This is a genomic window from Rhodococcus sp. 4CII (assembly GCF_014256275.1).
Classification (GTDB): domain Bacteria; phylum Actinomycetota; class Actinomycetes; order Mycobacteriales; family Mycobacteriaceae; genus Rhodococcus_F; species Rhodococcus_F wratislaviensis_A.
In genome coordinates this window covers 400,738-629,506 of the sequence record NZ_JACCFE010000002.1, presented here as the reverse complement: position 1 = coordinate 629,506, position 228,769 = coordinate 400,738, and the positions used below count along the sequence as shown (strand labels likewise).

General features: G+C 68.5%; 218 protein-coding genes, 6 tRNA genes and 8 pseudogenes (2 of these 232 running past the window's edge). 150 read left to right on the top strand and 82 right to left on the bottom strand.

Annotation, left to right across the window (positions count from 1 at the left end; translation table 11 throughout):
- On the top strand, positions 1–890 hold the 3' portion of the coding sequence (locus H0B43_RS03820) for an AMP-binding protein (RefSeq protein WP_185729220.1). The gene continues 733 nt to the left of window position 1, outside the view; the window shows 890 of its 1,623 coding nt (coding positions 734–1,623); its start codon lies beyond the left edge, outside the window; the stop codon is at positions 888–890.
- A gap of 62 nt (positions 891–952) precedes the next feature.
- Here the strand turns inward: H0B43_RS03820 and H0B43_RS03815 are convergent.
- Positions 953–1,359 (bottom strand): annotated as a pseudogene (locus H0B43_RS03815) (ABC transporter permease); the annotation flags it as partial.
- Positions 1,360–1,649: 290 nt separating this feature from the next.
- Here H0B43_RS03815 and H0B43_RS03810 point away from each other — a divergent pair.
- The 4 genes and pseudogenes from H0B43_RS03810 to H0B43_RS03795 all read left to right on the top strand — a co-directional run.
- Positions 1,650–1,936 (top strand): annotated as a pseudogene (locus H0B43_RS03810) (UTRA domain-containing protein); the annotation flags it as partial.
- A gap of 60 nt (positions 1,937–1,996) precedes the next feature.
- Entirely contained in the window at positions 1,997–2,854 is an 858-nt protein-coding gene (map, locus tag H0B43_RS03805; protein WP_016880170.1) for a type I methionyl aminopeptidase, read from the top strand.
- On the top strand, positions 2,851–4,389 hold the full coding sequence (locus H0B43_RS03800; RefSeq protein WP_185729221.1) for a cobyric acid synthase: 1,539 nt from the start codon (positions 2,851–2,853) through the stop codon (positions 4,387–4,389). The genes map and H0B43_RS03800 overlap by 4 nt, the downstream gene beginning before the upstream one ends.
- A 141-nt stretch (positions 4,390–4,530) precedes the next feature.
- Complete coding sequence (locus H0B43_RS03795) at positions 4,531–5,097, top strand: alpha/beta fold hydrolase (RefSeq protein ID WP_185729222.1); 567 nt, start codon at positions 4,531–4,533, stop codon at positions 5,095–5,097.
- A 45-nt stretch (positions 5,098–5,142) separates the two neighbouring features.
- Here the strand turns inward: H0B43_RS03795 and H0B43_RS03790 are convergent, their stop codons facing one another.
- Genes H0B43_RS03790 through H0B43_RS03780 form a run of 3 tightly spaced genes read right to left on the bottom strand, consistent with a single transcriptional unit; the run spans position 5,143 to position 7,861 of the window.
- Positions 5,143–5,472, bottom strand: a complete 330-nt coding sequence (locus tag H0B43_RS03790; protein ID WP_185729223.1) for a YnfA family protein — start codon at positions 5,470–5,472, stop codon at positions 5,143–5,145.
- On the bottom strand, positions 5,469–6,854 hold the full coding sequence (gene mtr, locus H0B43_RS03785; protein ID WP_185729224.1) for a mycothione reductase: 1,386 nt from the start codon (positions 6,852–6,854) through the stop codon (positions 5,469–5,471). Before mtr ends, H0B43_RS03790 begins: the two co-directional genes overlap by 4 nt.
- The gene (locus tag H0B43_RS03780; RefSeq protein WP_185729225.1) at positions 6,851–7,861 is read right to left on the bottom strand and encodes an alpha/beta hydrolase; all 1,011 of its coding nucleotides are present in this window, start codon (positions 7,859–7,861) and stop codon (positions 6,851–6,853) included. Before H0B43_RS03780 ends, mtr begins: the two co-directional genes overlap by 4 nt.
- A 121-nt stretch (positions 7,862–7,982) precedes the next feature.
- Between H0B43_RS03780 and mqo the strand changes: the two genes are divergently transcribed.
- From mqo to H0B43_RS03730, 10 genes are all read left to right on the top strand, one after another.
- The gene (gene mqo / locus H0B43_RS03775; protein WP_185729226.1) at positions 7,983–9,527 is read left to right on the top strand and encodes a malate dehydrogenase (quinone); all 1,545 of its coding nucleotides are present in this window, start codon (positions 7,983–7,985) and stop codon (positions 9,525–9,527) included.
- 64 nt (positions 9,528–9,591) lie between these two features.
- Entirely contained in the window at positions 9,592–10,095 is a 504-nt protein-coding gene (locus H0B43_RS03770; protein ID WP_185729227.1) for a GNAT family N-acetyltransferase, read from the top strand.
- 212 nt (positions 10,096–10,307) lie between these two features.
- The gene (locus tag H0B43_RS03765; protein WP_185730120.1) at positions 10,308–12,224 is read left to right on the top strand and encodes a VWA domain-containing protein; all 1,917 of its coding nucleotides are present in this window, start codon (positions 10,308–10,310) and stop codon (positions 12,222–12,224) included.
- A gap of 34 nt (positions 12,225–12,258) precedes the next feature.
- Positions 12,259–12,873, top strand: a complete 615-nt coding sequence (gene cobO, locus H0B43_RS03760) for a cob(I)yrinic acid a,c-diamide adenosyltransferase (RefSeq protein WP_185729228.1) — start codon at positions 12,259–12,261, stop codon at positions 12,871–12,873.
- Positions 12,867–14,267 (top strand): cobyrinate a,c-diamide synthase, encoded by a 1,401-nt coding sequence (locus H0B43_RS03755; protein ID WP_185729229.1) that lies wholly within the window; start codon positions 12,867–12,869, stop codon positions 14,265–14,267. Before cobO ends, H0B43_RS03755 begins: the two co-directional genes overlap by 7 nt.
- Positions 14,260–14,652, top strand: coding sequence for a cobalamin biosynthesis protein (locus tag H0B43_RS03750; protein WP_185729230.1), 393 nt, complete (start codon positions 14,260–14,262; stop codon positions 14,650–14,652). The genes H0B43_RS03755 and H0B43_RS03750 overlap by 8 nt, the downstream gene beginning before the upstream one ends.
- Before the next feature lie 48 nt (positions 14,653–14,700).
- On the top strand, positions 14,701–15,927 hold the full coding sequence (gene cobA, locus H0B43_RS03745) for a uroporphyrinogen-III C-methyltransferase (protein WP_185729231.1): 1,227 nt from the start codon (positions 14,701–14,703) through the stop codon (positions 15,925–15,927).
- Between the two features lie 92 nt (positions 15,928–16,019).
- Positions 16,020–17,453 (top strand): MFS transporter, encoded by a 1,434-nt coding sequence (locus H0B43_RS03740; protein WP_213015453.1) that lies wholly within the window; start codon positions 16,020–16,022, stop codon positions 17,451–17,453.
- 55 nt (positions 17,454–17,508) lie between these two features.
- Positions 17,509–17,880, top strand: a complete 372-nt coding sequence (locus H0B43_RS03735) for a glyoxalase superfamily protein (protein WP_185729232.1) — start codon at positions 17,509–17,511, stop codon at positions 17,878–17,880.
- Between the two features lie 60 nt (positions 17,881–17,940).
- Positions 17,941–18,708, top strand: coding sequence for a trypsin-like serine protease (locus tag H0B43_RS03730; protein ID WP_185729233.1), 768 nt, complete (start codon positions 17,941–17,943; stop codon positions 18,706–18,708).
- 9 nt (positions 18,709–18,717) lie between these two features.
- Here the strand turns inward: H0B43_RS03730 and H0B43_RS03725 are convergent, their stop codons facing one another.
- Together H0B43_RS03725 and H0B43_RS03720 are read right to left on the bottom strand one after the other, a co-directional pair.
- The gene (locus H0B43_RS03725) at positions 18,718–19,392 is read right to left on the bottom strand and encodes a response regulator (RefSeq protein WP_185729234.1); all 675 of its coding nucleotides are present in this window, start codon (positions 19,390–19,392) and stop codon (positions 18,718–18,720) included.
- 30 nt (positions 19,393–19,422) lie between these two features.
- On the bottom strand, positions 19,423–21,039 hold the full coding sequence (locus H0B43_RS03720) for an ATP-binding protein (protein WP_185729235.1): 1,617 nt from the start codon (positions 21,037–21,039) through the stop codon (positions 19,423–19,425).
- A 67-nt stretch (positions 21,040–21,106) separates the two neighbouring features.
- Between H0B43_RS03720 and H0B43_RS03715 the strand changes: the two genes are divergently transcribed.
- The 4 genes from H0B43_RS03715 to H0B43_RS03700 are packed head-to-tail and all read left to right on the top strand — an operon-like array spanning position 21,107 to position 24,582.
- Entirely contained in the window at positions 21,107–22,096 is a 990-nt protein-coding gene (locus tag H0B43_RS03715) for a tripartite tricarboxylate transporter substrate binding protein (RefSeq protein ID WP_185729236.1), read from the top strand.
- Positions 22,093–22,632: a tripartite tricarboxylate transporter TctB family protein gene (locus H0B43_RS03710; RefSeq protein ID WP_185729237.1), complete on the top strand. Its 540-nt coding sequence runs from the start codon at positions 22,093–22,095 to the stop codon at positions 22,630–22,632. The genes H0B43_RS03715 and H0B43_RS03710 overlap by 4 nt, the downstream gene beginning before the upstream one ends.
- Position 22,633: 1 nt before the next feature.
- The gene (locus tag H0B43_RS03705; protein ID WP_185729238.1) at positions 22,634–24,193 is read left to right on the top strand and encodes a tripartite tricarboxylate transporter permease; all 1,560 of its coding nucleotides are present in this window, start codon (positions 22,634–22,636) and stop codon (positions 24,191–24,193) included.
- Positions 24,190–24,582, top strand: coding sequence for a universal stress protein (locus tag H0B43_RS03700; protein ID WP_185729239.1), 393 nt, complete (start codon positions 24,190–24,192; stop codon positions 24,580–24,582). The genes H0B43_RS03705 and H0B43_RS03700 overlap by 4 nt, the downstream gene beginning before the upstream one ends.
- Positions 24,583–24,634: 52 nt before the next feature.
- Here H0B43_RS03700 and yaaA read toward each other — a convergent pair whose 3' ends face one another.
- Positions 24,635–25,378: a peroxide stress protein YaaA gene (gene yaaA, locus H0B43_RS03695; RefSeq protein WP_185729240.1), complete on the bottom strand. Its 744-nt coding sequence runs from the start codon at positions 25,376–25,378 to the stop codon at positions 24,635–24,637.
- A gap of 56 nt (positions 25,379–25,434) precedes the next feature.
- Here yaaA and H0B43_RS03690 point away from each other — a divergent pair, with 56 nt between their 5' ends.
- The 5 genes from H0B43_RS03690 (at position 25,435) to H0B43_RS03670 (ending at position 31,186) form a co-directional block, all read left to right on the top strand.
- The gene (locus H0B43_RS03690; RefSeq protein WP_185729241.1) at positions 25,435–27,180 is read left to right on the top strand and encodes a proline--tRNA ligase; all 1,746 of its coding nucleotides are present in this window, start codon (positions 25,435–25,437) and stop codon (positions 27,178–27,180) included.
- A gap of 68 nt (positions 27,181–27,248) precedes the next feature.
- Entirely contained in the window at positions 27,249–28,979 is a 1,731-nt protein-coding gene (locus H0B43_RS03685) for an acyl-CoA dehydrogenase family protein (RefSeq protein WP_185729242.1), read from the top strand.
- 136 nt (positions 28,980–29,115) lie between these two features.
- On the top strand, positions 29,116–29,529 hold the full coding sequence (locus H0B43_RS03680; RefSeq protein ID WP_185729243.1) for a hypothetical protein: 414 nt from the start codon (positions 29,116–29,118) through the stop codon (positions 29,527–29,529).
- Between the two features lie 125 nt (positions 29,530–29,654).
- On the top strand, positions 29,655–29,960 hold the full coding sequence (locus tag H0B43_RS03675) for a hypothetical protein (RefSeq protein ID WP_185729244.1): 306 nt from the start codon (positions 29,655–29,657) through the stop codon (positions 29,958–29,960).
- Between the two features lie 263 nt (positions 29,961–30,223).
- Positions 30,224–31,186: an alpha/beta fold hydrolase gene (locus H0B43_RS03670; RefSeq protein WP_185729245.1), complete on the top strand. Its 963-nt coding sequence runs from the start codon at positions 30,224–30,226 to the stop codon at positions 31,184–31,186.
- Here H0B43_RS03670 and H0B43_RS03665 read toward each other — a convergent pair whose 3' ends face one another.
- On the bottom strand, positions 31,187–31,834 hold the full coding sequence (locus H0B43_RS03665; protein WP_185729246.1) for an FHA domain-containing protein: 648 nt from the start codon (positions 31,832–31,834) through the stop codon (positions 31,187–31,189).
- A 57-nt stretch (positions 31,835–31,891) separates the two neighbouring features.
- Positions 31,892–32,491: a TetR/AcrR family transcriptional regulator gene (locus H0B43_RS03660; protein ID WP_185729247.1), complete on the bottom strand. Its 600-nt coding sequence runs from the start codon at positions 32,489–32,491 to the stop codon at positions 31,892–31,894.
- 108 nt (positions 32,492–32,599) lie between these two features.
- Here H0B43_RS03660 and H0B43_RS03655 point away from each other — a divergent pair, with 108 nt between their 5' ends.
- Entirely contained in the window at positions 32,600–34,042 is a 1,443-nt protein-coding gene (locus H0B43_RS03655) for a DHA2 family efflux MFS transporter permease subunit (RefSeq protein ID WP_185729248.1), read from the top strand.
- A gap of 437 nt (positions 34,043–34,479) precedes the next feature.
- On the opposite strand, the pseudogene H0B43_RS42440 reads toward H0B43_RS03655, so the two are convergent.
- From H0B43_RS42440 to H0B43_RS03640, 3 genes and pseudogenes are all read right to left on the bottom strand, one after another.
- Positions 34,480–34,743, bottom strand: a pseudogene (locus tag H0B43_RS42440) (LLM class flavin-dependent oxidoreductase); the annotation flags it as partial.
- 9 nt (positions 34,744–34,752) lie between these two features.
- Positions 34,753–35,421, bottom strand: coding sequence for a response regulator transcription factor (locus tag H0B43_RS03645; RefSeq protein ID WP_185729249.1), 669 nt, complete (start codon positions 35,419–35,421; stop codon positions 34,753–34,755).
- Positions 35,418–36,599 carry a sensor histidine kinase gene (locus H0B43_RS03640; RefSeq protein ID WP_312033939.1) on the bottom strand — a complete coding sequence of 394 codons (1,182 nt, stop codon included), beginning with the start codon at positions 36,597–36,599 and terminating at the stop codon, positions 35,418–35,420. Before H0B43_RS03640 ends, H0B43_RS03645 begins: the two co-directional genes overlap by 4 nt.
- A 109-nt stretch (positions 36,600–36,708) precedes the next feature.
- Between H0B43_RS03640 and H0B43_RS03635 the strand changes: the two genes are divergently transcribed.
- Both H0B43_RS03635 and H0B43_RS03630 read left to right on the top strand, forming a co-directional pair.
- Positions 36,709–37,647 (top strand): ABC transporter ATP-binding protein, encoded by a 939-nt coding sequence (locus H0B43_RS03635; protein WP_185729251.1) that lies wholly within the window; start codon positions 36,709–36,711, stop codon positions 37,645–37,647.
- On the top strand, positions 37,644–38,492 hold the full coding sequence (locus H0B43_RS03630; RefSeq protein ID WP_185729252.1) for an ABC transporter permease subunit: 849 nt from the start codon (positions 37,644–37,646) through the stop codon (positions 38,490–38,492). Before H0B43_RS03635 ends, H0B43_RS03630 begins: the two co-directional genes overlap by 4 nt.
- A gap of 10 nt (positions 38,493–38,502) precedes the next feature.
- On the opposite strand, the gene H0B43_RS03625 is transcribed toward H0B43_RS03630, so the two are convergent.
- The 4 genes from H0B43_RS03625 to H0B43_RS03610 all read right to left on the bottom strand — a co-directional run bounded on the left by H0B43_RS03625 (position 38,503) and on the right by H0B43_RS03610 (position 40,881).
- Positions 38,503–39,330: an SDR family NAD(P)-dependent oxidoreductase gene (locus tag H0B43_RS03625; RefSeq protein ID WP_185729253.1), complete on the bottom strand. Its 828-nt coding sequence runs from the start codon at positions 39,328–39,330 to the stop codon at positions 38,503–38,505.
- The gene (locus tag H0B43_RS03620) at positions 39,327–39,812 is read right to left on the bottom strand and encodes a nuclear transport factor 2 family protein (RefSeq protein WP_185729254.1); all 486 of its coding nucleotides are present in this window, start codon (positions 39,810–39,812) and stop codon (positions 39,327–39,329) included. The genes H0B43_RS03625 and H0B43_RS03620 overlap by 4 nt, the downstream gene beginning before the upstream one ends.
- 101 nt (positions 39,813–39,913) lie before the next feature.
- Positions 39,914–40,357: a ferritin-like domain-containing protein gene (locus H0B43_RS03615; protein ID WP_185729255.1), complete on the bottom strand. Its 444-nt coding sequence runs from the start codon at positions 40,355–40,357 to the stop codon at positions 39,914–39,916.
- The gene (locus H0B43_RS03610) at positions 40,354–40,881 is read right to left on the bottom strand and encodes a hypothetical protein (protein ID WP_185730122.1); all 528 of its coding nucleotides are present in this window, start codon (positions 40,879–40,881) and stop codon (positions 40,354–40,356) included. The genes H0B43_RS03615 and H0B43_RS03610 overlap by 4 nt, the downstream gene beginning before the upstream one ends.
- 207 nt (positions 40,882–41,088) lie before the next feature.
- On the opposite strand from H0B43_RS03610, the gene rimP reads away from it, so the two are divergent.
- The 11 genes from rimP to truB all read left to right on the top strand — a co-directional run bounded on the left by rimP (position 41,089) and on the right by truB (position 51,981).
- Positions 41,089–41,661: a ribosome maturation factor RimP gene (gene rimP / locus H0B43_RS03605; RefSeq protein ID WP_185729256.1), complete on the top strand. Its 573-nt coding sequence runs from the start codon at positions 41,089–41,091 to the stop codon at positions 41,659–41,661.
- Positions 41,658–42,689, top strand: a complete 1,032-nt coding sequence (gene nusA, locus H0B43_RS03600) for a transcription termination factor NusA (protein WP_185729257.1) — start codon at positions 41,658–41,660, stop codon at positions 42,687–42,689. The genes rimP and nusA overlap by 4 nt, the downstream gene beginning before the upstream one ends.
- 44 nt (positions 42,690–42,733) lie before the next feature.
- Positions 42,734–43,087: a YlxR family protein gene (locus H0B43_RS03595; protein ID WP_185729258.1), complete on the top strand. Its 354-nt coding sequence runs from the start codon at positions 42,734–42,736 to the stop codon at positions 43,085–43,087.
- Positions 43,088–43,192: 105 nt separating this feature from the next.
- Positions 43,193–46,000, top strand: coding sequence for a translation initiation factor IF-2 (gene infB / locus H0B43_RS03590; RefSeq protein WP_185950055.1), 2,808 nt, complete (start codon positions 43,193–43,195; stop codon positions 45,998–46,000).
- Positions 46,001–46,103: 103 nt separating this feature from the next.
- Complete coding sequence (locus H0B43_RS03585; protein ID WP_005240674.1) at positions 46,104–46,394, top strand: DUF503 domain-containing protein; 291 nt, start codon at positions 46,104–46,106, stop codon at positions 46,392–46,394.
- Between the two features lie 112 nt (positions 46,395–46,506).
- Complete coding sequence (rbfA, locus tag H0B43_RS03580) at positions 46,507–47,001, top strand: 30S ribosome-binding factor RbfA (RefSeq protein ID WP_185729260.1); 495 nt, start codon at positions 46,507–46,509, stop codon at positions 46,999–47,001.
- A gap of 10 nt (positions 47,002–47,011) precedes the next feature.
- On the top strand, positions 47,012–48,013 hold the full coding sequence (locus H0B43_RS03575; RefSeq protein ID WP_185729261.1) for a bifunctional oligoribonuclease/PAP phosphatase NrnA: 1,002 nt from the start codon (positions 47,012–47,014) through the stop codon (positions 48,011–48,013).
- A 12-nt stretch (positions 48,014–48,025) separates the two neighbouring features.
- Positions 48,026–49,414 (top strand): MATE family efflux transporter, encoded by a 1,389-nt coding sequence (locus H0B43_RS03570; RefSeq protein WP_185729262.1) that lies wholly within the window; start codon positions 48,026–48,028, stop codon positions 49,412–49,414.
- A gap of 1 nt (position 49,415) precedes the next feature.
- Complete coding sequence (locus H0B43_RS03565; protein ID WP_185729263.1) at positions 49,416–50,345, top strand: metallophosphoesterase; 930 nt, start codon at positions 49,416–49,418, stop codon at positions 50,343–50,345.
- Complete coding sequence (npt, locus tag H0B43_RS03560) at positions 50,342–51,025, top strand: 4'-phosphopantetheinyl transferase Npt (RefSeq protein ID WP_185729264.1); 684 nt, start codon at positions 50,342–50,344, stop codon at positions 51,023–51,025. The genes H0B43_RS03565 and npt overlap by 4 nt, the downstream gene beginning before the upstream one ends.
- 38 nt (positions 51,026–51,063) lie before the next feature.
- Positions 51,064–51,981, top strand: a complete 918-nt coding sequence (gene truB / locus H0B43_RS03555) for a tRNA pseudouridine(55) synthase TruB (RefSeq protein ID WP_185729265.1) — start codon at positions 51,064–51,066, stop codon at positions 51,979–51,981.
- A 4-nt stretch (positions 51,982–51,985) separates the two neighbouring features.
- Here truB and H0B43_RS03550 read toward each other — a convergent pair whose 3' ends face one another.
- The gene (locus H0B43_RS03550; protein WP_185729266.1) at positions 51,986–52,699 is read right to left on the bottom strand and encodes a metal-dependent transcriptional regulator; all 714 of its coding nucleotides are present in this window, start codon (positions 52,697–52,699) and stop codon (positions 51,986–51,988) included.
- A gap of 175 nt (positions 52,700–52,874) precedes the next feature.
- Between H0B43_RS03550 and H0B43_RS03545 the strand changes: the two genes are divergently transcribed.
- From H0B43_RS03545 to H0B43_RS03535, 3 genes are all read left to right on the top strand, one after another.
- Positions 52,875–53,849, top strand: coding sequence for a bifunctional riboflavin kinase/FAD synthetase (locus tag H0B43_RS03545; RefSeq protein ID WP_185729267.1), 975 nt, complete (start codon positions 52,875–52,877; stop codon positions 53,847–53,849).
- A 110-nt stretch (positions 53,850–53,959) separates the two neighbouring features.
- Positions 53,960–54,229, top strand: coding sequence for a 30S ribosomal protein S15 (rpsO, locus tag H0B43_RS03540; RefSeq protein ID WP_005240682.1), 270 nt, complete (start codon positions 53,960–53,962; stop codon positions 54,227–54,229).
- Positions 54,230–54,541: 312 nt separating this feature from the next.
- Positions 54,542–56,815: a polyribonucleotide nucleotidyltransferase gene (locus tag H0B43_RS03535; protein WP_185729268.1), complete on the top strand. Its 2,274-nt coding sequence runs from the start codon at positions 54,542–54,544 to the stop codon at positions 56,813–56,815.
- A 67-nt stretch (positions 56,816–56,882) separates the two neighbouring features.
- Here H0B43_RS03535 and H0B43_RS03530 read toward each other — a convergent pair whose 3' ends face one another.
- The gene (locus H0B43_RS03530) at positions 56,883–57,311 is read right to left on the bottom strand and encodes a protein-tyrosine phosphatase family protein (RefSeq protein WP_185729269.1); all 429 of its coding nucleotides are present in this window, start codon (positions 57,309–57,311) and stop codon (positions 56,883–56,885) included.
- Between the two features lie 674 nt (positions 57,312–57,985).
- Positions 57,986–58,471 (bottom strand): carboxymuconolactone decarboxylase family protein, encoded by a 486-nt coding sequence (locus H0B43_RS03525; protein WP_185729270.1) that lies wholly within the window; start codon positions 58,469–58,471, stop codon positions 57,986–57,988.
- Between the two features lie 179 nt (positions 58,472–58,650).
- On the opposite strand from H0B43_RS03525, the gene H0B43_RS03520 reads away from it, so the two are divergent.
- Both H0B43_RS03520 and H0B43_RS03515 read left to right on the top strand, forming a co-directional pair.
- Complete coding sequence (locus tag H0B43_RS03520; RefSeq protein ID WP_185729271.1) at positions 58,651–59,592, top strand: RNA polymerase sigma-70 factor; 942 nt, start codon at positions 58,651–58,653, stop codon at positions 59,590–59,592.
- A 92-nt stretch (positions 59,593–59,684) separates the two neighbouring features.
- Positions 59,685–60,161: an SRPBCC family protein gene (locus H0B43_RS03515; protein ID WP_185730123.1), complete on the top strand. Its 477-nt coding sequence runs from the start codon at positions 59,685–59,687 to the stop codon at positions 60,159–60,161.
- A gap of 22 nt (positions 60,162–60,183) precedes the next feature.
- Here the strand turns inward: H0B43_RS03515 and H0B43_RS03510 are convergent, their stop codons facing one another.
- On the bottom strand, positions 60,184–60,726 hold the full coding sequence (locus H0B43_RS03510; RefSeq protein ID WP_185729272.1) for a hypothetical protein: 543 nt from the start codon (positions 60,724–60,726) through the stop codon (positions 60,184–60,186).
- A 240-nt stretch (positions 60,727–60,966) separates the two neighbouring features.
- On the opposite strand from H0B43_RS03510, the gene H0B43_RS03505 reads away from it, so the two are divergent.
- From H0B43_RS03505 to H0B43_RS03480, 6 genes are all read left to right on the top strand, one after another.
- Positions 60,967–61,428, top strand: coding sequence for a hypothetical protein (locus H0B43_RS03505; RefSeq protein WP_252189867.1), 462 nt, complete (start codon positions 60,967–60,969; stop codon positions 61,426–61,428).
- A 187-nt stretch (positions 61,429–61,615) separates the two neighbouring features.
- Complete coding sequence (locus H0B43_RS03500; RefSeq protein WP_185729274.1) at positions 61,616–61,912, top strand: MTH1187 family thiamine-binding protein; 297 nt, start codon at positions 61,616–61,618, stop codon at positions 61,910–61,912.
- Positions 61,913–62,038: 126 nt separating this feature from the next.
- Complete coding sequence (locus tag H0B43_RS03495; protein WP_185729275.1) at positions 62,039–62,596, top strand: DinB family protein; 558 nt, start codon at positions 62,039–62,041, stop codon at positions 62,594–62,596.
- Between the two features lie 121 nt (positions 62,597–62,717).
- Complete coding sequence (locus tag H0B43_RS03490; RefSeq protein ID WP_185729276.1) at positions 62,718–63,395, top strand: HemK2/MTQ2 family protein methyltransferase; 678 nt, start codon at positions 62,718–62,720, stop codon at positions 63,393–63,395.
- Between the two features lie 105 nt (positions 63,396–63,500).
- Positions 63,501–64,847, top strand: coding sequence for a pitrilysin family protein (locus H0B43_RS03485; RefSeq protein ID WP_185729277.1), 1,347 nt, complete (start codon positions 63,501–63,503; stop codon positions 64,845–64,847).
- A 31-nt stretch (positions 64,848–64,878) separates the two neighbouring features.
- The gene (locus tag H0B43_RS03480) at positions 64,879–65,985 is read left to right on the top strand and encodes a zinc-binding dehydrogenase (RefSeq protein WP_185729278.1); all 1,107 of its coding nucleotides are present in this window, start codon (positions 64,879–64,881) and stop codon (positions 65,983–65,985) included.
- A 34-nt stretch (positions 65,986–66,019) separates the two neighbouring features.
- On the opposite strand, the gene H0B43_RS03475 is transcribed toward H0B43_RS03480, so the two are convergent.
- Entirely contained in the window at positions 66,020–66,505 is a 486-nt protein-coding gene (locus H0B43_RS03475) for a MarR family winged helix-turn-helix transcriptional regulator (RefSeq protein ID WP_185729279.1), read from the bottom strand.
- 104 nt (positions 66,506–66,609) lie between these two features.
- Here H0B43_RS03475 and H0B43_RS03470 point away from each other — a divergent pair.
- From H0B43_RS03470 to H0B43_RS03450, 5 genes and pseudogenes are all read left to right on the top strand, one after another.
- Positions 66,610–67,224: pseudogene (locus tag H0B43_RS03470) on the top strand (TIGR03086 family metal-binding protein); the annotation flags it as partial.
- A 106-nt stretch (positions 67,225–67,330) separates the two neighbouring features.
- A complete protein-coding gene (dapB, locus tag H0B43_RS03465; RefSeq protein ID WP_185729281.1) occupies positions 67,331–68,089 on the top strand; it encodes a 4-hydroxy-tetrahydrodipicolinate reductase in 759 nt (252 codons plus the stop codon).
- Positions 68,086–68,565 (top strand): hypothetical protein, encoded by a 480-nt coding sequence (locus H0B43_RS03460; RefSeq protein WP_185729282.1) that lies wholly within the window; start codon positions 68,086–68,088, stop codon positions 68,563–68,565. Before dapB ends, H0B43_RS03460 begins: the two co-directional genes overlap by 4 nt.
- A 28-nt stretch (positions 68,566–68,593) precedes the next feature.
- On the top strand, positions 68,594–69,052 hold the full coding sequence (locus H0B43_RS03455) for a flavodoxin family protein (RefSeq protein WP_185729283.1): 459 nt from the start codon (positions 68,594–68,596) through the stop codon (positions 69,050–69,052).
- A 39-nt stretch (positions 69,053–69,091) separates the two neighbouring features.
- Positions 69,092–70,324, top strand: a complete 1,233-nt coding sequence (locus H0B43_RS03450) for a winged helix-turn-helix domain-containing protein (RefSeq protein WP_185729284.1) — start codon at positions 69,092–69,094, stop codon at positions 70,322–70,324.
- 4 nt (positions 70,325–70,328) lie between these two features.
- Here H0B43_RS03450 and H0B43_RS03445 read toward each other — a convergent pair whose 3' ends face one another.
- Together H0B43_RS03445 and H0B43_RS03440 are read right to left on the bottom strand one after the other, a co-directional pair.
- Complete coding sequence (locus tag H0B43_RS03445; protein ID WP_015890414.1) at positions 70,329–70,763, bottom strand: SRPBCC family protein; 435 nt, start codon at positions 70,761–70,763, stop codon at positions 70,329–70,331.
- A gap of 102 nt (positions 70,764–70,865) precedes the next feature.
- Complete coding sequence (locus H0B43_RS03440) at positions 70,866–71,342, bottom strand: toxin-antitoxin system HicB family antitoxin (protein ID WP_185729285.1); 477 nt, start codon at positions 71,340–71,342, stop codon at positions 70,866–70,868.
- 198 nt (positions 71,343–71,540) lie between these two features.
- Between H0B43_RS03440 and thyX the strand changes: the two genes are divergently transcribed.
- The 6 genes from thyX (at position 71,541) to H0B43_RS03410 (ending at position 79,739) form a co-directional block, all read left to right on the top strand.
- Entirely contained in the window at positions 71,541–72,293 is a 753-nt protein-coding gene (thyX, locus tag H0B43_RS03435; protein WP_185729286.1) for an FAD-dependent thymidylate synthase, read from the top strand.
- 43 nt (positions 72,294–72,336) lie between these two features.
- Positions 72,337–73,245, top strand: a complete 909-nt coding sequence (dapA, locus tag H0B43_RS03430; RefSeq protein ID WP_185729287.1) for a 4-hydroxy-tetrahydrodipicolinate synthase — start codon at positions 72,337–72,339, stop codon at positions 73,243–73,245.
- The gene (locus H0B43_RS03425; protein WP_312033943.1) at positions 73,242–75,206 is read left to right on the top strand and encodes a ribonuclease J; all 1,965 of its coding nucleotides are present in this window, start codon (positions 73,242–73,244) and stop codon (positions 75,204–75,206) included. The genes dapA and H0B43_RS03425 overlap by 4 nt, the downstream gene beginning before the upstream one ends.
- A 25-nt stretch (positions 75,207–75,231) precedes the next feature.
- Positions 75,232–75,855, top strand: a complete 624-nt coding sequence (locus H0B43_RS03420) for a TIGR03085 family metal-binding protein (RefSeq protein ID WP_185729288.1) — start codon at positions 75,232–75,234, stop codon at positions 75,853–75,855.
- An 80-nt stretch (positions 75,856–75,935) separates the two neighbouring features.
- The gene (locus H0B43_RS03415) at positions 75,936–78,545 is read left to right on the top strand and encodes a DNA translocase FtsK (RefSeq protein WP_185729289.1); all 2,610 of its coding nucleotides are present in this window, start codon (positions 75,936–75,938) and stop codon (positions 78,543–78,545) included.
- A 210-nt stretch (positions 78,546–78,755) separates the two neighbouring features.
- Positions 78,756–79,739, top strand: coding sequence for a TerC family protein (locus tag H0B43_RS03410; RefSeq protein ID WP_185729290.1), 984 nt, complete (start codon positions 78,756–78,758; stop codon positions 79,737–79,739).
- Positions 79,740–79,783: 44 nt separating this feature from the next.
- On the opposite strand, the gene H0B43_RS03405 is transcribed toward H0B43_RS03410, so the two are convergent.
- Together H0B43_RS03405 and H0B43_RS03400 are read right to left on the bottom strand one after the other, a co-directional pair.
- Positions 79,784–80,068, bottom strand: coding sequence for a YciI family protein (locus tag H0B43_RS03405; protein ID WP_185729291.1), 285 nt, complete (start codon positions 80,066–80,068; stop codon positions 79,784–79,786).
- 93 nt (positions 80,069–80,161) lie between these two features.
- The gene (locus H0B43_RS03400) at positions 80,162–80,686 is read right to left on the bottom strand and encodes an amino-acid N-acetyltransferase (RefSeq protein ID WP_185729292.1); all 525 of its coding nucleotides are present in this window, start codon (positions 80,684–80,686) and stop codon (positions 80,162–80,164) included.
- A gap of 117 nt (positions 80,687–80,803) precedes the next feature.
- On the opposite strand from H0B43_RS03400, the gene pgsA (H0B43_RS03395) reads away from it, so the two are divergent.
- The 12 genes from pgsA (H0B43_RS03395) to recX all read left to right on the top strand — a co-directional run bounded on the left by pgsA (H0B43_RS03395) (position 80,804) and on the right by recX (position 90,167).
- The gene (gene pgsA / locus H0B43_RS03395; RefSeq protein WP_185729293.1) at positions 80,804–81,466 is read left to right on the top strand and encodes a CDP-diacylglycerol--glycerol-3-phosphate 3-phosphatidyltransferase; all 663 of its coding nucleotides are present in this window, start codon (positions 80,804–80,806) and stop codon (positions 81,464–81,466) included.
- On the top strand, positions 81,463–81,963 hold the full coding sequence (locus H0B43_RS03390; RefSeq protein WP_185729294.1) for a CinA family protein: 501 nt from the start codon (positions 81,463–81,465) through the stop codon (positions 81,961–81,963). Before pgsA (H0B43_RS03395) ends, H0B43_RS03390 begins: the two co-directional genes overlap by 4 nt.
- Before the next feature lie 71 nt (positions 81,964–82,034).
- Positions 82,035–82,421, top strand: coding sequence for a helix-turn-helix domain-containing protein (locus H0B43_RS03385; protein WP_185729295.1), 387 nt, complete (start codon positions 82,035–82,037; stop codon positions 82,419–82,421).
- A gap of 157 nt (positions 82,422–82,578) precedes the next feature.
- Entirely contained in the window at positions 82,579–83,406 is an 828-nt protein-coding gene (locus tag H0B43_RS03380; RefSeq protein ID WP_185729296.1) for a PspA/IM30 family protein, read from the top strand.
- Between the two features lie 15 nt (positions 83,407–83,421).
- A complete protein-coding gene (locus H0B43_RS03375; RefSeq protein ID WP_213015046.1) occupies positions 83,422–84,252 on the top strand; it encodes a phage shock envelope stress response protein PspM in 831 nt (276 codons plus the stop codon).
- A gap of 177 nt (positions 84,253–84,429) precedes the next feature.
- A complete protein-coding gene (locus H0B43_RS03370) occupies positions 84,430–84,618 on the top strand; it encodes a hypothetical protein (RefSeq protein WP_185730168.1) in 189 nt (62 codons plus the stop codon).
- Between the two features lie 257 nt (positions 84,619–84,875).
- Entirely contained in the window at positions 84,876–85,508 is a 633-nt protein-coding gene (locus tag H0B43_RS03365; RefSeq protein WP_185729297.1) for a TetR/AcrR family transcriptional regulator, read from the top strand.
- Entirely contained in the window at positions 85,505–87,049 is a 1,545-nt protein-coding gene (locus H0B43_RS03360) for a glycerol-3-phosphate dehydrogenase/oxidase (RefSeq protein WP_185729298.1), read from the top strand. Before H0B43_RS03365 ends, H0B43_RS03360 begins: the two co-directional genes overlap by 4 nt.
- 26 nt (positions 87,050–87,075) lie before the next feature.
- The gene (locus H0B43_RS03355) at positions 87,076–88,224 is read left to right on the top strand and encodes a nucleotide disphospho-sugar-binding domain-containing protein (RefSeq protein ID WP_185729299.1); all 1,149 of its coding nucleotides are present in this window, start codon (positions 87,076–87,078) and stop codon (positions 88,222–88,224) included.
- Between the two features lie 35 nt (positions 88,225–88,259).
- The gene (locus H0B43_RS03350; protein WP_185729300.1) at positions 88,260–88,454 is read left to right on the top strand and encodes a DUF3046 domain-containing protein; all 195 of its coding nucleotides are present in this window, start codon (positions 88,260–88,262) and stop codon (positions 88,452–88,454) included.
- Between the two features lie 144 nt (positions 88,455–88,598).
- Positions 88,599–89,642 (top strand): recombinase RecA, encoded by a 1,044-nt coding sequence (recA, locus tag H0B43_RS03345; RefSeq protein ID WP_185729301.1) that lies wholly within the window; start codon positions 88,599–88,601, stop codon positions 89,640–89,642.
- Positions 89,643–89,651: 9 nt separating this feature from the next.
- Positions 89,652–90,167, top strand: a complete 516-nt coding sequence (gene recX, locus H0B43_RS03340) for a recombination regulator RecX (protein ID WP_185729302.1) — start codon at positions 89,652–89,654, stop codon at positions 90,165–90,167.
- A 66-nt stretch (positions 90,168–90,233) separates the two neighbouring features.
- On the opposite strand, the gene H0B43_RS03335 is transcribed toward recX, so the two are convergent.
- From H0B43_RS03335 to H0B43_RS03320, 4 genes are all read right to left on the bottom strand, one after another.
- Positions 90,234–91,136 (bottom strand): amino acid ABC transporter permease, encoded by a 903-nt coding sequence (locus tag H0B43_RS03335; RefSeq protein ID WP_185729303.1) that lies wholly within the window; start codon positions 91,134–91,136, stop codon positions 90,234–90,236.
- Positions 91,133–91,813 (bottom strand): amino acid ABC transporter permease, encoded by a 681-nt coding sequence (locus tag H0B43_RS03330; protein ID WP_185729304.1) that lies wholly within the window; start codon positions 91,811–91,813, stop codon positions 91,133–91,135. Before H0B43_RS03330 ends, H0B43_RS03335 begins: the two co-directional genes overlap by 4 nt.
- Before the next feature lie 91 nt (positions 91,814–91,904).
- Positions 91,905–92,738 (bottom strand): glutamate ABC transporter substrate-binding protein, encoded by an 834-nt coding sequence (locus H0B43_RS03325; RefSeq protein WP_185729305.1) that lies wholly within the window; start codon positions 92,736–92,738, stop codon positions 91,905–91,907.
- An 82-nt stretch (positions 92,739–92,820) separates the two neighbouring features.
- Positions 92,821–93,549, bottom strand: coding sequence for an amino acid ABC transporter ATP-binding protein (locus tag H0B43_RS03320; RefSeq protein ID WP_185730125.1), 729 nt, complete (start codon positions 93,547–93,549; stop codon positions 92,821–92,823).
- A gap of 210 nt (positions 93,550–93,759) precedes the next feature.
- On the opposite strand from H0B43_RS03320, the gene miaB reads away from it, so the two are divergent.
- Positions 93,760–95,277, top strand: a complete 1,518-nt coding sequence (gene miaB, locus H0B43_RS03315; RefSeq protein WP_185729306.1) for a tRNA (N6-isopentenyl adenosine(37)-C2)-methylthiotransferase MiaB — start codon at positions 93,760–93,762, stop codon at positions 95,275–95,277.
- Positions 95,274–95,894, top strand: coding sequence for a hypothetical protein (locus H0B43_RS03310; RefSeq protein WP_185729307.1), 621 nt, complete (start codon positions 95,274–95,276; stop codon positions 95,892–95,894). The genes miaB and H0B43_RS03310 overlap by 4 nt, the downstream gene beginning before the upstream one ends.
- 9 nt (positions 95,895–95,903) lie before the next feature.
- Here the strand turns inward: H0B43_RS03310 and H0B43_RS03305 are convergent, their stop codons facing one another.
- Complete coding sequence (locus H0B43_RS03305) at positions 95,904–97,289, bottom strand: DUF349 domain-containing protein (protein WP_185729308.1); 1,386 nt, start codon at positions 97,287–97,289, stop codon at positions 95,904–95,906.
- 204 nt (positions 97,290–97,493) lie between these two features.
- Here H0B43_RS03305 and H0B43_RS03300 point away from each other — a divergent pair, with 204 nt between their 5' ends.
- The 7 genes from H0B43_RS03300 (at position 97,494) to H0B43_RS03270 (ending at position 104,922) form a co-directional block, all read left to right on the top strand.
- Positions 97,494–98,210, top strand: a complete 717-nt coding sequence (locus H0B43_RS03300; protein WP_185729309.1) for a class III extradiol dioxygenase subunit B-like domain-containing protein — start codon at positions 97,494–97,496, stop codon at positions 98,208–98,210.
- Positions 98,207–99,136 (top strand): tRNA (adenosine(37)-N6)-dimethylallyltransferase MiaA, encoded by a 930-nt coding sequence (miaA, locus tag H0B43_RS03295; protein ID WP_185729310.1) that lies wholly within the window; start codon positions 98,207–98,209, stop codon positions 99,134–99,136. Before H0B43_RS03300 ends, miaA begins: the two co-directional genes overlap by 4 nt.
- Positions 99,133–99,981 (top strand): RNA methyltransferase, encoded by an 849-nt coding sequence (locus H0B43_RS03290; protein WP_185729311.1) that lies wholly within the window; start codon positions 99,133–99,135, stop codon positions 99,979–99,981. The genes miaA and H0B43_RS03290 overlap by 4 nt, the downstream gene beginning before the upstream one ends.
- 60 nt (positions 99,982–100,041) lie before the next feature.
- A complete protein-coding gene (dapF, locus tag H0B43_RS03285) occupies positions 100,042–100,911 on the top strand; it encodes a diaminopimelate epimerase (RefSeq protein ID WP_185729312.1) in 870 nt (289 codons plus the stop codon).
- A gap of 58 nt (positions 100,912–100,969) precedes the next feature.
- Complete coding sequence (hflX, locus tag H0B43_RS03280) at positions 100,970–102,424, top strand: GTPase HflX (RefSeq protein ID WP_185729313.1); 1,455 nt, start codon at positions 100,970–100,972, stop codon at positions 102,422–102,424.
- Positions 102,417–103,532, top strand: a complete 1,116-nt coding sequence (locus H0B43_RS03275; protein ID WP_185729314.1) for a hypothetical protein — start codon at positions 102,417–102,419, stop codon at positions 103,530–103,532. Before hflX ends, H0B43_RS03275 begins: the two co-directional genes overlap by 8 nt.
- A gap of 67 nt (positions 103,533–103,599) precedes the next feature.
- Entirely contained in the window at positions 103,600–104,922 is a 1,323-nt protein-coding gene (locus tag H0B43_RS03270; RefSeq protein WP_185729315.1) for an esterase family protein, read from the top strand.
- Positions 104,923–104,936: 14 nt separating this feature from the next.
- Here H0B43_RS03270 and H0B43_RS03265 read toward each other — a convergent pair whose 3' ends face one another.
- From H0B43_RS03265 to H0B43_RS03250, 4 genes are read right to left on the bottom strand one after another with little or no spacing between them, the layout of a single operon-like run.
- Complete coding sequence (locus H0B43_RS03265) at positions 104,937–105,194, bottom strand: HPr family phosphocarrier protein (protein WP_005240765.1); 258 nt, start codon at positions 105,192–105,194, stop codon at positions 104,937–104,939.
- 58 nt (positions 105,195–105,252) lie between these two features.
- A complete protein-coding gene (locus tag H0B43_RS03260) occupies positions 105,253–107,352 on the bottom strand; it encodes a fructose-specific PTS transporter subunit EIIC (protein WP_185729316.1) in 2,100 nt (699 codons plus the stop codon).
- Positions 107,353–107,368: 16 nt separating this feature from the next.
- The gene (gene pfkB / locus H0B43_RS03255; RefSeq protein WP_185729317.1) at positions 107,369–108,349 is read right to left on the bottom strand and encodes a 1-phosphofructokinase; all 981 of its coding nucleotides are present in this window, start codon (positions 108,347–108,349) and stop codon (positions 107,369–107,371) included.
- Positions 108,346–109,113: a DeoR/GlpR family DNA-binding transcription regulator gene (locus H0B43_RS03250; RefSeq protein WP_185730126.1), complete on the bottom strand. Its 768-nt coding sequence runs from the start codon at positions 109,111–109,113 to the stop codon at positions 108,346–108,348. Before H0B43_RS03250 ends, pfkB begins: the two co-directional genes overlap by 4 nt.
- A 197-nt stretch (positions 109,114–109,310) precedes the next feature.
- On the opposite strand from H0B43_RS03250, the gene ptsP reads away from it, so the two are divergent.
- From ptsP to H0B43_RS03235, 3 genes and pseudogenes are all read left to right on the top strand, one after another.
- Positions 109,311–110,981 (top strand): phosphoenolpyruvate--protein phosphotransferase, encoded by a 1,671-nt coding sequence (ptsP, locus tag H0B43_RS03245; protein ID WP_185729318.1) that lies wholly within the window; start codon positions 109,311–109,313, stop codon positions 110,979–110,981.
- Positions 110,982–111,050: 69 nt separating this feature from the next.
- Positions 111,051–112,367, top strand: a complete 1,317-nt coding sequence (locus H0B43_RS03240; RefSeq protein WP_312033945.1) for a solute carrier family 23 protein — start codon at positions 111,051–111,053, stop codon at positions 112,365–112,367.
- Between the two features lie 127 nt (positions 112,368–112,494).
- Positions 112,495–113,644, top strand: a pseudogene (locus tag H0B43_RS03235) (acyl-CoA dehydrogenase family protein).
- A gap of 117 nt (positions 113,645–113,761) precedes the next feature.
- Here the strand turns inward: H0B43_RS03235 and lexA are convergent.
- Positions 113,762–114,493 (bottom strand): transcriptional repressor LexA, encoded by a 732-nt coding sequence (lexA, locus tag H0B43_RS03230; protein ID WP_185729320.1) that lies wholly within the window; start codon positions 114,491–114,493, stop codon positions 113,762–113,764.
- A 334-nt stretch (positions 114,494–114,827) separates the two neighbouring features.
- On the opposite strand from lexA, the gene H0B43_RS03225 reads away from it, so the two are divergent.
- Positions 114,828–115,343, top strand: a complete 516-nt coding sequence (locus H0B43_RS03225) for a LysM peptidoglycan-binding domain-containing protein (protein WP_185729321.1) — start codon at positions 114,828–114,830, stop codon at positions 115,341–115,343.
- Between the two features lie 180 nt (positions 115,344–115,523).
- On the top strand, positions 115,524–115,988 hold the full coding sequence (nrdR, locus tag H0B43_RS03220) for a transcriptional regulator NrdR (protein WP_007296355.1): 465 nt from the start codon (positions 115,524–115,526) through the stop codon (positions 115,986–115,988).
- Between the two features lie 7 nt (positions 115,989–115,995).
- On the opposite strand, the gene hrpA is transcribed toward nrdR, so the two are convergent.
- Positions 115,996–119,883 carry an ATP-dependent RNA helicase HrpA gene (gene hrpA, locus H0B43_RS03215; protein ID WP_185729322.1) on the bottom strand — a complete coding sequence of 1,296 codons (3,888 nt, stop codon included), beginning with the start codon at positions 119,881–119,883 and terminating at the stop codon, positions 115,996–115,998.
- A 70-nt stretch (positions 119,884–119,953) separates the two neighbouring features.
- Here hrpA and H0B43_RS03210 point away from each other — a divergent pair.
- A pseudogene (locus tag H0B43_RS03210) lies at positions 119,954–120,599 on the top strand (Pr6Pr family membrane protein).
- A gap of 97 nt (positions 120,600–120,696) precedes the next feature.
- A complete protein-coding gene (locus H0B43_RS03205) occupies positions 120,697–121,776 on the top strand; it encodes an alpha/beta fold hydrolase (RefSeq protein WP_185729323.1) in 1,080 nt (359 codons plus the stop codon).
- Between the two features lie 62 nt (positions 121,777–121,838).
- Here the strand turns inward: H0B43_RS03205 and H0B43_RS03200 are convergent, their stop codons facing one another.
- Positions 121,839–122,117 carry a VOC family protein gene (locus tag H0B43_RS03200; RefSeq protein WP_252189868.1) on the bottom strand — a complete coding sequence of 93 codons (279 nt, stop codon included), beginning with the start codon at positions 122,115–122,117 and terminating at the stop codon, positions 121,839–121,841.
- A 144-nt stretch (positions 122,118–122,261) separates the two neighbouring features.
- On the opposite strand from H0B43_RS03200, the gene H0B43_RS03195 reads away from it, so the two are divergent.
- The gene (locus H0B43_RS03195) at positions 122,262–123,626 is read left to right on the top strand and encodes an MFS transporter (protein ID WP_185729324.1); all 1,365 of its coding nucleotides are present in this window, start codon (positions 122,262–122,264) and stop codon (positions 123,624–123,626) included.
- Positions 123,627–123,688: 62 nt separating this feature from the next.
- Positions 123,689–124,921 (top strand): aspartate aminotransferase family protein, encoded by a 1,233-nt coding sequence (locus H0B43_RS03190; protein WP_185729325.1) that lies wholly within the window; start codon positions 123,689–123,691, stop codon positions 124,919–124,921.
- On the opposite strand, the gene H0B43_RS03185 is transcribed toward H0B43_RS03190, so the two are convergent.
- Positions 124,885–125,139: a hypothetical protein gene (locus tag H0B43_RS03185; protein ID WP_185730128.1), complete on the bottom strand. Its 255-nt coding sequence runs from the start codon at positions 125,137–125,139 to the stop codon at positions 124,885–124,887. The two genes, H0B43_RS03190 and H0B43_RS03185, sit on opposite strands and share 37 nt — an antisense overlap.
- 67 nt (positions 125,140–125,206) lie before the next feature.
- On the opposite strand from H0B43_RS03185, the gene H0B43_RS03180 reads away from it, so the two are divergent.
- A complete protein-coding gene (locus H0B43_RS03180; RefSeq protein WP_185729326.1) occupies positions 125,207–125,923 on the top strand; it encodes a hypothetical protein in 717 nt (238 codons plus the stop codon).
- Here the strand turns inward: H0B43_RS03180 and H0B43_RS03175 are convergent.
- The gene (locus H0B43_RS03175) at positions 125,909–126,589 is read right to left on the bottom strand and encodes a PhzF family phenazine biosynthesis protein (protein ID WP_185729327.1); all 681 of its coding nucleotides are present in this window, start codon (positions 126,587–126,589) and stop codon (positions 125,909–125,911) included. The two genes, H0B43_RS03180 and H0B43_RS03175, sit on opposite strands and share 15 nt — an antisense overlap.
- A gap of 145 nt (positions 126,590–126,734) precedes the next feature.
- Here H0B43_RS03175 and H0B43_RS03170 point away from each other — a divergent pair, with 145 nt between their 5' ends.
- The gene (locus tag H0B43_RS03170) at positions 126,735–127,646 is read left to right on the top strand and encodes a hydrogen peroxide-inducible genes activator (RefSeq protein WP_185729328.1); all 912 of its coding nucleotides are present in this window, start codon (positions 126,735–126,737) and stop codon (positions 127,644–127,646) included.
- A gap of 11 nt (positions 127,647–127,657) precedes the next feature.
- Here the strand turns inward: H0B43_RS03170 and H0B43_RS03165 are convergent, their stop codons facing one another.
- The gene (locus H0B43_RS03165) at positions 127,658–128,407 is read right to left on the bottom strand and encodes a LysR family substrate-binding domain-containing protein (RefSeq protein WP_185729329.1); all 750 of its coding nucleotides are present in this window, start codon (positions 128,405–128,407) and stop codon (positions 127,658–127,660) included.
- Positions 128,408–128,465: 58 nt separating this feature from the next.
- Here H0B43_RS03165 and H0B43_RS03160 point away from each other — a divergent pair, with 58 nt between their 5' ends.
- On the top strand, positions 128,466–128,870 hold the full coding sequence (locus H0B43_RS03160) for a DUF5997 family protein (protein WP_185729330.1): 405 nt from the start codon (positions 128,466–128,468) through the stop codon (positions 128,868–128,870).
- A gap of 3 nt (positions 128,871–128,873) precedes the next feature.
- On the opposite strand, the gene H0B43_RS03155 is transcribed toward H0B43_RS03160, so the two are convergent.
- The 3 genes from H0B43_RS03155 to H0B43_RS03145 all read right to left on the bottom strand — a co-directional run bounded on the left by H0B43_RS03155 (position 128,874) and on the right by H0B43_RS03145 (position 133,570).
- The gene (locus H0B43_RS03155; RefSeq protein WP_185729331.1) at positions 128,874–131,378 is read right to left on the bottom strand and encodes an RNA helicase; all 2,505 of its coding nucleotides are present in this window, start codon (positions 131,376–131,378) and stop codon (positions 128,874–128,876) included.
- A gap of 40 nt (positions 131,379–131,418) precedes the next feature.
- Positions 131,419–132,456 (bottom strand): alpha/beta fold hydrolase, encoded by a 1,038-nt coding sequence (locus H0B43_RS03150; protein WP_185729332.1) that lies wholly within the window; start codon positions 132,454–132,456, stop codon positions 131,419–131,421.
- 145 nt (positions 132,457–132,601) lie between these two features.
- A complete protein-coding gene (locus H0B43_RS03145; RefSeq protein ID WP_185729333.1) occupies positions 132,602–133,570 on the bottom strand; it encodes a proteasome assembly chaperone family protein in 969 nt (322 codons plus the stop codon).
- 286 nt (positions 133,571–133,856) lie between these two features.
- On the opposite strand from H0B43_RS03145, the gene H0B43_RS03140 reads away from it, so the two are divergent.
- The 3 genes from H0B43_RS03140 to H0B43_RS03130 all read left to right on the top strand — a co-directional run bounded on the left by H0B43_RS03140 (position 133,857) and on the right by H0B43_RS03130 (position 136,604).
- Entirely contained in the window at positions 133,857–134,483 is a 627-nt protein-coding gene (locus H0B43_RS03140; RefSeq protein WP_185729334.1) for an MBL fold metallo-hydrolase, read from the top strand.
- Positions 134,484–134,581: 98 nt separating this feature from the next.
- Entirely contained in the window at positions 134,582–135,295 is a 714-nt protein-coding gene (locus H0B43_RS03135; RefSeq protein WP_397517493.1) for a sensor domain-containing protein, read from the top strand.
- A 160-nt stretch (positions 135,296–135,455) separates the two neighbouring features.
- The gene (locus H0B43_RS03130; RefSeq protein ID WP_185729335.1) at positions 135,456–136,604 is read left to right on the top strand and encodes a DUF4192 domain-containing protein; all 1,149 of its coding nucleotides are present in this window, start codon (positions 135,456–135,458) and stop codon (positions 136,602–136,604) included.
- 7 nt (positions 136,605–136,611) lie between these two features.
- On the opposite strand, the gene galE is transcribed toward H0B43_RS03130, so the two are convergent.
- On the bottom strand, positions 136,612–137,604 hold the full coding sequence (gene galE / locus H0B43_RS03125) for a UDP-glucose 4-epimerase GalE (protein ID WP_185729336.1): 993 nt from the start codon (positions 137,602–137,604) through the stop codon (positions 136,612–136,614).
- A gap of 3 nt (positions 137,605–137,607) precedes the next feature.
- Positions 137,608–138,300: a metal-dependent transcriptional regulator gene (locus H0B43_RS03120; protein WP_073360025.1), complete on the bottom strand. Its 693-nt coding sequence runs from the start codon at positions 138,298–138,300 to the stop codon at positions 137,608–137,610.
- A gap of 133 nt (positions 138,301–138,433) precedes the next feature.
- Here H0B43_RS03120 and H0B43_RS03115 point away from each other — a divergent pair, with 133 nt between their 5' ends.
- Both H0B43_RS03115 and H0B43_RS03110 read left to right on the top strand, forming a co-directional pair.
- A complete protein-coding gene (locus H0B43_RS03115; RefSeq protein WP_185729337.1) occupies positions 138,434–139,705 on the top strand; it encodes an acetoin utilization protein AcuC in 1,272 nt (423 codons plus the stop codon).
- Positions 139,698–142,427: a GNAT family N-acetyltransferase gene (locus tag H0B43_RS03110; protein ID WP_312033947.1), complete on the top strand. Its 2,730-nt coding sequence runs from the start codon at positions 139,698–139,700 to the stop codon at positions 142,425–142,427. Before H0B43_RS03115 ends, H0B43_RS03110 begins: the two co-directional genes overlap by 8 nt.
- A gap of 88 nt (positions 142,428–142,515) precedes the next feature.
- On the opposite strand, the gene H0B43_RS03105 is transcribed toward H0B43_RS03110, so the two are convergent.
- The 3 genes from H0B43_RS03105 to H0B43_RS03095 all read right to left on the bottom strand — a co-directional run bounded on the left by H0B43_RS03105 (position 142,516) and on the right by H0B43_RS03095 (position 145,529).
- Positions 142,516–143,487 (bottom strand): sigma-70 family RNA polymerase sigma factor, encoded by a 972-nt coding sequence (locus tag H0B43_RS03105; protein WP_185729338.1) that lies wholly within the window; start codon positions 143,485–143,487, stop codon positions 142,516–142,518.
- 166 nt (positions 143,488–143,653) lie between these two features.
- A complete protein-coding gene (locus tag H0B43_RS03100; protein ID WP_185729339.1) occupies positions 143,654–145,135 on the bottom strand; it encodes a methyltransferase in 1,482 nt (493 codons plus the stop codon).
- A gap of 34 nt (positions 145,136–145,169) precedes the next feature.
- Positions 145,170–145,529: a DUF3099 domain-containing protein gene (locus H0B43_RS03095; protein ID WP_185729340.1), complete on the bottom strand. Its 360-nt coding sequence runs from the start codon at positions 145,527–145,529 to the stop codon at positions 145,170–145,172.
- Between the two features lie 87 nt (positions 145,530–145,616).
- Between H0B43_RS03095 and H0B43_RS03090 the strand changes: the two genes are divergently transcribed.
- A complete protein-coding gene (locus tag H0B43_RS03090) occupies positions 145,617–145,853 on the top strand; it encodes a DUF3039 domain-containing protein (RefSeq protein ID WP_185729341.1) in 237 nt (78 codons plus the stop codon).
- Here H0B43_RS03090 and H0B43_RS03085 read toward each other — a convergent pair.
- Entirely contained in the window at positions 145,826–146,992 is a 1,167-nt protein-coding gene (locus tag H0B43_RS03085) for a YihY/virulence factor BrkB family protein (RefSeq protein ID WP_185729342.1), read from the bottom strand. The two genes, H0B43_RS03090 and H0B43_RS03085, sit on opposite strands and share 28 nt — an antisense overlap.
- Before the next feature lie 254 nt (positions 146,993–147,246).
- Here H0B43_RS03085 and H0B43_RS03080 point away from each other — a divergent pair, with 254 nt between their 5' ends.
- Positions 147,247–149,010: a DEAD/DEAH box helicase gene (locus tag H0B43_RS03080; protein ID WP_185730130.1), complete on the top strand. Its 1,764-nt coding sequence runs from the start codon at positions 147,247–147,249 to the stop codon at positions 149,008–149,010.
- A gap of 107 nt (positions 149,011–149,117) precedes the next feature.
- Here the strand turns inward: H0B43_RS03080 and H0B43_RS41295 are convergent, their stop codons facing one another.
- On the bottom strand, positions 149,118–149,312 hold the full coding sequence (locus H0B43_RS41295) for a hypothetical protein (protein WP_005240831.1): 195 nt from the start codon (positions 149,310–149,312) through the stop codon (positions 149,118–149,120).
- A gap of 260 nt (positions 149,313–149,572) precedes the next feature.
- Here H0B43_RS41295 and H0B43_RS03075 point away from each other — a divergent pair, with 260 nt between their 5' ends.
- From H0B43_RS03075 to H0B43_RS03065, 3 genes are read left to right on the top strand one after another with little or no spacing between them, the layout of a single operon-like run.
- Positions 149,573–149,947, top strand: coding sequence for a DUF952 domain-containing protein (locus H0B43_RS03075; protein ID WP_185729343.1), 375 nt, complete (start codon positions 149,573–149,575; stop codon positions 149,945–149,947).
- Positions 149,948–149,994: 47 nt separating this feature from the next.
- A complete protein-coding gene (locus tag H0B43_RS03070; protein WP_185729344.1) occupies positions 149,995–150,477 on the top strand; it encodes a cation:proton antiporter regulatory subunit in 483 nt (160 codons plus the stop codon).
- A 7-nt stretch (positions 150,478–150,484) separates the two neighbouring features.
- Positions 150,485–151,657 carry a cation:proton antiporter gene (locus H0B43_RS03065; protein ID WP_185729345.1) on the top strand — a complete coding sequence of 391 codons (1,173 nt, stop codon included), beginning with the start codon at positions 150,485–150,487 and terminating at the stop codon, positions 151,655–151,657.
- A gap of 71 nt (positions 151,658–151,728) precedes the next feature.
- Here H0B43_RS03065 and H0B43_RS03060 read toward each other — a convergent pair whose 3' ends face one another.
- Positions 151,729–153,102: an RNA polymerase sigma factor gene (locus tag H0B43_RS03060; protein WP_185729346.1), complete on the bottom strand. Its 1,374-nt coding sequence runs from the start codon at positions 153,100–153,102 to the stop codon at positions 151,729–151,731.
- Positions 153,103–153,223: 121 nt separating this feature from the next.
- The gene (ppgK, locus tag H0B43_RS03055) at positions 153,224–153,976 is read right to left on the bottom strand and encodes a polyphosphate--glucose phosphotransferase (RefSeq protein WP_185729347.1); all 753 of its coding nucleotides are present in this window, start codon (positions 153,974–153,976) and stop codon (positions 153,224–153,226) included.
- 179 nt (positions 153,977–154,155) lie between these two features.
- On the opposite strand from ppgK, the gene H0B43_RS03050 reads away from it, so the two are divergent.
- Entirely contained in the window at positions 154,156–155,058 is a 903-nt protein-coding gene (locus H0B43_RS03050) for an inositol monophosphatase family protein (RefSeq protein WP_185729348.1), read from the top strand.
- Between the two features lie 7 nt (positions 155,059–155,065).
- Here the strand turns inward: H0B43_RS03050 and cei are convergent, their stop codons facing one another.
- A complete protein-coding gene (gene cei / locus H0B43_RS03045) occupies positions 155,066–155,755 on the bottom strand; it encodes an envelope integrity protein Cei (protein ID WP_185729349.1) in 690 nt (229 codons plus the stop codon).
- A gap of 480 nt (positions 155,756–156,235) precedes the next feature.
- Here cei and H0B43_RS03040 point away from each other — a divergent pair, with 480 nt between their 5' ends.
- Positions 156,236–156,538, top strand: a complete 303-nt coding sequence (locus tag H0B43_RS03040; protein ID WP_087555838.1) for a DUF4193 domain-containing protein — start codon at positions 156,236–156,238, stop codon at positions 156,536–156,538.
- 46 nt (positions 156,539–156,584) lie between these two features.
- Here H0B43_RS03040 and H0B43_RS03035 read toward each other — a convergent pair whose 3' ends face one another.
- Positions 156,585–157,106 carry a DUF3093 domain-containing protein gene (locus tag H0B43_RS03035; RefSeq protein WP_185729350.1) on the bottom strand — a complete coding sequence of 174 codons (522 nt, stop codon included), beginning with the start codon at positions 157,104–157,106 and terminating at the stop codon, positions 156,585–156,587.
- A 35-nt stretch (positions 157,107–157,141) separates the two neighbouring features.
- Here H0B43_RS03035 and dut point away from each other — a divergent pair, with 35 nt between their 5' ends.
- Positions 157,142–157,663: a dUTP diphosphatase gene (gene dut, locus H0B43_RS03030; RefSeq protein ID WP_185729351.1), complete on the top strand. Its 522-nt coding sequence runs from the start codon at positions 157,142–157,144 to the stop codon at positions 157,661–157,663.
- 2 nt (positions 157,664–157,665) lie between these two features.
- Positions 157,666–158,508 carry a DUF3710 domain-containing protein gene (locus tag H0B43_RS03025; protein ID WP_185729352.1) on the top strand — a complete coding sequence of 281 codons (843 nt, stop codon included), beginning with the start codon at positions 157,666–157,668 and terminating at the stop codon, positions 158,506–158,508.
- 7 nt (positions 158,509–158,515) lie between these two features.
- Here H0B43_RS03025 and H0B43_RS03020 read toward each other — a convergent pair whose 3' ends face one another.
- On the bottom strand, positions 158,516–159,229 hold the full coding sequence (locus H0B43_RS03020; protein ID WP_185729353.1) for an alpha/beta fold hydrolase: 714 nt from the start codon (positions 159,227–159,229) through the stop codon (positions 158,516–158,518).
- 137 nt (positions 159,230–159,366) lie between these two features.
- On the opposite strand from H0B43_RS03020, the gene H0B43_RS03015 reads away from it, so the two are divergent.
- Together H0B43_RS03015 and H0B43_RS03010 are read left to right on the top strand one after the other, a co-directional pair.
- Positions 159,367–159,744, top strand: a complete 378-nt coding sequence (locus tag H0B43_RS03015; protein ID WP_005240856.1) for an OB-fold nucleic acid binding domain-containing protein — start codon at positions 159,367–159,369, stop codon at positions 159,742–159,744.
- A 28-nt stretch (positions 159,745–159,772) separates the two neighbouring features.
- Positions 159,773–160,534, top strand: coding sequence for a DUF3159 domain-containing protein (locus H0B43_RS03010; protein ID WP_185729354.1), 762 nt, complete (start codon positions 159,773–159,775; stop codon positions 160,532–160,534).
- Between the two features lie 66 nt (positions 160,535–160,600).
- On the opposite strand, the gene H0B43_RS03005 is transcribed toward H0B43_RS03010, so the two are convergent.
- Positions 160,601–161,260 carry a TrkA family potassium uptake protein gene (locus tag H0B43_RS03005; protein WP_005240868.1) on the bottom strand — a complete coding sequence of 220 codons (660 nt, stop codon included), beginning with the start codon at positions 161,258–161,260 and terminating at the stop codon, positions 160,601–160,603.
- 48 nt (positions 161,261–161,308) lie between these two features.
- Positions 161,309–161,974 carry a TrkA family potassium uptake protein gene (locus H0B43_RS03000; protein WP_185729355.1) on the bottom strand — a complete coding sequence of 222 codons (666 nt, stop codon included), beginning with the start codon at positions 161,972–161,974 and terminating at the stop codon, positions 161,309–161,311.
- Positions 161,975–162,136: 162 nt separating this feature from the next.
- On the opposite strand from H0B43_RS03000, the gene H0B43_RS02995 reads away from it, so the two are divergent.
- The 3 genes from H0B43_RS02995 to H0B43_RS02985 all read left to right on the top strand — a co-directional run bounded on the left by H0B43_RS02995 (position 162,137) and on the right by H0B43_RS02985 (position 165,954).
- Positions 162,137–164,131, top strand: coding sequence for an APC family permease (locus H0B43_RS02995; protein WP_185729356.1), 1,995 nt, complete (start codon positions 162,137–162,139; stop codon positions 164,129–164,131).
- Between the two features lie 13 nt (positions 164,132–164,144).
- On the top strand, positions 164,145–165,413 hold the full coding sequence (locus tag H0B43_RS02990; protein ID WP_185729357.1) for a class I SAM-dependent RNA methyltransferase: 1,269 nt from the start codon (positions 164,145–164,147) through the stop codon (positions 165,411–165,413).
- 82 nt (positions 165,414–165,495) lie between these two features.
- Positions 165,496–165,954, top strand: a complete 459-nt coding sequence (locus H0B43_RS02985; protein WP_185729358.1) for a MarR family winged helix-turn-helix transcriptional regulator — start codon at positions 165,496–165,498, stop codon at positions 165,952–165,954.
- Here the strand turns inward: H0B43_RS02985 and H0B43_RS02980 are convergent.
- From H0B43_RS02980 to glsA, 4 genes are all read right to left on the bottom strand, one after another.
- Positions 165,951–166,607, bottom strand: coding sequence for an SIMPL domain-containing protein (locus tag H0B43_RS02980; RefSeq protein ID WP_397517523.1), 657 nt, complete (start codon positions 166,605–166,607; stop codon positions 165,951–165,953). The two genes, H0B43_RS02985 and H0B43_RS02980, sit on opposite strands and share 4 nt — an antisense overlap.
- 2 nt (positions 166,608–166,609) lie before the next feature.
- Complete coding sequence (locus H0B43_RS02975) at positions 166,610–167,449, bottom strand: ABC transporter permease (protein WP_185729360.1); 840 nt, start codon at positions 167,447–167,449, stop codon at positions 166,610–166,612.
- Entirely contained in the window at positions 167,446–168,408 is a 963-nt protein-coding gene (locus H0B43_RS02970; protein ID WP_185729361.1) for an ATP-binding cassette domain-containing protein, read from the bottom strand. The genes H0B43_RS02975 and H0B43_RS02970 overlap by 4 nt, the downstream gene beginning before the upstream one ends.
- A 102-nt stretch (positions 168,409–168,510) precedes the next feature.
- The gene (gene glsA / locus H0B43_RS02965; RefSeq protein ID WP_185729362.1) at positions 168,511–170,331 is read right to left on the bottom strand and encodes a glutaminase A; all 1,821 of its coding nucleotides are present in this window, start codon (positions 170,329–170,331) and stop codon (positions 168,511–168,513) included.
- 252 nt (positions 170,332–170,583) lie between these two features.
- On the opposite strand from glsA, the gene dxs reads away from it, so the two are divergent.
- The gene (gene dxs, locus H0B43_RS02960; RefSeq protein WP_185730131.1) at positions 170,584–172,527 is read left to right on the top strand and encodes a 1-deoxy-D-xylulose-5-phosphate synthase; all 1,944 of its coding nucleotides are present in this window, start codon (positions 170,584–170,586) and stop codon (positions 172,525–172,527) included.
- A 69-nt stretch (positions 172,528–172,596) separates the two neighbouring features.
- On the opposite strand, the gene H0B43_RS02955 is transcribed toward dxs, so the two are convergent.
- Both H0B43_RS02955 and H0B43_RS02950 read right to left on the bottom strand, forming a co-directional pair.
- Positions 172,597–173,994 carry a sugar porter family MFS transporter gene (locus tag H0B43_RS02955; RefSeq protein ID WP_185729363.1) on the bottom strand — a complete coding sequence of 466 codons (1,398 nt, stop codon included), beginning with the start codon at positions 173,992–173,994 and terminating at the stop codon, positions 172,597–172,599.
- 96 nt (positions 173,995–174,090) lie between these two features.
- A complete protein-coding gene (locus H0B43_RS02950) occupies positions 174,091–175,107 on the bottom strand; it encodes an iron-siderophore ABC transporter substrate-binding protein (protein WP_185729364.1) in 1,017 nt (338 codons plus the stop codon).
- Positions 175,108–175,400: 293 nt separating this feature from the next.
- On the opposite strand from H0B43_RS02950, the gene H0B43_RS02945 reads away from it, so the two are divergent.
- Genes H0B43_RS02945 through H0B43_RS02920 form a run of 6 tightly spaced genes read left to right on the top strand, consistent with a single transcriptional unit; the run spans position 175,401 to position 182,180 of the window.
- The gene (locus tag H0B43_RS02945) at positions 175,401–176,180 is read left to right on the top strand and encodes a GntR family transcriptional regulator (RefSeq protein WP_185729365.1); all 780 of its coding nucleotides are present in this window, start codon (positions 175,401–175,403) and stop codon (positions 176,178–176,180) included.
- Positions 176,177–176,404: a ferredoxin family protein gene (locus H0B43_RS02940; protein ID WP_185729366.1), complete on the top strand. Its 228-nt coding sequence runs from the start codon at positions 176,177–176,179 to the stop codon at positions 176,402–176,404. Before H0B43_RS02945 ends, H0B43_RS02940 begins: the two co-directional genes overlap by 4 nt.
- 16 nt (positions 176,405–176,420) lie before the next feature.
- Entirely contained in the window at positions 176,421–177,848 is a 1,428-nt protein-coding gene (locus tag H0B43_RS02935; protein WP_185729367.1) for an ABC transporter substrate-binding protein, read from the top strand.
- Positions 177,845–178,705, top strand: a complete 861-nt coding sequence (locus tag H0B43_RS02930; RefSeq protein ID WP_185729368.1) for an ABC transporter permease — start codon at positions 177,845–177,847, stop codon at positions 178,703–178,705. Before H0B43_RS02935 ends, H0B43_RS02930 begins: the two co-directional genes overlap by 4 nt.
- Positions 178,702–179,481, top strand: coding sequence for an ABC transporter ATP-binding protein (locus tag H0B43_RS02925; RefSeq protein WP_185729369.1), 780 nt, complete (start codon positions 178,702–178,704; stop codon positions 179,479–179,481). Before H0B43_RS02930 ends, H0B43_RS02925 begins: the two co-directional genes overlap by 4 nt.
- Positions 179,481–182,180: a fumarate reductase/succinate dehydrogenase flavoprotein subunit gene (locus tag H0B43_RS02920; RefSeq protein ID WP_185729370.1), complete on the top strand. Its 2,700-nt coding sequence runs from the start codon at positions 179,481–179,483 to the stop codon at positions 182,178–182,180. The genes H0B43_RS02925 and H0B43_RS02920 overlap by 1 nt, the downstream gene beginning before the upstream one ends.
- Positions 182,181–182,231: 51 nt before the next feature.
- Here H0B43_RS02920 and H0B43_RS02915 read toward each other — a convergent pair whose 3' ends face one another.
- From H0B43_RS02915 to H0B43_RS02900, 4 genes and pseudogenes are all read right to left on the bottom strand, one after another.
- On the bottom strand, positions 182,232–184,340 hold the full coding sequence (locus H0B43_RS02915; RefSeq protein WP_185729371.1) for a 3-hydroxyacyl-CoA dehydrogenase NAD-binding domain-containing protein: 2,109 nt from the start codon (positions 184,338–184,340) through the stop codon (positions 182,232–182,234).
- Positions 184,341–185,549 (bottom strand): thiolase family protein, encoded by a 1,209-nt coding sequence (locus H0B43_RS02910; protein ID WP_185729372.1) that lies wholly within the window; start codon positions 185,547–185,549, stop codon positions 184,341–184,343.
- Positions 185,550–185,697: 148 nt separating this feature from the next.
- Entirely contained in the window at positions 185,698–186,984 is a 1,287-nt protein-coding gene (locus H0B43_RS02905; RefSeq protein ID WP_185729373.1) for a ribonuclease D, read from the bottom strand.
- Positions 186,985–187,033: 49 nt separating this feature from the next.
- A pseudogene (locus H0B43_RS02900) lies at positions 187,034–188,429 on the bottom strand (wax ester/triacylglycerol synthase family O-acyltransferase).
- 151 nt (positions 188,430–188,580) lie between these two features.
- Here H0B43_RS02900 and H0B43_RS02895 point away from each other — a divergent pair.
- Entirely contained in the window at positions 188,581–189,831 is a 1,251-nt protein-coding gene (locus H0B43_RS02895; protein WP_185729374.1) for an alpha/beta hydrolase, read from the top strand.
- Position 189,832: 1 nt separating this feature from the next.
- Here H0B43_RS02895 and H0B43_RS02890 read toward each other — a convergent pair whose 3' ends face one another.
- Positions 189,833–190,426 (bottom strand): DUF3000 domain-containing protein, encoded by a 594-nt coding sequence (locus H0B43_RS02890; protein WP_185729375.1) that lies wholly within the window; start codon positions 190,424–190,426, stop codon positions 189,833–189,835.
- Between the two features lie 161 nt (positions 190,427–190,587).
- On the opposite strand from H0B43_RS02890, the gene hemE reads away from it, so the two are divergent.
- From hemE to H0B43_RS02870, 4 genes are read left to right on the top strand one after another with little or no spacing between them, the layout of a single operon-like run.
- Positions 190,588–191,655: a uroporphyrinogen decarboxylase gene (gene hemE, locus H0B43_RS02885; RefSeq protein ID WP_185730132.1), complete on the top strand. Its 1,068-nt coding sequence runs from the start codon at positions 190,588–190,590 to the stop codon at positions 191,653–191,655.
- On the top strand, positions 191,652–193,013 hold the full coding sequence (locus tag H0B43_RS02880) for a protoporphyrinogen oxidase (RefSeq protein WP_185729376.1): 1,362 nt from the start codon (positions 191,652–191,654) through the stop codon (positions 193,011–193,013). Before hemE ends, H0B43_RS02880 begins: the two co-directional genes overlap by 4 nt.
- Before the next feature lie 4 nt (positions 193,014–193,017).
- Positions 193,018–193,713 carry a hydrogen peroxide-dependent heme synthase gene (hemQ, locus tag H0B43_RS02875; RefSeq protein WP_185729377.1) on the top strand — a complete coding sequence of 232 codons (696 nt, stop codon included), beginning with the start codon at positions 193,018–193,020 and terminating at the stop codon, positions 193,711–193,713.
- Positions 193,714–193,728: 15 nt separating this feature from the next.
- Positions 193,729–196,077, top strand: a complete 2,349-nt coding sequence (locus H0B43_RS02870; protein WP_185729378.1) for a molybdopterin-dependent oxidoreductase — start codon at positions 193,729–193,731, stop codon at positions 196,075–196,077.
- Here the strand turns inward: H0B43_RS02870 and msrB are convergent.
- The 4 genes from msrB to H0B43_RS02850 are packed head-to-tail and all read right to left on the bottom strand — an operon-like array spanning position 196,037 to position 200,270.
- Entirely contained in the window at positions 196,037–196,474 is a 438-nt protein-coding gene (msrB, locus tag H0B43_RS02865; RefSeq protein WP_185729379.1) for a peptide-methionine (R)-S-oxide reductase MsrB, read from the bottom strand. The two genes, H0B43_RS02870 and msrB, sit on opposite strands and share 41 nt — an antisense overlap.
- Positions 196,475–196,532: 58 nt before the next feature.
- Entirely contained in the window at positions 196,533–197,867 is a 1,335-nt protein-coding gene (locus H0B43_RS02860; protein WP_185729380.1) for a glycosyltransferase family 87 protein, read from the bottom strand.
- A 34-nt stretch (positions 197,868–197,901) separates the two neighbouring features.
- Positions 197,902–199,458, bottom strand: a complete 1,557-nt coding sequence (locus H0B43_RS02855; protein ID WP_252189870.1) for an alpha/beta hydrolase — start codon at positions 199,456–199,458, stop codon at positions 197,902–197,904.
- A 23-nt stretch (positions 199,459–199,481) separates the two neighbouring features.
- The gene (locus tag H0B43_RS02850; RefSeq protein ID WP_185730134.1) at positions 199,482–200,270 is read right to left on the bottom strand and encodes a pyrimidine reductase family protein; all 789 of its coding nucleotides are present in this window, start codon (positions 200,268–200,270) and stop codon (positions 199,482–199,484) included.
- A 34-nt stretch (positions 200,271–200,304) separates the two neighbouring features.
- Here H0B43_RS02850 and zapE point away from each other — a divergent pair, with 34 nt between their 5' ends.
- Entirely contained in the window at positions 200,305–201,321 is a 1,017-nt protein-coding gene (gene zapE, locus H0B43_RS02845) for a cell division protein ZapE (protein WP_185729381.1), read from the top strand.
- A 9-nt stretch (positions 201,322–201,330) separates the two neighbouring features.
- On the opposite strand, the gene H0B43_RS02840 is transcribed toward zapE, so the two are convergent.
- Both H0B43_RS02840 and H0B43_RS41290 read right to left on the bottom strand, forming a co-directional pair.
- The gene (locus H0B43_RS02840) at positions 201,331–201,861 is read right to left on the bottom strand and encodes a GNAT family N-acetyltransferase (protein ID WP_185729382.1); all 531 of its coding nucleotides are present in this window, start codon (positions 201,859–201,861) and stop codon (positions 201,331–201,333) included.
- An 83-nt stretch (positions 201,862–201,944) separates the two neighbouring features.
- The gene (locus H0B43_RS41290) at positions 201,945–202,355 is read right to left on the bottom strand and encodes a hypothetical protein (RefSeq protein WP_252189871.1); all 411 of its coding nucleotides are present in this window, start codon (positions 202,353–202,355) and stop codon (positions 201,945–201,947) included.
- A gap of 442 nt (positions 202,356–202,797) precedes the next feature.
- Here H0B43_RS41290 and H0B43_RS02830 point away from each other — a divergent pair, with 442 nt between their 5' ends.
- A complete protein-coding gene (locus H0B43_RS02830) occupies positions 202,798–203,286 on the top strand; it encodes a 2-isopropylmalate synthase (RefSeq protein ID WP_185729383.1) in 489 nt (162 codons plus the stop codon).
- A 55-nt stretch (positions 203,287–203,341) separates the two neighbouring features.
- Positions 203,342–203,627, top strand: a pseudogene (locus H0B43_RS43065) (hypothetical protein); the annotation flags it as partial.
- Between the two features lie 94 nt (positions 203,628–203,721).
- On the opposite strand, the gene H0B43_RS02825 reads toward H0B43_RS43065, so the two are convergent.
- The 5 genes from H0B43_RS02825 to H0B43_RS02805 all read right to left on the bottom strand — a co-directional run bounded on the left by H0B43_RS02825 (position 203,722) and on the right by H0B43_RS02805 (position 204,200).
- A tRNA-Val gene (locus H0B43_RS02825) sits at positions 203,722–203,796 on the bottom strand.
- Between the two features lie 16 nt (positions 203,797–203,812).
- A tRNA-Gly gene (locus H0B43_RS02820) sits at positions 203,813–203,885 on the bottom strand.
- A gap of 74 nt (positions 203,886–203,959) precedes the next feature.
- A tRNA-Val gene (locus H0B43_RS02815) sits at positions 203,960–204,031 on the bottom strand.
- Between the two features lies 1 nt (position 204,032).
- Positions 204,033–204,103 (bottom strand) — tRNA-Cys (locus H0B43_RS02810).
- Between the two features lie 24 nt (positions 204,104–204,127).
- A tRNA-Gly gene (locus tag H0B43_RS02805) sits at positions 204,128–204,200 on the bottom strand.
- Positions 204,201–204,442: 242 nt separating this feature from the next.
- Between H0B43_RS02805 and H0B43_RS02800 the strand changes: the two genes are divergently transcribed.
- From H0B43_RS02800 to H0B43_RS02750, 11 genes are all read left to right on the top strand, one after another.
- A tRNA-Val gene (locus tag H0B43_RS02800) sits at positions 204,443–204,514 on the top strand.
- Positions 204,515–204,668: 154 nt separating this feature from the next.
- Positions 204,669–205,874 (top strand): RtcB family protein, encoded by a 1,206-nt coding sequence (locus H0B43_RS02795; protein WP_185729384.1) that lies wholly within the window; start codon positions 204,669–204,671, stop codon positions 205,872–205,874.
- Between the two features lie 106 nt (positions 205,875–205,980).
- Positions 205,981–206,412 (top strand): TIGR02611 family protein, encoded by a 432-nt coding sequence (locus H0B43_RS02790; RefSeq protein WP_185730135.1) that lies wholly within the window; start codon positions 205,981–205,983, stop codon positions 206,410–206,412.
- Positions 206,413–206,507: 95 nt separating this feature from the next.
- Complete coding sequence (gene thrS / locus H0B43_RS02785) at positions 206,508–208,565, top strand: threonine--tRNA ligase (protein WP_185729385.1); 2,058 nt, start codon at positions 206,508–206,510, stop codon at positions 208,563–208,565.
- 5 nt (positions 208,566–208,570) lie between these two features.
- Complete coding sequence (locus H0B43_RS02780) at positions 208,571–209,146, top strand: HIT domain-containing protein (protein WP_185729386.1); 576 nt, start codon at positions 208,571–208,573, stop codon at positions 209,144–209,146.
- Positions 209,147–209,225: 79 nt separating this feature from the next.
- Complete coding sequence (gene pgsA, locus H0B43_RS02775) at positions 209,226–209,891, top strand: phosphatidylinositol phosphate synthase (protein WP_185729387.1); 666 nt, start codon at positions 209,226–209,228, stop codon at positions 209,889–209,891.
- Entirely contained in the window at positions 209,888–210,793 is a 906-nt protein-coding gene (locus tag H0B43_RS02770; protein ID WP_185729388.1) for a phosphatidylinositol mannoside acyltransferase, read from the top strand. The genes pgsA (H0B43_RS02775) and H0B43_RS02770 overlap by 4 nt, the downstream gene beginning before the upstream one ends.
- Positions 210,790–211,917 (top strand): glycosyltransferase family 4 protein, encoded by a 1,128-nt coding sequence (locus H0B43_RS02765; RefSeq protein WP_185729389.1) that lies wholly within the window; start codon positions 210,790–210,792, stop codon positions 211,915–211,917. Before H0B43_RS02770 ends, H0B43_RS02765 begins: the two co-directional genes overlap by 4 nt.
- Entirely contained in the window at positions 211,914–212,936 is a 1,023-nt protein-coding gene (locus H0B43_RS02760) for an NUDIX domain-containing protein (RefSeq protein WP_185729390.1), read from the top strand. The genes H0B43_RS02765 and H0B43_RS02760 overlap by 4 nt, the downstream gene beginning before the upstream one ends.
- Before the next feature lie 181 nt (positions 212,937–213,117).
- Entirely contained in the window at positions 213,118–214,020 is a 903-nt protein-coding gene (gene pdxS / locus H0B43_RS02755) for a pyridoxal 5'-phosphate synthase lyase subunit PdxS (RefSeq protein ID WP_015890540.1), read from the top strand.
- Between the two features lie 156 nt (positions 214,021–214,176).
- Entirely contained in the window at positions 214,177–214,998 is an 822-nt protein-coding gene (locus tag H0B43_RS02750; RefSeq protein ID WP_185729391.1) for an acyl-CoA thioesterase II, read from the top strand.
- Between the two features lie 5 nt (positions 214,999–215,003).
- Here the strand turns inward: H0B43_RS02750 and H0B43_RS02745 are convergent, their stop codons facing one another.
- On the bottom strand, positions 215,004–215,627 hold the full coding sequence (locus H0B43_RS02745) for a hypothetical protein (protein ID WP_185729392.1): 624 nt from the start codon (positions 215,625–215,627) through the stop codon (positions 215,004–215,006).
- 56 nt (positions 215,628–215,683) lie between these two features.
- Between H0B43_RS02745 and H0B43_RS02740 the strand changes: the two genes are divergently transcribed.
- Both H0B43_RS02740 and pdxT read left to right on the top strand, forming a co-directional pair.
- Positions 215,684–216,538 carry an acyl-CoA thioesterase II gene (locus H0B43_RS02740; RefSeq protein WP_185729393.1) on the top strand — a complete coding sequence of 285 codons (855 nt, stop codon included), beginning with the start codon at positions 215,684–215,686 and terminating at the stop codon, positions 216,536–216,538.
- Entirely contained in the window at positions 216,535–217,143 is a 609-nt protein-coding gene (pdxT, locus tag H0B43_RS02735; protein ID WP_185729394.1) for a pyridoxal 5'-phosphate synthase glutaminase subunit PdxT, read from the top strand. Before H0B43_RS02740 ends, pdxT begins: the two co-directional genes overlap by 4 nt.
- Here pdxT and H0B43_RS02730 read toward each other — a convergent pair.
- Both H0B43_RS02730 and H0B43_RS02725 read right to left on the bottom strand, forming a co-directional pair.
- Complete coding sequence (locus H0B43_RS02730; RefSeq protein WP_185729395.1) at positions 217,140–218,066, bottom strand: hypothetical protein; 927 nt, start codon at positions 218,064–218,066, stop codon at positions 217,140–217,142. The genes pdxT and H0B43_RS02730 overlap by 4 nt on opposite strands.
- Positions 218,063–218,419 carry a GntR family transcriptional regulator gene (locus tag H0B43_RS02725; protein ID WP_185729396.1) on the bottom strand — a complete coding sequence of 119 codons (357 nt, stop codon included), beginning with the start codon at positions 218,417–218,419 and terminating at the stop codon, positions 218,063–218,065. The genes H0B43_RS02730 and H0B43_RS02725 overlap by 4 nt, the downstream gene beginning before the upstream one ends.
- A 144-nt stretch (positions 218,420–218,563) precedes the next feature.
- On the opposite strand from H0B43_RS02725, the gene H0B43_RS02720 reads away from it, so the two are divergent.
- From H0B43_RS02720 to H0B43_RS02675, 10 genes are all read left to right on the top strand, one after another.
- Positions 218,564–219,316, top strand: coding sequence for a YebC/PmpR family DNA-binding transcriptional regulator (locus tag H0B43_RS02720; protein ID WP_185729397.1), 753 nt, complete (start codon positions 218,564–218,566; stop codon positions 219,314–219,316).
- A 143-nt stretch (positions 219,317–219,459) separates the two neighbouring features.
- Complete coding sequence (gene ruvC, locus H0B43_RS02715; protein WP_185729398.1) at positions 219,460–220,029, top strand: crossover junction endodeoxyribonuclease RuvC; 570 nt, start codon at positions 219,460–219,462, stop codon at positions 220,027–220,029.
- Positions 220,026–220,628, top strand: coding sequence for a Holliday junction branch migration protein RuvA (gene ruvA, locus H0B43_RS02710; RefSeq protein WP_185729399.1), 603 nt, complete (start codon positions 220,026–220,028; stop codon positions 220,626–220,628). Before ruvC ends, ruvA begins: the two co-directional genes overlap by 4 nt.
- Positions 220,625–221,722 carry a Holliday junction branch migration DNA helicase RuvB gene (gene ruvB / locus H0B43_RS02705; RefSeq protein WP_185729400.1) on the top strand — a complete coding sequence of 366 codons (1,098 nt, stop codon included), beginning with the start codon at positions 220,625–220,627 and terminating at the stop codon, positions 221,720–221,722. The genes ruvA and ruvB overlap by 4 nt, the downstream gene beginning before the upstream one ends.
- A 136-nt stretch (positions 221,723–221,858) precedes the next feature.
- Entirely contained in the window at positions 221,859–222,236 is a 378-nt protein-coding gene (gene yajC, locus H0B43_RS02700; RefSeq protein ID WP_185729401.1) for a preprotein translocase subunit YajC, read from the top strand.
- A 144-nt stretch (positions 222,237–222,380) separates the two neighbouring features.
- Positions 222,381–224,051 carry a protein translocase subunit SecD gene (gene secD / locus H0B43_RS02695; protein WP_185729402.1) on the top strand — a complete coding sequence of 557 codons (1,671 nt, stop codon included), beginning with the start codon at positions 222,381–222,383 and terminating at the stop codon, positions 224,049–224,051.
- A complete protein-coding gene (secF, locus tag H0B43_RS02690) occupies positions 224,048–225,280 on the top strand; it encodes a protein translocase subunit SecF (RefSeq protein WP_185729403.1) in 1,233 nt (410 codons plus the stop codon). The genes secD and secF overlap by 4 nt, the downstream gene beginning before the upstream one ends.
- A 1-nt stretch (position 225,281) precedes the next feature.
- Positions 225,282–227,021 (top strand): ABC transporter substrate-binding protein, encoded by a 1,740-nt coding sequence (locus tag H0B43_RS02685; protein ID WP_185729404.1) that lies wholly within the window; start codon positions 225,282–225,284, stop codon positions 227,019–227,021.
- Positions 227,018–227,551, top strand: coding sequence for an adenine phosphoribosyltransferase (locus tag H0B43_RS02680; RefSeq protein ID WP_185730136.1), 534 nt, complete (start codon positions 227,018–227,020; stop codon positions 227,549–227,551). Before H0B43_RS02685 ends, H0B43_RS02680 begins: the two co-directional genes overlap by 4 nt.
- A 103-nt stretch (positions 227,552–227,654) precedes the next feature.
- Positions 227,655–228,769: the 5' end (the start) of a bifunctional (p)ppGpp synthetase/guanosine-3',5'-bis(diphosphate) 3'-pyrophosphohydrolase gene (locus tag H0B43_RS02675; protein ID WP_005241006.1), read on the top strand. It continues 1,261 nt past the right edge of the window; only the first 1,115 of its 2,376 coding nucleotides appear in the window; it begins with the start codon at positions 227,655–227,657; its stop codon lies off the right edge, out of view.

Below are 228,769 nucleotides of genomic sequence, written 5' to 3'. Positions count from 1 at the left end.
TCGGACCGATGGCGGCCGGCACCCGCAGCATCCTCCTGCACTCCGGGTTCTCCGCGCCCCTCACGTGGCAGGTGATGGAGCGGTTCGGCGTCACCAACTTCGCCGCCGCACCCACCGTCTACCGCAGCCTTCGTGCCGACCCCACGCCGATTCCCGACACGGTGAAGCTGCGCCGCGCGTCGTCGGCCGGCGAACCGCTCACCCCCGATGTGATCTCGTGGTCGAAGGCCAACCTGAACGTCCTCGTCCGGGACCACTACGGCCAGACCGAGCACGGCATGTTCATCTCCAACGCGTGGGCCGACGGCCTGCAGGAGGAGGTCCGCGAAGGGTCCATGGGCAAGCCGCTACCGGGCTGGGCGTGCGCCGTACTCGAGGACGACTCCGACGCCGTCGCCCCGCCGCGGACCCCGGGCCGGGTGGCCATCGACACCCACAACAGTCCGCTGATGTGGTTCACCGGTTACGTCGACGCCCCTGAGAAGACCGCGCAGCGGTTCACAGCCGACGGTCGGTGGTACCTCACCGGCGACGCCGGGCAGACCGACGAGGACGGCTTCTACTTCTTCTCAGCCCGCGACGACGACGTCATCATCATGGCCGGCTACCGGATCGGACCCTTCGACGTGGAGAGTGTGCTGGTGATGCACGACCACGTCGTCGAGGCCGCAGTCGTGGGGATGCCCGACGAACTGCGCGGCGAGGTGCTCGAGGCCTTCGTCGTCCTGCGTGAGGGCGTGGACGGGACCGGCGAACTGGAGGCCGAACTGCAGACCCTGGTGAAGAAGAAGTTCGCGGCGCACGCCTATCCGCGGACCGTGCACTTCGTCCCCAGCCTGCCGAAGACTCCCAGCGGCAAGGTGCAGCGGTACCTGCTTCGCCAGCGGTAGGCGGCTCCGCCGCCCGTGCGCCTTTTTGGTAGCGGGAACAACCAGAAAGGCGCACGGGCGCGTCAGCGCCTCCGGAGGCGGCCGACGACCAATAGTGCGAGGAGCGTGACCGCCAGCAGCAGGGTGGTATCAGCGTCGGCGAGGAACACCTGCCCGCGGTGGGTCCGAAGATGCTCACCGGCAACGTCTTCCAGGTGGCGGGATAGACCATCACGGTGGCACCCAGTTCGCCCATCGACAGCGCGATCGACAGTGCGGCGGCCGCCCCGAGGAACGGGCGCTCGTTGAACGTGATCAGCAGCCCCAGACCGATGGCCAGCGACGGGACGGCGATCGGCAGGTGGAACACCGCGTCGGTCGCACGCTGCAACCACGCCGGCGCAGCCCGCGCCGCCAGTGCCGCCCACGTCCCGACGGCGAGCGTGAGTGCACCCGCGATGAATGCGGTCTGCATGCTGGCAACTGTTGATGGATAACCGAATGCTAGATCTTACTATCTGTTGGTATCGCATGTTAGGTATCAGTGAGGCCGCCGAATGCCTGAACATGTCCGTCGTGGGTGTCCGCAAAGCTGCGTCGGAGGGTCGGTTGTGTTCCCGCCGTTGCGGTTCCGGTCACCAGGTTTTCGAGCGAGGAATCTGACGCCTACCTGCTGTCACCCGCGCACGCGGAGAATCCTCCGCGTGCGCGGGTGGAAGCGTTGTATCGCCGGGTATCCGGCTCGACGGGACCGGACGCTTCGCTGGCCGATCAGGAAACACTGATCTGCCCGCAGGCCGCTTCGGGGAGATGGCACGCGCCTTCGATCCGGGCACGTCGTTGTACGCGGTGATCCGCGAGACGGGGGTGGTGTTCGCATCGGCGACCGAGCGGATCGAGACCGTACGCCTTCCCCCGGGACGTCGCCCTGCTCGACTCGACCACTGCGATGCCCGATGTTGCTGCTGCACCGCGTCTCGCTGGACACCGGCGGCATCCCGATCGAGCGGGTGCGTTCCCTCTACCGCGGCGACCGGATCGCCTTCCTCACCACGCTCCGGGAGTGACACCACTCGCACGACGGGTCCTGACGCGCCCCGACCCTGCACGGGTCTAACCTGGTACCCATGTCTGTCCGCACAGCACTGAGCCCCGGAACCGTGTCTCCCGTCCTCGCCGTACCGGCGGGGATCGAGCGTCCCGAGTACGCGTGGAAGCCCACGGCGAAGGAAGGCAACGAGCCGTGGGTCCAGACCCCGGAGACCATCGAGGCGATGCGGGTGGCGAGCAAGATCGCCGCGCAGGCGTTGCAGGAGGCCGGTAAGGCGGTGGCGCCCGGCGTCACCACCGACGAACTCGACCGCATCGCCCACGAGTACATGATCGATCACGGCGCCTATCCGTCGACGCTCGGCTACAAGGGATTCCCCAAGTCGTGCTGCACCTCGCTCAACGAGGTGATCTGCCACGGCATCCCCGACTCGACCGTGATCCAGGACGGGGACATCGTCAACATCGACGTCACCGCGTACATCGGCGGTGTGCACGGCGACACCAACGCCACGTTCCTCGCCGGGGACGTCGCCGAGGAGAACCGGTTGCTGGTGGAACGGACCCACGAGGCGACGATGCGCGCCATCAAGGCGGTCAAACCGGGCCGCGCGCTCAACGTCATCGGCCGCGTGATCGAGTCGTACGCGCACCGTTTCGGCTACGGCGTGGTCCGCGACTTCACCGGTCACGGCATCGGCACCACGTTCCACAACGGTCTCGTCATCCTGCACTACGACGAGCCCTCCGTGGACACGGTCATCGAACCGGGCATGGTGTTCACGATCGAGCCGATGATCAACCTCGGCGACATCGGCTGGGAGATCTGGGACGACGACTGGACCGTGGTGACGAAGGACCGCAAGTGGACGGCTCAGTTCGAGCACACCATCGTGGTCACCGAGACCGGCAACGAGATTCTCACCCTGCCTTGAGCGAGAGCCGGTGGGAGGGCGCACTGCTCGTCGCCGGCACCACGTCCGACGCCGGCAAGAGTGTGCTCGTGGCGGGGCTGTGCCGGATGCTGGCGCGGCGCGGTGTCCGGGTGGCGCCGTTCAAGGCGCAGAACATGTCGAACAACTCCGTCGTCACGCTCGACGGCGGCGAGATCGGCCGGGCGCAGGCTCTGCAGGCGGCGGCCTGCGGACTCGCGCCGAGCGTCCGTTTCAATCCCGTGCTGCTGAAGCCGGGCAGCGATCGCACGTCGCAACTGGTGGTGCGCGGCCGCGCGGTCACGTCCGTCGGAGCACGCGACTACATCGAGCACCGGGAACACCTGCGGACGGTGGTTGCCGAGGAACTGCAGTCGCTGCGCGCCGAGTACGACGTGGTGATCTGTGAGGGGGCCGGCTCACCGGCGGAGGTCAATCTGCGCGCCACGGACCTGGCGAACATGGGACTGGCTCGCGCCGCCCACCTTCCGGTGATCGTCGTCGGCGACATCGACCGCGGTGGGGTGCTCGCCCACCTGTTCGGCACCGTGGCCGTTCTCGAACCGGAGGATCAGGCGCTGATCGCGGGATTCGTGATCAACAAGTTCCGCGGCGACGTGTCGTTGCTGGCCCCGGGACTCGACCAACTGACGGCCCTGACGGGACGCCCGACGCTCGGGGTGGTTCCCTTCGCCGAGGACCTGTGGCTCGACGCGGAGGATTCGCTCGGCGTGGTGGGGGACGCTCCGGTCGGACGTCCGGCGCCGCCGATCGGCGACGACTGGTTGCGGGTGGCCGCGATCCGTCTGCCCCGCATCTCCAATTCGACGGACGTCGAGGCGCTCGCGTGCGAACCCGGGGTGGCGGTGCGGTGGGTCACCGATCCGTCGCGGCTGGAGGACACCGATCTGATCGTGCTGCCCGGCAGCAAATCGACCGTGTCGGACCTGGAATGGTTGCGCCGCAACGGCATCGCGGACGCGATCTCGGCACACGCGAAGCGCGGCCGGCCGGTGCTCGGTGTGTGCGGGGGCTACCAGATGCTCGGGTCCGCCATCGTCGACGACGTCGAATCCGGCCGTGGTGCGGTGGCCGGCCTCGGATTGCTCGACCTCGAGGTGGAGTTCGCCCCGGACAAGGTGCTCGCCCAGGTCCGCGGCAACGCCCACGGAGTCCCGGTGTCCGGGTACGAGATCCATCACGGCCGGGTCCGGCGCAACGGCGATGCGCCGCTGCTCCACGCGAGCGACGGCGCCGCGGAGGGAAGCATCCGCGGCGCCGTCTACGGCACGCATTGGCACGGCCTCCTGGAGACCGACCGCTTCCGCCGGATCCTGCTGGACGACGTGGCCGAACACGCGGGGCGAACCGGATTCGTGACCGCCCCGGACACGGACGTCGCCGCGATCCGGACCGCCCAACTCGATCTGCTGGCGGACCTGGTGGAGCAGAATCTCGATCTCCGAGCCCTCGAGGAACTCCTCGGCGGAGGCGCTCCGAAGGGCCTTCCGGCCATCGGGTCGGGCCTGGTGCGTTAGGCGGCGACCGTCTCCGTGTCGAACGCCGTGCCGATCATCGACGCCCGCCTCGCCGGTTGATCGGTTCACAACTCGTGCAGTGGACCGTGGAACTGGATAGGTGCGAGCGCGAGACGTCCCCGATCGCGTAGTTTTTAGCCCATGGAACTGACGCACGTGGCGGTGGGAGATGGAGACTGCACGGTCCGCATCGACGGGCCTGCGAGCAAACACACCGTCCTCCTGCTCCCGGGGGCCGGCGACGGACCGGATGTCTACGACGGCGTGTGCGAGCGCCTCCACAATTCGGATCTGCGCACGATCGTGCCCGAGGACATCGCCGGTCTCGACGAATCGACGATCATGGCTCTGCTCGACGAAATGAAGGTGGGGTGGGTGAATCTTGTCGGCAGCCGGGAGGGCGCGGAGCTGGCCTGGTCGCTCGCGGCACGACAGTTCGGGCGATTCGCCAGCCTGGTAGTGGCCGACCGCGGTCATCCGGCGGCACCCGACGCGCAGGGGGCGGTGCGCGGATCCGATTGTCCGCCGGTCGAACTCCCCACGACAGTCCTGGTCTCGAGCGCCGACCGGCGGGCCGAGGCGGACGCGAGCGGACGCTTCGTCTACTCCGACTTCCGGGTCGTGCAACTCGACGGCGTCACGAACGTTCCGGCCACGGCGGCCGCCGAACTGGCCACCGAGATCGTGCTCCGCACCAGCCCCTGGTAACCGCTTCCCGTCAGGAACGCCGCCCCGCGCCGGGCACGACCGTGCTCAGCGTGGGGCGTACATGATGACGGCCATACCCAGCAGGCAGATCAGGGCACCCGACACGTCCCAGCGGTCCGGGCGGAACCCGTCGGCCACCATGCCCCAGATCAGCGAGCCCGCCACGAACACCCCGCCGTAGGCGGCGAGGATGCGGCCGAAGTTGGCATCGGGCTGCATCGTCGCGACGAACCCGTACGCGCCGAGCGCCGCGACACCGGCACCGATCCAGATCCAGCCCCGGTGCTCGCGGACACCCTGCCACACCAGCCACGCGCCGCCGATCTCGAACAGCGCGGCGAGGGCGAACAGCGCGACGGACTTGGCGACCGTCACTCGGGCGGAAGGTCGAGACCGAGGAGCGCGTTCTCGACCACCTCGGGCAGCGCCGGATGGATCCAGTACTGCCCCCGCGCCATCCGCTGCGCCGTCACGCCGAAGCTCATCGCCTGGATCAGCGGCTGGATCACCGTGGGCGCCTGGGCGCCGATCACGTGCGCACCCAGCAGTCGCCCGGTGCCCCGCTCGGCGATGACCTTGCAGAGACCCTCGTTGTCCTCCATGGCCCACCCGTAGGCGACGTCGCCGTAAGCCTGCACCTTCACGGTGACGTCCCAGCCGGCCTCCCGGGCCTCTGCTTCGGTCAGCCCGACGTGCGCGATCTGCGGGTCGGTGAACACGGCCGCCGGGACGAACCGGTGGTCCGTCGAGCGCAGACCCGAGGTGTCCTTCCAGGCGTCCTGTAGCAGATTGTGCTGGACGACGCGCGCCTCGTGATTGGCGACATGCTTGAGCTGGTACGGCGACGACACGTCGCCGAGCGCGAAAACGCCTTCGGCAGTAGTGCGTTGGAACTCGTCCACCACGACGCGTCCCTCGTCGTCGAGTTCGACACCGGCGGCGGCAACCGAAAGGGTGTCCCCGTTCGGCTGCCGGCCCGTCGCCACCAGGAGCACGTCACCGGAGACGACGGAACCGTCCGCGAGTTCGACCGCAACGCCGTCGCCGTCCGGGCGGACGGCCGTGACGGGGTGGCCGCGATGCACGTCCCATTTCTGCTCGGCCAGATCCGTGAATCGGAGGGAGATGTCCTCGTCGAGGTGCCGGAGCAGGTGGGAACCCCGCGCGATCAGCGACACCCGGGTGCCCAGCGCGGAGAACACGTGCGCGAACTCGGCGGCGATGAATCCCGCCCCGATGATCACCATGCGCTCGGGCAACTCCGGCAGCCGCATGATGTCTTCGTTGGTGTAGTACCGCACGCCCGATTCGCGCACGACGTCGGGAATGATCGGTCGGGACCCGGCGGCGATCACCACCTGATCGGCCGTGACGACCTCCCCGGTCCCGGTGTCGAGGGTCCGCGGTCCCACGAACGTCGCGTGTCCCCGGAACAGTGTGGTGTTCGGGCTGTCCTCCGCGCGGTAGCGTTCCCCGCCCGCCGAGATCGGATCGATACGGCCGAACACCCGCTTCACGATGTCGGGCCAGCGCACACCCTCGAGTTGCGCATCGATGCCGTACTTCGCGGAACCCGTGACCGTGCGGGCCACCTCGGCGGCGTAGACAAACATCTTCGTCGGGATGCAGCCCACGTTCAGGCACGTTCCGCCGAATGTCCCCTTCTCCAGGATCGCGATCGTCTTGTCCGCGAAACGGTCGTCGGGCAGCGAGTTGCCGGACCCCGAACCGATGACGGCCAGATCGAAATGCGTCACCGCTCGACCTCCGCAGCGTTGTGGCCGTGCAGCCAGTCGAGCCACAGATCCACCTCGGCGAATGCCTGGGCCCGGGGCTCGTCGGACGACAGGAACACGTCGTGCCGGGCGCCCGGGATGGGCACGATCGTGGTGCGGTCGCCGAGGCATCCCGCCCAGCGTGCGATCTGCCGGACGTCGAGGACGGCGTCCGCCGTGTCGACCCGGGGGTCGTATCGCGGCGCGAAATACGACGCCTTCGACCGGAGGATCAGGGCGGGGACGCCGATGTCGAGTCCCCGGTGCAGCTGCGCGTGCCCGCGGCGCACCGCGCGCAGCCACCCGAACGTGACCGGGAAGCCACTGAGCGGCTTCCAGTCCAGGTTGTAGTTCCAGATGCCGTTGCCCTCGACGTGCAGACTGACGCCGTACGTGTCGAGGCCCGTCTTCGGGATGATCGACTTGCGCTTGACGCGACCGACAGCGTCGACCGCCACGGTCCCGACGTTCCGCAGGTACGACGGACCCTGCAGATCGAACCACGGGCTGTTGAGGATGACCCCGCTGATGCCGAGGGCGGCGGTACCACCCGACTTGCGCTGGAGGCGATGCAGCCACAGCGGCAGAACCAGACCGCCGGTCGAGTGCGCCACCAGCAGGACCTCGCCGTCACCGGTCTGCTCGCGGACCACACGCAACGCCTCGTTCAATTCGGCGTCGTACAGCGAGAGGTCGGAGACGAAATGCGCGGTCTGCCCCGGTTCGAGCGAGCGCCCGCACTTGCGGAGATCGAGCGCGAAGAACGCGTAACCTTGTTCGGCGAAGTGCTCGGCGAGGTGTTTCTGGAAGAAGTAGTCGGTGAATCCGTGGACGTACAGCACGGCCCGACCGGTCTTCTTCGTCTCCTGCGCCGGCTGGTAGCGGATCAGGGTGGCCTTCACCTCGCCCTCGCCGTCGGGGTCGGTCCCGAGAGGGATGGTCAGCTGTTGATATCCGTCGCCGAGGACGTCGGGAGCCCAGGTAGTCACAGATCACAATCTAATGTGCGTTTCGAGGGCGCGGGGAGGCGCACAATTGGGGCAGGTGATTCTCGCTCATACGCGCGGGTAACCTATCCGGCGAACACGGCAGGCGTATGCGCGTACGGCTATGGACAAGGAAGTCGATACTCCAGTGTCAGATCAGAATGCGGTAGAGACGAAAACGGATGTAGTGCTGGTGGGCGCGGGCATCATGAGCGCGACGCTGGGAGCGATCCTGCGTCAAGTGCAGCCCGATTGGTCGATCACCACATTCGAGCGGCTCGACGCAGTAGCCGCCGAGAGCAGCGACCCGTGGAACAACGCCGGTACCGGCCACTCCGCGCTGTGTGAGCTCAATTACACCCCGCAGAACCCCGACGGCAGCGTGGACATCGCGAAGGCCGTCAACGTGAACGAGCAGTTCCAGGTGTCGCGGCAGTTCTGGGCGCACGGCGTCGAGAGCGGTGTACTGACGAAGCCCAAGGAGTTCATCAACCCGATCCCGCACGTCAGCTTCGTACACGGCGAGGCCAACGCGAAGTACCTGCGGGCCCGCTACGACGCCCTCGCCGGTCACCCCCTGTTCGCCGGCATGGAGTACATCGACGACCCCGCCGAGTTCACCCGACGTCTGCCGCTGATGGCGAAGGGCCGCGACTTCAGCGACCCGATCGCGCTCAACTGGACCCAGGACGGCACCGACGTCGACTTCGGTGCCCTCACCAAGCAGCTCCTCGGATATGTCGGCGCGTCCGGCGGCGTCGTCCACTTCGGGCACGAGGTCACCGACCTCACCAAGCAGTCCGACGGCAGCTGGGTGGTGAAGGTCACCAACCGCCGTAACGGTGCGAAGAAGGTCGTGCGCGCCAAGTTCGTGTTCGTCGGCGCCGGCGGCGGTGCGCTGCACCTGCTGCAGAAGTCCGGTATCGCCGAGGCGAAGGGCTTCGGCGGTTTCCCCGTCAGCGGCGCGTTCCTGCGCTGCACCAACCCACAGCTCATCGATGAGCACCGCGCCAAGGTGTACGGCAAGGCCGCGGTCGGCGCACCGCCGATGTCGGTTCCCCACCTCGACACCCGCGTGATCGGCAGCAAGCCCGGACTGCTGTTCGGTCCCTATGCCGGCTGGTCGCCCAAATTCCTCAAGCAGGGTCGCGTCACCGACCTGCCCAGTTCGGTGAAGCCCGACAACCTGCTGTCCATGCTGGGGGTCGGCGTCAGCGAACTCGGCCTCGTCAAGTACCTGATCAGTGAGCTGGCGATGTCCGAGGCCGGGCGGATCGACACCCTCCGCGAGTTCGTCCCGAAGGCGCTCGGCAAGGACTGGGAGCTCATCACCGCAGGTCAGCGCGTCCAGGTTATCCGCCGCGCCAAGGGCAAGGGCGGCGTTCTCGAGTTCGGTACCGCCGTGGTGAACGCCGGCGACGGCAGCATCGCGGGTCTGCTCGGCGCCTCGCCGGGCGCGTCGACCGCGGTGCCCGCGATGCTCGACGTGCTGCAGCGGTGCTTCCCGACCCAGTACGAGTCGTGGAAGCCGAAGCTGCAGGAAATGGTGCCGTCGCTGGGCGTGAAGCTGTCCGACAACACCGAACTGTTCTCGCAGGTGTGGGACTGGACGTCGAAGGTCCTGCAACTCGACACCAGCAAGGTGGAGGACGCGTCGGTCGCGGTCTGATGCACCGCCCGGCCCGGGTCGGCGGTCGCGCACACTCGCCGGCGCTGTGCGATAGTTGCCTGTCATGACGGCAACCGCAGCACTCAAGCGTTCGTGGGCTCTCGATCTCGACAACAAGACGCTCTACGAGTTGCTCCGGCTTCGCGTAGAGGTCTTCGTCGTCGAGCAGGCGTGCCCGTACCCGGAACTCGACGGTCGCGATCTGCTCGTCGAGACGCGGCACTTCTGGTTGGAGCAGGACGGTCAGGTGGTGTGCACACTCCGCCTGCTCGAGGAGCACGCCGACGGCACCAAGTCGTTCCGCATCGGGCGGCTCTGCACGTCGCGGCCGGCCCGCGGGCAGGGGCACACCACGCGCCTTCTGCGCGCCGCCCTCGCCGAGGTCGGGGATGCGCCGTGCCGGATCAACGCACAGACGTACCTGGTGGACATGTACGCCAAGCACGGTTTCAAGCTGGACGGTGAAGAGTTCGTGGAGGACGGAATTCCGCACGTCCCCATGCGGCGCGGCGGCGGCGACGCCACGTATGAGGTTGCGGGGGCGGCCCCGTCGGTCGGGGCGAAGTGAGCGCCGACTAGGGTCGTCAGGTGAATGTCCGCGGGGAAGTCCTGTTCGAATCAGGCGCGGTCCCGCCACTGTGACGGATCCCCGATGCGGCTGCCATCAATCCTGGTCGCCGTCCCGGTCTCCCAGCCAGATTGCCGCGGCGTTCGTACCGGCCAAAGCTCTCGGCGAGGAACCGGGACGTGAAGGGATGCAGCGTGCGCACCGATCGTGAAGTGGACCAGGTTCGACCCGACTTTTCGTGGGGATTTCCGTTCAGCGCGGTGGTCGGTCAGGACCGGTTGCGGCTGGCGCTCGTCCTCTGCGCGGTCCACCCCGGTATCGGTGGCGTCCTGGTTCGGGGCGAGAAGGGGACGGCCAAGTCGACGGTGGTCCGTGCCCTCACCGCGTTGCTGCCCGCGGTGCACGACGAGAACGGGACGCGGCCGGCGCGCCTGGTCGAGTTGCCGGTCGGTGCCACGGAGGACCGGGTCGTCGGCTCCCTCGACCTCGAGAAGGTCCTGCGCGACGGCGAACGTGCGTTCCAGCCGGGACTGCTGTCGGCGGCCCATCAGGGTGTCCTCTACGTCGACGAGGTCAATCTCCTGCACGACCATCTGGTCGACGTGCTTCTCGACGCGGCGGCGATGGGCCGGGTCCACGTCGAGCGTGATGGCATCTCGCACTCGCATGCCGCCCGGTTCGTGCTGGTCGGCACCATGAATCCCGAAGAGGGTGAACTCCGGCCGCAGCTACTGGACCGGTTCGGGCTGGCCGTCGACGTCTCGGCGTCGCGGGACGTGGACGTGCGGATGGAGGTGGTCCGGCGTCGCCTCGAGTTCGAGCGGGACCCGGCACGGTTCGCCGGGCGCTACGCCGAGCAGGACGCCGCGCTCGCCGCCGCGATCCTCGCGGCCCGCGACCGGCTCGTCTCGGTCGAACTCGACGATGTCGAGTTGCGCCGAATCGCCTCTCTCTGTGCGTCATTCGATGTCGACGGTATGCGCGCCGATCTCGTCCTCGCCCGCACCGCCACCGCGCACGCCGCGTGGCGGGGCGCCGCGGCGGTCACCGCCGAGGACGTGCGGGTTGCCGCGGAACTGACCCTGCCGCACCGTCGTCGCCGGGATCCGTTCGACGAACCCGGTCTCGACGAGCAGCAACTCGACGAGGCTCTCCGCCAGGCGGACGAGGACGCCAGGGCCGGCGCCGGGGAACCGGACGAGCCGGAACCCGGATCTCCGCCCGACAGCCCTCCGGGCGCGGAGGACACGGACGGCACCGACCCCGACGGGCCCGACGACCCCGACGGACCCGGCGGCGGCGCCCCGCCACCGCAGGAGCGTCCGGCCGGGCCGACCGGCACGCAGTTCACCACCAAACTCCTCGAGGTGCCCGGCGTCGGAGAGGGCGCGCCGGGCCGGCGTTCGCGTTCGCGCTCGTCCCGCGGTCGCGCGGTGCGCTCCACTGCTGAGCGGGGGCACGGCCTCCATCTGGTGGGCACGCTGTTCGCGGCCGCAGGCCGTCAGGTGGACCGCGGCCGGACCGCCGGCCGGATGATCCTGGATTCCGCCGACCTGCGCGGGGCGATCCGGGAGGGCCGCGAGGGCAACCTCGTGGTGTTCGTCGTGGATGCGTCCGGATCGATGGCGGCCCGCGATCGGCTGTCGGCCGTCACCGGTGCCGTCGTCTCGCTGCTGCGCGACGCGTACCAGCGCCGCGACAAGGTGGCCGTGATCACGGTGCGCGGTCGAACCGCGGAACTGGTCCTGCCCCCGACCTCCTCGGTGGACATCGCGGTCCGGCGCCTGCGCGGAATGAAGACCGGGGGCAAATCGCCACTGGCAGAAGGCTTCCTGCGTGCCCGAGAGGTCGTGCTGCGTGAACGCCTCCGTGATCCGCAGCGGCGCGCCCTCGTCGTCGCGCTGACGGACGGGCGGGCGACGGGCGGCAAGGACGCGCTGCACCGGGCCAAGGTCGCGGCGGGACTGCTCGCCGACAGCTCCGTCGCGTCGGTGGTCGTCGACTGCGAGACCGGCATGGTCCGGCTCGGACTGGCCGCGGAACTGTCCCGGCAGCTGCGGGGCGGGTACGTCCGCCTCGGCGAACTGTCCGCGCAGCAGGTCGCGGGTGTCGTCCGCGCCGCGGCGTGAGCGTCCGGCGGATTCGGTAGGAGAGAGACGAAACATGCCCAAGGGTGTTCCCGAGAACGTCCCGAACGACGGCCTCACCACACGTCAACGACGCAACGCTCCCGTGCTCGCGGTCCACACCGGACCCGGCAAGGGGAAATCGACAGCCGCGTTCGGCATGGCGCTGCGGGCCTGGAATCAGGGATTCGACGTCGGGGTGTTCCAGTTCGTCAAGAGCGCCAAGTGGAAGGTGGGGGAGGAAGCCGCCTTTCGCGCCCTCGGCCGGTTGCACGACGACAGCGGCGTCGGCGGGGCGGTGCAGTGGCACAAGATGGGCGAGGGCTGGTCGTGGACGCGCAAGCACGGCAGCGAGGAAGACCACGCCGCCGCGGCCGCCGAGGGATGGCGCGAGATCGCTCGCCGGCTGGGCGCCGAGGAGCACCGGTTCTACGTGCTCGACGAATTCACCTACCCGCTGAAATGGGGATGGGTGGATGTCGGCGAGGTGGTCGAGGTCCTGCAGAACCGGCCTGGCAACCAGCACGTGGTGATCACCGGCCGTGACGCCCCGCAGGCGCTGATCGACGCGGCCGATCTGGTGACGGAGATGACCAAGATCAAGCATCCGATGGACGCCGGCCGGAAGGGCCAGCGAGGCATCGAGTGGTGACGACGCTCCCCGCCGTGCCCGCGGTGGTCATTGCCGCCCCGGCATCGGGCAGCGGAAAGACCACCGTCGCAACCGGTTTGGTCGGTGCGTTGCGGAAGTCCGGCTGCGCGGTGGCACCGTTCAAGGTGGGGCCCGACTACATCGATCCCGGATATCACGGGCTCGCCGCCGGACGTCCGGGACGCAATCTCGACCCGGTCATGGTGGGGGCCCGGCGGATCGCCCCGCTGTACCGGCACGGCAGCGCGGGCTGCGACGTCGCCGTGGTCGAGGGCGTGATGGGCCTGTTCGACGGCAAGATCGACGCCGCATCGCAGGACCCGTCCGCCGAGGGGTCGACGGCTCAGGTGGCCGCACTGCTCGGCGCCCCCGTCGTGCTCGTGGTCGATGCCCGCGGGCACAGTCAGAGCCTGGCGGCGGTCCTGCACGGCTTCTCGACGTACGACCCCGGGGTCCGCATCGGCGGCGTGATCCTCAACCGGGTGGGAAGCCCTCGCCACGAGGAGGTGCTCCGTCAGGCGTGCGAGCGCGTCGGCCTGCCCGTGCTCGGCGCCGTGCCGCGCATGGCCGAACTGGAGGTCCCGTCCCGCCACCTCGGTTTGATCCCCGCGGCCGAGCACGGCGCCGACGCGGTGAACGCCGTCGACGCGATGACCCGGCTCGCCGCCCGTCACCTCGACCTGCCCGCCATCCGCGCGCTGGCCTCCTCGACCGTCGACGGCCCGGAATGGGATCCGGCCGTCGAGGTCGGACCACCGCCGGCCGGTGATCGCCCCACCGTGGCGATCGCCGGGGGCCGGGCGTTCACGTTCGGGTACGCCGAACACCGCGAACTTCTCGACGCCGCCGGTGCGGACGTGACCACGTTCGATCCCCTGCACGACCCGCTGCCGACCGGCACGAGCGGCGTGGTGCTGCCCGGCGGGTTCCCCGAGGAGCATGCGGTCGCGCTCGCCGGGAACACCGCGCTCCTGATGCAGATCCGCGAACTCGCCGCGGCGGGGGCACCGATCCATGCGGAGTGCGCCGGTCTGCTCTATCTCGCTCGCAGCCTGGACGGTCACGCGATGGCCTCGGTGGTCGGGGTCGACGTCTCCTTCGGGTCGCGACTCACGCTCGGATACCGCGAGGCGGTGGCGGTGTCGGACTCCGTCTTGTTCTCCGCGGGTGAGCGGGTGGTCGGCCACGAGTTCCATCGCACATCGCTCGACACGGCCGCGGCGGACGGTTTCGCGCCCGCCTGGGGCTGGCGGCCCTGGGACGGCATCGCTGCCCGCGAGGGTTTCGTCCGTGCCGGCGTGCACGCCTCGTACCTGCACACGCACCCCGCGGGTCATCCGGCGGCGATTGCTCGGTTCGTGGCCGCGGCCCGCACGTTCGCAGCGCATGGTTGACGTCTGCGTCGGTGTCGGTTTCCGGGCGGCAGCCGGCAGCCTGGACATTCTCGCCGCCGTCCGGCAGTTGCTGACGTCCGCCGACCCGAGCTCGGAGACGACCTCGGAGATGGCACTGCACTGCCTGAGCACCCAGGACCGCAAGGCGGGGGAGCCTGCCCTCCTGGACGCCGCGTCGGCGCTGGGTGTCCCCGTCCGCGGATTCGCCGCCGGGGAACTCGCTGCCGTCGACGTGGCGAACCCGTCGGAGCGGGTGCGTTCGGCGACCGGATCGCCGAGCGTCGCGGAAGCGGCGGCGGTGCTCGGCGCGGGCGGCGGACCGTTGATCGTGACCAAGTGGTCCGCGAATGGCGTCGTCGTCGCGGCAGCCCGTAAAGTTTCGTAGGTTCGAGACGAGACCTGCACGAATCTTCTGGAGAAACGGGGAAAGCGCGTGACTGCTGCCACCGGAGACGAGACCAACTACCTGGTCGGACTCAACCTGGCCGATCGTCGTGTGGTCGTGGTCGGTGGCGGAACGGTAGCGCAGCGCAGGCTCGGCCTCCTCATCGCCTCGGGTGCGCGGGTGCACCTGATCAGCCGTGCGGTCACACCGGCGGTCGAGGGAATGGCCACCGCGGGGCAGATCACGGTGGAACTCCGCGAATACCGGGACGGCGACCTCGCCGACGCCTGGTACGCCATCGCATGCACCGACGAGCCGGATACCAACGCGGCGATCGTCGCCGAGGCCGAGCGCAGGCGGGTCTTCTGTGTCCGCGCCGACAACGCCCGATACGGCACCGCGGTCACCCCCGCGAGCGCGAGCTACGACGGCATGAGCATCGGCGTGCTGGCGGGTGGTGACCACCGGCGATCCGCCGCGGTGCGCACCGCACTCGTGGAGGGTCTGCAATCGGGGGCGATCGCGGACACCGCCGAGTCCCCGGCGGCCGGTGTCGCACTGGTCGGCGGCGGCCCGGGCGATCCCGACCTCATCACCGTGCGTGGCCGCCGGCTGCTCGCCCGGGCAGATGTGGTGGTCGCCGACCGCCTCGCCCCGCCGGAACTGCTCGCCGAACTGGGCTCGGACGTCGAGGTGATCGACGCGGCCAAGATCCCGTACGGCCGTGCGATGGCGCAGGAGGCGATCAACGCCGCCCTCATCGACGGAGCGAAGGCCGGGAAGTTCGTGGTTCGGCTCAAGGGCGGCGACCCGTACGTGTTCGGGCGCGGCTACGAGGAACTCGAGGCGTGCACGGCGGCGGGTGTGCCCGTCACCGTCGTGCCGGGGATCACCAGCGCCATCTCGGTGCCGTCGGCCGCGGGTATCCCCGTCACCCACCGCGGCGTCACCCACGAGTTCGTCGTCGTCAGCGGGCACGTTGCGCCCGACCACCCGGATTCTCTCGTCGACTGGGCTGCGCTGGCCCGGCTGAAGGGGACGATCGTGCTGCTGATGGCCGTCGAACGCATCGAGGCGTTCGCGACGGTACTGATGCAGGGTGGCCGTCCCGTGGACACTCCGGTCACCGTCATCCAGGAGGGCACGCTGCGCACGCAGCGCACTGTGCGCGCCGATCTGCAGTCGGTCGCCGCCCGGGTGAAGGAAGAGCAGATCCGCCCGCCTGCCATCGTGGTCATCGGGCCCGTGGCCGGGTTTTCTGTGGACGCTGGGTAACGTGAACCCTCGTGTCTGATCCCGGAATCCCCGAAACCACCTCGGCGTCGAAGAAGTCCGCGCCGGTGAACCCGCCTGCCGCCACCCGTGTGATGGGTCTGGCGATCATCGTGCTGAGCGGGCTCCAGATGATGGTGGTTCTCGACGGCACCGTCGCCAACCTCGCGCTCGCGCCGCTGCAGGCCGATCTCGGTCTCAGCGACAGCGGCCGCAACTGGGTGCTCACCTCGTACGCGTTGGCGTTCGGTGGTCTCATGCTCCTCGGCGGCCGGCTCGGCGACGCGTTCGGCCGGAAGAAGATGTTCGTCGGCGGTGTCGCCCTGTTCACCGTCGCGTCGCTGCTGTGCGGTCTCGCCGTGGGCGAGTTCATGCTGATCGCCGCCCGGTTCCTGCAGGGAGTCGGCGCCGCGGTGGCGTCGCCGACGGCGCTGGCCCTGGTCGCGACCACGTTCGCGGCGGGACCTGCCCGGAACCAGGCCATCGCCATCTTCGCCGCCATGACGGGAATCGGGTCGATCGCGGGCCTCATCATCGGCGGCGCTCTCACCGAGGTGTCGTGGCGACTGATCTTCCTCATCAACGTGCCCATCGGCGTCGTCATCGTGGGGTGCGCGTTCGTGGCGCTGAAGGAGACGGCGGGCGAGCGTCTGGCGCTCGACGTCCCGGGGGCGGTCCTCGCGACGGTCGCGGCCACCGGGGTGGTGTTCGCGCTCACCGAAGGTCCGGAACTCGGCTGGAACAGTCCGTACGTGATCGGGGCGCTCGTCGCCGGTCTGGTGCTGTTCTGCGCGTTCCTGTACGTCGAGCGCACCGCCGACAATCCGCTGCTGCCGTTCTCCCTGTTCACCGACAAGAATCGGGTGGCCACCCTCGTCGCGATCTTCTTCGCCGGTGCCGTCATGTTCACCGTCGCCGCATTCGTGGCGTTGTTCGTTCAGGACATTCTGGGCTACAGCCCGCTCGAGGCAGGTCTCGCGTTCATCCCATTCGCGTTCGGCCTTGGCAGCGCGGCCGCTGTCGCATCCAAGCTCGCTGTGCGGATCCAGCCCCGGTGGCTGGTGATCGCCGGCGCCACCATCATGGTGATCGGACTGCTCTACGGCTCGACCCTCGACAGTTCCGCCACCTACCTCGGCAACCTGTTCGTGCCCGTCATCGGGATCGGATTCGGTGTCGGACTCGCCGTCGTCCCGCTCCCGCTGTGCGCCATCGCCGGTGTCTCGGAAACGGAGATCGGACCGCTCGCCGCCATCGCCCAGGTCGCCCAGACCCTCGGCGGGCCCCTCGCCCTCGCCGTCATCGGTGCGATGGCGACGTCGCGCACACTGTCGCTCGGCGGCGTCTCCGGGAAGGTCGCCGACATGAATCCGGCGCAACTCGAGGCGCTGGGCAACGGGTACACCTTCGCCCTCGTGGGCAGCGCCGGCTGCGCCCTCATCGCCGGGCTGGCCGCACTGTTCATCCGGTTCACACCGCAACAGGTCGCCCAGGCGCAGGCCGCCGAGAAGGCTGCGCAACAGGCGTGAGTGCGGTCGGGCCGGTTTCGGCACCGTAGCCGGAGACCGTCGATACCATCCGGTCATGGACTTCAAAATCGAGCTGATCATCCTGCCGGTGTCGGACGTGGACCGGGCCAAGGCCTTCTACGCCGACCAGGTCGGCTTCGTCGTCGACCACGATCACCGGGTCGACGAGAACGTGCGGTTCGTCCAGCTCACCCCGCCCGGCTCGGCCTGCTCGATCGCCATCGGCGAGGGTCTCGTCGACACCCCGCCCGGCTCGGTGCACGGGTTGCAGATCGTCGTCGACGACGCCGATGCCGCCCACGCGGAACTGTCCGGCCGCGGTGTCCCGGTCAGCGAGGTGCAGGATCTGGCATGGGGTCGGTTCGTGTACTTCGCCGATCCCGACGGCAACGAGTGGGCGCTGCAGCAACCCCCGCAGCGGAGCTGAGCCGACGGCGCGTCGCCGGATTCGGCCCGCCTGCCCGCGACGAGCGAGCATGATGATCGTGTGGCCACGCCCTTCCGCACGACCGTCGCCGGGATAGCCGCGGTGGGGTTGCTCCTCGCTGTCAGCGCCGCCGGGGGATCGGCCGCCGCCGCGCCTGCAGCCCCCGCGCAGGATCCTCGTGTCGGTCCACTGTTCCTGGCCGGCACGCCGATCCACGTCTGCACCGGATCGGCACTGGACAGCACGGACGGCGACCTCGTGCTGACCGCCGCCCACTGCATCGCGGGGTCCGGCGGCGCGTTGTCGTTCGCGCCCGGATACGACCGCGGTGTGTCACCGTTCGGACTGTGGTCGGTGTCGCAGATCTACGTCGACCCGGCCTGGCTTCAGTCGCAGGACCCACAACACGACTACGCGGTCCTCCGGGTGGCCCCGACCGGTGCCACCCTGCCGACCACCGTCGAATCGGCGGTCGGTGGGGGATTCGAGCTGGCCACCGCCCCGGCCACTTCGAGCGCCGTGACGGTGACCGGCTATCCCACCCTCGGCGACGGCCCGGTGTCGTGCACCGCCCCGACCACGTCGACGGACAGCTATCCCACGGTGGTCTGCGACGGTCTCGGCGAGGGAACGAGCGGTGGCCCGTGGGCGATGGGTCCGACGGTCGTGGGCGTCGTCGGCGGCCTCGACCACGGCGGGTGCACCGACTCGGTGTCCTACTCGCCGACGTTCGGCTCCGGAACGCTCGCCCTGCTGGACCGTGCGGAGCGCCGTGACGCCGGCGACTCGACACCGTTCGCCCTCACCGGCACCTGCACCCGATCCTGACCGGCCGGGTCACCGCGGGACGGGGCGATACCGGCGCACGGGTCTGCCCGCGCCCCCGTATTCGAGCCGCACCTCCAGCAGTCCCTCGGACAGGTAGTGCTCGAGGTACCGGCGAACACTGACGCGGGACAGTCCGGCGAGTTCCGCGCATTCGGTCGACGACAGCTCGCCTTTCGACCGCAGGATGTCGAGCACCAGGCGCCCCGTCTCGGCGCTCAGGCCCTTCGGGAGCCTGCTCGGTTCCGGGGTCTTGCTCTGGCCCCCGAACAGGGAGTCGATCAGCGATTGGTCTGCACCGGACTGCGATTCGAGGGCGCGGGCGCGCCTCCGGAAGTTTTCGAGTTTCTCCTGCAGCTGCGTGTAGTCGAACGGCTTGACCAGATAGTCGGATGCGCCGCCGTGCAGGGCCCGGCTGACGGTGTCGATCTCCCGTGCCGCGGTGATCATGATGACGCCGACGGCGTTGCCCTCGGCCCGCAGTCGTTGCAGGACGTCGAGTCCGGACATGTCCGGGAGGTAGACGTCCAGGAGGACGAGGTCGGGGTTGCCGGTGCGTACGGATTCGAGTGCCTCGGCTGCGGTTCGCGCCACGCCGACGGTGGTGAACCCCGGTGTCTTGTCGACGAATCGGCGGTGGATCTCCGCGACCATGAAGTCGTCGTCGACGACCAGGACCTCATACATCGCCGCGCCGTCCCGTCATGATCGGAGAGTCTAACTACGCGGAACGTGGACGGTGAACAGGGCACCGCCGGTGTCCGGCGCGTCCGACACGGCCGCGGACCCGCCGTGCTGGGCGCTGACGAGCCGGACCAGGGCGAGCCCGATTCCGCGGCCGCCCGGCGTGCCCGGCTTCGAGGTGACGCCGCGCGAGAAGATCTCCTCCCGCATCGTCTCGGGCACCCCGGGGCCGGAATCGGCGACCTCGATGAGGATGCCGTCGTCGTCGGTGATCCGGATCGAGATCCGCGCGTCTCGCCCGCCTTCGGACACGTCGACGGCGTTGTCGATGAGATTGCCGACGACGGTGATGACATCGGTGGCGAGTTCAGGATCGAGGGCGTGCAGATGCGAGTCGGGTTCCAGCGCCAGCGACACCCCGGTCTCGGCGGCCAGCGACGTCTTCGCGATCAGCAGTGCTGCGACGGCGGGATCCGAGATGCGCTGTGTCACAGCATCGCTGATCTCCGCGCGGCGGCGGGTGAGAGTGCCGACGAAATCGGTGACGGCGTCGTAGTCGCCGAGCTGGGTCAGACCGGAGATGGTGTGCAGCTGGTTCGCGAACTCGTGCGTCTGCGCCCGCAGCGTGTCGGTGACGCTCTTGTGGGAAGAGAGCTGGCTCTGCAGCGACGCGAGTTCGGTGCTGTCGCGCATGGTGGTGACGGTGCCGATCTTGTGCCCCTGGCTGGTGGCTGCGCGGCGACTCAGCGCCAGCATGCGTGACGACGTCGACAGCACCACGTCCCGGCCGTCCTCCCCGTTGAGGAGGTACTGCCGGACGGCGGGCTCGAGCGCGATGTCGTCGACGTGCCTGCCGACGGCGTCGCCGGTGAGGTCGAGCAGTTCCTGGGCGCTGTCGTTGAGGACGGTGATCACGCCGCCCGTGTTCACCGCGACCACTCCCTCCCGGATGCTGTGCAACAGCGCCTCGCGATGGTCGGCGAGACTTGCGATTTCGGCGATCTCGAGCCCGCGGGTGTGGGTCTTGATGCGGCGCGACAGCAGCCACGAGCCGAGAAGCCCCAGACCGGCGCCGATCCCCAGATATAGCAGCAGGCGCGCCCCGGCGCTGCTGAGCAGGTCCCACACGGACGGGTAGTCGTCGCTGACGGAGACCACCGCGAGCACGTCCCCGGTGGCGGACAGGATCGGGACGTGGCCGACGATGGCGTGCCGTCCGTCGACGTCCACGTCGCCCGACCAGGCCCGTCCGGTCATCACATCGCTGGCGCCGAGTTCCGCGGGTGCCCCGAGCCGGGTCGGATCGGACGACACCGACACGGTCCCGTTCGGCGCCACGATCTCGGCGAGCGTGGCACCCGACAGGTTGACGGCGCGATCGACCTCGGGTGCCAGCACACGTTCGACCGAGCGGTCCGACAACTGGTCGCGCACCACCGGAGTCGACGCGACATTCTCGGCGACCGCGATCATGCGCTGCCCCTGGAGGTCGCGGAACTCCACGGTCGATTGATGAACGGACACCGCGGCCACCGCGAGCAGTACGACGCCGACGACGACGAGCTGGAGGAGCAGAACCTGGCCCGCGAGGCTACGCACGCGGGGGTGAAGTGGTGACCACAATGAACTTAAGTTCCGTTTCGTTCGCATAGGTGACGTGCATCACCGGTCGGGTCCAGTATTGCCGAAGATCACATTCATGGCGAAATGGGGAACGATGTCGAGAACAGGTAGCGGGAGCAGCGTACGCGCGCTGCTCCTGCTTGCGCTCGTAGGTCTCCTCGTGGCCGGCTGCGGTGTCACCCGCGGCGACGACGAGGGTCTGCACAGGGTGCGGATGATGGTCCCGAACAGTCCGGGTGGCGGCTACGACCTCACGGCGCGGACCGCGGTGAAGATCATGGAAGACGAGGGCATCACCGGCCGCGTCGAAGTGTTCAACGTCATCGGCGCCGGTGGAACCGTCGCGATGGCCAGGCTGATGAACGAGGCCGGCAACGACGACCTCATGATGATGATGGGCCTGGGCGTCGTCGGCGCCGGGTACACCAACGGGTCCAGCGCGCGGGTATCCGACGCCACCGCCCTGGCCAAGGTGGTCGAGGAGCAGGAAGGCATTCTCGTGCCCGCGGATTCACCGTTCCAGACCATCGACGACTTCGTCGCCGCGTGGCGCGCCGACCCGGCATCGATCACCATCGGCGGCGGTTCCTCGCCCGGCGGACCGGATCACCTGTTTCCGATGGAGACGGCGCGCGCGGTCGGAGTGGACCCGAACTCGGTGAACTACGTGTCCTACGACGGCGGCGGCGACCTTCTGACCGCCCTCCTCGGCCAGAAGATCACCGCGGGCACATCGGGACTCGGTGAGTACGTCGACCAGATCGAGGCCGGCCAGGTGCGGGTGCTCGCCGTGTCCGGGAACGAGCGGGTCGAGGGCATCGACGCGCCGACCCTCACCGAGGCCGGAGTGGACCTGACGTTCACCAACTGGCGGGGAGTGCTCGCCCCGCCCGGACTGTCCGACGGCGCCAAGGCGGACATGGTCGAGGCGCTCGAAAAGTTGCACGACACACCGGAATGGAAGGAGGCCCTGGTGAAGAACGGTTGGAGTGACGCCTTCACGACGGGACCGGAGTTCGAGCAGTTCCTCCGGGACCAGGACGAGCGGGTCTCGTCCACCCTGGCCGAATTGGGGCTGACATGAGCGCCCCCGTCGAACCGTCCGCCGCCGCGGCGGACGCGGCCTCGGCCCCGAAGCGGCGAGACCTCGCGCAGTTCGTCGTCTGCGCCGTGATGGTGGCCGTCGGGGTGTTCCTCATCGTCGACGCGCTGTCGCTCAGCGAGGGCTTCGCGAAGGTCGACCCGGTGGGGCCGCGGCTGTTCCCGCTCGTCATCGGAGGCGGCCTGGTGGTCGTCGCCGTGGCGCTCGGCGTCGCGATCCTGCGCGGGTCGACCGGTGAAGCCGACGGCGGCGAGGACGTCGACCTCGATTCGTCGGGTGACTGGCGGACCGTCGGACTGCTCGTGGCGCTGTTCGTCGCCACCATCGCCCTGATCGACCTCCTCGGCTGGGCGATCGTCGGAACGTTCCTGTTCGCCGGTGCGGCCACGATCCTCGGCAGCCGGCACTGGGTCCGCAACATCGCGATCGGCGCGGTGCTCGGATTCGGCAGCTTCTACGCGTTCTACGTCGGGCTCGGAATCCCGCTGCCCGCAGGCATTCTGGACGGAATCCTCTGACATGGACAACTTGAACTGGCTGCTGCAAGGGTTCGAGCAGGCGGCCACCCCCATGAACCTGCTCTACGCGTGCATCGGTGTCCTGCTGGGCACGGCCGTCGGCGTGCTCCCGGGTATCGGGCCGGCCATGACCGTGGCCCTGTTGCTTCCCGTCACGTACAACGTCAGCCCGAGTGCCGCGTTCATCATGTTCGCCGGCATCTACTACGGCGGCATGTACGGCGGGTCGACGACGTCGATCCTGCTGAACACGCCGGGCGAATCGTCGTCGGTGATCACGGCGATCGAGGGCAACAAGATGGCCAAGGCCGGCAGGGCCGCGCAGGCCCTGGCGACCGCCGCGATCGGATCGTTCGTCGCCGGGTCGATCGGCACGATGCTCCTGGTGCTGTTCGCACCGATGGTGTCGAGTTTCGCCGTCACCCTCGGCGCGCCGTCCTACCTCGCCATCATGCTGCTCGCTCTCGTGGCCGTCACGGCCGTCCTCGGAACCTCGAAGCTCCGCGGCTGCATTTCCCTGCTGCTCGGTCTCGCGATCGGCCTCGTCGGCATCGACTTCCTCACCGGTCAGCCGCGTGCCACGTTCGGCATCCCGCAGCTGTCCGACGGGATCGACATCGTCGTCGTCGCGGTCGCCGTGTTCGCACTGGGTGAGGCACTCTGGGTGGCCGCGCACCTCCGTCGCCGACCGGCAGAGGTCATCCCGGTCGGCAGGCCGTGGATGGGCAAGAGCGACTGGAAGCGTTCGTGGAAACCGTGGTTGCGGGGCACCGCCTACGGATTCCCTTTCGGTGCGCTCCCCGCAGGCGGCGCCGAACTGCCCACCTTCCTCTCCTACATCACCGAGAAGAAGCTGTCGAAGCACAAGGACGAATTCGGCAAGGGCGCCATCGAAGGTGTCGCCGGGCCCGAGGCCGCCAACAACGCTTCGGCGGCAGGCACACTCGTGCCGATGCTGTCGCTGGGCCTGCCGACCAACGCGACGGCCGCGGTCATGCTGACGGCGTTCGTGTCGTACGGAATCCAGCCGGGCCCGACTCTGTTCGAGAAGGAACCGCTCCTGATCTGGACGCTGATCGCGAGCCTGTTCATCGGCAACTTCCTGCTGCTGGTGCTCAACCTGCCGCTCGCGCCGCTGTGGGCGAAGCTGCTCCGCACCCCGCGTCCCTACCTCTACGCCGGAATCCTGTTCTTCGCCGCACTGGGCGCATTCGCCGTCAATCTCCAGTGGCTCGACCTCGCGCTGCTGCTGACGTTCGGGCTGATGGGTCTGATGATGCGCAGGTTCGGGCTACCGGTGCTGCCGCTCATCATCGGCGTCATCCTCGGGCCGCGCATCGAACGGCAGCTGCGGCAGAGCCTGCAACTCGGTGGCGGCGACTGGGGCAGCCTGTTCACCGAGCCCGTCGCGATCATCGTCTACCTCGTGATCGCAGTGCTCCTCATCGCACCCCTCGTCGCCAAGGTCGTCCGCTCGCACTACCCGGTCGCGGCGCCCGATTTCCCGGACGGACCGGCCGGCGGCGGCTCCACCGACACCAGAGAGAAGGCACACGCATGATCGTCGTCGGATACACCCCCGACCAGTTCGGGGGAGCGGCCCTCGACCACGGCGTCGCGGAGGCGCAGCTGCGCGGGACGTCGCTGCTCGTGATCAACACGTCGAAGGGCGACTCCCTCGCCGACCAGTCGTTCGCCGACAATGCGCAGCTCCAGGAACTCGAAGGCACGCTGTCGGCGAGCGGCGTCGACCACGAGGTCCGGCAGATCGTGGGGGACGAGACCGTCGACGTGATCCTCGAGGCGATGACGGCGCCGAACGCCGAGCTCCTGGTCATCGGCATCCGCGACCGCACCCCCGTCGGGAAACTGCTGATGGGCAGCACCGCCCAGCGACTGCTGCTGTCCTGCCGCAAACCGGTGCTGGCCGTCAAGCCCGACGTGCGCTGACGCGCCTGTGAGTACTTGTCAACCGCCCCCGCGGGTGACAAGTACTCACAGGTCAGTCGGTGAGGATGATCAGTTCGCGCTCCGACACCACCTCGACCCGGAGCCCCGCCTTCGACGCCACTCGTGCCACACCGCGGACGTCGTCCGGTTCGGCGCGCGAGATCGTCAGCGCACGGGCCAGCAGACCCTTGTGATGCTTGTTGAAGTGGCTGACGACGGTGCGGGTGCCGTCCGGCTTCTCGGTGAGCACGGTGGCGATCACGGCGTCGGGAATCGGTCCGAGTTGCTGGTACGTCCCCGACCGCAGGTCGACGACGAGACCGTCCGCTTCGGCGGTGATCGCCCGGCTGAGTTCCGGCTTCCACAACGCCCGGAGGGTGCCGAGCCCGGGGAGCTTCGATCCGCCCGACAACCGGTAGGCGGGAATCAGATCGTCCGCGCGGACCGCGCCGAACAGTGCGGATCCCATCGCCAGCCGCGACTGCGCCTTGGATTTCTGTGCCTTGGTGAACGATCTGGCGTCGAGCGCGTCGAACAGCACGCCGGTGTAGCGCGCGAGCGCGGGGCGGGTGGGGGAGACCCACAGTTTGGCGTTCCGTTCGATCTCGTCGGCCTGGGTGGGGCCGAGGCCGAGCGCGACCTGCGACGCCTCCACATCCGCGGCCAGCGTGACCAGCGCCTGGACCAGCATTTCGCGGGTTTCGGTGAGCTGCGGCATGGACAGCTCGGCCAGGTCGAGGGGCGCGTCGGCGCCGCCGTCGGACTTGGTTTCGGAGGGGGGAAGTAGCACCAGCACGCACGAAACCCTACCGACGCGTCCGCCGCGGTCCCAGCCGACTATTCTGGTATCCCGTGATTACCCGCCTGTCCCACCTGTTCCTCCGCACTCTGCGCGACGACCCCGCCGACGCCGAGGTCCCCAGCCACAAGCTGCTGGTCCGCGCCGGTTACGTGCGCCGTATCGCGCCCGGCGTCTATTCGTGGCTGCCGCTGGGTCTGCGGGTGCTCCGCGAGGTCGAGCGGGTAGTGCGGGAAGAGATGAACGCGATCGGCGCGCAGGAGATCTCCCTGCCCGCCCTGCTGCCGCGGGAACCGTACGAGGCTTCCAACCGGTGGACCGAGTACGGCGACGGACTGTTCCGCCTGAAGGACCGCAAGGGTGGCGATTATCTGCTCGGCCCCACCCACGAGGAGTTGTTCGCGCTGACCGTCAAGGGTGAGTACAACTCGTACAAGGATTTCCCGGTCACCCTGTACCAGGTGCAGACCAAGTACCGCGACGAGGAGCGCCCGCGGGCCGGCATCCTCCGCGGCCGCGAGTTCATCATGAAGGATTCGTACTCGTTCGACCTCACCGACGAGGGCCTCACCGAGTCGTACCAGGCGCACCGCGACGCCTACGAAAAGATCTTCGCCCGGCTCGGCGTCAAATACGTCATCGTGTCGGCGACGTCCGGTGCGATGGGCGGCAGCGCTTCGGAGGAGTTCCTCGCCGAGAGCGAGATCGGTGAGGACACGTACGTCCGCTGCCTGGAGTCCGGCTACGCCGCCAACGTGGAGGCCGTGAAGACGCTGGCTCCCGAACCCATTCCGTTCGACGGACTGCCCGCCGCGCAGGTGTACGACACGCCGGACACCCCCACGATCGCGACGCTCGTCGCGTGGGCGAACGACGCCGATCTCGGCCGGACGGTCACCGCCTCGGACACCCTGAAGAACCTCCTGGTCAAGACGCGGCAGCCGGGTGGCAAGTGGGAACTGCTCGGCATCGGTGTTCCCGGCGACCGCGAGGTGGACGACAAGCGCCTCGGCGCCTCGCTCGAGCCCGCGGAATTCGAACTGCTCACCGAGGCCGACTTCGAGGCCAACCCGTTCCTGGTCAAGGGCTACGTCGGACCGAAGGCGCTGCAAGCCAACGGAGTTCGCTACCTCGTCGACCCCCGGATCGTGGACGGCACCAGCTGGATCACCGGAGCCGACGAGAAGGGCAAGCACGTGGTCGGGCTGGTGGCGGGCCGCGACTTCGTCCCGGACGGCACCATCGAGGCCGCCGAGGTCCGCGGCGGCGACCCGTCGCCCGACGGTGCCGGTGAACTGGTCGCGGCCCGGGGCATCGAGATCGGGCACGTCTTCCAGCTCGGCCGCAAGTACACCGACGTGTTCTCCGTGGACGTGCTCGGCGAGAACGGCAAGCCCGTCCGCCCCACCATGGGCTCCTACGGCGTCGGTGTCTCGCGCCTCGTCGCCGTGATCGCGGAGCAGCATCACGACGACAAGGGTCTGCGCTGGCCTGCCGAGGTGTCGCCTGCAGACGTGCACGTGGTGATCGCCAACAAGGACGACACCGCCCGGGAAGGGGCCGAGGGTCTCGCCGCCGAGCTCGACAAGGCCGGACTCGAGGTGATCCTCGACGATCGCAAGGCGTCGCCGGGTGTGAAGTTCAAGGATTCCGAACTGCTCGGTGTTCCGCTGGTCGTGGTCGTCGGCCGCGGGTGGAGCGAGGGCAAGGTGGAGGTCCGCGACCGCTTCACCGGCGAGAGTCGCGAGGTGGCCGCCGAGTCGGCGCTGACCGAGATCGTCCAGACCGTCAAGGGCTGATCAAACCGCCCCATTCCTTTCGTCCGGACTGTTAGCTTGGCCTGACACGTCCGGACGAAAGGCCTGCTGTGGCGAACTCCCTGCTGTTCGATCCGACCTCCTACGATCCCGAACATTTCGATCCGGAGACGCGCAGACTGCTGCGGGCGCTGATCGACTGGTTCGAGGCGCGGGGTAAGAAGCAGCTGCTCGAGGACGATCTGGCCGCCGTCTGGCCCGACGACTTCCTCGAGTTCGTCGCACGCGAGAAACTGTTCGCCACGTTCCTCACCCCTGCCGAACTCGCGGGCGGCAATCCGGACAAGCGCTGGGACGCCGCGCGCAACGCCGCCCTCAGCGAGATCTTCGGGTTCTACGGTCTGGCGTACTGGTACGCGTGGCAGGTCACCATCCTGGGTCTCGGCCCCATCTGGATGAGCGAGAACCGCGCCGCGAAGGACCGCGCTGCACGGCTCCTGGACGACGGCGGGGTGCTCGCCTTCGGTCTGTCGGAGAAGGAGCACGGCGCGGACGTCTATTCGACGGACATGCTGCTGACACCTGCCGAGGGCGACCCGGATCTCGCGTTCACCGCGACCGGTGACAAGTACTACATCGGCAACGGCAACGTCGCGGGCATGGTGTCGGTGTTCGGTCGGCGCACCGACGTCGACGGGAGCGACGGGTACGTCTTCTTCGTCGCGGACAGTCGCCATCCCGCATACCACCTGCGGGGCAACGTGGTGCACGGCCAGATGTACGTCAGTACGTTCCGGCTCGACGACTACCCGGTGCGGGAGGAGGACATCCTCCATACCGGGGTCGCGGCGTTCGAGGCGGCACTGAACACGGTGAACGTCGGCAAGTTCAACCTGTGCACCGGCTCCATCGGCATCTCCGAACACGCCTTCTACGAGGCGATCACCCACGCGCACAACAGGATTCTGTACGGCAACCCTGTCACCGACTTCGCGCACGTGCGGGGGAACTTCGTCGACGCCTACAGCCGGCTGATCGCGATGAAGTTGTTCAGCGCACGCTCCGTCGACTACTTCCGCAGCGCGAGTCTCGACGACCGCCGGTACCTCCTGTTCAATCCGATGACGAAGGCGAAGGTCACCTCGGAGGGGGAGAAGGTGATCGCGCTGCTGCACGACGTGATCGCGGCGAAGGGGTACGAGAAGAACACTTACTTCCGGGAGGCCGCCCAGCTGATCGGCACCCTGCCCAAGCTCGAGGGCACGGTGCACGTCAACGTCGGCCTCATCCTCAAGTTCATGCCGAACTACCTGCTGAATCCGGCGGAGTACCCGGAGATCGGCCCCCGGCTCGACTCCGCCGACGACGCCTTCTTCTGGGCTCAGGGCCCGACCCGCGGTGCGGGCAAGATCCGGTTCCACGACTGGACGACGACTTACGAGGCGCACTCGGACGTCCCCAACGTGGCCCGGTTCCACGAACAGGCGACCGCCCTCCGGGAACTGCTCACCACCGCTCCGCCCGACGCGGGCCAGCAGAAGGACCTCGACTTCCTGCTCGACCTCGGGCACCTGTTCTCTCTCGTCGTCTACGGGCACCTGATCCTCGAGCAGGCCGCGATCGCCGGCATCGACCGCGATCTGATCGATCAGATCTTCGACTTCCAGATCCGCGACTTCTCCGGCTACGCCGTTGCGCTGCACGGCAAATCGTCTGCCACCGAGGCGCAGCAGAAGTGGGCGCTCGGCGCGATACGCCGCCCGGTGGTCGACGCCGAGCGATTCACGCGGGTGTGGGCGCAGGCGGAAGCCTATGACGGCGCGTACGAGATGCGGCCGTAGCGAGGGTTCTTCAGGGTGGGGAGGGGGCATCCCTCGGGGTGCCGGTTGCTCCCCCTGGGGTACCTGTTTCGGTGGGTGCGGAGACCGCATTCTTATGTGGCAAGCAAAACCCCCACCCACACAGGGAGATTCACACATGGCACACACCCTCAAGCGCACCCTTTCCGCTCTGGCGATCGCGGGATTCGCACTCACCGCGGGAGCGGGAATCGCCTCTGCAGATCCCGGCGGCAACGGCGGCACCGCCCCGGGCGGGACCTCTCAGGGCGGTAACGGTGGCACCTCGCAGGGCGGCGCCGGAGGCGCCGGAGGCAACGGCGCCGGTGGCAACGTCGTTCTCGGCGGGCCGGTCATCGGCAGTCCAGGCACCACGACCGGGCCCCAGAACGCCGGCAACGGTGGCAACGGCGGCAACGGCGGCGCCGCCGGAGATGCCAACGGCGGCAACGCCGGTGACGCCAACGGCGGCAACGCCAACGGAGGCGCGGGTGCGGGCGACACGACCACCACGGACAACACCCAGAACTGCGGGTTCGTCATCTGCTGGTGACCGAGTCGTGATCGCTCGATCTCACTGAACAGTGCCGAGGGGCCGTCACCTGCGGGTGCCGGCCCCTCGGCACCCGGACTGCCCTCCCCGCCTCCCCGGCGCCACCGTTTTGCGAAAGGTTTCCCATGCCGGTTTCATTCGAATTCTCCACCCTGCTGACACGCACGGGTGCCACCGTCGCGGCAGTATGCTTCGTTCTCGCTGCCGGCGCAGGCATCGCGTCCGCCGCCCCGGACGCGGATGCCCCCTCGTCCGATCCCTCCGTCGCCACCGTCGCTCCCGGACCGAACGCTCAGGGCGGAAACGTCGACATCGGCGGCCCCCACGTCGGACCGATCGCCGTGGACGGTGTCAAGGCCGGACCCGGCGGAGCCAACGTCGGAGGCTACGACTTCGGTGGAGGAGGTGGCCCCGGCCTTCCCTGGGGGTGAGTGGCCCCGACCGGTCGTTTCTTCGTGACGAGACCTCGGAATCGGCACTCACGAGGTGGCGATTCCGAGGGGTGAGCGCCCTCGCCGAGGGAGCTCTCCGTGTGTCCGCGTCCAGTCACCCTTGGGGTGGGAACGGCAACACCTCAGGGTGTACGGGCCACCACTGGGGGTCCTGTCCGGGGCCGCGGAGGAGCGGCACAGTAGAGGACGTGCAAGAACGTAACGCATCACAGGCCGCGAGCGAAGAAACCGAGGAGGCCATCATGTCGAACACTTCGGTTGCACACGAGCGCGAAGGCCGTCGCCTCACGGTCAGGACCGACGACGGGGTCCCGCTCGCGGTCCGCGAGTTCGGCTCGCCCGACGCGGCCACCACGGTGGTGTTCGTTCACGGTCACTGCCTGCGCACGGAGTCGTGGTGGGCGCTGCGCGAACAGCTGGTCCGCTTCTGGCGCAACGACGTTCGCATGGTCTTCTACGATCACCGCGGACACGGCGAGTCGGGAGAGGCGCCCGCCGCCACCTATACAATCGATCAGCTCGGCCGCGACCTCGGTTCCGTGCTCGACGCCGTCGCGCCGCACGGCCCGGTCGTCCTCGTCGGGCACTCGATGGGTGGGATGACCGCGCTGTCGTACACCCGGCAGAACCCGCACACCATCGGTTCGCGGATCGTGGGCATGGCCCTGATCTCCACCGCGGCGTGCGACCTCGCCGAGGCCGGTCTCGGTCGTCACCTGCGCAGTCCCGCGGTGTCGCTGTTCCGCACCGCGGTCCGCCGCGCGCCCCGGGTCGTGCACGGATCGAAGCGGGTCGGTCGCACCGTCTGCACGGCCATCGCCCGCGCGGCAGGCGCCCGCAACCGGGCCGTCGATCCCCGGCTGGTGGCGCTGGTAGCGGCAATGGCCAACACCACGTCCGTCGTGACCATGTCGAGTTTCCTCGAATCGCTGCTCGGGTTCGACGAGCGGCATTCCCTCGCCGCGCTGGCTCACATCCCGTCACTGATCCTGTGCGGCTCGGTGGACATGCTCACCCCGCTCCAGCATTCGGTCGCGATGGCCTCGGAACTCCCCGCTTCGGAGCTCGTGAGCGTCGACGGGGCTGGGCACTCGGTGATCCTCGAGCGTGCGGCCGACGTCGCCCTCGCCATCATCGGCCTGGTCGAGCGGATCGCCCACGGCGAGACCGCCGCGCTCGACCGCGAATTGATGGCTGCCAGCTGATCAGAGGTCGCGCTCGTTGATGATGCCGCTGCGCATGGCCCGTTCGGCCAGGCTGACCCGCTTCTGATTCTGGGGGAGATCGCCGACGCCGAACTTCGCGAACAACGCGCGCAGGTGGGTCTTGATCGCGTCGACGCTGAGGAACAGTTCCTGGGCGATCTGCTGATTCGAGGCGGGATTCGCGAAGGCGGCGCCGTGCTTGTACGGCCGGCACAGCGCCGTGAGGACCGCCCGCTGGGTGTCGGTGAGCGATCGGACGTCGGGCATGTCGCTACCCATCCGGGTGGCCTCGTCCAGTGCGCCGCCGAATTCCAGGTACCGGATCTTGGTGCCGCCGATCCGGATGCTGTCGCCCTGCCGGAGTCGCCGACGCCCCGCGAGCCGCTCGCCGTTGACGAAGGTGCCGTTGCGGGACAGTCCGTCGTCGAGGATGGTCCAGTGCGATCCGACGCATTCGAGCACCGCATGCAGCCGGGAGACCTCGTCGTCCTCGGTCAGGAGCAGGTCGGATCCCGGCGAGCGTCCGATCGTGACGCGCGCGGAAGTGGGGGAGAGGTCCACGGTGTGGTGGTGACCCTCCCGGTCGGAATAGCTCAGTCGAGACTCAACCGCTCGGTCCACGGCGACACCCCTTCCGCACGCTTCCATCGTGCCCCGGCTGCGGTCGGATGAGCAAGATCAAGAGCGGAAGTCGCCGATCACCGATCAGTTCTCGGTTGCCGCCGCGTCCAGGGTGCTGCCGAACGCGCACACGGCCAGTTCCTCGAGCGCCGGATCCTGCCCGGCATGCTCGGGTACCTGCATGGCGAGCAGGGTGTTGAGCAGCATTCCGTTGGCGATGAAGGTGCGGGCCCGTTCGGGGCTGCATCCGGTGCGCGTTCGGATCTGCGTGTAGAGCCGCGACATCCAATCGCGCGCCAGGGCGCCGATCTCCGGGTTCGCGCCGGACGTGAAGCCGTGCATCATGACGAGCAGGAGATCGCGGTCTTCGAGCAGTTCGGTGTACGCGATGCCCAGCGGAAGCCACGACTCGTCGTTCTCCGGGTCGGCGGCGACGTCGTCGAAGCAGGGTTCGAAGGCGTCCATGATCCGGCGCATCGCCCGGTCGAAGACGTCGGCGAACAGTCGCGACTTCGAACCGAACATCCGGACCACGTAGGGCTGGGACACCCCCGCCTCGCGTGCGACGGCGTCGGTGCTGGTGCCGTGATAGCCGTCCCGGGCGAACGCGCGGGACGCGGCCGCCAGTACGAGTTCGCGACGCTCGGTCGCGCTCATCCGGGTCTGTTTCACGGGCGATGCCATGTTGACATGTTATCAGTCGATTACTAGTCTTCGAAATAAGTAATCATCTGATGCTTACAATGCTTCCCGTGAGTGCCCACACCCACGACTCGGATATGAGGACCCGTCATGACGACACTCTCCGAACGCCTGGAACACGAATCGGCGCCGCCCTCGCGGCGAGGACGCAGCCGGGTCGTCCCGGTCTGGCTCGCGATCGTCGCCGCCTCGATACCGATGTTCATGGCCACACTCGACAACCTGGTGATGACCAGCGCCCTGCCCGTCATCCAGCGCGACCTCGGTGCGTCGGTGGGGCAGCTGCAGTGGTTCATGAACGCCTACACACTCGCCTTCGCGACGTTGATGCTCACCCTCTCCGCGCTGGGTGACCGGCTCGGACGTCGCCGCGTATTCCTTTGGGGAATAGTGCTTTTCGCGCTGGCTTCGATCGCGTCGGCACTCTCGACGACCTCCGGGATGCTCATCGCCGCGCGGGCCGTCCAGGGCGTCGGCGCGGCCGCGATCATGCCGCTCTCCCTCACCCTCCTCGCCGGTGCCGTGCCGCTCACCAAGCGCGCGCTCGCCATCGGGGTCTGGGGCGGCGTCTCGGGACTGGGCGTCGCCCTCGGACCGGTGGTCGGCGGCGCCGTCGTCGACGGGGTGTCGTGGCAGGCCGTGTTCTGGATCAACGTTCCCGTCGCGGCGGTCGCGATCCCGTTGGCGCTCTACGCACTCGGTGAGTCGAGGGGGAAGCGTCAGCCGCTGGATCCGCTCGGCGTCGTCCTCGCCGGAGCCGCCGTCTTCGTCGGAGTCTGGGGCATCGTGCACGGCAACGACGACGGTTGGACCAGCGCCACAGTGCTCGGTGCACTCGTCGCCTCGGTGGTGTTGCTCGCGGCGTTCGTGGTGCGCGAGTTGCGCACACCCTTCCCCGTGATGCCGCTGCGACTGTTCCGGTCGCGTCAGTTCGCCCTGGCCAACGTCATCGGACTGACGTTCACCCTCGGAATGATGGGCGCCGTCTTCCTCCTGTCGCAGTACCTGCAGATCGTGATGGGGTACTCGCCGTTCGAGGCCGGTCTGCGGACGCTGCCGTGGACGGCCGCCCCCATGCTGGTGGCGCCGATCGCGGGACTGCTCGCGCCGCGGCTGGGAGTCCGGACACTCCTCGTCGCCGGACTGGTTCTGCAGGGGTTGTCGCTGCTCTGGATGGCGTCACTCATCGTCCCCGGCGCCACGTACGGCAGCATGATTCCCGCGTTCGTGATGGCAGGCGCCGGGATGGGGCTGACGTTCGCGCCCAACGCGACCGCCGTCCTCGCCGACATGCCCGAGGCCGATCACGGCACCGCCAGTTCGACCAACGCGACACTCCGCGAGATCGGCGTCGCGCTCGGGATCGCGCTCCTGACCGCCGTGTTCCTCGGGGCGGGCGGCAGCCTGACCCCCACCGGATACATCGACGCTCTCGCACCCGCGCTGTACGTGGGGGCCGGATTCGTGGCGGTCGCGGTCGTCGCCGCTGCCCTCATGCCGGGACGGTCCAAGGCGGTACTGGCGTCGACGTGACCTGTCGGATCGAGGGCCCGGGCCGTCAGGTCCGGGCCCTCGAACGTTTCGAGGATCGGGATGAATGCATCGGAGAGCTCGCCGGGAACGGTGTACTCGTCGATCACGTGCCGCCGGCTTCGGTCGACCAGTACCTGCGCGACCTGGTCGGCGTCGCCGTCGGGAAATCCCACGGCGCCCGCCTCGACCAGCCGAGCCGAGTCGATACCCGAGCGCGTGTACCAGGCCGGCAGGTGTTCGCCGAATCCAACCAACGACTGGGTGAGTCGAATCGGGCGATCGGTCGAAGAACGAACGCGCGCAGGAGAATCGGCGAGGTCATTCTCGGTGGCCGGCGGACCCGGTGCCGGCGAGCTGCGATCGGCCACTCGTCCGGCCGTTGCGAGCATGCCAGGCCCGCTCGCCGCCACGACCACGGGCAGGTCCGGGAGGCCCACCCCGATTCCGAGTTCGAAGCGGACGTCCGACAACACATGCAGGGCTTTCACCTCGCGGACGAGCACGGTCCGGCCGCGCAGGGGCGCGGCGAGCACCCAGCCGCGCAACCGGAGCGTCGTGGTGACCGCACTCGCCGCGGCGAGCGCCGGGAACGGCGCGACGGTCCACAGCGTGTCGGGGACCAGGACGCTCGAATAGCCCTGGTCCTCGATTCGCTGGATGCTGCCGACTTCTGCGGTGCCGGCTCGCGGCGGCGTGGCCACCACGGCGAGTCAGTCCTGCCAGCCCGGCCGGACCAGCCCCCACTCGTACGCCAGAACCACCAGTTGGGTGCGGTCCCGGGCGCCGAGTTTCACCAGGATCCGGCTGACGTGGGTGCGGGCGGTGGCCGGGCTGAGGAACAGCCGCGAGCCGATCTCGGCGTTGGTGAGTCCCTCCGCAATCAACGTCATCACCTCGCGTTCGCGCTCGGTCAGGTCGTCGAGGCGGCTGGTGCGCGGCGGCGGTTTGGCGTGGGTCGCGAACTCCGCGACCAGCTTCCGAGTCACCGACGGTGACAGCAGGGCGTCGCCGTCGGCCACCACACGGACCGCCCGCACCAGTTCCGCGGGTTCGGTGTGCTTGACGAGGAAACCCGTCGCCCCCGCGCGCATCGCCTCGAAGACGTACTCGTCCACTTCGAACGTGGTGAGCACCACCACCCGCACGCCGGACAGCGCGGGATCGGCGGCGATGCGCCGGGTCGCCTCCAACCCGTCGAGCACCGGCATCCGGATGTCCATGAGAACCACGTCGGGGACCAGCGATCGCGTCAGGCTCACCGCCTCTTCACCGTTCGCGGCCTGACCGGCGACGGTGATGTCGGCCTGGGCGTCGAGCAGGGCGGCGAACCCCGCCCGCACCAGGGCCTGGTCGTCGGCGACGAGCACACGAATAGTCATGCCCGGCTCGCCGTGCCAGCGGCGAAGGGGAGCGTCGCCTGGACCCGGAAGCCGCCGCCCGGCCCACTTCCGGCGGCCAGCTCACCACCCAGAGCGCGTGCGCGCTCCCGCATCCCGGGGATGCCGTTTCCGCCGCCACCGGTCGACGTGCCGGCGGGGCCGCGGCCGTCGTCGTCGATCCGAATGCGGACGGAGGTGGGCGTGTACGACACCGTCACGTCGGCCGACGAGCCCCCGGAATGGCGGGCCACATTGGTCAGCGACTCCTGCACGATTCGCGCCGCAGCCACGTCGACCACGGTCGGCAGCGGCCTCGGTGCGCCGTCGACGACGGTCGTCACGGTGAGACCGGCGGCACGGGCACGCTCGACCACACCGTCCAGGTCTCCGATTCCGGCGGTAGGCGCGACGGGCGGGCTGTCCTCGCCGCCCCGCAGCGACGCCAGCAGCGCGTGAACGTCGCCGATCGCGTCGCGGCTGGCGACCTTGATCGCGGACAGCGCCTCCTGCGACTGTTCGGGTCTGCTGTCCCACAGCTCGAGCGCGACCGACGCCTGCACGTTGATCAGGGAAAGGCTGTGTGCCAGAACATCGTGCAGTTCGCGGGCGATCGCGAGCCGCTCCTCGCTGGCGCGTCGACGCTGTTCGTCGAGGGTGCTGCGTTGCGCCGCCTCGGCGCGTTGCCGGCGGGCGTCGAGCGTCCCGCGGCGCTGACGGATGATCTCGGCGACGGCGAGGAGCACCAGCATCCACGCGGCGATGCCGGTGAGGGCGGGTACCGACACCGACTCGGCGGACGACACGGCGGGCACGGCGAAGACGATCACGACGTAGCCGATGGCGAGAACCGGATAGGTGAGCCACCTCGACCCGGCCGTCGCGGCGCCGAGGAACGCGACGACGAGCGACATGAACACCGGGCCGTACCCGTAGCCCCGCGCGACGTAGAGGACAGTGACGGTCAGGACGACGAGCAGGACCGTGACAGGACGCAGTCGCCGGAAGACCAGCGCGAGGGGGCCGCATACCAGCAACACGAAGGCCGCGGCGTCCAGCGGCTCCGCCCACGACTGGTTGTGGTTCGCGCCGATACTGCCGCCGACCTGCACGATCGCGACGCCCAGGGCGATCAGGAGGTCTCGCGGGGCGATCGACGTGTCCCTCCGGTCAGTGCGCACCACCCGAACGTAGACCCGATTCCGCGAACCTGTCATCGTCCGCGACACGTACCCGAGGAGACGCGCGCAGGCCGATGCGCGCGGCTCGCGCCGAGTCGACGCTGGAGGCATGACTTCCGACATCGTGGTCACCGACAGGCTGACCAAACGCTACGGCGAACACACGGCGGTCGATGCCGTCAGCCTGACCGTGCGGGCAGGGGAGGTGTACGGGTTCCTCGGACCGAACGGTGCGGGCAAGACCACTACCCTGCGCATGCTCACCGGCCTGGTCCGGCCGAGTTCAGGCACGGCGACGCTCTTCGGGCATGCACCCGGCAACCACGCGGTCGCGGCGCGCACCGGTGTGCTGATCGAAGGACCCGGCTTCTTCCCCTACTTGTCCGGTCGCGACAACCTGCGGGTGCTGAGCAGGTACCGCCGGTTGCCGGACGACGCGGTGGAGTCCGCGCTGCAGCGGGTCGGGCTGCGCGATCGGGGACAGGACCGTTTTCGCACCTACTCACTCGGGATGAAGCAGCGGCTCGGTGTCGCGGCCGCACTCCTCGGCGAACCCGATCTGCTGCTTCTCGACGAACCCACCAACGGGCTCGACCCGGCCGGCATGGCCGAGATGCGGGAACTGATAGTCGAACTCGCGGACTCCGGGCATTCCGTGATGCTCTCCAGTCACATGCTCAGCGAGGTCCAGGAGATCTGCGATCGCGTCGGGGTGATCGCGCGCGGGGAGCTGATCGCGGAATCCACCGTGGCCGAACTGCGCGGCGGCACCAGCCTGCTTGTGCGCGCCGATCCGCAGGAGCGCGCCGCGACGGTGCTCGCGGAACTGCTGGGACGGGACGTCGTCGACACGGCGGGCGACGCCCTCGCCCTCGCAGTGTCGCCGGACCTGGCACCGAAGGTGGCCCGTGTTCTGGTCGACGCGGGAATCGACGTGCACGAACTGTCCCGGCGGGAGCGATCGCTCGAGGACGTCTTCTTCGCGATGACGTCGGATGGCGGTCACGGCGACCGCACGGCAAGCAACGATTCGAGGAAAGTGTCATGAATGCAGTGATCGCCGGCACCCGAGCCGAGCTTCTCCGACTGTGGAAATGGCCGTCGATGTGGGTGCTGCTCGCCGCCTGGATCGTGCTGAACCTGGTCTTCGTCTACCTCTTCAACTACATCACCCTCGAGACGGGCGGCACCACCGACATAGCGTCGTCCGCGCCGCCGGACGTGCTGCTCGCGCAGATGCTGCCCTCGGCGGTGCCCCAGGTGTTCACCCAGGGCATGGCCATGTTCGGGGGCGCGCTGATGCTCATCCTCGGCGCCCTCACCCTCGGCAGCGGCTACGGCTGGGGGACGTGGAAGACCGTGTTCACCCAGGGGCCTCCACGATCGGCCGCGCTCACCGGAACCCTGCTCGCTCTGCTGACCGTGGTGGTCGGGCTGGTCGTCACGGTGGCGGTCGTCGATCTCGGGGTGGCGAGCGTCATCGCCGCGGTCGAGTCGGAGTCGCCGAGTCTGCCTCCGGCGGCGGCCATGCTGAAGGCGCTCGCTTCCGGGATGCTCATTCTCGCCATGTGGACCGTGGCCGGGGTCCTCGTCGGCGCTCTCGCGCGGGGGCCTGCGTTGTCCGTCGGTCTCGGCCTCGTGTGGGTGCTCGTGGTCGAAAACCTGCTCCGCGGAGTTGCCGCCCTCCTCGACCCCGTGTCGGTAGTGACAGACTTTCTCCCCGGCACCGCCGCGGGCTCGCTGGCCGGATCCCTTCGCGACTTCGGCGGCGACACCACCCCCGGAGTCCTGAACATCCTCGACGGCAGCACGTCGGTCCTCGTCCTGGGCGGTTACGTCGCCGTATTCGCGGTGGGCACGGTCTGGCTCGTCCGCCGACGCGACGTGAACTGACGGCGACGGCTCAGAACAGGGGACCGCCGCCGAACGGTCCCCGGTGCGACGGCGGAGTGCGGCCCTGCGTGTCGGTGATGCCGTATTCGACGGCCAGCTCCGCCGTCACGAACGTGTGACCGCTGCGCTCCGCGAGGGTGGGGTCCGCTGTCAGGGCGCAGATCACCTCGCCGACGAACTCGGGAGACTCGGCATCGGCGACGGGAAATCCCGCGATGGTCTCCAGGCCGCTGGCGGCGATCATCTCCGTTCGCACGATCCCCGGCCACAGCGAGACCGCGCGCACGTCGTGCGGAGCCAGTTCCGCCGCCATGTCGCTGGCCATCTTGTCCAACCCGGCCTTGGACATGCCGTAGAGCACCGAGTGCAGATGCCCGCGGGTCCCGAACGACGAGATGTTCGCGATCAGCCCGGACCTTCGCGGCACCATCAGGCGCGCCGCCTCCACGGACGCGACGTAGTGCGCGCGCAGACCGACGCCGATCAACGAATCCCAGTCGTCGAGGGGCCGTTCCCAGAACGGTGTGCTGAACCCGCCGAATCCCGCGGGGGCTGCCCACACGTTGTTGACCAGCAGGTCGAGTCGGCCGGCCTGCTCGTCGGAGATGCGGGCGAACAGCGCACGCACGTCGGCGTCGTCGCGGTGATCGCAGGCCACGGCGACGCCGGTGCCACCGGCGCCGGTCACCGTCTGCGCCGACACGGACAGGGGGCTGTCCTCCGTCAGCGGCCCGCGTCCGGTGACGTAGACGGTCCAGCCGGCTGCGCCCAGCGCCCTCGCCACGCCTTTCCCGACGCCGCGGCTCGCGCCGGTGACGAGAGCGACCCTGGCGCTCACTGGGCGACCACTGTGTCCGGTGTGAGCGGGCGGGTGATCGACCACCGAGTGGTGAAGTGGCACCGCGACATTCGCCACTCGCCGTCCTCGAAGCGGTAGGTGTCGTCGTACTCGCCGGACGACACGGTCTCCGTGCCCTTCGTCAGGTCGACCTGGCGGAACTGCAGCGTCCACGTACCCGACGCCTCGGTGTCGCCGTGCAGCACGATGTCCGGATGGAAACCGTGGTGCATGTCGAGGATCACGTGCCTGCCGTCCACCTCGTGGAGCGCGATCGTCCGGAAGAGGTCGGTGAGCCGGTCGGCGTCGTCGAACCGGCCGAGTGGGCCGAAGTCGATGGATGCCCCGGACGAGACGAAGCATGCACGGAACGCGTCCGGATCCTTTCCGTCGCACGCTCGCCAGTATCGGTACTTGAGCGCCTTGATCGCCCCGATCCGCTCCAGGTTCGCCAGACGCTGCTCCACCGAGCTTTCGTCCACGCCGCCGTCCTCTCGTCCCCGTCAGTGGTGTCGGGGACGACGCTAGGGGGCGGACGATCCGCGCGGGTGCGGAATCCCGGTGGGCGGGAACCTGCGTGTCGTCAGGGCTGTCCGGGGAACGGGTCGGTGACCGGATCGGTTCCGAGTGCCGCGCGCCAGGTGGCTTCCCGGATGGCCGCCTCGCTCAGTGCCGTGACGCCGAGCGTGCGCGTGTCCTCGGTCTCGCCGTGTTCGACCACGGCCCGCCACGCGACGGCTGTGTCGGCCTCCACCTCGGCAGCGAGTTGCGCCGCCGTGATCGGGTCGGTGACCGGAAACGGCAGCGTGTAGCCCGCTTCGGCGACCGGGGCGGCCATGCCCGCCGTCGTCAGCGTGTCCAGGAGCGAGTCCCGGCGGGCGCGGTGAGCGGCCGCCGACGTGGCGACCTGCGGAGCCCGGGCCGGGTTGGAGAAGGCTGCGACCACGCCGTAGGCGAACACCGCCGAATGTTCGGCGGTCAACGCGTCGGCGAGGCTCCGGCCCTCGGCTTCGGTAGGAGTGGTCACGGCAGCACCACCGCCAGATACGTTCCGCAGGCGGCACTGATCGACGCGCAGAGACCGGCCCGGTAGGCCGTCAGGACGCGCGCCGAATCGGCTGCGCTGCGCTGCGACTCGGCCAGGTCGGCGCGCAGTTGATCGAGACCGGGCGGGGGTGCGGGTTCGGTCGGTGTCGTGGACGCCGCAGAGGACGTGGTCGGTGCGGTTCCATCCGGGTAAGTTCCTGCAGCCCTGGCGATTTCGGAGTCCAGGGCATCGGCGTGCGCGGTGCGCTGCGCACGGACCAGTTCCAGTGCGGCGGCCCGGTCGGGGAGCAGTGCGATCGTCGCGGCCGCGCCGGCGGCGTCACGGCGCGCCAACCGCGACTGCGCGACGAGGGAATCGACCTCGACGGCGGAGTCGCCGTCGCCGGCGCACCCCGCCAGGACGGGGACGGCCGCGATACCGAACGCCGAGGCTGCTGCGAACCGGAGAGCGGCGCGCCGGGACACGGCCGGACCGGACGTGGGGGGCCGGGAGACGGTGGGCATGAGCACCGGTCCATGGTGCCAGGTCGGGCCGCGATCCCGGGAATCGAGCACCGGGGCTGGTCACCGGTGCGTCGAATCGGCGTTACTCTTAGATGCTCGAACCCGTCACGACGGGTTCGTGGTGCTGCGTGCGCGGCACGAGGCCCTGACCGACCGACGAGTGACTGACTAACCGACGAGTGACAACTGAAACGAGGAGCTTCCCCGATGCCGGTTCCATCCAAGGAGAGGGTGACGGAGCTCATCTCCGATCTGGTGCAACGCCAGGGCTACGACTTGGAGGACGTTGCGGTCACCCTCGCGGGCAGGCACAGCGCGGTCCGGATCATGGTGGACAGCGACGCCGGACTCGAACTCGACGCGGTCGCGAAGCTGAGCCACGAGATCTCCGAGGTGTTCGACTCGGTCTCCGACTTCGGGGAGTCCCCGTACACGCTCGAGGTGACGTCCCCGGGCATCGACCGGCCGCTCACGCACGAGCGGCACTGGCGACGCGCCCGCGGACGCAAGGCGCGGATCGATCTCGCGCACGAGACGGTCGTAGGCCGGATCGGAGCCCTCGACGGCGATTCGGTCGCGGTCGTGATCGGCTCCCGGACGGGCCCGGAGGTTCGCCGCGTCGCCCTGGCGGACGTCCAGAAAGCTGTTGTGCAGGTGGAATTCTCGAAACCGGATCCGAGGGAACTGGAACTTGCGGGTGGAATTCCCGAGGGGCGCGTGGCGCCCGCGGACGCGGATGCGTCGGAAGATGAAGAAGTAGTAGAGGGGTTGGACAAGTGAATATCGACATCGCGGCGCTGCGCGCCATCGAGGCCGACAAGGGCATCTCGATCGAAACGGTCATCTCGACCATCCAGACGGCACTGCTCACCGCCTATCGGCACACCGAGGGCCATCAGCAGCACGCACGGATCGACGTCGACACCAAGAGCGGCATCGTGCGGGTGATGGCGCACGACGTCGACTCCGACGGCAACATGGTCGGCGAGGAGTGGGACGACACCCCGGAAGGGTTCGGCCGGATCGCCGCGACCACCGCCCGTCAGGTCATCCTCCAGCGGCTGCGCGACGCCGAACACGAGCGGAGCTTCGGCGAGTTCTCCACCCACGAGGGTGAGATCGTGGGCGGCGTCATTCAGCGCGACACCCGGGCGAACTCGCGCGGAATGGTCGTGGTGCGGATCGGCAGCGAAGCCAACGGCGCCGAGGGGCTGATCCCACCGGCCGAGCAGGTGCCCGGCGAGAACTACGAGCACGGCGAGCGGCTCAAGTGCTACGTCGTCGGAGTGGCCCGCGGGCAGCGCGGACCGCAGATCACCCTGTCGCGCACCCACCCGAACCTCGTGCGCAAGCTGTTCGCGCTCGAGGTGCCCGAGATCGCGGACGGTTCGGTCGAGATCATCGCAGTCGCCCGGGAGGCCGGTCACCGGTCGAAGATCGCCGTCCAGTCGCGGGTGCAGGGACTCAACGCGAAGGGAGCGTGCATCGGGCCGATGGGTCAGCGCGTGCGCAACGTGATGAGTGAGCTCGCAGGCGAGAAGATCGACATCATCGACTTCGACGACGACCCCGCCCGGTTCGTCGGCAACGCGCTGTCGCCCTCGAAAGTGGTCTCTGTCACTGTCGTGGACCCGGAGGCCCGGGCTGCACGTGTCGTCGTCCCCGACTTCCAGTTGTCCCTCGCCATCGGCAAGGAAGGGCAAAATGCCCGCCTTGCTGCGCGCTTGACCGGGTGGCGGATCGACATCCGCAGTGACGCCGCCCCGGCCCCCGAGTCGGCAGGCGGACCCGCCGCGACCAGTCGTTGAGCCGGGAATGCGGAGATCGGGGCGAGTCGGCGGTAGAGTGGTCAATGGTTCAGCATGAGCACCCCGATTCCGTGCGCGTTCCTACCGGTTCACCGGTGCGAACATGCATAGGATGTAGGGAGCGCGCGCTGGCTGTCGATCTGCTCAGGGTTGTGGTGGGTGAGAGCGGGCCGCAAGGTCACGTTCTCACTCCGGACCCGGGGCGCAGGCTTCCCGGACGAGGTGCGTGGCTGCACCCCGCCGAGGATTGCCTGAACCTCGCGGAAAGACGCCGAGCATTCGGCAGAGCACTGCGGGTGTCCGGAAGTGTCGACGTGTCAGAAGTCGACCACTGGGTACGCGCAGGGCACCCACCCAGAGCAGTACCTCTCGAACAGAACAGGCACAAGCACTCATGAGCACACCGTGAAGCACCAGCGATGATCGTCCATCGGAGATAACCCGAGGTCGTGCGGGCCCCTCTCAGGGGAGCCTCCTGCTCGACCTCATCAGTGAGGAGAGCAGTGGCAGGCAAGGCCCGCGTGCACGAGTTGGCTAAAGAACTCGGTGTCACAAGTAAAGAACTACTCGCAACGCTCAAGGAGCAGGGCGAGTTCGTGAAGTCGGCGTCCTCCACGGTGGAGGCGCCCGTCGCCAGGCGTCTGCGGGAGTCGTTCCCGTCGTCGAAGTCCGATTCCGCAGCCCGTCCGGCTGCCAAGCCCGGTGCCCCCGCGCCGAGCGCCCCGGCGACCGCAGCCAAGCCGGGCGGACCCCGTCCCGGTCCCAAGCCCGCAGCCCCGGCTCCGGCAGCGCCCGCTGCTGCAGCCCCGGCGCCCACCCCCGCGGCTCCGGCGCCGGCACCGGCGGCCCCCGCGGCGAGCGCAGCCACCCCGGCTGCACCGGCGAGCAACGCTCCCAAGCCCGGACGTCCGACCCCGGCTGCACCGGCTCCGGCCGCACCCGCGGCCCCGGCCGCGTCGGCTGCTGCCCCGGCGGCTCCGTCCACGGGTGCCAAGCCCGGCGGACCCCGCCCCGGCCCGAAGCCCCCGCGCGTCGGTAACAACCCGTACTCCTCGGCTCCCGCCGAGCGTCCGGCACCGCGTCCCGCTCCCGGCGCACCGCGTCCCGGTGCACCCCGTCCGGCTCCCGGTCAGGGCGGTCCCCGGCCGAGCCCCGGCTCGATGCCTCCCCGCCCGAACCCGGGCGCGATGCCTGCTCGTTCGGCACGTCCCGCCCCCGGCGGCCGTCCCGGCCGTCCCGGCGGAGCACCCGGTGGTCGTCCCGGTGGCGGCGGCGGTGGATACCGCGGTGGCGGAGCTCCCGGTGCCGGTGCAGGTGCGCCCGGTGGCGGAGCACCCGCCGGTGGTTTCCGCGGTCGTCCCGGTGGCGGTGGCCGCCCCGGTCAGCGTGGTGCGGCAGCAGGTGCGTTCGGTCGTCCCGGCGGCGCCCCGCGTCGTGGGCGCAAGTCGAAGCGTCAGAAGCGCCAGGAATACGATTCGATGCAGGCGCCCGCCGTCGGCGGCGTGCGGTTGCCCCGTGGCAACGGCGAGACCATTCGCCTCGCCCGCGGTGCTTCCCTGTCGGACTTCGCGGAGAAGATCGACGCGAACCCCGCAGCGTTGGTGCAGGCACTGTTCAACCTCGGCGAGATGGTGACGGCGACCCAGTCGGTCAACGACGAGACGCTGGAACTGCTCGGCGGCGAGATGAACTACGTCGTCCAGGTGGTCAGCCCGGAGGACGAGGACCGCGAGCTGCTCGACAGCTTCGACCTCACCTACGGCGAAGACGAAGGTGGCGAAGAGGACCTCGAGTCCCGTCCGCCGGTGGTCACCGTCATGGGCCACGTCGACCACGGTAAGACCCGACTGCTCGACACGATCCGTAAGGCCAACGTCCGTGAGGGCGAGGCCGGCGGCATCACGCAGCACATCGGTGCCTACCAGGTGCTCACCGAGCTCGACGGCAACGAGCGTCTCGTGACGTTCATCGACACCCCCGGTCACGAGGCCTTCACGGCCATGCGTGCCCGTGGTGCCAAGGCCACCGACCTCGCGATCCTGGTCGTCGCCGCCGACGACGGCGTCATGCCGCAGACGGTGGAAGCGATCAACCACGCCCAGGCGGCCGACGTGCCGATCGTGGTCGCGGTGAACAAGATCGACAAGGAAGGCGCGAACCCGGACAAGATCCGGCAGCAGCTCACCGAGTACGGACTGGTCGCCGAGGAATACGGCGGAGACACCATGTTCGTCGACATCTCGGCGAAGCAGGGCACCAACATCGATGCACTGCTCGAGGCCGTGCTGTTGACGGCGGACGCTGCCCTGGACCTGCGGGCCAACCCGGACATGGACGCTCAGGGTGTCGCCATCGAGGCGCACCTCGACCGTGGACGCGGCCCCGTCGCGACCGTGCTCATTCAGCGCGGAACGCTGCGGGTCGGCGACTCGATCGTGGCCGGCGACGCATACGGTCGTGTGCGCCGCATGGTCGACGAGCACGGCGAAGACGTTCTCGAGGCTCTGCCCTCGCGTCCCGTCCAGGTGGTCGGCTTCACGTCGGTCCCCGGCGCAGGCGACAACCTGCTCGTGGTCGACGAGGACCGGATCGCCCGGCAGATCGCCGACCGGCGCAATGCGCGTAAGCGCAACGCACTGGCCGCGAAGAGCCGCAAGCGCATCAGCCTCGAGGACCTGGACTCGGCTCTCAAGGAGACGTCGCAGCTCAACCTGATCCTCAAGGGCGACAACTCGGGAACCGTGGAGGCCTTGGAAGAGGCTCTGCACGGCATCGAGATCGACGACGAGGTGCAGTTGCGGGTCATCGACCGGGGTGTCGGTGGCGTCACCGAGACCAACGTCAACCTGGCCGCTGCGTCGAACGCGATCATCATCGGGTTCAACGTCCGCGCCGAGGGCAAGGCGACCGAGTTGGCGAACCGCGAGGGCGTCGACATCCGGTACTACTCGGTGATCTACCAGGCCATCGACGAGGTCGAGAAGGCGCTCAAGGGCATGCTCAAGCCGATCTACGAAGAGGTCGAGCTGGGCAAGGCGGAGATCCGCGCGATGTTCCGTTCGTCCAAGGTCGGCAACATCGCCGGTTGCCTCGTCACCTCGGGTAGCATCCGTCGCAATGCGAAGGCCCGGCTGCTGCGTGACAACACGGTTGTCGCCGAGACCGTCACCATTTCCTCGCTCAAGCGGGAGAAGGAAGACGTTGTCGAGGTACGCGAGGGTTACGAGTGCGGTTTGACGCTCACCTACTCCGACATCAAGGTCGGTGACGTCATCGAGGCCTACGAGCTTCGGGAAAAGCCGCGCGACTGAGTCCCCATCCGTTTGGGGTGACGTAGCAGCGTCATCCGGCGTGCGCTTCTCCGGCCGAGTCGATCGGCCGGAGAAGCGCACGTCTCCCCGAAGGAGGAAAAGTTTGTACGTCGGTGCGCTCGAGCTCGACATCTTGCTCGGTGACGTGCGATCTCTGAAAGAGAAGCGTGCAATGGTCAAGCCGGTTCTGGCGGAGCTGCGACGTTACGGTGTCTCGGCGGCCGAGACCGGCGAACAGGATCGGTACCGCCGGTCCATGCTCGGTGTCACCATGGCGAGTTCGGCGGTCGATCATGTGCACGAGGTGCTCGACACGTGCGAACGACACGTCGCCGAGTTGCCCGAACTGCAACTACTTGCGGTCCGGCGAAGGATTTTCGGCCCCGAGGACTGACTCGGAGCGCCCTGCCCGTCCCGCCGCCCCCGCGGCCCGGCGTGCAGAATGAACAACAGCTACACACAACGTCACAACTTATCGAGCGGCCAGGGAGAGGAGTCTGATTGTCATGGTGGATCCCGCCCGGGCACGCAAACTCGCCAAGCGCATCGGAACGATCGTCGCGACGGCGATCGACCACGAAATCAAGGACCCTCGCCTGGCGTTCGTCACCATCACCGACACGAAGGTGACGGCCGACCTCCACGACGCCACGGTGTACTACACCGTGATGGGCGCGGACCTCGAGTCCGAACCCGATCTCGTCTCCGCCGCCGCGGGGCTGGAGAAGGCGAAGGGGGTGCTGCGTTCGAAGGTGGGCGCAGGCACCGGAGTCCGTTTCACGCCGACGCTGACGTTCGTCGCGGACACGGTCCCCGACACCGCACGGCACATGGAGGAACTCCTCGCCCGGGCCCGCGCCGCCGACGACGAGGTCGCGCGTGTCGCGGCCGGTGCGTCTCCGGCCGGCGACCCCGATCCCTACAAGGAGCCCCGAGTCGAGGACGCGGACGACGCCGACGTCGACGTCGACGAGCCGTCCGGTTCGCGCCAGGCGGACTGACGCGACCGACATGACCCACACTCAGGAGACGTCCCTGTCTGATCTCGATCGTTGCGAGGTGTTCCTGCCGCAGGCGGTCGCCGTTCTCGAGAACGCGACATCGGTGACGATTCTGTGTCACGTCCAACCCGACGCCGACACGATCGGCAGCGGTCTCGCGCTGGCGTTGGTGCTCGAGCGCAAGGGAATTCCGGTGCAGGTCGCGTTCGGTGCGCCGGACGAACTGCCGGAGTCGATGCGCGAACTGCCGGGCACCCACCTGCTGGTGCCTTCGGATCAGGTGCGCCGCAACGTCGACCTGCTGGTGACGGTCGACTGCGGCAGTGCCGGGCGTCTCGGGAAGCTCGCCGACCGGCTCGCGACGGCGGGGGAGACCCTCGTCATCGATCATCACCGCTCCAACACCCGCTTCGGCCGCATGAACCTGATCGACGAGTCGGCGGAATCGACCACCGCGGTCCTGGCGCAGATGTTCGACGTGTGGGGTGTGGACATCGACGCCGACCTCGCGCACTGCCTGTATGCGGGGCTCGTCACCGACACCGGTTCGTTCCGCTGGGTGCAGCCGGGCACCCACACCCTCGCGGAGAGACTCCTCGCCACCGGCATCGATGGCGCCCGCATCGCGCGGCGTCTGCTCGACACCCATCCGTTCGGCTGGCTGCCCATGCTGTCCTCGGTACTCGGCTCGGCGACGCTCGTCCCCGAAGCGGCGGGCGGGCGCGGACTGGTCTACGCCGTCATCCGGCAGGCCTACGTCGGCGGTCTGCGCTCCGAGGAGATCGAGAGCGTCATCGACATCGTCCGGACGACGTCCGAGGCGGAGGTCGCCGCCGTCCTCAAGGAGGCGGTGAACGGCACCTGGTCGGTGTCGCTGCGGTCGAAGTCCGATGTGGACGTCTCGCTCGTCGCCGGTTATCTCGGTGGCGGCGGGCACCGGTTCGCGGCGGGCTACACGGCCGACACCTCCGCAGACGAGATCGTGGCCTCGCTCGTCGAGTCGCTCGGTTGAGGTCGGAATTCCTTGGTCGACGTCTCTGAAGTCACGGGCGACGCCACCGCCCGGACGGTGTTCGGGCTGGCCCTGCCGGCACTCGGTGTTCTCGCCGCCGAACCGATCTATCTCCTCTTCGACATCGCCGTCGTCGGGCGCCTGGGTGCGCTGGCGCTCGCCGGACTTGCCGTCGGCGGACTCATCCTCGCGCAGGTCAGCACGCAGCTGACGTTCCTGTCCTACGGCACGACGGCGCGTGCGTCCCGGATGCACGGGGCCGGCGACGAGCGCGCCGCGGTGCGGGAGGGCGTCCAGGCCACGTGGCTGGCGCTCGGCATCGGCGCCCTCGTGATCGTGCTCGCCCACCTGTGCGCGCGACCGGTCACGTCGGCGATCGCCGGCAGTTCCGACATCGCGGCAGCCGCCGAGAGCTGGTTGCGGATCGCCGTGTTCGGAGCGCCGCTGATTCTCGTCGCGATGGCCGGGAACGGGTGGATGCGCGGGGTGCAGAACACGGTGCGACCACTGCGTTTCGTCCTCGCCGGCCTCGTCGTGTCGGCCGTGGCCTGCCCGGTGCTGGTGCACGGACTGTGGGGCGCCCCGCGCCTGGAACTCGAGGGGTCGGCCGTCGCCAACGTGGTCGGGCAGGCGGTGTCCGCGAGCTTGTTCGTCGGCGCGCTGGTCGTCGAGCGAGTGCCGTTGCGTCCGCGGTGGCGCGTCATGCGCGCGCAGATGGTGCTCGGCCGGGATCTGATCCTGCGGAGCCTCGCGTTCCAGGCGTGCTTCCTCTCGGCGGCCGCCGTGGCGTCCCGCTTCGGGGCGGCCGCGGTCGCCGCGCACCAGGTGGTGCTGCAGTTGTGGAACCTCGTCGCGCTCACCCTCGACTCCCTCGCGATCGCCGCACAGGCGTTGGTCGGAGCGGCGCTGGGAGCGGGGCACGCGAAGGGTGCGACGCGGCTGTCGTGGCGGATCACCCGGTGGTCCACGATCTTCGCGACGGGATTGGCCCTGTTCTTCGCTCTGGGCCACGGGGTGATACCCGAACTGTTCACGTCCGATCGGGCCGTGCTCGACGAGATGGCGGTGGCCTGGTGGTTCTTCGTCGCGATCATGCCCGTCGCCGGAGTCGTGTTCGCTCTCGACGGGGTGCTGCTCGGGGCCGGCGACGTCGCCTTCCTCCGGAACGCGACGCTGTCGTGCGCGTTGGTCGGATTCCTGCCGCTGATCTGGCTGTCGATGCTGCGGGACTGGGGCCTCGCGGGAATCTGGACGGGCCTCACGGTGTTCATAGTTCTTCGGATGCTCGCGGTCGTGTGGCGCGTCGGTTCGGGCCGCTGGGCCGTGGTCGGGACCGACCTGCAGGCGCGGCGCGGATCGGACAGTGTTCCGGCAGCGGAACACGATCGGAAAGGTGGTTGACGTGGCACCCAAATTGATGGCGGTGAGCGACACCCATGTGGGGCACCGGGGAAACCGGCCGATCACCGAGGACATCTACCCCGACTCGCCGGAGGACTGGCTGATCGTCGCGGGCGACGTGTCGGAGAAGACCGACGACATCCGGTGGGCGCTGAAGCTTCTGTGCAGCCGGTTCGCCAAGGTCATCTGGGTGCCGGGCAACCACGAACTGTGGACGACGGCGAAGGATCCGGTGCAGATCCACGGCGCCGCCCGGTACGACTACCTGGTCACCATGTGCCGCGAGATCGGCGTCGTCACTCCGGAAGATCCGTTCCCGGTGTGGGAGGACGAGGACGGACCGGTGACGCTGGTCCCGATGTTCCTGCTGTACGACTACACGTTCCTGCCCGAGGGCGCCACCACGAAGGAGGAGGGTCTCGCGATCGCACGCGAGAAGAACGTGGTCGCCACGGACGAATTCCTGCTGTCGAGTGAACCGTTCGGGACCCGGGACGCCTGGTGCCGCAACCGTGTCGAGACAACGAAGGCGCGCCTGGACGCCCTGCCTACGGGAACGCGAACCGTCCTGATCAACCACTTCCCGTTGGTCCGTGAACCGACGCAGGTGCTGTGGTACCCGGAGTTCTCCCTGTGGTGCGGCACCGAACTGACCGCGGACTGGCACACCCGGTACAACGCCGTCTGCGCCGTGTACGGGCACCTGCACATTCCGCGCACCACCTACTACGACGGGGTGCGGTTCGAAGAGGTGTCGCTGGGCTACCCGCGGGAGTGGCAGCGGCGCGGACTGCCCGACCGGTTGCTGCGGCAGATCCTCCCGGTGCCGGAGTATCCGCCGGGAACCCTGAACAAGTGGGGAGGCCACTTCAAGGTCACACCCGAGCAGGAAGCCGAAGTGGAGAAGATGCGGGCGAGGGGGGCCCTGTGATCGAGAGAATCCTGCCTGCCGGAGTGGTGTCCTCGGAACTGTTCGAGGACCCGCCGGGACTGCGTCCGCACCCGCAGGAAGAAGCTCTGATCGGCCGGGCGGTGGAGAAGCGCCGACGCGAGTTCACGACCGCCCGCCACTGCGCACGACTGGCCATGGCGAAGCTCGGTGTCGACCAGGCCCCGGTTCTCCGGGGCGACAAGGGTTCCCCGGTGTGGCCGCGTGGCGTCGTCGGGAGCCTCACCCACTGCGACGGTTATCGCGGCGCGGTGCTCGGTTACGCGATGCGGGTGCGGTCCGTGGGAATCGACGCGGAACCGCACGAGGCGCTGCCCGACGGTGTGCTCGACGCCGTGAGCCTGGCCTCCGAACGGGACTGGCTGTCGGGCCCGGCGGACGCGGCGCAGTGGCGCTCGGCCACCGGCGGTCCGGTACACCGGGACAGGCTGCTGTTCTGCGCCAAGGAGGCAACATACAAGGCGTGGTTCCCGCTCACCGGCCGGTGGCTCGGTTTCGAGGACGCGCATATCACGTTCGAGGCGTCCGGGGACGGCACCGGCACGTTCCATTCGGATCTCCTCATCTCCGGGGAAACCGTCGGCGGACCACCACTCGCGTCGTTCGACGGACGGTGGATGGTGTCGGACGGTCTCATCATCACGGCCATTGCGGTGCACTGATTTCGGTGCGGTGACGTCGGCTGGCAGAATCGGACCTCGTGTCTGCACGTGAAAAGCCCTCTTCCGGTCTCGTCGGCGCCGGACTGCTCATCGTCGACAAGGACGCGGGCATCACCAGCCACGACGTGGTGGCCCGGTGCCGCAAGCTGCTCGGAACCCGGAAGATCGGGCACGCCGGCACGCTGGACCCGATGGCCACGGGTGTGCTCGTCCTCGGTGTCGAGCGGGCGACGAAACTGCTGGGGCTCCTCGCACTGACCACCAAGGCGTACACGGCCACGATCCGGCTGGGGCAGGCCACGACCACCGACGACGCCGAGGGTGAGGTCGTCGCGTCGGCCGATGCGTCCGGCGTGACGGACGACGACGTCGCCGCGCAGGTGCAGGCCCTCACCGGCGACATCCAGCAGATCCCGTCGAGTGTCAGCGCGATCAAGGTGGACGGGCGGCGGGCGCATGCCCTGATCCGTGCGGGCGAGGAGTTCGAACTCTCGCCGCGCTCGGTCACGGTGTCGCGGTTCGAGGTCGTCGGCCGGCGGTCCGACGGCACGTTCACCGACCTCGACGTCGAGGTGGAATGCTCGTCCGGCACGTACGTGCGGGCGCTCGCGCGTGACCTGGGCATCGCGTTGATCGGTGTGGGCGGGCACCTCACCTCGCTGCGGCGGACCCGGGTGGGTCCGTTCACGCTCGAGCACTCGCGGACGTTGGAACAGCTCGCCGACGAACCGGGGGTCAGCCTCGACATCGACGCGGCCGCACAGACCGCGTTTCCGCACCGGCAGATCGACGCGGACGAGGCCGAATCGATCAGTCAGGGACGGTGGCTCGAACCGATCGGTATCAAGGGCGTGTACGCCGCGATCGACCCGAGCGGGCACACCATCGCGCTGCTGCAGGAACGCGGGCGGCGGGCGAGTTCGGTGATGGTGGTCCGCCCCGCGACGCTCAGATAGCCGCTCACACCAGCCAGATGGCCTGGGCTGCCGGGTTTCCGAGCTCGATCGAGTCCTCCTGCGAGTCGAGCCGGATCGACACGGTTCCGGCGAAGTCGCGTCGCTCCAGCACCGTGACCGTGACATCGAGTGCGACACCGACCGAATCGAAGTAGCGGAGCATTGCCGGGTCGGAGTCCGAGATCCGAGCGATGCGGCCGCTCTCGCCGTTGACGAAGTCGCTGAGTTGGCGCGCCGGGGGAGTGGGCACCGAGCCGTCGACCGACGGAATCGGATCGCCGTGCGGGTCGCGCTCGGGATGGCCCAGCTTGGCGTCCATCCGGGCGATCATGAGATCCGAGACGGCATGTTCGAGGACCTCCGCCTCGTCGTGAACCTCGTCCCAGCCGTACCCCAGTTCGTGCACGAGATACGTCTCGATGAGGCGGTGCCTGCGGACCATCCCGACGGCAGCGACGCGGCCCGCCTCCGTCAGGGCGATGGACCCGTACCGGGCGTGATCGACGAGGCCCTGGTCGGACAGCTTCCGGATGGCCTCCGACACGGTGGACGCCGACACCCCGATCTTCTCGGAGAGCAGCTTGGTGGACACCCGTTCCTGCGACCACTCCTGAACGGTCCAGATGACCTTGAGGTAGTCCTGCGCCACTGCCGAGAGTGCCCCGGTGTCGGAGGCGGAGCCCTCGGTCACGCTCTGGTCATTTTTGTTCACGGCCACGCCAACGAGCTTAGGCACGTCTTACCGGCGAGACACATCGACACACCTGTTCTGCCCGGGAGGGGCCGAACCCGCCACCGTGAACGGCGAGGTGACGACCTTTCGGCGGGCCGCGCGGGCGCGGACACCCGGTCCGAAGATGAACATCGGCGCGCGGCACCGTAGGCTGCCACTCGTGCTGAGATGGCGTGGTCTCGACGAGGTTCCTGCCGACTGGGGTCGTTGTGTTCTCACGATCGGCGTATTCGATGGCGTGCACCGAGGTCACGCCCAACTGATCAGTCGAGCGGTGGCGGCTGCCCGCACGCGTGGAATACCCAGCGTGCTCATGACTTTCGATCCTCATCCGATGGAAGTGGTTCGCCCGGGCAGTCATCCCGCCCAGCTCACGACGCTCGCCCGCCGGGCGGAGCTGGCCGAGGAGCTGGGCATCGACGTCTTCTGCGTCATGCCGTTCACCGCCGAATTCATGAAGCTGACGCCGGAGCGGTACGCCCACGAGATCCTCGTGGAGCGCCTGCACGTGGCGGACGTGGTTGTCGGCGAGAACTTCACGTTCGGCAAGAAGGCTGCCGGCAACGTCGACCTGCTCCGTCAGATCGGTGACCGGTTCGGTTTCGCCGTCGACGGTGTGACGTTGCTCGCAGAGCATGCCGTGACGTTCTCGTCCACCTACATCCGTTCGTGCGTGGACGCGGGCGACATGGCCGCCGCGACGGAGGCCCTGGGCCGGCCGCACCGCGTCGAAGGTGTCGTCGTCCACGGTGACGGTCGCGGCCGTCAGCTCGGCTATCCGACCGCGAACGTGGCCCCGCCCATGTATGCCGCGATTCCCGCGGACGGCGTGTATGCCGCGTGGTTCACGGTGCTCGGCCACGGAGTCGATCTGGGCACGGTCACCTCCGGTGAGCGCTACATGGCCGCCGTGTCGGTGGGCACCAATCCCACGTTCTCCGGGCGGACCCGCACGGTCGAGGCCTTCGTGCTCGACCGGGAAGCCGACCTGTACGGGCAGCATGTGGCCGTCGACCTGGTGGAACGTCTGCGCGGTATGGAGAAGTTCGACTCCGTCGACGACCTGATCGTCGCGATGGGCAAGGACGCCGAGCGTGCGCGCGGGATCCTCGCGGCATCCGAAGACGTGCGGTAAGAGCGCGGCATTTCAGCTGGTAGAGTAGATCGCTGGCGTGCGCTGCGGTTCGCGGTGGCCGCGCCGAGTTTCGATCCTTTCACGCGAACGTCATCACCAGGAGTGAACAAGTGGCTTTGACCACCGAAGAGAAGAAGCAGGTTCTGAGCGAGTACGGCCTGCACGAGACCGACACCGGTTCGCCGGAGGCGCAGGTGGCCATGCTCACCAAGCGCATCGTCGACCTCACCGAACACCTCAAGATGCACAAGCACGACCACCACTCCCGCCGCGGCCTCCTGCTGCTGGTCGGACGCCGTCGTCGTCTGCTCAAGTACGTCCAGAAGGTCGACATCGAGCGTTACCGCTCGCTGATCGAGCGTCTCGGCCTGCGTCGCTGAGTTTCGCACACCGCGATCATTTCGATCGCGAATCACTCCGGTAGCCGGCGGGGCCTTGCTTAGACTGGGCCTCGCTGGCTATCGGCGTTAGCTGCCGAGGGCAGCACTACCGTATGCACCCGAGAATGTGGTGTCGGTCTTCGGTAGTGGTCTTCCGGACACGGTCCGGGGGACTTCGATCGACGACCGCCTCCGCACAGTGACATCCCGAGAACTCGAGAGGGGGATGTCCCTCAGGTGCGCAGTTCTCGCCAGGAGGGTGAGAACGCCCCCGCGGGTACGGCGAAGACGAGTGGGAAGTGAAAAGAAGAGATGACAGAGAATTCCGCAGTAGAGGTCGATGAGGGCGTGTTCGAATCCACCGCCGTGATCGACAACGGGTCCTTCGGAACCCGCACCATTCGATTCGAGACCGGTCGCCTCGCCCAGCAGGCCGCCGGCGCCGTCGTCGCCTACCTGGACGACGAGACCATGCTGCTGTCCGCGACGAGCGCCAGCAAGCACCCCAAGGAGCACTTCGACTTCTTCCCCCTCACGGTGGACGTCGAGGAGCGCATGTATGCAGCGGGCCGCATCCCCGGCTCCTTCTTCCGTCGTGAGGGCCGTCCCTCCACGGACGCCATCCTGACCTGCCGCCTGATCGACCGTCCGCTGCGCCCGTCGTTCGTCGACGGACTGCGCAACGAGATCCAGGTCGTCGTCACGGTGATGAGCCTGAACCCGCAGGATCTGTACGACGTGGTCGCGATCAACGCCGCGTCCGCCTCCACGCAGATCGCCGGACTGCCGTTCTCCGGTCCCGTCGGCGGTGTGCGCGTCGCGCTGATCACGTCGGACGAGAACAAGGCCGGCCAGTGGGTGGCATTCCCCACCGTCGAGCAGCTCGAGAACGCCGTCTTCGACATGGTCGTCGCCGGCCGCATCGTCTCCGGTTCCGGTGACGACGCCGACGTCGCGATCATGATGGTCGAGGCCGAGGCCACCGACAACGTGATCTCCCTGATCGACGGTGGCGCACAGGCTCCCACCGAGGCGATCGTGGCCGAGGGCCTCGAGGCCGCGAAGCCGTTCATCGCCCGCCTCTGCACCGCGCAGCAGCAGCTCGCGGCCAAGGCGTCGAAGCCGACCGGCGAGTTCCCCGTCTTCCCGGCGTACCAGGACGACGTGTTCGCCGCCGTCGAGGCCGCCGCAGCCGAGAAGCTGAGCGCCGCCCTCACGATCGCGGGCAAGCAGGAGCGCGACGACAAGACCGACGAGGTGAAGGTCGAGGTCCTCGAGCAGGTCGCCCCGAACTTCGAGGGTCGCGAGAAGGAAATCGGCGCGGCGTTCCGCTCGCTGACGAAGAAGCTGGTGCGTCAGCGCATCCTGCGGGACCAGTTCCGCATCGACGGTCGTGGCATCACGGACATCCGGTCGCTGTCGGCCGAGGTCGCCCTCGTCCCGCGTGCGCACGGTTCCGCCCTGTTCGAGCGCGGCGAGACCCAGATCCTGGGTGTCACCACCCTCGACATGGTCAAGATGGCGCAGCAGGTCGACTCGCTCGGGCCCGAGACCACCAAGCGGTACATGCACCACTACAACTTCCCGCCGTACTCCACCGGTGAGACGGGACGCGTCGGTTCGCCGAAGCGTCGCGAGATCGGTCACGGCGCGCTGGCCGAGCGGGCGCTCATGCCCGTGCTGCCCAGCGTCGAGGAGTTCCCTTACGCCATCCGTCAGGTGTCGGAGGCCCTCAGCTCCAACGGCTCCACGTCGATGGGTTCCGTGTGCGCGTCGACGCTCGCACTGCTCAATGCCGGTGTGCCGCTGAAGGCTCCGGTTGCCGGTATCGCCATGGGCCTCGTGTCCGACCAGGTCGACGGGGAGACCCGTTACGTGGCGCTGACCGACATCCTCGGCGCCGAAGACGCGTTCGGCGACATGGACTTCAAGGTCGCGGGCACCAAGGACTTCGTCACGGCTCTGCAGCTCGACACGAAGCTCGACGGGATCCCGTCGAAGGTCCTCGCCGGCGCGCTGTCGCAGGCCAAGGATGCCCGGGCAACGATCCTCGAGGTCATGGCCGAGGCCATCGACACCCCCGACGAGATGAGCCCGTTCGCCCCGCGCGTCACGGCCATCAAGGTGCCCGTCGACAAGATCGGTGAGGTCATCGGCCCCAAGGGCAAGATGATCAACTCGATCACCGAGCAGACCGGCGCCAACATCTCCATCGAAGATGACGGCACCGTGTTCGTCGGTGCTGCGGACGGCCCGTCCGCGCAGGCCGCGATCGACATGATCAACGCCATCGCCAACCCGCAGCTCCCGAAGGTCGGCGAGCGCTTCCTGGGCACGGTCGTCAAGACCACCGCCTTCGGTGCGTTCGTGTCGCTCCTCCCGGGTCGCGACGGATTGGTGCACATCTCGAAGCTGGGCAGCGGCAAGCGGATTGCCAAGGTCGAGGACGTCGTCAGCGTCGGCTCGAAGTTGCGTGTCGAGATCGCCGACATCGACAACCGCGGCAAGATCTCGCTGATCCCCGTCGAGGAAGACGGCGCTGCGGCTCCGGCCGAGCAGAGCGAAGAGGCGGCTGCCGAGAAGTAACATTCTCGCAGTTCGCACCCCGGCGGCCCCGCACGATGTCCTTCGTGCGGGGCCGCCGGTCTGTCGGTCAGGCGAACCGTTCGACGTACCGCCGCTGCCACGGGGTCTCGACCGCGTGACGGTGGTAGTGCCGCCGGACGAACGCGACCGCGTCCCGCGCCGGGACTCCGTCGAGTACGGCGACGCAGGCGAAGGCAGTGCCGGTGCGGCCGCGGCCGCCGCCGCACGCCACCTCCACCCGTTCGGTGGCGGCCCGTCGCCACACCTCATCCAGCGCATCGTGGGTGTCGCGGTGATCCCGCGGCAGCCAGAAATCGGGCCACCGGACCCACCGGGTGTTCCACTGCGCCGGCGGCGGATTCTTCCCCAGCAGGTAGACGGCGAAATCGGGAAGGGGGCCCTCCGGGAGTGGTCGGCGCAGGCCCCGGCCGCGGACGAGTCGGCCGGACGGAAGGCGCATCACTCCCGGCGCGTCGGCATCCCACGTATCGACCATGGTGCCCATTTTATGGGCAGGCCCTCCGGAAGACCCCGCCTTCGGGCACGGGGACGGTGGTGCTCCGGTCGATACCGGCGGCGACCACGACGTCCTCGGTATATCCCAGTGCGCGCAATTCACGTCCCGACGCACACACCGCGAGGGACCGTGGCAGCGATCACCGCCACCGCGGACGTCGGCGTGCAGTGCCGGGCGTTCCAGCCCGCCACGGCGGTCGCATTTCGGAGAGATGCTCCGCGGAATCGTCGTTCCGTCGGTAGCGAAGTACGTCGATGCCGGCGTCGACCGCCACCGTGAGCGTGGCGGTGAACGACCGGACCATGGGTTGTGCCCCCATCACCCTGCTCGTCGGGGAGACCCTATGCGGCCGAACGGGAATGCTCCAAGCAGAGGACGCCCCTGAGTCCGGGCTCGGGGTGACCTGTTGTAATGGAGACACGAGAAGGGGGAGAGCAGATGAGTGACGTGTTCATAATCTGTGCGGTGTTGGCCGGTGGCATAGGGGTCGTGGGGTTGGCGGTCGCTCTGTTCGGGGGTGCGGAATCGAGTGGTCGGTGCCTGTGCGATGGGCAGACCGACGCCTGTGACGCTCGCTGGTCGTGACACTGCAGGCCCCGTGACACTGCAGCCCCCGTGAACCCCGCCCCGTGGGGCGGGGGTCCGTCTGCCGATCAGCTCGTCATGGCTGCGAACATGCCGGGCTCGTAGGATCCCGCGGGAGTGCGGGCTATCACGTTCATCCGGTTGGCGGCGTTGACCAGGGCCACCAGGCAGATCAGCGCGGCGATCTGGTCGTCGTCGTAGTAGCCCCGAACGTCGGCCCAGGTCTCGTCGGACACGCCGTGGTGGGCGTCGGCGAGCCGAGTACCTTCCTCGGCGAGTGCCAGCGCGGCCCGCTCGGCCTCCGTGAACACGGTGGCCTCACGCCAGGCGGCGACCAGGTTGAGCCGGACCGGGGTCTCGCCGGCGGCCGCGGCATCCTTGGTGTGCATGTCGGTGCAGAAACCGCAGCCGTTGATCTGGCTCACCCGGATGTTGACCAGCTCCTGGGTGGCCTTCGGCAGCGGCGATTGGTGAATCACCAGACTGGCGCCGACGAACCGCTTGGCGAACTTCGCGGCGATCTCGTTGTCGAACATGGTGAATCGGGCGTCCATGATGTCGTCCTCACTCGTGATGTTGGGTGCTCCTGTGCCGAACGACCATGAGACGCCGGAAACGCGATGGTTGTGACAGTGTGAGTTCCGTACCGTGTGTTACAAACACCTCGCTGTCACACAACGTCGGGGTTCGGTGTCTGGTGGGTGACACAGTCGAGTGCGAGGAGGAGCCACCGATGGCCGGAACGTCGCAGACCACACCGGACGAACGCGGCGGGAGCAGCCGCCGCGACGCCCGGTCGGCCCCCGCTACCGAGGCGTTCGTCGCCCACCGAAACCTGCTGTTCACCGTCGCCTACGAGATGCTCGGCTCCGCCGCCGACGCAGAGGACATCCTCCAGGAAACCTGGCTGCGATGGGCGGGCGTCGATCTCGACACGGTGCGGAATCAACGCGCGTATCTGGTTCGGATCACGACCCGCCAGGCACTCAACCGCTTGCGGACGCTCGGCCGGCGCAAGGAGTCGTACGTCGGGCCGTGGCTGCCCGAGCCGCTACTGACCGCGCCCGACGTGGCAGAGGACGTGGAGCTGGCCGACAGCGTCTCGATGGCGATGCTGCTCGTGCTGGAGACGCTCGGGCCGACGGAGCGGGCGGTATTCGTATTGCGTGAAGTGTTCGATCTGGGGTTCGACGAGATCGCGGCCGCCGTCGACAAGAGCCCGGCTGCCGTCCGGCAGATCGCGCACCGGGCGCGGGCACACGTCGCGGCGCGCCGGCCGCGCGGGGTCGTGTCGCCGGCCGAGTCGCGAGATGCGTTGCACGCGTTTCGACGAGCACTCGAAACGGGCGATCTGCAGAGTCTGTTCGACCTGCTGGCGCCGGACGTCGTCCTGCTGGGTGACGGTGGCGGCGTCAAACAGGCTGTGCTGCGGCCCATCGTGGGGGCCGACCGGGTCTCACGGTTGCTGACGGCCGGGCTGCCCAGGATCGCCGGCGAGGTGTCGGTCGAGCCGGTACAGATGAACGGCTGCCCGGCCCTCATCGTCCGGATCGACGGCGAGATCGACGACGTCGTGGCGGTACGGATGGACAACGGCCTGATCACCGGGCTCTACATCGTGCGTAATCCCGAGAAGCTGTCGCGGGTCGAGCGGGAAACAACCGTCACCCGCTGAGCCTGAGATTTTCGTCGACGGCTCGACCGAGCAGGGAGGCGGCGTCGGTTCGATGCCGAACTCCGCCGATGACCGTGTGGTTTGATCGGGTGATGACCGAGGAGAACGGGATTCCCACCGTCGTGACCGCCAGCCGCATCGTCGCGGCTCCGGCGCGGACGGTCTTCGAACTGATCGCCGATCCTGCGCGACAACCGCTGTGGGATGGCAACGAGAACCTGGCCGAGGCCGCCCCCGGACAGCGGATACGCGCCGTGGGCGACGTGTTCACCATGACGCTCACCAATGGCGGCGTCCGCGACAACCACGTCGTGGAGTTCGAGGAGGGGAGCCGAATCGCCTGGCGGCCCTCGGAGCAAGGCCGTCAGGCGCCGGGTCATCTCTGGCGCTGGGAACTCGAGCCGCTCGACGAGGCACACGTCCGGGTCACGCACACCTATGATTGGTCGCGATTGACCGACGCGAAGCGCCTCGAGCGCGCCCGCGTGACTACGTCGGAGAAACTTCTGGCTTCCGTTGGCAGACTTGCCGAACTCGCCGAGGCCGAGAACGCCCCGCCTCCCTCCTGACGGGTAGCCGGGGCGTTTCGGATCATCTCCCCGGAACGACGGAAATCGTCCCCTGACAGACGGCGTTCTGAGGATTGACGAACCACCATCCGGCGCCGGTCTGAACGGTCACGGTGAACGACACCGTTCCGGTTCCTGTCCAGGTCCGGTTGATCGGGATTCCAGGCTTCTGCTGCCAGGCTGCCTCATCGCTGACACTGTGGCCCGACGCTCCGGTTGTCGCGTTCTGCCAGTCGACCGACACCCGGGTGCCGTACCAATTGAGTCCGATGCTCGGGATGAGACCGCCGGGAGGTGCGGGCAGTTCGTTCCCGCCGCTCAGCAGGATTGCCGGCTCCAGCGCGGATCCGCCCGGTCGCAACGATTCCCCCGACGCGGCGTTGACGGTCCACGTGAAACCCGGTGCCCAGGCGAGAGGATTGCCGCTCGAGCACGTCATCGTCGTCGACGTCGGTGGTACGGGCTGAGCACGTGCGACTGCACCCCCGCCGGCCGCCACCGCCGTCACCAGGCCGACGGCGGTGACCGCCGCAGCGCCTGACCGGCGCCCCCACTGTGCGTTCATGAATGCTCCCCTTCGTGTGCTGTCGCGAGAATGGAGATGACTGCAGCCTCTTTCGATGTCGGAGGCGGAACTGGATGCGTTACACATCGTCGAGTTGAACCGGCTCCCACGCAACTGTATTCAGCACCCACGGCCGAGCGGGCGTCGGCCCTTTTCCGACGTGCCGGGTCGCAAAGGGCACGGCCACGCCACCGCGCCGATGTACCGTCGAACCACTGTCGGATGGCGAACTGGAGCGGTATGCCTCTTCCTACGCTGGGCAAGTCGATCGCGGTCAGCGGTCTGGTGCTGGCCGGAGTGTTCTGTGCCGGCGCTCCGGCTGCGGCGGATCAGACGCGAGATCTGTGGGTGAACCTTCCCGACACCGCCACAGTCGCTGACGGGATCGCCTGCGGCGGCCGAATCGGCGGGGTCGCCGTTGCTACGGACAGCTTGCCCGGGTTGGCCTACGTGCGATTGAACGCGACGTTCGTGGGCATCTCGGCGAAGCCAGGTGTGTTGTGCTCGGTCTCTGCAACTCTTCACTGGCGCAACCTCGATACCGGCGCTGCAGGATCGTGGTCCGCAGACGTCAGCGGAGGGCTGACCGACTTTCCGGCGGAGCCGTGGACACACCTGAAAACGGGATCCGGACGGGTCGAGGTGACGCTGACGACCGATCGTCCACACGTCCCCAGCGTCACCGAGATTTCCGTGTATTGACTCGGCACCCGCCGGGGGACGCGCGGAGTTGCCAATGGGAGCGGAAACCGCACGGTCGCAACATGATCCGGATCGCGAGCAGACGGGCCGGGCGGAGGCCGGGATGCGCCCGATCGTGACCTGAGCTGACCGTCATGGCTCGGCATGACATGCTCGAGTCATCGGAATCTGTGACGAAGGAGAGAACATGCTGGTGGCATTCAGTGTCAGCCCGATGGGCGGCGACTCGGACAGCGTCGGTGGCGCGGTCGCCGCGGCCGTCCGCGTGGTGCGCGAATCCGGGTTGCCGAACGAGACCACATCGATGTTCACGACCGTCGAGGGGGAGTGGGACGAGGTGATGGCCGTGGTGAAGCGTGCCACGGATGTTCTGCTGGAACAGTTTCCGAGGGTCAGTCTGGTCCTCAAGGCGGACATCAGGCCGGGGCGCACCGACCAGCTACACGCGAAGGTCGCGACGGTCGAGCGCCACCTGACCGACTGAATGTTCGGCGCGACACGGCAGTGAGGATCCCGGCCGTGTTCACGGTCGCGGTCAGCGTCGGCGATGAAGCCGGAAACAGGGCGGCGACGGCCGCGTGCCCGTCGCGCCGAGAGAGGGGAGTGCGACATGGACTGGCCGCAGGAACTCACTGATCAGCTGCGGTGGCACTGGGAGCATCAGCTGCGTCCCCGGTTGGACGGACTGACCGACGAGGAGTACTTCTGGGAGCCCGCATCGGACAGCTGGAGCGTGCGTCCGAGGGGGCGGTCGCAGGCCCCGGTTCAGGCAGGTAGCGGAGACTTCACCATCGATTTCGCGTTTCCCGAGCCCGACCCGACCCCGATCACGACCATCGCCTGGCGGCTCGCCCACATCGTCGTCGGCGTGTTCGGCACCCGGATCGGCAATCATTTCGGCGGGCCGCCCGTCGACTATCAGTCGTTCGAGTACGCCGGCACAGCCGCGGAGGCGCTCGCCCAACTCGACGAGCAATACGATGCCTGGTGCGCCGGAGTGCTGAGCCTGGGAACCGACGGCCTCGCCCGGCCGTGCGGCCCCAGCGAGGGGTGGTACGCCGACCGCCCGATGGCGACGCTGGTATTGCACATTCATCGCGAGGTCATCCATCACGGTGCCGAGGTGGCACTGCTCCGCGATCTCTATCTGCGGGAGCCGAAGTCCTGACCCGGGTAGAGGCCGCCGGCCTGCTCCGAGGTGAACAGCGGGTGAATTGGCCCGTGTCGAGTTGCATGTAACTTCGGGTAGTGGCCACGCTGGAAGGGAACGGCGTGGGAGGGGGCCGATCATGCTATTTCGTCTACCGGGGGTATACCGCCCCCAGCGCGACACCTGGTTGCTCGCCGAGGTGCTGGCGTCCCGCGACCTGGGTCCGGGTACCCGCGTGCTCGATCTGTGTTGCGGTACAGGGGCGTTGAGCATGCAGGCATGTGCGGCCGGAGCCGGCTGGGTCACCGCGGTCGACGTGTCGCGCCGGGCCGCGCTCAGCACCTGGCTCAACGCCAAACTGAACGGTCGCACGATCCGTGTCGTCCGGGGCGATCTCGTCGATTCCGTCCGGACTCTCCGCTTCGACGTGATCGTGGTGAATCCGCCTTACGCACCCGCGGCCGACGACGGCCGACCCGGCCGGGTCCTCGCCCGGGCGTGGGACGCCGGCGTGGACGGGCGCGCAGTGCTCGATCGGATCTGCATCGACGCCCCCGACCTCCTCGCTCCGGGCGGCACGCTGCTGCTCGTCCAGTCGACGCTCAACGGTGTGGACAAGACACGGACGATGCTGGAGGAACGAGGGCTGCGGGTGGACGTGGTCGCGTCGGAGAGTGTGCCGTTCGGACCCGCGCTCTCGTCGCGCACGCGGATGCTGGAAAACCGGGACATGATTCGGCCGGGGCAACGGATCGAGCGGATCGCGGTGCTGGCGGCGACCGATCTGCGGTCCGGCACCGCTCGCCGATGGTCCTGATCGGCTCGCAACCGCATCGTCGAGGCTGGTGAACGCCGGTTGGGTGCCGCGTGTAGAGTTTGCCGTTCGACGACGCCCAGCCTCCGAGGACTGCTGAACCACTACATGGCCAAGATCGATCGCAGCCGCACTGCAGCACTGACCCAAGCGCCGACCCTGCACGAGCCGGATACCGGCGTCCGGCGCACCGTGCTCCCCGGCGGGCTCCGGGTGGTCACCGAATACGTTCCCGGCGTCCGATCCGCGTCCGTGGGTGTCTGGGTAGGCGTCGGATCACGCGACGAGCAGCCGACCGTGGCCGGGGCGGCGCATTTTCTCGAGCACCTCCTGTTCAAGGCGACACCGTCGCGCAGTGCGCTCGACATCGCACAGGTGATGGACGGGGTCGGAGGCGAGCTCAATGCCTTCACGTCCAAGGAACACACCTGCTTCTACGCGCACGTCCTCGACGAGGATCTACCCCTCGCGGTCGACCTGGTCAGCGACGTCGTGCTGCGAGGCCGGTGCCGGTCCGCGGACGTCGACGTGGAACGTCAGGTGGTGCTCGAAGAGATCGCGATGCGCGACGACGACCCCGAGGATCTCCTCGGCGACGCGTTCCTGACCGCGCTCTACGGCGACCATCCCGTGGGCCGTCCCGTGATCGGCAGCGTCGAATCGATCGAATCGATGACCCGCACCCAACTCCATTCGTTCCACGTGCGGCGCTACACGCCGCAGCGGATGGTGGTGGCCGTCGCGGGCAACGTCGAGCACGACTCCACGGTCGAACTGGTGCGGCGCGCGTTCGCCGGGCATCTCGACTCCGCGTCCGAACCCGCGCCGCGCCGCGCCGGGACCCTGCGATTGCGGACGGAGCCGACGCTCAGCCTCACCAACAGGGACAGCGAGCAGGTCCACCTCTCGCTCGGGGTGCGCGCGTTCGGGCGGCACGAGTCGCACCGCTGGGCGCTGTCGGTACTGAACGCCGCCGTCGGCGGCGGGCTCAGTTCCCGGCTCTTCCAGGAGGTGCGGGAGATCCGCGGGCTGGCGTACTCCGTGTATTCGGGCATCGACACGTTCTCCGACACAGGTGCCTTCTCGATCTACGCCGGGTGTCAGCCCGAGAACCTCGGGGAGGTCACCACTGTGATCCGCGAGGTCCTCGCGAACGTGGCGGCCGAGGGCATCACCGACGCCGAATGCGCCCGTGCCAAAGGGTCCCTGCGAGGCGGACTGGTTCTGGGACTGGAGGATTCGGGTTCCCGGATGCACCGCATCGGTCGCAGCGAGCTCAACTACGGCAATCACCGCAGCATCACCGAAACCCTCGCGAAGATCGACGCGGTCACCACCGACGAGGTGCGCGACGTCGCCAGAGTCCTGCTCCAGCGCCCGTTCGGTGCCTCCGTGGTCGGACCGTATCGTCGTAAGCGCGACCTGCCGGCCTCGGTACGCGGAATCGTGCGCTGACGAGGGATCGAACGAGGAGGAGAAGTAAGAGATGAAGATCCGTGGAGCGGTACTCGAAGAGATCGGACGAGCACGCCCGTTCGCCGAGTCGACCCCCATCTCGATCGCCGAACTCGATCTCGACGATCCCGGCGAGGGCGAGATCCTCGTGCAGATCGAAGCCGCGGGATTGTGCCACTCCGACCTGTCCGTCGTCGACGGCAACCGGGTCCGCCCGGTCCCGATGCTGCTCGGGCACGAGGCTGCGGGGCGGATCACGCAACTTGGGGCCGGGGTCGACGACGTCGCGGTCGGACAGCGCGTGGTCATGACTTTTCTTCCCCGCTGCGGAGAATGTGCGGGCTGCGCCACCGACGGCCGCATGCCGTGCGGGCCCGGCACCAGCGCCAACAACGACGGAACGCTGCTCGACGGGGGAGCGCGGCTGCACCGCGGCGACGACGCCGTGCACCACCACCTCGGGGTGTCCGGTTTCGCGACCCACGCGGTCGTCAACCGCCGCTCCGTGGTTCCCGTCGGCGACGATGTGCCCGCCGACGTGGCGGCCGTGCTGGGCTGCGCCGTCCTGACCGGCGGCGGTGCCGTCCTCAACGCGGGCGAACCGCGACCCGGCCAGGCCGTCATGGTCGTCGGGCTCGGCGGGGTGGGGATGGCGGCGATCCTCACCGCGGTCTCCCTGGGCGCCGGCGAGGTGATCGGAGTAGACGCCGTTCCCGAGAAGCTGCAGACCGCGAGGGAACTGGGTGCGACGGCGGTCTACACCCCGGCCGAACTCGAGGAGGCCGGTGTGCGGGCGCCCATCGTCATCGAGGCCGCCGGGAACGCCCGAGCATTCGAATCCGCGGTTCGCGCAACCTCTCCCGGAGGGAAGACGATCACCGTCGGACTGCCGTCCCCCGACGCACGGTCGTCGATCTCTCCGCTCACACTGGTCGCCGAGGCCCGCACGATCATCGGCAGTTACCTCGGGTCGGCGGTCCCGTCCCGGGACATCCCGATCTACGAGGACCTCTGGCGCTCCGGAAAGCTGCCCGTGGAGAAGCTCATCTCCTCACGCATCACCTTGGACGACATCAACCGCGGCATGGATGAACTCGCCGACGGCAAGGCGATCCGTCAGATCATCGTGTTCGACTGATCGGGCCGGGCGAGGCGAATCGGCACGGCCGCTGTCACCTGGCGTCGCCCGGCCGGCCGGTGACGTCTTCGACGGGCAGTGCCGACAGCGCCATCAGGCCGGACACGAAACCCGCACGGTCGCGCTCCGGCAGGCGGGCGAGCAGGCGCTCTTCGCCCCGCCGGATCGCCGTCTGCGCCGCATCGCGCACGACATGGCCCTCCGCGGTGAGCGACAGAAGTCGAGCCCGCCGGTCTGCGGGGTCACGCTGCCGATCGATCAGGCCACGGTCCTGCAGCGCGTCGAGCACGCCGATGATCCGGGTCTTGTCCGCACCGATCGTCTCCGCGAGGGCGGCCTGCGTGCGCAGTGGATGCTCGTCGAGCGCGAGGAGCACGACGTATCCCCACATGGTCAGCCCGTGCTCTGCGAGCACCGGGAGTTCGGCCGCGACCAGCGAACGGTTCAGGGCGGTCGTCATCGCCGCGAGGTCGGGGCGCATCCGATCGGGCTGTCCGTTCGTCGGGTCGAGGCTGGGCATACCGCAGAAAATACACCTTGACCTATCATCTACTCAGGTAGATGATAAGCAGGCGCGTATCAATCCGATTCGAATGACCCGATTCGAATGACGAGGTGTCGACGATGGATGTGGACGAGATCCGGCGCTGGGACGCCCGCGCCGTCGAGGCAAGTAGAGGTGTCGTGTCACGCGTGACGCGCGGTGACCTGCAACGCCCCACGCCCTGCGCACAGTGGAATCTCGGGCAACTGCTGGCGCACATGACAGTGCAGCATCGGGGGTTCGCCGCGGCGGCCGCCGGCAGCGGTCCGGACCTCGCGAACTGGCAACCCCGGGTTTCGACGAATCCCGTTGCCGCGTACGTCTCGGCGGCCGACGCTGTCGTCGAGGCCTTCGCCCGGGGCGGCGTCGGGGAGCGGCGGTTCTGGCTACCGGAGATCAGCACCGAGTTCCCGTTCCCGGCTGCGACGGCCATCGGGTTCCACTTCCTCGACTATGCGGTCCACTCGTGGGACGTCGCGCGGTCGATCGGGCTCGACTTCGCACCCGAATCCGATGTGGTGGCAGCGGTTCTCCCCATCGCCCGCCTCGTTCCGGACGGGTCCGACCGCCTCCGCGACGGCGCCGCGTTCGCGCCCGGCGTGCCCGCCGAAGGGAACGCCGCCGATTTCGGCGCGGTGCTGTCCCTGCTCGGACGGTCACAGGGGTGGCGCCCCGCGTACGCGCCCGGACGGGTGTTACGACGAGACGCAGGTCTCCTGCCCCGCCCCTCCGCACCGGTCGGCGTCGGTCGATTGCGTAGGCTTTCGGACGAATCGTTGGAACTGGACGGAGCGTGGAGAAGTGAGCGCAGCAGCACCCATCAGGGTCGGGGTTCTCGGGGCCAAGGGCAAGGTCGGCCGAGCGATCTGTGAGGCGGTGCAGCAGGCACCGGACCTCGAACTCGTCGCCGAGGTCGATCACGGCGACCGGTTGGAGGCATTCGTCGAAGCCGGCACGCAGGTCGTCGTCGACTTCACCCACCCCGACGTGGTGATGGACAATCTGAAGTTCCTCGTGTCCAACGGCATTCATGCGGTCGTGGGCACCACCGGCTTCGACGACGCCAGGCTCGACACGGTGCGGTCGTGGGTGGCGGAGCGACCCGACGTCGGGGTCCTCATCGCTCCGAACTTCGCCATCGGCGCAGTCCTGTCCATGCGCTTCGCCGAGGCGGCAGCACGATTCTTCGATTCGGTCGAGGTCATCGAACTGCATCACCCGAACAAGGCGGACGCGCCGTCCGGCACCGCCTACCGGACCGCCGCCCTCATCTCCGAGGCACGGCGAAAGGCCGGGGTCGGACCGAGCCCGGACGCCACGACCACCGAACTGGACGGCGCCCGCGGAGCCGACGTGGACGGCGTGCGGGTGCATTCCGTGCGGCTCGCAGGTCTCGTCGCCCATCAGGAGGTCATCCTCGGCACGCAGGGCGAGACGCTGACCATCCGGCACGACTCGATCGACCGCAACTCCTTCGCTCCCGGAGTGCTGCTCGGTGTGCGACAGATCGGCACCCGACCGGGTCTCACCGTCGGTATCGACCCACTTCTCGACCTGTGAAGAACGGCTCGACGAAGACCGTCGTCACGATCGGACTGCTGGTCGCCGCCCTGGCGTTCTACTTCGTCCTCCTCGGGCGTCGCGGGATCGAGCTGATCCAGGACGGCGGGGGAGCGGCGATCGGCCTCGGTATCGGCGTACTGATCCTCCCGTTCCTCGGTGTCTGGATCGTCTATGCGACGCTGCGTGCCGGATTCCAGCATCAGCACCTGTCCCGTCGCATCGCCGACGAGAATCTCGAACTGGATGTCACCGATCTTCCGAAGCGGCCGTCGGGCCGCATCGACCGGGACGCCGCCGACGCCCTGTTCCAGCAAGTCAAAACGGAATGGGAAGCAGACCCGGACAACTGGCGCAATTCGTACCGGCTCGCCCGGGCGTACGACTACGCCGGCGACCGCGGGCGGGCCCGGGAGACGATGAAACGCGCCGTCGAACTCGAACGCGCCGAGCGGGAAGGCGAGCCCGGCCGGTAGGCCCGGAACGGGTCGTACGCTGTCGACTGTGAAGTCGCTACTCGTCGTCCATCACACGCCGTCGCCGGTGACCCGGGAGTGCCTGGAAGCCGTGCTGAAGGGTGCGCGTGACCCCGACATCGAGGGGGTCGACGTGAAGTCGGTGCCCGCACTCGGTGCGACCGTGCCCGACGTCCTCGGCGCCGACGGGTTCCTCTTCGGGACGTCGGCCAACTTCGGCTACATGTCGGGCGCGCTCAAGCACTTCTTCGACACCGTCTACTACCCGTGCCTCGACGCGGTCGCCGGCCGCCCCTACGGATTGTGGGTGCACGGCAACAACGACACCGCAGGCGCCGTGACGTCGGTGCAGAAGATCGTGACCGGGCTGGCGCTCACCCAGGTGGCCGAGATCCTGGAACTGACCGGATCGCTCGACGCGAGCGCGCGGGAGCGGTGTTACGAACTCGGCGCGACGGTCGCGGTGACGTTGGCCGAGGACGCCTGACCCCGCGACCGTGTCGGTGGCGGATGGCAGGGTGCGGGTATGCGTGAGATGACCGCTGCGGCGGCCCGGAGATCGGCGCTCTGGGCGCAGGGATTCGCCGACAGGAAACCGGCGGGCGCGCCGACGCGCAGGCACGTCCGGTCGGTTCTCGACCGCGTTCGGCTGTTCCAGATCGACTCGGTCTCCGTGGCCGTGCGCGCCCACTACGTTCCGCTGTTCAGCCGACTCGGTGTGTACGACCGCGGACTGGTCGACTCGGCGGCCTGGTCGCACTCCGCCCGCGCACCCCGCATGCTGGCCGAGTACTGGGCGCACGAGGCGGCGTTCATCCCCGTCGAGGACTGGCCCCTGATGCGCTGGCGGATGCACCGGTACCGGCACGGCCGCTGGTCCGGCGAATCCCGTGTACTCGATCGCAACCCCACCCTGGCCGCCGACGTGCTCGACGTGATCGGCGCCGTCGGTGCGTGCAGCGCGGGTGACGTGGAGAAACACCTCGCGGTCGACCGCCCCGATCGCAAGGGTCCGTGGTGGGATCGCAGCGACACCAAAGTGGTGTGCGAGCAACTGTTCGCGTCCGGCGCGCTGGCGGTCGACAAACGGGTCGCGTTCACCCGCCACTATGACCTCACCGAACGTGTACTGCCGAAAGCGATTCTCTCCGATCATGTCTCGGAACCGGACGCCGTCCGCGGCCTCGTGCAGAAGTCGGCGCGGGCGCTCGGGGTGGCCACCGAACCCGACCTGCGCGACTACTACCGACTGTCCCCGGCGCAGACCGCGCCCGCGGTCGCCGAACTCGTGGAGGACGGGGTGCTCGAACAGGTGACGGTCCGGGGCTGGGACAGGCCGGCGTTCGTTCACCGCGACGTGCGGGTTCCCCGGAAGGTGGAGGGGGCGGCGCTGTTGTGCCCGTTCGATCCGCTCGTCTTCTGCCGTCCCCGGACCGAGCGGATGTTCGACTTCCGGTACCGGCTCGAGATCTATACCCCGGCGCACAAACGCGTCCACGGGTACTACGTGTTTCCGTTCCTGCTGAACGGTGAACTGGTCGCCAGGGTCGATCTGAAGGCGGACCGCACGTCGGGAACGCTCGACGTGCGATCCGCGTTCGTGGAACCCGACCGGAGTCCGGGCCGCGTGGTGGAGGCGCTGATCCCGGAACTGCGAAGAATGGCAACGTGGCTGGGCCTGGACGACATCCGGGTGGACGATCGCGGCAACCTCGGCGCCCTCCTCGCGGCCGCGGCGGCGCGGCCGCGAGGAGAGTGAGAAACTACAGGCTCTCGACGAACTTCGTCAGGCCCTTGCTCGCGGTCTCGAGCGCCGTTTTCTGCGCCTTCTTCACGAGGAACCCGGGCAGTGGGATCTTCGGGTCGACCGTCAACTCGAACGTGACCTTGGTGCCGGCGCCGGACTCGGTGAGGACGTACGAGCCGTCCTGGGCGTTCTGCTGGCCGCTCTCGACGAGGTGCCACGACACGGTGTTGTCGCCCTCGAACGTGTAGTCGACAACCTGCTCGTCGCTGATACCGAGGATGGAGACGCTCATCCGGACTCGGTGAGGGCGGCCGTCGTCGTGTGTGCTCTCGATGGTGACCGACTTGTGGGCCGAGGACCACTCGGGCAGGCGATCCACCGCAGCGATGGCGGCCATCACCGTGGCCGGATCGGCCTTGATCTCGAATTCCTTGACGCCGGAAACGGCCATGTTCTTCGCTCCTCCGAGCCTGTGGCGACTCTTACCGTGTGGCTGATGCGACGTAATTACATCACCGCCGCCGAGAGGAGCGTGGAGTGAGTGCTGTGGGGCTCAGAAATTGTCGCGACCGTTTCGGCGCATCTGGTCCTTGAGCGCACCCTGGACCGCCTGCGACACCCAGGAATTGAGCGACACGCCGTTCGCGGAGGCGGCCTCCTCGGCCTTCGACTTGATCTGATCCATCAGACGCAGGGTGACGCGACTGATGTCACCGGTGACGTTATCGAAGGCGGCGCCGAGGTCTTCGGCCGTCGCCGCTCGTTCGCCGTCCGGCCCCGGTGTGGGGGGAGTGCGGTGCACGTCGACGGCGACCTCGGTACCGTCCAGGCGCACACCGACGGTGCGATTGCCCAGTTCGGACGACACTTCACCGGCGAAATCGGTGAGCGCCGACAGGAGGAGCAGGCGCGCGGCGGGTTCGACCGCGGCGGCGAGCGCGGCTGCGGTCGCCCGAGTCTGCTCGTCGCCGAGTGCGGCAGCTGCGGTCAGGTCGTCCCGCAACCGGGAGACGTAGATGCCGAGGTCCATGACGCCATGATGACGTCATAAGTGGCGTCAGTCAAGCAGTCGTGACTTCATCCGGATGATGCCGTCACCACGGAGAGCGCGGGCATTGCGGGCGCCGTACCTGGCCGGGGCGCCCCGCGAGCCCGATCAGCCCTGCGACTAGGGTCGATGCATTCAGGAGGGACTCCGACCAGGGAGTTCGGTAGGAGGAACAGCGCAGTGCCGCAGACCGTGCCGCTCAGGGTGCAACTCGTCGCGAAGACGGAGTTCTTTCCGCCGGCGGACATTCCGTGGGAGACCGACGCCGACGGCGGCGAAGCCCTGGCGGAGTTCGCAGGCCGGGCGTGCTATCAGAGCTGGTCCAAGCCCAATCCGCGGACGGCGACCAACGCCGGTTACCTGCGTCATCTGCTCGAGGTCGGGCACGAGTCGGTGCTCGAACACGGCACCGTGAGCTTCTACATCACGGGGATCTCGCGGTCGTGCACCCACGAGCTCATCCGGCACCGCCACTTCTCCTACTCGCAGTTGTCGCAGCGATTCGTGCGCGAGAACGACGCGAACGTCGTCGTCCCGCCGGCCGTCGCCGGCGACCCCGAGCTCGAGGCTCTGTTCGCGAAGGCCACCGACGCGAGCCGGGCGGCGTACGGCGAACTCCTCGCGGCGCTCGAGGAGAAACTGGCGGGCACCTCCAGTGTGCCGCTGCGCAACAAGCAGGCGAGGCAGGCGGCGAGGGCTGTACTGCCCAACGCGACGGAGACGCGCGTGGTGGTCACGGGCAACTACCGGGCGTGGCGTCACTTCGTGTCGATGCGGGCCACCGAGCATGCCGACGTGGAGATCCGCCGTGTCGCGGTCGAATGCCTGAGGCAGTTGCAGGCGGCCGCGCCGAATGTCTTCGGCGACTTCGAGGTACTGGACTGGGGTGACGGCACAGAGGTAGCACGGAGCACGTTTGCCGCCGACGCGTGACTGGTGTGCAAAACTACCTGGGTCACCGGGTAGCCTTCTGACCATGACCTACGGTGATTCCGCTTCTCCCGTCGAGCGTCCGTTCGGCACCGTGTCCACAGCGATGGTGACGCCGTTCACCTCGGACGGAAAGCTGGACGTCGACGCCGGTGTCCGCCTCGCGGTGTACCTCGTCGACAACGGATGCGACTCCCTCGTCCTCGCCGGCACCACCGGTGAGTCGCCGACGACCACCGAGAACGAGAAGCTCGAGCTGCTCCGCGCGGTCATCGCCGCGGTGGGCGACCGCGCGAAGATCATCGCCGGCGCGGGCAGCAACGACACCGCGCACAGCGTCGAGCTCGCCCGTGACGCGGCCCGTGCCGGCGCGCAGGGCCTCCTCGTCGTCACCCCCTACTACTCGCGTCCGCCGCAGGCCGGCCTGTTCGCGCACTTCACCGCCGTCGCCAATGCCACCGACCTGCCGGTCATGCTCTACGACATTCCACCCCGCTCCGTGGTCCCCATCGAAACGGAGACCATCCGGCGCCTCGCCGAGAACCCGCGCATCGTCGCGGTCAAGGACGCCAAGGGCGACCTCAACGCGGGCGCCGAGCTGATCGGCACCACCGACCTCCAGTTCTACTCGGGTGACGATCCGCTCAACCTGCCGTGGCTCTCGGTGGGCGCGACGGGATTCGTCAGCGTCATCGGGCACCTCGTGCCCGGCCGGTTGCGGGAACTCCACACCGCCTTCGCGGCCGGTGACATCGCCCGCGCCCGCGCTATCAACCTCAGCCTGATCCCGGTCATCCGCTCGGTGGCGCGTCTCGGCGGCGTCAGCGCGTCGAAGGCGGGTCTGCGTCTGATCGGTCTCGACGTCGGGGAGCCCCGGTTGCCGCAGGTGGCGCCCACACACGATCAGATAGATCTCCTGGCCGCCGATCTGCACGCTGCGGGGGTGCTCGCGTGACCCGACCGCCTCGTCGTCGCAGCGCCAGCCGCCAGGCCGGTCCCCCTTCACCCACAGCAAGCCAGCCACCCCAGGCGGCACCCCCGGTCGCCGAGTCGGCGCCGGTCGTCGCGGACGAGCCGGCGGCCCCGAAATCGGAGCAGGCGAAGTCCGCGCCCGTGAAGACCGCGTCCACGAAGGGCGGCGCCGTGAACAAGTCGGGGTCCCGTTCCGGTCGTCGCGGCGGCAGCAAGCGTCAGGACTCGCGGCCCGCCGCGGTCGATCCGACGGCGCGGCTCGGCGCCCCACCGAAGGCCCCGTTCAAGGGTCTGCGCGTGGTGGCGCTCGGCGGCATCGGCGAGATCGGTCGCAACATGACCGTGTTCGAGCACCAGGGCAAGCTGCTCATCGTCGACTGTGGTGTGCTGTTCCCGGAAGACCAGCAGCCCGGTGTCGACCTGATCCTCCCGGACTTCCGGCACATCGAGGACCGCATGGACGACGTCGAGGCCGTCGTCCTCACGCACGGTCACGAGGACCACATCGGCGCCATCCCGTTCCTGCTGCGCCTGCGCCCGGATCTGCCGGTCGTGGGTTCGCGGTTCACGCTCGCGCTGGTCGCGGCCAAGTGCCGTGAGCACCGCCAGCGCCCCAACCTCGTCGAGGTCGTGGAGGGGCAGCGGACCGAGCACGGCCCGTTCGAGTGCGAATACTTCGCGGTCAATCACTCGATCCCCGACGCGATCGCCGTCGCGATCCGGACCGACGCCGGAGTGGTGCTGCACACCGGTGACATCAAGCTCGACCAGCTGCCGCTCGACGGCAGGCTCACCGACCTCGCCGGCTTCTCCCGCCTGGGCGACGAGGGCGTCGACCTGTTCCTCGTCGACTCCACCAACGCCGAGGTGCCGGGATTCGTCACCCCTGAACGCGAGATCGGGGGTGTGCTCGACAACGTCATCGGCAAGGCCAGGCAGCGCGTCATCGTGGCCTCCTTCGCCAGCCACGTGCACCGCATCCAGCAGGTGGTCGACGTCGCACACCGGTACAACCGGCGGGTGGCATTCGTGGGCCGGTCGATGGTCCGCAACATGCAGATCGCGCAGGACCTCGGGTACCTGAGCGTGCCCGACGGTCTGGTCGTCGACATCGACACCGCGGCCAACCTGCCCGACGACCGGCTCGTACTGATCTCGACCGGGTCGCAGGGCGAGCCGCTGTCGGCGCTGTCCCGGATGGCGCGCGGTGAACACCGGCAGATCAACATCCGGGCCAACGACCTCGTGGTGCTGGCCTCGTCGCTGATCCCGGGCAACGAGAATTCCGTGTTCGCCGTCGTCAACGGGCTCGCCAAGCGCGGCGCCACCGTCGTCACGCAGCAGAGCGCCAAGGTGCACGTCTCGGGCCACGCCTCGGCGGGCGAGTTGCTGTACCTGTACAACGCGGTGCGTCCCACCAACGCCATGCCGGTGCACGGCGAATGGCGTCACCTGCGCGCCAACGCCGCCCTCGCGAAGGCCACCGGCGTGCCCGAGGAACGGATCGTGCTCGCCGAGGACGGCGTGGTCGTCGACATGGTCGACGGCCTCGCCGAGATCGTCGGGCAGGTCCCCGTCGGGCACGTGTACGTCGACGGGCTGTCGGTCGGCGACGTCGGCGACTCCACCCTGTCGGACCGTCTGGTTCTCGGTGAGGGCGGGTTCATTGCCATCAACGTCGTCATCGACGACCACACCGGTCGCGCGGTCAGTACCCCCGAGGTGTCGGGGCGCGGATTCTCCGACGACCCGACCGCGCTCAAGGATGCGGCTCAGCTGGTCGAGGCGGAACTGCTTCGTCTCGCCACCGAAGGCATCAACGACGCACATCGCATCGCCCAGGCGATCCGGCGTGTCGTCGGCCGGTGGGTCGCCGACAAGTACCGTCGCCGTCCGATGATCGTCCCGACCGTCATCGCGGTGCCGTCGGCCGAGGGCAAGTAGTTCTCCGACAGGTAGATTCGGTCGGGTGACCTTCGCCCGAGATGAACGCCTCGCCCTCGTCGATTCGATGGCCGAATTCGGTCCCGACGCCCCGACCCTCTGCGGGACGTGGACCAACCGGGATCTGGCCGCCCACCTGATCGTGCGTGAACGACGCCTCGACGCTGCTCCCGGCATCGTCGTGGGTCGTCTCGCCGGATACACCGAGAAAGTCCAGAACGAGACGGCCACGCGTCCGTGGAGTCGCCTCCTGGACGAGGTCCGGTCGGGTCCGCCGATGTGGTCGCCCATGTACTGGGTGGACGCCCAGGTCAACCTGGGGGAGATGTTCGTCCATCACGAGGACGTCCGTCGCGCGCACGAGGGGTGGGAGCCGCGGGTCCTGTCCGAATCGCGTCAGGACGCGCTGTGGGGTCTCGCGAAGAAGGTCGGCAAGCTCGGCTACCGCCGTTCACCGGTGTCGGTAGTGTTCGAGCGGCCGTCCGGTGAGCAGGCCACCGTCCGCACCGCCGGCGCCGGCCGGGTGATCCTGCGCGGTGAACCGTCCGAACTCGCCCTGCACGCGTTCGGACGGGACCAGGTGCGGATCGAGACCGAGGGTGACGCGGCCGACGTCGCGGCCGTGACCTCCCTCGACCGCGGGTTCTGACGGCATACCCACCCAGGTCTCCCTGTGTTACGGGTGTTGCGGATGGTCCGGAAGGTGCCGTAGCGACTAATCTGAGAGCCATGGCAGGTAAGGCGAGCGCCCGCGGTTCGAGCACGACGTCCACGGTGAGAACGGGCGCCCGGGGCGGCTCGACCACGTCCAAGCCCAAGTCCCGCACGACCCGGACGGTCAGCACTCCGCGCAAGTCCACCTCGCCACGAGGTGGCGGCGCCCGCAGGCCCGCCGCCGAGAAGGCGTCTGCATCCGGTCCCCTGAAGTCGGTGGGCCGGGGAATGGGCGCCGGGTGGTCGCTCGTGGCGAAGGGCGTCGGAGCCACCACGCGCACCGTCGGCAAGGCGGCCGAGATCGAGCAGGGTCACCGGCGCGACGGCATCGCGCTCGGGCTGATCGCGATCAGCGTCGTGGGCGCCGGCGGGATCTGGTTCTCCGCGGGCGGTCCGGTGGGCGAGTGGATCGAGACCGGGGTCCGTGCGGTGGTCGGCGGGGCGTCCGCCGTCCTGCCGCTGATCGGTGTCGCCGTCGCGGTGATCCTGATGCGGACCGAGCCGAAACCCGAGATCCGGCCGAGGCTGGTCCTGGGTTCGCTGCTGGTCGGTCTGCCGGTCCTGGGCCTGTGGCACATCGCGACCGGTTCACCCACCGACGCCGACGGCAGGGCTCACGGCGCCGGTTTCGTCGGGTATGCGGCGGGCGGTCCGCTGACCGACGGCCTCACCGTGTGGCTCGCCGCGCCGCTGCTTCTGATGGCGGCACTGTTCGGTGTCCTGCTGCTGACCGGGACCACGATCCGCGAGGTGCCCGGCAAGCTCCAGTCCTACTTCGGAACGTCGTTCGGCCGCGACCACTACGCCGACTACGACAGCGAGTACTACGAGGAAGGCGAATACGACCCCACCCTGTTCGACGCCGACGGCTACCCGGTCGACGACTACAAGTCCGGGGTGCGGGGTGCCCCGGCCGACAACTATCCCACCGACGAATACGACGTCGGCGACAGCGCGAAGACGGAGGTTCTCGGGCTGTGGGACACCGAGCCCGCCACGGAACCCGTCCCGGCGCCGGCCCCGAAACCGGCGCGCGCCAAGGCCAAGCCCGTCGTCGCGCCGAAGCCGGAACCCGAACCGGAACCGCTGCCCGACGTCGACAAGTTCGTCACCGACCGGGTGGTCGAGGGCGACTACACGCTGCCGCCGACGTCCCTGCTCATCGACGGCGATCCGCCGAAGATGCGCAGTTCGGCCAACGACGCGATGATCGAGGCCATCACCGAGGTCCTCGAACAGTTCAAGATCGACGCCGCCGTCACCGGGTTCACCCGCGGCCCGACCGTCACCCGTTACGAGGTGGAACTCGGCCCGGGTGTGAAGGTCGAGAAGATCACCGCGCTCGCCCGCAACATCGCGTATGCCGTCGCCACCGACAACGTGCGCCTCCTCGCCCCGATCCCGGGCAAGTCCGCCGTCGGTATCGAGGTCCCCAACTCCGACCGTGAGATGGTGCGCCTCGCCGACGTGCTCACCGCGCCGAGCACCCGCAAGGATCACCACCCGCTGGTGATCGGTCTCGGCAAGGACATCGAGGGCCACTTCGTCAGCGCGAACCTCGCGAAGATGCCGCACCTCCTGGTGGCCGGCTCCACCGGTTCCGGTAAGTCGAGTTTCGTCAACTCGATGCTGGTGTCGCTGCTGTCCCGCGCCACACCCGACGAGGTCCGGATGATCCTCATCGACCCCAAGATGGTGGAGCTGACACCGTACGAGGGCATTCCGCACCTCATCACGCCCATCATCACCCAGCCGAAGAAGGCCGCCGCCGCGCTGGCCTGGCTGGTGGAGGAGATGGAGCAGCGCTACCAGGACATGCAGGCCAACCGGGTGCGCCACATCGACGACTTCAACTCCAAGGTGAAGTCGGGTGAGATCACCGCGCCGCTCGGCAGCGAACGGGTCTACCGGCCGTACCCGTACATCCTCGCCATCGTCGACGAACTCGCGGACCTCATGATGACCGCGCCACGCGACGTCGAGGACGCGATCGTCCGCATCACCCAGAAGGCGCGCGCCGCCGGTATCCACCTCGTTCTGGCCACCCAGAGGCCGTCGGTGGACGTCGTGACGGGGCTGATCAAGACGAACGTGCCGTCCCGGCTCGCCTTCGCGACGTCGTCCCTGACCGACTCCCGGGTCATCCTTGACCAGCCCGGCGCCGAGAAGCTGATCGGTATGGGCGACGGGCTGTTCCTGCCGATGGGCGCGGGCAAGCCGACCCGCCTGCAGGGTGCGTTCATCACCGACGAAGAGATCTCCGCGGTCGTCGATTTCAGCAAGAACCAGGCGGAGCCGGAGTACACCGACGGCGTCACCGCCGCGAAGGTCGGAGAGAAGAAGGATGTCGATCCCGACATCGGCGACGACATGGACGTGCTGTTGCAGGCGGTGGAACTCGTCGTCTCCAGCCAGTTCGGGTCCACGTCGATGCTGCAGCGGAAGCTGCGGGTCGGATTCGCGAAGGCGGGCCGCCTGATGGACCTGATGGAGACCAGGGGAGTGGTGGGCCCCAGCGAGGGTTCGAAGGCCCGTGAGGTCCTCATCAAGCCCGAGGAACTCGACGGTTTGCTGTGGTCCATCCGTGGCGGAGACCCGAGCGAAGCCCCGCCCGACCAGGACTGAAGGCGCATTGCGCGTGTCCGATATGTGCGGTTCACGCGCGGTGTGGTTGAATGGGCAGCGAATTGGAGGGGAGTATCCCCACCTCTGTGACGGCATCGTCAACACGATCGGCACCATTGCCGATCCGGTGCCATCAGTCGTTCGGACAGTGGTTCCGGCGCGGCGGGAGAGACCTCCGGTACCGACTAGGTATACCGGAGGTCTATTTTCATGCACGTTTCACCGCTGGTCTGGGTCATCACCTGTGTGGTGATTCTCGGACTCTTCGTCTTCGACTTCTTCGCGCACGTGCGCACCCCGCACGCCCCGACCTTCCGGGAGTCCGCGTTCTGGTCGTCGGTGTACATCGGTATCGCGATCCTCTTCGGCCTGATCGTGATGTGGCTGTGGGGAAGTCAATACGGCGGCGAATACTTCGCCGGGTACGTCACCGAGAAGGCGTTGTCGGTCGACAACCTCTTCGTGTTCGTCATCATCATGGGCACGTTCGCGGTGCCGCGGGAGTACCAGCAGAAGGTGCTGCTGATCGGCATCGTGATGGCGCTGGTGATGCGCGGGATCTTCATCGCGGTCGGTGCCGCGGCGATCAACACGTACAGCTGGGTGTTCTACCTGTTCGGCGCGTTCCTCATCTACACCGCCTACACGCTGCTGCGTGACCACGGCAACGAGAAGGAAGCCGAGGAGGAACGCGACAGCAAGATCGTCGCCGTCGCGAAGAAGTTCCTGCCCACCACGGACACCTACGACGGCGACCGGCTCGTCACGCGGATCGACGGCAAGCGTGTCGTGACTCCGCTGCTGCTCGCGCTCGTCGCCATCGGCTTCACCGACGTGCTGTTCGCGCTCGACTCGATTCCTGCGATCTACGGGCTCACCCAGGAGCCGTACCTCGTCTTCACGGCCAACGCGTTCGCACTGATGGGTCTGCGTCAGCTGTACTTCCTGATCGGCGGCCTGCTGGACCGCCTGGTGTACCTGTCGTACGGTCTGTCGATCATTCTCGCGTTCATCGGCGTGAAGCTCGTCCTGCACGCGCTGCACGAGAACACCCTCGGCTTCGTCAACGGCGGGGAGCACGTGGCGGTACCGGAGGTGTCGACGGTGTTGTCGCTCACCGTCATCATCGGTGTGCTGGCCGTGACCACCATCGCCAGCCTCCTCAAGACGCGGAACACGACGCCGGCGAAGTAGTCCGCCGCACGTCGTGCTCGAAGGGTGCCGGTTTCCCGGCGAGTTCAGGAACTGAATTCGCCGAGGACCGGCACCCATTCGACGATTCGGGTGGCGGTGACCAGGCCCTGGCGGGCGAACGGGTCGTGTGCGAAGAGCTGTTCGACGGTCTCCAGGTCGGCGGCGTCGACGATGATGAACGCGCCGCTCCCGTCGGCGAAGGGTCCGGACGACACGACGGTCTTCTTGGTTGCGAGCTCACCGAGCCATTCCCGGTGGGCGGGGCGATGCTCGTCGCGCCCCGCGACGGTATCGGCCGAATACGTGTACTCCACTACGAACAGGGACATGTTCTCGCTCTCTGGTGACGGGTTGGGATTGACGTGGAACACGGGCACATCTGTCTCACACAATGGGATCCACGGCGAGATGCACGATGGATGTCAGAGGGTGAGAAGCATTCGGGTGTTGCCGAGGGTGTTCGGCTTGACGTAGCTGAGATCGAGGAATTCGGCGACACCGGTGTCGTATGAGCGGCACATCTCGGCGTACACCTCGGCGGTCACGGGTGTGCCCTCGATCTCGACGAATCCGTGTTTGCCGAAGAAGTCGACCTCGAACGTGAGAACGAAGAGGCGCTCGAGTTCGAGTTCCCGCGCGACCTCGATCAACTTGGCGACCACGTGGTGGCCGGCACCCCGGCCCTTGGCCGCCGGATCGACCGCGATCGTGCGTACCTCGCCGAGGTCGGCCCACAGCACGTGCATTGCGCCGCAACCGATCACGGTGCCCTCGCGTTCGGCCACCCAGAACTCCTGGACGGATTCGTACAGGGTGACGAGGTTCTTCTCGAGCAGGATCTTGCCGGAATAGATGTCGATCAGGCGCTTGATCTCGGGAACGTCGGAAGTTCGTGCTCGCCGCACGATCAGCTGATTGTCGGCGGTGTCCGGCGTCCGAGAAGTCATGTCGTGAACATTAGCCAACGGCCGTACCGATATTCTTAGGCACGTGCCGGTACGACCAACGAATCCTCCCCACTCCCCGAAGCGTCCCGGGGTGCAGTTCGACGCTGCGGTGCTCCGATGAGCGCGCAGCGCGAGGATTGGACGGCCGCCGACAACTCGGTCGTCCCGGATCGGGCGGTCGAGCCCGCGAGTGAGACGGCCGTACCGCTCCTGAACATCGCAAATATCCTGACGATGCTCAGAATCGTGCTGGTGCCCGTCTTCCTCGTCGTGCTGTTCGCCGGCGACGGACATTCCACCACCTGGCGCTTGATCGCCACCGGCGTGTTCGCGGTCGCAGCGATCACCGACCGGATCGACGGCCAACTCGCACGCAAGTACGGCCTGGTCACCGATTTCGGCAAGCTCGCCGACCCCATCGCCGACAAGGCGCTGATCGGAGCCGCCCTCGTCGGACTGTCGATTCTCGGCGACCTCCCGTGGTGGGTGACTGCGGTGATCGCGGTCCGGGAGCTGGGCATCACCCTCCTGCGCTTCGCGGTCCTGAGGCACGCCGTCATCCCCGCGGGCCGGGGAGGCAAGCTCAAGACCCTCGTGCAGACCTTCGCCATCGGCTTCTACCTGCTTCCCCTGCCGCAGGGATTCGAGGTCGTCGGTTGGGTCCTCATGGGTGCCGCCGTGCTGTTGACCGTGGTGACCGGGCTGGACTACGTCGTGCAGGCCGTGCGGCTGAGGGCCGGGGTCCACAAGGTCGAGGCGAACGCGAGCACCGGGGCGTGACCGACCCGTTGGTCGACGGCACGCGGGCAGCCGAACTGGTGGCCGTGCTGACCGCCCGCGGCGAGACCGTGGCCACCGCCGAATCGCTCACCGCGGGCCTGCTCACCGCGACCATCGCGGGAGTGCCCGGGGCCAGCAACGTCCTGCGGGGAGGGCTGATCGTCTACGCCACCGACCTCAAGGCCACCCTGGCCGGGGTCGACCGCGTACGACTCGCCGAGGACGGACCCGTGGCCGAGTCCACCGCGCGCGCTCTCGCGGACGGCGCCCGCGCCCGCTGCGGCGCCGACTGGGGCGTCGGCCTGACCGGCGTGGCGGGCCCGGACATGCAGGACGGACACCCCGTGGGAACCGTGTTCCTGAGCATTTCCGGGGCCTCCGGAACGTCGGTGCACGAGCTCGGATTGGCGGGGGACCGGTGGCAGATCCGCAAATCTGCGGTGTCCACCGCCGTGTCGGGACTCCTCGATCGTGTGCAGGAAACATCCGCAGGCTAAGGTCGGGAACCAATCGGTCCTGTTCGCGCGTTGAGATAGGCGAGACAGGTGACGGATGAAGGAGGAGCGAGATGGCGCTGCTATTGCGTGAGGCAATCGGTGACAGTCTTCGGCGTACGCGCGTTTCGCAGAGCCGGACCCTGCGTGAGGTCTCCAACAGTGCTCGTGTGAGCCTCGGGTATTTGTCCGAGGTCGAACGGGGGCGCAAGGAAGCTTCCAGTGAGCTCCTGGCGGCGATCTGCGATGCGCTGGAGGTTCCACTCTCCGATGTACTCGTCGACGTCAGCGAATCACTGTCCGACGGCTCCTCGGCCAAGCGTGGGAACACCGAGCGGCACGCGGCCGAATCCGCGCCCGCCGACGTGCCTGCCGCGAGTGCACGACCGGGCTCGACGACCATCGCCCGTGACACGCGGGTCGTCATCCCCGCGCCTGCGCAGGCCCTGGCTGCTGCATAGCAACACCCGTGCCGAACCGATAGATTTCTCGTAACCGCCGATCTCGTCGGCGGTGAGCCAGACAGACAGTCGGGGCGCAGCCCTTGTTCCGGTGCGTGACGGTCGCGCATCGGGTCGCGCAACGCGCGGCGCAACAGATGGAGGCAGGATCAAACCCATGGCTAATCCTTTCGTCAAGGGATGGAAGTACCTGATGGCGCTCTTCAATTCCAAGATCGATGAGAAGGCTGACCCCAAGGTTCAGATTCAGCAGGCGATCGAGGATGCGCAGCGTCAGCACCAGGCTCTGTCGCAGCAGGCCGCGTCTGTCATCGGCAACCAGCGCCAGCTCGAGATGAAGCTGAGCCGTCAGCTCGACGAGGTGGAGAAGCTCAACGCCAACGCGCGCCAGGCCGTCAATCTCGCCGATCAGGCGCAGGCCGCGGGCGACACCGAGAAGGCGATCCAGTACACCAACGCCGCCGAGGCGTTCGCTGCGCAGCTCGTCACCGCCGAGCAGGGCGTGGAAGACCTCAAGGCACTGCACGACCAGTCGCTGCAGGCGGCCGCGCAGGCCAAGAAGGCCGTCGAGCAGAACGCGATGGCCCTGCAGGCGAAGGTCGCGGAACGTACCAAGCTGCTCAGCCAGCTCGAGCAGGCCAAGATGCAGGAGCGGGTCAGCGAATCGCTGCGCTCGATGGACAGCACCCTCTCGGCCCCCGGCAACACCCCCAGCCTCGACGCCGTGCGGGACAAGATCGAGCGCCGCTACGCCGATGCACTCGGTTCCGCCGAGCTCGCCCAGAACTCGGTGTCCGGCCGCATGATGGAGGTTCAGCAGGCGAGCATCCAGATGGCCGGGCACAGCAGGCTCGAGCAGATTCGGGCCTCGATGAAGGGCGACGCCCTGCCGTCCGGCGGTACCGTCAACGCGCCGGCGACGCCCGCCAACCCGAACCTCGACAAGCAGCCGCCGGCCGCAGGCCAGACCGGCACCGCGCAGTAGCCGAACAGAATTCGCATGAGTTCCACCCGAGGTGGCCGACCTGGACGAGCAGTCCGGTCGGCCACCGTCGTGTCCGGCCTCGCCGGGATCCAGGGGGCACTGCAGCAAGCCGGCGAGTCCTTCGCGGATGCGGCGCAGAAGTGGCGCGACCCGCGGGAACGTTTGCTGCGGAAGAAGAGGCGGGCCAGGCGCCGCGCGAAGCGCTACGGCATCGTGTCCGGGTCCTCGGCCACCGGCGCCGCGGGTCTGGCCCTGATGGCCGCACCGGAATGGTCGATGCTGATGGCCGGTGGCGGCGCTGTCGTGTTCGCGGTTCCGGCGGTGCTGGCCGTCAGCCGCTACCGCAAGCTCGACGCCGTCACCTTGCCGCCGGGCCTGCCGGCGCGCCGTGTGCTTCCGCCGCCGTCCTCGGCCGCAAGGGAATCGATGGAGCGGCTCGTGCACAGCGAGCGGGCACTGCACGGCATCCTGGGTGTGCTGTCCCGCTCCGGAACCATCGGCGGCGAGGACATCGAGGACACCCACACCACGGCGCGTTCCGCGGCAGCGGCGCTGCAGGCGGTGGCGCTCGACATCACCTCCATGGAGGATGCGGCGCGGGGAAGCCGGGCGGCAGCCGAGCCGCTCCACCGCGCGATAGCCTCCGCCGCCGCACAACTCGACGACGGGGTCGAGCAGTTCGAACAACTGGTGGCCGCGGCGGCCGAGGTGGCCGTCCCCGGTACGGGGAGCGCCGTCGGCGAGCTGGCCTACGAACGTGCCGAACTCGTGTCGGCCACGGAGAAGCTCGCCGGCCTCGCGGCCGCTCTCGGCGAGATCGACGACATCGTCCGGCGCTACCGCTGACTGCCGGTCCGCGCTGCGGCCGCACGCGCGGCGGGGGAGTGGGGGAGAACCCTGATCTTTCCCTGATCTTTGGGCTGACCTGGTGATTTACCGCCTCCGCCGTGCCAGGCTGGTGTGCGTACCCGATAAGTGGGGTCGACCAGATGTCGGGCGCAGAAGTCGATCGGGGAGACGTGAGTGGAGGAAATCATGTTCTGGAAGATTGTTCTGGCGGTTGCGGTGATCTGGATTGCACTGGCGGTGGTCGGTGCACTCGTCAAGGGTCTGTTCTGGATTCTCGTCGTGAGCGCCGTGGTGTTCGGTGTCTACTTGCTGATCAAGGCGATGTCTGGATCGGGCGACAAATCGGACATCACACGGAGCTGACGGGCGGGCACTCCCCGCGGAACCGCATGCACTGCGTCGATTATGAATCGGGCAGCGACGGAACGCCGTAATTAACCGAATATCCGGGTTGTTCGGGTGGGTTCGCGCCCGACCCCGATTCTCGTCCCGTAATCCCCCGTTCCCACTGTCGACGCTGGTCGAATCCCCGACGCAGGGGATGGGGCACACCGGGTCCCGCCCTGAGGAATGGGCTTCGGGTGCCGGTGGGAGATTCATGCGTTACGGTGTTACACACAATGTCTATTCGTAATTCTCCCGCGCAGAACGCCAGCCCGGCGAGCGTCGAGGACTCGATCCTCGATGCCGCCCGCACGTGCATTCTCGATTTCGGTCTCCGCCGCACCACCCTGGCCGAGGTCGCCCGGCGCGCCGGCGTCAGCAGGCCGACCGTCTACCGTCGCTGGGCGGACACGCGGGCAGTGGTCGCCGATCTCATGACCCGCGAGATCGCCGCGGTGATGCCCGAATTCTCCGCCGAGGAGTCGGTCCACCGCCAATTGGTCGACGCGGTGGTGCACGTGTCCACCGAGGTGCGCGACCATCCACTGTTCGTGAAAATCCTGCGTTCGGATCAGGAACTGTTCACCACGTACATCCTGGAGCGGCTCGGTACCAGCCAGCGGGCGATCATCGACCAGGTCGCGGTCGCGGTGTCGGCAGGTCAATACCAGGGCTCCATTCGCGTGGGGGAGAGCCGTCAGATCGCCACCATGGTGCTGCTCATCGCGCAGTCGGCGGTCCAGTCGGCCGTGATGGTCGCGGAGGAGCTTCCCGGCGACGCGTTGACGGAGCAACTCCGCCGCGCCGTGAGCGCCTACCTGGCGCCGGATGTCGCCGACCACCAACCGACGACCCGAGGAGACCGGTGAACCACCCGAAGGCCCCGCCGAGGAGACGATCGTCGGCGCTGAACGCTGCACGACGGGCACGCGAGCTCGACGAGCTGTCCGGCGGAGCGCCCGTCGACCTGCTGGTGATCGGCGGGGGCGTGACCGGCGTCGGTGTCGCGCTGGATGCGGCGTCACGTGGCCTCAGCGTCGTGCTCGCCGAGAAGCGGGACCTCGCCTTCGGAACCAGCCGGTGGAGCTCCAAGCTCGCCCACGGCGGACTGCGGTACCTCGCGTCGGGCAACGTGGGGATCGCCCGCGAGAGCGCGGTCGAGCGCGGAATCCTCATGACCCGCACCGCGCCCCATCTCGTCCGAGCCCTGCCGCAGCTCGTCCCGGTGCTCGATTCGACGACCCTGTTCGGGAAATCCCTCGTCCGTACGGGGTTCCTGGCCGGTGACCTGTTGCGGGCCGGCGCGCGCACGCCGTCGGCGGTCCTGCCGCGGTCGCGCACGGTCGGGGCCGACCGGGTCGTCGAACTCACCCCGGCCGTGCGGCGGGAGGGCCTGCGGGGCGGCCTGATGGCGTTCGACGGTCAGTTGATCGACGATGCGCGGCTCGTCGTCGCGATTGCCCGCACGGCCGCGCTCCTCGGTGCGAAGGTGCTCACGCGAACGGGTGCGTACGACGTGACCGGGACATCGGCGACCCTGCGCGACGAGCTGACCGGTTCGGAACTGCCCATCCGGGCGCGCGCCGTCGTCAACGCCGCCGGTGTGTGGTCGGGGGAGATCGATCCCAGGATCACGTTGCGGCCCAGCCGCGGAACACATCTGGTTCTTCCCGCCGAACGACTCGGCAACCCGACCGCAGCGCTCACGGTCCCGATCCCCGGTGAGACCAATCGCTTCGTCTTCGCGCTGCCCGCGCAGCTCGGGCGCGTGTACCTCGGCTTGACCGACGAGGCCGCGCCGGGGCCGGTTCCGGACGTCCCGGCGGCGTCGGATCAGGAGGTCGACTTCCTGCTCGACACGGTCAACACGGCGCTCGCTGATCCGCTGAGCCGCGCGGACGTCCTCGGCACCTTCGCGGGTCTGCGCCCTCTGCTCGACACCGGGGACGGGTCGACCGCGGACCTGTCCCGCAACCACGCCATCCTCCGCTCGGACACGGGTCTCGTCAGTGTCGTCGGCGGCAAGCTGACCACGTACCGCAAGATGGCGGAGGACGCCGTCGACGCCGCTGTGGAGGTGGCGGGGCTGGACTCGGGCCGGTGCCGGACGCGTGCCCTCCCGCTCGTCGGCGCCGCGACACCCGAAGCGCTGCGGAACGTTTCGGCCCCGCCGGCGCTGCTGGCTCGCTTCGGGACGGAAGCGGCGCTGATCGCCGCCGCCGGCCCCGAACTGCTGGTACCGATCGCCGACGGCGTGGACGTGAGCCGCGCCGAACTCGAGTTCGCGGTGACGCACGAGGGCGCACTCGACGTCGACGACCTCCTCGACCGGCGCACCCGGATCGGTCTCGTCCCCGCCGACCGGGCGCGGTCCCTCGATGCCGCCGAAGCCGTGTTCGAGAAACGGTGACGCCGACCGTGTGACACCCTGTGCTCGTGCGAGTCGCCGTGGTCGCCGGGCCGGATCCCGGACATGCCTTTCCCGCCCTTGCGTTGTGCCTCGCCTTCCTGGCGGCCGGCGACGATCCGGTCCTGTTCACCGGCGCACGGTGGATCGAGGCCGCGCGGGCGGCAGGCGTGCCTGCCGAGTTGCTGAAAGGACTCGCGCCCCGGCCGACGGACGACGACCTCGATGCGGGCGCGCGCATTCACGCCCGGGCCGCGCACATCTCCACCGAGTTGCTGCCCGACCTGCGCGCGACGGAACCGGACCTCGTGGTCTCCGACATCCTCACCGCCGGTGGCGGTATGGCCGCCGAGCGGCTGGGGATTCCGTGGGTCGAATTGTCGCCGCACCCGCTGTACGCCCCGTCCCGGGGTCTGCCGCCCATCGGAAGCGGATTGGCGCCGGGGGAGGGTCTCCGTGGCAGGCTCCGGGACACGCTCATGCGCACCGCGACGGCTCGGTCGATCCGGCAGGGCGAGCGGCAACGCTCGGAGGCCCGCATCGGTGTCGGGCTGCCGGCGACGGACCCGGGGCCGGCGCGCCGATTGATCGCGACGCTCCCCGCGCTCGAGGTCCCGAGGCCGGACTGGCCTGCCGAGGCGCACGTGGTGGGACCGCTGCTGTGGGAACCCACGAACGAGGTACTGGAGGCGCCGGACGGCACCGACCCACTGGTGATGGTGGCCCCCTCGACCGCATTCACCGGCGCCGAGGGGATGCTCGAGACCACGCTGGCCGGGCTCGACGGGGCCGGTGTCCGGGTGGTCGCGTCGATTCTGGAGGGGGCGCCGTACACCGTTCCGTCCTGGGCGCGAGCCGGACTCGGCCGCCAGGACGTGATGCTGCGCGAAGCCTCGGTCGTCGTCTGTGGCGGGGGGCACGGAATGCTCGCGAAGGCGCTGCTGGCGGGTGTCCCGGCAGTGGTGGTTCCCGGCGGCGGAGATCAGTGGGAACTCGCGAATCGAGCCGCGCGACAGGGGAGCGCCGTCGTGGTGCGTCCCCCGAGCGCCGACGCCCTCCGCGACGCGGTGGACCGGGTGCTCTCTAACGGTGCTCACGCCGACGCCGCGCAGCGGGCCGCGCGAAGCATCGTCGAGGTCGCCGATCCGGTGGAGGTCTGCCGCGACGCGCTGCGGTGAGACCCCCGGGCCCGCGTTTCGGCTAGCGTGGTCGTGTGCGATTGACCGAATTTCACCAACTCGTCCGCGACGAATTCGGGCAGATGCGTGGCGATGCGCTGCTCGTCGACCATGTGCTGCTCAGCCTCGGTGGCAAGACTGCCGCCGAGGCGATCGAGGACGGCCGGGAACCCCGCGAGGTGTGGCGGGAACTGTGCGTCGAGTTCGACGTCCCGCCGAAGCGACGATAAAAATCCGGCGTGTCGAACGGCCCGGTCATATCTATCGAACACACGTTCCCCTATGCTGGAGATGTTCGGTGGTCACGATTCTTGTCGGTACCTGGATCTAATCTGACCGCAGATCACTGATGAGACTCGAGAATGGGGACGACGATGGCACCACAGGCACATGATCGAGACAAGGCGCTCGACCTGGCGCTGGCGCAGATCGACAAGAACTTCGGCAAGGGTTCGGTGATGCGCCTGGGCGAAGGTGTCCGTCAGCCCATCGCCGTCATCCCGACCGGCTCCATCTCCCTGGACGTCGCCCTCGGTATCGGCGGACTGCCCCGCGGCCGTGTCGTCGAGATCTACGGCCCGGAATCCTCGGGTAAGACCACCGTGGCCCTGCACGCGGTCGCCAACGCTCAGGCGGCCGGCGGCATCGCGGCCTTCATCGACGCCGAGCACGCACTCGACCCCGACTATGCCCAGAAGCTCGGTGTCGACACCGATGCCCTCCTGGTGTCGCAGCCCGACACGGGTGAGCAGGCGCTCGAGATCGCAGACATGCTGATCCGCTCCGGCGCCCTCGACATCCTCGTGGTCGACTCCGTGGCCGCACTGGTTCCGCGTGCCGAGATCGAGGGCGAGATGGGCGACAGCCACGTGGGTCTGCAGGCGCGCCTGATGAGCCAGGCGCTCCGCAAGATGACCGGTGCGCTGAGCAACTCCGGCACCACCGCGATCTTCATCAACCAGCTGCGCGAGAAAATCGGCGTCATGTTCGGTTCCCCCGAAACCACCACCGGTGGTAAGGCGTTGAAGTTCTACTCGTCCGTGCGTCTCGACGTCCGGCGGATCGAGACCCTCAAGGACGGCACCGACGCCGTGGGTAACCGCACCCGCGTCAAGGTGGTCAAGAACAAGGTCGCGCCGCCGTTCAAGCAGGCCGAGTTCGACATTCTCTACGGTCAGGGAATCAGCAAGGAAGGCTCGCTGATCGATATGGGTGTCGAGCACGGGTTCATCCGCAAGTCGGGTTCCTGGTACACCTACGAAGGTGACCAGCTGGGGCAGGGCAAGGAGAATGCCCGCAAGTTCCTGTTGGAGAACACCGACATCCGCGACGAGATCGAGAAGAAGATCAAGGAAAAGCTCGGAATCGGCGCCGACGTCACGGCTGCCACGGACGACGCAGCCCCGGTCGAATTCTAAGGCGCCGCCATGCGTCCTACGGGCGAAGGTGGAACGGAGACGCAGGCCAAAGATTTGTGCCTGCGTCTCTTGACGGACCGTGCCCGGAGTCGGGCGGAGTTGTCCGAGCGGCTGGCGAAGAAGGGCTACTCGGCCGACATCGCTGAGCGCGTACTCGACCGCCTCGCCGAGGTCGGCCTCGTCAACGACGCCGACTTCGCGCAACAGTGGGTGCATTCACGACACACGTACTCCGGCAAGGGGAAACGTGCGCTCGCCATGGAACTGCGCCGCAAGGGCATCGGTCAGGACGACGCCACGGAGGCGCTCGCTCAGATCGACAGCGGCGACGAACGAGCACGTGCCACGGAACTGGTCGCGAAGAAGCTGCGCACGGTGTCCGCGGATGACCGCGACCGGGCTGTGCGACGCCTGGTGTCGATGCTGGCGCGCCGCGGATTCCCTCAGGGCATGGCCTTCGAGGTGGTCAAGGAGCAACTCGATCAGGCCGGAACGGACACGGACGGCGTGTTCGACGAGATCTGAGCCGACACGGTCGGACGGGGCGATGGCCCCGTCCGACCGTGTCGCTCGTGCAGCGCGAACGTCACATCACAACCGTTTGTCGGTGATGTCCATACCCGGAACCGACACCGCCGGCAGTTCGGGGCCGGGGCCCTGCGGCCCGCCTCCACCCTTCTTGCCGGCGCGGAGGCGCTTCTCGACCTTGGTCGCGACCACGGTGAGGGTGGAGTTGAGCACGATCATGATGATCGCCACCACGATCAGGGCGGGCAGGTAGTTGCCGTAGAACGCGCCGAGCTGCTGGCCGGAGCGCACCACTTCGACGTAGCCGATGAGGTAACCGAGCGCGGAGTCCTTCAGGGCCACCACCATCTGCGAGATGATCGCGGGGAGCATCGCCGTGACAGCCTGCGGAAGCAGAATGGTGCGCATGACCTGGCTCTTGCGCATGCCCAGCGCCATCGCCGCCTCGCTCTGGCCCCTGGGCAGCGAGTTGATGCCGGCCCGGACGATCTCGGCGATCACCGAGCCGTTGTACAGCGTGAGGCCGACGATGACCGCGGCGAGCGCGAGATACTTCGACTTGAAGACCTCGTACTCGGCGAACAGCTGGTACGAGAAGATCATCAGGATCAGCACCGGGATGGCGCGGAACAGTTCGACTATCCCGCCGGAGACCCATCGGACCGGCCGGTGATCCGACAGGCGTCCGATGCCGAGTATCGCGCCGAGGATCAGCGCGAAGAGGATCGACACGGCGGCGGCCACGAGGGTGCCGCGGATACCGGGGATCAGATAGGTGGTCCACGACGTCGACTCGGTGAACGGATCCCACTTCGCCGACGTCAGCTGGCCCTTGTCGTCGAGTGCCGCGTAGACCAGGTAGCCGATTCCCAGCAAGACGACGGCGACAGCGACGGAGATCAGGCGGTAAATGTTCTTCGCCTTCGGACCCGGAGCGTCGTAGAGGACGGTGGCGGAATTGCTCATCGTGCAACCTCGAATCGCTTGCTCAGGTAGCCGAACAGAAGTCCCATCGGCAGGGTCAGGATCACGAATCCGAGTGCGAAGATGCCACCGACGACGAAGATTGCCGCCTCGTTCTCGATCATTTCCTTCATCAGGAGCGATGCCTCCGCCACACCGATCACCGAGGCGATCGTCGTGTTCTTGGTCAAGGCGATCAGCACGCTGCCGAGTGGTGCCGTGACGGCCCGGAACGCCTGCGGAAGAACGATCAGGCGCAGGTTCTGGGAGAACGTGAGTCCGAGCGACCGTCCCGCCTCCGCCTGGCCGACGTGCACGGTGTTGATGCCGGATCGGAGCGACTCGCAGACGAAGGCCGCGGTGTACACGCTGAGGCCGAGCACGGCAAGCCGGAAGTTGTTCTGCTCGAAGAAGGTTGGCGACTGTTCGGGGGCGAGCTTGACGCCCATCGTCTGGAAGAGGCCGAACGAGCAGAAGATGATGATGAGGGTCAGGGGAGTGTTGCGGAAGATCGTCACGTAGGCCGTGCCGACGCCCCGCGCGACCGGAATCGGCGACACCCGCATGGCCGCCAGGATGGTGCCGAGTATCAGAGCACCGACGGCCGAGAACGCGGTGAGCTGCACCGTCGTCCAGAATGCGTCGATCAGCTGATCGCCGTACTTGCTCAGTAGGTCCACTTACCGTCTCCCCAGGTCACCGGTGGTTGGTGTCGAACGGGCCGGACGGTTCCACCGAAGGGGAGCCGTCCGACCCGGATGTGTGTGTTGCTCAGTACCGATCGACGGTCGGCGGGGCGGGAATCGGGTAGCCCGAGGCGCCGACGGTCTCGTTGAACGCGCGCGCCCACGAGCCGTCCGCGATCATCGCCTCGATGGCGTCGTTGATCTTGGCGCGGGTCTCGTCGTCGCCCTTGGCCAGGCCGATGCCGTAGCGCTCCTCGGTGAACGGCTGGCCGACCACCTTCAGCTCGCCCGGGTACTGTGCCGCGTAGCCGGCGAGGATGATGTCGTCGGTGGTGACGGCGTCGACTGCACCGTTACGCAGCGCCTCGACGCACGCCGAATACGTGTCGAACTCCTGCAGCTGCACGTCCTGCGCGTACTGGTCCTTGACCTTCTGCGCGGGGGTGGAGCCGGTGACCGAGCACAGCTTCTTTCCGCCGTTGAGCGAATCGGGTCCGGTGATGTCGGTGTTGTCGGACTTCACCAGGAGCGACTGTCCGGCAATGAAGTACGGGCCGGCGAAGTCGACCTTCTCCTTGCGGGCGTCGGTGATCGAATATGTGGCGACGACGTAGTCGACCTCACCGTTCTGGATCAGCGTTTCGCGCTGAGCCGACGGGGACTCCTTGAACTGGATGTTCTCCGGGGCGACGCCCAGCTTGCCGGCCACGTACTCGGCCACCTCGACGTCGAAACCGCTGAAGGATCCGTCGGGATTGCGCAACCCGAGGCCGGGCTGGTCGTACTTGATGCCGACCGTCAGCTTGCCCTCCGATGCGCTCTGGGACGCGCTCTTCTCCTCACCTCCGCCACAGGCAGATGCGACGACGGCGAGCGCCATGACGCCGATTCCCACACGAATCGAGCGATTGATCCTCATCGAGTTCCTCCCATTGAAAATGACGGATGTTGCCTGTGAAGCACGGTGGACCGACAGAGCACCGGGGCGGCGCCCGTGCGAGTCAGTGGCTGAGAATCTTGCCGAGGAAATCCTTCGCGCGCTCCGATTTGGGAGCGGTGAAGAAGGTGGCGGGTTCGGAGTCCTCGACGATCTGGCCGTCGGCCATGAAGAGGACCCGGTCGCCGGCCTTCCGGGCGAAGCCCATCTCGTGGGTGACCACGAGCATGGTCATGCCCTCCTTGGCGAGCGAGGTCATGACATCGAGGACCTCGTTGACCATTTCCGGGTCGAGTGCGGACGTCGGCTCGTCGAACAGCATGACCTTGGGATCCATGGCGAGCGCGCGGGCGATCGCCACCCGCTGCTGCTGGCCGCCGGACAACTGCGCCGGATACTTGTCCGCCTGATTGGCGATGCCGACACGCTCGAGAAGCTCGTAGGCCTTGGTCTTCGCGTCGCCGCTGCTCTTCTTCCGCACCTTGACCGGTGCGAGCATCACGTTCTCGAGGATCGTCTTGTGGGCGAACAGGTTGAACGACTGGAACACCATGCCCACATCCGCGCGCAGAGCCGCCAGCGCCTTGCCCTCGGCGGGCAGCACCTTGCCGTCCACGGCGATCTCGCCGGAGTCGATCGGCTCGAGCCGATTGATGGTCCGGCACAGCGTCGACTTCCCCGAACCGGACGGTCCGAGGACGATCACGACCTGCCCGCGAGGGACTTCGAGGTCGATCTCCTGCAGGACGTGGAGGGCGCCGAAGTGTTTGTTCACCGATTTCATCGAGATCATGGACGGGGCCGCGCCCGTGGAGGGTGTCGGCGTCGCGTCGTCGGCTTGCGTCATAGTCGATGACCCTATGTGCTGGGGACGGGTGGGCCCGTCATTTGCTCCGAGAATCCTCGGGATGTCACGGAAACTTTACTGTTCGGCTTCGGCCGTGTGTCCTGGCGCACACCGGCCGCGACGAGGCGATTTGGCGCGGGCCGTACCCTGGCATACGTGGACACGATCGACCAGAACCCTCGCCGCAGCTACGAGGTGCGCACGTACGGCTGCCAGATGAACGTGCACGACTCCGAACGGCTGTCGGGGCTGCTCGAGGACGCGGGCTACACGAGGGCGGAAACCGGGCAGGCGCCGGACCTCGTCGTCTTCAACACCTGCGCGGTGCGCGAGAACGCCGACAACAAGCTGTACGGCAATCTGAGTCATCTGGCGCCGGCCAAGGAGCAGAACCCCGACATGCAGATCGCGGTCGGCGGGTGCCTGGCGCAGAAGGACCGCGACGTCGTCGTGAAGAAGGCACCGTGGGTCGACGTCGTCTTCGGCACCCACAACATCGGGTCGCTTCCCGCCCTGCTGGACCGGGCCCGCCACAACCAGCGCGCCGAGGTCGAGATCCTCGACGCCCTGGAGGCGTTTCCGTCGACGCTGCCCGCCAAGCGGGAGTCCGCGTACGCCGGCTGGGTGTCCATCTCCGTCGGCTGCAACAACACGTGCACGTTCTGCATCGTGCCCGCGCTGCGCGGCAAGGAGGTCGACCGCCGCCCGGGCGACATCCTCGCCGAGGTGCAGGCGCTGGTGAACGAAGGCGTCGTCGAGGTCACGCTGCTCGGGCAGAACGTCAATGCGTACGGCGTGTCCTTCGCCGATCCGGACCAGCCCCGTGACCGCGGGGCGTTCGCCGCGCTGCTGAGGGCCTGCGGCGAGATCGACGGCCTCGAGCGTGTCCGATTCACGTCTCCGCATCCGGCCGAGTTCACCGACGACGTCATCGAGGCGATGGCCGAGACCCCCACCGTGTGCCCGCAGTTGCACATGCCGTTGCAGTCCGGTTCGGACCGCGTGCTCAAGGCGATGCGCCGCTCCTACCGGAAGTCGCGGTTCCTCGGAATCATCGAGAAGGTGCGCACCGCGATGCCGCACGCGGCGATCACCACCGACATCATCGTCGGCTTCCCCGGTGAGACCGAGGAGGATTTCCAGGACACGCTCGATGTGGTCCGGCAGGCGCGGTTCACCAGTGCCTTCACCTTCCAGTACTCGAAGCGACCCGGCACCCCGGCGGCGGAGATGGACGAACAGCTGCCCAAGGCCGTGGTCCAGGAACGGTACGAACGTCTCATCGCGTTGCAGGAAGCCATCACCCTCGAAGAGAACCAAAAGCTCGTCGGAGCCGAGGTGGAACTGCTCGTCGCAGCCGGAGAGGGCCGCAAGAACGCGGAGACCGCCCGGATGAGCGGACGCGCCCGCGACGGCCGGCTCGTCCACTTCCGGCCGGAGGGAAACCTCGACGGGAACATCCGGCCGGGCGACGTCGTCACCATCGTGGTCAGCGCCGCCGCCCCGCACCACCTCGTCGCCGACACCCCGGTCCTGACCCACCGCCGCACCCGCGCGGGGGACTCCTTCGAGAAGGGCGTCACCCCCAAGACCCCGCCGATCGGCGTCGGGCTCGGACTGCCGCAGATCGGTGCGCCCGCACCACTGCCCGCTCAGATGGGATGCAACGCATGACCTCCTCGTCCGACGACAAGCGGAACGACGGACACCGGACCGGTGACACCGGTTCGAGTGGCGAGAACGAGCCGATCGAGAGCTACCTGAAGGATTTCGACGACGCCGAGAAGAAGGTGGCCGGCGAGATCGACCCCGGCGCGCGTGCACTCGTCGTCGCAATCGCGGTCGTGGTGCTCCTCGGCTCGCTGACCTTGCCGCACTCCGGCGTCGCCAACGGCTGGGAGGTCCTCGTGTACGGCGACGACGCCCAGGCCGAGACGATCGCCCTGCCGTCGCGGTTGTTCGTGTGGTTCGAGGTGGTGTTCGGTGTCGTGGTGTCGATGCTGGCCCTCGTCACCCGCCGCTGGGCCCTCGCCTGGGTGGCCCTGGCCGGCACCGCGGTGTCCATCGTGTTCGGCATGCTCGCCATCTGGTCGCGGCAGACGCCGGCGCCGGGGGTCGAGGCGGCGGGACCCGGAATCGGGCTGATCATCGGCTGGCTCACCGTCATCGTGCTCACGTTCCACTGGTTGAAGGTGGTCTGGAGCCGGACCGCGCTGCAACTGGCCGCGGAAGAGGAACGCCGCGCCGCTGCCGCCGAAGCGGAGCGACGCGGCGACTGGAACGTCGGCTAGAGGTCGCGCCTACTGGCCGCTGACGGCGCCCTCGGCCGCCTCGGCCCATTCGCGCCACTGCTTGGCCTGCGCGAGGGCGCTCTCGGCGTCCTTCGTCTTGCCGGCAGCGGTGGCCTTGGCTGCCTGCTCCTCGAACTGGATGACCCGTTCACGGAACTGGGCAGCCCGGGCGAGTGCCTCCGGGTCGGTGCGACGCCATTCCTCGTCCGCGGCGTCGCGGACGCGCTTCTCGATGGCCCGGAGCTTGCCCTCGAGGTCGTGCATCCGCTCACGGGGAACCTTGCCGATGGCGTCCCACTTCTCCTGCAGGTCGCGAAGGGCCGCCCGTGCGGCGTCGATGTCCTTGGACGGATCGATGTGGCCGGCGTTCTTCAGCAACTCCTCCTTCGCGACCGCGTTCTCCTCGAACTCGGCGTCGCGTTCGGAGGACGCGGCGTTGCGGGCCGCGAAGAACACGTCCTGGGCGCCCTTGAACCGCTTCCACAGGTTGTCGTCGGCTTCGCGCGGCGCGCGCCCGGCGGCTTTCCACTCCGCGAGCAGATCCCGGAACGCGCCTGCGGTCGGACCCCAGTCGGTGGAGTCGGACAGCGCCTCGGCCCGGGCGACGAGTTCTTCCTTCTTCGTCTTCGCGGCGGCGCGTTCACGATCGAGTTCGGCGAAGTGCGCACCGCGACGCCGGTTGAACGTCTCCCGCGCCTTCGAATACCGCTTCCACAGGGCGTCGTCGACCTTCCGGTCGATCCCGCGGATCGTCTTCCATTCGTCGAGGATCTCGCGTAACCGATCGCCGGCGGCCTTCCACTGAGTGGATTCGGCGCCGATGTGCTCGGCCTCGGCGGCGAGTTCTTCCTTACGTTCGGTGAGAGCCTGCCGCGACAGTTCCTTCTCGTGTTTGGCGTGGGCGGCGGCCTCGTCGGATCCGGCGACGATGACGTCGAGACGGGCAGCAAGCGAATCGATGTCACCGATCACCGCGGCGGTCGGGAGGGATTCGGCGAGCGCGATCGCGGCGGCCTTGGTCTTCTTCGCATCGCCGGCACCGGAACTGAGCCGGGCTTCGAGCAGCGCCACCTCCGTCGCCAGGTCGTCGAAGCGCCGACCGAAGTGCGCCAGACCCTCCGCCGCGTCTCCGGCCTGCCACGAGCCGATCTGCCGTTCCCCGTCCGCGGTCGTGACCCACGCGGTGCCGTCGTCGTCGACGCGGCCGAACTTGCTGGGATCGCTCTGCGGGGGTGCGGCGACGGCGGGGGCGGAGAGAGCGTGCGTCGGTGTGGGGTGGGGCTTGGGTGCATTCGGTTTGGCGGCTACACCGGGCTTCGGGACGCTGGGCTTCGGCGTGTCGTGCTGCTGAGCGGCAGGCTCCACGGCGGGCTTCGCGTCGCTGCTGTCGGTCATCGGTTCCTCATCTCTGCCGCGCGTCACGGCTGCCTGAACGCAATACTGGCTCCATACGACCCGGGACGGGTGCTGGCTCCATTCAACCCGGTACGGGCCCTGTGGACTATTGAATCAGGTCGGACGGTCCGCGTTGGTACCGATTGACGGCGGCGCCCGAATCGGATGTCGGGCCGGCGCCGGCGGTCGACTAGCGTGTCGCGTGTGTTCACCGCTGCCATCCTCGTGCCGTCACCCCCGCTCCTGGTCCCCGAACTGACCGGGTCGGCGGCTGCGGAGACGGCGCCGCTGCGGGACGCGGTGAAGGCGGTCGCGAAGGCGTTGTCGGCGCTCGCCACCGAGTGGGTGGCGGTCGGGGCGGCGCCGGCCGCGGTTGAGGTGCAGCCCGGCGCCCAGGGCACCTATCGCGGCTACGGCGTGGACGTACGGGTCGCGTTGCGGCCCGGTCCGGCCGGCGAGCCCGACCCCGACCTGCCGCTGGCGGCACTGACGGCCGGATGGATCCGGGGGACGTGCGCGCCGGATGCCGTCGTCGACGCGCGGATCCTCGCCGCCGACCTCACTCCGGCGCAGTGCTCCGCGTATGGCGCGGAACTGCGTTCCGAACTCGACCGGGATCCCGAGCCGCGCGGGCTGGTGATCGTCGGGGACGGGGCGAACACCCTGACGGCGAAGGCGCCCGGCGCGTTCGATCCACGGGCGGCGGGAGTGCAGGCCAGGGTCGATGCCGCCCTCGACACCGGCGACCGTGACGCGTTGCTGGCCCTCGACCCCGCGGAATGCGCCGCCGTGGGCATCGGCGGGCGGGTCCCGTGGCAGGTGCTCGCCGGCGTGTTCGGCAGATCGCCCACGACTTGCCGGACGCTGTACAGCGCGGCGCCCTACGGCGTCGGCTACCACGTGGGGGAGTGGCGCCCGTGACGTCACCCACCCCGATCGCCGTCGTCGGACCGACCGCCACCGGAAAATCGGATCTCGCGCTGGACCTGGCCGAACGCCTCGGCGGCGAGATCGTCAACATCGACGCGATGCAGCTGTACCGGGGCATGGACATCGGCACCGCCAAACTCGCCCCGGCCGAACGCCGCGGAATCCCGCACCACCAACTCGACGTGCTCGACGTGACGCAGACGGCGACCGTCGCGAACTATCAGCAGGCCGCGGTCCGCGACGTGGAGGCGATCGCCGCCCGCGGCGCCGTGCCGGTCATCGTCGGCGGGTCGATGATGTACGTGCAGTCGCTGCTCGACGAGTGGGCCTTCCCCGCCACCGACGCGTCGGTGCGGGCCCGGTGGGAAGCCGTCCTCGCCGACCGGGGAGTCGCGGCCGTCCATACCGAGCTGAGGAAGGTGGACCCCGACGCCGCCGCGTCGATCCTCCCCACCGACGGCAGGCGCCTCGTCCGGGCCCTCGAAGTCGTGGAGATCACCGGCAAGCCGTTCGCGGCGTCCGCCCCGCGCATCGGCGAACCACGGTGGGGCGCACACATCATCGGCGTCGACCGCGACACGGCCGAACTCGACGACCGGATCCGGCTCCGCACCCGGCTGATGTTCGATCGGGGACTCGTCGACGAGGTGCGCGGGCTTATCGACGTGGGACTGCGCGAGGGCGTCACCGCGCCCCGGGCCATCGGATACGCACAGGTCCTCGCCTGGATCGACGGCGAATACGACTTGGACGAGGCGCAGGAACGCACGTTCGTCGGCACGCGGCGCTACGTCCGCAGACAACGGTCGTGGTTCCGCCGCGACCCCCGCATCCGGTGGGTCGACGGACGCGCCCCCGACCTCGCGGACATCGCGATCCGCACCCTCGGCGAGACCCGAACACTGGGAGAACGATGAGCCGCACCCCGCCCGGACGGAACCGTCCGGTCTCGTCCCTGTTGGTGACCAGCCGCAATGCGAAGTTTCAGCAATGGCAGTCGTACCTCACCAATCGCGCCAAACGAACGAAGGCGGGACGCTTCCTGATCCAGGGTGTGCGTCCGCTCAACCTCGCGCTGGAACACGACTGGCCGATCGAATCGCTGCTGCACCGCATCGACGGACCTCCGCTGTCCGACTGGGCGCGAGAACTGATCGCCTCCCGCTCCGTCGAACAGATCGGTGTCAGCGCCGAACTGATGGCCGAACTGGGCGAGAAGACCACGACGGCGCCGGAACTGATCGCCGTCGCGAAGACACGGGCCTCGCGGCTCGCGGACTTGCGACTGCGGTCCGTACCCCTGATCGTCGTGTTCGACCGGCCCACCTCGCCCGGAAATCTGGGGACCCTCGTCCGTTCCGCCAACGCGTTCGGAGCCGACGCCGTCGTCGTCGTCGGTCACGGCGCCGACCCGTTCGACCCCCGGAGCGTCCGCGCCTCCACCGGCTCCCTCTTCGCGATGCCCGTCGTCACAGTGTCGTCCGTCGACGAAATACTCGCCTTCCGCGACGCCCGGCGAGCGTCCGGAACCGACCTGCACATCGTCGGGACGGACGAGACCGGTTCCGTCACCATCGACGCCCACGACTTCGGCGGCGGCACCGTCCTTGTGATCGGCAACGAGACCCGCGGAATGAGCGCCGCGTGGCGAGAAGCATGCGACACGGTGGTCAACATCCCGATCGGGGGTGCCGCGAGTTCCCTCGGAGCCCCCTCCGCCGGAGCCGTCGCCCTCTACGAAATCGCCCGGCAGCGTAGATGAGCCGCACCGCGGCGGCGTAGATGAGCCGCACCCATTCGACCGTTGGATAGAGTGGTGCGCATGGATTTCAGCAAGGGACACGGCACCGAGAACGACTTCGTGGTCCTCCCGGATCCCGACGTCCGCATCGATCTGTCCGCCCCCCGTGTGTCGGCGCTGTGCGACCGCAGGCGCGGACTCGGCGCAGACGGAATCCTGCGCGTCGCCAAGGCAGGTGCGCTGGCCACGGCCGGTGTGCTCACCGAACTCCCCGACGGCACGTCCGAGGACGACTGGTTCATGGACTACCGCAACGCCGACGGATCGATCGCGGAAATGTGCGGCAACGGTGTCCGCGTCTTCGCCCACTACCTCCGGTCGGCGGGCCTCGAGACGCGCGACGAGTTCGTCGTCGGCAGCCGCGCAGGCGGCAAGCCGGTGATCGTGCACTCGGCCGACGGCGCGTTCGGCGAGGTCACCGTCGACATGGGTGTGGTCCGCGATCTGGGCACCAGCGCCGCGACCCTCGACGGCAAGGTCTTCAACGGGATCGGCATCGACGTCGGGAACCCGCACCTTGCCTGCGTCGATGCGCATCTCACCGCAGCCTCCCTGTCGGCCCTCGACCTGACGGCCGCGCCGGGCTTCGATCCCGGTTTCTTCCCGCACGGCGTCAACGTCGAGATCCTCACCCGCATCGAATCCGGGGCCGTGGACATGCGGGTGCACGAGCGCGGAGTCGGCGAGACACGGTCGTGCGGCACCGGCACGGTCGCCGCGGCCACCGCCGCGCTGCGCTTCGACGGCGCCGACTCCGGTGAAGTGAAGGTCCGTATTCCCGGTGGTCAGGTCACCGTGGCGCTGTCCGGTGGCCGGGCGACGCTGCGCGGACCGTCCGTCCTGGTGGCGTCCGGGGACCTCGACGACGGCTGGTGGAACGGCCTCGCGTGATCGCCCTGCGCGAAATGCGCGTGCATGACCTCGACATTCCGTGGGATCATGAGGGTGTATGACGAAAACACATCGCACAGAAGAATCGCCGATCTCCGACTCCACCGAGTTCGCCTACGACGACGGGCGCCCATCGGTCGGCGAGATGCAACTCGAGGATCGCAGCGCGCTGCGCCGAGTTGCCGGGCTCTCCACCGAGCTCACCGACGTCACCGAGGTCGAATACCGGCAGCTGCGCCTCGAACGCGTGGTCCTGGTCGGAGTCTGGACGCAGGGCACCGCGGCGCAGGCCGAATCCAGCATGGCCGAGTTGGCCGCCCTGGCCGAGACCGCCGGATCCGAGGTCCTCGAGGGACTCGTCCAGCGACGGGACAAACCCGACGCGGCCACCTACATCGGGTCCGGCAAGGCAGACGAACTACGCGAGGTCGTCCTGTCCACCGGCGCCGACACCGTCATCTGCGACGGTGAACTCACGCCCGCGCAGCTGACCGCGCTGGAGAAGGTCGTCAAGGTCAAGGTCATCGACAGGACTGCCCTGATCCTCGACATCTTCGCCCAGCACGCGACGTCCAGGGAGGGCAAGGCGCAGGTGGCGCTGGCCCAGATGGAGTACATGCTGCCCCGACTGCGCGGCTGGGGTGAATCGATGTCTCGGCAGGCGGGTGGTCGCGCCGGCAGCAACGGCGGCGTGGGTCTGCGTGGTCCCGGTGAGACGAAGATCGAGACCGATCGCCGTCGTATTCGCGAGCGGATGGCGAAGTTGCGGCGCGAGATCAAGGGCATGAAGGCCGCCCGCGACACCAAACGCACCCGGCGCCTGCGCAGCGAGACACCGTCGATCGCGATCGTCGGGTACACCAACGCCGGCAAGTCGAGCCTGCTGAACGCGCTGACCGGGTCCGGGGTGCTGGTGCAGAACGCCCTGTTCGCGACCCTCGATCCCACTACCCGGCGGGCGGCGCTGGACGACGGCCGCGAGTACATCCTGACCGATACGGTCGGATTCGTGCGCCACTTGCCGACGCAGCTGATCGAGGCGTTCCGTTCGACGCTCGAGGAAGTGACGGACGCCGATCTGCTACTGCACGTGGTCGACGGTTCCGACCCGTTGCCCACGGATCAGATCAGGGCGGTGCACGAGGTGATCACCGAGGTGATCCGGGAGAACGACGCCGCGGCGCCGCCGGAACTGATCGTGGTGAACAAGATCGACGCGGCCGATCCGGTCACGCTGACACAGTTGCGCGGCCTGCTCCCGGGTGCGTCGTTCGTCTCCGCCCGGACCGGAGAGGGCATCGCCGAGTTGCGAGCGCATCTCAGCGACGTCCTGGTCCGTCCGGAAATCGAGGTCAGCGTTCTTCTCCCGTACAACAGGGGAGACCTGATGGCGAGAATCCATTCGGACGGTCAGATACTCGACTCGTCTCATGAGGAAGACGGCACGCGCGTCCATGCGCGGGTGCCCGAAGCGCTGGCATCGGCACTGGTTCAGTACAACGGCAGTGCCTGACCGCTCGCGGTGGACCGCCCGGGTGGCGGTCACCGTCCTCGCGGCGTGCGCTCCGATCGCCGCCGCGGGTGTGGGATCCGCCGAACCGTTCCTCCGTGATCAGACCGCCGTCGACGCGTCGGAATTCGGTCCGCTCTGCACGCCCGACGATTCCGCGGTCGGAACTCCGGACGAGGCCTCGCTGGAGGAGTTGTCGGGGCTCGTCTCCGCCGGAGGGCTTCTGTATGCGGTCGGTGACAGCGGCTCCGATCGCGCCGTCGCCGTGATGGACGGCAACTGCGCCGTGCAGCGGTGGATTCCGCTGCCGGTCGACCCCTACGACGTGGAGGACGCGGCGTCCGGTCCCGACGGGCGGCTGTGGCTGGCCGACACCGGAGACAACGGGCGCAGACGCGACACGGTGGCGTTGATCGCGATGGACCGGGAGACGGGTGCGGGAGAACTGCACCGGCTGACGTATCCGGACGGCCCCCACGACGCGGAGACCGTGCTCGTCCAGCGTGACGGCACGCCGCTCATCGTGACGAAGGAAGTGTTCGGGGCGGGCAACGTGTACCGGCCCGCAGGCGGGGTCTCAGTGGGCGAGCTCGCGAGTCCCGGTCCGTCCCCGCTCGAGAAGGTGGGATCACTCGACGTCTCGGAGACGACCGGCGCCGAAAACGCAACGACCGGCAGCGGCACAACCGCCCCGGCCCTGCACTCGACGATGTTCACCGGCGGCGCGGTGTCCGCGGACGGGACCGTTGCCGCGGTCCGCAGCTACTCCGACGTGTTTCTGTTCTCCGCGCCGGACGGCGATGTGGCAGCGGCGTTCGCCGCGGGTCCCGTGGTGCGCGCGCACGTGCCGGAGCAGCCGCAGGGCGAGTCGGTCGCGTTCACCGAGAACGGCGACCTGTTGATCGCGTCCGAGGCGCGGGAGGGTCCGGTTCCGCCGATCCAGGTGCTACCGGGTGCGGTGGCCCGGGTGCAGGAGCACGCCCGGGCACAGTCGGTCGCCGACGAAGTGTCGGCGCACGCGCCGGGAACGCTGTGGGGGATCGGCCTCGCCGGCGCCGTGGTGGTGCTGGGGACGATCCTCGGCCTCGCGCTCCGCCGTCGTGCCCGATAGGTCTGGTTTGCGAGAAATGTTGCGAGCCTGATTCTTCGACCACCCCTGCGGAGTGTTTACTGGGCCGGTGCAGGCCCACGAGTTGTTGTCGCGTATCTCCCACCTGTCGCTCGAGCACGGTCGCGCTCAGGTCGCGCTGACCGTGGCCGCGCTGGCGGGCATCGGCGCGGTGCTCGCCGCGACCGCTCGTCGTGCGCGGTTGCCGATCCTCGGCGCCGCAGCTGCGGCAGTTCCGGTGACCGGCGTGGTCGCCGGTGCCGTGTGGGCGGCGTACCGGCCGCTTCCCAATCAGCTGCCGCCGGCGGGATACGTCTGGATCTGGCTCGCGGTGGCCGTCGTCGCGCTCGTCGCCCTTCGGCTCCGGAACGCCGGAACACGGCGTGCGGTGGTGGGCGCCGCGGCGTCCGCCGTGGTCGTCGCCGCCGCAGCAGGACAGGTGAACGCACAGGTCGGCGCATTCCCCACGGTCGGGTCGCTGGTGGGACACCGCCCGCAGGCGGTTGTCGCGCCCGTCGCGTTCGATGGCGTTCCCGGCTTTCAGCCCACGGTGCAGTCGGGAGTGCCGATGGACTCCGACTGGACGCGACCGGTCCGCACACCCAGCTCCGGGGTGGTGACGGAAGTGGACATTCCCGGCGCCGAATCCGGATTCCCGGCCAGGCCCGCGGTGCTGTATCTGCCGCCGGCGTACCTCACGTCACCTCGGGCGGTGCTCCCCGTCATGGTGATGATCGCCGGACAGCCGGGGCGGCCGCAGGACTGGTTCAGCAGTGGACGGCTTGCGTCGACGGTGGACGCGTACGCGGCGCGGCACGACGGCCTCGCGCCCGTCGTCGTGGTGGTCGATGCGCTGGGGTCGCAGGACGCGAACCCGCTCTGCCTGGACTCGGCGCTGGGAAACGCCGCCACGTACGTGGCCCACGACGTCCCCGCGTGGATCGAGCAGACCCTGCAGGTGTCCCATGACCCGGCGCAGTGGGCGATCGGCGGATTCTCCTACGGGGGGACGTGTTCGATCCAGCTCGCGGTGAACTATCCGCAGATCTTTCCGACCTTTCTCGACTTCCTCGGCCAGGACGAGCCCTCGCTGGGCGATCATGCCGGGACGGTCGCTGCGACATTCGCGGGCGACGAGCGCGCCTTCGCGGCGGTCAATCCGGTCGACGTGCTGAAGACCCGTCAGTTCCCGGAACTGACCGGGGTGTTCGTCGCCGGGGCCGACGACGACGAATACCGCCCGCAGCAGCAGCGGATGTTCGCTGCCGCGCGGGCGGCCGGTCTGAACGTGCGGTATTACGAGCTTCCCGGGGGTCACGAGGGTGCCACGTGGGGAGCCGCGCTCGAACGGGAGATGGACTGGACCGGCCGTCAGCTGGGTCTCACCAGCTGACGGCCGGGAGCCGGTCAGGCGTCGAGGTCGGCCGCCACCAACTGGGCCACCTTCTCGACGGCGTCGGCGTCGTCGCTGGTGACCGTGACGTCGGTGCCCTTGGTGGCGCCGAGCGTCATGATGAGCAGCGCGGAGCCGGCGTCTACCGGTTCGCTGTCCGCCACGGCCAGGGTGACGGGCACACCGGCGGCGGCGACCGCTTCGGCGATGACGGCGGCGGGACGGGCGTGCAGGCCGATGGACGAACCGACGGCGACTGTGGTGCTGGGCATGGACTCTCTCCTCTGTCGGTGGGGTTGATGTGCGTCGAGCGGGTCGATCTGTTTTCTCTTACGCTGCGACTGTCGCAACGTCGGGGTCGAGTTCGGCGTCGGACGCGCCGGGCTTGATGAATTCCTTGGCACCGACGACGCAGAGTGCGGCGACGGCGACACCGGCGGCCAGCGACACCAGGAACCACAGCAGGTTGCCGATGGCGAAGAAGACGAAGATTCCGCCGTGCGGTGCGCTGAGCGTGACATCGAACGCCATGATCAGTGCGCCGGTGACGGCGCCGCCGGCCATCATCGAGGGAATGACGCGCAGCGGATCGGCGGCGGCGAACGGAATGGCGCCCTCGGAGATGAACGCCGAGCCGAGCAGCCAGGCCGCTTTGCCGTTCTCCCGTTCCGCCTCACTGAACAGGCTGGGACGCAGGACGGTCGACGCGAGCGCCATGGCCAGCGGCGGGACCATGCCCGCGGCCATCACGGCCGCCATGATGCGGAGCGAGGCGGGATCGTTGACGTTGAGGCCGGCCACCGCGAACGCGTATGCGGCCTTGTTGACCGGGCCACCGAGGTCGAAGCACATCATCAGGCCGAGGATGATGCCCAGGACGATGACGGAGCTTCCGGACAGACCGTTCAGCCAGTCGGTGAGGCCGTTGGTGATCGCCGCCAGCGGACGGCCGAGCACCAGGAACATCAGCGCACCGACGATCAGGGTCGCGAACAGCGGGATGATCACGACGGGCATCAGACCGCGGAGCCACTGCGGCACCGGGATCCGGCTGATCCACAGGGCGACGGCACCCGCGATGAGGCCGCCCACGAGTCCGCCGATGAAACCGCCGCCGACGAACACCGCGACAGCACCCGCGGTGAAGCCCGGTGCGAGACCGGGTCGGTCGGCGATGGCGAAGGCGATGTAACCGGCCAGTGCGGGGACGAGGAAGCTGAAAGCCAGCGAACCCAGCTGGAACAGCACCGCACCCAGGTATGTCGTCAGGCCGCCGTCGGGGAGGTTCCCCAGCGAATTGCTGAGGACGATGTCCTTGGCCGGCCCCGAGATCTCGTATCCGCCGAGCAGGAATCCGAGGGCGATCAGCAGACCGCCTGCCGCGACGAACGGAATCATGTAGCTCACACCGGTGAGCAGAACCTGACGCAGGTGGGTGCCCCAGCCGATAGACCCGGCCGGCTCGTCTGCGGCGCTGCCCGCGCTGCCGGCGTCCACGGTGGCCGCGGACGGGTTCAGGCCCGCACGCAGCGCCTCGGTGATCATCGTGTCCGGCTCGTTGATCGCGCGTTTGACGCCCGACGCCACCACCGGCTTGCCCGCGAATCGTTCCTTGCCCTTCACCCCGACGTCGGTGGCGAAGATGACGGCGGAGGCGCCCGCGATCACGCCGGCCGGGAGCGGGGTGCTTCCGCTGGAGCCCTGCGTCTCCACGTGGACGACGACGCCTGCGCGCTCGCCGGCGGCGACGAGGGAGTCGGCGGCCATGTAGGTGTGGGCGATACCGGTCGGGCAGGCAGTGACCGCAACGATGTGCTTGGGTCCCTCTTCGGGCTCGGGTGCCGTCGCGGTGGCCGCGGGCGGGGTGACCGGTTCGGGCTTCGGAACCGGAGCCGGAGCTGCGGCCGCCGCCGCGGGTGCTGCAGACGCCGCCGCGGCGGGTGCCGGCGCGGGGGCCAGGACGTCGTTCACGAGGGCGACGATCTCGGCGGGCGACTTCGCGTCACGCAGCGTGCCGACGAACGCGGGGCGCACCAGGGCCCGGGCGAGCGAGGACAGCAGCTTCATGTGCTCCGCACCCGCACCCTCGGGTGCGGCGATGAGGAACACAAGATCTGCGGGTCCGTCGGGGGCGCCGAAGTCGACCTTGGGGGCGAGCCGGGCGAACCCGAGAGACGCCGCCACGACTGCTTCCGAACGGCAGTGGGGGATGGCGATTCCACCGGGAAGGCCTGTCGCAGATTGTGATTCACGCGCGAGCGCGGCGTCGCGGAGAGCGTTCGCGTCCGTGGCGCGACCGGCGTCGGCGAGACGCCGGGCGAGCGCGGAGATCACGTCGTCCTTGGTTGCTCCGAGGTCGGTGTCCAGGGAGATCAGATCTTCGCTGATGATCTGCGGCCCCGAATCGCGGTGGGGTGTCGAGTGAGACATGGTGTTTCCTTCTGGTTCAGGCCGGATCGGGGGCGGGGGAGCTGAGGGCGGTGACAGTGACGGCGTCGAGGTCGACGTGTTCGGGAGTCGGGAGGGTTGTTCCGGGAAGGGCTGCCGCCGCGCTGCCGTAGGCGACGGCGGATCGGAGGCAGTCGGCGGGCGGTGCACCGGAGATGTGCGCGGTGAGATACCCCGCGAGTGACGAATCGCCGGCGCCGACGGTGCTGCGGGCGACGATCGGTGGTGGCGTGGCCCACCACGCGCCTGCCTCCGTCACGAGCACCGCCCCTGCGGCGCCGAGGGTGGCGAGGACGGCTTCGACCCCGCGGTCCACCAGTTGCCATCCTGCGTGCGCGGTGGCCGTCGGGTCTCCGCGTAGTGCGGATTCCTCGAGCAACTGCCCGTCGGCGCCGGTGAGTTGCGCGAGTTCCTCGCTGTTGGGCTTGACGAGGTCGGGAGCGGCCGCGGGAAAGCGTTCCGCGAGTGCGAGGAGTGGCGCGTCCGACGTGTCGACGGCAACCCGGCACGACGACGCACGCAGCGCCTCGACGAGAGTGGCGTACCAGTCGGTGGGGATGCCGGGGGGGAGTGAACCGGACAACACGACCCACTCGGCACGGGACCCGCGGTCGATGATCTCCGACTGGAGATCGGCGAGGGATGCCGCCGACATCGTCACGCCGGGTTCGTTGATCTTGGTGGTGGTGCCGTCGGGTTCGGTGATGGTGATGTTGGTGCGTGCCGCACCCGACATTGCCACGGTGACGTACTCGATCCTGTGCTCGGACAGCGCGGTGAGCAGCGGATCGCCCTCGTTCCCCGGCAGTACCGCGACGGCCGCGACACCGGCCGACGTGAGTGCGCGGGCGACGTTGACGCCCTTGCCGCCGGGATCGCTGTGGGTTGCGGCCGCGCGCAGGACGGTGCCTCGTTCGAGGCGTCCCACCAGGTTGACGGTGCGGTCGATGCTCGGATTGGCGGTCAGCGTGACGATCATGCGATCACCACCTCGATTCCCTGGTCGTGGAAGTGGGCTCGGTCTGCGGAACTGATCTCGGCGTCGGTGACGAGGATGTCGACGCTGTGAATGGGCGCGAAGCTCACGAGGTGCTCACGGCCCACCTTCGACGAGTCGGCGACCACCACGACATGGTTGGCGCACCGGACCATGGCGCGTTTCACGGCGGCCTCCTCGGTGTCCGGCGTGGACAGGCCGTGGCCGACGCTGAGCGCATTGGTACCGATGAACGCGACGTCGACGCGGAGCACGTCGAGGATGCGCAGCGCCTCCTCTCCGACAGCGGCCTGGGTGATCCCGCGCACCCGGCCGCCCAGCATGTGGAGCGTCACCGAGTTGAGGCCCGCGAGCCGGGCCGCGATCGGGACGGAGTTGGTGATCACGGTGAGGTCGAGGTCGGCCGGAAGTTCCGGGATGATGCGCCCCGTCGTGGTTCCCGCGTCGAACAACACGCTGCCGCCGGAGGGCGGAAGGTACGCGGCGGCGCGCTTCGCAATCCGGTCCTTCTGCTCGGCGCGGGTGTGGTCGCGTTCGGTCATACCGGGCTCGGTGACGGTGAGCGAACCGGCGGGCACCGCGCCGCCGTGCACACGGCGGACGTGACCGAGACGTTCGAGAAGCGCGAGGTCGCGGCGCACGGTCTCAGTGGTGACGCCGAAGGTGTCGGACAGGTCCGCGACCGACATGCGTCCCCGCTGCGAGATCAGCGTGGTGACCGCTTGCTGGCGTTCTTCCGGATACACCGTGTCCCCGTTCCTGTTCTCGTCGATGAAGTCTTCGGTGACGCGATCCGTTATGGTCTGCATCACACAAAATGTTGTGTCATGTTGTTTTACGCCCGAGTGTGTTGACATGTCAAGAGTTGAGAGTAATCTCCGTCACATAGTCGATTCGCATTTCCGACTGTGTGAAGACAGAACGAGCCGGCCAGGAGGACCCGATGACCGAAGACCGTGAAATCGTGCGAGGTACACCGGTGGTACCGGGCATTGCCTACGCGCCGGTGATCTGGCCGGCTCCGCGGCCCGAGGTCGCGCCGGGGTCGGCCCGGATCGACGAAGCATCGCGTGACGCGGAGAAGGTCCGCTTCGAGGGAGCTGCGGCCGTGGTCTCGCAGCGACTCCGCGACCGCGCGTCGACCGTGTCCGGTGCCGCAGCAGAAGTCCTGCAGGCCAACGCGGCGATGGCCGCCGACCGCGGCTGGCTCGGTGCGGCGCAGAAGCTGATCGCGGGCGGTGCTCCGGCCGACGAAGCGGCCGCCGACGCCACCGAGCAGTTCGTCACCCTCTTCACCAAGATGGGTGGACTGATGGCGGAACGGGTCACCGACCTGCGCGATATCCGCGACCGGGTCGTGTCGGAACTCCTGGGTCTGCCCGAACCGGGCATCCCGGTCCCGGCGACCCCGTCGATCCTCTGCGCGCAGGATCTCGCGCCCGCGGACACCGCCGGACTCGATCCCGAGCTGATCGTCGGTCTCGTCACCGTCCTCGGCGGCCCGACGAGCCACACGGCGATCATCTCGCGGCAGCTGGGAATCCCGTGCGTCGTCGCGGTGCGTGACCTCGAGTCCGTGGCCGCCGGCACCCCCGTACTTCTCGACGGCGCTGCGGGCGAACTGGTGCTGGAGCCAGACCCCGTCGAGGCTCGCGCCGCGGTGGAACACGGGCGCGCGGAACGACTCCGCATTCAATCGTGGGAGGGGCCGGGCCGCACCAGCGACGGGCACTCCGTGTCGATCCTGGCCAACGTCCAGGACGGGGCCGGCGCGCGGTCGGCGAGCGCGACCGCCGCCGAAGGCGTGGGACTGTTCCGCACCGAGTTGTGCTTCCTGGACCGCGATTCCGAGCCCGGTGTCGACGAGCAGGCCGAAATCTACGGTGAGGTGTTGGACGCGTTCGCCGGAAAGAAGGTCGTGATCCGGACCCTCGACGCGGGATCCGACAAGCCCCTGCGCTTCGCCAACCACGCGGAAGAGGCGAATCCGGCGCTCGGTGTCCGCGGAATCCGGATCGCCGACGAGAACCCGGGCATCCTCAGCCGGCAACTCGACGCCATCGCCGCCGCCGCGAAGCAGACGCAGACGCAGCCGTGGGTGATGGCACCGATGATCTCGACTCCCGCCGAGGCGGAATCGTTCGGAACCGAGGTCCGCGCCCGCGGTCTCGTTCCCGGCGTGATGGTCGAGGTCCCGGCCGCCGCGCTGCTGGCAGACCGGTTGCTGCGCCACGTCGACTTCCTGTCGATCGGCACCAACGACCTGGCGCAGTACACGATGGCAGCGGATCGGATGTCGTCCGACCTTGCGTCCCTCACCGACCCCTGGCAACCGGCCGTCCTCGCGCTCGTCGCTCGCACGGCCGAGGCGGGCGTCGCCGCGGGCAAGCCGGTCGGTGTGTGTGGTGAGGCGGCCGCCGACCCGCTACTCGCCTGCGTGTTGATCGGACTCGGTGTCACATCGCTCTCCTGTGCGGGCGCCGCGGTGTCGGGGGTGGGTGCGAAGGTCGGCACGGTGTCGTTGGACCAGTGCCGTCGTGCGGCCGAGGACGTGCTCGCCACGAGCGATCCCGCCGACGCCCGCGCCGCGGCGGTGCGCGTTCTGGGGGCGTAGCCTCCGACGTTCGCCGGATCAGGTCCCGAAGGCGCGAAACTCCCAGATAGTCCCTACTATTGGCCAACTGTGACGAAAGAAGAAACCGACGCCCCCGGCGGCTCCGCCGACCCGTCCACTCCGACGAAGGCCTTCGGGTGGACGCTGCACGGTGACGGCCGGCGGCTCGGCGAGGGCGAGGTGGTCGCTCCCGGTGAGCGCCTCACCTGGCCGCGCACCGTCGGAATCGGGATGCAGCACGTCATCGCGATGTTCGGCGCGACCCTCCTGGTGCCGACGATCACCGGGTTCCCGGTCACGACGACGTTGCTGTTCTCCGGGATCGGGACGGCACTGTTCCTGCTGATCACGCGGGGCCGCATCCCCAGCTACCTCGGTTCGTCGTTCGCGTTCATCGCGCCGCTGACGGCGTCTCAGGGCTCCGGTGCCGCAGCCCAACTCGGTGGTGTGGCCGCGGCGGGTGTGCTCCTGCTGCTGGTCGGTATCGTTGTGAAACTGGCAGGCTCACGGGTTGTCGACGCGGTCATGCCGCCCGTCGTCACCGGTGCCGTGGTGGCCCTGATCGGACTCAATCTCGCACCCACCGCGGTGGATTCGTTCGAATCTCAGCCGCTGATCGCCGGGGTGACGCTGCTGGCGATCCTGCTCGTGACGGTCCTCGGTCCGGGGTTGCTGGGGCGCCTCGGCATCCTGGTCGGTGTAGTCGTCGGCTGGGTGTTCGCCGCCGTCACCGGCGGGCTCGCCGACGAGCGCGTGACGGCGCTGCGGGACGCTGCCTGGTTCGGGGTGCCCGAGCTGCGGGGACCGACGTTCGAGTGGTCCGTGATCGCACTGACCCTGCCGGTGGTCATCGTCCTGATCGCCGAGAACGTCGGTCACGTCAAGGCGGTGTCGGCCATGACGGGCCGCTCCCTCGACGACGTCGCCGGTGACGCCCTCGTCGCCGACGGACTGGCCACCACCCTGGCCGGGTTCGGCGGCGGCTCCGGAACCACCACGTACGCGGAGAACATCGGCGTCATGGCCGCGACGCGGGTCTACTCCACCGCCGCCTACTGGGTGGCGGCTGCCACCGCCGTGGTTCTCGCGTTCTCACCGAAATTCGGTGCCCTCGTGTTCACCGTGCCGAACGGCGTCATCGGCGGCGCCACCCTTGTGCTGTACGGCCTGATCGGCGTCCTCGGAGTACGCATCTGGATGGACGCGAAGGTGGACTTCACCGACCCGGTGAACCTCACCGTGGTCGCGGCTGCGCTCGTCGCCGGCATCGGCGACCTGACTTTGACGATCGGGTCGGTGGAACTCGGTGGCATCGCGTGGGGTTCGGTGGGCATCCTCGTCGCCTATCCGGTGATGCGTTGGCTCGCACGGTTCCGCAAGCCCTGACACCGGTGACCGGATGGGTCACGAATCCCGATCACCTGGGTCATTCACCCCGCAGTTCCTCGCCTCTACCGTCGAACGAGACGTATCTCGAACGAGACGTAACAGACAGTTGATACGAGGAGTCGGCGTGGAGCGCACCCTGTTCGAACCGGAGCACGAACTGTTCCGGGAGTCGTACCGCAAGTTTCTCGCACAGCACGCCGAGCCGAACCATGCCGCGTGGGAAGAGCAGAACATCGTCGACCGCAGCCTGTGGGTCGAGGCGGGCAATCAGGGTTTCCTCGGCATGGCGGTGCCGGAGGAATTCGGCGGCGGTGGCGTGCGCGACTTCCGATACAACGCGATCATCACCGAGGAGACCACCCGCGGTGGGTACAGCGGGATCGGCTTCACCCTGCACAACGACGTCGTTGCGCCCTATCTCCTCGAACTGAGCAACGAGGAGCAGAAGCAGCGCTGCAGCGCTGGCTGCCGGCTTCTCATCGGGCGAGCTGATCACCGCAATCGCGATGACCGAACCGGGAACCGGCAGCGACCTCCAGGGCATCAAGACGCGCGCCGTGCGTGACGGCGACGACTGGGTCCTCAACGGTTCCAAGACCTTCATCACCAACGGCATCAACGCCGACCTCGTGATCGTGGTGGCGTGCACCGATCCCGACAAGGGGGCCCAGGGTTTCAGTCTCCTGGTCGTCGAACGGGACATGCCGGGCTTCGAACGGGGCCGCAACCTCGACAAGATCGGGATGAAGGCGCAGGATACCGCCGAACTCAGCTTCACCGATGTCCGCGTCCCCGGCGCGAACCTCCTCGGCGAGGAGGGAATGGGCTTCCTCTACCTGATGAAGAATCTCCCTCAGGAGCGGTTGTCGATCGCCGTGGTGGCCGCCGCCGCTATGGAGTCGGCGCTGGAAATGACGATCCAGTACTGCCGCGACCGGAAGGCATTCGGCAAGTCGATCGGCAGCTTCCAGAACACGCGCTTCGTGCTCGCCGAACTCGCCACCGAGACAACGGCTGTCCGCGTCCTCGTCGACAAGTTCATCGAGATGCTCAACGACGAGAAGCTGTCGGTGCAGGAAGCGGCCATGGCCAAGTGGTGGACCACGGAGGCGCAGGTCCGGCTGATCGACCGGTGCCTGCAGTTGCACGGCGGCTACGGCTACATGAAGGAGTATCCGATCGCCAAGGCGTACATGGATTCTCGTGTCCAGACCATCTACGGCGGCACTACCGAGATCATGAAGGAAATCATCGGTCGCGGCCTCAACCTCTGACGAGGCGCGACTCGCGTGTCTGGAACAATCGCCGGCTTCGGCCGGACCGGGGTGGACGCGAGAAGGCCCCACGGCGAGCTCGCCGTGGGGCCTTTTCGTGTCTGCCGGCGGATGCGGCTAGATCTTGCGCATGACCGTGACGACCTTGCCCAGAATGACTGCGTCGTTGCCGGGGATCGGATCGAACAGCGGATTGTGCGGCATCAGCCACACCTCGTTCTCGGTGCGCTTGAACGTCTTCACGGTGGCCTCGCCGTCGATCATCGCTGCCACGATGTCTCCGTTCTCCGCGACGTTCTGCTGACGGACCACCACCCAGTCGCCGTCGCAGATCGCAGCGTCGATCATCGATTCTCCGACGACCTTGAGCAGGAACAGTGAGCCCTGGCCCACGAGCTCGCGGGGAAGCGGAAAGACGTCCTCGACGGCTTCCTCGGCGAGGATCGGGCCACCGGCGGCGATCCGGCCGAGGACCGGGACGAACGTGGGCTCCGGCAGGGGTGCGCCCGCGGCGCCGGGCTTGACCGCGGACAACCCGACGGTGCCGGTCGCGTTTGCCGCGGCGCCAGCCGCCACCTCGTCCAGACCGCGGACGTCCACCGCGCGCGGACGGTTGGGATCGCGTCGGAGGAAACCCTTCCTCTCGAGTGTGCGCAATTGATGGGCCACGGACGACGTGGAGGTGAGCCCCACGGCGTCGCCGATCTCACGGATGCTGGGCGGGTAGCCACGCTCGTTCACGGACGTGCGGATCACCTCGAGGACACGGCGCTGCCGGTCGGTCAACCCGGCGGCGGCGCCACCGCTCACACGTGGAGTCGAACCGTCGGTCGAGCTGTGGTCCTTCATGGCGAGGTGCCTCCGTCTGTGTGTGAATCTTCTCGGTTGTGGGTCTTCTCGGTATGGGTCGCATGTGACTGCTGTGCCTCGTGACACGAATCTATCCCGCTTTCCCCGGAGTATCAAACATCTGTTCGACACGTGTCGCGAGAAGTAGAGACTTTGTCGGACCGTCGTGGTAGAAATCGAACATGTGTTCTTTCGAACGCGTGATCGAACACCCGGCGGGATTGGACGCCTGCCGGGTCGCGAACGGATCCGACGTCGGATCCGACACCGATCTGGCAAAGCCCGGATCTGACAAGCCCGGATCTGATATCGGCTACGAACAGCGGAGGTACCGATGAGCAACGCAGTTCTCCCTCGGCAGGCAGTGGTGAACCGGCAGGCGGTGCTGAACCGGCACGCGCTCGAACGGGGTGCAGTCCGGTCCGGGGCTGCCCGGTCGTACCGGACCGAGCCGAGCCGGCGTGGTTTGGGTTACGACCTGCGGCGTCCGTCGTCCGGTGCCGTCGAATACCGGCCGACTGTCGTGGGCGTCTCGCGTGCCGATCATCGCCGCGGGGCGAACGACGTCGGCTGGCGGATGGTGCTGGCGAGCGTCGTGATCACCGCGGGTGTGTTGTGCGGGCTCGTCGGGCTGGCGCAGCTGGCCACCACCGACAGCGCGGGCGACGCGGCGGCCACGGAGGTCGTGCAGGTGCAGCAGGGGGAAAGTCTGGCCGCCATCGCCGGACGTGTCGCGCCGGACCTTCCGGTGGCGCAGGTGGTCGAGCGGATCATGGAGCTGAACGCCATGTCCAATTCGGCGCTGCACCCGGGTCAGAATCTGATCGTCCCGTCGTCCGCTACCCGGTGACGGGGGTGGCGCTGCATGAATGTCCCATCGGGCGGACGAGTAGTCTCGGATGCTGTCAGTCCCACCACTGCGTGTGGTCGCGTCGAGATCGTGCATCCGCTGCGTGAATCCGTTTTCGTCGGTTCGCCATCGGGGGAGGCGAACAGTTGCGGCCACGACGGCTACGACGAAGGAATTGCCATGCACTGCCCGTTCTGCCGGCACCCCGATTCGCGTGTGGTCGATTCGCGAGAAGCCGACGAAGGGCAGGCCATCCGCCGCCGCCGGTCGTGCCCCGAGTGCGGTCGCCGATTCACCACCGTCGAGACCGCGGTCCTGTCGGTGGTCAAGCGCAGCGGTGTCACAGAACCGTTCAGCCGTGAGAAGGTGGTGCGCGGGGTGCGCCGAGCCTGCCAGGGCCGGCAAGTCGACAACGACGCGCTGAATCTTCTTGCCCAGCAGGTCGAAGACGCGGTCCGCGCGTCGGGATCGGCGGAGATCCCGAGCAACGAGGTGGGGCTCGCGATCCTCGGTCCGCTCCGTGATCTGGACGAGGTGGCGTACCTGCGCTTCGCGTCCGTGTACCGGTCGTTCTCTTCTGCAGAGGATTTCGCCCGCGAGATCAAAGAGCTGCGCGAACACCGCGAGTCCCGCGACGACGTCTGAGCCTGCCTCAGCGCACTTTCTGCATGGCACTCATCACACGCTTCTCCGAGACCGGGATGGGCGTGCCGAGTGTCTGCGCGAACAGGCTGACCCGCAGTTCCTCGATCATCCAGTGAATTGCGTCGACTTCGGCGGAGTGGTGTCGTTCCTCCGGTAGTGCCGCGAGCATGCGTTCGTAGCCGGCGTAGACCCGGTCGAGGGTGTCCATCCCCTTCTGGTCGCGGGGTGCGCTCCCCGGGAACGCTTCGAGGCGGGTGACTGCGGCGGTGAGGTAGCGGGGTACTTCGCGGAGGCGAGTTGCGCCGATGTCGGCGACAAATCCAGGAAAGAGCAGCGACTGCCGTTGTTCCCGCACGTCGTCGGCTGCCTCGCCGGTGGCGCGGTCCAGGACGACGGCGAGACGGTGGTCCGCTTCCAGCACCGGCGCCACCAGTCGCAGGAGCACTGCCACGTTCCGGGCCATCTCCGCGCGCGCCGTTTTCACGAGCGCGTCGAATTGCTCCGGTGTGCGCACCGGCGTGCCGTATGCAGCGATCAACTGGTTTGCGGCGGAATTGCGGCAGTCGTCGATGAGAGCCTCGAGGCTGCCGTCGGGGTTCTGCCCGAGCGCCAGCCTTTGTGCATTGCTCAGACCGGATGTGACCGTCTTCGCCTGGGTGGGAACGGCGGCGAGCAGCAACCGGCGCGTCCCGGCGCGCATCGCGGCTCGTTGAGCCGACGCGGTACTGAGGACGCGGACGGCGACACCGTCACCTTCCGGGACGAGAGCGGGATAGCCGGTGACCTTCTGGCCGCCGAGTTCGCGTGTCACAGTGGCCTCGAGGGAACCGAGGGTCTCGGGGGTCCACGTCAGTGCCGGCGGCCGCTCCGAATTCGAGGCCGCCTTCGCGACCTCCACCTGGACGCGGGGAGCGAGCGCCTTGCGCAGCGACACGAGGTCCTTGTCCCGGCCGAGGACGGCGCCCTTCTCGTCCACGGCGGCGAACGTCATCCGCAGGTGATCGGGGAGGGCGGAGACGTCGAAGTCCTTGGGGTCGATGCGGCACGCACCGAGCCGGGACAATTCGCGTGCCATCGCGGTGGTGAGCGGCTCGGAGCGGGGTTTCACGGCCGCCAGTGCAGCAGCCGCGAAGTCGGGCGCCGGAACGACCTGTCGGCGAAGGGTCTTCGGGAGCGTCTTGATGAGGGCGGTGACGAGTTCGACGCGCATGCCGGGGACGAGCCAGTCGAAGCCGACCGGGCGCAGGCCCGCCAGCAGCGCGATCGGGATCCGTGCCGTGACTCCGTCGTCCTCGTTGCCCGGCTCGAACTGGTACGTGAGGGGAAACTGCATGTCGCCCTGACGCCACGCGTCGGGGTAGTCGCCGCCGAGGACCGTGGCCGATTCGGCGTTGACGACCGTCGCCTGTGTGAACGTGAGGAGGTCGGGATTCGTGCGGCGGGCGACCTTCCACCAGGAGTCGAAATGCCGGGCCGAGACCGCCTCCGGGCCGACTCGGCGGTCGTAGAAGTCGTAGAGGGTGTCGTCGTCCACGAGGATGTCGCGCCGGCGGGCACGATGCTCGAGTTCTTCGACATCGTCGAGGAGCGCGCGGTTGGCGTGGAAGAACGCGTGCTGCGTCTGCCATTCGCCCTGCACGAGCGCATGGCGGATGAACAGGTCACGCGACGCTTCGGGGTCGATGGTGCTGTAGGTGACTGCACGCCGGGCGACGAGCGGGATCCCGTACAGCGTCACGCGTTCGTAGGCCATCGCCGCGCCGCGCTTGGAGGACCAGTGCGGTTCGGAATACGTACGTTTCACGAGATGGGGGGCAAGCTTCTCGGCCCACTCGGGTTCGATCCGGGCCGACATCCGCGCCCACAGGCGGGACGTTTCGACGAGTTCGGCGGCCATGACCCACCGGGGCGGCTTCTTGAACAGGCTGGAGCCGGGGAACACCGCGAACCGGCTTCCCCGGGCCCCGAGGAAGTCGCGTTTGTCGCCCTCGCGCAGTCCGATGTGCGACAGCAGGCCCGCAAGCAGGGACTGGTGGATCGCTGCTTCGCCGCCCGGGGTTTCGCTGGTGTTCCAGCCGAGCCCACGTGTGATCTGACGGAGCTGACCGTGCAGGTCCTGCCATTCGCGGATCCGCAGCCAGTGCAGGAACTCGTTGCGGCACATCTTCCGGAACTGGTTGGACGACAGCTCGTTCCGCTGCTCGCGCAGGTACTTCCACAGTTCGAGGAAGGCGAGGAAATCGGAATTCTCGACGGTGAATCGAGCGTGTTTCTCGTCGGCGGCCTGCTGGAACTCGGCGGGACGTTCCCGCACGTCCTGGATCGAGAGGGCGGAGACGATGACGAGTACCTCGGCCAGACAGCCGTTCCGGTGCGCCTCGACGAGCATCCGGGCCATCCGCGGATCGACGGGGATCTGCGCGAGTTCGCGTCCGACCGCGGTGAGGACGGGTTGCTCGCTCTGGGCTTTCCGTTCGATCGCGCCGAGTTCCTCGAGCAGGCCGATGCCGTCGCGGACGGCTCTCGGGTCGGGCGGCTGGACGAACGGGAACGCGGCGATGTCGCCGAGGCCGAGCGCCGTCATCTGCAGAATGACGGACGCAAGGTTGGTGCGCAGGATCTCCGGTTCCGTGAACGCCGGTCTCGCCTCGAAGTCCTCCTCCGAATAGAGCCGGATGCAGATGCCTTCGGCCACACGGCCGCAGCGTCCGGAACGCTGGCGGGCGGACGCTTGCGAGATCGGTTCGATGGGGAGGCGCTGCACCTTGGTGCGCACCGAGTATCGCGAGATGCGGGCGGTCCCGGGGTCCACGACGTACCTGATGCCGGGCACGGTGAGGGACGTTTCCGCGACGTTGGTCGACAGCACCACCCGGCGTCCGGTGTGGGGTGTGAACACCTTGTGCTGTTCGGCTGCGGACAGGCGGGCGTAGAGAGGCACGATCTCGGTGCCGCGCAGTCTGCGATCGCGCAGTGCGTCGGCGGTGTCGCGGATCTCCCGTTCGCCGGAGAGGAAGACCAGGATGTCGCCGTCGCCCTCGCCGGAGAGTTCTTCGACCGCTTCACACACCGCGTCGACGGGGTCCCGGTCGAAGCTCTGATCGCCGACGTCCACCGTGAGTGGCCGGTAACGCATTTCGACGGGGAACGTGCGACCGGACACCTCGACGATCGGGGCGGGCACACCGTCGGTGGCGAAGTGCTGCGCGAAGCGCTGCGGGTCGATGGTGGCCGACGTGATGATCACCTTCAGATCGGGCCGGCGGGGGAGGAGTTGCCGCAGGTACCCGAGTATGAAGTCGATGTTGAGGCTGCGTTCGTGGGCCTCGTCGATGATCAGCGTGTCGTACCGGCGGAGCATCCGGTCGCGCTGGATCTCGGCGAGCAGGATTCCGTCCGTCATCAGCTTCACCAGCGTGCCGTCCGACACCTGGTCGGTGAATCGCACGGTGTAGCCGACGGTCTCACCGAGTTCGCTGTGAAGTTCCTCGGCGATCCGTTCGGCGACCGTCCGCGCCGCGAGTCGGCGGGGCTGGGTGTGTCCGATGAGTCCGCGAACACCGCGTCCGAGTTCGAGACAGATCTTCGGGATCTGTGTCGTCTTGCCGGATCCCGTCTCGCCGGCCACGATGACGACCTGGTGTTCGGAGATCGCCTGTGCGATGTCGTCGCGGCGCTGACTGACGGGCAGCGAGTCGGGGTAGTCGATGGCGGGGACGCTGTCGAGTCTTCGTGCGACGCGTCCGCGGGCGGCGTCGATCTCGTCGGACAGGGAGGCGAGCGCGTCGGGCGTGCGCGCACGGTCGAGTCGCCGGCGGAGCCGGTGTTCGTCACGCAGTGTGAGGTCGCCGAGGCTGTTCTTCAGTTCCTGCCGGCTGGGTGCTGTGGTGGACATGCTGGACCCCAGCCTAGCGGGCGCGGTGGATCGGCCCGTGTCGCGCCCGCCCCTGTGCGAATATCGGCGCATGGACGCTGCCGTCGTCACGGATCTGCGAGGTCAGAGGATCGTTCGGGTTCTGCGGGCGGTCTTCGCCGTCTACGGGCTGATCGCGTTGCTGTGGATTCCCGTCCGCAACGCCGGCAGCCCCGACTTCTCGCCGGCCGACTACCTCAGCTACTTCACCATCGAGAGCAACATCCTCGCCGTTGTCGTCCTCCTGATCGGTGCCGTCCGGGATCCGCAGTCGCGGGGCTGGCAGCTGTTCCGTGGTGCGACGACGCTGTACATGGTCATCACCGGAATCGTGTATGCGGTGTTGCCGGCACAGGTCGACGTGATGCTGCAGGACGCCTGGATCAACACCGCACTGCACCGGTTGCTCCCGCTCGTCCTGCTGGCCGATTGGGTGATCGCGCGGTCTCGGGTGCGGATCACCGACGCCCGGTGCCTGAGCTGGCTGGTGTTTCCCGTCGTCTACGGCGTCTATTCGCTGATCCGCGGTCCGATCGTCGACTGGTATCCGTACCCGTTCCTCGATCCGCGGGAACAGGGCTACCTCCAGTTGGCTGTCACCGCGGTCGTGTTGTTGCTCGCCATGGCGTTGAATGGCGCTCGCCGTGAATGCGGTGGGACGTCTCGGTGCGCGTCGCCGGTACGGCGAGGTCCGGTAGCGGCGAAGTTGCGCGCGGACGATTCGCGGGCCGCGCTATCCTCAGCTGGACAGGCGTCCGCGACATCATCCGTGACTTCGGCAACGGCTGGGAGATTATGTTCGACGAGTTCGCAGGCGAGACGTTCGACCTGCTCAGCCGCGACCGCGGGAGTGTGGTTGCCGCCGACGACGGAGTACCGCTGGCGGTGCGCGAGGTCGGTCCCGGGTTCGCCCCGCTGACGGTGGTGTTCGTGCACGGCTTCTGCAATCGGATGACGGGGTGGCACTTCCAGCGGGTCCGGCTCGAGGAGACGTGGGGCTCCACGATTCGCATGGTGTTCTTCGACCTGCGGGGGCACGGCAATTCCGGGGTGCCGCGCCGCGACACGTGCACGATCCCGCATCTCGCGCAGGATGTGGACGCCGTGATCCGGGCGCTCGTGCCCGAGGGGCCGATCGTGCTGGTCGGCCACTCGATGGGCGGGATGGCCGTCCTCTCGTACGTCGGGCAGCACCCCGATCTGATCGGTTCGCGCGTCGTCGGGGTGGGTCTGATCGCCACCGCGGCGGAGAAGCTGGGAGATGTGGGACTTGCCCGGACCCTCAACACGCCGGTCGTCGCGGGATTCAGCACCGCGGCCCGGCACCTGCCCCGCGTGGTGCAGAGCGGTCGCGGCGCGAGCAAAAGGGTGCTGGCACCGATCCTGAGGTCTGCGTCCTTCGGCGACCGCAGCATCAGCCCGGCCATCATGTGGCACTCCGAGCAGATGATCAACGACACCTCACTGAAGACGCTCGTCGACTTCCTGCCGTCGTTCAAGAACCACGACGAGACGGCGGCCGTGCCGTTGCTGGCACCGATCGAGACGCTCGTCGTCTGCGGTGATCGGGACGTACTGACCCCGTTCCGCTATTCGAAGGCCATCGCCGGCGTGTTGCCGGACACGGAACTGGTGAAGGTGCCCGGTGCGGGGCACATGGTGCAGCTGGAACGCGCGGACGTCGTGTCGGATGCGATCGATCGTCTCCTGACCCGATCCGTCGAAACGCTTCCCACCCAGACTGCCTGGAACGAGTGGGTCCGGGTCATCACCGACTACGTCGACCACGTACGGCACTGGCTCGCTCATGGCGGGCCCGCCGCCTGGTGGCGGGGCTTACGCCGTCGTCCCGCTGTCGGTCCCACGTCCCGGTAGCACCCAGAATTCGTCGCCCTCCGGGTCGGCGAGGACCACCCAGGGTACGTTCGGGTCGTCGCTCAGCCGGTGCGCGCCGAGGGAGAACAGCGCCGCACCTCGTCGTCGCGGGATCCGGACGACGGTGCGATGTCGAGGTGCGGGCGGTTCTTCCCGGGCTTCCGGTCGTCGACGACCTGCAACAGCAGTGACGTCGACCCCGGTGCGCTCGCTTCGGCGTACTCGCGGCCGTATGCGTCCGTCCACCGGCGGGTCGACGGATAGCCGAGGGCCGCGCACCAGAATTGAGCCAGTGATCCCGATTCTCGGCAGTCGACGGCAATGGCGATTCGGCTGGTCATGGGTTGCGGTTACCCGCGTAGCGGTGAGTGAACACCGTCCCGGGCAGGCACTCGCGAGTCTTCGTAAACCGCAAAGCGGCGACAACACGTGTCACTCGGGACACAATGAGGGCACGCGAACACGGGCCCCAGGAGGCGGGATCTATGGCATCTGCGAATGTGTCAGCCGAGCAGGAAACGCTCCCACCAGGTGTTCTCCGTCGTGCGATCGCAGCGTCGGCGATGGGCAACGCCACCGAGTGGTTCGACTACGGTGTCTACGCGTTCACCGTCACCTATATCTCGGCCACGTTCTTTCCGGGCGATACCGGTTCGGCCACGCTGTACGCCCTGCTGGTGTTCGCGGTGTCGTTCGTGGTGCGTCCGCTCGGCGGTCTCGTGTGGGGTCCGCTGGGTGACCGGCTCGGCCGCCGTCAGGTTCTCGCGCTGACGATCGTCATGATGGCGGGTGCGACGTTCTGCGTCGGCCTGGTGCCGGGTTACGACGTCATCGGTGTGTGGGCACCGCTTCTGCTGGTGCTGCTGCGCATGATCCAGGGCTTTTCGACCGGCGGCGAATACGGCGGAGCGGCAACGTTCATGGCCGAGTACTCACCCGACCGCAAGCGCGGTTTCTGCGGGAGTTTCCTCGAATTCGGCACCCTCGGCGGTTACGCGCTGGGTGCAATCGTCGTGCTGGTGGTGGAACTGTTCTCCTCCGACCCGTTCATGTCCACGTGGGGCTGGCGGATCCCGTTCCTCATCGCCGGGCCGATGGGTCTGATCGGTCTGTACCTGCGGACCAAGCTCGAGGAGACACCCGTCTTCCGCGAACTCGACGCGGAGGGCGCGGTGGAGTCGGGGACGACCCACGAGTTCAAGGACCTGGTGACCGAGTACTGGAAGCCGCTGCTGCTGCTCGGCGGTCTCGTCATCGCGTTGAACGTCACGAACTACACCCTGCTGAGTTACATGCCGACCTACCTGGAAACACAGATCGGCCTGTCGTCCACCGCATCGCTGACGTTGTTCATCGTGGGGCAACTCGTGATGATGGCCGTCATTCCGTTCGCGGGCGGGTTGTCGGACAGGGTGGGCCGCAAACCGTTGTGGTACGGCTCACTCGTGGGGCTGATCGTGCTCGCCGTCCCGATGTACCTGCTGATGCGTCAGGGTTTCGGATGGGCGATCCTGGCGTTCGCCGTCCTCGGGTTGCTGTACGTCCTGCAGCTGTCCACGATCTCGGCGACCTTCCCGGCGATGTTCCCGACCCACGTGCGGTTCGCGGGTTTCGCCATCGCGTACAACGTGTCCACCTCGCTGTTCGGCGGCACGGCCCCCGCGGTCAACGAGCTGCTCATCGACTGGACCGGAAACACGCTCATGCCCGCGTTCTACATGATGGCCGCCTGCGGAATCGGTCTCGTCGCGCTGTACTTCGTGGCCGAGACGGCGGGCGCGTCCATCCGCGGCCGCGGGATACCGGGTGTCGACACGGAAGCGCACCCCACCGCACTCGCGGACAAGTGACGCGGCCGGATCCGGGCCGGGGCGCCGTGGCATAGTCGCCTCGGGCGGGGTTTCACGAAGGGATGAACATGGCGTCGGCACTGTGGCACGGATTCGCGGATATGGGCGCGGTGGAACAGAAGGGCGCCTTCGTGGTGTCCCGCGGCGAAGGCGCGTACATCTGGGACAACCGTGGAAACCGCTACCTCGATGCGACAGCGGGTCTGTGGTTCACCAACGTCGGGCACGGGCGTGCGGAGATCGCGGACGCCGTCGCCGAACAGTTGCGGACGATGGCCCACTTCTCGAACTTCGGTGACTTCGTTCCCGAGACCACCGCGACCCTCGCCGACCGCCTCGCCACCATCGCGCCGGTGCCCGGCAGCAAGATCTTCTTCACCTCGGGCGGCTCGGATTCGGTGGACACGGCAGCCAAGCTGGCGCGTCGCTACTGGCACGAGATGGGCAAACCGGCCAAGACGATCGTGGTCGGCCGCCAGAAGGCGTATCACGGAATGCACGTCGCGGGAACCGCGCTGGCCGGTATTCCCGTCAACCGCGAGGGCTACGGCGAGCTGATGGCCGACGCCGCGACAGTCGCCTGGAACGACGCCAAGAGCCTGCTCGAACTGATCGAGAAGATCGGCGCCGACAAGATCGCCGCGTTCTTCTGCGAGCCCATCATCGGCGCCGGCGGCGTGTACCTGCCGCCGGAGGGATACCTCGCGGAGGTCCGCGACATCTGCCGCGAACACGACATCCTGTTCGTGGTCGACGAGGTGGTCACCGGATTCGGCCGTATCGGCGGCGAGTGGTTCGCGTCGACGCGATTCGACCTGCAGCCCGACATGATGACGACGGCGAAGGGGCTCACGTCCGGTTACGTCCCGATGGGTGCGGTGTTCATCGCGCCGCGCGTGGCCGAACCGTTCTTCGCCGGCGGAGTCTGGTGGCGGCACGGCTACACCTACGGCGGTCATGCCGGTGCCGCGGCGGCCGCCCTCGCCAACCTCGACATCATCGAGAGGGAAAACCTGCTGGCCGAGTCGAAGCGGCTCGAGGCATCACTGCACGAGCACCTCGCGCCTCTCGCCGACCACCCGCGGGTCGAGGAGGTGCGCAGTGGTCTCGGTGCCGTCGCGGCGGTGCAGCTGGCGGATCCGGCAGAGGCTCTCCCGTTCGTGAGCACATTGCGTGAACACGGAATCTCGGGCCGCGCCGCCGGTCAGGGTGCCCTGCAGATCTCGCCGTCGTTCGTGATGACGGACGAGCAGGTCGGTCAGCTCGCCGACGGCATCCGCCGGGCTCTGGGCTGATCGCTGCCGGTGCCCCGCCCGCGGACACGGCGCAGGGCACCGGCGACCCGGTCTCGCCACGTCGGCTCGCTCAGATCGATCTCCGTCTGCCCGTCGTGCGCCGCGTACGCGCGGGTGTAGCGCTCGTGAAGACGCGTCCGCACCTCGTCGGGCGTGTACGCCTTGCGTTGCCGGTCCGCGCGGACCGCGACGACCCCCGTCGCGGCCACACCCACCATTCCGGCGAGTCCGAGAAGTTTCCACCATTGCCTGCCGTGAGGTCGCATCCTTCTAGGCTAGGGACCCATGGACGCGCCACGGCACACGGACGCACGACGACACGGTTCCACCATCGACCTCGACACCGCGGTCGAGGTAACCCGCACCGGCGACATCTGGATCTTCCGCGGAGAATCCCCGGCCGACAGGGCGATCCAGACGCTGACGAACAGCCCGGTCAACCACGTCGGCATGTCGGTGGTCCTCGAGGACCTCCCGCCGCTGATGTGGCACGCCGAACTCGGGCATTCGTTGCAGGACATGTGGACAGGGCGCTTCCAGCGGGGTGTGCAACTCCACGACCTGCGTTCCGCCGTCCAGGTGTGGGGTGCGCGGTACGGGCAGCGGGGCTGGCTGCGTCAGCTCGCCGAACCCGCGACCGCGCAGCAGGAGGACGCCTTGCTGCGGACCATCGCGCGGCTCGACGGAACGCCGTTCCCGTCGACGGCGAGACTCGCCTCGCGATGGTTCGGCGGGCGCCTGCCCAGGAAGGGGCGTCGGCAGGCGCGGTCGGGGAGCCTCGAAAGTGCCTACTGCGCCGAGGTGGTCGCGCAGACGTATGAGGAGATGGGCCTGATCGTCGGCCGCCGGCGCACCAACTGGTACGACCCCGGAAAATTCTGGAGCGGCGACAGGCTTCCCCTCGCGCCCGGCGTGACGCTGGGCCGGGAGATCGAGGTGACGCTGAGCGCCGCCGACCTCACCGCGGGGCGAGGCGGAGGACCGGCGTCAGAGGGTGCGTGACTTCTCGGGGTGAACCCGTCCGCCGACCTCGACCCAGCCGGCCGAATCGTAGGTGGTGCGCAGTTCGGAGCCCTTGCCCTGGGTGATCAGGAGGGCGTGCCGCAGGTGCGCGGTGATGCGGACGGCCGCGGCCCCGGTGGCCTCGTCCTCGGTGATACCCATGTCCGGGGCGAACATTCGAGACCGGATCGAATGCTCGACCTTGTCCGTCCAGGCCCACAGGTAGTGGTGTCCTGCGCCGAACCTCTTCGGGTCCGCCGACTGGACCTCCCGCACATTGTCCATCGGGTACAGCGAGAACTCGGGCGCCCACTCGGGCCGGGCACGCACCCACGTGATCGCACCGGAACGCCGGGTGGCGACGGGGCCCGCGGGGACGTCGAGGGTGGTCACCGAAGCGCCGCGCTCGTGCAGCCACCAGGACAGCCCGACGGTGGGATGTCCGGCGAAGGGGAGTTCGGTCGTGGGGGTGAAGATCCGGGCGGACGCGTGCTCGTCGCCGGGCCCGGGGATGTCGACGAAGATCGTCTCGCTGTACCCGAGCGCGGCGGCGACGGACTGTCGGTCCTCGGACGGGACGGTCGACGCGTCGACGATGCCGAGTGGATTGCCGTGGCGTCCTTTGTCGTCGGTGAACACCCGGACTACATCTACGTGGATGGGCATTGACGCACCCTATCGCTCCGGCGCGTCGGTGAACCACGTGTGCCGGACGCGCACGCCGGCGAGGGCCGGCCCTGTCCGGTGTCATTCCTTCCGGACGAAACCCGTCGAAAGGGACGGGTGATGGATGACGTTTAGACTGATAGGCATGGCCGATCAGAGTTATCAACCCACCCTGTCACAGCTGCGTGCGTTCGTGGCTGTGGCGGAGTACCGCCATTTCGGCACGGCCGCAGCACGATTGAGTGTGAGTCAACCCACCCTGTCGCAGTCGCTGGCCGCCCTGGAGAACGGGCTCGGCGTGCAGCTCATCGAGCGCAGCACTCGCCGCGTCCTCGTCACCGCGGCGGGGGAGCGACTCCTCGGTCAGGCCAAGGTCATCCTCGAGGCCGCCGACGGTTTCGTCGCGACGGCCGCGGGCGTCGGCGACCGGCTGGCCGGACCGCTGCGGATCGGGTTGATTCCCACCGTCGCCCCGTACGTCCTGCCGGCCCTGCTGCCGGCGCTGCGCGAGGAGATGCCCGCCCTCGAGCCGCAGGTCATCGAGGATCAGACGGCGCGACTGCTGGAGGCGTTGCGGGTGGGCGCGCTGGACGTCGCGGTGCTGGCGTTGCCGAGCGGTGTCAGCGGTCTCGTCGACATTCCCTTGTATACAGAGGATTTCGTGATGGTCGTGCCGGAGGGGCATCCGCTCGCGGGGCGCACCGACATCACGCCGCGGATGCTGGACGAGCTCCCGCTCCTGCTGCTCGACGAGGGGCACTGCCTGCGCGACCAGACCCTCGATCTGTGCCGCTCGGTCGACGCGCACCCGGTGGCGGGCGACACCCGCGCCACGTCGCTGTCCACGGTGGTGCAGTGCGTCGCCGGCGGACTCGGGGTGACCCTCGTGCCGGAATCCGCCGTCCAGGTGGAGACGGGCCGGGGGCCGCTCGCGACCGCCCGCTTCGCGGCGCCGGCTCCCGGTCGCACGATCGGCCTCGTGTTCCGCTCGTCCAGCGCCCGCGCGGACAATTACGGGCAACTCGCCGGTCTGCTCACGAAGATGGCGCCGGCCTGACTGCCGGGGGGCTAGGACCGCCGCCGGGGCTTGCCCCGCTTGCCGCCCTTGGTCCCGGAACCGGACCGCGACGTCTTGGCCCCCGCGGCGGGCTTCTGTCGCGGGGCCGCCGCCGCGGGACGCTTCTTCTTCGGCTCAGCAGGCGTCGGAGTGCGCCCCCGGGAGCTGTTGACGGTCCGGCCGCGGACGATGCCGATGAACTCCTCCACCAAGTCGGTGGTCTCGTCCTCGGGCCACGACAGCGCGATCCGCGATTCCGGGCCGTCCGTGACGGTCCGGTAGATCAGGTCTTTGCGGTGGTGGAGCCGGGCGAGCGACTGCGGCACCACGAGCAGCCCGATCCCCGCCGCGACCAGTTCGATCGCGTCGCTCGTCGTTTCCGGCCGGTCCTGGGCGGGCCGCCCCGGCACCGTGTCCCACTCGAGGGGGTCGTCGAGGGGACGAAGCACGATCTCGTCGTCCAGATCCGCGATCGACACCTCATCCACTGCCGCCACGACGTGGTCCTTCGGTGCCACCACCACCGGGATCTCGGTGTACAGGGGGATGGCGCTGAGCCCGGTCCGGTCGATCGGCAACCGCACCAGGCCGGCGTCCGCTCCGCCGCCGCGCAATCGATCGGGCGCCTCGGCGGCGGACACCGCCACGAGGGCGAGAGGCACGTCGGGCAGCCGTTCGTTCCAGATCCGCACCCACTTGGTAGGGGTCACCCCCGGGACGTACGCGAGCCGGAAGGAAGGGGATGCGTCCGCGTCTGTCACCCCGCCAGGCTACCGGCCTCGGTCAACGGCACCGCAGACGCTCGTTACTCTTGACACCATGACGTCGCACAAGAGCTCCCAGACTATGAAGCCCGCCACCGCGGCGAAGAAGCTGGGTGTGTACCTCGAGGCCACCCCCGCGGAGTTCCAGGAGGGTGTCGTGTCCCGCGACGAACTGAGCGCCTTGCAGAGCGACCCGCCCGAGTGGCTGCTCGCGCTGCGCAGCAACGGTCCACACCCGCGGCCGGTGGTCGCGGCGAAACTGGGCGTGTCGATCGCGGGCCTCGCCCGAGGCGGGGTCACCGAGGCGCTCACGACCGAGCAGATCGACGCGCTGATGGCGGATCGCCCCGAGTGGCTGCAGCAGGAGCGTGCCACCCAGGCCGAGGTCCGCAAGGAGGCCGTCCGCATCAAGGAGAAGAACGCGGCGCGGCGCGATCAGCCGCGCAGGCCGCGTTCCTGACCACTACCCCTCGACGATGCTGAGTTCGTCGAAGATCACTTCGCCGGCCGCGTCGGATTCGGGAAGGTCGACGACCGCCGTCAGCGCCCACCCGTGATCGCCCTGCGGGTCCTCCAGGACTTGCCGGACCCGCCACAGCTCGGGCGTGGTCTCCACCTGAAACAGCTGGGGGCCGCGCGCCGACGGGCCGGTGCCGAGCGAGTCGTACTCGTCGAAGTACGGCTGGAGTTGGTCCTCCCACTCGTCCGCATCGATGCCGTCGTCGAGTCCCTCGAGCTCGGCCCACCGCCGCCGGGACGCGAGTTCGATACGCCGGAACATGGCGTTGCGCACCATCACCCGGAATGCTCTCGTGTTCGCCGAGATCGGGCGCGGCACATCGGCCCCGAACGCGACCTGCTGCTCGTCCCCCTCGGCGCCGGGGTCGGTGAGTTGCTCCCACTCGTCGAGCAGACTCGAATCCACCTGGCGGATCAGCTCGCCGAGCCACTCGATGAGGTCGTCGAGCTCCTCCGTCCGGGCCTCGGTCGGAACGGTCTGGCGTAGTGCGCGATACGCATCCGCGAGATAGCGCAGCACGAGTCCTTCGGAACGGGCCAGGCCGTAATGGCTGACCATCTCGGCGAACGTCATGGCACGCTCGACCATGTCCCGCACGACCGACTTGGGTGACAGCGCGAACTCCGAAATCCACGGATGACCACCGCGGTACATCTCGAACGCGGGAAACAGCAATTCGGCGAGGGGCTTGGGCCAGGTGACCTCCTCGAGAAGTTCCATCCGCTCCTCGTACTCGATCCCGTCGGCCTTCATCTGCGCGACCGCCTCACCGCGGGCGAAGTGCTGCTGTGCCATGAGGACCTGCCGCGGGTCGTCGAGGGTCGACTCGATCACCGAGACCACGTCGAGCGCGTACGAGTCGGATTCGGCGTCGAGGAGTTCGAGGGCGGCGAGGGCGAATGGGGACAGTGGTTGATTCAGCGCGAAGTCGCGCTGGAGTTCCATCGTGAGCCGGGCCATGCGGCCGTCGGCGTCGGGCTCGTCGAGCCGTTGCACCACGCCGGCGTCGATCAGACCGCGGTACAACGACAGTGCTTTGAGGATGTGCTTGCGCTGCGCCGGCCGCGACTCGTGGTTGTCCTCGAGAAGGTGCCGCATCGACTCGAAGCAGTTACCCGGTCGGGCGATCACGTTGAGCAGCATGGAATTCGACACGGAGAACCGCGACGTGAGTGGTTCGGGCGACGCGGCGACGAGGCGATCGTACGTGGCCTCGCTCCACGAGACGAAGCCGTCCGGTGCCTTCTTGCGTTGCACCTTCCGGCGCTTCTTGGGGTCGTCGCCGGCCTTCGCCAGCGCGCGCAGATTCTCGACCTCGTGTTCGGGGGCCTGTACCACGACCGTGCCCAGGGTGTCGTAGCCCGCGCGTCCGGCCCGGCCCGCGATCTGATGGAACTCCCGGGCGCGGAGGTGCCGTGTGCGGGTGCCGTCGAACTTGGTCAGTCCGGTGAGGAGGACGGTGCGGATGGGGACGTTGATCCCTACACCGAGAGTGTCGGTGCCGCAGATGACCTTCAACAGGCCGTCCTGCGCCAGCTTCTCGATGAGACGGCGATACTTCGGCAGCATCCCCGCGTGGTGGACGCCGATGCCGTGCCGGACGAGGCGTGAGAGGGTCTTGCCGAATCCGGTGGTGAAGCGGAATCCGCCCAGCGCCTCGGCAATCGCGTCCTTCTCCTCGCGCGAACAGAAGTTGACGCTGGTCAGAGCCTGTGCGCGTTCCAGGGCGGCGGCCTGGGTGAAGTGGACGACGTAGACCGGGGCCTGGTTGGTGGTCACCAGTTCCTCGATGGTCTCGCTCACGGGGGTCGTGGCGTACGAGAACAGGAGGGGTACGGGACGCTCGGTGCCGGCCACGACGGTCGTGGGGCGTCCGGTCCGCCGGGTGAGGTCGGACGAGAAGAAGTCGACCTCGCCGAGCGTGGCCGACATCAGCAGGAACTGGGCGTGGGGGAGTTCGACGAGGGGGACCTGCCAGGCCCACCCGCGGTCGGGCTCGGAGTAGAAGTGGAACTCGTCCATCACCACCTGGCCGATGTCGGAGTCCGGGCCCTCCCGCAGTGCGAGGTTCGCGACGATCTCTGCGGTTGCACAGATGATGGGTGCCCGCGAGTTGACGGCGGCGTCGCCGGTCATCATGCCGACGTTCTCCGCGCCGAACACCTCGCACAGGGCGAAGAACTTTTCGCTGACGAGGGCCTTGATCGGGGCCGTGTAGAACGTGCGCTTGCCGGTGGCCATCGCGTAGAAGTGGGCGCCGACCGCCACCATGGACTTACCGGATCCGGTGGGCGTCGCGAGGATCACATTGGCCCCGGACACCAACTCCATGACCGACTCTTCCTGGGCGGGATAGAGCGTCAGACCTCGATCTTCGGTCCAGGAGGTGAAGGCGTCGAAAACGGAATCGGAATCCGCGTTCCCGGGGATCAGGTCGGAGAGAAGCACTACTACAGGCTAGTCGGACGCCGGAACGCCACCGCCGGGCCTATGTCGCGCTGCGCTCGTCCGATCCCATCGCGTCCAGGACCGCCATGCGAGTCGACGCACTGCCGGTGATGGTGCTCTCGCCGACGCCGGTGACCAGCATCTGCCGCCACTTCGCTTCGTCGAATTGCAAGGGATGCGTTCCCGACAGGAATTTCTCGATGGTGCGCAGGAACCGCATCGGGTCGTCGCGGAACGGGAAATGGCCTGCGCCACGGAAGATCTCGAGGTGTGAGCCGGGCATGGCGGCGTGCGCCAGGTGGGCGTGGCTCACTGGGATGACGGCGTCCTGATCGCCCCAGATGAGCTGCACCGGAAGGTTCTCGGTCAGATAACATCGGTCGAGCATGGTGACGACCTGGCCACGCCAGTCGACGACGGCCCGCAGAGTGCGCAGGTAGGCCTCGTACGCGGTGGGGTCGTACAACTCGGCGAGTACCCGTACCAGGTCGGGTGTGTCGTGCAGGAGCGCCCCGGGACGCAGCCGAGTTCCGTTCAGCTGACTCAGCACATTGCCGACCAGCCGGACGGTGGGCATCGCACCCGGGATGCGCAGCAATTTCAGCGCCTCGTTGACTACCGGGACCGACGCGAGCCGCAGAAGCGGGTGCACGTCCTTCGTGACCCCGCCCGCCGACACCAGGACGAGCCGGTCGACCATCTGCGGGAACTGATAGGCGAACTGCATGGCGACCCCGCCGCCGAGCGAGTGACCGACGACGGTGACCTTGTCGATGCCCAGGGTGGACAGGAGGTCGCGCATGCCGTTGGCGTATGCCGCGACGGAGTAATCGGCCCGCGGCTTGTCGGAACGCCCGTGACCGAGCAGGTCGGGCGCGATGACGGTGTAGTTCTTGGCGAGGTGCGGGATGATCTCGGTCCACGTGGACGAGTTGTCGCCGATGCCGTGGATCAGCAGCAGCGCAGGACCCTCGCCCGCCATGCGGAACGCACGACGGTAACCGTGGATGGTGCGGAACATCATGCGGGTTTCGGCGTTCGGAACAGGCCTGAGCTTGCGAATGCGATGGTCGCTCATGTCGCCTCCTGAACTACGTGCAGTGCCCGAATGTTGACAGCTCAATCATCCGCTTCATCTCGACGCTATTGCACCGGGTGCCGGATGAACAACCGGACCGTGCGGCCGCACAGTGTCCGCGTGGCGACCGCACAACCACTCGCCGTCATGCCCCGCCCGGTGATTCCCCCTCCTCGTCGGAGTCGCCGCCGTTGCCGTCCTGCATCGCCTGTTCGGCGAGGAAACGCTCGAACTCCGCACCGAGTTCGTCACCGCTCGGAAGATCTTCTTCGCTGGCCAGAAGCGTGGACTGCTGCTCCTGAGCCGTCACGTACGCATCGTACTGGCGTTCCAGGGCGTGGACGACGGTTTGTACCTCCTCGTTACCCGCGATGTGCTCGTCGACCTGTTCCCGGACGCGCGCGGCGGCCTCGCCGAGCGCGGTCAGCGGCAGGTCGAGGGCGGTGACGTCACTCACGTTCTCGAGGAGGGTTTCGGCGGCCCCGGGGTAGTCCGTCTGAGCCAGGTAATGCGGAACGTGTACGGAGAATCCCACCGACTCGTGACCGTGCTGCGCCATCCGCAACTCGATCAGCGAGGAAGCGCTGCCCGGCACCTGCAGCTCGCCCGACCAGCGCTGATGGTCCTTGATCAGGTCCTTGTTGGTCGAATGAGCCGTTACTCCGAGCGGGCGAGTGTGTGGAATGGCCATCGGAATGGCGTTGATGCCCACGGTCCGGCGCACACCGAGCTGCTCGGCCAGCAGCCGCACCGCCGTGGTGAACCGCTCCCAGCGAAGATCGGGTTCCATGCCTGCCAGCAGGAGGAACGGGGTTCCCGCCGTGTCCTTCAGGGAATACAGGTTCAGCTCGGGCTGGTCGTAGTCCGAAAAATGATCGGACTTGAACGTCATCGTGGGCCGACGTGAGCGGTAGTCGACGAGCTCGTCGACCGCGAAAGAGGCGACCAGTTCGCTCTCCAGGCTCTCGCGGAGATGCGTGGTGGCGAGCTTGACGGCGTGGCCGGCGTCGGAGAAGCCCTCGAGTCCATGGATCAGCACAGGTCCCTGCCCGTCCGCGGAGGACAATTGCGGCGCCGGGAACTCCAGCTCGTACATCTTCGACTGTTCGTCCATTACAGACCTCTTCTCCTTCGTGCCTGGCCTCCAGTGTCCCCTATCGTCTCCGGCATCGATACGTCGGACTTTGCTCTCGGAGGGCCCGCTCTGGGGGAACACGCCGCGCTCGACCGATAATTCCCGCCACGGGCCGTTCGGTGTTCGCCCACAGCGAGATCCCGCGCGCCAATTGTGGCACTGTGAGGAACGGCACGGTCCGAGCAGGACGACGTTTCTGGAGGTGCACGATGTCGAATCGAGCAGAGGCATGTGCCGGCCGGGTCCGGCGATCGGCGGTCGCGTCGTGAGCGTGCACATCGACCGAGTGGTCACCTCCGGCACCTTCAGCCTCGACGGCGGCACGTGGGACGTCGAGAACAACGTGTGGATAGTCGGCGACGACTCCGAAGTGGTGGTCGTCGACGCCGCACATTCCGCCGAACCGATCGTCGCGGCGGTCGGCCGCCGGAAGGTGCGGGCCATCGTCTGCACACACGGGCACAACGACCACGTCACGGTGGCGCCCGAATTGTCGGCAGCGCTTGATGCTCCCCTCTATCTCCACCCGGCCGACGACGTGCTGTGGAGGCAGACGCATACCGCCGTCGCGTACACACCGATCGAGGACGAGCAGCAGATCCCGGTGGCCGGGACCGACATCCGGGTGCTGCACACTCCCGGTCACTCGCCCGGTTCGTGCTGCCTGTACCTGCCGGAGGCGGGGGAGTTGTTCAGCGGCGACACCCTGTTCTCGGGAGGCCCCGGCGCCACCGGGCGGTCCTACTCGGACTTCCCGACGATCATCGGGTCCATCCGCGACCGTCTGTTCGCGCTGCCGGCGTCGACCACGGTCCGCACCGGACACGGCGACGGCACCAGCATCGGAGCCGAGGCCCCGCATCTGGAGGAGTGGATCGCGCGCGGCAGTTGAGCCGCAGCCTCCCCGCTGCCGGTGCATCGGCGTGGCAGAGTGGCGGAAAAGGGGCACCCCGGGCGGGGCTGCCGCAGATCCGATACGGGAGGTCGACGGTGAGGTCTCGGCGCACAGCGGTACTCAGGGCCATCGCCGTCCCCGTGGTCACGCTATCCGCCGCCGCAGCGCTCCTGTCCGGGTGCTCCTCGACGGTCTCCGGGGTTGCGCAGCCGAGTCCGGCCATCGCCGTCGGTTCGCCGTCCGGCAAGGGGCTGTCGAAGCTCCTGGTCGACCCCGCCGACTTCCCGGCCCGGTACGAGGCGATCGTGCTCCCCGCCCAGGCGGTGGCGATGGCCGCCCCCGACCTGACAGGCGTATCGCAGGGTGCGGTCGTCGATCCCGCGGACTGCGCGCCGCCGGCGCAGGACTACGGACCGACCGGCACGGTCATGGCCGTGGGCACGGACAATGCGAGCCGTTCCACGATCTCGATCGAACTCACCAAGACCGACACACCCCTGGACGAACTGGCCGCGCAGACCGAGCGATGCGGCGAGGTCACGGTGACCGACAACGGCGCCGAGTCCACCGTCACCACCGAGGTCACGCCCGCGCCTCCCGTCCGGGCCGACGACACCCTTGCGCTCCGGCGGACCGTCAAGTCGGGTAACGACAGCGAGAAGGTCACCCAGTCGATGATCACGTTGATCGCCCAGGTCGGCGACGTGCGGGTGTCGGCGACGTTCATGTCGTTCGGCGACGCGAAAGCCGACACCGTTGCGCTCGACGAGGTGTTCACCGCGGCGGTGCAGAAGGTGCAGAACAGCTGAGCGGAGGCCTAGCACACGGCTCCGACGACTTTTCCGGCGAACGGCGGGTCCGCCCGGCGCGGCGGCCGGGTTGTCCACAACCCGTCGCCCATCCACAGGCCTCTGTGTTTCCCCAGTTCGCCCGCCGAGCCCGCGACGTCGACACGACAGAGTCTGGCGTATGACGACACCCGCATTTCCCCACGGTTCCGGCTTCTCCGACGACCCCGGCGGGGAACCGCCCCCGCAGCAGCACACCGTCACGCTGTCCGCACCGGGCGACCTCCTCGCCTCGGTTCCCGCGCTGCTCGGATTCCGGCCGGCCCGGTCGATCGTGGCGGTGTGCCTGACCGGGAAGCGCAACGCGTCGGTCGGCGCCGTCATGAGACACGACCTGGTCCTCGGAGGTGCAGGAAAGCCGACCCCGATGATGTGCGCGGCGCTCGGCCAGTTCGCCACCGTCTGTGAGCGTGACCGCGCCGGCGGGGTGATCCTGGTTCTCGTCGACGACCGTTTCACCGGACCGTCCGCGCTCTGTCTCGCCGAATTATCCGCGATCGTCGAAGAATTCGAGGAGCTCCTCGACTTCACGTCGACCGACCTTCTCGACGTCTTCCTCACGGCGGAGATCGCTTCGGGCGGTGCATGGTTCAGCCTCTTCGGCGGTAATTACGGCGTCCAGTCCGACCCGGCGTCGTCCCGCGTCGCGCTCGCGCGGGTCCTCGAGGGCAGGCCCATCCGCGCCTCGCGCGAGGAGATGGAGGCCACGATCGAGGTCGGGCCGGTGCTCGAACGGATGCAGATCGCCGCTCTGATCGAACGTGGCCGCCCGTCATCGCTGCTGCGAAGGAAACTGGCAGAGCGATCGTCCATGCCGGATCGCTGCAGCCGGCTCGAGCTCGAACTGGTACTGACCCACGTGGCGCGGGTGTCGTCCGGTGAGAGACTCCTCGCGCCGGAATACGCGGAACTCGCGCTCGCGCTGGACAATGTCACCGTTCGGGACAGTGTGCTCGCGCTCGCCGTCGGCCCGTACGCCGAGGATGCCGAGCAATTGTGGATTCTCCTGGCCCGCAACCTCCCCGACCCGGAACGCGCGAACCCGGCGGCGCTGCTCGGCTACAGCGCCTACCTGCGGGGCGACGGGCCGTTCGCCGGCATCGCGTTGGACGCCGCCCTCGACTCGGAGCCCGGGCACGTACTGGCCACCCTGCTGGACGGTGCACTACACAGCGGAATGCGGCCGGCGGAGGTGCGGGGACTGGCCGACGTCGGCTACGAACGCGCGAGCGCGGTCGGTGTCGTGCTGCCCCCGCCCCTCGCCGGATGAGCCGGCGTCAGCGACGTGCCGCGTGCGACCGGTCGCCCAGATTCTGCAAATATGTCCAGGCGTCGGCGACGATCTCGTCGAGGTCGGTGTGTTCCGGACGCCACCCGAGTTCCGCGATGGCACGGTCGCTCGATGCCACCAGCACGGCGGGATCGCCCGCCCGGCGTGGCGCGTCCTCGACCGCGATGGGCAGCCCGGTGACCCGGGCGCATGCCGAGATGACCTCGCGCACACTGAAACCCGCACCGCTACCGAGGTTATAGATTCGGTGCCTGCCCTCGATCGACGACTCCAGTGCCAGCACGTGCGCCTCGGCGAGGTCGAGCACGTGAATGTAGTCGCGGATCGCGGTTCCGTCCGGCGTGGGCCAGTCGGTGCCGAAGATGGAGATCTTCTCCCGCTGGCCGAGCGCGACCTGGAGCACGAGAGGAATCAAATGAGTTTCGACGACCCGGTTCTCGCCGGCCGACTTGTACGCGCCCGCGACGTTGAAGTACCGCAGGCTGGTCGCCGCGAGCGAATGAGCCACCGAGTACGACGTGATGGCATGGTCGATCGCGAGTTTCGTCGCTCCGTACGGGTTGGTGGGCCGAGTGGGGTCGGCCTCCGTGATCGGCGAGTGCTCGGGCTCGCCGTAAGTGGCGGCCGTCGACGAGAACACCAGCTTCTGCGTCCCCGAATTCCGCATGGCCTCCAGAAGTTCCAGCGTGGTGACGACGTTTCCGCGCCAGTACTTCTCGGGATACTCGACGGACTCGCCGACCAGCGACTGCGCCGCGAAGTGCAGGACGCCGTCGAAGCGGGGAGTGCCGCTCGTGCCGAGTACGTCCGACACCACCTCCGCGACGTCGCCCTCGACGAACTCGGCGCCGAGCGGCACCGCGTCTGCGTTACCGGTGGACAGGTCGTCGATGACGACGACCTCGTGTCCTCGTTCGAGCAGGACTGTGCTGCAGACGCTGCCGACGTAGCCGGCGCCGCCCGTGACCAGAAGTTTCATCGACTATCCCTGAACCTGCTTCACCTGGACGGCGTGTGCCATCTCCTCCGACAGATCGAAACCGCTGTGGCCGGGCACCGTGATCGTGACGGAACCCGGCTTGGTCTCGACGGTGACGCGCGCGTCGGGCACCACGCCCGCCTCCCGCAGCTGGCCGATGACGTCCGGATCCGACTGCACGTGCTCGGCGAGGCGCCGGACCACGACCGCGGTCGGTTTGCCGGGCGGTACGTCGGTGAGACGGATCAGCGTCTCGGGGGCGTCGACCGGGCGATCGAGCCCGAGTTGCGCGAGCCCCGGAATCGGGTTGCCGTACGGCGACGTCGTCGGATTGTTGAGCACCTCCACCAGGCGCCGTTCCACCTCTTCGCTCATGACGTGCTCCCAGCGGCACGCCTCCGCGTGAACCTCTTCCCATTTGAGGCCGATGACATCGACCAGGAGCCGCTCGGCGAGGCGGTGCTTCCGCATCACCGACACCGCGAGTTCGCGGCCCTTCTCCGTCAGTTCCAGGTGGCGGTCACCGGCGACCAGGAGGAGACCGTCGCGCTCCATCCGGGCGACGGTCTGGCTGACCGTCGGACCGCTCTGCTCGAGTCGTTCGGCAATACGTGCTCGAAGGGGGACGACGCCCTCTTCTTCCAAGTCGTAGATCGTCCGGAGATACATCTCCGTGGTGTCGACCAGATCCTTCACACTCACACCCCTTCGTCTCGGATGATTCTACCGGTGATTGCCCCGCACCGGCGCCGTCCGCCCCGCAGCGCGTCGACGCCAGTCGTAGCGGGGTCTGCTCGCACCCTCCGCCGGGTACCAGTAGCGTGAGTCCATGACCGCGTCGTTCAGTTCCGGGGAGGATTCGGCTGCACTGGTATCGAACCGTGCCGTCGTGTGGAGCCCGGACTATCTCAGCTATCGGTGGAGTGCGGACCACCCGATGAACCCCACCCGGCTCGAGCTGACCATGTCGCTCGCCCGCAGCCTCGGGATTCTGGAGGGGGTCGAACTGTTGCGGCCCGACGCCGCGTCGGACGCGGATCTGCTGCGGATCCACACCCCCGCGTACGTCGACGCCGTCAAGCAGGCCGGGCACTCGGCGACGTCGGGTGTTCTCGGCGCGGACGCCCCGCACGGGCTCGGCACCGAGGACAATCCCGTTTTCCCCCAAATGCACGAAGCGAGCGCGATCCTCGCAGGCGGGTCGCTCGCCGCGGCGCGGGAGATCGCTGCGGGGCGCACGCGGCGGGCGGTGAGCATCGGCGGCGGCATGCACCACGCGATGCCCGACTGGGCGTCCGGCTTCTGCGTCTACAACGACGTCGCCATCGCCGTGTCCTGGCTACTGGACAACGGTTTCGACCGGATCGCCTATATCGACGTCGACGCACACCACGGGGACGGGGTGCAGCACGCGTTCGCGGGCGACCCCCGGGTGCTGACGATCTCGCTTCACCAGCATCCGGCGACGCTCTGGCCTAACACCGGGTGGTCGAGCGAAGTCGGTGAGGGGGCCGCGGAGGGCACCGCCGTCAACCTCCCGGTGCTGCCCGGCACCGTCGATGCGTTGTGGCTGCGCGGTTTCCATGCCGTCGTCCCGGGGGCTCTCGCGGCGTTCCGGCCCCAGATCGTGATCAGCCAGTGCGGCGTCGACAGCCACCGCGAGGATCCGTTGGCCGACCTCGCGCTGACGGTCGACGGCCAGCGGGCCGCGTTTCTCGCGATGCGCGATCTGGCCGACCGCTACGCCGAAGGTCGCTGGCTGGCCGTCGGCGGCGGTGGGTACGGACTCGTCCGCGTCGTGCCCCGCGCCTGGACGCACCTCATCGCGGCGGCACTTGATCGCGAGATCGACACGGCCCGTGCCGTACCCGCGGACTGGCAGGAGCGGGCCCATGTCCTCGCGCCCAGCGTGGACCTGCCGGACACGATGGGCGACGGCGGTGAGATCGACTACCTGCCGTGGGACGGACCCGGCGGCACACCGGAGACCGGGATCCCGTCGGTCGACCGCGCCCTGATCCGTATCGACTCGGCCGTCATCGCCACCCGCCGCGCCTGCTTCCCTCTACTCGGACTGGACCCGGAGGATCCCCGTGACTGAGCCGACGGACGGTACCGCCACGACGGACGGCAGCGCACAGCCGGTCACGGCCGAGTCGAAGGCGAATCCGCCCGACGCCGCGCACAACTACCCGCGGCAGTGGGTCGCCGACGTGCTCGCGGCGGACGGCGGTGCGGTCGCGCTGCGGCCGATCGTTCCCGAGGACGCGGACAAACTCGTCGCGTTTCATTCGAAGCTCTCCGAACGCACCCGTTATCTGCGGTATTTCGGCCCGTACCCGACCATGTCGCAACGGGACATCGTCCACTTCACCACGGTCGACCACCACGACCGGGTGGCGTTCGTAGTGCTGCTCGGCGACGAGATCATCGCCGTCGGGCGCTACGAACGGCTCATCGGCGAAGGGGACGGCAAGTCCGCGGAGGTGGCGTTCGTCGTCGCCGACGCGCATCAGGGCCGTGGACTGGGCCCGATCCTGCTCGAGCATCTGGCGGCAGCGGCCGCGGAGAACGGCCTGACGATGTTCGTCGCCGAGGTGCTCGCGGAGAACCGGAACATGGTGACGGTCTTCCGCGAGGCGGGATATCAGGTGAGCCGCAGTTTCGAGGGCGGAGTACTGCGGCTCGAGTTCGCGATCGACCCCACCGAAGCGATGGTGTCCGTACGCAATTCCCGCGAGCGTGCGGCGGAGGCGCGCAGCATGCGCAACGTGCTCAGCCCGCGATCGGTCGCGGTGATCGGTGCGTCCACCGACCGGGCGAAGGTCGGCAACGCCGTTCTGACGAACCTGCTGCGGGCGGGATTCACCGGCCCGGTGTACCCCGTCAATGCCGAGCATCGTTCGGTTCACGGTGTGCGCGCGTACCCGACGGTCCGCGACATCCCCGACGAGGTGGATCTCGCCGTCGTCGCCGTTCCGGCCGAATCGATCAACGCCGTCCTCGACGACTGCCTCGACAAGGGAGTCAAGGCGCTCGTCGTCGTGTCTTCGGGTTTCAGCGAAACCGGTTCGGACGGAAGGCAGTCCGAACGGCGGCTCGTTCATGCCGCGCGTGCGCACGGGATGCGGCTGATCGGTCCCAACGCGCTCGGCGTGGCCAATAACGACCGCGAGGTGTCGCTGAACGCGACACTCGCACCCGTGCTCCCGAGTCCGGGCAACGTCGGGTTCTTCTGCCAGTCCGGTGCACTCGGCATCGCCATCCTAGACGAGGCCGCGCGAAGCAGAATCGGCTTGTCCGCCTTCGTCTCCGCGGGTAACCGCGCCGACGTCTCCGGCAACGACCTCCTGCAGTACTGGGATTCGGATCCGGCTACCGAGGTGGTGCTGCTGTATCTGGAGAGTTTCGGTAATCCGCGCAAGTTCTCGCGCATCGCGCGCCGGGTGGCGAGGAACAAGCCGATCGTCGCGGTCAAGAGCGGCCGGCACGCCGTCCCGCCCGCCCTGGCGGCCAGCAGCGGCGAGATGGACGATTCGATCGTCCGCGCCCTGTTCGAGCAGGCAGGCGTCGTGCAGGTCGGGTCGATCTCCCAGCTGTTCGACTGCGCTCTGTTGTTCGGGTACCAGCCGCTGCCTGCGGGCCCCCGGCTCGCGGTGGTCGGAAACTCCACAGCGCTCGGTGTCCTCGCCGCGGACGCCGCGCGCAGTGAAGGCCTCCAAGTCGGCGACCCTGTCGACCTCGGCCCGCAGGCCGGTCCCGAGGAATTCGCGACGGCGGTGCGGACCGCGCTGGCGTCGTTCGACGTCGATTCGGTGATCGCCGTGTTCGTCCCGCCAGTCGCCGTTCCCGCCGAACCGTATGCCCAGGCACTGCGCGAGGCGGTCCGGGAAGCGGACAAACCGGTGCTGACGACGTTCCTCGCGGCGGAGGGCGTGCCCGACGTGCTGGCCGTCCGGGGTGCGGACGGACACCCCACCCGGGGTTCGGTTCCCTCGTATCCCGGCCCGGAGCGCGCTGCCCTGGCGCTGGCGCGCGCGTGGCGGTACGCCGCGTGGAAGCGCAAGCCGTCCTCGAAGGTGTTGCGCCCCAACGGGATCGATCCGGAGCGGGCGAAGGATATGGTCGACGGCTGGCTCTCGACGTCGTCGGGACGCTGGCTCTCGGACTTCGAGGCGTCGCAGCTCCTCGCGTGCTACGGGGTGAACGTGGTGGACTTCCGGTCCGCCACCACCGAAGACGAGGCGGTGCAGGCCGCGGAGGAACTGGGATATCCGGTCGCGGTGAAGGCGACCGGGGAGCAGTGGCGGCACCGGCCCGACCTCGGGGGGGTCCGACTCGACCTGGTCGGACCCGATTCGGTCCGCTGGGCCTACCGCGACCTCGCCGCCGCGTCCGGCGAACCGCTGCTCCACGTGCAGCGGATGGCCACCAAGGGAATCGGCTGCGTGGTGGGCGTGCAGGACGACCCGTCGTTCGGTTCGCTCATCTCGTTCGGGCTGGCCGGCGTGATCTCGGACCTCCTCGGTGACCGCGCCTACCGGGTACTGCCCCTCACCGAGGACGCCGCGGCGGAACTGATCGACGCACCGAAGGCCGCGCCGCTGCTGTCCGGATATCGCAGCGCGGTGCCCGTGAACAAATCGGCCCTCGTCGACCTGGTGCAGCGGATCTCCGCCCTCGCCGACGACCTTCCGGAGGTCCGGGAACTGGCGTGCGAACCCGTACTCGCCTCGGCGGAGGGCGCGCAGGTCACCGATTCCCGCGTGAGGATCGGCCCGGAACCGAGTGTCGCCGACCTCGGTCCCCGCCGCCTCCGCTGACCCGGTCCCGACGTCCGGGAGACAGCACGACGCCGGTGCCGGTCGCGTACGACCGGCACCGGCGTCGATTCCAGTGGGTGACCCGGGGTCAGCTGGCGTAGGAGCGCAGCCGCTCGGCGCGATCGCCCTGCCGCAGCTTGCCCATCACTTCCCGCTCGATCTGACGGACACGCTCGCGGGAGAGCCCGAAGAGCTTGCCGATCTGGTCGAGGGTGCGCGGCTGGCCGTCGTCCAGGCCGTAGCGCAGGCGGATGACCTGCTGCTCACGTTCGTCGAGGGTGGCCAGCACGCTGCGCACGTCGCTGTGCAGGAGGCCCGCGATGACGGCGTTCTCCGCCGACGTGGCCTCCGAGTCCTCGATGAAGTCGCCCAGAGGAGCCTCCTCGTCGTTGCCGACCGGCATGTCGAGGCTGACCGGGTCGCGGCTGTGGTCGAGGAGATCGGCGATCTTGTGTGCCGGGATTCCGGACTCCTCGGCGAGTTCGTCGTCGGTGGCCTCGCGCCCGAGTTGCTGATGCAGCTCACGCTTGATGCGGGCCAGCTTGTTGACCTGCTCCACGAGGTGCACCGGCAGTCGGATCGTCCGGCTCTGATCGGCCATGCCGCGGGTGATCGCCTGACGAATCCACCAGGTTGCATATGTCGAGAACTTGAAACCCTTCGCGTAGTCGAACTTCTCCATCGCGCGGATCAGGCCCAGGTTGCCCTCCTGGATGAGGTCCAGGAGCGGCATCCCCCGGCCGGTGTACCGCTTCGCGAGCGACACGACGAGCCGCAGGTTGGCCTCGAGGAGGTGAGCGCGGGCGGACTGGCCTTCACGGACGATCGTCGCGAGGTCGCGCTTCTTGGCGGGGGAGAGTCGCTTCCCGGTGTCCAGGATGTGTGCCGCGTACAGCCCAGCTTCGATTCGCTTGGACAGTTCCACCTCGTCTGCAGCCGTCAGCAGAGCGGTGCGGCCGATTCCGTTCAGGTAGACGCGGACCAGGTCGGCAGCGGGGCTCTGGGCGTCCAGATCGGCGGCGCTGGGGCGAATGCGAGTAGTGGTGCTGGGGCTTGTCATGACTTGCCTCCTCATCGGTGGTGTCTCATATGGATCAACGCACCGAAGGCCTGGGAAAGTTCCCGGCCGGTAATTTACGAAGAGGCTGTGACCTGCGGGTTCCTCGATTCGGTCCTGAGAAGTTGCTGAGAACACGTATAAGGGGGACCAGTCGAGAACCCGCCGGCTACGCGGGGAGCACCAGTCCGTGCCGGACGAGGGCGTGCACGAGGGGGACGGCGGACTGCGCGAGTTCTTCGGCGTCGACGCCGTGGGCGGCCGCGAGAAGTTCGATCAGTTCGCCCAGAACGAGGCCGTCGCTGCCGCGCATGCCGGCGACGAGGGAGGCGACGAGATCGTCGACCTCGTGCTGCCACGCCGGGCCGTTGCCGCGGTGCAACCGTGCAACCACCTGAGTCCAGCCCTCGTCGCCGGGGAGGAACACCCGCTCGAGGGCGGTGCTCTCCTCGACGCGGAACCGCGCGGCGAGCACGTCGTTCTCGCGCAGCCACGCCACCCGGTCGAAATATCCGAGTGCCTCCGCGCCGAGCGGGTCGCCGAAGCCGTGGGTGAGATCTTCCGCCATCAGGTCGGTGGGCGCGTCGGTCCGGCGCAGGTAGACGAACCCGAAGCCGATGCCCTCCACGTCGGCGCTCGCCAGGTGATCCAGCCAGTCCTCCGCGATCGCCGCCGAAGCCGGGTCGCGGGTGTCGAGGCCGCCGTCCCGCATCCAGGTGCCGACGTACAGCGCGGGGTCCGCGACATCGCGCTGCACCACCCACGCATCGATACCGTGGGCCGGAAGCCAGGACGCCACCCGGGCCCGCCAGTCCTCGCCCTCGACGTGGATCCAGGACGCCAGCAGCGCCGCCGTGCCGCCGGGAGCCAGGTAGTCGGCGACCCCGGAGATCATCAATTCGCTCGCGCCGTCGAGGTCGAGACCCGAGTCGCGGTACGTGTGCCCCACCCGTGCGCGGCTGACGACGAACGGCGGATTCGCCACCACCTGATCGAACGTGCGGCCGGCGACCGGCTCGAACCACGATCCGGCGAGCAGTTCCATCTCCTCCTCGTTGAGTGCGGCCGTGACGGCCGCGAGGTCGACGGCACGGACGTTGAGGTCCGTGGCCGTCACCGCGCCGGCGTAGGAGGTTCCGTGCAGCGCCTGGATACCGCAGCCGGTGCCGACGTCGAGGAGCGACCCGACCGGTGCAGTCGGGGTGGCCTGCAACAGCGACAGCGACGCATGCCCGACGCCGATGACGTGATCGACCGGGGTCTCGCGGGGACGGAGGGACCCGTCGAGGTCGGAGACCACCCACCGGTTGCCGCCGCCGATGTCCATGGGCCGGAGGTCGAGGGCGGCCCGGACGACGTCGCCGTCGGACTCGAGCAGGCCCGCCGCGACGGCGTCCTCGACCGGGAGCGGGGCCAGCGCCGCGGCCACCTCGGCGGCGGGACAGTCGTCGGTGAGGAGGAACAGCCGGATCAGGGTTCCCAGTTCGCCGCAGCCGGCACTGGCCCGGCGCACCGGGACGGGTTCGTTGCGGCTCAGTGCGGCGTGGTTCTCGGGGCCCAGCGCGTCGAGCAGGGTGTCCGTGTCGTACCGGTTGCGGCGGAGCGCCTCACGCAGAGAGGGGCAGATCGACAGCAGTTCGTCACGGTTCACCCGTGCATTGTGTCAGTACGCGACCGCGGCGGCGTCAGCCCTCGATGGTGTGGTGCGGCGGCGCGGGCAGGGCGGTGCTCGGCGACTCGCGGTGGTCGTAGCGGCTGGGTTCGTCCTTTGTGCGCGGAGGCCGGTCGTTCGCGATGAGGACCGCGATCCACGGCAGCGGGATCGACAGGCCGATGATCGCCATCGAGATCCACGGGTTCTCCCAGATGCCGTACGCCACCGCCGCGAAGATCAGCGCGGGGAACCGGAACGACATGATGAGCAGGTACTTGCGGACACGGGCGCGATGTTGTTCCTCGATCGATCGCGCGGCTTCGGTGATGAGAACCGGATTGTTCGGTGAGCCGGCGTCGTCGGACGCGCCGAACCCTGCACTTCGTGCCATGACTCCACTGTTCCACTGTCGGGCGGCAATTGCACACACGGGGCGGCAGGGGGTGGGATCGCGGGCCGGTTGCGGCATTATTGAGGGGTGAGCACTCAAACCAAGGAACGGCCCGACGTCACCACCGACGAGTCGACCGATGACGACACTCCCAAAGTCTTCCATTACGTGAAGAAGAACAAGATTGCGGAGAGCGCCGTCATGGGCACCCACGTCGTCGCCCTGTGCGGCGAGGTGTTCCCGGTGACGAAATCCGCGAAGCCGGGATCGCCCGTCTGCCCCGACTGCAAGAAGATCTACGAAGGATTGCGCAAGGGCGACTGAGGCTTCGCTGCCCGTCGCACACCCGGTGGCTCGGGACGCTCCGGTACCGAGCTGTCGGGCTCGCTGTCCCCGGACGCCGGGGCCGGACGGTCCGATGGGGGCCGGTCACCGACGATCTTGATCGGACCCGTCGCGATGCGCCGCGTGAGGCTGGTCACCGGGTTCGCCGACGGCGAGCCCTCGGCCTGCGCCGCGATCCAGTCCTTCATCTGATCGATACGGGTGGCGCGGGCGGGCCAGAATTCCTGGACGGTGGCGTTGAACTCGGCGCCGAGCACCACCGCGAACCCCAGGAAGAACGTGAACAGCAGGAACGCGATCGGTGTGGCCAATGCCCCATACGTGTATCCCGTACCCGCGACCCAGGACAGGTACCAGCGCAGGCAGGTGCTGGCGCCGAGGAAGAACACGCCCGCGACCAGTGCGCCGCCGAGCAGTCGGTGCCACGGCAGCGACCGGGGCAGTGCCACCTTGTAGAGGGTGGTCAGCCCGACGATCAGCAGCAGCCCGACGGCGGGGTAGTAGAACGTGTCGACGATCTCCGTCCCGATGGTCCGCCACGCCTCGGGGAGTACCCGGCCGACGAGGGTCGGTCCCAGCGCGACCAGCGGCAGGGTGAACACGGCGAGGATCAGGAACATCACGTAGAGCAGCAAGGCGAATAGGCGCTGCCACACCGGGTGCCGCGCCTCCTGCTGCCCGTGGGCCTCGACGATCGAGTCCACGAACGTGGAGATGGCGGACGACCCCGCCCACAGGGACAGCAGAAAGCTCAGCGACACGATCTCGGGACGTCCCCGTTGGAGCACGTCGCCGACCGTCGGCCGGATGATCTGCTCGACGACGTTGTCGCTGAACACCGTCCCGCTGAAGTTGATGATCTTGGACTGGATGATGTCGACCGTGTCGGGTCCGAACCAGCCGCCGACGTATCCCAGCATTCCGAGAAGCCCCAGCAGGAGCGGTGGCAGCGACAGCGTCTGCCAGAACGCCGCCGTGGCAGCCTTCCCGAAGATCGAGTCGTCCCAGGCCTTGCTCGCTGTGCGGCCGATCACGCTCAGCGTCCGACGTAGCGGATGCCACCCGGACTGCGGTGCGTCGCCGCCACCATCCGGCGTTTTCGAGGGCGTTTCGGTCATGATGTTTCCAGCATCCCTGACGACACGCCCGGTTGCCCACCGCTGCGGTCCCCGTGTCGCGACAAATCTGCCACTATCGGAACTCGCGAATGCGGTTCACGTCGGATCCGGGCGCTAGGCTCCTTGACGGACAGCGCCTTCGGGTCTGGACCCGGACATGTCGATCGAATACCGAGGAGTGCAACAAACAGTGCCATGTCAGCGGAGGGCAGCCCGTGAGTGCTGAGACAGTGGGCTCCCACTCGGCGCCGAGAGTGGAAACCGAGGCCGCGCAGATAGTGGGCACCGAGGCCTACCTCGCACAGACCGAACCGGCCAGACCCTCGGGTTCACTGCGCGCCTGGCAGCGTCGCGCGTTGACCAAGTATCTGTCCACCGGGCCGCAGGACTTCCTCGCGGTCGCGACGCCGGGTGCCGGCAAGACCACGTTCGCGCTGCGCGTCGCGTCGGAGTTGCTGCGCGACCGCACCGTCGACCAGGTCACCGTGGTCGCGCCCACCGAGCACCTCAAGCACCAGTGGGCCGAGTCGGCGGCGCGCAACGGCATCGCCCTGGACTCGTACTTCTCCAACTCGACCGGGCAGACGTCCAGCGACTATCAGGGTGTCGTGGTGACGTACGCGCAGGTCGCGTCCCATCCGTTCAAGCACCGCGTCCGCACCGAGAGCCGGCGCACACTGGTCATCCTCGACGAGATCCACCACGGCGGCGATGCGAAGAGCTGGGGTGACGCGATCCGGGAGGCGTTCGGTGACGCCACGCGCCGCCTCGCGCTCACCGGAACGCCCTTCCGCAGCGACGACAGCGCGATCCCGTTCGTGACCTACGAACCCGACCGCGAGGGCCTGATGCGCTCGAAGGCGGATCACTCCTACGGGTACTCCGACGCGCTCGCGGACGGCGTCGTCCGGCCCGTCGTGTTCCTGGCCTACTCCGGCGAGGCGCGCTGGCGGAACAATGCCGGCGAGGAGTTCTCGGCGCGTCTCGGGGAGCCGCTCAGCGCGGAGCAGACGGCCCGGGCGTGGCGGACGGCGCTGGACCCGTCGGGTGACTGGATTCCCGCCGTCCTGCACGCCGCCGACACGAGGCTCGGCCAGTTGCGCACGGGCGGCATGCCCGACGCGGGTGGTTTGGTGATCGCCACCGATCAGACCGTGGCCCGCGCCTACGCGCAGACGCTGAAGGCTGTCACCGGGGAAGATCCGGTCGTGGTGCTCTCCGACGATCCGACGGCGTCCAAGCGGATCGCGGAGTTCGGCGCGAGCACCCAGAAGTGGATGGTCGCCGTCCGCATGGTGTCGGAGGGCGTCGACGTGCCGCGCCTGGCCGTCGGCGTGTACGCCACCAGCGCGTCCACTCCGCTCTATTTCGCGCAGGCGATCGGACGATTCGTGCGGTCCCGCCGCAAGGGTGAGACGGCGAGCGTGTTCCTGCCGTCGGTGCCGGTGCTGCTCGACCTGGCCAGCCAGCTCGAGGCGCAGCGCGATCACGTGCTCGGCAAGCCGCACCGCGAGAAGGACGGCTTCGACGACGACCTTCTCGCCGACGCGAACAAGCAGAAGGACGAACTCGGCGAGGACGAGAAGGCCTTCACCTCCCTCGGTGCGGATGCCGAGCTCGATCAGGTGATCTACGACGGTTCGTCCTTCGGGACGGCCACGTTCTCGGGCTCCGACGAGGAGGCCGACTATCTCGGGCTGCCCGGTCTGCTCGACGCCGATCAGATGCGCGCCCTGCTGCGTCAGCGGCAGGCGGAGCAGCTGGACAAGCCGGCGCCGGCTCCCGCTGCGCCCGCCCACACGCCGGTGCCGCAGGTCGCGGACCGGGTCGCGGCGGCGGGACAGCTCGCGCAGCTGCGCCGGGAACTGAACAGCCTGGTCGCCATGCATCATCACAGGACCGGCAAACCGCACGGCACCATCCACGGCGAGCTGCGTCGCGTGTGCGGCGGGCCGCCCACGGCGATCGCCACCGTCGAGCAACTCACCGAGCGGATCTCCACGCTGCGGCAGTGGTGACCACCGTCTCCCGTCCGCCGAACAGACGAGACCGGCGAGTGCAGTGCACTCGCCGGTCTCGTGTCCTGAAAGAGGTGAGCCTGGGACGGGTCACCCGGGCTGACGTATCAGATTGCAGCTTCGGCTTCGGACACGATCGTGGCGTTCATCTCGCGAAGTCGGTCTGCGTGCTCGTTGGCGTGGTGACCGCAGAAGAGCAACTCTCCTCCGGTCGGAAGAACCGCGCGAACGCGGGCTCCCGCACCGCACCGGTCGCACCGGTCGGCTGCGGTCAACGGGGGGCTGGTCAGTGTTCCGGGCATGACTCCTCCGTACTGGCTTTTCGACTGATGCCGAGTGCCTGGGGCCTTGGTCCGCCGCGTCGGGGTGGCGCGGTGGATCTACTCTGTCAGACGTTTGAGGTTTACGCGTTGTTCCCGACGGCGTTTCTCAGTGTTGCATCACACACGAAATGCGCCGCAAATGCGCCGGACAAGCCCTGAAGAGGGCGGACGTGAACAGACCGAGCGGTCCGAGTTCGCTGACAGCTGATTCGGTTTCGGCGTGACGCTAGTCTCATCGTGTGAAATCCGAACCCGCTCGCCCCGGCCCATCCGACCGGCTCGTCCACCTGTGCAGCCGCGAGGAGTGGCAGAACGCGCAACGCGAAGGCCACCGCATCCCCGCCGGGTTCGCCGCCGACGGATTCATCCACCTGTCGACGCCGGCCCAGGTGCACCTGCCGGCCGGCAGGCTGTTCGCCGGGCGCACGGACCTCGTCCTGCTGACACTCGACCCCGCAGCCCTCGGTGCACCCGTCAAGTGGGAGCCGGGTGTCCCCACCGATCCGGCCTCGATGCTCTTCCCCCACCTGTACGGGCCGCTGCCCGTCACGGCGGTGACAGCGGTCGAGGACTACCGCCCCGGCGCCGACGGAACGTTCCCCGCCCGGCCCTGACGCGAGCCTCCCACGGTTGCCCCCACCGTTCGGACTACCGTGGAGACATGAACGTTGAAGTGACGCCGCTCCCGGGCATCGGGGTGCGTAAGGACTTCGAACTCGCCTCAGGTCGCCGCATCGGTGTCATCACCCATCGCGACGGTCGCACGGATCTGATCGTCTCGAAGGCCGACGACCCCGACGCGTGCGCCGCTTCCGTACCGCTCACCACCGAGGAGGCGGCGGTTCTCAGCAATCTGCTGGGTGCCCCGCAACTCGTAGCGCAGCTGGAAGAGGAGCACCGGGATCTGCCCGGCATCCGCACCAAGCAGCTGTACATCAAGGAAGATTCCCGTTTCGACGGCCGGCCGCTCGGCGACACGGCGATGCGGACCCGGACCGGGGTCTCGATCGTCGCGGTCATGCGGGCCGGGCAGGTCTACCCGTCGCCGAAACCTGATTTCCTGCTCACTTCGGGCGATCTCCTGGTCGCCGTCGGAACCACAGACGGACTGGACGCGTCAGCCAAGCTCCTGGCCAACGGCTGACCGTCCCGTGAACACCACCACGCTCGCGCTCATCGAACTGGGCGCGGTGTTCTTCGCGCTCGGCCTACTGGGCCGTCTCGCGGCTCAGTTCGGCATGTCGCCGATCCCGTTCTACCTTCTCGGCGGCCTCTGCTTCGGCAGCGGTGGGTTCGTCAATCTCGGTGACATCAGCGAGTTCAGCCATCTCGCCAGCGAGATCGGCGTGGTGCTCCTGCTGCTGTTGCTGGGACTGGAGTACACGGCGTCGGAACTCGTCACCGGTCTGCGCCGGTCGTGGATGGCCGGCGTCGTCGACGCCGTCCTCAATGCGGCGCCAGGCGCCGTCGTCGCGCTGATGCTGGGGTGGGGGACCACCGGTGCCGTCGTGATGGCCGGTGTCACCTACATCTCGTCGTCGGGCATCATCGCGAAGGTACTGAGCGACCTGGGGAGGCTCGGTAACCGCGAAACACCGGTCGTGCTCTCGATACTGGTGTTCGAGGATCTCGCGATGGCCGTGTACCTGCCGATCCTGACGGCCCTGCTCGCCGGCGTCAGTTTCGCCGGCGGACTCGAGGCCGTCGCGATCTCCCTCGTCGTGATCTCGGTCGTCCTCGTGATCGCTCTCCGGTACGGGCGCTACGTCTCGGCGCTGCTGGACAGCCCGGACAGCGAGACCCTGCTCCTGAAACTGCTCGGTGCCGCGCTCCTCGTCGCGGGCATCAGCTCGGCGATGCAGGTGTCGGCCGCCGTCGGCGCGTTCCTCCTCGGAATCGCGATCTCCGGGACGACCGCCCACAACGCCAGTCGTGTCCTCGAACCACTCCGCGATCTGTTCGCGGCCATGTTCTTCGTGGTGTTCGGGCTCAACACCGATCCCCGGGCGATCCCGCCGGTCCTCGGCTGGGCAGTTCTCCTCGCCGTGGTCACCGCGCTGACGAAGATGATCACCGGGGCGTGGGCGGCGAAACAGCAGGGCGTCGGGCGACTGGGCCGGGCCCGGGCCGGGGTCGCGCTGATCGCGCGCGGCGAGTTCTCGATCGTCATCGCAGGCCTGGCGTTGTCGGCCGGCGCCGTGGAGAGCGAACTCGTCGCGCTCGCCACCGCGTACGTCCTCTTGATGGCCGTCATCGGGCCGGTGGCGGCGCGGGTGGTCGAACCGGTGGCGAGCGCCTGGATCCGGGTCCGCACGAGCGCGTAGCGGGCCGCGGTCGCCCGCACGGCGATGCCCCCGCAACTCGCGCGGAGTCCGGGGGCATCGGGTTACAGCTGTCAGTCCAGGTAGTCGCGCAGCACCTGCGACCGCGAGGGGTGACGCAGCTTCGACATGGTCTTGGACTCGATCTGACGGATGCGCTCACGCGTGACCCCGTAGACCTGTCCGATCTCGTCGAGGGTGCGGGGCTGCCCGTCGGTCAGTCCGAAGCGCAGGCGCACGACGCCGGCCTCACGCTCGGACAGCGTCTCGAGCACCGACTGCAGCTGGTCCTGCAGCAGGGTGAACGACACGGCGTCGACGGCGACGACGGCCTCGGAATCCTCGATGAAGTCGCCGAGCTGGCTGTCTCCCTCGTCGCCGATCGTCTGGTCGAGGGAGATGGGCTCACGCGCGTACTGCTGGATCTCCAGCACCTTCTCGGGCGTGATGTCCATTTCCTTGGCGAGCTCTTCGGGAGTGGGCTCGCGACCCAGATCCTGCAGCAGCTCGCGCTGGATGCGGCCGAGCTTGTTGATGACCTCCACCATGTGCACCGGGATGCGAATGGTGCGGGCCTGGTCGGCCATCGCACGGGTGATGGCCTGGCGGATCCACCACGTGGCGTAGGTCGAGAACTTGTAGCCCTTCGTGTAGTCGAACTTCTCGACCGCGCGAATGAGGCCCAGGTTGCCTTCCTGGATCAGGTCGAGGAAGGCCATGCCGCGGCCGGTGTAGCGCTTGGCGAGCGACACGACGAGGCGGAGGTTCGCCTCGAGCAGGTGGTTCTTGGCGCGGTTGCCGTCGCGGCAGATCCAGCTCATGTCGCGGCGCTGTGCGGCGGGGAGCTTCTCCCCGGTATCGGACAGCTCCTGCATGATCTGCGTCGCGTAGAGCCCGGCCTCGATCCGCTTGGCGAGCTCGACCTCCTCTTCCGCGTTGAGGAGGGCGACCTTGCCGATCTGCTTGAGGTACGCGCGCACCGAGTCGGCGGACGCGGTGAGCTCGGCGTCCTTGCGGGCCTGACGGAGGGCCTCGGACTCCTCCTCGTCCCAGACGAAGTCGCCGGATGCCTTGTCCTTCTCGGACGGCTCCTCGGTCTCCTCGTCCTCGCCGACGGCGACGACCTCTACGACGTCGGACTCCACCTCGGCCAGGTCGCCTTCGGTGATGTCGATGTCCTCCATGTCGGCCGAGTCCTCGTCGAGGTCCTCGCCGTCCGCTGACTTACCGGCCGTGGCCTTCTTGGCGCCCGCCTTCTTCGCTGCCGCCTTCTTGGCCGGCGCCTTCTTCGCTGCTGCCTTCTTGGCCGGCGCCTTCTTGGCCGCCGGCTTCTTCACGGAAGTGTCTTCGGCTGCCGGAGCAGTGCCGGGGGCTGCCGCTCCGACTGGTGCTTCCGGTCCTGACTCCGAAGTCGAATCAGCAGTCTGACGTGTATCGGTGGCTGCCACGTACGCCCTTTCGTGACGGTGTCGTGCGGCGTCACGCCAGAGTGGTCATCCGGCGGAGAGGTCTACTGGTTTCGCCGGCGCGCAGCCGGGCCCTTCCATTGTAACGACCCATCCGAAATAGTTACGGAGCGATGCCCGTTTCGACCGCGAGAGCAGCACCGACGATGCCTGCCGTATTGAGCAGCGCAGCAGGTACGACAGGTGTCCTGTTCGTCAGATGCGGAATCCACTTCTCGTGTTTGCGGCTGATTCCGCCGCCGGCGATGAACAGATCCGGCGACATGAGGTTCTCGAACCGGGTGAGGACGCGGGTCACCTCGGCCGCCCACTCCTTGTAGGACAGATCCTTCTTCTCCTTCACCGACGACGCCGCCCGGTGCTCGGCCTCCTTGCCGTCCACCTCCATGTGCCCGAACTCGGTATTGGGGAGGAGGACGCCGTCGTGGAGGATCGCTGAGCCGATGCCCGTACCGAACGTGAGGAGGATGACGACCCCCCTCGCGTCCTTGCCCGCGCCGAGCGCGTCCTCGGCGATCCCCGCCGCGTCGGCGTCGTTGAGGACGGTGACGAGCCGGCCGCCGAGTGCGTCGGCGAACAGGGCACGCGCGTCCGTCCCGATCCAGTGCTTGTCGATGTTCGCGGCGGTCCGCGCCACTCCGCCGATGACGACACTGGGCAGGGTGATACCGACCGGTCCGTCCCACTCTGCCTGGCGGATGATCTCCGCGACGGTCTGCGCGACCGCCTTCGGGGTGGACGGCTGCGGTGTGAGCAACTTGATCCGATCCCCGACGAGTTCACCGGTCTCGAGGTCCACCACGCCGCCCTTGACGCCGCTGCCCCCGACGTCGACACCGAACCCGGTCTTGGTCATGGCGTGTGCTCCTCCGTGTCGACGACGACTGTTCTCCGGCGCGCTTCTGCTGTTCGTCACACTAGTGCGTCGAGACGACTTCGGTGGGTGACACGGGCCGACCGGGGAGGCGCTGCGCGTCGGGGCGCGGACAACGTCAGCGGTGGTGTGAGGCAGTGGAAGTGTGTTCCGATGGGTACGTGCATGCACCCCAGAGTTCAGACTCCCCGTCCGGCCACGTCGGCACCGATCCCCGCGAACTGCTCGCGGTCGCCGTCGCCGTCGCAGAGGAAGCCGCCGCGCACGTCCGCGCGAGGCGGCCCGAGGTGTTCGGAATCGTCGGGAAGCGAGCAGGATCCGGCGATTCCGTGACGGCCAAGAGCACCCCGACGGACCCGGTCACGGTGGTCGACACCGAGAGCGAGCACGTCATCCGGGACCGTCTCGCGGAGCTGCGCCCGGGTGATGCGATCCTCGGCGAAGAGGGTGGGGGAGAGGAACATTCCGTCGCGGGGGTGCGGTGGATCGTGGACCCGATCGACGGCACGGTGAACTTTCTGTACGGCGTGCCCGCCTACGCGGTGTCGGTGGCCGTCCAGATCGACGGGGTGTCCGTCGCCGGGGCCGTGGTCGACGTGGCAGCCGGTGCGACCTACGCCGCGGCCCGCGGCGGCGGCGCGACACTCACCGACGCGGACGGGCGGGTGAACGAACTCCGGTGCAACCCCGTGACCGACGTGTCGATGGCATTGCTCGCCACCGGATTCGGGTACGGCGCGGCGCGGCGGAAGGCCCAGGGCGCCCTCATCGCCGAGATCCTCCCGCGGGTGCGCGACATCCGCCGGATCGGTTCGGCGGCCCTCGATCTGTGCATGGTCGCGGCCGGCCGGGTCGACGCCCACTTCGAGCACGGGCTGAGCCCGTGGGACTGGGCCGCCGGGTCGTTGATCGCGACCGAGGCCGGAGCCCGCGTGCGAATCCCCGCTCCGCACACGTCGAGCGCGGACGGCGAGGTGGTGGTGGCGGCCGCTCCCGGCATCGCCGATGCGCTGGACACGCTGTTCGCCGAGACCGGGGCCGACGCCCCGATCCCGGAGGTGTGACCGACGGTCAGCAGCGGGCGGTACGCGCCGCCTTCAGGAGATCGATGTCGAGAGGTGCCGGTTGGGTTCCGGGCGGCGGATCCTTCAGCGACCGCAAAACCTCTTCGGCGTCGGTGTTCGGTGAGATCTTGCGGAAGTAGGTTCCGAGCGCCAGATCGACCGTGTCGTCGGTGCGCGTGTCTTCGATGAGCTCGGCGCACGGAGCGACCAGCCAGAGCGCACTCGCGGCGGCGACGCCATTGGGGCCGAACCGCAGCTGCCCCTGGCACTGCATGTTCTGGTCGACGTAGATCGGGTCGTTGCCCGCCTGCACGTCGGGGGCGCTCGCGAATCCGTAGTCGCTCAGCTGGGCGGCCACCTGCGCAGCCTGACCGTGTTCGCCGTTCGCGTTGAACACGCGCACCTTGGTGGCGGACAGTGCTGCAGGCTCCACGTCCCGCAGGGTCGACCCGTCGACACGTTCACCCAGCGTCTGTTGCGGCGGGGCGGCGGGGTCGACCGGCTGCGCCGCGGGCTGGGGCGCATTGCAGTCGACCGTCGTGGCGAGATCCTCGTCGTCGCCGAGAACGCCGATCCACACGATTGCGCCGAGCAGGGCGAGGACCGCGAACACCACGAGGATCGGCATCGCCCGGCGCCGCCGGAACGGACGACCCTTGTCGTCGTGCGAGCTGCCTTCGGTGATCAGTGAAACCACAGTGTGCCTCGACCTCTCCTACAGACTGCGCTCGTGACGAAACGCCCGTACAGCGCACCGATACCGGGCCCGGCCACGCGTTGTGGCACAGGTTCGGCACCTACCTTAGATCCCCGCGGCGTCATACCCCCGAACCCGTCCCCGTTGTGGAATGTCACAGCTTGCTGTGGTGTTGGTGACGATTAGCAGACAATTTGCGCGATCGGCCGATTCGGTTACGACTTTTGTACTTCCTTCGGCTACTGTCTGGCGGCCCCAGTCGTTCAAAGCGTTCAGAACGAGGGTCGGCAGAAGATGAAAAAAGAGGCGTAGATCATGTTTCCGGGGCCTGGTTCCGGGCACGTTCCCATCGGTTGCGGCGTTGTGTGGCCGCAGGGTGTGATCTGCGCCGAGGCGGTTTACGGGTGGACGGTCGACCGGCACACGGTTCGACGTACCGCGCGGGCCGGGATACAGGGAAGAAGATGAGGGGAAGGCGACATGGCAACTGACTACGACGCACCGCGGCGAACAGAGTCCGACGAGGTTTCGGAGGATTCGCTGGAGGAACTGAAGGCGCGACGTAACGAGGCTCAGTCGGCTGTTGTCGACGTGGACGAGTCCGACACGGCGGAATCGTTCGAACTTCCCGGCGCGGATCTGTCCGGCGAGGAACTCTCGGTGCGCGTCGTGCCGAAGCAGGCCGACGAGTTCACGTGTTCGAGCTGCTTCCTGGTGCACCACCGCAGCCGGCTCGCCAGTGAGGCGGGCGGAGTGCTGGTGTGCAGGGACTGCGCGGCCTGAGCGGCGGCAAGTACGAGAGGCGGACGGTGGGAGGCCCACCGTCCGATCAGTCGCCGTCCGCCTGTGGGCGCGCACGGTTGACCGCGGCCAGCAACTCCGCAGGCCGACGGGTGCTGATAAGCCAGTAGGGGGTCGGGTCCTCGGGGTCGTCGAGCACGATCAGTGCCATCGGCTTGACCCACGCGCGGTGCTGAACGAAGGCTGCGGGGTCGAGCTGACGACCGAGCGCCGCACTCTTCGCCGAACCGGGCACCTCCGCGACCCGCGCAATGACGTCCACCGGGAGATGCGCCTGTCCGACCCGCAGGTGGACGCCATTCGGTTCCTCGACGACCTCGACGCGGAGGCGGCTGAGCCAGACGAGTCCCCAGACGGGCAGGGGAAGCAGCAGAACATACGGTAGCCATGCGCGGATGCCCGGCGCACCCATGTGCACCTCCGCGGCCAGCAGACCCGCGACGAACAACCCCACTGCCCACCACCAGACGGGCACCCACAGGCGCTCCGAATACAGGGTGGGCGAGGTGTGATCGGTGGGCGCGACATCGGGCCGGGACGTTTCTGACACCCGACCAGGATAGTCGGTGTCTGAGAGTAGGCTCGGTGCACGTGAGCGACCTATCTCCCGGCCCTTCCTCTGCCGCGACCCCCGCCCTTCCGCCCGTCGCCCTTCAGCGCCTGGACCCGGACATTCCGCTGCCGCAGCGCGCGCACGACGGCGACGCCGGTGTCGACCTCTGCAGCACCCTCGACGTGACCATCGAGCCGGGACGCCGCGTCCTCGTCGGAACGGGCGTCGCGATCGCGCTGCCGCTGGGCACCGTCGGACTCATCCATCCCCGGTCGGGACTCGCCGCCAAGTCGGGGCTGTCGGTGGTCAACACCCCCGGCACCATCGACGCCGGATACCGGGGCGAGATCAAGGTGTGCCTGATCAATCACGATCTCGAGACGCCGATCGAGATCCGCCGCGGCGACCGGATCGCCCAACTCGTCGTGCAGCGGGTCGAACTGGTGTCGTTCGTCGAGGTCGAGTCCCTCGACGGCACCACCCGTGGCAGCGACGGACACGGGTCGAGCGGCGGCCACGCCAGCCTCGTCGGCAATGCCAGTGAAGGAGCCTGAACATGTTCGGACGTCGTAAGAAGGGCAAGGAAGCAGAGGACGGCACGCCCGATGTCTTCGAGGACGCCGAGACGGACGCCGCCGACGACGGCACGGAATACGACGACTTCGACGCCGTCACCGAGGTCGACGGCGGACCGTACGACGCCGACGACCTGGAATCGGGCGCCGATCTCACAGTCGGTGAGGTCGGGACCCGACTCGACCTCGGTTCCGTCCTCGTGCCGATGCCGCAGGGTGCCCAGTTGCAGGTTGAAATGGCGCCGGACGGTTCGCCGCAGGCCGTGCACCTCGTCACCCAGCACGGGCGCGTCACGGTGGCGGCATATGCCGCCCCGAAGTCGCCGGGCCAGTGGCGCGAGGTCGCCGGCGACCTCGCCGAATCTCTGCGCAACGACAACGCGACGGTGAGCGTCGAGAGCGGACCGTGGGGCCGCGAGGTGTTCGCCGTCACCCCCAACGCCGACCTGCGTTTCATCGGCGTCGACGGCTACCGCTGGATGGTGCGGTGCGTGGTCGCGGGGCCGAGCGGTGGCAACACGTCCGATTCGGAACTCGTCGCGACCGCCCGGGCAATCCTGCGCGACACCGTCGTCAAGCGGGGAAACGAGCCGAACCCGGTGCGGACCCCGCTGCCGGTGGTCCTGCCCGAGGCGCTCGCTCAGCAGTTGGCGGCCGCCCACCAGCAACAGCTGGCGCAGCAGCAGGGCGCCGCCCCGCAACAACCTGCCGCGCCGCAGCCCGGGCCCGTCCCGCAGGACGAGGCGCAGGCACCCCAGGCCCCGGTCCAGCCGCAGCAGCGTCGCGGCGAATCGGGTTCCGCGATGCAGCAACTCGGCCGCTGACGGCAGCTCAGGCCGTGTGCAGTACCGAATCCAGCGCCTCGAGTCCGGCGTAGCCGAGGACGGCCGGATCGGCACCGATCTCGTCGAGGGTCACGGTGACCAGTGCGGCGTGCGGTAACAGTTCGGACCAGGTCCGGGCGACCTCGAGTGGGTGCACCGCGTCGTCGACGGCGGCGGCGATGCCGACCGGCACGACGATGCGCCCCAGGTCGTCCGTGCTCGGGGCGTGGTACGCGGAAGCCTCGTCGAGTGCGGCCGGGAGGTGCGGCCACTGCGACCGCCAGGATTTGGCCAGTTCCCGGCCCAGCCAGGGCGGACTGGTCGCGATCATCTCGGCGGTGACCTGTTCGAGGCCGTCCGCCCGCAGCCGGGCAGCGGTGAACCGGGCGCTGGCGGCGGCGGGGGCGTCCGCGCCGGTCCCGGTCCACGCCGGCAGCGCCGCGAGGACCCCGGCGGTGCACAGAGGGTGTGATCCTGCCCACTGCAACGCCACTGCCGCCCCGATCGAGACCCCGCCGACGATGATCCGGGAATGCTGCGCAGCCGTGGCGTCGAGTGCGTCCAAATAGCTGCCGACGACCCGTCGCGGGTCGGGTTGGACTGCGACCGTACGCACTCCGCGGCAGGCCAGAGGCTCGGTGAAGGCGCGGGCCACGAAGTCCGCGTCGGATCCCGTTCCCGGGAGTACCACGGCTACGGCCGGCCGGTCGTCAAAGGGCATGAGGTGATCTTGCCTCGTCCCCGGCAGCACCCTTTCCGCTGGTGTGGTTGCCGGGAACCAATGGGTCTACAGTGGCGAATACACAGCCCTACGAGCGGCGCGAAGATCTCGCGTCGCACATGCTCCAGGAGCGCGCAATGGCACCCGCCACGGCAGGATATTTTCGTCGGCTGACTCGCAGGCTCACCGAGGACCTCGAGCAGCTGGACGCCGAGGAAATGGCCGAGACGTCACAGGCGTCCGGCGCACAACGTGCCTGCGACTGCAGCCGCGGTGAAGAGGTCACCATGCTGGGACGGCTCCGCAGCGTCGAGGCGTGTCCGAAGTCCGGGAACGCCAGCATCGAAGCCGAATTCTTCGACGGCACCGAACAGATCAAGTTGGTGTGGATCGGCCGGCGGCGGATTCCGGGGATCGAGCCGGGCAAGACCCTTCTCGTTCGCGGACGCGTCGGCGAACGCGACGGCCAGAAGGTGATCTTCAACCCGTATTACGAGCTGCGCGGCGAATCGTAGGGTCCGTCTCGTGTGGCACTCTCGTCGAGTGACCGAAACGAAGCAGCAATCCATACTCGAACAGCTCGGTGGGATCAGCGGGCTGGTCTATTCGACCCTGCCCATCCTGGTCTTCGTCCCGGTCAACGCGGTGTGGAGCCTGGGTCCGGCGATCTGGGCCGCCCTGGGTGTCGCGGTCGCCATTCTGGTCTGGCGTCTCGTGCGCCACAGCCCCGTCCAGCCCGCGGTCTCCGGGTTCTTCGGCGTCGGCATCTCCGCATTCATCGCGTACCGCACGGGTGATGCCAAGGGGTACTTTCTGTTCGGCATCTACACGAGTCTCGCGTACGGGGCGGTGTTCCTGGTCTCGATTCTGGTGCGCCGGCCGATCGTCGGACTCATCTGGGGGTTCCTCAACGGCCACGGCAACCTCTGGCGGCGGCATCGCGGCGCGGTGCGTGCCTACGACGTCGCAACGGGCGCCTGGGCGCTGGTGTTCGGGGCCCGGTACGTCGTGCAGTCGCAGCTCTACGATTCCGACCAGACCGGCTGGCTCGCCTTCGCACGCATCGCGATGGGCTGGCCGCTGGCGGGATTGGCTCTGCTGGTGACGATCTGGGCGGTGCGGCGGGCCGACCGCATCGTCGAACCCGGACCGTCCGAGGAGGCCGCCGTGCCGAACGATGACACCGGGGCCGCCGTGCCGAACGATGACACCGGGGCCGCCGTGCCGACCGACGACACCGAGGCCGCCGTGCCGACCGACGACACCGAGGCGGGCGGTCCCCGCGAGGAGCCCGGCCGACCGTAGTCGGGGCCCCCGCCGTGGGGCTCTAAGTTGTTGCGCCGACGGCGAAGTCGATCGCCCGCGCCGCAATCACGAGAGTCCGACGGCGGCCCGGAGGTCGTCCTCGACGTCCACGGATGCGACGAACAGCAGTTCGTCGCCGCCCTCGAGCGGATCGTCCTGCTGGGGAACGATCACCCGGCCGCCGCGGAGGATGGTGACCAACGCGGCGTCGCGGGGCAATTGGAGCTTGCGGACGGGTTTCCCGGCGAGCGGAGTGTTGTCGGGCAGCGTGACCTCGACGAGGTTGGCCTGACCCTGGCGCAGCGTCATCAACCGCACGAGGTCGCCGACCGACACCGCCTCCTCGACCAGTGAGGCGAGCATGCGGGGGGTGGACACGGCGACGTCGACACCCCAGGACTCGTCGAACAACCACTCGTTGCGGGGGTCGTTGACGCGGGCGACCACGCGGCTGACCCCGAATTCGGTCTTCGCGAGCAGGCTGAGAACGAGGTTGGCCTTGTCGTCGCCGGTGGCCGCGATCACGACCTCGTAGGTTTCGAGGGACGCCGTTTCGAGGCTGCTCAGTTCGCACGCGTCGGCGTGAACCCACGTCGCCTCGGGCACCGACTCCTGTTCGACGTGCTCGAGTTTGCGTTCGATCAGCATGACGTCGTGTTCGCTGCGGACCAGTTCGCGCGCGATGGAGCGTCCGACTGCGCCGGCTCCTGCGATTGCGACTCTCATCGTGTGCTTCCGTTCGGGTGGTCGATCGTGAATATTCTCACTGTCGTGTCAGTTGTCCGAGGGCGGGGGATTGCCCGCGAGCGCGACGGCTTCGGCCACGGTTCCCGACACGGCAGCGATGTACACCTGGTCGTCGGCCTGGAAGACCGTCTTGCGGTCGGGCAGCACGCCGGTGCCGAAGCGGATGATGAACGCGACACGCGAATTCGTCGCCGCCTCGAGTTCGGCGACCGGCTTGCCGATCCAGTCCTCGTGCAGGGACAACTCGGTGACCGCGACCGTTCCCGAGGGATCCCGCCACTTGGCGGTCTGGCTGTCGCGGGTGAGGGTGTGCAGGAAGCGGTCCGTCGACCAGGGGACTGTGGCGACGGTGGGAATTCCGAGCCGCTCGTACACGGCGGCGCGCTTCGCGTCGTAGATGCGGGCGACGACGCGTTCCACGCCGAACGTTTCCCGGGCCACGCGCGCGGAGATGATGTTGGAGTTGTCTCCGGACGACACTGCGGCGAACGCCTCGGCCCGCTCGATACCGGCCTTGACCAGTACGTCGCGGTCGAACCCCATGCCGACGACGGTGTGGCCGGGGAAGTCGGGTTCGAGACGCAGGAAGGCGGCGGGATCACGATCGATGACCGCGACCTCGTGGCCGATCCGGGTCAGCGAGCCGGCGAGGGATGAGCCGACCCGGCCGCATCCCATGATGACCACATACACCTTGTACTCCGTTCATGGGCTCTGGTGTCACGTCTCGAGTACGTGCGTACCGAATCGAACCGTACAGTGCGCAGACGGAAGAGCAACCGCGACAGAGATCGCAATCCGGACACATTGGTGGGTGAGGGTCCAGCTTTTCCGCGGACGGCTTACGCTTTGGCAGTGTCAAAGCTCTCGACCGCCACAAAGCGGCTACTGCTAGGCAGACCCTTCCGGAGCGACAAGCTCGGGCACACGCTGCTTCCCAAGAGGATCGCCCTCCCGGTCTTCGCGTCCGACGCGATGTCCTCGGTGGCGTACGCCCCCGAGGAAATCTTCCTCGTGCTGTCGGTGGCGGGTATCTCCGCCTACGCCTACACCCCCTGGATCGGCCTCGCCGTCGCCGCGGTGATGGCCGTGGTCGTCGCCAGCTACCGGCAGAACGTGCACGCCTACCCATCGGGCGGTGGCGACTACGAGGTCGCGACCGTCAATCTCGGACCCAATGCGGGACTCACGGTCGGCAGCGCCCTGCTGGTGGACTACGTCCTCACCGTCGCGGTGTCCATCTCGTCGGCGGCCTCCAACATCGGTTCGGCGGTGCCGTTCGTCGCCCAGCACAAGGTGCTGTTCGCGGTCGCGGCCATCGTCCTGCTGACCGCGATCAACTTGCGCGGCATCCGCGAATCCGGTGCCGCCTTCGCGATCCCGACGTACGCATTCATCGTCGGAATGGTCCTGATGTTGCTGTGGGGCTTCTTCCGGATCTTCGTCCTGGGTGAGGACCTGCGGGCCGAATCGTCCGGGTTCCAACTAGAAGCCGAGGATTCCAATTTGTACGGGATCGCGTTCGCGTTCCTCATCGCGCGCGCGTTCTCGTCCGGGTGTGCGGCCCTGACCGGTGTCGAGGCGATCAGCAACGGTGTTCCGGCATTCCAGAAGCCGAAGTCCCGCAATGCGGCCACCACGCTTCTGCTGCTGGGTTCGATCGCCGTCGTGCTGCTGATGGGCATCATCATCCTGGCCCAGAAGATCGGGATCGTGTACGCGCACAGCCCGGCGGAGCAGCTGATCGGCGCCCCGGACGGCTATCACCAGAAGACGTTGATCGCCCAGATCGCCGAGACGGTGTTCGGCGGGTTCCCGATCGGGTTCTATTTCATCGCCATCGTCACGGCCCTGATCCTCGTGCTGGCGGCCAACACCGCATTCAACGGGTTCCCGGTGCTCGGATCGATCCTCGCGCAGGACCGCTACCTGCCCCGTCAGCTGCACACCCGCGGCGACCGCCTGGCGTTCAGCAACGGCATCCTGTTCCTGTCCGGCGCCGCGATCGCCTTTGTCGTCCTGTTCGGCGCCGAGGTCACCAAGCTGATCCAGCTCTATATCGTCGGTGTGTTCGTGTCCTTCGTGCTGAGCCAGACCGGCATGATCCGGCACTGGACCCGGCACTTGAAGTCCGAGAACGACGCCGCCCAGCGGCGGCGGATGCAGCGTTCCCGGGTGATCAACTCCATCGGCCTCGCCATGACCGGCGCCGTGCTCGTCATCGTGCTCATCACGAAGTTCGCGGCCGGCGCGTGGATCGCGATCGTGGCCATGGTCGCGATCTTCGTCGTGATGAAGCTGATCCGGAAGCACTACGACAGCGTGGCGCGGGAACTCGAGGAACAGGAATGGGACGGGGTGCTGCCCAGCCGGACGCACTCGATCGTCCTCGTCTCGAAGCTGCACATGCCGACGATGCGCGCGCTCGCGTACGCCCGGGCCACCCGGCCGGACACGCTCGAGGCGATCACGGTGAATGTCGACGAACCCGACACGCGGGCGCTCGTGCGTCAGTGGGAGAAGAGCGACATCGCGGTGCCGCTGAAGGTGATCGAGTCGCCGTACCGGGAGATCACCAAACCGGTTCTCGACTACGTGCGCCGCGTCCGCAAGGACTCGCCGCGGGACGTGGTCACCGTGTTCATCCCCGAGTACGTGGTGGGGCACTGGTGGGAGCAGATCCTGCACAACCAGAGTGCGCTGCGACTGAAGAGTCGTCTGCTGTTCCAGCCGGGTGTCATGGTCACCAGCGTTCCGTGGCAGCTGAACTCGTCCGAGAAGGCGAAGACCCTGAACATCGAATACACGGCCGGGGCCTCGCGCCGTGGCTACGAACCCGACGAGAAGTGACGGGCGAGACGCGTTGAGTGAGAACTGGTTGGACCGCCGCCTCGAACTGCGGCTGGGAAATCCCGGGCACGGCGGTTTCGTCGTCGCCCGGCACGAGGGCCGGGTGGTCTTCGTCCGGCACGGACTGCCGGGTGAGCGGGTAACGGCGCTCGTCACCGAAGACCGCGGCGGGTCCTACTGCCGGGCCGACGCGATCGACATCCTCGACGCGTCCCCGGAGCGGGTTACGCCGGTGTGCCCGGTATCGGGCCCCGGTGGCGCGGGCTGTTGCGACTTCTCGCACGCGAGCCTGCACGTGCAGCGGGACATGAAGTCTCAGGTGGTGTCGGAACAACTGGTGCGGCTCGCGCGGGTGCAGCGGGACGTGGAGGTCGAGGAGCTGCCCGGCACCGGGAACGGCACCGGCTGGCGCACGCGGGTACGGCTCGCCGTCGATCAGGACGGACGCCCCGGCTACCACCGGCACCGCAGTTCGGGCATCGTCACCGACCTCGCGTGCCCGCAGATCGACGCCGCCGCCTATGACGGTGTGGGTGAAGGTGAGTGGCGGCCGGGCAGCGAGGTACAGATCGTTCTCGACGGCACGGGGGAGCGGCACGTCGTCGAGATCGCTCCGCCGAAGGTGTCGCGGACCGGCCGGACCAGTCCCGGGCGGCGCGGCGCCATGGCACGTCGCGCGGCCGGTGGTGCCCCGCGCGCCGAGCGGGTGGTCGTCGGTTCGGGTCGTCCGGTGGAACGGGTGGGCGACCGCGAATGGGTGCTTGCCGCCACCGGGTTCTGGCAGGCGCACCGCGGCGCCGCGGACACGTATTCGGCCGTGGTCGCCGACTGGGCCGGGATGTCCGCCGGGGAGACCGCCTGGGATCTGTACGGCGGGGTGGGAGTGTTCGCCGCGGCCCTCGCGGGACATGCCGGACCGTCGGGGCAGGTGGAGTCCGTCGAGTCCTCGCGCCAGGCCGTCTCGGACGGGAAGGCCGCGCTGTCCGACGTTCCGCAGGTGCGTTTCCACGCCGACCGGGTGGAGCGCGCGATCGCCGGGCTGACCGCTCCGCCGCGCGTGGTGGTGCTCGATCCGCCGCGTGCGGGTGCGGGGCGGGACGTGATCGATGCTGTGGCGGCCGCGGGCGCCGAACGCGTCGTGCACGTAGGATGCGATCCGGCGTCGTTCGCCCGCGACATCGGTCTCTACCTCGGGCACGGATTCCGGCTCGACGGGCTCCGCGCGTTCGATGCGTTCCCGCTCACCCACCACGTGGAGTGCATCGCGTTGCTGACCCGCTGAACGCCGGGTCGCATCGTTGTTTACCGAACGCAACTTTACGTATAGTCGAGCCGCACAGAAGTAGTGGTGGGACGGGGACTGGATGTCGGTACAGGCAGATACTGCGCAAGCGCTCGTCGATGCGGTCTTCGCACTCGGGCGATCGTTGCGGGCGGTCGTCGCCGCCGGGGGTGAGACACCGCTCGCGCCGGCGTTGACGAGCGTGCTCTTCGTGCTCGCCGCGCGGGGGGAATGCCGGCAGAACGAACTGGCCACCGATCTGTGCGTCAGTCAGTCGTCGCTCAGCCGGCAGATCTCGGAGTTGGTCGAGGCGGGTTACGTGTCCCGGACAGCGGACCCCGACGACAAGCGTGCCTCCCGAATCCGGGTGTCGCCGAACGGAATGGACATTCTGCGCGAGACCACCGAACGGCGGGCGGAACGGCTGCGCGGCATGCTCGAAGGCTGGTCCCAGGAACAGGCCCTGGCCGCTGTGACGGCGCTGACCCAGCTCAGCGATACGTTCGCCGCGTCGGTGCAGCAGCGCGGTCCGCGGGTCTAAGTCAGGCGCCACCGCACCCGGACATCGACCCGTGTCGGTTTCTCACCCCGTTCGACGGGGATCGGGGAGTCGGCCGCCGCGAACGCCTTCACGACCGGCCGCGGCGACACGTCGCCGGTGTCGACTTCCGAGATCTCCAGCACCTCGCCCAGCGCGCGATGCGACAGCGAGGCGTACTGCTCAGCCTTCGCGAGCGCGTCGGCCCAGGCCCGCTCCCGGGCGGTGGCCGTCAGGGCGGCGGGGTCGGCGAAATCGAATTCGAGTCCGCCGAGGCGGATGTCGTCGCCGCCCGCGCCCACGCAGTCCGCCACCACCTGTGCCGGTGACGCGGCGGACGCGCCGTCGGCGCGGACGGTGATCTGCAGCGTCGTGGCCGCGGTGTAGCCCGTCACCTCGCTGCCCCGGCCCTCGGTCCAGGTGGTTTCCGAGTGCACGGACAATCCGGTGGTCGCGAGGTCGGGGCCCGAGACACCGTGGCCCTGTAGAACATCGGTGACGGCCGTGGTGGACCGGGACACCGCCTCGAAGGCGGCAGCGACCGCGGGACGTGTCGCCGTCACGGTGACGGTGGCACGGACGAGATCCGGAACCGCGGACACGATTCCGGATCCACGGACCGTCACCGAGCGCTCGGCGGGTTCGAGGGTGGCCACCGTCACGACTTACGGTTGTACAGCCGCATCGTCAACGGTCCGAAGATCACCACGAACCCGGCGCACCAACCGAAGACGACGGCGAGGTCGGCCATCTCGACCGACCCGGCCATGAGCCCGCGGATGGACGTCACCAGCGTGCTGATCGGGTTGACGCCGACGAATGCCTGGAGCCAGCCCGGCATGGTCGCGGGATCGACGAAGATGTTGCTGGCAAACGTCAGCGGGAACAGGATGAACATCGACACGCCCATGACGGCCTGTTCGGTGCGCATGAGCATCGCGAACATCGTCCAGATCCACGACAGGCTGAACGAGAACAACAGCAACAGTCCGGTCGACGCGACCACGCCGACGAGACCGCCGTCCGGGCGGAAACCCAGCACCAGCCCGAGGATCAGGACGATGATCGAGGCGATGGTGTAGCGGACGACGTCACCGAGCAGTGCGCCGACGAGGGGTGACGGCCGCCAGATCGGGAGCGACCGGAACCGGTCGAAGACGCCCTTCTCGATGTCCTTGTTGAGCGTCAGGCCGGTGTACATGGTGATCATGACGACCGTCTGCACGAGGATGCCCGGCAGCAGGAACTGGACGTACGCGCTCGTCGATCCGGCGAGTGCGCCGCCGAAGAGGTACGTGAACATCAACGTGAACATGATCGGGAACATCGTCACGTCGAACAGTTGCTCGGGGACGTGCTTGATCTTGAGCAGAGCCCGCCACCCGAACGACAGCGACGTGGACCAGGCGGTGGGTCGCGCCGGCCGCGGGCCGGGCATCTGCAGGACGTCGGCGACAGCGGTGGCGGTGTCGCCGGTCCGGTCGGTGGTGGAGGTCATGACGCATTCTCCTCGGTGGGTCGGCCGGTGAGGGAGAGGAAGACTTCGTCGAGGCTCGGTTGCCCCAGTGCGAACGTGCTGACGGCGATTCCGGCGTCGTCGAGTGCGGGCAGCGCCCGCGAGACCCGGGTCGCGTCGTCGATGCGCGCGGTGAGAGCGGCCGGGTCGGATTCTTCCATGATCGGCACCTCGAGCACCTGCCGCAGCAGCGCCGCCGCCGCGGGTCGGGTGGCGACATCGGTGACGCGCACGTGCAGCGCGCCCGAGCCGACGGACGCCTTGAGTTCGCCCGTGGTGCCCTCGGCGATGACCTTGCCGTGATCGATGACGGCCACCCGGTCGGCGAGCTGGTCGGCTTCGTCGAGGTACTGCGTGGTCAGCAGAACCGTCGTCCCGCCGGCCACCAGGGCCCGGATGATCTCCCACACCTGGTTGCGGCTGCGCGGGTCGAGTCCGGTGGTGGGTTCGTCGAGGAAGATCATCTCGGGAGTGACGATGATGCTCGCCGCGATGTCGAGCCTCCGGCGCATACCGCCGGAGTAATTCTTCACCTGCCGGTTACCCGCCTCCTCCAGTCCGAAGGCGGCCAGCAGCTGTTCGGAGCGGGTGCGGGCCGCGGCCCGGGAGTACCCGTACAGCCGGCCGAGCAACAGCAGATTCTCGGTGCCCGTCAGATCCTCGTCGAGCGACGCGAACTGTCCGGTGAGGGCGACCTTGCCGCGGACGGCGTCCGGTTCGCTCGCGACGTCGTGCCCGAGCACGGTGGCCGTTCCGCCGTCCAGCGGCAGCAGCGTGGCCAGCATGCGGATCGCGGTGGTCTTGCCCGCCCCGTTCGGTCCGAGGACGCCGTAGACGCCGCCGAGCGGGACGGCCAGATCCAGGCCGTCGACGGCGCGGGTGGATCCGAAGGTCTTGACGAGCCCTGTCGTCTCGATGGCGAGCGTGGTCGCTGTGAGCATTGCCCCCTGCTTTCGATTACGGCGTCGTCGATTCGGAGCCCCCAGCCTGTCCGATTTCTCCGAATTGGGCAACGGGTTTTCCCGAGGTCATCGGGGAGCCGATCACATGCTGTCGCTCTGCCGCAGCAGGGACCGTAGCATCACGTCGAGCTGTTCGTAGGCGCCCGACGCGAGACGCTCGAGCAAAGCCAACTTGAGTTTCGGTTCCTCCGAGGCCATTTCGAGGTAGCGCTCGGACGTCAGCACCGCGACCGTCACCGGGGTGTCGGCCCGGACGTCGTTGAGGAACCGGGAATCGAGCATCATCGTCATCTCCCCGAAGCTCATTCCCGCCGACAACGTCATGATCCGGTGCACGGCACCCGACGGGTCGGTGACCGTGGAGCTGACCTGCCCGGACAGGATGAGGAACAGCCCGCACGCGCGGTCGCCCCGATGAACGATGAGTTCACCACGGGCATAGGAGCGAGTGACGAGGTCGCGGGTGAACCGCCGGAGTTGCTCCGGGGTGAGGCTGGACAGCATGGGATGCCGGTCGATCGTGACGGACGACGGCTGACGGGCCGTGCTGCAGTGCCGTTCGAGGAGGATGTCCTCGCACCACTGCACGGCGGCGTCGAGGTCGGCGAACACCCGGCCCGACTTCCCCGACAGGTCGGAGTAAGTGTTGCCGAGCAGTCCGGCCGGGTCGACGAACGCGATCGCGCACCCACGGGCGGCGAGGTCGGCCCGCAACGCCTCGAACATCCGGCGCGCTACACCGCTGACGTCGTCGACGCGCCGGACGTCGACGACTACCACGTCGAGCTCCTCCTCGACGGCGCCGATCTCGCGAACGGCGCTCTCCGCGCCGGCGAACAGCAGATCCCCGTGCAGTTCGTAGATCCGGCTGCGCTTGCCGACGTCGTCGAGGGCGGCGCGCTCGGTGGGGGAGCGCCGCATCCGCGAGGGGGCGTCCGTCACGGAGTACCGGGCGCGGACAGCGGCGCGGGCGGCGCGCGTGACGTGCAGGAAGTGCAGTTCCAACTCGTTCGACAGCGCCCGGCACGCCTCGACGCCGCGGACGCTGTTGCCGTGGGAGTCGAGGCGCGGCGAGTAGATCGCGATGCCGATCTGCCCGGGAAGGACGGCGACGATGCCGCCCCCGACCCCGCTCTTGGCGGGCAACCCGACCTCGTACACCCATTTACCTGCGGCGTCGTACATGCCGCACGTCGACATCACGCTGAGGACCCGCTCCACGAGAACCGGCTCGAGCACCGTGTCCCGGGTGACGGGGTTGACGCCGTTGTTCGCCATCGTCGCGGCCATCAGGCTCAGGTCGCGGCACGTCACGTCGAGGGAACACTGGCGGAAATACAGGTCGACCGCCTCGTCGGGGTCGTCCGTGATGATGCCGAACGAGCGCAGCATGTGTCCGATGGCCCGGTTGCGGTGCCCGGTCCGGAACTCGGATTCGTACACCGATCGGTTGAACGTCAGGTCCCGTCCCGCGTACCTCGAATACGTCGACCGAATCCGCTCGAACCGGGTGTCGACGTCCGGCCCGGCGATCAGCGACGCCGCGGTGATCGCCCCGGCGTTGATCATCGGATTGCGGGGCCGCTCCGTCCGCGGATCGAGGCTGATCTCGTTGAACGGCTCCCCGGACGGTTCGACGTCGATCTTCTCGGCCACGGCGTCGGACCCGCGATCGGCGAGGGCCAGGGCGTAGGTGAACGGTTTCGAGATGGACTGGATCGTGAAGGGGAGCCGGGTGTCGCCGACCTCGTACACGTAGCCGTCCACGGTCGCGATGCAGATGCCGAACGAGTCGGGGGCGACGGCGGCGAGCTCGGGAATGTAGTCGGCGAGCTCGCCGCCGCGATTCGCCTGGGTTGCGGTGAAGACTTTTCCGATCAGCGCGTCCACGACGGTGTTCATGAGTCGACCCTAGAGGCTGTTCACGACGCTGTCGGGGGTTCCGTCCGGTCCGCCCGGCGACGCAATTGTGTGAACCCGGTCACGGCTGTGGCCGGAATGCCCGAGGACGAACCCGCACTACGGGGCCGCGGCGGCCGGTACCGTGTGTCCCTCGCTTCCGCGGCTCCGTAGACTGGTTCCACTGTGACGTGACACGAAAGCCACGTGGCAGAGGCACGCACGGTCGCGTGCATCACGGAGGGAGCGATCTCGTTGGGTGTTCTTGCCCGTATCCAGACGCCTGACGATCTTCGTCAGCTGAATTCGGCGGAGATGAAACAGCTCGCCGCCGAGATTCGTGAGTTCCTCGTCCAGAAGGTCGCGGCGACCGGCGGGCACCTCGGCCCCAACCTGGGCGTCGTCGAGCTGACCCTCGCACTGCACCGCATCTTCGATTCGCCGGCCGACCCGATCATCTTCGACACGGGCCACCAGGCGTACGTCCACAAGATCCTCACCGGCCGCAAGGACGATTTCGACTCGCTCCGCAAACAGGGCGGCCTGTCCGGCTACCCGTGCCGGGCGGAGAGCGACCACGACTGGGTCGAGTCCTCCCACGCGTCGGCGTCGCTGTCCTACGCGGACGGCCTCGCGAAGGCGTTCGAGCTGACCGGCCAGGACCGACACGTCGTGGCCGTCGTCGGCGACGGCGCGCTCACCGGCGGCATGTGCTGGGAGGCGCTCAACAACATCGCGGCCGGCAAGGACCGCTCGGTGGTCATCGTCGTCAACGACAACGGCCGCTCGTACGCGCCGACCATCGGCGGGCTCGCCGACCACCTCGCGGCCCTCCGGCTCCAGCCGGGATACGAGCGCATCCTCGACAGCGGTCGTCGCATCGTCAAGAAGCTTCCGTGGGTGGGTCGCACCGCCTACTCGGTTCTGCACGGCATGAAGGCGGGTCTCAAGGATGCCGTCGCCCCGCAGGTGATGTTCACCGATCTGGGCATCAAGTACCTCGGACCGGTCGACGGACACGACGAGGCGGCGATGGAATCCGCGCTGCGCCGCGCGAAGGCGTTCGGCGGACCGGTCATCGTCCACGCCGTCACCCGCAAAGGCATGGGCTACGCCCCCGCCGAGAACCACGTGGCCGATCAGATGCACTCGACGGGCGTGATCGACCCCGTCACGGGTAAATCCGCCGGAAACGCGGCCGCCGATTGGACGTCGGTGTTCTCGGCCGAGCTGATCGATCAGGCGAGCCGCCGGCAGGACGTCGTGGCGATCACCGCCGCGATGGCGGGCCCGACAGGTCTCGCGGCGTTCGGCGAGAAGTACCCCGACCGCATGTTCGACGTCGGGATCGCCGAACAGCACGCCGTGACGTCGGCTGCCGGCCTCGCGCTCGGGGGTCTGCACCCGGTGGTCGCGGTCTACTCGACATTCCTCAACCGCGCCTTCGATCAGTTGCTGATGGACGTGGCGTTGCTGAAGCTGCCCGTTACCCTCGTCCTCGATCGCGCCGGCATCACCGGCAGCGACGGCGCCAGCCACAACGGCATGTGGGACATGTCGCTGCTGGGGATCGTCCCTGGGATGAGGGTCGCCGCCCCCCGCGACACCGCCACCCTGCGGGAGGAGTTGGACGAGGCCCTGACGGTGGACGACGGCCCGACCGCGCTCCGCTTCCCGAAGGGCACGGTCTGTGACGACGTCCCCGCGGTGCGCCGTCTCGACGGTGTCATCGACGTCCTCCGTGCCCCCGCCGGGCGGAACGACGTACTCATCGTGTCGGTCGGCGCGTTCGCCGGACTCGCGCTCGCAGCAGCGGAACGCCTGGAGCAGCAAGGCATCTCGGCGACCGTGGTCGACCCGCGGTGGGTCCTGCCGGTCCCGGAGTCGCTGGTGAAGTTCGCCGAGGACTACACGATGGTCGTCACCGTCGAGGACAGCGGACTGCACGGCGGTGTCGGTTCCACCGTCTCCGCGGCGCTGCGGTCGGCCGGGGTCGACGTCCCCTGTCGTGATCTCGGTGTTCCGCAGCGGTTCCTCGACCACGCGTCGCGGGCGCAGATCCATGCCGAGCTGGGTCTCACCGCACAGGACGTCGCCCGGCAGATCACCGGGTGGTTCGCCGGTCTCGGGAACCTGCGCGCCGGGCAGCAGAACGGCGTGGTCGCCGACCTCGACGCGCGGCGGGCGGAGAAGCAGTAGCGCCGACCGCCCGACACGAGAAATCCGGCCGAATCACAGTGTGATTCGGCCGGATCCGTGTCTGCTGGGTCAGGTGTGCATCTCCTCGAGCTCCATCCCCTTCGTCTCTCGGACCTTCATCCGGACGAAGAAGTAGGACAGTAACGCGAAGAACGCGAACAGTCCGTACAGGAACCACAGCCCCACCGACCGGGTGAGCGGCGGGAACGAGAGGGTGACCGTGAAGTTCGCGATCCAGTTCGCCGCCGTGCTGATGCCGAGTGCGTAGGCGCGCATGTTGTTGGGGAACATCTCGCCCAGCATCACCCACATGATCGGACCCCAGGTGGCGGCGAAGAAGATCACGAACAGGTTGGCGCCGACCAGGGCGAGCGCCCCCCACGGGCTGGGGAGTACCACGTCGTCGCCGCTGCCGGTCGCCTGGGAGAAGGCGATCGCCGCCAGGAGCAGGCTCAGGAACATGCCGAGCGAGCCCACCTCGAGCAGAATCTTGCGGCCGACCCGGTCGACGAACAGGATCGCGACGAACGTCATGCCCACGTTGATGATCGCGGTGATCACCGACGTGGTGAACGACTCGTTCTCGGTGAAGCCCACCGACTTCCAGAGTGTGGTCGAGTAGTAGAAGATCGCGTTGATGCCCACGAACTGCTGGAAGATGGCCATGAAGATGCCGACCCAGACCAGTGGCTGGAGCCCGAACTTGGGGCCGCGGATGTCGTCGAACGACGCCGTCGACTCGCGGCGGAGGGTGAGCCGGATCTCGGTGACGCGCTCGTGCGGGTCGACCTCGCCGGTGATGTTCGCGAGGATGTCGGCGGCTTCCTGATCGAGGTGCTTGCCCACGAGGTACCGCGGGGACTCGGGGATCATCAGGGCGAGAACGCCGTACACGACCGCGGGGACCACGCCGACGATGAACATCCAGCGCCAGGCCTCGAGGTTCAGCCACAGCTCGTTGGAGGCGCCGCCCGCGGCGTTCTGCAGCACCGCGTCAGACAGCAGTGCCGCGAAGATGCCGAGCGTGATGGCCAGTTGCTGCAGCGACGCCAACGCGCCGCGGTAGCGGGCCGGGGCGATCTCCGAGATGTACGTGGGCGCAATGACCGACGCGATACCGATGCCGAGGCCGCCGAGGACGCGCCACAGCATCAGGTCGGGGACGCTGAAGGCGAGGCCGGCTCCCAGCGAGGACACCACGAACAGCACCGAGCCGAGCAGCATCACTTTCTTGCGGCCCCAGCGGTCCGCGAGGCGGCCCGCAAACCATGCGCCCACAGCACATCCGAGCAGGGCGATCGCCACGGCGAAGCCCGTGAAGAACGACCCCAGCTCGAAGTGGTCCTGGATGGAGTCGACGGCGCCGTTGATGACCGAGCTGTCGAAACCGAAGAGGAATCCCCCGACCGCGGCGGCTACGGTGACGCCGATGACCTTCGCGGTGTGTCTTTCGGACATCTGCGTCATCGCATACCTGCTTTCGACGAGCGTTCCTGATGCGGGCACAACCGAACTAGGTGTACCGGAATACGTTACGCCCGAGACCGCCTGTCAGGCGGGAGTTCAGGCACCCGCTTTCTTCGCGGCCTCGCTGAGCGGTGGTGTCAGCTTGTCCAGGACCCAGGGCGTCGCGAGTACGCTCGTTTGGCTGAGCCCCGAGATGATCTTCGTGTCCGACAGCGGGACGGCGGTACCCCGGCCGATGGCGCCGAGATTCGCGTAGGCCGGGTTCGCGGCCACGGTGGTGTTCTCCGGGACGAACGCGACCACGACGTCGGCGTCGACATCGGAGATGTTCTCCACCGAGATGTCGGCGAAGAACTTGTCGGGGTCGTTCGTCGAAGCCAGCTTCTGCACGCCAGGCGACACGGTGAACCCGAGCTGCGTGAGCACCTGGACGCGGGGATCGGACGGCATGTAGACGTTGACGGTCGCGGCGTCGGTGTCGAAGTTGATCACCGAGATCGTCTTGCCTGCGAATTCGGGATGCGCGGCGGCCGTCCGGGCGAGGGTGTCGTCGAGACCTGCCACGAGCCGTTCCGCCTCCGCGCTCTTGCCCAGCGCCTGTCCGACCAGCGTGGTCTGGTCCTGCCACGTGGTCTGCCACGCCTTGTCCGGGTACGCCACGGTGGGGGCGATTCCCGACAGCTTCTCGTAGGTGGCCTGGTCGAATCCCTCGTACGGGGCGAGGACCACGTCCGGCGCCAGCGAGGCGACCGACTCGATGGGGGTGGACGTGGCCGCGTCGAGCAGGGTGGTCTCGGCCGGATCGAATCGGTCCTGCAGCCAGGGCATCACCCCGTTCGCCTCGGCACCGTACGCGTACTCGGGCATGCCGACCGGTGTCTGGCCGAGTGCGTACACGACGTCCTGGGCGTTCCATCCGAGTGTGACGATGCGCGCGGGCGACGCGTCGAGGGTGGTCGAGCCGAACGTGTTGTCGATCGTCACCGGAAAGCCCGCACCGGCCGCTTCCGTGGTGCCTCCGCTGTCGCCGGACGAGCACGCGGCGAGGAAGAGGGACGAACTGGCCACGACGAGTGCGACGGCGATCTGGCGTCGGGCGGTGGGTGCGAACACGGCAACGGCTCCTTCGGGAGGGGATTAGAAGGTAAGCCTAACCTAGGCTTGCGGCCCGATCCGCGGACGTCGCCACTTCGAATCAGCGTGATTGCAAATCCCGGGATCGGCGCGACCTGGCGCATTACCCGGTGGAGGTCGCGTTCACGCAGGTGAGGCGCGCCCGTCCCGTCGCGGACCCGGCCGATTCGCACGAGCGGTCCGAGTGCCCGTCCGACGCGGCTCCCGGCCCGGCGGAGTGCCGTTAGCGTGAGTCTTCGTCCAGCTCACACGCACATTCGACGAAGGAGACCGTGGTGGCGAATCCGACTCCCCTCCAGGCGGCGTCGCGCAGTTCCCGCGCGGATCATGCGCGCAGATTCGCCGACCTGCTCCGTCAGCAGGTCCACGCGGATGCCTTCGTCGAGCGGGGACTGCCGTCGGAATCGGAACTGGCCGCCGAGTTCGGCGTGTCGCGCAACGCGGTCCGTGACGGGCTGGCACTGCTCAAGCAGGAAGGGCTCATCGACCGGGCCCCGCGCGTGGGAACCCACGTGGCGCGGCGCAAGTACGACCACGGACTGGGCGCCCTGCTCGGCCTGAAGGAGACGCTCGAGGGGCACGGCGAGGTCCGCAACGACGTGCGCGCGGCGGTGGAGATCGCCCCGCCGCCCGCAGTCGCCCGCCGACTGCAGCTGGGGGCGGGCGAACCCGCCGTCTACATCGAGCGGGTCCGCTACCTCGGCGACCTGCCGCTCAGCCTCGACCTGACCTATCTCGTTCCCGACATCGGAGCCGAGATCCTCGGGCGCGACCTCGAATCCAACGACGTGTTCGCGCTGATCGAGGAGGTCTGCGGTCAGCCCCTCGGCTCGGCCGACCTCTCGATCGAATCCGTCAACGCCGACGCACATTCCGCCGCGAACCTCCAGACGCCGGAGGGTGCGGCGCTGCTGCTGCTCGAACGCCTCTCCCGGCTCGTCGACGGACGTCCCGTCGACCTCGAATACATCCGCATGCGCGGTGACCGAATCACCATGCGCGGCAACCTCGTCCGCCGACCCGACATCACGAACTGGGAGCTCACCTCATGACCTTGGTCAACCAACGGGCCGACGTGCCCGTCACCATCGACGAGTCGCTGTGCATCGAGGGCTGCACTCTCTGCGTCGAGATCTGCCCCCTCGATTCGCTGGCGATCAATCCCGACAACGGCAAGGCGTTCATGCACGTCGACGAATGCTGGTACTGCGGCCCCTGCGCGGCGCGCTGCCCGACCGGCGCCGTCACCGTGAACATGCCCTACCTCCTCCGCTGACCGAAAGACCACTGAGATGAAGCGACGCTTTCCCGCCGCCGCGATCGCCGCCGCGGCACTGACACTCGTGGCGACGAGTTGCTCCCTCGAACCGGCCACCGCCGACGGTGACGCGGTGACGGTGGTGATCGGGTACCAGTCCAAGACGATCAACACCGTCACCGCCGGAACCCTGCTCCGCGCGCAGGGGTACCTCGAGCAGCGACTGCAGGAGGTCACCGAGCAGACCGGGACGAAGTACTCCGTCGAATGGCAGGACTACGACACCGGTGCGCCGATCACCGCGCAGATGGTCGCCGAGAAGATCGACATCGGATCGATGGGCGACTACCCCATGCTGATCAACGGTTCCCGGACCCAGGCGAACCCGCGGTCGAAGACGCAGATCGTGTCGGTGACAGGCTACAACCCCAAGGGTGCCCTGAACATGGTGGTGGTGCCGCCGAACTCACCGGCGACCACACTCGGCGATCTGGCGGGCCGGAAGGTGTCCGCGAGCGTCGGCTCGGCGGGCCACGGCACCCTCGTCCGGGCGCTCGACCGCGCCGGGATCGACCCGGCCACCGGCGTCGAGGTGCTGAACCAGCAGCCGCAGGTCGGAACCTCGGCACTGGAATCCGGTCAGGTGGCGGCGTTGTCGCAGTTCGTCGCCTGGCCCGGACTTCTCGTCTTCCAGGACAAGGCCAAACTGCTGTACGACGGCGCCGAACTCCACACGCCGACCCTGCACGGAGTGGTGGTCCGGGACGTCTACGCCGACGAACACCCCGAAGTTCTCGACGCGTTCCTGCGGGCACAACTCGACGCCACGCAGTTCATCCGCACCCAGCCGCTCGAGGCGTCTCGGATCGTCGCCGACGCGAGCGGGCTGCCCCAGGAGGTCGTGTACCTGTACAACGGTCCGGGTGGCACGTCGTTCGACACGACACTCAAGCCCGGGCTGATCGATGCGCTGAAGAACGATGTGCCGTACCTGAAGTCGATCGGCGACTTCGCCGACCTCGACGTCGGGGGTTTCGTGAACGATGCGCCGCTCCGGTCCGCGTTCGAGGCCGACGGGCAGAACTACGACACCGCCCTGGCGTCGACGGCCAATCCGGCCGCCGTCACCGGCACCGACCCGGTGTGCGCCGCACCGGCGGACGATCCCGCTCTCGCCGGGGAGGTCTGGATCGACGGCGCGGCCACCCAGCCGGCCGCGAACCCGACGTGCCTGCTGCGGGCGGTGAAGCAGGCCCGGGCCGAGGGCCGCACGGTGCGCTCCGCCTACGTCCCCGACGCCGAGCTGGGCACCCGATGGTTCGCGGACAAATCGGTGTGGGTCCGCGACGGCGACACCTTCCTGCCGTTCACCACCGGCGCCGCGGCCGACCGTTACCAGCGGGCGCACCCCACGGGCGCCGTGATCACGTACGACCGCGCGGTCGAGGAGGTCCGGCAGTGACCACTCTGGAACGGTCGGCCGTTCTCGCAGACACCGAATCTGCTGTGGAAGAACATGATCCGGCCACGACCGGCCGCCGGGCATCGCCGTGGCGATCGCGGTTCATCCGGATCGCGTCGGTCGCGGCCGCGATCACCGCATGGCAGTTGCTGACCGCCCACGACGTGCGGATGTGGTTGCGGTTCGACACCCTCCCCACCGTCACCGGCGTCGTGTCCGCGTTCGGCACCCAGCTGCAGACCGAGCTGTTCTACCTCGACCTCGGGCAGTCGCTGCTCCGGATCCTCAGCGGATTCGGGCTCGCGACCGTGGTCGGCGTGGCCACCGGAATCGCCCTCGGCCGATCGGAACTCTTCGCCGACGTCCTCGGGCCGTTGACGGAACTCGCCCGGCCGATCCCGGCCATCGCGGTGGTGCCCGTCGCGATCCTGCTGTTTCCCAGCGACGAGGCGGGCATCGTGTTCATCACGTTCGTGGCTGCCTTCTTCCCGATCATGGTGAGCACCCGGCACGCGGTGCGGGCCCTGCCGACGCTGTGGGAGGACTCGGTGCGCACGCTGGGCGGCGGGCGCTGGGACGTGCTGTCCCGGGTGGTGCTGCCCGGCATCCTGCCCGGCGTGTTCGGCGGACTGTCGGTCGGGATCGGTGTGGCCTGGATCTGTGTCATCTCCGCCGAGATGATCTCCGGCAGGCTCGGAGTCGGGTACCGCACTTGGCAGGCGTACACGATCGTCGACTACCCCGGCGTCTTCGTCGGGATGATCACCATCGGCATCCTCGGGTTCGTCACGTCCGGCGCAGTCGAACTGCTCGGCAGACGCGTCACCCGCTGGCTGCCGCGAGGGGAGCGCGCATGACCACCACCGCGGCACCGTCCGTGACCGCCGGAATGTCGCTGGTCCTCGACGACGTGACCCTATCCTACACCGGCAACCCGGTCATCCGTTCGCTGTCGCTGACGGTGGTCCCGGGTGAGATCCTCGTGCTCACCGGACCTTCCGGCTGCGGAAAGTCCACCGTGCTGCGCGCCCTGGCCGGTCTGCTGCCACCCGATTCGGGCGGCGTCGTCGCCGACGGCGCGGTCGTGACGACGACGTCCCGGGACCGGGCCGTCGTGTTCCAGGACAATGCGCTGCTTCCGTGGCGCACGGTGCGCTCCAACATCGAGCTGGCCCTCGCACTACGCGGCGAACCCCGCAAGGGGCGGCGGGACGTCGCCGATCGCTGGATCGCGGAGGTCGGCCTCACCGGGTTCGGGGACTTCCTGCCCAAGAACCTGTCCGGGGGCATGCGGCAGCGGGTGCAGTTGGCGCGCGGCCTCGCCGGGGCGCCCCGGGCGGTGATGATGGACGAGCCGTTCGGCGCACTCGACACCCAGACGCGCGGCGTCATGCAGCGACTGCTCGTCGACACGTGGAGCACGCACCCGACGACCGTCGTGTTCGTGACCCACGACGTGGACGAGGCGGTGTTGCTGGGTGACCGCGTCGCCGTGCTCGGCCGCGCCGGCGAGCCGCTGCGCGCACTCGTCGACATTCCGCACCCGCGGGACCGTGATCGCCTCGACCACCCCGACACCCGTGCCGCGCGCGCCGACGTTCTCGCCGCGCTGAACCACACACCGGAGAACTGATGGACATCCCCGACCTCGCCGACACCGTCCGTCTCGATTGCGACGTCCTCGTCATCGGAGGCGGCACCGCCGGCACGATGGCGGCACTGACCGCGGCCGAGAACGGCGCGAACGTGCTCCTGCTCGAAAAGGCGCACGTGCGTCATTCCGGGGCGCTCGCCATGGGAATGGACGGGGTCAACAACGCCGTCATCCCCGGCAAGGCCGAACCCGAGGACTACGTCGCCGAAATCACCCGGGCCAACGACGGAATCGTCAACCAGCGCACCGTGTATCAGACGGCGACCCGCGGATTCGCGATGGTGCAGCGCCTCGAGAAGTACGGCGTGAAGTTCGAGAAGGACGAGTACGGCGAATACGCGGTGCGCCGCGTGCACCGCTCCGGCTCGTACGTGCTGCCGATGCCCGAGGGCAAGGACGTGAAGAAGGCGCTGTACCGGGTGCTGCGGCAACGGAAGATGCGGGAGAGGATCCGCATCGAGAACCGGCTGATGCCTGTCCGTGTGCTCACGGAGAACGGCCGGGCCGTCGGCGCCGCCGCGCTGAACACCCGCACCGGCGAATTCGTCGCGGTCGGGGCGAAGGCGGTGATCCTCGCGACCGGTCCGTGCGGGCGGCTCGGGCTGCCGGCGTCGGGATACCTCTACGGAACGTACGAGAACCCGACCAACGCCGGTGACGGGTACTCGATGGCCTATCACGCCGGCGCCGAGCTGAGCGGCATCGAATGCTTCCAGATCAATCCGCTGATCAAGGATTACAACGGCCCGGCCTGCGCGTACGTCGCGAACCCGTTCGGCGGCTACCAGGTGAACGCCGAGGGGGAGCGGTTCGTCGACTCCGACTACTGGTCGGGGCAGATGATGAGCGAGGTCAAGAGCGAGATCGAATCCGCGCGCGGACCCATCTACCTCAAGGTCAGCCACCTCCCGGAAGAAACCCTCGGCACCCTCGAATCGATCCTGCACACCACCGAACGACCCACCCGCGGCACGTTCCACGCGAACCGCGGCCACGACTACCGCAGCCACGACATCGAGATGCACATCTCCGAGATCGGCCTGTGCAGCGGACATTCCGCATCCGGCGTGTGGGTGGACGAGCACGGCGCGACCACCGTCCCGGGGCTGTACGCCGCAGGCGACCTCGCCTGCGTCCCGCACAACTACATGATCGGCGCGTTCGTCTACGGCGACCTCGCCGGGGCACACGCCACCGGCACCCTGCCGGGTGTCGAGGCGCCGGCCGCGTTGCCCGCGGAGCAACTCGCCGCCGCGCACGAGCTGATCTACCGGCCGCTGCGCAACCCGGACGGCCCGCCTCAGCCGCAGGTCGAGTACAAGCTGCGCCGCTTCGTCAACGACTACGTCGCACCGCCGAAAACGGCGGCCAAGCTGTCGATCGCCGTCGAGACGTTCGAACGGATGGCGGGGGAGATCGCCGGGATGGGCGCCGTCACCCCGCACGAGCTGATGCGCTGCGCGGAGGTCACATTCATCCGGGACTGCGCCGAGATGGCGTCCCGCAGCTCGCTGACCCGGACCGAGAGTCGCTGGGGGCTCTACCACGAACGCGCGGATCTGCCGGACCAGCAGGACGACACATGGGGATACCACCTGAATCTGCGCCGCGGCGAGAACGGCGACATGGAATTCCTCAAGCGGCCGGTGGAACCGTACTTCGTGCCGGTCCCCGGACTCGATTCCCTTCCGCCCCAGGACCGGACGGTCCTGCCCGTCGCGCAGCCTCCGCTGGTCGGGGGTCGGGCGCCGGTGGAGGAACGCTCCCGCATCGCGGCGCCGGTCCGGCAGGAGGCGTCGTCACCGGCCATCGTCGCGGTCCTCGGACTCGACTCCCCGAGCGTTGCCGAACTCGCACCGTATCTGGGCGACGCCGACCCGCAGGTCCGCGTCACGGCGCTGTCGGTGCTGACGGAGGGAACCCCCGACGGATTCGGGGGCGCGGTGATCGCGGCGCTCGGCGACCGGGACGTCACGGTCCGCCGCGCCGCCGCGGACGGTCTGCGCGAACTCGTCGAGGTGCTGCCGTCCGCCGACGGGTTGGCCGGGCACCTGGGGTCGGGTGACGCCGTGGTCCGGGCCGCCGTCGTCGACGTTCTGCGCGCCCTGCACGCGGGTTCGGCGGAACAGTTCCTGACCGCACTGTCCGACGGCGACCATCACGTCCGGATCGACGCGGTGCGCGCGCTGGTGTCGCTGGACCGATGGGAGTCGGTGGCCTCGGGGGCACAGGACGAGAACCGGGAGGTGCGGATCACCGTCGCGCAGGGACTGGCGACCGTCGGGCTCGGCGGCGTCGACACCGTCCGGTTCCTGGCCGGCGATCGCGATCCGCTGGTCCGGGCCGCCGCGCTCGCCGCGTTCGCCGGTCTGGGCTGCCGCGGAGACGACGTGGCCCTCGCGGTGTCCGGCCTGCGGGAGCCGGCGTGGCAGATCCGTCAGGGCGCGGCGCGGGCCCTCGCCGGGGCGGAGCCCGGAGACGCGGTACCAGCGCTGGCGGACGCCCTGACGGATGCGCACCTCGACGTGCGCAAGGCCGCCGTCCTCGCACTCGGCCGGTGGCCCGGTGACCGCGCCGCCGTCGGTGCGCTCACCACCGCACTCGAGGACACTGACGCCGACGTGCGGGCCTACGCCCGCCAGGCGCTCGCCACCGCCGACCAGGTCCCCGTCCCCTGAGCACGAGAGTGGCGCAGCGTGCCGGGGCACACTGCGCCACTCACCTGGGGATCAGACGCTCGCGACGCCCGGTGCCAGGAAACGCTTGCCGTTGACGGCCTCGGACGTGCCGGTGCGGTCCAGGTACGGCGTGATGCCGCCGTTCCAGAAGCCGAACCCACCGCCCAGGATCAGGCACAGGTCGATGTCCTCGGCCGCGGCCACGACGCCCTCGTCGAGCATGATCTGGATCTCCTCGGCGAACGCGCGCCGCGTGCGCTCCAGAACCTCCTCGGACGTGGACGCCTTGTCGCCCTGCTTCCACAGTTCGGCGACCTCGGGGTCGACGACCTGCGCGCCGTCGGCGCCGTAACTCCACACCGCCGGTTTCCTGGCCTCGACCAGCGCCTCGAGGCCGGGGGAGTTGTGGAACCGCTCGGGGTACGCCTCGGCGAGGGTCTCGCCGGTGTGCAGCGCGACCGCCGGCCCGACCAGGGCCAGCAGGGTGAACGGTGTCATCGGCATGCCGAGTTCGGCGATGGCGTTGTCGGCCACCTCGAACGGGGTGCCCTCGTCGACCGCGTTCATGACCTCACCGAGGGTGCGGATCAGGAGCCGGTTGAAGACGAACCCGGGCAGGTCGGCGGAACCGACGGCCGACTTCTTGAGCGCCTTGGCGGTGGCGAACGCCGTGGCCAGCGTGGCGTCGTCGGTCTTGTCGCCCTTGATGACCTCGAGCAGGGGCAGCACGGCGACCGGGTTGAAGAAGTGGAAGCCCACGACCCGCTCCGGGTGCTTCAAGTCCGCCGCCATCTCGGTAATCGACAGCGACGAGGTGTTGGTGGCGAGAATCGTCTCGGGTGAGACGTACTGCTCCAGCTCGGCGAACACCTTCTTCTTGACGTCCATGTTCTCGAACACGGCCTCGATCACGAAGTCGGTGTTCGCGAACGCGGCCTTGTCGAGTGAACCGGACACGAGACCCTTGAGGCGGTTCGCCGCGTCGGGGGACAGGCGGCCCTTGCCCTGCAGTTTGTCGATCTCGCCGTGGACATAGCCGACGCCCTTGTCGATGCGCTCTTGGTCGATGTCGGTGAGGATCACCGGCACCTTCAGCTGGCGGACGAACAGCATGGCGAGCTGACTCGCCATCAGGCCGGCGCCGACGATTCCGACCCCGGTGACCTTGCGGGCGAGGGACTTGTCGGGTGCGCCTGCGGGACGCTTCGCCCGCTTGTTCACCAGGTCGAACGCGTACAGGCCCGCGCGGAGCTCGTCGGCGAGCAGCAGGTCGGCGAGCGCCTCGTCCTCGGCGGCGAAGCCCTTGTCGAGCGAGGCGGGATCGGTGAGATCGGTGGTCCGGGCCAGCTCGAGGAGTTCGACGGCCTTGACCGGTCCGGGTGCGTTGTTCTTCGTCTTGCCCTCGACGATCGCCTTCGCGCGGGCGATCGCGTCGTCCCAGCCCGTGCCCCGGTCGATCTCGGGGCGGGCCGGGGTGATCTCGCCGGCCAGGACCTGCGCGGCCCACGCGAACGACTGCTCCAGGAAATCGGCGGAACCGAACACCGCGTCGACGACGCCGAGTTCGAGTGCCTTCTTCGGAGTGAGCGTCCTGTTCTGGTTCAGCGCGTTCTCGATGACTACGGTTACGGCGTTCGACGGACCGATGAGGTTGGGCAGCAACTGCGTTCCGCCCCAGCCCGGAACCAGACCGAGGAACGTCTCGGGCAGACCCAGCGCGCCCGCGCTCTCGGACGCGGTGCGGTAGTGGCTGTGCAGTGCGACCTCGAGCCCGCCGCCGAGTGCGACGCCGTTGACGAACGCGAACGTCGGGACCGACGACTCGCGCAGCCGGCGGAACACCTTGTGCCCGAGCCGGCCGAGTTCGAGGGCCTGGTCACGGTTCGTGATGCTGGGAACACCCTTGAGGTCCGCCCCGGCGGCGAAGATGAAGGGTTTGCCGGTGATCGCGATCGCGACCGGGTGGGCGGCGAACGCCTCGTCGAGTGCGGCGTCGAGGGCCGCCAGGCCGCCCGGACCGAACGACGACGGCTTGGTGTGGTCGAAGCCGTTGTCGAGGGTGATCAGCGCGACCGGGCCCTCGATGCCCGGTACGGCGACGATCTTGGTGTACGCGTGGGTCACGACCTCCTCGGCGAATGCCGTTGCAATGTCGGTCATCTACTTGGCTCCATCGAAGTTCGGGTTCTCCCAGATCACGGTGCCGCCCATGCCCAGACCGATGCACATCGTGGTCAGGCCGTAGCGGACGTCGGGGCGCTGGGCGAACTGGCGGGACAGCTGGGTCATCAGGCGGACGCCGGAGGACGCGAGGGGGTGGCCGCACGCGATGGCGCCGCCCCACTGGTTGACGCGCGGATCGTCGTCGGCGATGCCGTAGTGCTCGAGGAACGCGAGTACCTGGACGGCGAAGGCCTCGTTGATCTCGAACAGGCCTATGTCCTCGATCTTCAGACCGGTGCGGGCCAGCAGCTTCTCGGTGGCGGGGACCGGGCCGATGCCCATGACGGCGGGATCGACACCCTGGAACGCGAATCCGACCATCCGCATGCCGATCGGCAGTCCGAGTTCGGTGGCGGTGTCCTCGCCGGCGAGCAGTGCGGCGGTGGCGCCGTCATTCAGCCCGGCCGCGTTGCCCGCGGTGATGCGGCCCGCGGGACGGAACGGCGTCTTCAACTTCGCGAGGTCCTCGAGCGTGGTGCCCGGACGCGGCGGCTCGTCCTCGGTGGCCAGGCCCCACCCGGCCGCGGACCGGGTGGCGACGGGTACGAGGGTGTCGGCGATGAAACCGGCCTTGCGGGCGGCCTCGTACTTGTTCTGGCTCGCGACGGCGTAGGAGTCGGTGCGGTCCTTGGTGATGGTCGGGAACCGGTCGTGGAGATTCTCGGCCGTGTTCCCCATGACGAGCGCGCTGGGGTCGACGAGGCGGTCGGCGAGGAAGCGCGGGTTCGGGTCTGCGCCCTCGCCCATCGGGTGGTGGCCCATGTGTTCGACTCCGCCGGCGATCACCACGTCGTACTGGCCGAAGCCGATTCCCGAGGCGGTGGTGGTGACGGACGTCATTGCCCCGGCGCACATGCGGTCGATGGCGAAGCCGGGGACCGTCTCGGGGAGCCCGGCCAGGATCGCGGATGTGCGGCCGATGGTGAGGCCCTGGTCGCCGGTCTGCGTGGTCGCGGCGATGGCGACCTCGTCGATGCGGGCGGGGTCGAGCTGCGGGTTGCGCCGCAGCAGCTCACGGATGGTCTTGACGACGAGGTCGTCCGCCCGGGTATCCGCGTACATGCCCTTGGGCCCGGCCTTGCCGAACGGAGTGCGGATGCCGTCGACGAACACGACGTTGCGTTGAGATGTGGTGGATGGAGCCACGCGAATTCCTCCTGATGGAGCAGTTTGGTTCCGGATCACGGCCAGGCGTCCGGCCTCCAGACCAGCGTACCCCGGCCGTTACTCGTGGGTAACTTAATGGGTACCTCATCAGGAATTCGCGTGTTCGCCCCGCGATCGGCGCGGGAAATCAGTCGTCGGCGGCGCTCGCCCGCCCCGCCGACGTCAGTGCCGTGGCCAGCACGGGGACGGTCAGCAGCCGTTGCCACGGGCGGGCCCCGCCCGCGTCGAGCACCCGGTCGATCGCCGCCTCGATGTCGCCGTCCCCGGGCGTCGCCCAATCCCAGCACACTCTCCGCACCAGTTCGGGCGTCACCAGGTTCTCGACCGGAACCGACACGTTCTCGCCGAGGGCGGCCATCGCGGCGCGGGCCGCCGTCAGCCGCTCGGCCGCAGCGGGGTCGTGCCGCGCCCACCGGCTCGCCGGCGGCGGTCCGGTGATCGGCGGGGTCTTGGGTGGGAGGTCGGAATCCGGCAGTGCGCGGGCGTCCTCGAGTGCCTCGAGCCAGATGCGGGAATGCCGTCGCTGACGGGGGCCGCCGAACACCGGCAGCGCCCGGAGCGCGTCGATGCTCCGCGGGTCCTTCGTCGACGCGTCGATGATCGCCGAATCCGGAAGCACCCGGCTCGGGGAGACGTCGCGTCGGCGGGCGAGATCCTCCCGCGCCTGCCACAGCGAGCGGGCCGCGGCGAGTTGCCGCTGCGTCTTCAGCGACGTGATGTGCGACGTCCGGCGCCAGCGGTCCGGCTTGGGCCTGGGCGGCCCGGCGAGCCGGATGTGCTCGAATTCCTGTGCGGCCCACTCGCTCTTGCCCTGCTCGTCGAGTTCCGCCGCCATCACGTTCCGCAGTTCGACGAGGACTTCGACGTCGAGGGCCGCATAGTTCAGCCAGGAATCGGGCAGCGGCCGCTTCGACCAGTCCGCGGCGCCGTGACCCTTCCGGAGTTCGAAGCCCAGGGTGCGTTCGACGATCGCAGCGAGCCCGACCCGTTCGAACCCGGCGAGCCGGCCCGCCAGTTCGGTGTCGAACAGGGTTGCCGGCGACAGGCCGAGTTCCGCGAGCCCCGGCAGATCCTGATCGGCGGAATGCAGAATCCACTCCAGCGGATTGATCACCTCCGCCAGCGGGGCGAGATCGGCGGCGGTGGGAATGGGGTCGAGGAGAACCGTCCCCGCACCCTCCCGTCGCAGCTGCACGAGATACGCCCGCGCCGAGTAGCGGAAGCCGGACGCGCGTTCGGCGTCGACGGCCAGCGGCCCGGTGCCCTCGCCGAGCGCGGCGGCCGCCTTCGCGACGCCCTCCGCAGTGGTGACCACCTCGGGTACGCCGTCCCGCGGCGCGAGCAGGGGCACTACCTGCCGTGCGGGCTCTTCGGCGGGAACGGGTGACGAGGCGTCGTCGGTGACTTCGGACATGACAGCTGACTCTACGTCGCTTCAGGATTCCCGCAGCGCACCGGCGGGTTCACGACCGGGCCGCCGCGGCCTCGACGAGTTCGTCCAACGCCTCGGGAAAGGCGTCGACGAGGTCCCACAGGTGGGGTTGCGAGCTCCGGGCAACTCATCAGGCCCACGTCGAGCTGACCGTTCAGCGACATCACCGTCACGTTGAGCCCGGCGCCGTGGAAGATCGGACCCAGTGGATACATCGCCGTGATCAACGCGCCCAGGAAATACAGCGGAACGGTGGGTCCCGGCACGTTGGAGATCACCAGGTTGTGGACCACCGGATGCCGGTCGGCCAGGCCGAGGGTCGAGTAGAGGCGCATGGCGGTGCCGAACACGGCCTGGCCGGCGAACTGGGACCAGTCCTGCAGCAGACTCGCGCCGAGCGTCTCGTTGTGTTCCTTGGACGTCGAGTTGTGCTCCCCGATGGCCAGCAGTCGTTCGGCAGGGTCCTCGATCTGGGTGCCGAGCTGGGTGAACATCCCGGACACCTGGTTGGTGCCGGGCCGGTCCGACTTGCCGTGGACGGAGACGGGGACGATGGCGACCAGCGACTTGTCGGGCAACTCCCGGCGGTTCTGCAGGTACTTCCGCAGCGCCCCCGAGCACAGGGCGAGGACCACGTCGTTGACCTTGACGTCGAACGCGTTCTTCACGGTCTTGACCTTCTCGAGGTCGAGCTGGGTGAACGCGAGATTGCGGTGACTGGTCAACGTGCCGTTCAAGGAGGTGCGTGGAGCGGTGAACGGCGCGGGCATCGCCTCGCCCCGACGGGCCCGGCCGATCCACCGGGGCAGCAGCGTCAGGCTCTGCGGGACGATTCTCAGCAGCTTCGCGGGCCGGGACGCGACCGCGAGCAGCCCGCCAACGGCGATGTCCAGGGTGCTCGCCTGCCCCGCGCTCTCGGCGGATTCGTCGCGGCCGGGGCGGGGTGCGTCCGCCGCGAGACCGCACAGCTGGGCCATCATGTTCGCGCCGGTGATGCCGTCGACCCCGGCGTGGTGCATCTTCGACATCACGGCCACGGCACCGTCCGCGAGACCCTCGATCACCCACATCTCCCACAGCGGCCGGGCACGGTCGAGGGGGAGTCCGGCGATGTCGCCGCACAGCTCGGCCAGCTCGTCGCGACCGCCGGGTGCGGGTAGGGCGACGCGATGGCAGTGCCGGTCGATGTCGAAGTCGGTGTCCTCCACCCACACCGGGTGGTCGAGGTTGAACCGGGAGTCCTGCAGCTTGCGCCGGAACGCCGGAATCGACTCGGTGCGCGCGTCGAGCTCGGCCTTGAGTCCGGCGAACGTGTATCCGCCCGGAACCGTCGAGACGTCGAGACGGATTACCCCGCAGACGTGGAGGAGCTGCGTCGACGTTTCGAGATAGAGGAAGGACGCGTCGAGACCACTGAGTCGCTGCATGGTCAGATACTAGAACACGTTCTAGTAGGTGGTCCATCTCGTTGCCGAAGTGCGAGGTCGGCGCGATGGCTGCGCCGACCGTCCGGTTCTCGATCCCGCGCGCAGTAGGGGTGGCCCGGGCGACGAGTAGAACATGTTCTACGGTGGGGACATGACCCGAGGCTTCGCTCTCCGGCAGGCGGTCGGCGCCGCACTCGCCGCCAACGCCCTGCGTCCCCTGCCCGGTGCGCCCACGTCGGTGGTCGCCTTCTTCTCGGGATGGCTCACGACCGAACTCGCACCGCACCTTCTCACCGTGACCGCCGCCGACGTCGTTCAGCACACCGCCCGTCGAGGAGCGCGCACGCGAAGCGACCGGGTCGGGCTCGCCCTGGCCGCGGCCTCGGCCGCCGGGCTCGCCGTGGTCGTCGCCGCCGGCCGAGGCGCGGGCGAGGAGGCCGAATCCGCACTCGTCGAGGCGCTCGGCGAGAACTACACCGACCGCGACAAGGCCATCGAACGCCCGGGCCGACCGGTCTGGCGGCAACTCCTCAACCCGTTCCGGATGCGGAACGAGACGGTCACCCGGGTCCGCAACCTCGCGTACGGGCCGGGCGGACGCCGGGCCCGGCTCGACATCTACCACCGGAAGGATCTGCCGTCGAAGAGCCCGGTCCTGCTGCAGATCCACGGCGGGGGATGGGTGATCGGGAACAAGGATCAGCAGGGTCTGCCGCTCATGCTCGAGATGGCCTCACGCGGATGGGTGTGCGCGGCCATCAACTATCCGCTGTCGCCGAAGGCGAAGTGGCCGGAACATCTGATCGCGATCAAGCAGGCCCTGGCCTGGCTCCGAGAGAACGTCGAGGAGTACGGCGGCAACCCCGACTTCGTCGCCGTCACCGGTGGCTCGGCGGGCGGTCACCTCGCCGCCATGGTCGGTCTCACCGCGAACGACCGCCGTTTCCAGCCGGGGTTCGAGGACGTCGACACGTCGGTGCAGGCGTGCGTTCCGTACTACGGCGTCTACGACATCGCCGGCGACACCGGCATCAAGGCGGTCCTGCAACGCGTGCACTCCGGTCTCATGCCGATGGTCCTCGGCAAACAGGCGACGTTCCCCGACGACTACCGGGCCGCGTCCCCGCTCGCGCATCTGCGGGCCGACGCCCCGCCGTTCTTCGTGATCCACGGCACCAGCGATTCGCTCATTCCCGTCGCCGAGGCGCGGATCTTCGTCGACCGGCTCCGCGACGTGTCCGGGAACCCGGTGGCCTACGCGGAGCTGAAGGGGGCGCAGCACGCGTTCGACGTGTTCCCCTCGATCCGCAGCATCTCGGTGACGCAGGCCGTCGGCCGGTTCCTGGAATGGTCGCGCAGCGCCACGACCGGCGTTCCGGCGGCGGGCACGGAATCGGCCTGAACTACTTCCCGCCCAGTGTGCGCAACTGCGACACCCCGGCGGGCGGCAGACCGGCCGCATACGCGAGCACCTCGCAGAACGCCTCGACGTGCGCTGCCAACTCGACCGACGTCGCCGTCCACGACGCGCGCAGTTCCAGCTGATGCGCGTGGGGCGGCCCGGCGATGTCGCCGTAGCGCACCGACGTCGTCGCGGTCACGGTGCCGCCGAGTGCGTTGAGGGGTTCGTGCCGCGATTCGAGTGCGTCGACGAGCCAGCTCCACGCCACCTCGGGAAGGAGCGGGTCGGACGCGACGGCGGCGTCGAGGTCGGCCTGAATGTAGGCGACCAGCCGCATCGTGCCGTTCCAGGCCTCGTCGCCCTCCGGGTCGAACAGGAGAATCAATCTGCCGAACGCATCACCCTCGCTCTGTTCGGCGACGACCCCGGTGTCCTCGTGCACGACCTCTGCGCCGACGGCGTAGCTGAACGGTGCGAGCCGCTGCGGAGGCCGGATGGGTCCCAGTTCGATGTCTGCGCGCACCTGCGCAGAATTCATCGCTTCGACGGCGGCGCGGAACTCGGCCGGTTCGGCGGGCGATCCCGATGTCGTCACAGCTCGGGACGTTAGACCCGCGCCCACGCATCTCGTCGGAGGCGCGCCGAGCAGGGCCGATCGGCGGCGGAGTCCCGGCATGGCAGCATGAGAGCTGCCGAAATTCGAGCAGGCAGAGAGCGCGAGGACCGATGAGCGGGTTGGAAAGCACCAATGCAGGCATGAGTGAGCGGGCGACGTACGCGTCGAGGCGGGTGCTCACCGACGCACCCCTTCTGGCGGCCGCCGCGGGCCGCGCTCCGCGCCATCGCCCGGTGTGGTTTATGCGGCAGGCGGGCCGCTCGCTGCCCGAGTACCGCGAGATCCGGTCGGGCATCGGCATGCTCGAATCGTGCTTCGACCCGGCACTCGTCTGCGAAATCACCATGCAGCCGGTGCGCAGGCACGGCGTCGACGCGGCGATCCTGTTCTCCGACATCGTCGTGCCGCTGAAGGCCGCGGGCATCGACCTCGACATCGTGGCAGGCACCGGTCCCGTCGTCGCGAACCCGGTTCGGTCGATCGCCGACGTCGCCGCGCTGCCGCGGCTGGTGCCCGAGGAGGTCGGCGCCGTCGCGCAGGCCGTACAACTGCTCACCGCCGAACTCGGGTCGACGCCGCTGATCGGGTTCGCCGGAGCTCCGTTCACCCTCGCCTCCTACCTCGTCGAGGGCGGGCCCAGCCGCAACCACGAGCGCACGAAGGCGCTCATGCACTCCGACCCCAAGACGTGGCATGCGCTGCTCGGGACCCTCGCCGACACCACCATCACGTTCCTGCAGGCCCAGTTGCGCGCGGGCGTGGACGCGGTCCAGCTGTTCGACTCGTGGGCGGGCGCGCTGTCCCTCGCCGAGTACCGGGAATTCGTCCTGCCCCACTCCGAGCGGGTGTTCGCGGAGGTGGAGAGCGCGAAGGTGCCACGCATCCACTTCGGCGTCGGCACCGGTGAACTGCTCGGCGCCATGGGCGAGGCGGGAGCCGACGTGGTCGGCGTCGACTGGCGGATCCCGCTGGACGTGGCCGCGCGCCGCGTCGGGCCCGGCAAGGCGCTCCAGGGCAACCTCGACCCGGCCGTGTTGTTCGCCGGTCCCGCGGCCGTGGAGAAGCAGGTCCGCCGCATCACCGCGGAGGCCGACGCCGCGCTCGCCGCCGGCGCCATCGGGCACATCTTCAACCTCGGGCACGGCGTTCTCCCCGACACAGACCCGGGCGCGCTGACCGCCCTGGTCGAGCTGGTGCATTCGCTGTGACCGCGTCGTCGCCGAACGTGCTCGTCGTCGGCGGCGGTATTTCCGGGCTGGTTGCCGCGTACCGGCTGCGGCAGCGGCTCGGCGCCGGCGCGCGGATCACCGTCGCCGACGGTGCGGAGCGGCTCGGCGGCAAGCTGCGCACCGTGGAGCTGGCGGGCGAACCGGTCGACGTGGGCGCGGAGGCGTTCATCGCGCGGCGGCCGGAACTGCCGGCGCTGCTCGCCGAACTCGGCCTCGCCGACCAGTTGGTGCACCCGGCGGGTCTGCGCCCCCTCATCTGGTCCGAGGACGCACTGCACCCGCTGCCGTCGAACACGCTGATGGGGATACCCGCAGACGCGGACAGCCTGCGCGGTCTCGTCGACGGTCCGACGCTGGCCCGCGTGGCGGGGGAGGGGGCGGTCCCGCTCGACTGGACTCCGGGCGCCGACACCACGGTGGGAGCGCTCGTCGGTGAGCGGTTCGGCCCGCAGGTGGTCCGGAGGTCGGTGGATCCGCTTCTCGGCGGGGTGTATTCGGGTCTCGCCGACACCATCGGCGTCCGCGCCGCAGTGCCCACGCTCGCCGCGGCCCTCGACCGCGGTGCCACCAGTCTGTCCGCGGCGGTGGCCGACGCCCTCCCCACACCCACCCCCGGTCCGGTGTTCGGCGCCCTGCGCGGCGGCTACGGCGTTCTGCTGCGCGCACTGGCGGAAGCCGCGTCCGCGCAGATCGTGCACGAACGTGTCCGGGCACTCGCACGGGACGGCGAAGGCTGGTGTGCGGATCCGCTCGGCCGGGTGGACGGACTCGTGCTCGCCGTGCCGGCCCCACAACTCGCCGCACTGCTCGCCGGCGTCGCACCCCGCGCGGCGGCCGCGGCCGCGGACATCCCGCTGGCCTCGTCGGCGGTCGTCGCGCTGGCACTGCCGACCGGCGCCGACATTCCACAGAACTCCGGCATCCTCGTGGCCACCGACGCGTCGCTCGGCGCCAAGGCGTTCACCCTGTCGAGCCGCAAGTGGCCGCATCTCGCCCAGCGTGAGGTGACCCTCGTCCGGGCGTCGTTCGGCCGGTTCGGCGACGCCGCCGTCGTCGATGCACCGGACGACGACCTGATCGCCGCGGCCCGGCGCGACCTCGCGACCGTCACCGGGGTGTCCGCGGAGCCGGTCGCCGCCCACGTCCAGCGCTGGCACGGCGGACTGCCGCAGTACGGTCCCGGCCACCTCGACCGGGTGTGGGTGATCGAGCAGGAAGTTGCAGGTCTGGACGGTGTGGAGGTGTCCGGGGCGCTGCTGCACGGGGTGGGTGTTCCCGCCTGCGTGGCCGCTGCGACGACGGCGGCTACACGCCTCGCGGAGCGAGTGGCACGATAGACCCATGGCACGCCTCGACTTCGACGCATTGAACTCTGAAATCCGCTACCTCATGTTCTCGGTGTTCCAGGTGGAACCCGGGGTTCTCGGGGACGACCGGGAAGCCGTCATCAAGGAGGCGCGGATCTTCTTCGAAGGCCGAGCCGAGAAGGGTGTCGTCGTTCGCGGGCTCTACGACGTCGCCGGATTGCGCGCCGACGCCGACTTCATGATCTGGACGCACTCGGCGAGCATCGAAGCCCTCCAGGCCACGTACGCGGACTTCCGTCGCACCACCGCCCTGGGGCGCGCGAGCAAGCCCGTGTGGAGCAACGTCGCGTGCCACCGCCCCGCCGAATTCAACAAGAGCCACATCCCGGCGTTCCTGGCCGGTGAGGATCCGGGCAACTACATCTGCGTGTACCCGTTCGTCCGCTCCTACGAGTGGTACCTGCTGCCCGACGACGAGCGCCGCAAGATGCTCGCCGACCACGGCATGGCGGCTCGCACTTACAAGGACGTGCGCGCCAACACCGTGCCCGCATTCGCGCTCGGCGACTACGAGTGGATCCTGGCGTTCGAGGCACCGGAGTTGTACCGCATCGTCGACCTCATGCGTGACCTGCGCGCCACCGAGGCCCGGCTGCACGTCCGCGAGGAGGTGCCGTTCTTCACCGGCCCGCGGGTGGATGTGGAGAAGCTGGTCACGGCGCTTCCGTGATCTGACGCATCGTCGATGAGTGACGCCGACGGGGCCCGCACCGCGCCCCGCTACCAGCACATGTCGCACTGGGGGATGTTCGAGGCCGAGGTGGCCGACGGTGAGGTCGTCACCGCGCACCCCTATATCGGTGACGCCGATCCGTCACCGGTGCTCGGCAACATCGCCGGATCGGTTCGCACCAAGGCGCGGATCACCGGACCGGTGGTGCGCCGCGGGTGGCTCGACCACGGTCCGGGTCCGACCGATTCCCGGGGTTCCGACGAGTTCGTGGCTGTCGACTGGGAGGAACTGACCCAGCGGCTCGCCGACGAGTTGCGCAGGGTCGTCGACACATACGGCAACGCCGCGATCTACGGCGGTTCCTACGGCTGGGCCAGTGCGGGGCGGTTCCATCACGCCCAGAGCCAGGTTCACCGGTTCCTGAACACCCTCGGCGGCTACACCCGTTCCGTGCACAGCTACTCGCTGGGTGCGACGGGCGTGATCATGCCCCGGGTCGTGGGCACGCACTGGAAGATGTTTGCCCGCTCCACGTCCTGGAAGGTCATCGCCGAGCACACCGACCTCATGGTCTGCTTCGGTGGGGTTCCGCTGAAGAACACCGGCGTCAACCACGGTGGTACCAGCGACCACCCCACCCGCGACGCGCTCGACGCGCTCCGCCGCCGCGGCGGCTCGGTCGTGTCGTTCAGTCCGCTGCACGACGACATGCACGGCGCCGCCGAACGGCACGCCCCGGTGCCCGGCACCGACGTCGCGGTCATGCTCGCGCTCGCGTACGTCCTCGCGACGGAGGGCCTGCACGACACGGCGTTCCTGGACAGTCATTGCGTCGGCTACGACCGCTTCGAGGACTACCTGCTCGGGCGCTCCGACGGGGTACCGAAATCCCCCGGATGGGCCGAACGGCTCTCCGGGATCCCCGCCGCGGAACTCGCGGCCCTCGCGCGGCGGATGGCGTCGGGCCGGACAATGGTGACCGTCACCTGGTCGCTGCAGCGGGTCCGACACGGCGAGCAGGCCCCCTGGATGGGGGTCACCCTCGCCGCGATGCTGGGTCAGATCGGCCTTCCCGGAGGGGGTTTCGGCCACGGCTACGGCTCGATGAACGAGCCCGGGCTCGCACCCGTCCCGTACCCGTTGCCCACGCTTCCGCAGGGTTTGAACCCCGTCCGCGATTTCATTCCCGTGGCCGCCGTCTCGGACATGCTGTTGAACCCGGGCGCGTCGTTCGACTACGACGGTCAGCGGCTGACGTACCCGGACATCAAGATGTTGTACTGGGCGGGCGGGAACCCGTTCCACCACCATCAGCACATTCCCCGGCTGCGCCGGGCGCTGGCCCGGCCGGACACGATCGTGGTCCACGACCCCTACTGGACGCCGATGGCCCGGCACGCCGACATCGTCGTCCCGTCCACCACCTCACTCGAGCGGGACGACCTCAGCTGCACCCGCAACGACCCGCTGCTCGTCGCCATGCACGCCGCGGTGCGGCCGTACGCCGACGCGCGGGACGACTACGACACGTTCGCCGCGGTGGCGACGAAACTCGGCGTCGGCGAGAAGTTCACCGAGGGACGCTCGTCCGAGCAGTGGCTCGCGCACCTGTACGGGCAGTGGCGCGACTTCGTCCGCGCCGATGGTGGTCCCGCCCCCGAGTTCGACGAATTCTGGACGCAGGGGCAGGTGCGGATGCGCACCGAGGACGACCTGATCCTGTTCGGCGACTTCCGTGCCGACCCGGTGAAGTTCCCCCTCGCCACCCCGAGCGGGCGGATCGAGATCTTCTCCGAAGACATCGACGGATTCGGCTACGACGACTGCGCCGGTCACCCCCGCTGGTACGAGCCCGAGGAATGGCTCGGCGGCAGGCGGGCACAGCAGTTTCCGCTGCACCTGATCGCCAACCAGCCGCGCACCCGCCTGCACAGCCAGCTCGACCACGGCGGCACCAGTCAGAAGTCGAAGATCCGGGGCCGCGAACCGCTGCGCATCCACCCGGAAGACGCGGCCGAACGCACTCTCGCCGCCGGGGACGTGGTCCGCGTGTTCAACGACCGCGGTGCGTGCCTCGCCGGTGTGGTGGTGGACGACGGGGTCCGCCGCGGTGTCGTCCAGCTGTCGACGGGCGCCTGGTACGACCCGCTCGACGCCACCGACCCCGACTCGCTGTGCGTGCACGGAAACCCGAACGTGCTGACCCCGGACGTGGGCACCTCGTCGCTGGCCCACGGCTGCACGGGTCAGCACGTGCTCGTCGACATCGAACGCTACGAGGGCGAACTGCCGCCCATCCGCGCGTTCGACCCGCCCACGATCAGTCGCCGGTCGGTTCCAGGACCAGCGAGATCGAATTGATGCAGTACCGCTGATCGGTGGGGGTGGGGTAGCCCTCACCCTCGAAGACGTGGCCGAGGTGGCTGTGGCACGCCCGGCAGATCACCTCGACACGGCGCATGCCGAGTGAGCTGTCCTCGCGGAGGATGACGGCGTCCGAGTCGGCCGGATCGAAGAACGACGGCCACCCGCAGTGCGATTCGAACTTCTCCGAGCTGCGGAACAACTCGGCGCCGCACGCCCGGCAGTGGTAGACGCCTTCCGTCTTCGTGTCGGTGTACTCGCCGACGAAGGGCCGCTCGGTGCCGGCCTGGCGCAGCACCGCGTACTCCTCGGGAGTCAGTTTCTCGCGCCACTCACTCTCGGAGAGAGCAACCTTCGGTGGGGACTGCGTGGGATCCTGCTGCTGCGAACTCATGGCTCCACGCTAATACGTTTCGCCGGCTCCGGCCGCGACGCCCGGCCCGAGAGTCGGCCTACGTCTTCGCGGCGGCCGACTCGACCTGCGGCTGCTCGTCGGGCGCGGTGTCCCGCGGAGCGTCGGGCTGCGCGTCCTCCGGTTCGAGCAGGAACGCCGGGTCGATGCCCCGGTCGAGTCGCCCCTCCCGGCGCGCGGTGACGTACCGGACGGTCAGCACGCCGAAGATCACGAGCAGCATCAGGCTCCACCCCAGGGTGGTCTTCATGTATTCGGCGGTCCGGCCGGCCTCGATGAACCGGCTCGACAGCCAGCTGTCGTAGCTCATGAACCCGTACACGGCAAGCCAGGCCGGCCAGTTTCGCATCACCGAGTTCTTCAGCACCACGGACATCAGCAGCGGGAACAGCATCATCGAGTAGTACATCTGGCCCAGCGAGCCGAGCAGCCAGGACGCGGTCAGCAGGACCCCGGACGTGGTGACGACGAAGAACAGCTCGTCGTGGCGGTAGTACCGGTACAGCAGCCACAGTGACCCGGCCACGATGCCGGCGAACGCGCCGCGAAGAGCCCAGATCAGGGCCGTCGGGAGGCCGTAGTACTTGCCGTTGCCGACGATCGCGCTGTTGAAGTAATCGCGCGACTCCATCAGGTACGGCACGGTGTGGCGCACGAAGTCCATCGGGTCCGCGGACAGCGGCCAGGCGACCGCGGTGAGGATCAGGGGGATGCCGATCGCGGTGACGAACACCTTCCACTGGCCGCGCACCAGGGGCAGCAGCAGGAGTGGGGCGAGGATCGGTTTGACCGCGAACGTCAGCCCGATCGCGACACCGGACCACATGTCCTTGCGCTTCATCAGCAACACGAGGAACGCGATCTCACCGAGCAGGACGAGACCGTTGATGTTGGTGAAGACGAGGGTGTTCGTGACGGTCTCGGACGAGAACGTGGCGAGCAGCAGGATCGGGGCGGCGATCGAGTTCAATCCCAGGCCGAACAGCCGCAGCAGCAGGTACAACGCGATCATGATTGCGATCGCGTTGGCGATGATGAACAACCACCGGGACCGCTCGGGGTCGATCACGGCGATCGGGGCCATCAGCAGGGTGCCGGACGGCGGATACAGGTAGTGCGGGTCCACCCAGTTGAAATTGGCGGTGTACACGGGCCGCCCGTTGAGGAACGCCAGTGCGGCGTTGTAGACCGGGCGGAAGTCGTCGGTGATGTAGCCGTTGACCGCCTTGACGACCACTCGATGCAGCACGGTCATGACGGCGATCGGCCACAGCGCGAAGTGGACGACCTCGTTGGCGGTCCGCCCGGTGCGCGGTTCGAGTTGTCGAAGGAACACCACGGCACGGTACACCGAGAAGCCCTGACATGCGGTCACGCACCCCCTGTGGGTGTCGGACGGACCACGCCGGTCAGGCGGGGCAGGCGCTGCCGTCCGGTGGCAGCGCACCGTCCGTGACGTAGGTGACGATCGACTTCTGCGCGCAGTCCGAATGGGTGGCGGGGTGGCCGCTGCCGTGCCACGTCACCGTCGCCGTGGTGGCGCCCGCGCTCGACACGGCGCCCGTCACAGTGCCCACCCCGGCGTTCCCGACGACCGGGTCGGCGGTGCCGTTCAGCACCAGGACCGGCACGGTCAGATCGCCGGGCAGGGTAGGCGGTGCGGTCGCGGGCCAGGACGTGCACGGGAGCAGTCCGACGGCGGCGGAGGGGCCGAACAGCGGGTAGCGCTCGCCCCACACCTTCTGCAGGTCACGGACCCGGTCGGGTGCCGGCCACTGCTGGCCGTCCGTGCAGCGAGTGATGAACTGTCCGTCGCTCTCGTAGGCGGCCTCGGCCTGCCCGATCAGGCCGAGGATCGGCGCGGTGTTGCCGGCGACCGCGGAGCTGACCGCATCCGACAGTGCGCGCACGCGGCCCTGCTGGTCGCCGCCCGCGGCGGCGAGCGACCCGGACACCGCGGTGAGGAGGGCGCTCGCGGAGACCTGCGGGATCCGGCCGTCCGCGGCGGCCGTGACGGCGTCCGACATCGCGACGCGGGGATCGGCGCCGAGGGAGCAGTTCAGGGCGGTGCACTGGCGGGCGAACGCGTCGAACGCCGCCTCCTGTCCCGCGACCTGCTGCTCAGTGGCCGTCGCGGCGTCCACCGTGGTGACCGCGGGGGAGTCGAGGACGAGCCTGCCGACCCGGCCGGGGTACGCGGCCGCGTAGCTGAGCGCGACGGCACTGCCGTTGCCGGTGGCGAGGATCCCGAGGGAATCGACGTCCCACGTGCGGCGCAACTCCTCGATGTCGTCCGCGGCGTGGGTGCTGTCGAACGCGAGTTCCTGCGGCTGCAGATAATCGGTGCACGCGATGGTCGCGTCACGGCCCAGCGCGGTCACCTTGTCGACCTGGTCACCCGTCCCCGGGGCGAACTGCCCCAGATCGGCGAGGCCGGCGCGGAGTTCCGGGGTGAGGCATTCGATCTCCTGGGAGGAGGCGATGCCGCGACGGTCCACCGCGACCACCGGACGCGTCGACAGCAGCGACGTCAGCCCGCCGGTGCTCAGTGCCGCGAGCGTCGCGGTCGACGACCGGTCGGAGCCCGATGTCAGCACCAGCGGGGCCGCGTTCTCGGGCGTGTCCGCGAGCCGTGCCCGCATGGCGCCCATCGTGAAGGAACCGGGCAGGGTGCCGTTCTCGTCGACGGCCGCCTCGTACGAGCCGCATTCGAAGACGAGTCCGGCCGGGGCTGCCGCTCCGGGGCCCAGCGAGGCGAGCGTGCTCTGGGTGCAGTCGGTCCACGCCAGATCGTTCTTAGGGGTCTGCAGCACGGGCGGGGAGGCGTCGGGGTTCTCGGTCTCGGTTGCCGTGGGTTCGCTGCCCACGCCCTCGCGCTCGACCGCCACGTGCGGCCGGTTGGACGGTCCGGCCCCGCACGCGCTGCACACCACGAGCACCATTGCGAGCAACACCGATCTGCGCATGGCGCCCAGCCTGCCAGGTTCCGCTACGGGTGGGGCAGGCGCACCCATCTGGTCAGGACGGTGCCGTCGGTGTCGGTGAGGATGTGCGCGGGTGTCATCGAGGTGGTCCGGGCGTGCGGCGACGTGGCGACGCGGCCCGCGGTCCCACCCACCAGCACCGGCGCTGTGGTGAGGCAGACCTCGTCGACCGCGTCGTCGACGGTCAGCTGACCGAACAGGCTCGGCCCCCCTTCGCACAGCACCCTGCGCAGTCCGAAGTCGTCGAGCGCGGAGATCAGGCGGGTGCCGGTAACCTGCCCCGCGCCGGCCGTGACGATCCGCGCACCCGCATCGGCGAGCGCGCGGATCCGCGTCGGGTCGGCGTCGCTGCTCGTGACGACGATCGGTGGCACCTCGGTGTCGGTGAACAGTCGCGACTGTGGGTCGAGGTGCGCGCGGGCCGACACGACGGCGATCGGGGGTACCTCCGGCATCCCCGACTCCGCGCGGCGCCGCCTGCCCTCCGCGCCGACGCGCACACCGCCGTAGTTCTCCGCTCGCACGGTGCCCGCCCCGACCAGCACGACGTCCGCCAGCTCCCGCAGGGTGTCGAAGACCAGTTTGTCGGCGGGCGTGCCGAGGGCGCCGCTGACGCCGTCGACGGAGACGGCGCCGTCGATGCTGCTCACGAAATTGACACGAATCCAGGGCCGCGGCGTGTCCTCCGGGTAGGCGTAGAGCCCCCGCAGCGCGTTCGCGGTCGATTCACTGGACTCCTCCCGTGCGGGTGGCGTGTCCGGTGTGAAAAATGTCGCAATATGTACACGGTGCATGTTGGTGATCACAACACGTGGATACCCTGCTTGTATGCATGCACGTCTTGTCGATCGTAGCCCCGTGGTACCGGCTGATCAGTTGGTAGCTCAGATGGTGCCCCCGGCCATGTTCGACGAGGTGAGCTTCGCGTCGTACATCCCCGACCCCGCAGAACCCAGCCAGGCCGTCGCGGTCCAGAAGGCCGAGGAGTTCGCGAAGAAGGTCGTGAAGATCCGCAGCGGCGGGCGACGCGGCCTGTTCGGAAAGAAGACGCCCGCCACCGGAGCGGGGCTCTACCTCGACGGCGGTTTCGGTGTCGGTAAGACCCACCTCCTCGCCTCGATCTTCCACAGCGTCCCGTCGCCGAAGGCGTTCGGCACGTTCGTGGAGTTGACGCACGTCGTCGGCGCGCTCGGCTTCAACAAGGCCGTCGAGCAGCTGTCCGACCACAGTGTGCTCTGCATCGACGAATTCGAACTCGACGACCCGGGTGACACGATGCTGGTGTCCCGCCTGCTGTCGGAGTTGTCGGCGCGCGGTGTCTCCATCGTCGCGACGTCCAACACGCTGCCCGGCCAGCTCGGTGAGGGCCGGTTCGCCGCGCAGGACTTCCTGCGCGAGATCAAGAAGCTCGGTTCGATCTTCGAGACGATCCGGGTCGACGGACCGGACTACCGGCACCGCGACCTGCCGCCGGCCCCGGACCCGATCTCCTCGGAGGAACTCGCCGAGCGCGCCGAGAGCATCCCGGGTGCCACGCTCGACGACTTCGACGAACTGTGCAAGCACTTGAGCACGCTGCACCCGTCCCGTTACAACAAGCTGGTCGAGGGAATTCCGGCCGTGTTCCTGGACGGCGTCCACCCCGCCGAGGATCAGTCGGTGGCGTTGCGCCTGGTGGTGCTCGCCGACCGCCTGTACGACGCCAGCATCCCGGTCACCGTGGCAGGCGCCAAGCTCGACGCGATCTTCACCCCCGAGATGCTGGCCGGTGGCTACCGGAAGAAGTACCTGCGTGCCACATCCCGGCTGCTCGCGCTGTCGCGGTTCGAGGTCGCCGCGAGCTGACCCGGCTCGCTACAGCGCCCGCTGCATCACGAAGTCGTGGTGCAGTTGGGTGCCGACCGGGAACGTCTTCGTCCCGACCTTCGTGAATCCGTGTTTCGCGTAGAAGCGCTGGGCCCGGACGTTCTCCTGGTTGACCCCCAGCCACAGTCCGGCACACCCGGCGGCCTCGGCGCGTTCGACGATCGCGTCCATCAGCGCGGACGCCACGCCGGTCCCGTGATTGCCGGGCAGCACGTACAGCTTGCTGATCTCCGTGCTCGGTCGCAGTGTCACGGCGCGGCTCACGTCCGCGTCGGACGGCTCTCCGTCGACGAGCATCGCGTAGCCGACGATCGCCCCGCCGTGGGTGACCTTCAGGACGGTGCGAGCGGGGTCGGTGAGGTACTCGGAGAACCGTTCGGCCGACAACACGTCGTCGATGAAGGCGGCGATGTCGTCCTGCGTCGCCCCGGGTGGGCACGCGAGAGGGAACGTCGCCGCGGCGACGTCGGCGATCGCCTCGGAATCCCAGATGCCCGCCGGGTCTATTTCGACAGTCACAGCTGATCCACCGTGTCCTTCGCTTCCCTGACCGTGTCGTTTCCGTACCGTCCCGCAGCGGTGGAATCGCCGCGGGCGTTCGCCTAAGTAGAACATCTGCCGTCAGTCACGATCCGGGGCCCGCTCGGATTGCCGGTCGCGGTCCCGGTCCGGGCGAACGCGGGGGCGAGCAGGAGGAGCGCCACCGCGAACAGGAGCGGGACGACGAACCCGATCCGCAGGCTGGTCGCGGCGGCGACACCCACGTCGAGCGCCGAGGTGGCGGCCACGAACAGCGCGCCCGCGATCGCGCCGACGCTTCCCGCGCCGGCGACGAGCGAGACCGTCACCACGGCGACCACGATGACGGTGTCGTCACCGAATCGATCCTGGTACCGGGGTAATTGCGTGAGGATGGCCGCGAGGAGGAAACCCTGCAGCCCGAAGGCGGCCGCGGTGGCGGCCCGCGCCGAACGGTGATGTGCGGACACCTCCGTGCGCGGTGAATCCGTCATGACGAGGAGCCCTCGGTGGGCGACATCGTTGGACGAGTGTCCAATACTCCGGCGCGATGCGCAGGGTTCTCCGAATAGGCGGGCGAAACGTCCGACACCGCGGGAAGGCCCCCGACGCAAGACTGAGCCCCAGCCTTGGATGGGGGGTCATGGCTGGGGCTCATTGCCATCGGGGGGGTGGATGGCTAGTTCGACGATACATGAGGAATTCCTCACGTTCCAGGGGTGGCGGTAACAATTCCGTCACCCGGCCGGACGCGTCGGCCGGCTGACGCACTGTGCCCGGGGGAGTTGTCCCGGCGGACGGTTGTCGCTTACAGTGTGATCCATGCAGCGCATTCTCGTAGTTCTCCGCCGTAGCGGGGTCTGATACGGACCGACCCCTCGCTGCGGGTCGTCGAGCTACGCGTTGGTCCTCCCTTCTTGCAGGAAGACCACGACAATGAGCACCTCCACTTCTTTCGCATCGTCCTTCCCGTCGTCGACGCCGGCCGCCGATCCGTTCGCCGCGCGCCACCACAAGTCGCTGCCGCGGGAGCTCCGGACCGAAGCCGCGGGGATGACCTGGTCCGCGTTCGAGAACACCTACGCGCCGTCCAACGGGCCGTTCCGGCTGGGCAGCTGGTCGGAACAGAAGACCGGCCCCGGGATGTGGGACTTCGCAGCGACGCTCGGTATCGGCGAATCGATCTGCAAGACCGGCGCGAGCGCGCCCGGCCCGGTGGCCGCCATGACCTCGATGCTGTACGACGCGGGTTGTCCGATGGAGATCCTGTCCTTCCACCAGCACGAGATCGGGCATCGCACGGCGACGTTCCTGCTCTGCGAGAGCGTCGGCATCCGGCTCTGGGCGATGGGCATCGGTGAGTCCCACACGGAATCGACACTGCGGGCGATGATCTCGGGCGCCAACCGGCTGTGCCTCGCCTGACGCCGAAGAGCAGTTCAGCCCCGGTCGATGACCGGGGCTGAACTGATTGCTCTGTGCGGTTGGTCGGTATCACATCTCGATCCTCGTCGAGGACCCAGGTCGCCGAACCCGAGCCGGCCGATCGGGTGGTCGGGCTCGACGCCGGGATCGCGAGCCTCTACACACTCCGCAACCGGACCAACGCCCGACTGAAGGTCGCGAAGATTCCGCTGAACGTTCGGGAGTGGACGTGCCGACGCGGCGCCGTCCACGACCGGGATGTGAACGCGGCGAAGAACATTTCGGCCGTCGGACTGACAGTGGCAGCCTGCGGAGATGGTGTGAGACCGCCCCGGACGTAAGTGCGGGAGGCAACTGTCTGTGAAACAGGAACCTCGGGACGCGAGTCTCGAGGGGAATCTCGGTCGTTCACGGCCGAGAGGATGTCGAGCGAAATGGTGCGCGATACTGGGATTGAACCAGTGACCTCTTCCGTGTCAGGGAAGCGCTCTCCCGCTGAGCTAATCGCGCGGGATGGAAAAAAGAGAGCGGACGACGGGATTCGAACCCGCGACCCCAACCTTGGCAAGGTTGTGCGCTACCAGCTGCGCCACGTCCGCATTCGTGAAAGCCCCGCGAAGGGGCCGTCACTGTCGAGCAAGTCAAACAGTCGAGCATCTATCATCTATCTCGGTGCGCGATACTGGGATTGAACCAGTGACCTCTTCCGTGTCAGGGAAGCGCTCTCCCGCTGAGCTAATCGCGCGAGGTGGAGACGGGAATCGAACCCGTGTGCACGGCTTTGCAGGCCGTTGCCTCACCACTCGGCCACTCCACCGTGAAGGTTGAGTCCAACCTCTCGAGCGGACGACGGGATTCGAACCCGCGACCCCAACCTTGGCAAGGTTGTGCGCTACCAGCTGCGCCACGTCCGCATGCACCGTGTAACTCGCGGAGAATGTTCTCCGTGGTGCGGTTGAGAACATTAGCCGACCATCCGCGATAGTTACAAATCTGCAGGTCAAGGGATCAGACGGTGAACTACGCATGAACGACGCCGGGTCTGGGGCGGGGTTCGGGGAGGGACCGGTGCGAATCCCAACGACGTGATTTTCGTTCGGCGGCTCGGTCGTGTTAATGTTCCAACTCGTTCGAGCGCGACTGTCTGGCGCGCTTCGGTCCCGTGGCTCAGTGGAAGAGCGTCCCGTTCACACCGGGAAGGTCGCTGGTTCGATCCCAGCCGGGACCACAGAAAGAAGAGGGCGTTTCCGAAATCGGAGACGCCCTCTTCTTTTTCGTGCGTGCACCCAGAAATTCGGTTGTAGCGACTCCGCGGCGCGGCGGACAATGGTCTCAGCCGGCCGAAAATCCCCGGGTGATCCGCTACCGAAGGACCGAGTCGAATGTTCCCCGTGAGGCTGGAGGGCACTGCCGCGCCGACTTTGATGTGGGCAGAGGAGTGGACCATCGAGCAGGCTGCGTTGCAGCAGCTGCGGAACATGGCCGACCTTCCGTGGGTGCACGGTGTGCGCGTCATGCCCGACGTCCACGTGGGAAAGGGTGCAACGGTCGGTTCCGTCATCGCGATGCGCGAGGCGGTCGCCCCGGCGGCGGTCGGCGTCGACATCGGGTGCGGAATGACGGCGGTCCGCACGGATGTCACCGCCCGGGATCTGCCCGACAACCTGCGGTCGATGAGGTCGCACATCGAGCGTGCGGTGCCGGTGGGCTTCGCCATGCACGAGCGGTCGGTGAACGTCGGCGCACTGGACGTCACGGACGCCGGGGGCGTGAAGAAGGGGTGGCACCGATTCTGGCAGGAATTCGGCGACCTCCATTCCGGCGTCCAGTCGCGGGAATCGAAGGCGATGAAGCAGATCGGCACGCTCGGCGGCGGCAACCACTTCATCGAGGTGTGCCTGTCGGACGCCGACGAGGTCTGGTTGATGCTTCACTCCGGGTCCCGCAACATCGGCAAGGAACTGGCGGAGCGGCACATCGCGGTGGCGCGGGCGTTGCCGCACAACCAGCGGCTCGTCGACCGCGATCTCGCGGTGTTCCTCGCCGGCAGCAAAGAGATGGACGCGTACCGCCACGACCTGACGTGGGCGCAGGAGTACGCGGCCCGCAACCGCGCCGTCATGCTCACGCTGGTGATGCGGGCCTTCCGGCAGTCGCTGCCCGGCCGGACCGTGCGGTTCGACGAACCGATCTCCTGCCACCACAACTACGTGTCGGACGAGATCGTCGACGGCGAGCGGATGCTCGTCACGCGCAAGGGCGCGATCCGGGCCGGCCGGGGTGATCTCGGACTCATCCCCGGATCCATGGGCACCGGATCCTATGTGGTGCGGGGACTGGGCTCCGAGCTGTCGTTCAACTCGGCATCGCACGGGGCCGGGCGGACGATGAGCCGCACGAAGGCGAAGAAGCGTTTCACCGTCGACGACCTCGTGCGTCAGACGTCCGGAGTCGAATCGCGCAAGGATGCGGGCGTGATCGACGAAATTCCCGGCGCCTACAAGGACATCGAGCAGGTGATCGAGGCGCAGGCCGATCTCGTCGAGGTCGTGGCCCACCTGCGGCAGGTCGTGTGTGTGAAGGGCTGACCCGCTGGCGGCCGCGGCGGTGCGACGACGCGCCGCCGCAGGTCGTGGTCGGTAGGGTGGACTGGTGACTAGCGGAGAAGCTCGGCCGGGACCCGCGCCCGAGAACGTGGACGTCGACGATTCGGATCTGTCTCCGTTCCAGCAAGCGGAGAGCCGTTGGCGCAGGTGGCGAGAGCACATCGCCGCGCGGCCGAGCCTGAACGTGGCGTACCGGATCGCGGTGGGAGTGATCGGCGCCCTCGTCCTCGCCGCCGGGATCGTCGCGATTCCCTACCCGGGTCCGGGCTGGCTGATCGTGTTCGCGGGGCTCGGGATTCTCGCGTCCGAGTTCGCGTGGGCGCACCGGCTGCTGCACTATGCGCGCAAGCGGTACGACGCGTTCATCGAGTGGTTCTCGCGACAGTCGCTGGTCGTCAAGGGCGCGGGCGCACTGTTGACGGCCGTCGTCGTCCTCGCCACGCTGTGGCTGCTCGGGACGTTCGGTCTCGTCGGAACGTGGATCGGCCTCGACTACTCGTGGTTGGAGAGCCCGCTCTAGCCGGACGCGTGGTTGGGTGTGTCTGCTGGGCCGATAACATGGGCTGGCACATTCACCCTGTCTGCACCGCACACCTCACCTAGGAGAACATCGCCGTGAGCACCCCCGCACCCGCCGCCCCAGCCGCCCTCGTCCGGGTGCCCGCGGGGACTACGGCCGGTACCGCGGTTCGGGAGGCCGGCTACCCGAGCAAGGGTCCGGACGTCGTCGTCGTGGTCCGTGACGCCGACGGCCAGCTCAGAGACCTGTCCTGGGTTCCCGACGCCGACGTCGACGTCGAGCCGGTCGCGGCGGACACCGACGACGGCCGCAGCGTCATCCGGCACTCGGCGGCGCACGTGCTCGCGCAGGCCGTCCAGCAGGAATTCCCCGAAGCCAAGCTGGGCATCGGCCCGCCGATCAAGGACGGCTTCTACTACGACTTCGCGGTCGAACGCCCGTTCACTCCGGAGGACCTCGCGAGCCTCGAGAAGCGGATGAAGAAGATCATCAAGGGGTCGCAGCGGTTCTCCCGCCGCGTGGTCGAGTCGCTCGAAGAGGCGCGCGCCGAGCTGGCGAAGGAGCCCTTCAAGCTCGAACTCATCGACGACAAGTCGGGGATCGACGATCCGGAGATCATGGAGGTGGGCGGCAACGAGCTCACCATCTACGACAACCTGGATCCGCGGACCGGCGAGAGGGTGTGGGGCGACCTCTGCCGCGGCCCGCACATCCCCACCACCAAACACATCCCGGCGTTCAAGCTCACCCGCAGCTCGGCGGCGTACTGGCGCGGTAACCAGGACAACGCCGACCTCCAGCGCATCTACGGCACCGCGTGGGAGTCGGCGGAGGCGCAGGAGCAGCACCTGGAACTGCTCGCCGAGGCCGAGCGCCGCGACCACCGCAAGCTGGGGTCCGAGCTCGACCTGTTCAGCTTCCCCGACGAGCTCGGCTCGGGTCTGCCCGTGTTCCATCCCAAGGGCGGGATCATCCGCACCGAGATGGAGGACTACTCCCGCAAGCGCCACGTGGAGGAGGGGTACGACTTCGTCAACACCCCCCACATCACCAAGGGGCACCTCTACGAGGTGTCAGGTCACCTGGACTGGTACCGCGACGGCATGTTCCCGGCGATGCACATCGACGAGGAACTGAACGAGGACGGCACCGTGCGCAAGCCGGGCCAGGACTACTACCTCAAGCCGATGAACTGCCCGATGCACAACCTGATCTTCCGCTCCCGCGGACGGTCGTACCGCGAGCTTCCGTTGCGGCTCTTCGAGTTCGGGTCGGTGTACCGGTACGAGAAGTCGGGCGTCGTCCACGGGCTGACCCGGGTGCGCGGCATGACGCAGGACGACGCGCACATCTACTGCACCAAGGAGCAGATGCGCGACGAGCTGACCACCACGCTGAACTTCGTGCTGGGCCTGCTCGCAGACTACGGTCTCGACGATTTCTACCTGGAGCTGTCCACCAAGAACCCGGACAAGTTCGTCGGCGACGACGCGGTGTGGGAGGAAGCGACCAACACCCTTGCCGAGGTCGCCGAGGCGTCGGGCCTGAACCTGGTGCCGGATCCGGGCGGCGCCGCGTTCTACGGGCCGAAGATCTCGGTGCAGGTGCAGGACGCGCTGGGCCGGACCTGGCAGATGTCGACCATCCAGCTCGATTTCAACCTGCCCGAGCGCTTCGACCTCGAATACACCGCCAACGACGGCACCAAGCAGCGGCCGGTCATGATCCACCGTGCGCTGTTCGGTTCCATCGAACGGTTCTTCGGTGTGCTGACCGAGCACTACGCGGGTGCGTTCCCGGCGTGGCTCGCCCCGGTCCAGGTGGTGGGCATCCCGGTGGCCGAGGCGTTCGCCGACCACCTCTTCGACGTGGTGAAGCGGCTGAAGGCGGCCGGTGTCCGCGCGGAGGTCGACGCGAGTGACGACCGCATGCAGAAGAAGATCTTCAACAACACGGCCCAGAAGGTGCCGTTCATGCTGCTGGCAGGCGCACGGGACGTCGAAGCGGGTGCCGTCAGCTTCCGATTCAGGGACGGCACCCAGGTCAACGGCGTGGCCGTGGACGACGCCGTGCGCATCGTCACCGAATGGATCGGCCGCCGCGAGAACGCGTCGCCGACGGCGGAGCTGCTGCAACCCGGTCAGGAAGGGTGACGCACATGACCGGAGGTGACGACGTGACAGCCGACGAGATGCTCGCCGGTCCCGGACGCCTCGTGGACCGCGGCCCCGGGGAACCCGATCACCTGCAGCGGATCTGGTCGCCGCACCGCATGTCGTACATCGCCGAGGCGCCGAAGTCGCGGGACACTCCGAACGAGCCGTTCATCGACATCCCGAAGATGGACGACGAGGACGGGCTGATCGTGGCCCGCGGGGAACACGTGTACGCGGTGCTGAACCTGTACCCGTACAACCCGGGGCATCTGATGGTGGTTCCCTACCGCAAGGTCGCGGCGCTCGAAGACCTGACGGAGGCGGAAAGCGCCGAGCTGATGTCGTTCACGCAGCAGGCGCTGCGGGTGATCAAGCGGGTGTCGCGGCCGGACGGTTTCAACGTCGGCCTCAATCTCGGTGCGGCAGCGGGCGGGTCCCTCGCCGAACACCTGCATCAGCACATCGTTCCGCGCTGGGGTGGGGACGCGAACTTCATCACGGTCCTCGCCGGGGTCAAGGTCATGCCGCAATTGCTGCGGGAGACCCGGGGGCTGCTGGCGAAGGCCTGGAATGAATGACGCGATAGATGAATGACGCGCGAGTCGCTGACTCACGCGTTCGGGATACCTGGCGGGAAGCGAAGAACGGGGTGGAGAGGTGCTGAGCTTCTTCGGACGGGCATCCGTGTCCAAGGTGACGGCGCCGTTGGGGAAGGCCCTGGTCAAGACGGGGCTCACCCCCGATTCCGTCACCGTCATCGGCACCGTGGCAACCGTGGCCGGCGCGGTCACACTGTTTCCCAGCGGACATCTGTTCTGGGGAGCGATGTTCATCTGGCTGTTCGTCATGTTCGACATGCTGGACGGCGCGATGGCCCGCGCCCGCGGCGGCGGAACGCGATACGGCGCGGTCCTGGACGCCACCTGCGACCGCGTCGCCGACGGTGCGATCTTCGCCGGACTCGCCTGGTGGGCGGTCTACCACGAGAACAGCAAGCCGTTGCTGATCGCGACGCTGCTGTGCCTGGTCACCTCCCAGGTGATCTCGTACGCGAAGGCGCGCGCCGAGGCGAGTGGACTGTCCGCCGACGGCGGACTCATCGAACGACCCGACCGGCTGATCATCGTGCTGGTCGGCGCCGGCGTGACCGGGCTCGGAGTGCCGTGGGCCGTGCACGTTGCGATGTGGCTGCTGTCGGTCGGCAGCGTGATCACGGTGTTCCAGCGGGTCCTGGCAGTCCGCAGGTCGCCGGGCGCGCGGGACGTGCTGCCCCAGCCGCCTGCGGACACGACGTCGGACGACGGACAGGCGACCGCGCAGTGAGCGGCCTGTCGGAACGGATCAGCGACCTGGGATACGCGGCCGGCTGGCGGCTGGTCCGCGCGCTGCCCGAGAAGGTGGCGGTCGCCCTGTTCGACAGGGGAGCCGACTTCGCCGTGCGGAACGGCGGACCGGAACAGTTGCGGCGCAACCTCGCCCGCGTGCTCGGCGTCCCCCCGGCAGAGGTGCCGGACACCCTGATGCGGGCGTCGATGCGTTCCTACGCGCGGTACTGGCGGGAGGCCTTCCGGCTGCCGTCGATGGACCTCGTGCAGACCGGCGCCGCGCTCGACGAGTTGATCGAAGGGCAGAAACACCTCGACGGCGCGAAGGAAGCCGGCCGTGGTGCGATTCTGGCGCTGCCGCACAGCGGCAACTGGGACATGGCCGGGGTGTGGTGCGCCCAGCACTGGGGTGCGCTGTCCACGGTCGCCGAGCGGCTGAAGCCGGAATCGCTGTACCAGCGTTTCGTCGCCTACCGCGAAGGGCTCGGATTCGAGATCTTCCCGCTCAGCGGGGGAGAGCATCCACCGTTCGTGGAACTGTCGGCGCGTCTGCGGGACAACGGGATCGTGTGCCTCCTCGGTGAACGCGACCTGGCGAAGAAGGGCGTCCCGGTGACGTTCTTCGGGGAATCGACCCGCATGCCGGCCGGTCCGGCCAAGCTGGCGATCGACACAGGCGCCCCCCTGCTTCCGGTGCACTGCTGGTTCACGGACGGCGGCTGGGGCTTCCGCATCGACCCCCCGATCGACACGAGCGCCGGGGTCGAGGCGGCGACGCAGGCCCTCGCGGTGCGATTCGAGGCGAACATTTCGGCGCACCCCGAGGACTGGCACATGCTTCAGCCGCTGTGGCTGTCCGACCTGTCGCAGGCGAGGCTCGCCCGCATGGAGAACTCGTGAAGATCGGAATGGTCTGCCCGTACTCGTTCGACGTGCCGGGCGGAGTGCAGGCCCACGTCGTCGACCTCGCGGAGGTCCTGATCGAGCGCGGGCACAAGGTGAGTGTGCTGGCCCCGGCCTCCGACGACGTCGACCTGCCCGGCTTCGTCGTCTCGGCGGGCCGCGCTCTCGCCATCCCGTACAACGGGTCGGTGGCCCGGTTGAGTTTCGGCCCCGCCGCCAGCGCCCGCGTGAGGCGCTGGATCGCGGACAACGACTTCGACGTCCTGCACATCCACGAGCCCAACGCGCCGAGCCTGTCGATGCTCGCCATGCGGGTCGCCGAGGGCCCGATCGTGGCCACCTTCCACACGTCGACCACGAAGTCGCTGGTGCTGAGCACGTTTCAGGGAGTGCTCCAGCCCTACCTGGAGAAGATCAGCGGACGCATCGCGGTGTCGGAACTCGCGCGCCGGTGGCAGGTGGAATCTCTCGGTTCCGACGCGGTCGAGATCCCCAACGGGGTCGACGTGCCCGCGTTCGCCGACGCCGAGCCACTGCCCGGATACCCGCGTCCCGGCAAGACGATCCTCTTCCTCGGACGCTACGACGAACCCCGCAAGGGCATGGCCGTGCTGCTGCGCGCGCTGCCCGCGCTGGTGGAGAAATATCCCGACCTCGAGGTGCTGGTGGTCGGCCGCGGTGACGAGGACAAGCTGCGCCGTGAGGCGGGCCCGGTGTTCGGGCATCTGCGGCTGCTGGGGCAGGTCGACGACGCAGAGAAGGCGTCGGCGCTGCGGAGCGCCGACGTGTACTGCGCCCCCAACCTCGGCGGGGAGAGCTTCGGCATCGTGCTCGTGGAAGCGATGGCCGCGGGGGCGGCCGTCGTGGCCAGCGAACTGGACGCGTTCCGCCGGGTCCTGCGGGACGGGCAGGCGGGGGTGCTGGTGCCGGTGGGGGATGCGGCGGCGCTCGCCGCGGGGATCGACTCGGTGCTCGGGGATCCCGAGCGCAGCGCCGGGCTCACCGACGTCGGCCGGACCGTCGTCGCCGACTACGACTGGCCGGTGGTGGCCGAACAGATCCTGCGCGTCTACGAGACGGTCACCGTCGGCCGCGACGGGGTCCGGGAGGTCGGTTCGTGACGTTCTCCGCCCTGACCATCCTGGTTCTCGCCCTGGTCGCCGCCGTGGTCCTGGCGATCGGTCTGTGGGCGTACGGAACGGCCAACCGCCTCGACCGCCTGCACGTGCGCTCCGACCTGTCCTGGCAGGCCCTCGACGCGGCCCTCGCGCGCCGCGCGGTGGTCGTGCGGGCGGCGGCCGCGGCGATGGACCCACCGGAGGGCCGGTCGCTGGCGACGCTGGCCGCCCGGGCCGAACGGTCGGACCGGGCGGAACGCGAGATCGCCGAGAACGCGCTGTCGAGTGCGTTGTCCTCCCTCGACCCGGACACGTTGCGACCCCAGTTGGTGGCGGAACTGGCCGACGCCGAGGCGCGCGTGCTGATCGCCCGCCGGTTCCACAACGACGCCGTCCGCGACACCCTCGCGCTGCGTACCCGGCGGCCGGTGCGCTGGCTGCACCTGGGGGGCACGGCCCCGCTTCCGACGTATTTCGAGATCACCGAACGGTCGTCCGCCGCCGCGGTCACCGAAGGGCTCGCCCTCGACTCCGTCCGCACCTCGGCCCGGGTGGTCCTGCTGGACGGTCAGGGCAGGGTCCTGCTGCTCCGGGGGCACGACCCTACCGTCCCCGACGTCTACTACTGGTTCACGATCGGCGGCGCCGTCGAGAAGGGCGAGAACTTGCGCGCCGCCGCGGTCCGGGAGATCGCCGAGGAGACCGGGTACACCGCCTCGGCCGACTCGTTGCGGGGGCCCATGTGGCGGCGGGTCGCGATCTTCTCCTGGAACGGCAGCCTCATCCGCTCCGAGGAACTGTTCTTCGCGCTGCGCACCGACGGGTTCGAGCCGCATCACGGCGGTTTCACCGAACTCGAGAACCGCACCATCACCGGGCACCGGTGGTGCACCGCGGACACCGTCCGCGAACTGGCGGCGGCCGGTGAAGCCGTGTATCCGCACGATCTCGCGGACCTCCTCGACGAGGCCGAAGCGGTGGCCGCGGCCGCCGACGAGCCCGAGGTACGCGCGATCACCTGAGCCGCGCGCCGTCGGGGGCACCGCCCTCGCCATCGCATACCGTCCGGAGAAAGCCAGCAATCGCGGACTGGCTACGGAAGTGGACTGGCGTTGGTCCTAGAATCGGGTACTGCAGCGTGAACGTCGTCGCTCACGCATGCCGCTATCGAAGCCAATCCACGCCACACCTCAGGAGTTCGCTGTGAGCACCCCCGACACCACCCCCACCACCGGTACGGCACGCGTCAAGCGTGGCATGGCCGAGATGTTGAAGGGCGGGGTCATCATGGACGTCGTCACCCCGGACCAGGCGAAGATCGCCGAGGACGCGGGTGCGGTCGCGGTCATGGCGCTCGAGCGGGTTCCCGCGGACATCCGCGCCCAGGGCGGCGTGTCCCGGATGAGCGACCCGGACATGATCGACGGCATCATCTCCGCCGTCTCCATCCCGGTGATGGCGAAGGCCCGCATCGGGCACTTCGTGGAGGCGCAGATCCTGCAGTCCCTGGGCGTCGACTACATCGACGAGTCCGAGGTCCTCACCCCCGCCGACTACGCCAACCACATCGACAAGTGGAAGTTCACAGTCCCCTTCGTCTGTGGTGCCACCAACCTCGGTGAGGCCCTGCGCCGCATCACCGAGGGTGCGGCGATGATCCGGTCCAAGGGTGAGGCCGGCACCGGGGACGTGTCCAACGCCACCACCCACATGCGGACCATCGGCGGGGAGATCCGCCGGCTGACGTCGCTGAGCGAGGACGAGCTGTACGTGGCGGCGAAGGAACTGCAGGCCCCGTACGACCTGGTCGTCGAGGTCGCGAAGGCCGGCAAGCTGCCGGTCACCATGTTCACCGCCGGTGGCATCGCCACCCCGGCCGATGCGGCGATGATGATGCAGCTCGGCGCGGAGGGTGTGTTCGTCGGGTCCGGGATCTTCAAGTCCGGCAACCCGGCGGAGCGGGCGGCGGCGATCGTCAAGGCCACCACGTTCTTCGACGATCCGGATGTGCTCGCCAAGGTGTCCCGCGGGCTCGGCGAGGCCATGGTCGGTATCAACGTCGACGACATCCCCGTCCCGCACCGGCTCGCCGAACGCGGCTGGTGATTCCCGTCGTCGATCGCTGATCGATCGCGCGGCACTTCCGGCGCCGCTTTTCCCGGCACCGCACCAGGTCCGACCCGGGCCTCGTGCGGTGCCGGTGTGTCGGCGCGGCGAATCCGTGTGAGAGTGTCAGCGGACGAGCATCGGAAGGGGCCGTGGATGGCGACGATCGAAGAGATCCTGGAAGTGGAACGCCTCGAGGAGAACATCTTCCGGGGCATAGCGACCGAGACCATGCTTCCCCGCACGTTCGGTGGGCAGGTGGCCGGTCAAGCGCTGGTGGCGGCGGTTCGCACGGTCCAACCGCGGTTCATGGTCCATTCGCTGCACGGCTACTTCCTTCGTCCCGGAAACCCCACGAAGCCGATCGTGTACCTGGTGGACCGCATCCGGGACGGGCGCTCGTTCGTCACCCGACGGGTCAGCGCCATCCAGGACGGTCAGGCGATCTTCACGATGTCGGCGTCCTTCCAGGTCGAGGACGAGGGTATCGAGCACCAGGACGAGATGCCCGTGGTCCCGCCACCCGACATGCTGCCGTTCGCCAGTGACTCCGACGACCCTGAGATCGCCTGGCTCGCCCGGGAGTGGTCCGACTGGGACATCCGGATGGTCGGAAACGGCGAGATCGACCGCAGGCGCGGCGTGGCCGCCCAGCAGCAGGCGTGGTTTCGGTCCCGCAAGGCGCTGCCCGACGACCCCGTCTTCCACGTCTGCGCCCTCGCCTACATGAGCGACATGACGCTCATCGGGTCCGCAATGACACCGCACCCCGGTGTCGAGATCAACAGTGCCTCACTCGATCACGCGCTGTGGTTCCTGCGACCGTTCCGCGCCGACGAATGGCTGCTGTACGACCAGACGTCACCGTCCGCCGGTTTCGGGCGCGCGTTGGCGCAGGGCCGGATCTTCGACCGGAAGGGCAATCTGGTCGCCGCCGTGGTGCAGGAAGGGCTGACCCGGTTCCTGCGCACGCCGTGACCGGATCAGCGACCCGCCCGGACCGCGGGTTTGGGCGGGTGGTCGTAGCGCACCAGCAGATCGGGTGCGTCCGAGGTGCCGGCGGCGTGCCGCAGCAGGGCGGGCACGGTCCACCGCTGATCGGCCGGGGTGCGGCGGATCAGCGCCCCCTCACCCAGATGGAGTTGCACGGTGACATCGAAATCGAGGTCCCGGCCGAGCAGCATCGGACCGGCCACGAGGACCACCTGCCGGTCGGCGGCGGGAACGCGGGAGCACCGGGCCGAGCGATCCTCGCGCTCGTCCCACAACTTCGGCAACCACCGGCGGTCGGTGCGCACCGAACCCACCACCTCCCGGTTCAGTGCCTCGTAGTCGAACCAGAGGGTGCGGTAGCTGAGTTCGTCGTCGCGGCCGTGTTCGAGGCGCAGCGAGGCGGGCCGGACGTAGTCGTGGAGGGACACGACGTCGCAGGGTCGTCCCCGCTCCCGCAGGGACGCACAGATCGAGTCCGCGAAGGGGATCGGGTGCGCTCCGTCGGGGGCGTCGATCGCCACGACGGCGGTGCCGTCCACCGCGAGGCAGCGTTCGGCGACGAGTGCGACGAGACCGTCCGGACTCGTCGGTGTGAACATCGTCATGGCACCCATGGTGCCTCGAGCCCGAATCGGGCCGATAACCTTGACCAGGCACAGAAGGAGGGCTGATGGCGAGCATCGAGGACATTCTCGAACTCGAGGCGCTGGAGAAGGACATCTTCCGCGGTGCGGTGCATCCGTCTGTTCTGAAGCGGACATTCGGCGGGCAGGTCGCGGGTCAGTCGCTGGTCTCCGCCGTCCGGACCGTCGACGAGAGATACAAGGTCCACTCCCTGCACGGGTACTTCCTCCGTCCGGGCAATCCGCTGAAACCCACCGTGTACCTGGTCGACCGGATCCGGGACGGCCGGTCCTTCTGCACCCGGCGAGTCACCGGCATCCAGGACGGCAAGGCGATCTTCACCATGTCGGCGTCGTTCCACAGCGAGGACGAGGGCATCGAGCATCACGACACGATGCCGTCCGTTCCGGCGCCCGACGAACTCGTCGACGCGCAGACAGTCGAGGAACTCGCCGCCACGGACCTGTACCGGGAATGGAAGGAATGGGACGTCCGTATCGTTCCGGCCGATTCCACCCGCAAGACGCCCGGAATCGCCGCGCAGCAACGAGTGTGGATGCGCTACCGCAACACGTTGCCCGACGATCAGGTCTTCCACATCTGCACCCTCGCCTACCTCAGCGACATGACCCTGCTCGGCGCGTCGAAGGTCCCGCACCCGGGTGTGGTGACACAGACGGCGTCGCTCGATCACGCGATGTGGTTCCTGCGCCCGTTCCGCGCCGACGAGTGGTTGCTCTACGACCAGACCTCCCCCTCCGCCGGATTCGGTCGCGCGCTCACCCAGGGCCGCATGTTCGACCGGAACGGCACCATGGTGGCCGCCGTCGTGCAGGAGGGGTTGACCCGAATCCAGCGCGATCAGGACCAGCGCGACATCGAGACAGGAAACATGACATGACCCGCCCCCTCGTCGGAGTACTCGCCCTCCAGGGCGACGTCCGTGAACACCTTGCCGCGCTGAACGATTCGGGTGCCGATGCCGTCGGCATCCGCCGCCCGGAGGAGCTCGAGAAGATCGACGGCCTCGTCATCCCCGGCGGCGAGTCGACCACGATGAGCAAACTGCTGCAGATCTTCGAATTGCTCGAACCGCTGAAGGCCCGCCTGCACGACGGGTTGCCTGCCTACGGGTCCTGCGCCGGGATGATCCTCCTCGCGAGCGAGATCCTCGACACCCGACCCGACGCGCAGCACCTCGGCGCGATCGACATGACCGTGCGCCGCAACGCTTTCGGCCGCCAGGTCGACTCCTTCGAAGCCGACCTCGATTTCGAGGGGATCGTCGGCGACCCGATGCGGGCCGTGTTCATCCGGGCTCCGTGGGTGGAGCGAGTCGGCGACGACGTCCAGGTCCTCGCCCGCGTGCCCGAGTCGGGTGGCGCCGCCGCCGGCCGCATCGTGGCGGTCCGGCAGGGTTCCGTGGTGGCGACGTCGTTCCACCCGGAGGTGACCGGGGACCGGCGGGTGCACGAGTTGTTCGTCGACATCGTCCGTGACGTCTAGCCTGCCGGACGGGGTGTGACGAGCGAGTTGAGGAGTGCCGCGCCCTGTGCGGCGTCGTCGACGGTCACCGCGAACGGTCGGCCGTCCCTGCGGGTCACCACGACGCCCTCACCGGCGCGGATCACGACCGCGGTTCCGCGCGGTGTGAAGCGGTAACCCCAGCCGCCCCACTCCAGGGGCACGATCTCGGTCACCCGGGCCTCGTCGACGGAGTCGAGGGGGATCCTGCGCCAGCGGACGTTCCACGACGACAGGGACAGCCCCGCCCGGTCGATCTGCACGGTGACCGACGTGAAGGCCCCACCGAGCAATGCGAGGACGAGGAACAGGACGGCGAGCCACAGCGCTCCCATCAGCGCGGACGCGACTGCCGCCAGCGCCGTCGCGAGGGCGAGTACGCCCGCCCATCGCCCGTGGACGTATCCCGTCCAGGCCGCGCGTTCGCCGGGACCGAGTGGAATGGGCAGTGTCGGTGCCGGGTCGTGCGGCGCGGACTGTGACCTGCGGGGCAGCACGGCGAACGTGGCAATCGCCCACGGGATTCCCAACAGTGGAATCCCGATCCACCACCCCAGGGTCGCTGCTTCCGGGGAGCCGGCATCGATCGTGGCGGCGACGCTGACGATCCAGGCCGTGGCCACCGTCCACCCGACGAGAACGGTCGCCGGGAGCCACAGCGCGGCGTCGGCGCCGCCGCGGACCGCCACGACGCCCGCGATCGCGGTCGCGGCGGCGCAGACGGTGAGCGCGATCCAGAAATAGGTGTCCGTATCGCTGAACCGGTCGGGCCGGGTGCCGGACCAGTGGCCGGCCACCACCGGCGGGAGTTCGCCGTTCCAGGCGAGTCGCGCGATCACGAGCGCAAGGAGGGGCAGGGCCGTGGCCCCGGCGGCGGCCGCGAGGCGGGTGCGGGAGGTTGTCATCGTGTCGTGGTCTCCTTGATCACGTCGAGCATCTGGTCGGTGTCGAGTCCGAGGCGCCGTGCCTCGGCCACGAAAGCGCGTGCAGCTTCGGTCAATCCGGTGTGAATCGGGTCCGTGTCCGCGCGGACGACCGCGCCACGACCCCGGCGGAGGTCGATCAACCCCTCGTCGCGCAGGGCGGCGTAGGCGCGCAGCACGGTGTGCAGGTTGACGTCGACCGACTCGGCCAGGGCCCGCGCGGAGGGAAGCCGGTCGCCCGGCCCGATCTCGCCGCGCAGGAACGCGCCGCGCACGTTCGCGGCGATCTGCTCACCCAGCGGGGTGGTGGAACTGTGGTCGACCCGCATCAACATGTTTGCATTCTATGCAAACAATGGCGACTTACGCGAGTTGTTATCCCGGGAAGGCGCGGCGCCGGCCGGGCTGCGGGTAACATCGTCAAAGCTGAAACCGCGCATTCGGCGTGCCAAAGGCAGCAGGAAAGGGGCTTGAATCGCATGAGCGGCCACTCCAAATGGGCCACCACCAAGCACAAGAAGGCTGTGATCGACGCCAAGCGTGGCAAAGCCTTCGCGAAGCTGATCAAGAACATCGAGGTGGCGGCCCGTACCGGCGGTGGCGATCCTGCGGGAAATCCCACCCTGTACGACGCTATCCAGAAGGCCAAGAAGACGTCGGTCCCCAACGACAACATCGAGCGCGCGCGCAAGCGTGGCGCCGGTGAAGAGGCGGGCGGCGCCGACTGGCAGACCATCATGTACGAGGGCTACGGGCCCAACGGTGTCGCCGTCCTCATCGAGTGCCTCACCGACAACCGCAACCGTGCGGCGGGCGAGGTCCGTACCGCGATGACCCGCAACGGCGGCAACATGGCCGACCCGGGTTCGGTGTCCTACCTGTTCGCGCGCAAGGGCGTCGTGACGCTGGAGAAGGGCGACCAGACCGAGGACGACGTGTTGATGGCGGTCCTCGATGCCGGCGCCGAAGAGGTCACCGATCTCGGCGACACGTTCGAGATCGTGAGCGAGCCCACCGACCTCGTCGCCGTCCGCAGCGCTCTGCAGGAGGCGGGCATCGACTACGACTCCGCCGAGGCCGACTTCCGCGCCTCCGTCGAGGTACCCGTCGACGCAGACGGGGCCCGCAAGGTGTTCAAGCTCGTCGACGCGCTCGAGGAGTCCGACGACGTGCAGAACGTCTACACCAACGTCGATCTCTCCGACGAGGTCCTCGCCGAACTCGACGACTGATCGCACGACGCACGACGCACGGCGCGGGGCGGGGGAGCGGACGCTCGCCCGCCCCGCGCCGTCCTGCGTGTTGGTGCGCCGACTCGTCCGACCCCACGACTAAGCTATCGAACAGCTGTTCGGCGTGGGAGAGGTGGCTTTGCGTGCGTGTGCTGGGTGTGGATCCCGGTCTGACCCGGTGCGGATTCGGAGTGGTGGACGGTGGCAGCGGTCGCACCGTCACACCGGTGGCGGTCGACGTGGTGCGCACCCCCGCCGATCTGGAGTTGTCGTCCCGGTTGCTCCGGATCTCCGAAGCGGCCGAATCGTGGATCGACCTCCACCGGCCGGAGGTCGTGGCGATCGAGCGGGTGTTCTCCCAGCACAATGTGCGTACCGCGATGGGAACCGCGCAGGCCGGCGGCGTCGTTGCCCTCGCCGCCGCGCGCCGCGGGATCCCCGTGTGCTTCCATACCCCCAGCGAGGTCAAGGCCGCCGTCACCGGGAGCGGTTCGGCCGACAAGGCTCAGGTGACCGCGATGGTCACCCGGATCCTGAAACTGGCGGCCGCACCCAAACCGGCAGACGCAGCGGACGCGCTGGCATTGGCGATCTGCCATTGCTGGCGGGCGCCGATGATCGAACGCATGGCCCGCGCCGAAGCCGTGGCCGCCGAACAGAAACGTCGCTACCAGGCCCGACTGGCCGAAGTGAAGAAGGCAGGTACACGATGATCGCGTCCGTCCGCGGCGAGGTGCTCGAGATCGCCCTCGACCATGCGGTAATCGAATCCGCGGGCGTGGGTTACCGCGTCAACGCGACGCCGGCCACGCTCGGCGGGCTGCAGCGGGGGTCCGAGGCGCGGCTGGTCACCGCGATGATCGTCCGCGAGGACTCGATGACCCTGTACGGCTTCCCCGACTCGGAGTCCAAGGAATTGTTCGGGCTCCTCCAGACGGTGTCGGGTGTCGGTCCACGCCTGGCGATGGCGACCCTGGCCGTCCTCGAACCTGAAGCACTGCGGTCGGCGTTGGCCGAGGGCAACGTCACCGCACTCACCCGGGTACCCGGGATCGGCAAACGGGGAGCCGAGCGGATGGTCGTCGAACTGCGCGACAAGGTCGACGCGGTCGCGACCTCGTCCGGCGCGGTCCCGCTCGGCGCTGCGGGCGGCGGATCGGTCCGCGACCAGATCGTCGAAGCCCTCGTCGGGCTCGGATTCCCGGCCAAGCAGGCCGAACAGGCCACCGACTCCGTCCTCGCCGAGGCACCCGCGTCGACCACCTCGTCCGCGCTGCGGTCCGCGCTCTCCCTGCTCGGGAAGACGAGATGAAACCCGAACCCGGCGGCGGCCCTGACGAGGAGTCCCCGGTCTCGGCCGACCTCGTCGCCGGCGACGGCGACATCGAGGCCAGCCTGCGGCCGAAAAACCTCCACGATTTCATCGGCCAACCGCGGGTCCGGGAGCAGTTGCAACTCGTTCTCACCGGCGCCAAGATGCGCGGCGGCACCCCCGACCACATCCTGCTGTCCGGACCGCCCGGGCTGGGCAAGACCAGCATGGCGATGATCATTGCCGCCGAACTGGGCTCGTCGCTGAGGCTGACGTCGGGTCCGGCGCTCGAGCGGGCCGGCGACCTCGCCGCGATGCTGAGCAATCTCGTCGAGGGTGACGTGCTGTTCATCGACGAGATCCACCGTATCGCCCGCCCGGCGGAAGAAATGCTGTACCTCGCGATGGAGGATTTCCGGGTCGACGTCGTGGTCGGCAAGGGCCCCGGCGCCACGTCCATTCCCCTGGAGGTCGCGCCGTTCACCCTGGTCGGGGCCACCACCCGCTCGGGTGCGCTCACCGGGCCGCTGCGGGACCGCTTCGGGTTCACCGCCCACATGGACTTCTACGAACCCGCCGAGCTACAGCAGATCCTCATGCGTTCGGCCGGGATCCTCGGCGTGCAACTCGGTGAGGACGCGGGCGCCGAGATCGCGAGCCGGTCCCGGGGAACGCCCCGCATCGCGAACCGCCTGCTCCGACGGGTCCGCGACTACGCCGAGGTCCGCGCGGACGGTGTCGTCACCCGGGAGATCGCGCACGCGGCTCTTGCCGTGTACGACGTCGACCAACTGGGTCTCGACCGACTCGACCGATCCGTCCTCAGTGCCCTGGTGCGCAGCTTCGGCGGTGGGCCGGTCGGCGTGTCCACCCTGGCCGTCGCGGTGGGTGAGGAGCCCGCCACCGTCGAGGAGGTGTGTGAGCCCTTCCTCGTTCGCGCCGGAATGATCGCCCGGACACCCCGCGGCCGCGTCGCCACTGCGGCCGCGTGGATGCAATTGGGCCTGACCCCTCCGCCGGACGCCGTGACCGGCGGAATCGACGTCCGCGTCAACGAACCGCAGGCTTCCCTGTTCGATCCGGAAGGCCCCTGATCGGCCCCGGAAGAAACGCCCGCCTCGTGCCGACCGAACCGGTCTCCGGGCCGGTGATGGCACACTGGTGTATTGCATCGGTCCAACCGGGACCTGTGCTTCGGACCGTGCGACATACCTCGAGGTTGACTTACAGATGGATTTTCTCTTCCCGCTCCTGATTCTGGCGCTGCTCGTCCCGATGTTCCTGGGGATCCGCCGGCAGAAGAAGGAGGCGGCCAAGGCGACTGCCCTGCAGGACTCACTCTCGGTAGGCGACCGCATCCTCACCACTGCCGGTCTGCACGGAACCGTCGTCGGGCTCGGCGACGAGACGATCGAGCTCGAGATCGCCCCGGGCGTGGTCACCACGTGGTCGCGTCTCGTCGTGCGCGAGCAGATCGTCGACGCCCCGCTGCGGGGTGACGGCGCCATCGACCACGAGTCGATCGATGCCGAGACCTCCGCCGCCGACACCGCGCGCGAGGATCGTGAGAGCGGCGCGGACACCACGCCGAGGCTCGACAAGGATTGATCGACGCGTCCGCGGCGTACCCGTGCGGCCGTCGCGTCGCGGGCCCGCCCGGCGCGGCCACCGGGGCACAGCCCTGCGTGTGCCGTTCCGGTGCGCTGTGAACGTTCCCACTCGAACTGCACGTACTGAGGAGACATAGAGATCGTGGCACCTTCCACAGGATCGGTGCATCCCGTCCGCTACCTCACCGTTTTCGCGGTGCTCGTGGCGGTTCTGTATGCCCTGGTGTTCTTCACCGGCGACAAGTCCGCGACACCGAAGCTGGGCATCGACCTGCAAGGCGGGACCCGGGTCACCCTCACCGCACGCACACCGGACGGCAGCAAGCCGACGCCGGACAGCCTGCGGCAGGCGCAGGAGATCATCGAGACCCGCGTGAACGGACTCGGTGTGTCCGGCTCCGAGGTGGTCATCGACGGCGACAACCTGGTCATCACGGTCCCGGGCGACGACAGCGCGCAGGCGCGGTCGCTGGGCCAGACAGCGCGGTTGTACGTCCGTCCGGTCCAGACGTCTCAGGCGGCGGCCGCCACCGGCGGGACCGCACCGGCCGCCGGTGAGACTCCGGCGGGCACTCCCGCGGGCACCGAAACGCCCGCGCCGCAAAACCGGCCGTTCCCGGCGCAGGATCCCTCCACGTCGCCCGAGCCGGCCCCGACGACGGAACCGGCACCCGCCGACGCCTCCGGCACGGAGACGGGCGAGGCGGCCGACGAGATCGCGGCCGCCCGGGCTACGCGTCAGAGCACCGATCCCGCCGTTCAGAAGCAGGCGATGGCCACGCTCGACTGCGGCGTACCCGACCCGCTGCGCGGCAACGACGACCCGGCCCTGCCGCTGGTCGCGTGCTCGACCGACGGTCAGGCCGTTTACCTGCTCGAGCCCGCCATCATCGACGGCCAGGAGATCGCCGACGCGACGTCGGGCTACAACTCGCAGCAGTCGCGGCACGAGGTGAGCCTCACGTTCAAGTCCGAGGGCAGCGACACCTGGGCCACGTTCACGTCGCAGAACATCGGCAAGCAGGCCGCGTTCACGCTCGACTCCAAGGTGGTGAGCGCACCGGTCGTGCAGGGTGCGACACCGGCAGGCAGTTCGACGTCGATCACCGGATCGTTCACCGCGGACAGTGCGAAGGAACTCGCGAACACCCTGAAGTACGGTTCGCTGCCGCTCTCGTTCGCGGCCTCGGAGGCGGAGACCGTGTCGGCGACGCTGGGTCTCGCCTCGCTGCAGGCCGGTCTCATCGCCGGTCTGGTGGGCCTGGTCCTCGTGTTGATCTACTGCCTGATCTACTACCGCATGCTCGGGGTGCTCACGGCGCTGTCACTCGTGCTCTCGGGGTTGATGGTCTACGCGATCATGGTGCTGCTCGGCCGGTACATCAACTTCACGCTCGACCTCGCGGGCATCGCAGGTCTGATCATCGGTATCGGTATGACGGCCGACTCGTTCGTGGTGTTCTTCGAGAGAATCAAGGACGAGATGCGGGAAGGCCGCAGCTTCCGGTCCGCGGTTCCCCGCGGCTGGGCACGTGCGCGCCGAACCATCCTGTCCGGTAACGCGGTCAGCTTCATCGCGGCCGCGGTCCTGTACGTCCTCGCGGTGGGTCAGGTGCGTGGTTTCGCGTTCACACTCGGCCTGACCACCATCCTCGATGTCGTCGTCGTGTTCCTGGTGACGTGGCCGCTGGTTCATCTGGCCTCGAAGTCGCCGTTCTGGTCCAAGCCCTCGGTCAACGGGCTCGGAGCCGTGCAGCAGATCGCCAGGGAACGCAAGGCTGCCGCAGCGTCGGCGAAGGAGTCACGAGTATGAGCGAGTCGACCACGTCGTCGCAGACTGCGGCGCAGACGGACCCCGAGTCTTCGCTGTCCGATTCGGGTGTCAATCAATCGTCGATGCCCCACCACAGCCTGCTGTCGCGGCTCTACACCGGTACCGGCGCCTTCGAGGTCGTCGGCCGCCGCAAGTTCTACTACATCCTGACCGGCACGATCGTGCTGATCTCGCTGCTGAGCATCCTCGTCCGCGGGTTCACCCTCGGCATCGACTTCGAGGGTGGGTCGCGGATCCAGTTCCCCGCCGGCGACGGTATCGAGACCTCGCAGGTGGAGGACGTCTACTCGCAGGCGCTGGGCATGGATCCCGTCTCGGTGCAGACGGTCGGCTCGGGTTCGAGCGCGACGGTGCAGATCCGCTCCGAGGCGCTCGACGCCGCGCAGGTGGTGAAGCTGCAGGACGCGTTGTACGACGAGTTCCAGCCGAAGGACAGCGACGGCGCCGTCAGCAAGAACGTGATCAGCGTGGCCGACGTCAGCGAGACGTGGGGTGGGCAGATCACCCAGAAGGCGCTGATCGCGCTGCTTGTGTTCCTGGTCATCGTCAGCGTGTACATCGCCGTCCGATTCGAGCGCGACATGGCGATCGCCGCGATCGTCGCGTTGTTCTTCGACATCACCGTCACGGCGGGTGTGTATTCGCTGGTCGGGTTCGAGGTGACCCCGGCGACGGTCATCGGCCTGCTCACCATTCTCGGTTTTTCGCTGTACGACTCGGTGGTGGTGTTCGACAAGGTCGAGGAGAACACGCGGGGAATCCTGCACCTGACGCGTCGCACGTACGCCGAGCAGGCGAACCTGGCGGTCAACCAGACCCTGATGCGGTCCATCAACACGACGTTGATCTCTGTTCTGCCGGTGCTGGCGTTGATGGTGGTCGCGGTGTGGATGCTCGGCGTCGGAACGCTGAAGGACCTGGCGTTGGTACAGCTCGTCGGCATCATCGTCGGCGCCTACTCGTCGATCTTCTTCGCGACACCGCTTCTCGTGACGCTGAAGGAGCGGTGGGGTCCGGTGGCCGCGCACACGCGCAAGGTCCTCGCTCGCCGCGCGACCCTGGCAGAGGGCGGAGGGCAGAAGGCGGCGGCCACCGCCACCGCCGGAGCCGCGGCACCGGACGCGGGCACCCCCCGCCGGCGGACGTCGGCGACCGCACCCACTCCGGGGTCACGTCCCACCGGGAAGCGCAACAAGAAGAGGCACTGACATGCCCGCATCGCACAGCACCCGGCGTGGTGTGTTCCGCCGGCACGGCCGCCCCGCGGCCGTGTCGGGCGCCGGCCTCCTTGCGACCGTGCTCCTCGCCGGCTCACTCGTCGGATGTTCGGACGACGGCGAGCAGATCCCGTCGATCGGGTATGCGATCGACAACAACGTCACCACCTACAACGCCAACACCGTCGCGGGTGCGGTGTCGGGGGCGCGGCAGGCGTTCGCGCGGGTGCTGCCCGGGTTCAACTACACGGGACCGGAAGGCGGGCCGGTGGCCGACACGGACATCGGCACGGCCAACGCGATGCCGGGCGACGCCCTCACGATCCAGTACAAGCTGAACCCCAGCTCCGTCTACTCCGACGGTGTCCCGATGTCCTGCGACGATCTGGTGCTGGCGTGGGCGGCGAACAGCGGCCGCTTCCCGATGTTCGCCGCGGCGAGCACCGCCGGTTACGCGGACATCGACCGGATCGACTGCCAGACCGGTGCGAAGGACGCCGTCGTCACGTTCAAGGCGGGACGGAACGTCACCGACTGGAAATCGCTGTTCGGCGCGACGTCGATGATGCCGGCCCACGTGGTCGCGAGTGCCGTCGGCGTTCCCGACATCGTTGCCGCCGTGCAGAATTCGGACACCGGGGCACTCTCGCGCGTCGCGGACTTCTGGAACGACGGCTGGACGATGACGGGCGGCGACCTCGACCTCGCCAAGTTCCCCGCGTCCGGCCCCTACAAGGTCGAATCGTTTTCCGCGGACGACGGCCTGGTCCTCGTCGCCAACGACCGCTGGTGGGGGAACCGCCCCGCCACGTCCCGGATCGTGGTGTGGCCCAAGAATTCCGACGTGAGTGCCCGGATCGGTGACGGGTCCGTGGAGGTCGTGGACGTCGCCGCCGGATCGGCGCCGGATCTGGACCTCTCCGGATTCGACGTGTCGGAGGTGTCCTCGCGCAGCGTCGAGCAGTTCGTCCTGTCCACGTCGGGTCTGTTCGAGACCGCCGCTGGCCGCCGGGCGTTCGCGCTGTGCCTGCCCCGCGACGAACTGGCGTCGAAGTTCGGGATCGCCGCGGACCCGCAGGAGACCGGCGGTGCCGCGGCCGGGTCACCGGTCGACACGCGGGTCACCGCCCCCGACAGCCTCATCCACCAGTCGGTGGAGGGTGCCGTGGGCGGCCGGTACCAGACCGCGGACACGGCGGCGGCGACCGCCGCGCTGGCCGACACCGACAACACGTCCGCGACCGTCCGGATCGGGTATCTGGGGCCGAACCCGCGCCGCGCCGAGATAGTGTCCGCGGTGGCGGCGGCGTGCGCTCCGGCCGGCATCACCGTGCAGGACGTCGCCTCGCCGGACTTCACCCCGTCCCTGCTGCGCGAGCGCCAGGTGGACGTGGTCCTCGCGGGAACGGCGTCCGCTCCCGGTGCGGCGGGCACCGCGGGGGCCACCACCGCGATGTACGCCCTGCACAGCGGAAACGGATCGAACTTCGGCGGTTACACCAACGGCCGCGTCGATCAGATCGTCGACCAACTCGCCGTCGACGATTCGACCGCCACCCAGCTGTCGCTGTCGACGGAGGCGGAGAACATCCTGTGGTCCGAGATGCCGACGGTGCCGTTGTTCGACCAGCCGCGCACCGTCGCGTTCGCGAACGGTTTGCAGGCCGGAACAGTCAATCCGACGCGCTCGGGCGCCGGCTGGAACATGGACAGGTGGGTTCTGCGCAGGTGACCGATCATGCTGCGGCTCGCGACGCCGTCACCCGGCTCACCCGGTGGGCCGAAGACTTCCCGCAGCCGGGCGTGCGGTTCGCCGACCTGACGCCGGTCTTCTCCGACGCCGCGGGTTTCCGGGTCGTCGTCGACGCGCTCGCCGCCGCCGCCCCAGAAGCGGAGGTGATCGCCGCCGTGGACGCGCGGGGGTTCCTCCTCGGCGGCGGGGTGGCCCGGGAACTGGGATCGGGTGTGGTCGCCGTCCGGAAGTCGGGCAAGCTGCCGCCGCCCGTCCTGGCCGAGTCGTACACCCTCGAATACGGCACGGCGACGCTGGAGATCCCGGCCGAATCGATCGGCCTCGACGGTCGCGCGGTGCTCGTCGTCGACGACGTCCTCGCCACCGGCGGAACACTGGAGGCCACGGCGCGGCTGGTGGAATCTGCTGGTGCCCGGGTGATCGGCGTCGCGGTCGTCCTCGAGATCGCGGCGCTCGGCGGCCGTGAGCGGCTCCGAAAGTACCCGCTCACGTCCCTCGTCACGGTCTGAGTACTAAAGTTGTGCCTGGTGGTCGACACGGCCACCGGGGCGCATGCCCGAGACCAACCAGGGCCGCAGGGCCCGAGCCATTTCAGTGGTAGGAGGTGACGGCATGACTTCGAATCTTGATCGGTCGCAGAACACGGGATCAACCTCGTCTGCACAATCCGATGCCGAGTCACCTGCAGCGAACCCGGCTTCCGGTAACAACCGTGGGGCACAGGGATTCGCCGTTCCGGCGTCCGCATCGCGCCGGGTACGAGCGCGACTCGCCAGGCGCATCACGGGGCAGCGGAATACGACCATCCGGCCGGTTCTCGAACCCCTCGTCAGTCTGCATCGCGAGCTCTACCCCAAGGCCGATCTGGCGCTCCTGCAGCGCGCCTACGACGTGGCGGAGGAACGGCACGCCAGCCAGCGCCGCAAGTCCGGCGACCCGTACATCACGCATCCACTTGCCGTCGCCAGCATCCTCGCCGAACTGGGGATGGATACCACGACCCTGGTCGCGGCGCTGCTCCACGACACCGTCGAAGACACCGGGTACTCCCTCGAGCAGTTGACCGACGAGTTCGGCGAAGAAGTCGCCCACCTGGTGGACGGGGTCACCAAACTCGACAAGGTGGTGCTCGGCAACGCCGCCGAGGGCGAGACCATCCGCAAGATGATCATCGCGATGGCCCGTGATCCCCGTGTGCTCGTGATCAAGGTCGCGGACCGGCTCCACAACATGCGGACCATGCGGTTCCTGCCGCCGGAGAAGCAGGCCCGCAAGGCCCGCGAAACTCTCGAGGTGATCGCGCCCCTGGCTCACCGGCTGGGCATGGCGACCGTGAAATGGGAACTCGAAGACCTGTCCTTCGCGATCCTGCATCCCAAGAAATACGACGAGATCGTGCGACTCGTCGCCGACCGGGCGCCGTCGCGGGACACCTACCTCGCGAAGGTCCGGGCGGAGATCAACGCGACGCTGACGGCGTCACGCATCAACGCGGTCGTCGAGGGCAGGCCCAAGCATTACTGGTCGATCTATCAGAAGATGATCGTCAAGGGCCGCGACTTCGACGACATCCACGACCTGGTCGGTGTGCGGATTCTGTGCGACGAGGTGCGGGACTGTTACGCGGCAGTCGGTGTCGTCCACTCCCTGTGGCAGCCGATGGCGGGCCGGTTCAAGGACTACATCGCGCAACCGCGGTACGGCGTCTACCAGTCGCTGCACACGAC

Excerpts from the sequence above, each read along its gene's own strand:
- map (WP_016880170.1), top strand. The coding sequence starts at position 1,997 with ATGTCTGTCCGCACAGCACTGAGCCCCGGAACCGTGTCTCCCGTCCTC.
- H0B43_RS03795 (WP_185729222.1), top strand. The coding sequence starts at position 4,531 with ATGGAACTGACGCACGTGGCGGTGGGAGATGGAGACTGCACGGTCCGC.
- mqo (WP_185729226.1), top strand. The coding sequence starts at position 7,983 with ATGGACAAGGAAGTCGATACTCCAGTGTCAGATCAGAATGCGGTAGAG.
- H0B43_RS03770 (WP_185729227.1), top strand. The coding sequence starts at position 9,592 with ATGACGGCAACCGCAGCACTCAAGCGTTCGTGGGCTCTCGATCTCGAC.
- cobO (WP_185729228.1), top strand. The coding sequence starts at position 12,259 with ATGCCCAAGGGTGTTCCCGAGAACGTCCCGAACGACGGCCTCACCACA.
- H0B43_RS03750 (WP_185729230.1), top strand. The coding sequence starts at position 14,260 with ATGGTTGACGTCTGCGTCGGTGTCGGTTTCCGGGCGGCAGCCGGCAGC.
- H0B43_RS03740 (WP_213015453.1), top strand. The coding sequence starts at position 16,020 with ATGGGTCTGGCGATCATCGTGCTGAGCGGGCTCCAGATGATGGTGGTT.
- H0B43_RS03735 (WP_185729232.1), top strand. The coding sequence starts at position 17,509 with ATGGACTTCAAAATCGAGCTGATCATCCTGCCGGTGTCGGACGTGGAC.
- H0B43_RS03725 (WP_185729234.1), bottom strand. The coding sequence starts at position 19,392 with ATGTATGAGGTCCTGGTCGTCGACGACGACTTCATGGTCGCGGAGATC.
- H0B43_RS03720 (WP_185729235.1), bottom strand. The coding sequence starts at position 21,039 with ATGCGAACGAAACGGAACTTAAGTTCATTGTGGTCACCACTTCACCCC.
- H0B43_RS03715 (WP_185729236.1), top strand. The coding sequence starts at position 21,107 with ATGTCGAGAACAGGTAGCGGGAGCAGCGTACGCGCGCTGCTCCTGCTT.
- H0B43_RS03710 (WP_185729237.1), top strand. The coding sequence starts at position 22,093 with ATGAGCGCCCCCGTCGAACCGTCCGCCGCCGCGGCGGACGCGGCCTCG.
- H0B43_RS03705 (WP_185729238.1), top strand. The coding sequence starts at position 22,634 with ATGGACAACTTGAACTGGCTGCTGCAAGGGTTCGAGCAGGCGGCCACC.
- H0B43_RS03700 (WP_185729239.1), top strand. The coding sequence starts at position 24,190 with ATGATCGTCGTCGGATACACCCCCGACCAGTTCGGGGGAGCGGCCCTC.
- H0B43_RS03680 (WP_185729243.1), top strand. The coding sequence starts at position 29,116 with ATGGCACACACCCTCAAGCGCACCCTTTCCGCTCTGGCGATCGCGGGA.
- H0B43_RS03675 (WP_185729244.1), top strand. The coding sequence starts at position 29,655 with ATGCCGGTTTCATTCGAATTCTCCACCCTGCTGACACGCACGGGTGCC.
- H0B43_RS03670 (WP_185729245.1), top strand. The coding sequence starts at position 30,224 with ATGTCGAACACTTCGGTTGCACACGAGCGCGAAGGCCGTCGCCTCACG.
- H0B43_RS03665 (WP_185729246.1), bottom strand. The coding sequence starts at position 31,834 with ATGGAAGCGTGCGGAAGGGGTGTCGCCGTGGACCGAGCGGTTGAGTCT.
- H0B43_RS03660 (WP_185729247.1), bottom strand. The coding sequence starts at position 32,491 with ATGGCATCGCCCGTGAAACAGACCCGGATGAGCGCGACCGAGCGTCGC.
- H0B43_RS03655 (WP_185729248.1), top strand. The coding sequence starts at position 32,600 with ATGACGACACTCTCCGAACGCCTGGAACACGAATCGGCGCCGCCCTCG.
- H0B43_RS03645 (WP_185729249.1), bottom strand. The coding sequence starts at position 35,421 with ATGACTATTCGTGTGCTCGTCGCCGACGACCAGGCCCTGGTGCGGGCG.
- H0B43_RS03635 (WP_185729251.1), top strand. The coding sequence starts at position 36,709 with ATGACTTCCGACATCGTGGTCACCGACAGGCTGACCAAACGCTACGGC.
- H0B43_RS03630 (WP_185729252.1), top strand. The coding sequence starts at position 37,644 with ATGAATGCAGTGATCGCCGGCACCCGAGCCGAGCTTCTCCGACTGTGG.
- H0B43_RS03610 (WP_185730122.1), bottom strand. The coding sequence starts at position 40,881 with ATGCCCACCGTCTCCCGGCCCCCCACGTCCGGTCCGGCCGTGTCCCGG.
- rimP (WP_185729256.1), top strand. The coding sequence starts at position 41,089 with ATGCCGGTTCCATCCAAGGAGAGGGTGACGGAGCTCATCTCCGATCTG.
- H0B43_RS03595 (WP_185729258.1), top strand. The coding sequence starts at position 42,734 with ATGGTTCAGCATGAGCACCCCGATTCCGTGCGCGTTCCTACCGGTTCA.
- rbfA (WP_185729260.1), top strand. The coding sequence starts at position 46,507 with ATGGTGGATCCCGCCCGGGCACGCAAACTCGCCAAGCGCATCGGAACG.
- H0B43_RS03575 (WP_185729261.1), top strand. The coding sequence starts at position 47,012 with ATGACCCACACTCAGGAGACGTCCCTGTCTGATCTCGATCGTTGCGAG.
- H0B43_RS03535 (WP_185729268.1), top strand. The coding sequence starts at position 54,542 with ATGACAGAGAATTCCGCAGTAGAGGTCGATGAGGGCGTGTTCGAATCC.
- H0B43_RS03530 (WP_185729269.1), bottom strand. The coding sequence starts at position 57,311 with ATGGTCGATACGTGGGATGCCGACGCGCCGGGAGTGATGCGCCTTCCG.
- H0B43_RS03525 (WP_185729270.1), bottom strand. The coding sequence starts at position 58,471 with ATGGACGCCCGATTCACCATGTTCGACAACGAGATCGCCGCGAAGTTC.
- H0B43_RS03520 (WP_185729271.1), top strand. The coding sequence starts at position 58,651 with ATGGCCGGAACGTCGCAGACCACACCGGACGAACGCGGCGGGAGCAGC.
- H0B43_RS03515 (WP_185730123.1), top strand. The coding sequence starts at position 59,685 with ATGACCGAGGAGAACGGGATTCCCACCGTCGTGACCGCCAGCCGCATC.
- H0B43_RS03510 (WP_185729272.1), bottom strand. The coding sequence starts at position 60,726 with ATGAACGCACAGTGGGGGCGCCGGTCAGGCGCTGCGGCGGTCACCGCC.
- H0B43_RS03505 (WP_252189867.1), top strand. The coding sequence starts at position 60,967 with ATGCCTCTTCCTACGCTGGGCAAGTCGATCGCGGTCAGCGGTCTGGTG.
- H0B43_RS03500 (WP_185729274.1), top strand. The coding sequence starts at position 61,616 with ATGCTGGTGGCATTCAGTGTCAGCCCGATGGGCGGCGACTCGGACAGC.
- H0B43_RS03495 (WP_185729275.1), top strand. The coding sequence starts at position 62,039 with ATGGACTGGCCGCAGGAACTCACTGATCAGCTGCGGTGGCACTGGGAG.
- H0B43_RS03490 (WP_185729276.1), top strand. The coding sequence starts at position 62,718 with ATGCTATTTCGTCTACCGGGGGTATACCGCCCCCAGCGCGACACCTGG.
- H0B43_RS03485 (WP_185729277.1), top strand. The coding sequence starts at position 63,501 with ATGGCCAAGATCGATCGCAGCCGCACTGCAGCACTGACCCAAGCGCCG.
- H0B43_RS03480 (WP_185729278.1), top strand. The coding sequence starts at position 64,879 with ATGAAGATCCGTGGAGCGGTACTCGAAGAGATCGGACGAGCACGCCCG.
- H0B43_RS03475 (WP_185729279.1), bottom strand. The coding sequence starts at position 66,505 with ATGCCCAGCCTCGACCCGACGAACGGACAGCCCGATCGGATGCGCCCC.
- H0B43_RS03450 (WP_185729284.1), top strand. The coding sequence starts at position 69,092 with ATGCGTGAGATGACCGCTGCGGCGGCCCGGAGATCGGCGCTCTGGGCG.
- H0B43_RS03445 (WP_015890414.1), bottom strand. The coding sequence starts at position 70,763 with ATGGCCGTTTCCGGCGTCAAGGAATTCGAGATCAAGGCCGATCCGGCC.
- H0B43_RS03440 (WP_185729285.1), bottom strand. The coding sequence starts at position 71,342 with ATGGACCTCGGCATCTACGTCTCCCGGTTGCGGGACGACCTGACCGCA.
- dapA (WP_185729287.1), top strand. The coding sequence starts at position 72,337 with ATGACCTACGGTGATTCCGCTTCTCCCGTCGAGCGTCCGTTCGGCACC.
- H0B43_RS03415 (WP_185729289.1), top strand. The coding sequence starts at position 75,936 with ATGGCAGGTAAGGCGAGCGCCCGCGGTTCGAGCACGACGTCCACGGTG.
- H0B43_RS03410 (WP_185729290.1), top strand. The coding sequence starts at position 78,756 with ATGCACGTTTCACCGCTGGTCTGGGTCATCACCTGTGTGGTGATTCTC.
- H0B43_RS03405 (WP_185729291.1), bottom strand. The coding sequence starts at position 80,068 with ATGTCCCTGTTCGTAGTGGAGTACACGTATTCGGCCGATACCGTCGCG.
- H0B43_RS03400 (WP_185729292.1), bottom strand. The coding sequence starts at position 80,686 with ATGACTTCTCGGACGCCGGACACCGCCGACAATCAGCTGATCGTGCGG.
- pgsA (WP_185729293.1), top strand. The coding sequence starts at position 80,804 with ATGAGCGCGCAGCGCGAGGATTGGACGGCCGCCGACAACTCGGTCGTC.
- H0B43_RS03385 (WP_185729295.1), top strand. The coding sequence starts at position 82,035 with ATGGCGCTGCTATTGCGTGAGGCAATCGGTGACAGTCTTCGGCGTACG.
- H0B43_RS03380 (WP_185729296.1), top strand. The coding sequence starts at position 82,579 with ATGGCTAATCCTTTCGTCAAGGGATGGAAGTACCTGATGGCGCTCTTC.
- H0B43_RS03375 (WP_213015046.1), top strand. The coding sequence starts at position 83,422 with ATGAGTTCCACCCGAGGTGGCCGACCTGGACGAGCAGTCCGGTCGGCC.
- H0B43_RS03365 (WP_185729297.1), top strand. The coding sequence starts at position 84,876 with ATGTCTATTCGTAATTCTCCCGCGCAGAACGCCAGCCCGGCGAGCGTC.
- recA (WP_185729301.1), top strand. The coding sequence starts at position 88,599 with ATGGCACCACAGGCACATGATCGAGACAAGGCGCTCGACCTGGCGCTG.
- recX (WP_185729302.1), top strand. The coding sequence starts at position 89,652 with ATGCGTCCTACGGGCGAAGGTGGAACGGAGACGCAGGCCAAAGATTTG.
- H0B43_RS03335 (WP_185729303.1), bottom strand. The coding sequence starts at position 91,136 with ATGAGCAATTCCGCCACCGTCCTCTACGACGCTCCGGGTCCGAAGGCG.
- H0B43_RS03325 (WP_185729305.1), bottom strand. The coding sequence starts at position 92,738 with ATGAGGATCAATCGCTCGATTCGTGTGGGAATCGGCGTCATGGCGCTC.
- H0B43_RS03320 (WP_185730125.1), bottom strand. The coding sequence starts at position 93,549 with ATGATCTCGATGAAATCGGTGAACAAACACTTCGGCGCCCTCCACGTC.
- H0B43_RS03310 (WP_185729307.1), top strand. The coding sequence starts at position 95,274 with ATGACCTCCTCGTCCGACGACAAGCGGAACGACGGACACCGGACCGGT.
- H0B43_RS03305 (WP_185729308.1), bottom strand. The coding sequence starts at position 97,289 with ATGACCGACAGCAGCGACGCGAAGCCCGCCGTGGAGCCTGCCGCTCAG.
- H0B43_RS03290 (WP_185729311.1), top strand. The coding sequence starts at position 99,133 with ATGAGCCGCACCCCGCCCGGACGGAACCGTCCGGTCTCGTCCCTGTTG.
- dapF (WP_185729312.1), top strand. The coding sequence starts at position 100,042 with ATGGATTTCAGCAAGGGACACGGCACCGAGAACGACTTCGTGGTCCTC.
- hflX (WP_185729313.1), top strand. The coding sequence starts at position 100,970 with ATGACGAAAACACATCGCACAGAAGAATCGCCGATCTCCGACTCCACC.
- H0B43_RS03265 (WP_005240765.1), bottom strand. The coding sequence starts at position 105,194 with ATGCCCAGCACCACAGTCGCCGTCGGTTCGTCCATCGGCCTGCACGCC.
- H0B43_RS03260 (WP_185729316.1), bottom strand. The coding sequence starts at position 107,352 with ATGTCTCACTCGACACCCCACCGCGATTCGGGGCCGCAGATCATCAGC.
- pfkB (WP_185729317.1), bottom strand. The coding sequence starts at position 108,349 with ATGATCGTCACGCTGACCGCCAATCCGAGCATCGACCGCACCGTCAAC.
- ptsP (WP_185729318.1), top strand. The coding sequence starts at position 109,311 with ATGACCGAAGACCGTGAAATCGTGCGAGGTACACCGGTGGTACCGGGC.
- lexA (WP_185729320.1), bottom strand. The coding sequence starts at position 114,493 with ATGAAGGACCACAGCTCGACCGACGGTTCGACTCCACGTGTGAGCGGT.
- H0B43_RS03225 (WP_185729321.1), top strand. The coding sequence starts at position 114,828 with ATGAGCAACGCAGTTCTCCCTCGGCAGGCAGTGGTGAACCGGCAGGCG.
- nrdR (WP_007296355.1), top strand. The coding sequence starts at position 115,524 with ATGCACTGCCCGTTCTGCCGGCACCCCGATTCGCGTGTGGTCGATTCG.
- hrpA (WP_185729322.1), bottom strand. The coding sequence starts at position 119,883 with ATGTCCACCACAGCACCCAGCCGGCAGGAACTGAAGAACAGCCTCGGC.
- H0B43_RS03205 (WP_185729323.1), top strand. The coding sequence starts at position 120,697 with ATGTTCGACGAGTTCGCAGGCGAGACGTTCGACCTGCTCAGCCGCGAC.
- H0B43_RS03200 (WP_252189868.1), bottom strand. The coding sequence starts at position 122,117 with ATGACCAGCCGAATCGCCATTGCCGTCGACTGCCGAGAATCGGGATCA.
- H0B43_RS03195 (WP_185729324.1), top strand. The coding sequence starts at position 122,262 with ATGGCATCTGCGAATGTGTCAGCCGAGCAGGAAACGCTCCCACCAGGT.
- H0B43_RS03190 (WP_185729325.1), top strand. The coding sequence starts at position 123,689 with ATGAACATGGCGTCGGCACTGTGGCACGGATTCGCGGATATGGGCGCG.
- H0B43_RS03185 (WP_185730128.1), bottom strand. The coding sequence starts at position 125,139 with ATGGTGGGTGTGGCCGCGACGGGGGTCGTCGCGGTCCGCGCGGACCGG.
- H0B43_RS03180 (WP_185729326.1), top strand. The coding sequence starts at position 125,207 with ATGGACGCGCCACGGCACACGGACGCACGACGACACGGTTCCACCATC.
- H0B43_RS03175 (WP_185729327.1), bottom strand. The coding sequence starts at position 126,589 with ATGCCCATCCACGTAGATGTAGTCCGGGTGTTCACCGACGACAAAGGA.
- H0B43_RS03170 (WP_185729328.1), top strand. The coding sequence starts at position 126,735 with ATGGCCGATCAGAGTTATCAACCCACCCTGTCACAGCTGCGTGCGTTC.
- H0B43_RS03160 (WP_185729330.1), top strand. The coding sequence starts at position 128,466 with ATGACGTCGCACAAGAGCTCCCAGACTATGAAGCCCGCCACCGCGGCG.
- H0B43_RS03150 (WP_185729332.1), bottom strand. The coding sequence starts at position 132,456 with ATGAGCGACCATCGCATTCGCAAGCTCAGGCCTGTTCCGAACGCCGAA.
- H0B43_RS03145 (WP_185729333.1), bottom strand. The coding sequence starts at position 133,570 with ATGGACGAACAGTCGAAGATGTACGAGCTGGAGTTCCCGGCGCCGCAA.
- H0B43_RS03130 (WP_185729335.1), top strand. The coding sequence starts at position 135,456 with ATGACGACACCCGCATTTCCCCACGGTTCCGGCTTCTCCGACGACCCC.
- galE (WP_185729336.1), bottom strand. The coding sequence starts at position 137,604 with ATGAAACTTCTGGTCACGGGCGGCGCCGGCTACGTCGGCAGCGTCTGC.
- H0B43_RS03115 (WP_185729337.1), top strand. The coding sequence starts at position 138,434 with ATGACCGCGTCGTTCAGTTCCGGGGAGGATTCGGCTGCACTGGTATCG.
- H0B43_RS03105 (WP_185729338.1), bottom strand. The coding sequence starts at position 143,487 with ATGACAAGCCCCAGCACCACTACTCGCATTCGCCCCAGCGCCGCCGAT.
- H0B43_RS03095 (WP_185729340.1), bottom strand. The coding sequence starts at position 145,529 with ATGGCACGAAGTGCAGGGTTCGGCGCGTCCGACGACGCCGGCTCACCG.
- H0B43_RS03085 (WP_185729342.1), bottom strand. The coding sequence starts at position 146,992 with ATGACCGAAACGCCCTCGAAAACGCCGGATGGTGGCGGCGACGCACCG.
- H0B43_RS41295 (WP_005240831.1), bottom strand. The coding sequence starts at position 149,312 with ATGCCCGGAACACTGACCAGCCCCCCGTTGACCGCAGCCGACCGGTGC.
- H0B43_RS03070 (WP_185729344.1), top strand. The coding sequence starts at position 149,995 with ATGAACGTTGAAGTGACGCCGCTCCCGGGCATCGGGGTGCGTAAGGAC.
- ppgK (WP_185729347.1), bottom strand. The coding sequence starts at position 153,976 with ATGACCAAGACCGGGTTCGGTGTCGACGTCGGGGGCAGCGGCGTCAAG.
- H0B43_RS03040 (WP_087555838.1), top strand. The coding sequence starts at position 156,236 with ATGGCAACTGACTACGACGCACCGCGGCGAACAGAGTCCGACGAGGTT.
- H0B43_RS03025 (WP_185729352.1), top strand. The coding sequence starts at position 157,666 with ATGTTCGGACGTCGTAAGAAGGGCAAGGAAGCAGAGGACGGCACGCCC.
- H0B43_RS03020 (WP_185729353.1), bottom strand. The coding sequence starts at position 159,229 with ATGCCCTTTGACGACCGGCCGGCCGTAGCCGTGGTACTCCCGGGAACG.
- H0B43_RS03015 (WP_005240856.1), top strand. The coding sequence starts at position 159,367 with ATGGCACCCGCCACGGCAGGATATTTTCGTCGGCTGACTCGCAGGCTC.
- H0B43_RS03005 (WP_005240868.1), bottom strand. The coding sequence starts at position 161,260 with ATGAGAGTCGCAATCGCAGGAGCCGGCGCAGTCGGACGCTCCATCGCG.
- H0B43_RS02985 (WP_185729358.1), top strand. The coding sequence starts at position 165,496 with ATGTCGGTACAGGCAGATACTGCGCAAGCGCTCGTCGATGCGGTCTTC.
- H0B43_RS02975 (WP_185729360.1), bottom strand. The coding sequence starts at position 167,449 with ATGACCTCCACCACCGACCGGACCGGCGACACCGCCACCGCTGTCGCC.
- H0B43_RS02970 (WP_185729361.1), bottom strand. The coding sequence starts at position 168,408 with ATGCTCACAGCGACCACGCTCGCCATCGAGACGACAGGGCTCGTCAAG.
- glsA (WP_185729362.1), bottom strand. The coding sequence starts at position 170,331 with ATGAACACCGTCGTGGACGCGCTGATCGGAAAAGTCTTCACCGCAACC.
- H0B43_RS02955 (WP_185729363.1), bottom strand. The coding sequence starts at position 173,994 with ATGACGCAGATGTCCGAAAGACACACCGCGAAGGTCATCGGCGTCACC.
- H0B43_RS02940 (WP_185729366.1), top strand. The coding sequence starts at position 176,177 with ATGACCTTGGTCAACCAACGGGCCGACGTGCCCGTCACCATCGACGAG.
- H0B43_RS02935 (WP_185729367.1), top strand. The coding sequence starts at position 176,421 with ATGAAGCGACGCTTTCCCGCCGCCGCGATCGCCGCCGCGGCACTGACA.
- H0B43_RS02925 (WP_185729369.1), top strand. The coding sequence starts at position 178,702 with ATGACCACCACCGCGGCACCGTCCGTGACCGCCGGAATGTCGCTGGTC.
- H0B43_RS02920 (WP_185729370.1), top strand. The coding sequence starts at position 179,481 with ATGGACATCCCCGACCTCGCCGACACCGTCCGTCTCGATTGCGACGTC.
- H0B43_RS02915 (WP_185729371.1), bottom strand. The coding sequence starts at position 184,340 with ATGACCGACATTGCAACGGCATTCGCCGAGGAGGTCGTGACCCACGCG.
- H0B43_RS02905 (WP_185729373.1), bottom strand. The coding sequence starts at position 186,984 with ATGTCCGAAGTCACCGACGACGCCTCGTCACCCGTTCCCGCCGAAGAG.
- H0B43_RS02895 (WP_185729374.1), top strand. The coding sequence starts at position 188,581 with ATGACCCGAGGCTTCGCTCTCCGGCAGGCGGTCGGCGCCGCACTCGCC.
- hemE (WP_185730132.1), top strand. The coding sequence starts at position 190,588 with ATGAGTGAGCGGGCGACGTACGCGTCGAGGCGGGTGCTCACCGACGCA.
- hemQ (WP_185729377.1), top strand. The coding sequence starts at position 193,018 with ATGGCACGCCTCGACTTCGACGCATTGAACTCTGAAATCCGCTACCTC.
- H0B43_RS02870 (WP_185729378.1), top strand. The coding sequence starts at position 193,729 with ATGAGTGACGCCGACGGGGCCCGCACCGCGCCCCGCTACCAGCACATG.
- msrB (WP_185729379.1), bottom strand. The coding sequence starts at position 196,474 with ATGAGTTCGCAGCAGCAGGATCCCACGCAGTCCCCACCGAAGGTTGCT.
- H0B43_RS02855 (WP_252189870.1), bottom strand. The coding sequence starts at position 199,458 with ATGCGCAGATCGGTGTTGCTCGCAATGGTGCTCGTGGTGTGCAGCGCG.
- H0B43_RS02850 (WP_185730134.1), bottom strand. The coding sequence starts at position 200,270 with ATGCACCGTGTACATATTGCGACATTTTTCACACCGGACACGCCACCC.
- zapE (WP_185729381.1), top strand. The coding sequence starts at position 200,305 with ATGCATGCACGTCTTGTCGATCGTAGCCCCGTGGTACCGGCTGATCAG.
- H0B43_RS41290 (WP_252189871.1), bottom strand. The coding sequence starts at position 202,355 with ATGACGGATTCACCGCGCACGGAGGTGTCCGCACATCACCGTTCGGCG.
- H0B43_RS02830 (WP_185729383.1), top strand. The coding sequence starts at position 202,798 with ATGAGCACCTCCACTTCTTTCGCATCGTCCTTCCCGTCGTCGACGCCG.
- H0B43_RS02795 (WP_185729384.1), top strand. The coding sequence starts at position 204,669 with ATGTTCCCCGTGAGGCTGGAGGGCACTGCCGCGCCGACTTTGATGTGG.
- H0B43_RS02780 (WP_185729386.1), top strand. The coding sequence starts at position 208,571 with ATGACCGGAGGTGACGACGTGACAGCCGACGAGATGCTCGCCGGTCCC.
- H0B43_RS02750 (WP_185729391.1), top strand. The coding sequence starts at position 214,177 with ATGGCGACGATCGAAGAGATCCTGGAAGTGGAACGCCTCGAGGAGAAC.
- H0B43_RS02745 (WP_185729392.1), bottom strand. The coding sequence starts at position 215,627 with ATGGGTGCCATGACGATGTTCACACCGACGAGTCCGGACGGTCTCGTC.
- H0B43_RS02740 (WP_185729393.1), top strand. The coding sequence starts at position 215,684 with ATGGCGAGCATCGAGGACATTCTCGAACTCGAGGCGCTGGAGAAGGAC.
- pdxT (WP_185729394.1), top strand. The coding sequence starts at position 216,535 with ATGACCCGCCCCCTCGTCGGAGTACTCGCCCTCCAGGGCGACGTCCGT.
- H0B43_RS02730 (WP_185729395.1), bottom strand. The coding sequence starts at position 218,066 with ATGACAACCTCCCGCACCCGCCTCGCGGCCGCCGCCGGGGCCACGGCC.
- H0B43_RS02725 (WP_185729396.1), bottom strand. The coding sequence starts at position 218,419 with ATGTTGATGCGGGTCGACCACAGTTCCACCACCCCGCTGGGTGAGCAG.
- H0B43_RS02720 (WP_185729397.1), top strand. The coding sequence starts at position 218,564 with ATGAGCGGCCACTCCAAATGGGCCACCACCAAGCACAAGAAGGCTGTG.
- ruvA (WP_185729399.1), top strand. The coding sequence starts at position 220,026 with ATGATCGCGTCCGTCCGCGGCGAGGTGCTCGAGATCGCCCTCGACCAT.
- ruvB (WP_185729400.1), top strand. The coding sequence starts at position 220,625 with ATGAAACCCGAACCCGGCGGCGGCCCTGACGAGGAGTCCCCGGTCTCG.
- yajC (WP_185729401.1), top strand. The coding sequence starts at position 221,859 with ATGGATTTTCTCTTCCCGCTCCTGATTCTGGCGCTGCTCGTCCCGATG.
- secF (WP_185729403.1), top strand. The coding sequence starts at position 224,048 with ATGAGCGAGTCGACCACGTCGTCGCAGACTGCGGCGCAGACGGACCCC.
- H0B43_RS02685 (WP_185729404.1), top strand. The coding sequence starts at position 225,282 with ATGCCCGCATCGCACAGCACCCGGCGTGGTGTGTTCCGCCGGCACGGC.